This window comes from Empedobacter sp. EJD.6dd (assembly GCF_057369435.1).
On sequence record NZ_CM170667.1, the window covers coordinates 2,305,985 to 2,536,670 of the forward strand.

Sequence of the window (230,686 nt, forward strand, 5' to 3'; positions counted from 1 at the left end):
AAATCACATCAAAACCTAATTTTTCTGCTTCAGTAATGCGTTGTTCAACACGATTAACAGCTCTAATTTCTCCACTTAATCCAACTTCTCCTGCAAAACAACAATTATCTGGAACTGCAGAATCTTCGCTCGATGAGAGAATTGCTGCAATGACTGCCAAATCAATCGCAGGATCATCTACACGAATTCCTCCTGTGATGTTTAAGAAAACATCTTTCATGTTTAATCGAAAACCTGCACGTTTCTCCAAAACAGCCAACAACATATTCAATCTTTTTGCATCAAAACCCGTAGCAGTACGTTGCGGAGTTCCATAAACAGCTGTGGAAACCAATGCCTGAATTTCGATTAACATAGGACGAACACCTTCTAAAGTCGCTGCAATTGCATTTCCACTTAATAATTCATCTTTTTTGGTGATTAATACTTCCGACGGATTGGTGACTTCGCGTAATCCAGCTCCTTGCATTTCGTAAATACCGATTTCTGCAGTCGATCCAAAACGATTTTTATTGGCACGTAAAATTCGGTAAATATGATTGCGATCGCCTTCGAATTGTAAAACGACATCTACCATATGTTCCAAAATTTTCGGTCCTGCAATGACACCTTCTTTGGTAATATGACCAATTAAAATAATCGGTGTATTGGTTTCTTTTGCATATTGAATCAGCTCAAAAGTTGTTTCACGAATTTGAGAAATACTTCCCGGAGAAGATTCTACATATGTGGTTTGTAGAGTTTGTACAGAATCAACAACAATTAATTGAGGTTGAATCTCTTTGGCATGTGCAAATATTTTTTGTGTATTGGTTTCAGGTAAAATAAAACATTGATCAGATTCGATTCCAATACGTTCTGCACGAAGCTTTACTTGCGAAACAGATTCTTCACCAGAAACATATAAGATTTTAATCGTATCTAATTTTAAGGCTACTTGCAACATCAAGGTTGATTTTCCAACACCTGGTTCTCCACCAACTAAAATAACAGATCCAGGAACAATTCCTCCTCCTAATACGCGATCTAACTCTTGATTTTTAGTAGAAATTCTGATTTCACCTAACGGATTAATCTCTCGAATATTTAGTGCGAAAGTTTTTTCTTTTTTATCAGATTTATCTTTCCACGTTTTCTTTTCTTCGCCTTTGTCTACAATTTCTTCAACAATGGTATTCCATTCGCCACAACTTTTGCATTGTCCCATCCATTGAGAGGTTTGCGTGCCACAGTTTTGGCAGAAATATGTAGTTTTTGTTTTAGCCATAGTTTCAAATTTACACAAAAATACAGTTTTATAGCGACAAGCTGTGGAGTTATATTTGTGAAAAATTTTAATACAACAAGTAAAAAACGTTAACAGTAATATGTTTTTTTAACAAATTATCGACTTTAGATAAAGTTGAGTTAAATATTGATTTTCAATTTATTTCTCTGTTATTTTTAATCAAGATTTAATTGCGAATGAAAAGAACTTTACTTTTTAACCTATTTTTTATTTTATGTGTTACACTTCAAGCACAATCCACATTAATTTCAGGAAAAATTATTGTGGATGATGCTGATGAAGTAATTAATTATGAGGCCTTTTTAGTTGAAAATTTAAACACAAATGCCCGAACAAAACCAAATGATAAAGGTCTTTTTTCGATTCGAGTTAATGCAAATGATGTCTTAGTTTTTAAGCAAATTGGATTTGAAGAACGTCAGCTTAAGATTTCTGAATCAATGATAGCTAAAGGTTTTATAGACGTTCATCTAAATATCGAAGTGATAGAATTGGCAGAAACGAATGTAAAACCTTTAAGAAAATATTGGAAAGACAATGTGAGTAAAGAAGAAGCGGAATCTGAAAAGATAAACAAGAGTTTGGGAATTAATCAAGAGTTTAAAGATGATATGGTGAAAGCTCATTTTGCTGCTCAGTACCTTAGAAAATTTGATGTTCATATTCGTTATGAAAATGTATTAGCGCTAATAGAACAGTTTTCTGACAAAGAAGTACAGACGTATAAACATTTTTTGAAAACGAAGAATCAAGATAAATATGAGCAAATCATGCAACTCAAAGATTATTTTACTGAATATTATTTTGAAACAGATTTAAAAATTCCAAAAGGAAGCATTCTTGATTTTATTCATTATTGCTATGTTGAGTTTAAGTTAGAATCTCTTTTGAAAGCAAATAATTATGAAAAAATAACTTTAATTTTCGAAGAACAAGCACCAAATTATCTTTCAATCATCAACCAAAAAGCTGTAGAACATGAGTAAATTTTTACTTTTTTTATTTTTTATTACATCAATTAATATTCAAGCGCAGTCTACATTAATTACGGGAAAAATTATTGTGGATGATGCTGATGAAGTGATTGATTTGGAAGGAACTTCGATTGAAAATTTAACGACTAAAGCTAGAACCAAAGCAAATAATGTTGGATTATTTTCAATAAACGTGAACTTGAATGATGAATTAAAAATTAAACAATTAGGTATTCAGGAAAGAATAATTAAGGTTTCTGAAACAATGATTGCTAAAGGTTTTGTTACAATTCACGTTAATGTAGAAGTAATAGAATTAGCAGAAACGAATATTCAGAAATTGAATAAGGATGCACTTAAGAATTTAGGAAAAGAGAAATCGTTTCAAGAGAAACTAAATGATGAAATGGGCGTTGTTTCTCCGGAATTTAAAGCAGAATTGAATCTTAAACATGACGAAGAAAGAGTGAATAGAACGATTAAACAAGTTGGTGGAGTAAATTTATTAGGAATAATGAATCTCTTTAAAAGTCCAAAAAAACGTGTTAAAAATCCTGTTCCAATAAAAGTTGTAAAAGAAGATCAAATACTTGCGCTACGTAAGTTTTTTACAACCTATTATTTTGTAAACGATTTGAAAATTCCTGAAGGAAAAATAAATGATTTTTTAGATTATTGTTATTCGAATTTTGACTTTCCGAAGTTGTTAAGAGATAATAATTTTGATGAAATACTTTTCGTGATTGATGAACAAGCGCCAATCTATTTGGCTAAAATGAAAGAAAATGAATAAGATTTTATATACAGTATTTTTTAGTTTGATCAGTGTTTTTTCGTTTGCACAAACCAATTTGATTACAGGAAAAGTAGTAATTGATGACGGAGTTGTTGGACAAGATGCGGTAGATAATATTTTGGTTACAAATGAAATGACGGGTGCCAAAGTCTTGACAAATTCTGCTGGTATGTTTTCGATAAAAGCATCTGCTGGTGATGAATTGATATTTACGCACGATTTTTACAAAGAACGTATAATAAAAATTACGTCTGATATTTTAACAAAAGGTATGTTAACCATACATCTTAATATCGAAACCATAGAATTAGCTGAGGCAAAAATCATCACATTGGATAAATATTTTAAGAATAACATTAAGCTTAAATATGATGAAGTTGATGAAATGTACAAACATTTGAATTTAGGAATTGATCCCAATCTTCGTTTCAGAAAAATTGATCCTAATGCGACTTCAAATATAGGAAACTTTGGTTTACTGAATCCTGCTGTTTGGATTGCAACAATTTCTGGGCAAAGAAAAAGAGAGGAAAAACAGCAAGAATATTTTAATAAAGCTGATAAAATAAAAGATGTAGAAAATTATTTTACGAAAAATTATTTCATCGAAAGTTTAAATATTCCCGAAAATAAAGTCAGTGATTATGTAACGTATTGTTATGTGAATTTTGAGTTAGAGAAATTGGTAAAAGAAAACAATTATGATAAAATAACTCAGATTTTAGAAGAACAAGCGCCTAAGTATTTGGAGATGATAAGGAAATAATATATATTAAATCAAATTTGTGAAATATGGAATTACTTTTTGTATTATTCGTGAATGTTATTTTCTTTTTAGTTATGAAAATAAGTTATAAAATAAATCCTTGGGAGATTAGCAAAATGATTAAGCTTTGGAATCGTAGTTTTGGAGGAATGTGATTATTCTGTAGAATCTCTTCGAATTCTTGAAATTTTATAAATAGCGATTAATCCAAAACTAATCATCGAGATAATTTGTGCTAAATAAAGAATTAGCCCAAAATAATCGCCAATTGCTCGTCCTTCATGTTGATCACCACCTTTAGCCAAATAAACTGCCGAAAAAGCAATAGACATCACATACGGATAAGCCAATCCACCAGAAACAGGTAAAATCATTCCTAAAGAACCTGCAATTAATAAAAATAACCCTTCTGGTATTCCAAAATTTTCGGTGTCAGGAAAAGCAAAGAAAACAAGAAAAGTCATTAGGAAATAACAAATCCAAAGCGCAAAAGAATAAAAGATAAATAAACCTCTTTTTTCTAATGTCGAGATCGATTTAATTCCTTCCCATAGTCCTAAAAGAAATGTTTTAATCTTTTCAAAAAACGTTAGTTGACTAATTTTTTTCCAGAAAAATCCTATAAAAGCAATTCCTAAGATTATTACTCCAAGAGCAATATAATACTTTAAGAAAGAAGGTTCTGTTGTCGGTTGATGAGCTTTTTCTTTATTTCCAATTTCTACGAATTTGATAAAGGTTTCGTAATTGAAAATAAGCGTTAATCCGAAAAATAAACCCAAAAATAAAAGATCGATAACACGTTCTAAGACAACTGTTCCAAAAGATTTTTCGAACGGCACTTTTTCCATTTTATAAAAACTCGTCGCACGAGCTACTTCACCACTTCTCGGAATGGTTAAATTCATAAAATAAGCAAATGCAATTGCCCAAAAGCCAGATGAGATTTGTGTGTTATAGCCCATGGGCTGTAGAAGAAGATTCCAACGAGCGGCGCGTATCCAATAAGTTAAAATACTGATCGCCATAGAAGCAAAAATCCAAAAATAATTGGTTTGGTTTAAAACTTCTGCAACTCGTTCAAAATCAATTTGCTTCACTGTTATCACAATAAAAAATATAGCTAACAATGAAGCAATGATTAAGAAGAGTGATTGTTTAATCTTACTCTTCATATAAATGTTTGAAAATTAATTTCTTAATCTAAACGATTGTTCTCGTTAGGGAAAACAATTGTTGGTTCGTATGTTTTGGCTTCTTCAAATTCCATCATCGCATAGGTAATGATGATAACCGTGTCACCAACTTGTACTTTACGCGCAGCTGGTCCATTCAAACAAATTTCACCGCTTCCACGTTTCCCTTTAATAATATATGTTTCAAATCGCTCTCCGTTCTCTTGAACTACGATTTGTACTTTTTGCCCAACTACCATATTTGCAGCATCAATCAAATCTTCATCGATTGTGATACTTCCGATATAGTTTAATTTTGCGTCTGTTACCTTAACTCTATGTATCTTAGAGTGAAAAACTTCTACCATCATAATTTTGCAAAGTTACACTGAACTTATAAATTTCAAAACCTGTTCCAATATTTTTCAATCGATTTGTAGGATTTGATCTATTTAATTAAAATTGAATATTATCGATTAGACGCACATCACCTGCATAAGCAACGACAAAACCACGAATATATTTTGCGTCCGAAAAATGTTCGATTGATAACAATGTTTCTTCATCTGTGATTTCAAAATACTCTAACTCGAAAGGAGAGTTTTTAAATTCATTTTCGACGAAAGATTTTACGTCAGCAACATCTTTTCCTTCATTTTTAAGGACAACTGCTTTTGATAAAATTGAATAAATCTGTGGAGCATCAGAAGTTTGTTGCGATGATAAGCGAGCATTTCTTGAACTAAAAGCTAAACCAGAATCTGCACGATGAATTGGCATAGGAACAATTTCTACATCCAAATTCTCTTGTTTTACCATTTCTTGAATGATACGAATTTGTTGAAAATCTTTTTCACCAAAATACGCTCTTGTTGGCTGAACTGCTTTAAAAAGCTTGCAAACAATAGTTGCAACACCATCAAAATGTCCAGGACGAGAAGAACCTTCCATCACTTTATCAATTGTGCCAAAATCGTAATGTTTTGCACCTTCGTTTGCCTCATATAAATCCTCAACAGTAGGCATATAGACAAAATCGCACCCATTTTTCATTAACAATTCTTTATCATTTTCCTCAGTTCGAGGATATTTTGCTAAATCTTCTGGGTTATTAAATTGTGTTGGATTGACAAAAATGCTGACAATTGTGTAGTCATTTTGAGCTTTAGAAGCTTTTACCAAAGACATATGTCCTTCATGTAAAGCGCCCATTGTAGGGATAAATCCTATTGTTTTGTTTTGGTTTTTTAACTCGACGATTGCGGGAGTTAATTTTTCCTTTTCGTTAAATATAACCATAACACTGATTTGTTAAAAAAAAACTAATATCTGGCAAAGCTACTATAAGCAAATAATATATCAACATTTTTTTGTAAATTTGTGCCTTATTATTCATTAGGAAAAGAGAGTAGAAATTATGGAAGGAAAGCGCATATTGTATGTAACAACAGAAATGGTACCTTACTTTCCTGAAAATCCGATGTCTTCTCAAGCATTAGATTTGCCAAAAATCATGCAAAGTAATGGCGCAGATGTAAGAATCTTTATGCCAAGATTTGGAGCAATTAACGAAAGAAGACACCAATTACACGAAGTAATACGACTTTCAGGTATGAACATGATTATTAATGATTTGGATCAACCCTTAATCATTAAAGTAGCATCTGTGCCAGGAGAGCGACTACAAGTGTATTTTATTGATAACGAAGAGTATTTTAAACGTAAAGAAGTTTATGGAGAAGATAATGGATTATTCTCTGATAATGACGAACGTTCTATCTTCTTCGCAAAAGGGGTTTTAGAGACAGTAAAAAAATTAAACTGGAAGCCAGACGTTGTTCATGTAATGGGATGGATGTCAAGTTTAGTGCCATTGTATCTAAAAAAATACTATTCGGATGATCCATTTTTTCAAGATGCAAAAGTTGTTGTTTCTTTATTTGACAATGCTTTTGATGGTGAATTGGATAATGAATTAGTGAAAAAATTAGCTTTTGATAAAGTAGAAGCTGATGTACAAAACTATTTAGAAAAACCTACACATTTAGGGATGATACAAGCTTCTTTGCAATATGCTGATGCAGTAGCAAAAGGAGAAGATGTGATTCCAGAGGATGTAAAAAACTATATAAACCAACAAAATATTCCTTTATTAGATTATTGTTCAAAAGAACAAGCAAAAGAAGTGTATAAAAACTTCTATCTAGAGGAAGTAATGAACTCTAATTAAAATCCGTTGAGATTAATGAAAAAATTTTTGAATGTCCTTTCTGTATCTGTTGCAATGATGATTGGAATGGGAACAATTGTTTCGTGTGAGAGCGAAACATTAGGATTAGATAACAATGTGATTGGTGGTGAGGCTGACGGAAATGCAAAAGTATTAGACGTTATTGCATTTAATGCCAAATTTGATACACTTCGTACTGATAAATTTGTTTTACAAAATGGTGCGTTTGGTGTGTATAATGAACCAATTTTTGGTACAACTTCTTCTAAGTTTTATACACAAATAAGACCTTCATCTATAGGTGATCAGGATTTTGGTACAGAAACGAAAGTTGATTCTGTTAATTTAATCATTCCAGTTTATTACAGTACAACAAAAGATCCTGTTTCTAAAGATACAATCAATTTATCTAAACCAGGAGAAAAACCAAAAGATACAGATACTATCCAGATTACAACAAAGTATGCAGTTGACTCTTTGTATGGTAAAAAGGATTTAGAAATGACGTTGAAAATTAAAGATATTAATACGGTTTTGTATAAAGACTCTAAGTATTTCTCTACTTTAAATGGAAACGAATCTCCTGTCTCTGTAAATTCAAGAGTAATTGGAACAGCAAAAATTGGTAAAACAGTTACCAGTAAAGTTGTAAAACAAAAAACAGGAACAAGCAATATATCAGAAGAAACAGTTGGTTATAAAGTTGCTTTAGATAAAGATTATTTTGACGAAAAGATTATCAAAAATGCTAAAACCGGTTTATTAGCTGATTACGCTACATTTATTCGTGAAAATATCAAAGGTTTAGAATTTTCTGTTGAAGAATCAGATGGATTTATTGTCAATTTTAATCCAAATAAAATGGATTTAAAGATGTATTATTCATACAAAAATCCAACACCGAAGAAAGATACTGATAAAGATTACAAAGAGCGTTTGAATAGTTCTTACGGATTTGATATGACAAATCAATGGAATTCAGGTACTGCAAATAATGCTAATATTATCTTGAGTCAAATTGTCAATAATACAACAGGATCTATTTATTCAACTGTAAAACCTGATTCAATTAATGGAGATGCAAGATTATATTTGAGTGGTATGAGTGGTAATTATGCTCAATTAAAATTTAATGCACAACAATTAGCAGACTTAAAGACAGAAATGTCTCAAAATAAAATTGCTATTCTTGGCGCTAAATTGAAATTTTATATTGATGAATCAACTAATCTTCCAAAACCTCCTTATTTAATTGCGTGGAATAACTACAAAAAAGATAATAAAGAAGTAAATGAACTGTATGCAGATGTGTTAGAGTTTTATAATTCTTATCCAACATCGGTACACTTTAACCCACAAGTAACTGGAAAAACAGATTTTTATACGATCGACATTACAAAACATCTAAAAAGTATGTTAGAGAAAGGTAATGAGTTTAAAGATCAAACAATGTTTATTACTTTGGGGAATTTCTTAACATCAGTTTCTGATGCAACGACTATAAATAGTACAAATCCATATCAAAATAATAGAGCGTACAATCCTTATAGAATCGTGTTACACGGAAATAATACGGAAGATGTTACTAAAAAATTAAAATTATTAGTATATTATTCCAAAAAATAAGAATTTAACTTAAAATACTATATAATATTATGTGTGGAATTGTCGGATACATTGGACATCGCGAAGCGTACCCAATTATTATTAACGGACTAAGAAGACTAGAGTATCGTGGATATGATAGTGCTGGATTAGTTCTTTCTACCGGTACTGATTTTGAATTAGTAAAAACAAAAGGAAAAGTTTCTGATTTAGAAGAAAAATCTTCAAACTTAGATAAAACTCCTCATTTAGGAATCGGACATACACGTTGGGCAACTCATGGTGTACCAAATGATGTAAATTCACATCCTCATATGTCAAACAATGGACGTTTGGTATTAGTTCATAATGGAATTATTGAAAATTATGAATCAATCAAACAACTATTAAAAGATAAAGGTTACGTTTTTCACAGTGATACAGATACAGAAGTTTTAGTAAACTTTATTCAATTATTTCAAGAAGAGCAAAACTTAAATTTAACTGATGCAGTTCGTTTAGCTCTTAATGAAGTGATTGGAGCTTATGCAATTGCAGTTTTAGACAAAGAAGAACCAAATACAATTGTCGTAGGACGTTTAGGTTCTCCATTGGCAATAGGAATAGGTGAAAATGAATTCTTTGTAGCGTCTGATGCTTCTCCGTTTATTGAGTTTACGAAAGATGCGATTTATTTAGAAGATGGTGACATGGCAACAATTACTTTAGATAAAGAAGTTGATGTACGTACGATTAAAAATAACGAAACAGTTTCTTTAGATATTCAAGAATTACAATTGAATATTGAAGCAATTGAAAAAGGTGGTTACGAGCATTTCATGTTAAAAGAAATCAACGAACAACCTCGTTCTATTCGCGATACAATGCGTGGACGTTTGTTAGTTGACGAAGGTGTAATTAAAATGGCTGGTATTTGGGATCATCAAGAGAAATTCTTGAATGCAAAACGTATCATCATTGTTGCATGTGGAACATCTTACCACGCTGGTTTAGTAGCAGAATATATGATCGAAGATTTCGCTCGTATTCCTGTAGAAGTGGAATATGCTTCTGAATTCCGTTACCGTAATCCAATTATCAACAAGCACGATGTCGTAATTGCAATTTCCCAATCAGGAGAAACAGCAGATACATTAGCAGCGCTTAAATTAGCTAAAGAAGCTGGAGCATTTATCTTTGGAATTAATAATGTTGTAGGTTCATCAATTGCTCGTATTACAGATGCTGGTGCTTATACGCATGCAGGTCCAGAGATTGGTGTTGCTTCAACAAAAGCGTTTACAGCTCAGTTAACAATTTTAGCATTGATTGCATTAAAATTAGGAAAACACAATGGTGAATTATCAACAGAGAAATTTACATTGTTAACACGTGAATTAGAGCGTATTCCTGAATTAGTTCAACAAATTTTAGATAACTGTGAAGGTGTAATTGATCAAATCGCTGATAAATACAAAGATAACAGAAATGCAATCTATTTAGGACGTGGATACAATTATCCATCAGCTTTAGAAGGTGCATTAAAATTGAAAGAAATTTCTTACATTCATGCAGAAGGATATCCAGCAGCAGAAATGAAGCACGGACCAATCGCATTATTGGATGAAAATATGCCAGTAATTGTAATTGCAACGAAAAAAGGATACTACGAAAAAGTTGTTTCTAACATACAAGAGATAAAATCACGTAGTGCAAAAGTAATTGCTATTGTAAACGAAGGTGATGAGCAAGTAACTGCTATGGCAGATGATTATGTAGTAATCCCTGAAACTGCAGAAGAATTCTCTCCAATCTTAACTGCTATTCCATTACAATTATTATCGTACTGGATTGCTGTTAAATTAGGTAAGAATGTAGACCAACCTCGTAACTTAGCAAAATCAGTTACTGTAGAGTAAAAATCTTATTCAGATAAATAGTAAAGGGATGATGTTTCAAAATCATCCCTTTTTCATTTTATAATTTTAGAATTAATTATTATTTTCACCAAAAATAACATCATGTTTACAGGAATCGTTGAAGGAGTTGGAAAGCTTATAAAAGCAGAGAAAGATCAATCAAATTTACATTTATGGATTGAAGCAGATTTTTGTGATGAATTAAAAATTGATCAAAGTGTTGCGCACAATGGCGTGTGTTTAACAGTTGTTGATTTCAAAGATGGTCTTTACAAAGTCACTGCTATAGAGGAAACCTTACAAAAAACAAATTTTAACACTTTAAAAGAAGGTGATTTGATCAATTTAGAACGATGTTTGCAGTTCAATGGTCGTATCGATGGTCATATTGTTCAAGGACATGTTGATCAAACTGGAAAAATTGTTTCAATTGAAAATCAAAACGGAAGTTTTTTTCTAACAGTTGAATATGATGAAGCTTCATCTGGAAATGTAACAGTAGAAAAAGGTTCAATCTGTCTTAATGGAATTAGTTTAACAGTTGTAGATAGCAAAATTGGACAATTTTCTGTAGCAATTATTCCATACACTTGGGAATTTACAAATCTAAATCAAGTGAAAGTTGGAGATACATTAAATTTAGAATTTGACATCTTAGGAAAATACGTTAAAAGATTATTCCAAAAATAAAAATGATTAGAAAAAAAAATAACCTATCGCTACCTGTTCGTATTATCATTTATATGGTAACGATTTTGTTATTTACCGCAGGAGCAATCTTGCTAATTACTGCCAATCATTTTAATGATCAAACCAAACAATATCACGAAGATATTCTCAAGAGAAAAGTAAGAGCTGTAGAATCTGCAATAGATTACGAAATGGATAATTATCCTGGTATTGCAACCAAAGATAATATTCATAATTTGTTAGAAGACGGTTTTCTTCGTATTGGAGATATCAACAAAACAGATATTGTGATTTACGATTTGCGTGGAAATAAAATTTTAACAACGCAACCCGTTTCGACAACGTATGATGTTTTACCACAAAAAATATTAGATAAGCTCAAAAATTCTAACGATTTTATTGTTACGAATAAAGATACCAACAACGAGAATGATATCTATTCATCTTACAGTAATATCAAGAATTATTACAACGAAAATATAGCGATTCTTTGTTTACCTTATCAATCTAATCAAGACTTTTTACAACAAGACATGTTTACCTTAATTGGTAGTTATGGTTTAGCTTTTGGAGTAATTCTTTTGTTTGGAACATTGGCGGTGTATTTTGTTACAAAACGTACTTTAAATAAGCTTTGGTCGTTTGCAGATCGTATTCGCGAAACAGAAGTTATCGTCAACAATATGCCGATTCGATATGATGGAAATGATGAAATTAAAGTTTTAGTTGATTCTTATAATGATATGCTGTTTAGGTTGCGCGAACAATCAGATTTGTTAGCAAAACAAGAAAGGGAGGAAGCATGGCGAGATTTTGCAAGACAAGTTGCACATGAAGTAAAGAATCCATTGACACCAATGCGTTTGATGATTCAGAATTATATGCGAAAATTTGATGCCAATGATCCTGATTTGGAAGAAAAAACCATGCGAACAGGTAATATTTTATTACAACAAATCGATACAATTTCTGGTATTGCAGAGGCTTTTTCAGATTTTGCAAAAATGCCATCGCGTAAAGATGAAAAAATTGATGTTGTAGAAGTCATAAAAAATACACTTTATGTATTTCCAATGGAGTTTATCGAGTTTAATTATTCTCCAAATATCATCATGATGCGTTTTGATAAACAATATTTGAACAGAATTATTACCAATATTACAAAGAATGCATTTCAATCTATTCCACAATCTCGTACTGCAAAAGTGAAAGTGGATGTCGCTTTTGTAAAAGATTTTCTTCATATTACCATACAAGATAATGGAAATGGAATTCCAGTAGAATCACAAGATTCTATATTTGTTCCAAAATTTACAACAAAGAATAGTGGCATGGGAATCGGTTTACCAATGGTGAAAAAAATTATTGATGATTACGATGGAACAATTCGTTTCGAAACCGAAATTTCTGTTGGTACAACATTCTACATTTTGATTCCTTACAATGAATAGAAAACCTTTTCGATTCAAACAATTCGAAATTTTTCAAGATAAAACCGCAATGAAAGTAGGCACAGATGGTGTTTTACTTGGTGCTTGGTCGACTTTAGAATTGGGAGAAAATATTTTAGATATTGGAACTGGAACTGGATTAATCTCGTTGATGTTGGCCCAACGTTTTCCAAATGCAAAACTTGATGCGATAGAAATTGATAAAGATGCATTTATACAAGCATCAGAAAATTTTGAGCATTCTATTTTTGCTAATCGTTTAACAATTTTTAATTCATCACTTCAAGAGTATTCAACAGATAAAAAATATGATTTGATTGTCAGTAATCCTCCTTTTTTTGTGGTGAATGATACGGTTGATTTTGATGCGCGTAAACAAGCACGCCAACAAGAAACTTTAACATTCGAAGAATTGCTCCAGAAAACTGCTGAATTACTTCATAAAGACGGTTTGGCGAGTTTTATTATTCCGTATGATCAAATGGGTGTTTTTAGTGAAATTGCCTCGCAAAAAGGATTAAAGCGATCAAAAACAGTTTATGTAAGAGGAAACTCAACAACTGCAATCAAACGAGTTCTGTTAGAATTTAGTTTTCATGAAAAAGAAGTAGAAGAAAAAGAATTAATCATCGAAGTCGAACGTCATCAATACACAGAAGATTATACCAATTTAACAAAAGATTTTTATTTGAAAATGTAATTTTTCTATTGTAAATCTGAATGAAAATTTGTCAATTTGAGTGATTTTTAGAAATGAAATTTATAAAAAGTGTATCTAGAATTAAGATGAATTATATCTTTTTAAAAAATTTAAAACATAAAAAAACCGAGCAATTTGCTCGGTTTTGTATTTATTTCTGATTTTCAAAATGAGTTAAAACTTTGTCTTAATCTCAATCTTAATCTCAATCTTAATTTCAACCTTAAATTGTTGGTCCTCCAGCTAATAAATCAGCAGTAGCAAACTCTTCAAATTTCTTGAAGTTCGCTTTAAATTTATCTGCTAATTCTTTAGCGTTTGCTTCGTAAGCTTCAGTCGAATCAAAAGAAGTTGCAGGATTTAATTTTTCAGGAGATACTCCTTCAATTGCAACCGGAACTTCAAATCCAAAATAAGGATCTTTTTTGAACTCAGCATTGTTTAAATCTCCGTTTAATGCAGCATTAATAACGGCACGAGTATCTTTTAACGACATACGTTCTTTTTTACCATTCCAACCTGTATTGATTAACCAAACGTTTACACCAGTTTTTTCAACTTTATCGCTTAACATTTCAGCATATTTTGTTGGGTGTAACGGCATAAATGGTGCACCGAAACAAGTAGAGAATGTTGTTTGAGGTTCTGTAACTCCAGCTTCTGTACCAGCTACTTTAGATGTATATCCAGAGATAAATAAGTAAGCAGCTTGATCTGGATTTAATTTTGCGATTGGTGGGAAAACACCATAAGCATCAAATGATAAGAAGAAAATATTCTTAGGATTTTTTCCTACAGATGGAACAGCAATATTTTCGATATAATCAATTGGGTAAGAAACGCGTGTGTTTTCTGTAATTGAAGTGTCTGTAAAGTCAACTTCGTTAGTTCCAGGAACTAATTTACAGTTTTCTAATAAAGCACCATCTTTAATTGCTGCAAATATTTCTGGCTCACCTTCTGGAGATAAGTTAATTACTTTTGCATAACAACCACCTTCGAAATTAAAAACTGTATTATCTTCTGTCCATCCGTGTTCGTCATCACCAATTAAGCGTCTGTTTTTGTCTGCAGATAAAGTTGTTTTTCCTGTACCAGATAAACCAAAGAACATTGCAGTATCTCCGTTTTCTCCAGAGTTAGCAGAACAGTGCATTGGTAAAGTGTTTCTAAATACTGGCATGATGAAGTTAAGAGCCGAAAAAATTCCTTTTTTCATTTCTCCTGTATAACCAGTTCCACCATTTAAAACAATTTTACGTTTAAAGTTTAAGATAGAAAAATTGTGTTGTCTCGTACCATCTTCGTTTGCATCAGCAACAAAAGTTGGCGCATTTATAATTGTCCATTCAGAATCTCCAAAGTTTTTTAATTCTTCTTCTGTTGGACGAATAAACATGTTGTAAATAAATAAATTAGCTGCAGGAGATTCAGTAATTGCTCTAATTTTAGTTTTGTATGCATCATCTGCACAAGCAAATGCATCGCGTACATAAATTTCGCGGTTACTTAAATGCTCTACAACTTTATCGTATAAAGCGTCAAATTTATCAGAATCGAAAGGAATATTGATGTTTCCATCCCACCAAACGTTGTCTGCAGTGATTTCGTCTATAACAATAAAACGATCTTTAGGAGAACGTCCTGTAAATTCTCCTGTTAACATATTTACTGCTCCAGAAGATGTAATTTCTCCTTGTCCTAATTCTACCATTTTCTCCGTAAGCTCTTCAGGAGATAATTGATAGTTAATTTTGGAATTTTTTATTCCGTAAGATGCCAATTCTATGCTCATTTTTGTGATTTTTATAGTATTTTAAAATATTAAAGGTAAAAACTTTGCACAAAGTTACAATAAAAAAAAGCTTGAAAAATTTGACTTATGTCATTCACTTAAACGTTTTCGTGAATATTTATTCACCCTATATTTGCAAGTTCTTATGCGTGCATATAAAAAAAAGCTTGTATTTAATATAAGTTTTATATTTTTGCACTAGTTTACAACAATTAAAATTAGAAAATTATGTCTGACATTACATCAAGAGTGAAAGCAATTATCGTAGATAAATTAGGAGTTGACGAAAGCGAAGTTACGCTAGAAGCAAGTTTCACTAACGATTTAGGAGCTGATTCATTAGACACAGTAGAATTAATCATGGAATTCGAAAAAGAATTTGATATTCAAATTCCAGACGATCAAGCAGAAAAAATTTCTACAGTAGGTCAAGCTGTAACATACATCGAAGACTTAAACAAGTAATAGTTCCTATTTTTATGGAATTAAAAAGAGTAGTAGTAACAGGTTTAGGCGCGCTAACACCAATCGGAAATACATACCAAGAATACTGGGATGGATTAGTGAATGGTGTAAGTGGCGCTGCGCCTATTACGCTTTTTGATGCAACTCTTTTTAAGACACAATTTGCTTGTGAGATCAAAAACTTCAATATTGAAGATCATTTTGATCGAAAAGAAGCGCGCAAGATTGATCGTTGTGCCCAATTGGGAATTGTGGCTGCAAGAGAAGCTATCAAACACAGTGGGATCTTAGATGCTGCTAATGTAAACAAAGAGCGTATCGGCGTTATATGGGGGTCTGGTATAGGTGGAATTAAAACTTTTGAAGAAGAAGTTTCTAATTTTGCTACAGGAAATGGAACACCACGTTTCAATCCTTTCTTTATCCCTAAGATGATAGCAGATATCACGCCTGGTCATATTTCAATGGAATTTGGTCTTATGGGACCTAATTATACAACTGTTTCGGCATGTGCCTCTTCTACAAACGCAATTATTGATGCTTACATGTTATTAAGACTTGGAAAAGCAGAAGCTATTGTTACAGGAGGTTCAGAAGCTGCGATTACAGCATCTAGTATTGGAGGATTCAATGCATTACATGCGTTATCTACACGAAATGATGATCCACAAACTGCTTCTAGACCATTCGACAAAGACCGCGACGGTTTTGTAATGGGAGAAGGAGCTGGATGTATTGTTTTAGAAGAATACGAACATGCAATTGCACGTGGAGCTACAATTTATGCTGAATTAGTAGGGACAGGAATGACAGCAGATGCACATCATATTACAGCACCACATCCAGAAGGAGTAGGAGCGTTAAATGTGATGAAAGAAGCTTTATTAGATGCGAATATCAACGTAGAAGACGTGGATCATATCAATATGCACGGAACATCTACACCATTAGGTGATATTGCTGAATCTAAAGCGATTCAAAAATTATTTGGAGAACATGCATACAATATTCAAATCAACTCAACAAAATCAATGACAGGTCACTTATTAGGTGGTGCTGGAATTATCGAGGCGATTTCGACTATTGGAGCAATCAATAATGGTATTGTTCCACCAACAATTAATCATTTTACGGATGATGAAAATCTTGATCCTAAAATTGATTATACATTTAACAAAGCAAAAGAGAAAAATGTAGAATATGCATTAAGTAATACTTTTGGTTTTGGTGGTCACAATGCATGTGTGATATTTAAGAAGTATAAGTAATGTCTTTCTTAAAAAAATTATTTTCTTTTAAAAATCATCGTGATGATTCAAATTCATCTGATCCTTTTTTGAAATTTTTGAAAGAGATCTTGGGTTATACTCCTCAGAATGTTGAGGTATTTAAAGAAGCATTTACCCATAGATCAGCTCAAAAAAAAGATGAAAATGGAAACAGTATAAACTTTGAAAGATTAGAGTTTTTAGGAGATGCATTACTTGGTGCTTCTGCAGCAATGCACTTATACTACAAAGCACCAGATCAACAAGAAGGTTATTTAACCAAAATGCGATCTAAGATTGTTTCGCGTAAACAATTAAATGCAGTTTCGAAACAACTTGGTTTGTTGGATTATTTAGATCCAATGAACAATCACAACAATTTAGGAGAAGATGTAAATGGTGATATGTTAGAAGCTTTGGTAGGTGCAATTTATGTGGATGGAGGAATAGATGCAGTCCAAAAGTTTATTCAGATCAAAATTATTGACCCTTATGCGGATTTAGATCGTTTGGAACACACCATTACAAGTCATAAATCATTGATTTTGGAATGGAGTCAAAAAACAAGAAATACGATAAGATTCAATACATTTGAAGAACAAAATGCTGAAGATCTTCAGGTTTTTGTATCCGTTATACGTCTCAACGACAAAGTCATCTCGAAGGGGAGAGGAACTTCAAAAAAGAAAGCGGAAGAAAGTGCAGCAAAACGCGCCTACTATTCGCTACAAAAGAAAATAGAAAAAGTTTAGAAGCATGGCAGAATTACTCTTATATGACGATTGGATAGATTTCCATCTGATAGGCGTAAATTCTAGTTTCAACACTCCTACACAATTTATTTTCCATCTCAATTCTACTTTTGATACGCGTTTTCAGCGCATCAATGATTTGGATATTTGGTTGGATGATCATACTTACTATTTCGAGACTTACGAATGGTTAGATGAAGCGAATAAAATAGATTATCACATCATTAAAAATATTCCAAATCAATCCGATTTTAAAAAAAATGAAGTAGATTTATCAAATCTTTTCAAAGAGAGCATTATTCTTGTGCCCAATTATAAGGATTGCAATTATATTGTCAAAGTATCTGGTTGGGAAGATAACATAGAAAATCTTCAACTTCCGTTTGTAGAAAAAGATTTTATAAAATTGATAAAAAAAATAGATGTCGATCTTATTAGCAATGCTGACAGATTGGTATTCTAACAAAATATTGTGCATAAAAAAAAGGGAAAAATTATGATTTACGATAGACAATATCTTAAAAAGACAAAAATTGTCGCGACTTTAGGTCCGGCAACAGAAAGTCCAGAGATCTTATTAGAAATGATGAGAAAAGGAACAGATGTGTTCCGTATTAACTTTTCACACGCAGACTATGCGGACGTGAAACGTAAGATTGAAACAATTCATCAATTAAATAACGATCATGGCTACAATACAGCAATTTTAGCAGATTTACAAGGGCCAAAATTGCGTATTGGAAAAATGGAACATGAAGATTTCGTTATCAATCCAGGAGAAATTTTAACATTCACGAACGAAGATGTTGTAGGAACAAAAGAAAAAGTTTTTATGACGTACAAAAAATTTGCTCAAGACGTGCAAGTGGGTGAAAATATTTTGATAGATGACGGAAAATTAATCTTCAAAGTAATTGAAACAAATGGAACTGATATTGTTAAAGCAGAAACAATTCAAGGAGGTCCATTGCGTTCTAAAAAAGGAGTTAACTTACCAAATACAAATATTTCTTTACCAGCTTTAACAGAAAAAGATAAAGAAGATGCAAAATTCGCGATTGAAAATCGTGTCGATTGGTTTGCATTATCTTTTGTACGTTCTGGACAAGATGTAAAAGATTTATCAGAATTTATCAAAGAAAATGGAACATTAAAAATTCCAATTATTTCTAAAATCGAAAAACCAGAAGCATTAGAAAATATCGATGATATTTTAGAATTTTCTGACGGTTTGATGGTTGCTCGTGGAGATTTAGGAGTAGAAGTTCCGTTTGAAATTGTTCCAAAAGCGCAAAAACAATTAATTGATAAAGCTAAATTAGCACGTAAACCAGTTATTGTTGCAACGCAAATGATGGAAACGATGATTTCTAGTTTAACACCAACTCGTGCTGAGGTTTCTGACGTTGCAAATGCAGTTTTTGATGGAGCAGATGCGGTAATGTTATCAGGAGAGACTTCTGTTGGTCAATACCCAGTTCAAGTAATTGAAAAAATGACGAAGATTCTTCAAACTGTAGAGGATGATGATCACGTACATGTACCAGAGCACAAACCATTAGTGAAAAACGAACGTTTTGTAACAGATATGGTTTGTTATAACGCAGCTAAAATGGCTCAGGATACAGGAGCAAAAGCAATTGCGACATTAACATATTCAGGTTATACAGCTTTCCAAATTTCATCTCATCGTCCAAATTCATTTATTTTGGTATTTAACCCAAGTAAACGAATCAATCGTATGTTGAATTTATTATGGGGTGTAAAAGCAATTAATTACGATCCAAGAGATACATCAACAGATCAAACGGTAACCGAAGTTAATATTTTAGCTAAAAATGCAGGTTACGTAGAATATGGTGATTATATCATCAACTTGAATGCAATGCCAGCATTTGAGAAAGGAATTACAAATACATTACGTATTTCGATGATTTAAGATTCAAATAAATTTTAATTATAAATCCGGCTCATTTGAGCCGGATTTTTTTTGCATTAAAATGTTAGAACAATTATCGAATGACTTTTATTGATTTATTTCTGAAATAAACAAACCCAGCTCCAATAGCTATGAACAGTAATAGATAAGCAGAGTCGTTAATTGGAGCACCAGGAGTATCAGGATCATCAACAGTAGCAATATCATTTGATTGTGATTGTGATGAAAAGAATGATACTTGATCTTCATCATTTGCATAGATAAATGGTGAAAATGATAAAATTATTATTAAGATAAGTTTTTTCATTAGAATAAAGTTTTTAAAGTTGTTGTTTTAGAATCTGAAGTAGTTACTTTGATTAATAAGACTTGATTATTTTTCTTTACTTCTGATAATACAAGTTGATTATTCGATGTCTTTTTAGAGATAACTTTTCGACCTGTGATATCATAAACCTCTACAAAAGTGATTTCTTTTTGAGATTTTAATACAAGTGTATTATTTGTATTGTATAATGTTACATCTTGTTTTGATAAGTCTGTAGTAGATAACATTTTGTTCTGATAAATTACTTCAAAACGATTGTTATAAATACCTGGTTGAGCATCAAAAGTGTAATGATCTTTAGTTAAATCAATTACTTGATTAAGATCTTTGTCTCTTAAATAAATTGCTTGATTATCAAAATTCTCTGTGTTACTTAATTTTATTGTATAAGGTGCATTTTCTTTCGCATCAAATCCTAGTTGAACTATATCTTCTGTTGTGAAAGGTGCACGTCCCTGAATTACATATTTTTCTTCATTTCCATCTATGATAGAAAATAATGTAGATCCGTTGAACATTCTATTCAATGTAGCATCAATTTGATGATCAACACCATTTGTAGCATCTTGCATATAAGTTACTAAGATCTGATTTTTAGCTTGTGTGCCTTCATACAAATCTAATCTCACACGCTTTGTATCTTCTTCTTTTTTATGAAAAATAACATCGTTATCCCATCCTGTAAAATTATTGCTTAAGAAAATACTTCTAGGATTGTCTTTCATTTCTACAAAAAAACCTTGTCCTATTGCAATATTTCCGTTAGGTATTTTTCCACCTGCAGCAGCTTGTACACCACCTGCTCTCGTATAAGAAGAATAGTTGTTACTAGCATAACCATTTGTTGTTAGAGGAGATTCTTGTGTCCAGAAATACAATGCAGAAATATCTTCATTGTATTGCAATAAATAGTTTGCATGAATTGGTGCAGGATATGGATTACCAATTAAGTTATATCCAAAATTATTTTTTGTTACAGGAATAGATAATAATCCTGTATTCAATTTACCAACAAATTTACCAATATGTTTTTTTCCTGGTTTTGTTGTAGGGAAATCTGAACCAACTCGAATATGATAGCCTATACCAACTTCAAAATCATAGCTTGTAGGATTTTCTAAGTTAGCATTAGGATATAAAGGATCTTCAACAAATAAACTAGCAAATTTGTTTGTTTTTTCGTTGTATTTGTAGAATCTTTTTAACAATGTATTTGGCGAAAAATCTCTAAGGTTTTGATTTTTAACAGGAGATGACCATAAAGCAGCATCGTTAAAAATCATAGGTGAACTTTCTTGTAAAATTGTAAATTCACCAATTGCAGAAGGGTTATTTCCCCATTGAACTAATCCACTATTGTTTCCTGTAACTATGAATTTATCAGCAGATAATTTATTCTCGATAATAGGTGCAATAATAGCAGCATAATTATTAACTGTAACAGAACCACTTTCTAAGGTGAATTTATTTGTTTGAATACGTGAATTATTAAGAATCAAATCACCTCTTACAATAGCTTCTTTTGTATCTGTTGGTTCTCCTACAGACCAAGAAGTACCGTTCCAAACTGTAGATGTAGCATCTTTTACGATGATGGTATAGTCTTCTAACTGCCCTCCAAAGCGAGGATCACAAGGGCCATAAGTAACGTGAAGAGTATTGCTGTAAGTATTTGATACATCACCAACAATTCTCATTCTAAGTGGAGTGTTTTTTATAGCTGTGGTAGGTATAGTAATCGTTGTTGATAAATTTGTAACATTCCCAAGTAAATCAAGATTAGATAAAACAACTTCATCAGCATCAAAAACACCATTTCCATTATAATCTATATAAACATAAACTTTTCTTCTGTTTGTTGTATTTTGAGTGCTAATACTTAAAGGATATGAATTTCCTTCAGTCACTTCTGTGATATAAGCAGAGTTTACATTGTTATTTTTTGTAAAGTCATTGTGTAGATTACTACTTAATCCTTTTTTATAGATTGTATTAAACTCTACTTGATCAAAACGAATATATCGAGAAGTTGTAAGTTCAGTTACTTCACAAGCTTCTACAGGAATATTACTCGTCCCATCTGCAGGTGTTAAAGCTAAAGAGGTTAAGAAAGATGATCTAAACTCTAAGAATTTTTCTATAGACCTATCAGTCTGCCCTTGAGTAAAAATTGATCGTCCATTTGGACCACCAGATCCATAGTTTAAAACATTACTTACAATATCATCAAAAGGCTGGTTTGTACAATGATTGATAATAGAAGAAGTTGGACTACTCGTTAAATATTTAGAATAATAATAATTTCCGTTTATAGTTGGTGCTGTATCAGCGATAAAATCACCTGTAGTATACGGATCACTAGATTCTGTTTCTGTACAATTTGTATTAGAAGACCCTCCAAAAACATGGTGTAAGCCTAATGCATGCCCAACTTCGTGTCCAAAAGTTGCCATATTTTCTCTCACTACACCTGAACGCATCACTGTATAATCATAAATAGTTCCGGCGCTTTCTGGCATTCTTGCATAGCCATTTAGACCACTTTCTCCTGAATCAAACTTGTTAAAAACATATACATTATAATAGCTTTTTGGATCCCAAAAACTTGTTTTTATTAAATCTTCGGCTTCATATCCATTTTTAGTATCATAATTTACACCATGGGTTGAGTATTTAGAGTCTTTTGAATAGTCTAACCTAATGATACCATTTGTTGGTTTGTTATCTGCAGTTCTTTTTGCTAAGACTAGTCTAAAGGGATAATTAGCACTAGTGTTATTTTGGTAATAAGTATTGGCGTAAAGACCATTTGTATAATCAATCCATTTTTTTATTTGTTCATCACTAGGGTTTGTCTGACTTCCTAAAGGAGAATTATCAACAAATAAATGTACAACAATTGGAATCTCATAGATTTGATTAGCTTTTCTATTTAAGAATTTGCCAGTCTTCATTTCTTCTGCGATTCTCTTATTAGATAATTCAGCAATTTGTCTTATTTGAGGATTGTTTTTTAAAAAAGCCTCATTCATTTCATCAGTAGCGCAATATTCTTGCGCGCTAGCATAACCATTTGATAAGAGGAATAATGATAATAATTTAAAATAGAGTAATTTTTTGCTCATATGATATATGTTTAAAGATTGTTGCAAATTTTATATTTACTTATACAATAACAAAGTATATGCAGGGTAGTTGTTTGTATAAAAAGGGTAGTTTTTTATAAAAAAGGGTAGTTGAATGGGTAGTATTTCAAAAAATAAATAATCTTTAGAAATATAATACTATAATATTATTGTTAAAAATTCCGAAATCTTTAAACTTAAGTCTTTAATTGTGAGTAGTATAATTTATTGTTTTAATGGGTATTGTAAATTATAATTTTATAAAAAAATAAGTATAATCTTTCCTATATTTGCAAGTTCGAATTAGAAGAATTTATGTGTATTTATAATGTGATCTTATCTGGTGGTGTTGGAAGTCGACTTTGGCCACTTTCACGAAAAAGTCATCCCAAACAATATTTACCTTTGTTTAATGAAAAATCATTATTCGAATTAACTATCCAACGTAATCGACCAATTGCGGATAAGTTAATGGTGATAGGTAATAAAGATAATGATCATTTAAGTCAAGAAGTTCTTGATAAAATAGATGTAGAATACACAAAAATTGTAGAAGCTGTTCCACGTAATACTGCTGCTGCGATTGCTTTTGCTGCTTTAGCAGTTGAGGAAGATGATATTTTGATTGTAACGCCTTCGGATCATTTGATTGAAGATATGGAAGCGTATCAAGACGCGATGAAAAAAGCGATAGATTTAGCTCAGAATGATCATATTGTGACATTTGGTGTGCATCCAACTCGTCCAGAAACAGGATATGGCTATATCGAACATAAAAAAGATAATGTGCTATCGTTTCGTGAAAAACCAAATCATATTACAGCGCAAGATTTTATTGAGCAAGGCAATTTTTTGTGGAACAGTGGGATGTTTTGTTTCAAGGCGAGAATTTTATTGAAAGAATTGAAGAAGTTTGAAAAAGAAATTTATGAAGCGTCTAAAATAGCATGGTCTGAAAATGTAAATGGAGAGCTGAATGAAGAACTTTCGATGAATATTCCTTCAAATAGTATAGACTATGCGGTGATGGAACGAAGCAAAAAAATAAAAGTGGTTCCGGCTAAATTTATTTGGAACGACTTAGGTTCTTTCGAATCCTTATATGATTATTTTGTGATGAATGGACATTATGTTGATCGAAATGGAAATATGGTGATTGGAACAGATGTGTATACATCTTTTGTAGGGCTTCAGAATTGTATATTTGTCAATACACCAACAGCGAATTTAATTCTACAAAAAGAATATTCACAAGAAGTAAAAAATGTTTATACACATTTAGAAAAAAGAAATTCGGAATTAATATAAAAACAAAAGCTCTCAAATTTGAGAGCTTTTTTATTGCTATATTCCTTAAAATTAATTCAACAATATTCCCTAAATTTGTCATTCCAACAATATTATTATAAATGACAACTGGAATAACTTTCGGAATATTTGACTTACTTCACGCGGGACACGTTATGATGCTTGAAGAAGCAAAAAGACAATGTGATTACTTGATTGTAGGTCTTAATACAGATCCTGCAGCAGTAGACCCTTCAAAAAATAGCCCTACACAATCTATCGTAGAACGCTATATACAATTGGAAGGATGTCGTTATGTAGACGAAATAATCCCATACGAAACCGAACAAGATTTGTTTGATATGTTAAGTGCATTACCAGTAAATATTAGAATTATTGGTGAAGAATACCGAAATATAGATTTTACAGGAAAACAATATTGTTTAGATAATAATATTCAAATTTACTACAACAAACGTACACATCGCTTCTCTAGTTCAGGATTAAGAAGGGTAGTTGCGACTTCTGAAAAGGAGAAATAATGAAAACAGTATTTATAACTGGCGTAGCTGGTTTTATAGGTTATCATTTAGCTGAAAAGTTAATCGAAAAAAATATTCAAGTTGTTGGAATTGATAATATAAACGATTATTACACTGTTCAGTTAAAATATGATCGATTAAAAGAATTAGGAATCGATCAAGAATTTGCTTCAAATTTTGATCAAAAAGTCATTTCGTCTAAACACGAAGAAAAAATGATTTTCTATCGCATGAATTTAGAAGATAAAGAATCATTGGCACAACTTTTTAAAACATATTCTTTTGATGCTGTAGTTAACTTAGCTGCACAAGCAGGAGTTCGTTATAGTATCGAAAATCCCGATGCCTATGGACAGAGTAATTTGGTTGGTTTTCTAAATATATTAGAATGTTGCCGAAATTATAACGTCAAAAAGTTACTTTACGCAAGTAGTTCAAGTATCTATGGAAACTCTTCTGATGTTCCTTTTTCAACAAATCAAAACGTTGATCATCCCATTAGTTTATACGCTGCAACCAAAAAAGCAAATGAGTTGATGGCGCATGCCTATAGCCATTTGTATGATTTCCAAACTATAGGATTACGATTTTTTACAGTTTATGGACCTTGGGGAAGACCAGATATGGCAATGTTCTTGTTTACAGATGCTATTCTTAACCGTCGCCCATTAAAAGTATTTAATCACGGCGATTTATCCCGAGATTTTACATACATTGATGATATTATTCAAGGAATAGACAAAATCCTTGAAGATAAAAATACAAACGAAAAATACCAATTATACAATATAGGAAATAGTAAACCTGTTCAATTAATGGATTTTATCAAAGAAATTGAAAAATCGACAGGAGAAAAAGCTATTTTAGAAATGTATCCGATGCAAGCAGGAGATGTTAATCAAACATGGGCCGATGTCCAAGATTTGAAAGATAAATTTGGCTATAACCCAACTTATCCGGTTGACAAAGGTGTTTTCAATTTTGTACAATGGTATAAAAAATATTATAAGAAATAATGAAAGCTACTGAAACGAAATTGAAAGGTTGTTTTATTTTAGAACCAGCTGTTTTTGAAGATTCAAGAGGTTTTTTCTTTGATTCGTATACCAAAAAAATACAATAGTTTTGGTTATAAATAATTCAAGTTCTTTAATTGAAAGGCTTTTAAATAAATATATAAGCAAAGAAACTTGTTTAAACGATTAAAAAATTGCGAAACCACTAAGAAAAAGTGGTTATGGTGAATATTTACAAGAGATTTGTAAGTGATATGAAAAAGAAGAACTTAATTATATTTGGAACAAGACCAGAAGCTATAAAAATGGCTCCATTGGTAAAAGAATTCAAAAAAAATAGTGATTTTGAAACAAAAGTTTGCGTAACAGCTCAACATAGAGAAATGTTGGACCAAGTGTTAGATTTCTTTGAAATTAAGCCAGATTTTGATTTAAATTTAATGAAACCTAATCAAAATCTTTTTTCATTGACTGCGGATATTATTACAGAATTAAAGCCTGTTCTAGAAGATTTTCAGCCAGATTATGTATATGTACATGGAGATACCTCTACTTCATCTATAGCTGGTTTAGCAGCATTTTATGCAGGAGCTAAAGTCTGTCATGTAGAAGCAGGTTTACGAACACATAATAAATGGTCTCCATTTCCAGAGGAAATGAATAGACAATTGACAGGTAGATTAGCTGATTTTCATTTTGCTCCAACGCAACAGTCTTATAATAATTTAATTAAAGAGAATATCAAATCAGAAAATATTATCATTACAGGTAATACTGTAATTGATGCATTATTGGATAGTTCAAAAAAAGTTCAATCAATCAAAAATGAAGAGATAGAGTATTTAAAAACAATTGTAGACTTTTCAAAGAAATTAATATTAGTAACTGGACATCGTCGAGAAAATCATGGACAAGGTTTTATTAATATTTGTGAAGCCTTAAAAGAAATTGCGCTTAATAATACTGATGTACAAATCATTTACCCAGTGCATTTAAATCCTAATGTACAAAAGCCGGTACATGATATATTGTCAAATATCCCCAATATCAAATTAATAGATCCTTTGGCTTATCCTGCTTTTGTTTGGCTAATGTCGCAATCTTATATGATTATTACCGATTCTGGAGGAGTGCAAGAAGAAGCACCTTCATTAGGAAAACCAGTTTTAGTAATGCGAAACTCAACAGAAAGGCCAGAGGCAGTAGAAGCAGGAACAGTAGTTTTAGTTGGAACTGATAGATTTAAAATTATTGATGAAGCAAACGATTTGTTGAAAAATCAAAATAGATATAATTCGATGAGTGAATTACATAATCCTTATGGTGATGGAAAAGCTTGTGAACGAATAGTAAAGTTTATTCAAACTTTATAATTAAAATTAAGAATAGGATTAATATTCTGTAATTAGATAATTTGTTTAATCAACTAAAAGATCGAAAAATATAAAATAAACATCAAGAGTGAGTTGTCAAACAAAAATATGATACAATTATATCCATAGTTTAGTTGGCAATTTTTTTTAAATCTTTAGCTAAATGATTATTTGAAAGAAAGTGATGTAATTAATAATACGAAAAGGGCTTTTGCCTAAAGAAGAAGTGAATAAAAGATTATAATGAAAGTAATAGAAACGAAATTGAAAGGTTGTTTTATTTTAGAACCAACTGTTTTTGAGGATTCAAGAGGTTATTTTTTTGAGTCGTACAACGAAAAAAAAATGGAAGAAATTTTAGGATATAAACCACACTTTGTTCAAGATAATCAGTCTCGTTCGTCTTATGGTGTTGTTCGTGGTTTACATATGCAAGCAGGAGAGTACGCACAAGCGAAATTGGTGCGTGTAATTGAAGGAGCTGTGCTTGATGTCGCAGTAGATGTACGTCCAGGTTCAGAAACCTATGGAAAAGCTGTCGCAGTAGAATTATCAGCAGAAAATAAAAAACAATTGTTTATTCCGAGAGGCTTTTTACATGGTTTTTCGGTGATTTCAGAAACAGCAACATTTTTCTATAAATGCGATAATGTGTACAACAAAGCATCTGAAGACGGCGTTAACCCTTTAGACATCGAACTGAATATAGATTGGCAAATTCCAACAGATAAAATGATAATTTCTGAGAAAGATCAAGAAGCACAATCGTTTGGTGAGTTTAGATTGAAGAGGTTATAAAGTTAAGAAGTTATAATGTTAAGAGGTTATAGATTAGAAATTATGTAATTTTCCATCTAACCATCTAACCATCTAACCATCTAACCATCTAACAAAAAAATATGGATAAAATTAATTCTCATAAAGACCTTAAAGTTTGGCAAGAATCAATGATACTTGTAGAAGAAATTTATAGATTAACAAGTAAATTCCCTAAAGAGGAACAATTTGGATTAATTAGTCAAATGAGAAGAGCATCAATTTCAATTCCTTCTAATATAGCAGAAGGAGCAGGAAGAAATGGATATGCTGAGTTCATACGTTTTTTATATATTAGTTTAGGATCATTAAGTGAATTAGAAACACAAGTTGAGATTTCATATCGCTTAAAATATTCAAAAGAGAATGAAATAATTACAAATAGAATTTTCTTTATAAAAAATATGTTATCAAAATTAATTAATAAGTTGAAAGAAGATAAATAGCTAAAAGGAAAAGAGGTTAGAAGATTAAAAAGAGATAATGTTAGGATCTTATTTTCTATAACAGAATAACCGTCTCACCTTTTAACAATAAAAAGTTAAGAAGTTAAAAAGATAAATAGCTAAAAGGAAAAGAGGTTAGAAGATTAAAAAGAGATAATGTTAGGATCTTATTTTCTATAACAGAATAACCGTCTCACCTTTTAACAATAAAAAGTTAAGAAGTTAAGAAGTTAAGAAGTTAAATAGCTAAAAGGAAAAGAGGTTAGAAGATTAAAAAGAGATAATGTTAGGATCTTATTTTCTATAACAGAATAACCGTCTCACCTTTTAACAATAAGAAGTTAAAAAGTTAAAAAGTTAAAAAGTTAAAAAGTTAAAAAGTATATTTTTTAACCATTTCACTCTTTCACCCTTTAACCATCTAACAAGAAAAAAACATGAAAGGAATTATTTTAGCCGGAGGATCAGGCACACGTTTACATCCATTAACATTGGCGGTGTCAAAACAATTAATGCCTGTTTACGATAAACCTATGATTTACTACCCTTTATCAACATTGATGTTGGCTGGGATTAATGAAATTTTAATTATTTCAACACCGCATGATTTACCTCACTTTGAGAAGTTATTAGGTGACGGATCTCAAATAGGATGTAAATTTTATTACAAAGAACAACCAAGTCCAGATGGGTTGGCGCAAGCGTTTATTTTAGGTGAAGAATTCATTGGAAATGATAAAGTTGCCTTAATATTAGGTGATAATATTTTTTATGCTTCAGGAATGTCAAAACTTTTACAAGACTCTGCAGATCCAAATGGTGGCGTAGTTTTTGCTTATCAAGTGAGCGATCCCGAAAGATACGGTGTGGTAGAATTTGATGAAAACAATCAAGTCGTATCAATAGAAGAAAAACCAACTGAACCAAAATCAAATTATGCGGTTCCTGGATTGTATTTTTATGACAACGATGTGGTCGAAATTGCCAAAAACATACAACCTTCTCCACGAGGCGAATTAGAAATTACAGATATTAATGCAGAATACTTAAAAAGGGGGAAACTCAAAGTAGGTGTTTTTAATAGAGGAACAGCTTGGTTAGATACTGGTACTATCAATTCGTTGATGCAAGCTGGTCAATTTGTACAAGTAATTGAAGAGCGTCAAGGAATGAAAATTGGTGCGATAGAAGAAGTTGCTTACCGTATGGGATACATTAATAAAGAACAATTACAAGAGATAGCCGAACCATTAAAGAAAAGTGGTTATGGCGAATATTTGTTGAAAATTATAAAATAATACAAACTAAATCATAATGAAGCACATATTAATCACAGGAGGAGCAGGATTTATCGGATCTAATCTTACTGAATATTTTTTAGGAAAAGACTATAAAGTAACCTGCCTAGATAATTTTGCAACAGGTCATCGTTATAACGTAGAACCTTTTTTAGATAATCCAAATTATACTTTAATAGAAGGAGATATTCGAGATTTAGCTACTTGTCATCAAGCTGTAGAAAAGGTTGATTATGTGTTACATCAAGCGGCATTAGGATCAGTACCACGTTCTATAAACGATCCAATTACTTCTAATGAAGTGAATGTTTCTGGTTTTCTAAATATGTTGGTCGCAGCTCGTGACGCAGGTGTAAAACGTTTTGTTTATGCTGCTTCATCTTCAACTTATGGAGATTCAGAAAATTTACCAAAAGTAGAAGATATTATTGGGAAACCGCTTTCTCCTTATGCAATTACTAAATATGTGAACGAGTTATATGCAGATATTTTCTCAAAAACATACGGCTTATCTTGTATAGGCTTGCGTTATTTTAATGTTTTTGGACGACGTCAAGATCCAAACGGAGCATACGCAGCAGTTATTCCATTATTTGTGAAGCAATTTATGAATCACGAATCACCTAAGATTAATGGAACAGGAGATTATTCACGAGATTTTACGTACATCGATAATGTTATTCAGATGAACGAACGTGCGATGCTGACAGAAGATGAAAAAGCTGTTAATACAGTTTATAATACAGCTGTTGGAGATCGTACAACATTAAACGATTTAGTGAAATATTTACGAGAATATTTAAGCGAATACGATACTGATATTGCAACTGTAGAAGCCATTCATGGACCAAACAGAGTAGGAGATATTCCACATTCTTTAGCATCTATTGAAAAAGCAAAATCATTATTAGGATATGAACCAACACATACGATAGACAAAGGCTTGAAAGAAGCTGTAAAATGGTATTGGGAAAATTTGAAATAAATGCAATTTAGGTATGATATTCAAGGGCTAAGAGCAATAGCAGTTCTTTTAGTATTTATTTTTCATCTAACTCCTATGTTTTTATCTGGAGGATTTATTGGTGTGGATATTTTTTTTGTTATATCAGGTTATTTAGTTTCTGGTATAATACTTTATAAAATAAAACAGAAGAAATTTAATTTTATAGATTTTTATGTAGGTAGGGTTAAAAGATTAATACCTACATATTTTATTTTCTTGTTAGCAGTTATTTTTTTTGGGACTTTTATTTATCTCAGTATCGATATTAATTCCTTAAAAAATAATATTTTTTGGTCATATATTTTTGGATCTAATAATTTTTTAGCTACTCAAGATGATTATTTCGGAGCAAAAAGTTCTGAAAATCCATTATTACATACATGGACTCTTTCAATTGAGATGCAATTTTATTTTTTATTACCACTTTATTTATTTGTTGTAAATAAAAAGTACTTATTTTCATTTACCCTATTAATAATTTTAATTCTAACATGCTATTCTTCATACAATATATATGAATTAAATAATAAAAATGAAATGTATTTTTCTTTGTTAGCAAGGATTCCAGAATTTTTAATAGGTGTTATTTTTTCATTAAAAGAAAAAGAAATAAATAATAAATTTAGTTTTAAGTTAAAAAATATTTTAACTATTATGAGTTTATTATTGATTATTTTATCATCTATAATTTATTCAGAAACCTCTAGCTTTCCAGGTTTTTTGGCTCTTATTCCATGTATTTCAACTGGAGTCATATTAGTATTTAAAGATTCCATTGTTAATAAAAGATTTTTAAACAATAAAGTTTTAGTCCATTTAGGTGAAATTTCGTATTCAATTTATTTATGGCATTGGTCTATTATGGCATTTTATAGATACTATTTTAATAAGTTGAATTTCGATATAGTTGATATTCTAATAATAATTTCTCTAACGATTGTTTTAGCTGAATTATCCTATAGATTAATTGAAAATAAATCAAAAAAAATTGAGAATAAAACATTAATTTTCACCTTAATTATTTTAAGTGTTTTAATTGGGGGTATTTATTTTAAAATAGAAGCTTTTAATAAAAGGGTTAATACTTTGGAAGATTTATATACCAAACCTACTTTTGGATTAAATTCACATGGAAATAAATTTAAAAATGTAGAAATATTAGGAAATAAATCAAAAGATAATGACTCTATATTATTAATAGGAGATAGTCATGCTTTAGTTTATAAAGGTATTCTAAATACAATTGGAGAAAAAAATAATTTTAATTTTAGAACAATTACTAATGATAGGTATCCAAATTTACCTTATCTGGATAGTAAAGATTTTATAAATGAGAAATTTTATGATCAATACTCTAAAATATCTAAAATAACGAATATAGAAATTAAAAAATCTAAATATATTTTAATTTCTTCTATATGGTTAAAGGACATAAAGTCACTAAATGAAAGTTTTGAAAAATTTATAAATGATTTAGAGCCTAATCAGAAATTAATAATTTTAACTGATTTTCCTGTTCTTGATAAGAATCCAATTAAACAGAATAGAGGTATAGTCAGGAAAAATAATGTTGACAATAATTTTAAAGTTAAAATAAATACTATTCCTCCTGAAATAGTAAATATTATACATAGATATAATAATGTATATATATTAGAAATTGATTATAGTGATGTAATTAATGAATTGCCTTTTAAAAATGATACGATTTTATACTATGATGAGGGACATCTAAATTATTTTGGTGGAAAACAAATTGGTAAAGTAATTGAAAAACAATTTTATAATAAATTTAAAAAAATAACAAATGATAAACAGTAATCATAAAATAGCAATCATCGGATTAGGGTACGTAGGTTTACCATTAGCTCGTTTATTTGCAACTAAATATCCAGTCGTAGGATTTGATATCAATCAACAACGAATAGAAGAATTAAATCAAGGAACAGACCACACATTAGAAGTTTCTGATGAAGTGTTACAATCAGTTTTAGTAAAAGAAAATCCATTCTATTGTCATCCTGAGCCTGTCGAAGGATCTCAAAAAGGTCTTTACTGTTCATCAAACTTAGACGACATCAAAGATGCAAATATTTATGTTGTAACAGTTCCAACACCTGTAGATAAGCACAATCGTCCAGATTTAACACCTTTATATAAATCGTCAGAGACAGTTGGGAAAGTTTTATCAAAAGGTGATATAGTGATTTATGAATCAACTGTTTATCCAGGAGTAACAGAAGAAGAATGTATTCCTGTTTTAGAAAAAGTATCTGGTCTTAAATTCAACGAAGATTTCTTTGCAGGTTATTCACCAGAGCGTATCAATCCAGGAGATAAAGAACATACAGTAGAAAAAATCTTAAAAGTAACTTCAGGTTCTACTCCAGAAATTGGGGTTATTGTGAATGATATTTATAAATCTGTTATTGTTGCCGGAACACATTTAGCACCAACGATTAAAGTAGCTGAAGCAGCTAAAGTAATTGAAAACTCGCAACGAGATATTAACATTGCTTTTGTAAATGAATTGGCAAAAATTTTCAATATCTTAGAAATTGATACACATGCTGTTTTAGAAGCTGCCGGAACTAAATGGAATTTCTTGCCTTTCAAACCAGGATTAGTAGGAGGACATTGTATTGGAGTAGATCCATATTATTTGGCGCAAAAAGCGCAAGAGCATGGTTACCATCCAGAAATTATTTTAGCAGGGCGTCGTTTGAATGATTCGATGGGACAATATGTTGCTTCACAAGTTGTGAAAACGATGATAAAGAAAGACATTAAAGTGAATGGTGCAAAAGTGTTGAATTTAGGTATCACATTCAAAGAAAATTGTCCGGATGTTCGTAACACAAAAGCTGTAGATGTGATTGAAGCTTTACAAGACTATTCGTTACAGGTAGATACATTTGATCCTTGGGCAAATCCTGCAGAGGTTAATCATGAATACGGTATGAATATCGTGAATGAAATTCCAAATGAAAAATATGATGCTATTATTTTAACAGTCGCTCATAAAGAATTTACAAATTTAGATTTAACACAATACTTAAAAGATGGTGGTGTTATCTATGATGTAAAAGGAATTTTAGTAGAATGCGATAATAGATTATAATCGATGAAAACAATCTTAATTACAGGTGGAGCAGGATTTATTGGTTCTCACGTTGTAAGAGAATTTGTCTTAAAATATCCTGATTATAAAATCATCAATCTTGATGCTTTAACTTATGCAGGAAATTTAGAAAATTTGAAAGACATCGAAGATCAATCAAATTATGAGTTTGTGAAAGCAGACATAACTGATGCAAAACAAATCTTAAACATTTTTGAAAAATATCAGCCTGAAGGGGTTATCCATTTAGCTGCAGAATCGCATGTTGATCGCTCGATTACCAATCCGTTAGAGTTTGTGATGACCAATGTTATTGGAACAGTTAATTTATTGAACGCTGCAAAAACAATTTGGAATAATAATTTCGAAGGAAAACGTTTTCACCATGTTTCGACAGATGAAGTTTTTGGAGCATTAGGCGATGAAGGTTTTTTTACAGAAGAAACTTCTTATGATCCGCATTCTCCATACTCTGCATCAAAGGCATCTTCAGATCATTTTGTAAGAGCATATCACGATACTTATGGTTTGCCAATTGTGATGACAAATTGTTCTAATAATTATGGTCCAAACCATTTTCCAGAAAAATTAATTCCGTTGTGTATTCATAATATTTTGAATGGAAATCCACTTCCAATTTACGGAGACGGAAAATATACAAGAGATTGGTTGTTTGTAATCGATCATGCTAAAGCGATTGATTTGGTTTTTCATGAAGGAAAAAATGGAGATTCTTACAATGTAGGAGGTTTCAACGAATGGAAAAACATCGACTTAGTAAAAGAATTGTGCAAACAAATGGACGAAAAATTAGGAAATGAAGCAGGCACTTCAGATAAACTAATTACTTTTGTGAAGGACCGTCCAGGGCATGATTTACGTTATGCAATTGATGCAACAAAAATCAACGAAGAGTTAGGGTGGAAACCTTCTGTAACTTTTGAACAAGGTTTAGCAAAAACTATCGATTGGTTTTTATCAAATCAAGAGTGGTTAGATAATGTGACTTCTGGTGATTATCAGAAGTATTACGATAAGCAATATAACTGATTTAATATATTTATGAATACTTATAAAGAAGCATTTGAATATATTAAAAGTGATTATTATAGATATTATGGTAATTATTCATTAATTAAAATTCTACTTTTTGGTTTATTAGCTATTAACCATTGTTTCGCTTATACATTTTGGTTAAGATTAGCAAAAGTAAAAGGTGTTTTATATCCATTGGCAAAATTAATGCATTATAGGCTTTCAAGAAAATATGGAATTCAAATCCCAATAAATACTAAAATTGGATATGGTTTATATATTGGGCATGGGGTAGGTTTAATAATAAATCCAACAGCAATTATTGGAAATAATGTTAATCTTAGTCAATTTACAACAATAGGTGCGCATGGTAAAGCTGCTATAATTGGTGATAATGTATACATTGGACCATCAGTTTGTGTTGTAAATTCAGTTGTTATTGGTAAAAATGTTACTATTGGAGCTGGTTCTGTAGTAGTAAAAGATGTAGAAGAAAATGCTACAGCTGCTGGTGTTCCTGCTAAAGTTTTAAATTATAAAGGATCAAATAATTATGTAAATAATAAATTTTCTTTTGAAAATAGATTATTATAAAATCAATATGAGAGAAAAAAAAACGTTAATTATTTATAACTCTATTGATTATTTAGTACCCTTTATGGAAAATAAAGGATACAAAGTATCAAAAGTTTATAAGTTTGATAAGAATATTCCAATTTATTTAAAAGCACTCAGAAAATTGATGTTAGTGCTTAATTTACCTTTTTATTATATTTGGTTTAAGGATTGGTATAAAGATTTAGATAAATACGATAAAGTAATTTTCTTTTCTACTAATCCTGTTGAAGCTTTAGATTACATAAAGAAAAAATTTCCAAACAAAGAAATTATTTATTGGTATTGGAACCCAATTGGGAAAAGTTTATCCCCTGAATTAATAAAAAGTAAAGGAGCAATACCATGGTCTTTTGATAAAATGGATTCAATACAATATAATGTTCAGCATAATAGTACATTTTATTTAAATAATATAAATTTAGAACAAAAAGAGTATAAGTATGATTTTTATTTTCTTGGTATAGATAAAGGTAGAAGAGAAAAGTTAAATCATTTGGAAGAAAATTTAAATAAAAGAAATCTGAAAACATTTTTTTATATAGTTGATGATGAAGTTTATTTAAAAAATTATAATGGAAATAGACCGTTTATAACCTATGAAGAATATCTAAGCTATGTATCAGAAAGTAAGGTTATTGTCGATATTATGCAAAATGGACAAATTGGTATTACTGTAAGACCAATGGAGTCAATTTTTTATAAAAAGAAATTAATAACGGATAATAAAGAAATTATGAATGAGAGATTCTATCATCCTAATAATATATTTGTTTTAGGTATTGATGATTTTGAATCTATTGAAAAATTTGTACATAGCCCATACTACGATTTGGATCAAGATATTATTGATTTTTATGATTTTAATAGTTGGGTTAAAAGATTTGAATAAATTATGAAAGATTTTATTAAATCATTTTTTTCTTTTGGTTTTGCAACTTCAATTGAGAAGTTGTTATCGTTGTTATTGCTTCCTATATATACGAGATCTTTTGGTGCAGATAACTATGGTATTATGGATTTAATTCAAATTCTAATAACATTTGCTTCTGTTTTTTGTTTGTTACAATTAGAAACGTCTTTACAGAGATATTATTTCAAGAATGAAAATGAAAAAAATAAGTCATTATTAATTTCGAATATCACCTTTGTGGTTGTAGGATTATCTGTAATTGTTTCAATGGGTTTAATAATCTTTTCTAAGAGTATTTCAGAACTACTATTTCAAAATTGTTCGAATTATTTTACAATTATCATTGCTTCTTTACAAATTCCTTTTGTTAATTTATCTATTTTAATGCTTATTGTTTTAAGATTTGAAAAAGAAAATAAAAAATTTTTATTTAGTATATTAATTAAAGTTTTTATTACACTTATATCTACATATATATTAGTTATTCTTCTAAAAAAAGGAATTATTAGTATATTTTATACGGCTTTGTTTGCGAACATTATCTCATGTATATATCTCTTGATTGTTAATAGAAAGTACTTTTTAACTGAAATTGATAGACCAACAATTAAACTTAGTTTTAATTACGCAATGCCTCAATTTCCAGCAAGATTAGGTAGTGCTTCTATTTCTTATGTAAATAGATTTTTTATGGTTGCATTTGTTTCAATATCTGCAATCGGAATTTATTCTGTCTCATTAAAATTAGCATCTTCTGTTCAGTTACTTTATACAGCTTTTACTATGGCATGGGCTCCATTTATGTTTCAACAATTCGAAAAAGAAAACCATAAACTTATTTTCTCAAAAGTTCTTGATATTTTAGTGTACATACTTTTTACAGTAATAATATTAATCACATTGTTTTCTAAAGAAATAATAACAATAGTTGCTGACCGAGAGTTTTTTGAGGCAAGATATTATTTAGGAGGACTATCTTTATATTTTGTTTTTTATATTTTTAAAGAAGTTGTTGATATTGGACCAAAAAAATTAGAGAAGACGAAATATCTTACATTTAATTTTTTTGTTTCAGTAATAATTAACTTAATTACATTGTATGTTTTTACTAAATATTTAGGTATTAGAGGAGTAGTGTTTTCAATGTTAATTACAAATGTTGTACTATTCTATATTAGCTGGTTTGTTTCTAACAAAATATATTATATTAATTTTAGAATATTTAATTTTACATTACACTTAGTAATTACGCTTGTAATTGTAATATATTCAATGTATTTTGATTTTGACTTGTGGGTTAAATTACTTATACCTTTACCTTTAATTTTTTATGCAATTTATCAAGTAAAAAATAAAATGATTTTTATTAAACAAGAAAAAGCATCGAAATGATTTATTTGATAGTTTTATTTATATTGATTCTTTGTGCATTTTTATTTGATTTTTGTAATTATAAAAGTGGGAAAAAAGATTTTTATAAATTTTTATATTTATTATTTATAATAATTGCAGGTCTTAGATACAAAGTAGGAGGAGATACCATTGGGTATATGCAATATTTTAAAGAAGTTCCTACAATTTTTGATATTACAAAAAATTATTATTTAAGTTCAAATAGGGGAGTTTTATGGATTACATTAAATTCATTAAGTAAAACTATTTTTAATGAATTTTATTTTTTTCAATTTATTCATGCAATTTTTATACAAAGTGTATTTTTCTGGTTTATAAATAAATATTGTACACATAAGTATACTGCGTTACTATTATACTTTTTCTATATTTACTTATATTTCAATACAGAAATATTAAGAGAATCTTTAGCAGTTTCCTTTTTCTTACTTGGATATCCATTTCTCGAAAAAAAGAAATATGGAATATTTTTCATATTTACTTTCATCGCAATCTTATTCCATTCATCTGCAATAATACTTTTACTCATAGCTGCATTTTCTACTTTTAAATTAAATAAGAAAGGAATATTTATTTTAATTAGTTTATATGTTTCAATGATCTATTTTCAAGAGTATATAGCGATTCTATTTCGAGATGATTTTTCATCTAATAAATTTCAAGTATACTCATCTATTAATGCAAATATTAATGGAATAATAGTAAATTCTATTATATTTTTGATAATTCCTATACTATTGTTAAGATTCTATATAAAGAAAAATAAAGGAAATATTAAATTTTCAAATTTGTATATCAGTTATTTTTTCATTGCATTAATAGTTGTAGTAATTCCTGGTTTTAATAGATTTATCAATTATTTGAGCCCTTTTTTAATTATTCTTTTTGTTGATATAATATTTATTATTTGGAAGTCTAATCGATATAGGCAAATAAGATCTGGATTAATTATTATGCTATTTTTCTTTATTTGTTTACCAAAATTAATTTATTACTTTGAAGATACTTCAGAGTTTTATAATGGAACTAGAAGATACAATAGATGGTATCCATATACATCTGTAATTGATAAAGAAGAATATAAACCAAGAGAAATTCTTTATTACGAATCAATCAAAATTAAATAATATGATATTAAATAAAATAAAATTTATCTATAAAAGAATTGTTTGGTCGCCAAAAAAATATGCAAAATCTGTAGGTGTTAATTTTGGAGATAATTGCTGGATTCATACACGATTTTTTGGATCAGAACCATATCTTATTACATTAGGTAATCATGTACAAGTAACTTCAGGAGTTAAATTTTTTACTCACGGTGGAGCTTGGATTTTTAGGGATAAGCATCCCAAGCTTGATATTTTTGGTAAAATAGTTATTGGAGACAATGTTTATATTGGAAATAATGTATTGATTATGCCAGGAATCACAATTGGAAATAATGTTATAATAGCAGCTGGTGCAGTGGTAACAAAAAGCTTTCCGAACGATGTAATTATTGGAGGAAATCCTGCAAAAATTATAGGCAATTGTGATGAATTATTAAATAAAATGTTGGAAAAAGATCTTAGAATAAATGGATTAAATTATGAGGATAAAAAGAATTTTTTACTAAAATGTTCTGATGAAAAATTTATCCAAAAATAATATTGTTTTTATTACACCTTCTTTTTCAAAAGGAGGTGCAGAAAAAAATATATTAAATATTATTAATTCTTTATCAGGTAATGATTGTGATATTAGTTTAATTATTTGTACTAATGAATTTGATTATTGCAAATTATTAAATAAAAAAATTAATGTTTATGTATTAAACAAGCCCAATGTAATTAAATCATTAAGTTCAATTTTTAAAATCTTAAGACAAAATAAAATTGATTTAGTTTTTACAAGCGCTTTACACTTATCTATACCAATAACTTTTATCAATAAGCTATTAAATAATAAGTTTTTAATAATAAATAGAATTGCAAGTCTTCCAAGTAATAAATTAGGCAAATCTTCATTTAAAGTAAAGATTATTGACTTTTTAGTTTCTAAATGTTTGAATCAATCACATACAGTAATTGCACAATCAAATCAGATGCGCGATGAAATTATTTCGTATTATAAAGTCAAATCAGAAAAAGTTAAAACGATAAATAATATTGTTGATATAGAGACTATTATTTCAAAATCTCAAGAAGAAGTTAATGTCATAAAATCTAAATATATTTTTATGGCATCTGGTTCTCTTTATTCTGTAAAAGGATTTGATTTGTTAATTAAAGCATTTTCTAAACATATATTAAAATTTCCAAACTCTCAATTATTAATATTAGGTAGTGAATCAGTGGAAAAAGGATATAAAGAATATTTAGAAAATCTTGTTAATGAATTAAATCTCAAAAAAGAAGTTTTATTAATCGGACATCAAGATAATCCCTATAAATATTACAATATTTCAGACGCATTCGTTCTTTCTTCTATTAAAGAAGGATTTCCAAATGTAGTTTTAGAAAATATGGCCTTAAATAAGCCTATTTTAGCAACTAACTGTGTAGATTTTGATAATATAATAAATAAAGATAACGGTATTGTTGTTGAAAAGTCATCTGTTTCTGCTTTAGAAGAAGGTTTAATAAAAATTAGATCAATAAATTCAATAAAAAATAAATTTAATAATTTCGATTTTAATTCGTGGTTCAATAGAATAATAAATGAAAGTAGCTCAAGTAATAACTAGTCTAAATGTAGGTGGAGCAGAGAAGTTGCTTGTAGAAAGCATTAATTTTTATCAGAATAAAAATATAGTACCTGATGTAATATTACTAAAAGATAAAGAAACTATATTGGTTGAAGAATTAAAAAAAATCCATTTAGGAAAGTTTTATTCCTTAACGAAAAATTCAGTTTATAATCCTTTGATAATTTTTCAATTAATGAAATTGATAAAAAGATATCAAATAATTCATGCACATTTATTTCCTACCTTGTATTGGGTAGTTATTGCAAAAATTTTAAGTTTTTCAAATGTTAAAATTATTTATACAGAACATAGTACAAATAATAAAAGACGAAATAATAAATTATTTAAATACATTGACAAATTCATCTATTCTAAGATAGATGTTATTGTAACTATTGCAGAAGAGGTCGATAAGGAATTAAAAAATCATTTAAATAATAAAAATTTTAAATATAAGTTAATCAATAATGGTGTCAACTTATCAAAATTTCAAAATGCAAGTCCTTATTTAAAATCTGAATTTTTTGATTCTGAAAGTATTATACTAATCCAAGTTTCTAGTTTTAGATATCCTAAAGATCAAAAAACAATAATTAAAGCTTTACAACAATTAGAAACTAATTATAAACTATTATTAGTTGGTGAAGGACCTCTTTTAGAGGAAAATAAAAAATTTACCATTGATCTTAATCTTCAAGATAGAGTTAAATTTTTAGGTTTAAGAAATGATGTACCTAGACTTTTGAAAACGGCTGATATAATTGTATTATCTTCTGAGTATGAAGGATTATCATTATCTAACATAGAAGGAATGAGTTTAAATAAGCCTTTTGTAGCATCAAATGTTCCAGGAATTAGAGAGATAGTAAATAATTATGGCTTATTATTTGAAAAAGGAAATTCAGATGATTTTGTTAGTTTGATTAATCAACTTAAAGATTTAAAATTATATTCAGCTATTTCTAATAATTGTTTCAATCGATCATTAGAATTTGATATAGATATAATGACAACAAAATATATCGAATTATATAATGATGTTTTAAATAAATAAAATTATGGAAAAGTATATATTAATATTTTTGATTTTATTAAGCTGTGGTAATGATAAAAAATTAAGTAATAATAGTTTTTTACTTACAACCAATAAAGAGACAGTAAATAATAACCTATTTGACACTATAAAAAAAGTTTTTGAAAAAGATTCAACCATTGAAAATAGTAATCAAAAGGAAGATATTGTTAGAAATAACATTGATTCAAAGGAGAAAAAAAAATTAGCAGGAGATTTATCTAATGTAATAACATATTTGCCTCAAAATTACTCTGTTAAAGGAGATGTTGATTATACAAAATACCTACAAAAGGCATTTAATGAAAATCAAAAGATAATAATGCCAAATTTTCCAATAGCCGTAAATTATACAGGAATTTCAGTTCCAAGTAATAGAATCATTAATTTTCAGCCAAATTCCAAATTAATAGTATTACCAAACGACAAAAAAAAGTATCAGGCTTTGTTAATCTCTAATGTTAATAATGTTGAGATTATTAATGCTAATTTATTTGGAGATAAAGATAATCATTTATCTAAAGTTGGAGAATGGGGTATGGGTATAAATATTATTTCATCTTCAGATATTTCTATTAAAAATCCGGTAATAAAAAATTTCTGGGGAGATGGTATTTATATTGGAAAAGATGATAAATCCACAAATAAATATTGCAATAATATAAATATCGACGGAGGTTTAATAGATAATAATAGAAGAAATGGGATATCTATTATTAGTGCTAAAAATTTAACAATTTCAAATATTGAAATTAAGAATATCAGAGGAATTAGTCCAATGGCAGGAATAGATGTTGAACCAAACCAAAATATTGATGAATTAATAAATATTAATTTATTAAATATAAAAACGTCTAATAATAATAGAGGAATTTTAATAGCTTTAGATCATTTTAAAGGAAAAAATTCTAAGGATTTAAGTATTAATATTAATAATCACAATGATATAGATTCAAATTATGGTTTAGCTCTATCATTAGGTGATATGAGTAATAGCACTCCTTTGCAAGGGACAATTAATATAAAAAATGTTAAATGGTTAGGAAATAAAGAGCCTATGCAATATTATGACTTAAAAACAAATAAAATAAAAGTCAATATATCAGAGGTAAATCTATCAGATCAAAAAAAAATAGATTTACAAAACAAATTTAAAAAATTCTCTACTATAAAAATATTGTAGAATTATTGTTAATGAAAACTAAACTTATCCGAATAACTACCATTCCACTTTCTCTTAAAGTATTACTTAAAGGACAGTTAAAATTTATGTCTGACTATTTTGAAGTAATAGGAGTTTCTTCCAGCGACAAAGAGTTGGAAGAAGTGAAAAATGATGAAGGAGTAGCGGTGATACCAATTGAAATGTCTCGTAAAATAACACCTGTTCAAGACATTAAATCTTTAATATTAACTTACCGTTTACTTAAAAGAGAACAACCGAAAATTGTACACACACATACCCCAAAAGCAGGCATTGTAGGAATGTTAGCAGCAAAATTAGCGGGGGTTCCTATTCGTTTACATACAGTAGCAGGTTTACCTTTAATGGAAGCAACTGGAACAAAACGTAAGATTTTAGATTTTGTGGAAAAATTAACCTATTCATCAGCAACCAAAGTTTATCCTAATTCAAAAGGACTATATGACTTTATTTTGAAGAATAAATATACTTCAGTAGATAAATTAGAAGTTATTGGAGAAGGTTCTTCAAATGGAATTGATACTTCCTTTTTTTCTAGACAACAAATTTCAGAAGAAAAACAAGAACAACTAAAACAAGAATTAAAGATTAATGAAAATGATTTTGTTTTTATCTTTGTAGGTCGTTTAGTAGGAGATAAAGGAATCAATGAATTAGTTAAAGCATTTCAGAAACTAGGTACTGGAAATCAGGAATCAGAAACTCTAATCTCTAGTCCCAAATCTCTAGTTTCTAGTAAAGTTCCTAAACTCTTATTGGTTGGCCCATTAGAAACTGAACTGGATCCCTTAAAGCCTGAAACCTTAAAAGAAATAGAAACCAATCCTAATATCATCAGTGTTGGTTTTCAAAAAGACGTGCGTCCCTATTTTGCGATTTCAAATGCGCTTGTTTTTCCAAGCTACAGAGAAGGTTTTCCTAACGTAGTGATGCAAGCAGGAGCAATGGAACTTCCAAGTATTGTTTCTGATATTAATGGTTGCAATGAAATAATACTTGAAGATGAAAATGGTACTATTATTCCAGTGAAAAATAGCCAAGCAATTGCTAATACAATGAATAAAATACTAAACGATAAAGAATATTACGATAAGTTAAAAGCAAACGCTCGTCCTATGATTCAATCTCGTTATGAACAATCAGTAGTATGGAACGCATTACTTGAGGAGTATAACTCATTAATTAATAAACTAGAAACTAGAAACTAGAAACTAGAAACTAGAAACTAGAAACTAGAAATATTAATTCTAATGTCTATTCCCTAATTTCTAATTACTAAAATAATGAAAACACATAAAGATTTAGATGTTTGGAAGAAATCGGTTGATTTTGTTACGATTATTTATAAAGAAACACAATCTTTTCCAAAAGAAGAAATATATGGTTTGACCAATCAAATTAGAAGATCAGCAGTTTCTATATCTTCAAATATAGCAGAAGGAGCTGCACGTAATTCTGATAAAGAGTTTATTCATTTTTTATACATTGCCTTAGGTAGTTTAATGGAATTAGACACACAATTATTAATTTCAAAAAATATTAATTTTATATCAGATTCTGATTATATAATTTTACAAGCAAAAATTGAAGAAATAGGTAAAATGTTAAATGGATTAATAAAATATCGTAAATCAAAACTCTAGTCCCTAATTTCTAATCCCCAATATCTAATCTCTAAATTAATGTATAAACACTTTTTTAAAAGACTCTTCGATTTCATCATTGCTTTTGTTGGATTGATTATTTTATCGCCAATTTTTATCGCTGTGATGATAGGCCTATACTTTGCGAACCAAGGAAAACCATTCTTTTTTCAAGCAAGACCCGGAAAAGACGAAAAGATTTTCAAAATCATCAAGTTCAAAACCATGAACGATAAAAAGGATTCCAATGGAAATCTTTTACCAGATGCAGATCGTTTAACGTCGATTGGTGCATTTGTTCGTAAAACATCATTAGATGAAATTCCTCAATTAATCAATGTATTAAAAGGTGATATGGCGATTATTGGTCCACGACCTTTATTGCCACAATATTTACCGTTGTATAACGAAACACAAAAACGTCGACATAACGTTAGACCTGGGATTACAGGTTGGGCACAAGTCAATGGACGAAATGCGATTTCTTGGTCAAAGAAATTTGAGTTGGATGTAGAATACGTAGATAATTTATCTTTCTTGATGGATGTAAAGGTATTTTTTACAACCTTCAAAAAAGTGTTTAAATCGGAAGGAATATCTGCTGATGGGCATGTAACGATAGAACCTTTTAACGGAAAAAATTAAGACATGTATTTATTTGGAGCAAGTGGACATGGAAAAGTAATTGCTGAAATTGCTGAAGAAAATAACATATTGATTGAAGCTTTTATAGATAGCGATCAATCGAAGAATAAAGTCTTAGACTATACAGTTATTCATGAAATACCAACAAAGCAGATTGATGTTGTAATTTCAATTGGTCAAAATGCTACTCGAAAAAAAATTGTAAATAATCACTTCCAATTTAATTATCTAAGTCTTATTCATCCGAAAACAACTATATCGAAAAGAGCTATATTAGGGGAAGGTTCTGTAGTGATGGCAGGAGCTTCTGTTAATTCAGAAGTCAATATAGGTAAACATTGTATCATTAATACCAATGCTTCTATCGATCACGATTGTAAAATTGATGATTATGTACACATTTCTCCTAATGTGGCGTTAGCAGGAAATGTAGAGGTAGGTGAAGGTACGCATATTGGTATTGGAGCCTCTGTTATTCAAGGAATAAAAATAGGTAAGTGGTGTACAATAGGCGCAGGAGCAGTGATTATAAAAGATGTTCCAGATGGAGCCACAGTTGTAGGAAATCCAGGAAAAATCATTAAAATTAAAGATAGTTAACATATAAAAGGCTCCAATAGGAGCCTTTTATATGTTAACTAATTTGAAAAATTCATATAATTTGATTTCTCGTGCTTCACAAATTCTCTCAAGTGTGGATATTGGCATATTATATTCAATATAATTATCATCTTGAGAAGCTTTTTTAATTTTTCTGACAACGCTTTCTTCAATATTATGTTCGTCAGCAAACTTTCTTTGCGATTCAGATTTTGTTATCCAGTTATTATATATGAATTTACATATACGTCTATTAGAACTATCCATGATAGCAAATTAATAGGAGTAAATAAAAATATTGCGGTCGATAGTGCGCAATTAAAATAATATTATTATATTTGTTATCAGATAGTTAAAAAATTAAAGTAAAAATACTTTTGTCTCGCTTTTGAAAACTGGTAATTTTTGTAGCAACGAGAAAATAAGTAAATTTGCTCACGACCTAGGCGTGGGCTCTCTTATTGTTGCTCGGTATACCAGTACCTCAAAAGATTTAAGTAGAGTTCTACGCCTTTTGTATGGTCATTTCCCCACAAAATCGCATCGAACTTCTTTATAATACACATTTGGTTATTCCTCTATACCATTTGTTTTACCCTCTACACTTTTGCAAGATTTAAAGATTTTGCACAGACGGTTATTCGATTCAGTTAGAATTGTAAGATGTACATAGTAGATGTTAGATATTAGTATTGAGATTTTAGATTTTAAAGTTGTTGAAAGTAATAACGAATTTTAATATTGAAAAAGAATTAGAAAAATCCGACGATTTAGTATCGAAATACAATTCAACTCTAAATTATTGGAATGAAAAAAGTTCAGAATGATAGCTAGATGATAAGCTTTGATGAGTATCATATGATAAAAAGAATTTTACTTTCATTTTTTTTCTTGATAAAAAAAACGAAACAAAAAAAATCAAGTCTGTGCTTACAAGTCGGTCAATAATGGCTATTTGCTAAATGCTTTAAATCATTCGCATATGAAATGCGAACAGTAAATCATTTTTAACGCTCTTTACGCCGAATTGACACTCGACTCTTCAGCAAGGACGGTTTTTAGAATCTGTTGTTAAAAATGAATTAGAATATTGATAATAAAAAACACGTAAAACGTTAAGCGTAAAACATATAACGTAAAAATAAAATCCCTTTCCCAAAACAAAGTTGGCGCGATGTACAGGAAAAGGAGTGGCTTTTAAAACTAATGTTGAATTAAAAAAACGATGTAAAACTATGTGAATATTTTACTTTAAAATCAGTAGGCAATTCAGTGTTGCGCTATAAGAACTATTTTGTGCTATACCTTGTGTATACAAAAAGAAAAACCATGACTGACATAGTACAAAAACTTCGACACTTATTGGAATATACAAGTAGGAGAGAAGAAAATTATTAAACAATAAAGACTCACATTTAATTCCCCGAAGACAACTTATAAGAGTGTAAATGATCTTCATAGAATGTATTAGTGTTAAATTTTATTTCATTTATTAATGTAATTTTTAAAACTGTCCAAGGGGAATTTGTGGGTTGAGAGAATTGTGTTATAGACAAAGTACAGATTAGATGTTAGATTCGAGATGTAAGATGTCTTATTTAATAAGTAAAAGACACTTAGATGCTTCGACAATTTCAGTAACCGAGGTTTATTGACCATATTAATAATGACAACGAATTTGAATATTTAAATAAGAATTAAAAATCCGACGATTTAGAATCGAAATGCAATTCAACTCTAAATTATTGGAATAAAAAAAGTTGGAGTGTCTGAGTGGAGCGAGTTGCCAACTTTATGGAAATAATTTATTTAGTTGAATCATTGAGAGACTACTGTCGGCATCTTTTTTTGTTTCGTTTTTTTAGATGAGTAAAAAAAATGAAAGTAAGAAATAAATATTACCTGAGCCATATTATGGCTCCTCCTCTTAATCTCAAATTTTTAATTTCAAATGTTTTTTAGATGAGTTTCCCCAAAGGGCATATGAATACCGACAATAAAAATAGATAAGTAATGAATAAAAAAATGAAAATTAAAAAAAGACATTTCGATACAATTTTCTTTTTCTATGAAACAAAAATTACTCAATGTGACAGCAAGAAAGAAGAACACATAAAAGGTAAAACGTAGAACATAAAACTTGATAAAAACATTATAGTTAGAAAAATTTAGTGTTAAAAAGAGTTAAAATCCTGTATCGGTGTATATCGAAAATGACACTTTTCTGTATCGGTTGTGTATCCGCGCTGTATCCATTCCGTATCCATTGTGTATCCGTTCCGTATGCTTTGTTCGAGGTTCGTGTATCGGAAGGGATTGTTAAAATGTAGTATGTATTAAGTAAAAAGTACAGATCAGATGTTAGATATGAGAATTGAGATTTTAGAATTGTAAGTTATCTTATGTATTTGAGGTTGAGAATGAGGTTCTGAACATAATTTATGATAATAAGAAAATGATTATATGTTCATTTTTGTCTTGACACAAAAACATTTGAGATTAAGAGGAGAAGCTCCAGTGGAGCTTAGGTATAGTGCTTACAAGTCGGTCAATAATGGCTATTCGCTAAATGCTTTAAATCATTCGCATATAAAATGCGAACAGTAAATCATTTATGACGCTCTTTACGCTGAATTGACACTCGACTTTTCAGCAAGGACGTTTTTAGAATTCGTTGTTAAAAAGGAATTTGAATATTGAAAAAGAAAAAACACGTAAAACGTTAAGCGTAGAACGTAAAACTTAATAAAAAAACCACCTTTATTATGCAACAAAAAGAATATGAATTACTGAAAAAAGGCGATCCCAAAGCCTTAGAACAAATTTATGTACGACATAAAAGACTACTTTTTTGGATTGGTAAACAAATAATTGAGGATGAATTTGTAGTAGAATGTTTGGTACAAGATACGTTTTTGAAACTTTGGGAATATCGTGAGAAAATAGAGTCCCCTAAACATATCTTTTTCTTTTTGAAACTTGTAATGAAACACAGTTGTTATTCGCATTATAGAAGTTCTAAAAACAAATTTTTTAGGACAGTGCATTCATTAGAGAGTTACGAGAATTATGAGAATTATTTGACTGGATATGATCCGTTAGAGGTTGCAGAAAACATAAGGGATAAAGTAATACATGACGAACATTATGAAGAAATTAGAAAAATATTACCCTTATTAAGTGCTGAAAGAAAACATTTGATTGAACTCTGCTTGAAATATGGATTTAGATATAAAGCAATTGCCAATGCAATGGGAAAAAGAGTTTCAGAAACGAGTAAGGAGATTAAAAGTGCAATAGAAGATGTTAAGAACCTTATAAATAGTCATGATGTATTAGTGTCTAAAAAGAAAACAGTTTCCGAGGAAAAGGCACAAAATCAAATGACCGAAAAACAATCGTTGATTTTAAAACTTCGATTCGAAAAGAAACAATCGTTTACAATAATTGCCAAGACATTAGAACTTTCTCAGAAAGAAGTGCACAATGAATTTGTAGTCGCTTATAAATTGACTCAACAAAACAAGTTTAAACCCCTAAATAACTAAATATGGAAAATTCTACAGTTTTTTTAACACGTAAAATACAATTAATTGCTGATTTACCGACCCAAGAAGAACGAAAAGAAGTTGTGAGTACGCTTTACAAATGGCAAAATAGATGTTTTAGAGCGGCTAATTTGATTGTTTCTCATTTGTATGTGCAAGAAATGGTGCAAGATTTTTTTTATTTATCTGAAGGAATCAAATATAAATTAGTAGACGAAAATAAAGATGAAGATGGAATACTAGAATGTTCTCGTATGAATACCATTTATCGTGTGCTCTCAAAACGTTTTAAGGATGAAGTTCCTATGTATATATTGTCTAGTTTGATAAATACGTTATACCTGTCCTTTAAGAAGGATTGTGTCAGGTATTGGAAAGGTGAACTTTCATTAAAAATTTTTAAACGAGATATAGCAATTCCTTTTAATATAGAGAGGATAAGTAAATTCTCGTATGATACAGATAAAAAATACATTTATTTTAAACTATATAAAATTCCTTTTAAAACGTATCTTGGAAGAGATTATATTGATAATTATAAGCTATTGGAGCAAATAGTAAGCAAAGAAATTAGAATTTTTAGATCGCAAATTAAATTAGAAAAAAATAAAATATTTTGGGTATTCACTGTAGAAATCGAAAAAGAAAAAAATCAATTACAACCCGATATTATTGCAGAAGTTTCTTTGTCATTAGAATATCCGTTGGTTGTAAAAATAGGTAGATCTCAGCTAACCATTGGTAGCAAAGAAGAATTTTTGTACAGAAGATTGGCCATACAAGCTTCTCGTAAAAGAATATTAGAAGGAGTGCCTTATTGCAAAGGAGGGAAAGGAAAAGCAAGAAAATTAAAAATAGCAAAAAAATTAAAAAATACCGAGAGTAAATATGTTCATCATCGGCTACATGTCTACAGTAGAATGTTAATTGATTTTTGCGTTGAAAAAAAAGCAGGAACGATAGTTATTGTAGATCAAGAAGAAAAAATACAAATTGCCAAAGAAGAAAGATTTGTCTTAAGAAACTGGAGCTATTATGAGCTCATACATAAAATAAAATACAAAGCTGATAAAGCAGGTATTGAGCTTATAACAGCTTAAACCATAATTTTGGAGGGTGATTTGTACACCCGTAGGGTGAGGTGATTGTAAACGCTCATCAAATGTGAAATACATATACAAAGGGGGATTTTTAGGTTTTATTGAAACTCGTTAGATAGTCCCAAGATAAAGGCAGGATAAAGGCAGGATGAAGGCAACATAGTGGCAGTAGAGTGGCAGTAGAATATTTGTAAAAGATTTTTGATATGGGATTTACGATGTAAAATGTTTTTATGAACAATTAGATATGAGATTCTTTGAAAGTTCTGAATGACAAGGAATTTGAATATTGAAAAAGAATTAGAAAAATCCGACGATTTAGAATCGAAATGCAATTCAACTCTAAATTATTGGAATAAAAAAAGTTGGAGTGTTTGAGTGGAGCGAGTTGCCAACTTTATGGAAATAATTTATTTAGTTGAATTACCTGAGCCATACCATGGCTCCTCCTTTTAATTTCAAATGTTTTTTTTGATGAACTTTCCCGTAGGGCATATGTATACCGATAATTAAAATAGATAAGCTATGAATAAAAAAGTGATAGAAAGTACTTTACGTTCATTTTTGTCTTGACACAAAAACATTTGAGATTAAGAGGAGAAGCTCCAGTGGAGCTTAGGTATAGTGCTTACAAGTCGGTCAATAACGGCTATTCGCTAAATGCTTTAGAACATTCGCATATGAAATGCGAACATAAATCATTTTTAACGCTCTTTACGCCGAATTGACGCTCGACTTTTCAGCAATGACAGTTTATAAATTCTTTGTTGAAAGTGGATTTGAATATTGAAAAAGGGATTAAAAAAATCCGACGATTTAGAATCGAAATGCAATTCAACTCTAAATTATTGGAATAAAAAAAGTTGGAGTGTTTGAGTGGAGCGAGTTGCCAACTTTATGGAAATAATTTATTTAGTTGAATCATTGAGAGACTACTGTCGGCATCTTTTTTTGTTTCGTTTTTTGGATGAGCTTCCCCGAAGGGTATATGAATACCGATAATTAAAATAGATAAGCTATGAATAAAAAATGAAAGGAAGAGCTTTTTCGACAAGCTAAGAATACCAACAAGATGAGATTCTGATACAAGCCCAGAATGACAAAATCTGTTTTTAAAAATGAATTTGAATATTGAAAAAGGATGAGAAACCGGCATTAAAACTCTCACGTTAAGAAAATGTTTGAATGGAGCGTTTAAAAGGTTTTAGCCCGTAGGGTTTTTAAAATCTTTAGTGGAATGAGAACATTTTTAGTAGAGAGGTTTACGGCCAAGAGTTGCTTGGGCTGAGCCTTTCGAAGCATTGATTACTTTTTTGCGCTCTTCCCCGAAGGGCATATGAATACCGATAATTAAAATAGATAAGCGATGAATAAAAAATGAAAAAGAAAGATTGAATTAACCTTAATAATAAGATTTATTAAAGATCTCTTAAATTTTAGTTAACCTCTTATTGTTTAGTGTACAATAATTTTGGGCTTCAAATAAACATACATGAAACTCAATTTATTTCAATTATCAGCAGTAGTCTTCTCAATCGGAGCTTCAACAGTTGCCTATGGGCAAGGTGATTTGGCAGGGATATCTGGTAAAATTACTGATGGTGAAGGTTACGACTTATCACAAGTAACGGTGGTTATAAAAAACGAATCGACAGGTTTTACCACTTCCACAAAAACAAATGAGAAAGGAGAATATAATTTAAAACAATTGCCATTAGGTTCTCCTTATACGGTTACATTTATTTCGGATGAATATGGCGAAGAAGTTTTAAAAGGATATAGTTTAAATCAAGGTGATTTAATATGGGTGCCTTTTAAATTTTCGAGCGGAACAACGGGCTTAAAAGAAGTAATTGTTAGTGGACAAACATTAAAGAGTTCAATAAAACAGGTAGGAGCTTCAACATCAGTTTCTGCAAAAGATTTGCAAACATTACCTGTAAATGGACGAAACTTTACGTCGTTAATCGATCTTTCTCCTTTAAGTAATGGTTCGAGTATTGGAGGACAATTAGCATCTTCGGTAGATTATACAATAGACGGAATGTCTAATAGAGGAACAATAGCTGGAGGTTCTACCTCATCTTCTTATTCTATTTCAATGGAAGCAATACGAGAGTTTAAAGTAGTTACCAATGAATATGATGTTACGAATGGTCGTGCTGGTGGTGGAACGATAAGCACTGTAACAAAATCAGGAACGAATAAATTGGAAGGAAGTGCTTTTCTTTATGGACGTGCCGATTGGTTATCGAGTCCATACGACATTCGTGGAAACAAAAGAGACAACGAATTCTCTACATATCAATATGGATTTTCTTTAGGTGGACCAATAAAGAAAGATAAAGCTCATTTCTTTGTTGCTTGGGATAGACAGGTAGATAAACGCCCTTTATTTATTGCGAATATTAATAACCCAAGTGATGAAGCGCTGTATAATGTAACGCAATCAACATTAGATCAATTTTTATCTATTGCAAGAGAAAAATATGGAGTATCAAATAATCCTCAATTTGGGGCATTTGATAAAAATAAAGATACAAATGCAGCATTTTTACGCATTGATTGGCAATTAAATTCCCGAAATTTATTGACATTACGTAACAACTTTGTTCACGAAAACGATAAACTTTCTGAAGGGGATAATACATCAATTAACATGTATGAATCCTATATTGATAGAAAAAAAACAGACAACAGTTTGATGTTATCGTTAAGAACTGATTTTAATAATGACATTACTAATGAACTGAAAGTTCAACATTTTTTTGAGCATCAGAATATTATTCCATCAAGTGAATTGCCTAGCCAATCTATTCCACGTGCAATTGTGGAAAGCATAGGATCTCAAATAGGAGAAAAAACACAATATACAAACATTCAATTAGGGGGGCAACGATTTTCACCTGAATGGTTCAAAGGGAATGTGATACAATTGGTTGATAATGTATATATTAATAAAAATAATATTAAGTATACGCTAGGAGGAGATTTTTCTTACTATCATATGAAAAATGTATATGGAAGTGAAATGAATGGTCGATTCTATTTTACTGGAATGGATAATTTCAAAAATATGACTCCCTATCGTTATGCAAGAGAAATTAGACTAACAGATGATCCATCTACCACGATTAATCAATTAACATCTGCTGTTTATGGACAATTAGAGACAGAAATTCTTCCTGGTTTAGATTTAATGGCTGGAATTCGTTTTGAGAATATGCAATATCTGAATGCAGCGAATTACAATGAGGTTGCAGATAAACAATTGGGAGTAAGAACAGATAATAAAATTAATACATGGCAACTTCAGCCACGTTTCCAATTAACATGGGATATTAATCAGAATAGAAAAGATTTTGTAAAATTTGGTGGAGGTATTTTTGGCTCTTCATTAAATCCATATTCTATGATTAATAACATGTTGTTTGATGGAACAAAAGTCGCAGCAGTAGACATTGTAGGAGATTTAGTTCCTACTCCAGATTTTATTGATTATAGACAAAATCCTAATCATGCTCCAGGAAGAGATCTTTTTAACAACCCTAATATAGAAAAACTAATTACGATTAATGCTAATAGCAAAGATGCTAAAGTGCCGACGGTTTACAAATTAAATGCATCTTATAATCACTTCTTTAGTGATCGATTGAGAGTTGGGATTAGTGCTTATGCTAACTGGGCACGAAATAATTATATGTACGTTGATCGCAATATGGTCGATGAACCTTTTTTCAGAATAAAAGAAGAAGCTAATAGAGGAGTTTATGTACCTGCGTCAACAATTAACCCTACAAATGGTGCTGCAAATTGGGTTAATGGACGTAAAACAAATGAATTGGGACGAGTTTTAGAGTTAATTAGTGAGGGTAAAAAAGATCAATATGCAATCGTGTTAGATGGAACCTACCGTTATTTTAAAGATGGACAAATTTCTGTTTCATATACATGGAATGATTCAAAAGATAATACCTCTTATAATGGAAATGTAGCCAATACAGCAACACTAAGTTTAATGGTTGCAGAAGATCCAAGAAATTTAAGTAAAATGAATTATTCAGATACACATTTCCGTCACAAGTTAGTAGTTTATGGGCAATCTCCAACTTTTTGGGGAATGACAGCAGGTGTACGTTTTAGTGGAATTGGAGGTACACGCTATTCGTTGGCTGTTAATGGTAATATGAATGGAGATTTCGTAAATTCAAATGATTTGGCATACATCTATGATCCTAATGCTGCTTCAACTCCTGAATATTTAAGAAATGGAATTCAAGCTATTCTAGATAATCCTGAAGTTGAAAAACATACGAAAGATTATATTCGTAAAAGTTATGGGAAAATAGCAGAGCGAAATGGTGGAATTAATGGATTTTCAGGAACATTTGATTTAAGATTAGCTAAAAAGATAAAAATTGTTGAGAAACATCGTTTTGAAGTTGCAGTAGATATTTTTAATGTAGCTAATTTAATGAACAAAGAATGGGGAGTAGGTCCTAGAATAGGTAAACAAAATATTTATTCGATTAAGAGTTTTGATACAGCAAATGAACGTTTTGTTTACAATGTAAATACGAATACAGGTAAAACGAGTTATGCATTCAATCCATATCAAATACAAATAGGGTTTAGATATAGTTTTTAATAGACCGATTTACATGAGAAAAATACATTTGTGGTTTGCGCTATTAGCTACAGTTACTGTGGCTAATGCGCAATTGAAAACAGTTGATATCAAAAGTTTTGAAGACTTGAAGTCTTATTTCAAACAAGATCAATCAAAACCAATCATTATCTCAGGACATAGAGGAGGTATGATGCCTGGCTATCCAGAAAATAGTATTGAAGCTTTTGAAAAAACATTGTCGATTATACCCTCATTTTTTGAGATTGATCCACAATTGACCAAAGATTCGGTTTTAATTCTTATGCACGATGATACACTGAACCGTACAACAAATTTACAAGGAAAGGTAAAAGAGTATACCTATGCTCAAATAAAGAATGCAAGATTAAAAGACCGAGAAGGAAATTTAACTGAGTTTAAAATTCCGACACTTAAAGAAGCTTTAGATTGGAGTCAAGGAAAAACTATTTTTCAGTTAGATAATAAAGGTGTACCATATGCAACCTATGTAAAATTTTTGAAAGAAAACCCTTATCCAAATGTGGTGTTGGGATTGAGAAAAGATGAAGAAGTTGCGTATTACGCCAAACATTTAGATCATGTATTGTTTATGAAACCTTTTCATACAATGAATGATGTTAAGAGTTTTGAAAAGCTGAATGTTCCATTCAATAGAATAATTGCTTGGATTGGAGGAGAAGTTAAACAGGAGCAAAAAGAAATGATTAATTACCTTAGGAGTAAAGGGGTAATGGTAATGATTGCGATTGCTCCAACGACGGATAAACTACCAACTGATCTTGAACGAACAAGAGGTTATATTCAACATCTTATTACGCGTCCCGATATTATAGAAACAGATTATCCTGCTCAATTTATTAATTGGTAATTGTATAAACAAAACGATGAGTTGTTTACTATTTTTTTTAAATACTTTAGAGTAGAGATGAATTTCTTTTTTTTGAAGAATAAGCTAAAGTAAAAAGTTAAATCTGATTAAAATTGATTCTTTTACTCTAAATTTGTACAGCAAAAACAACTATAAAATGGCTGAAAAGATATGGTTATCATCTCCACATATGGGAGGGAATGAATTAAAATATATTCATGAGGCATTTGATTCTAACTGGGTAGCTCCTCTTGGACCTAATGTAAATGGATTTGAAGAAGATTTATCAAAATTTTTAAAGGCGGATGTTCATGTGGCGGCATTGTCTGCGGGAACAGCTGCTTTACATTTAGCATTGATTGAATGTGGTGTTTCACATGGTGATGAGGTTCTTTGTCAATCGATGACGTTTTCTGCAACTGCAAATCCTATTGCTTATCAAGGTGCAACGCCTGTTTTTGTAGATTCTGAAAAAGATACATGGAACATTTGTCCAATAGCATTAGAAGAAGCAATTAAAGATAGAATTTCAAATGGGAAAACACCAAAAGCAATTTTGGCAGTGCATTTGTACGGAATGCCATATAAAGTAGACGAAGTACATGCTGTTGCTGATAAATATAACATTCCTGTGATAGAAGATGCTGCAGAAGCTTTAGGTTCTACTTACAAAGGAAAAGCTTGTGGTACGTTTGGGCGTTTTGGAGGTTTGTCGTTTAATGGAAATAAAATTATTACAACTTCTGGTGGTGGAGCATTAGTTTGTCAAACACAAGAAGATAAAGATAAAGCAGTCTTTTTAGCAACGCAAGCACGTGATAATGCACCTCATTATCAACATTCGCACATTGGGTACAATTACCGCATGAGTAATATTACGGCTGGTATTGGTCGTGGACAAATGGAAGTATTAGCAGATAGAGTAGAATCTCGTCGTGCAATGAATAAGTTCTACCAAGATTTGTTTGCGAATATTGATGGTGTAACTGTATTCACAGAGTCAACATCAGATTATTTCTCTAATCATTGGTTATCTGCGATTTTAATTGATCCGAAAGTAGCTGGTAAAACACGCGAAGATTTACGTTTGGCTTTCTTGGAAGATGATATCGAATCTCGTCCGTTATGGAAACCAATGCATATGCAACCTGTTTTTGCTGATTCGCCTTATTATGGAGGAACAGTAGCAGAAGAATTATTCGAAAACGGATTATGTTTGCCTTCTGGTTCTAACTTAACAGATGCAGAGCGTGAACGAATTGCAGTAAAAGTAAAAGAAGTTTTTGGAAAATAATTCTCAAAAATAAGATATCAAACAAATCCTCTTAAGTTTTCTTAGGAGGATTTGTTTATTAAATATGAAATAAATTTCTTATTAAAAAGTGTATTTGAAATAGAAAAAGGATATAGAAATAGGCATTAAATCTCTCACGTTAAGAAAATTTTTGAATGTAACGTTAAAAAGGTTTTAGCCCGTAGGGTTTTTAAAATCTTTAGTGAAATGATAACATTTTTAGTAGAGAGGTTTACAGCCTTGACTTTTTTGTTTCGTTTTTGTGTCAAGACAAAAATGAAATAATAATCAAAAATAAATTAGGATATCCAATCGACATCTTCTACAAATAAAACCCAGAATCTCCCGTAATTCTTTCCTTTGTAAATTTTCGGAATGCAATAAGATGTACAATAAAACTCAAAGGAAAAATACTCAAATAAAGAAACCAATCTACTTTTTCACTTAAAATAATCGTTAGAAAAAAGCAGATAGAGAGAAACGAAAGTAAACTTATTGGAACTTGTTGATTAATAAAAATATATTTTATTGGATAAGTAATTAAAACGATGCCCAAACAACTGATACCATAGATAAAATAACCGAAATTAAACACTATAGATAATAGTAGACAAGGCAGAATGATAATGAAATAATTTAGACAAAAATCAATTTCGTTTTTTATAATATAGTTTCTATTTGATAATTTTGATCCTACAAAAAAAGCTAATTTCTCAGTTTTTTGCACGTATCCGAAAAGAATCGCAAAAATCCCGATAATTGATACAAGAAATAAATTCAAGTTATTTTCAATCACCCCTTGATACGAAATATAATAAGCGCCAATAAAAAGTAAATAGTTTATTTTAAACCTTCTAAGTTGTATTATGTTTAAAACATCTAAACGTTGAAGTGGAAGTTTTAGAAATGGTTGATTTTGTTTTGCTCGGAAGAATGTAAAGAATAAAATCATTGTAAGAATTAAACATAAACTAATCATCCATCCCAAATAAATTGCAACAATTATATTTAGAATATTGACTAAAATGAGGTCTATAAAGTAAATGAAATAGACTTTTTTTACATGAAATAATCCGTTTAGCAGTCCCCAATCTTTTCGAATATTAACGAATTGACTTCCTATAAAACTAAAAAACAGAAGTATATATTCTTTATAATCAAATGCTGGAAAACTTGGAAAACTACCATTCAACATTTTGAAAATAATGACTAAATAAAGTATAAAAGGTAACCAAAAAGCTGAAGAATCATTGTGTGTTAATTGGCGAAATCGGTTGATGTAAATGATTTTTAGTGTGTAGAAAATTTTATCCATGATCAACTGATTGCATAAACAAGTTCATAATATTTTCGTTTTCAACTTTTGTTATTTTTTGGTCGTTTACATAAAATGTTTTTGTCAAATAAGGCGATACAATTTCTATTATATGCGAGGAAACAAACACAATATTTTCTTTCGCTAATTCTCTTATTTTGTGTAATAAAACATAATTACTTTCAATATCTAATCCATTAAAAGGCTCATCAAAAATGTAGATTTTATAATCATCAAATTGCAAAATTGTGTTGACATAGGCCTTTTTCAACGTTCCTGTTGACATTGTTTTCAGTAGAACGCGTTCATCAATATCAAAAATGCGCGTCGAATTTGAGTTCTTGCGACCAGAAACTTTTTGATAAAATTTATAAAACTCATCAGCAGTCAAGTATTCATAAATCATAGGTTCTGTGGCTAAAAAAGCAACATCAGAAGGTTGTAGAATTTGATTGTTAAAATGTATAGAGCCTTTGTATGATTTCAAACCACATAAGGTTTTCAAAAATGTACTTTTTCCTTGTCCATTTCGCCCAAATATGCCATACAAACCAACCGAATTAATTTTTAAATCAATAGATTTTAAGATAGTTTTAGAAGAACCATAGTTAATTTCTTCGATCTTAATTTCTAAAGTTGGCTGAGTCATTTTTGAAAGAGTTTTAGTTGAATACAGATAAAATTACATGAATAATTTGTTATAAGGCTATTATCCGTTAAATTTGTGCTTAAATTGATCAGAAATTATGATTGACCAAATCAAACAATATATTGAAGAAGTAAAAAACTTCCATTCGACAAATGCTTCTGAAATTGAAGAATTCAGAATTAAATTTTTAGGAAAAAAAGGAATTTTAACGGACTTGTTTACACAGTTTAAATCGGTTCCGAATGAACAAAAGAAAGAATTTGGTCAAGTTGTGAATGAATTAAAAACATTGGCAACTGAAAAATCTACTGTTCTTAAAAATGAAATTTCTAATGAAGGAAAAACAGATTCTTCTTTAGATTTAACTCGCCCAGGAGAGCCTTTTACATTGGGATCTCGTCATCCAATCAATATTACAAAAAATCGTATTATCGAGATTTTTAATCGTATTGGATTTAGTGTTTCTGAAGGGCCAGAAATTGAAGATGATTGGCACAATTTTACAGCGCTTAATTTACCAACATATCACCCAGCACGTGATATGCAAGATACTTTTTTTATTGAAAAAGATCCAGATATTGTGTTACGTACACACACATCGTCTGTGCAAATTCGTCATATGGAGAACAATCAACCACCAATGCGTTTCTTAGCGCCAGGTCGTGTTTACCGTAACGAGGCTATTTCGTCTCGTTCGCACATGATGTTCCACCAAATAGAAGGTTTATACATTGACGAAGGTGTTTCGTTCGCAGATTTAAAACAAACATTAAGTTATTTTACAACAGAGTTGTTTGGTAAATCTGAAATTCGTTTACGTCCTTCTTATTTCCCTTTTACAGAGCCTTCTGCTGAAGTTGATGTGTATTGGGGGTTAGAAACAGAAACTGATTACAGAATGACAAAAGGAACAGGTTGGTTAGAAATTATGGGATGTGGTATGGTAGATCCTAACGTTTTGCGAAATGTAGATATCGATCCTGAAAAATACTCTGGATATGCATTCGGAATGGGGATAGAGCGTATCGCTTTATTATTATACCAAATTGGAGATATCCGTTTGTATACAGAAAATGATAAACGTTTCTTAGAGCAATTCCAATCGGAGTTATTCTAAAATAGAAAATACTATAAACAAAAAATCCTGCTCAATTGAGCAGGATTTTTTTATTGGAATAATGATTTAATCTGTTTTTAAATCATTTTTTTGATCACTTACTTCTACAAAATAATTTTGTTGCCAATTTTGCGTTTTTTCAGCTTGTTTATTTTCAGGTTTCACCCAATTCGGATAAACTCGAAATCCTCTTTTTCCTTCTTTTTTGATAGAGGTTAAAATATGTTTTTCAATCAATATTGATTTTGGAAAAATATAAAAACCTAGTTTTGACTCCTCTTCGGTAGTAATAATGTAATAATCAAACGCATCATTTTCGTTGAAAGGTTCTGTTTGTTTAGTGGCATTTCGTTTCCATAATGTCACAAATTGACCAACTTTTTTAGGCGTAATTTTTGCTTTTCGAAATTTGAATAATAATTCTTTCACTTCGAAATTATAACCAACATATTCATTGCATTCTGCATCTTTTTCAAGATTTGAAATAGATAAATGCAATGGTTTTAGAATAAAATCTTCGAATTGTTGAATAATTTCAATCATTTATTTCAATTGTTGATAAAAGTACAACTCATAAGTTGGGAATAAATTTGGATAGAAAATTTTTCCTAAATCATTTAAAATAATATCTGGACGTATAATTCCTTGTTCAAAATAATCATTTGATCCTTTTGCATTCATACGTTTGTTGTAAGCGTACACATTTCCTTTCTTAAATGCATCAAACCATTCATAGTTTGGATAAGAAGCTTTCATTTCTGCCAATGAATTCACATTTGTTACATTGATCCAATAATTTGCAGATTTCCCTTTTGTATAAACTTCTTCAAATGTCAAACTCAAGCTATTTTCTCCCGTTTTATCATTAAAAATGTAATTTCCTTTCGCATCATCAATCAACTTTGCTTGTAACAAATCTTTTGTTGGTACATACCAAATATCACCATACATTGTATTGACAATTGTTGAAACATTACCTTGTGCTTTAGTTTGAATAATAGTTTTGATAGAATCGTAATTGTTTTTAACCATTTCTACTCGCTTTTCAGCTTCTTGGTCTTTCCCAAATAATTTTCCAAAAACCTTCAGATATTCAACCTGCCCCAGTGGATTTTGTTCTTTATATTCGTCCAAATACAAGATTTTAATTCCATTTTTTTCTAATTGTTGATGAAATTTAGCCAAAACAGGATTAGAGCTTGCAATAATCAATTGGGGTTTATTTTTTAGAATAATCTCTGTGAATAATTCGTTTGAATTTCCAACTTTTAAGATTGATTTATTTGTAATTCCTTCTGCAATTTTTGGGTTATAAATAAAATCTGCATCACAAACACCTTTAATTAGATCGATGCTTCCTAATTCATCCAAAAACGTTATTGCAGCAGAAGTTTCTACCATAACAGATTTGATAGGTAAATCTTTTTTATCAAATGAAACGGTATTTCCTGAAGATTTGATAGTGATAGTTTCACTATTTTCTTCGATAGAAATATTTTTTGCAAACTGAAAAGGAGTTACTTCTTTTTCGGTTTTGATTGTTTCGTTTGATTGTTTACAGCTACTAATGGCAAGAAGAACGAATGAGGTTAGAATGAATTTTTTTATCATTTGGATTGAATTTAGAGCAGGCAAGTTAAGAAATAGGATGAAATCATAAAAAAATATTTTTGTAAGCAATTGATTCGTTGTAAATTAAAATATAGTTAAAAATTTTTCTCCAAAACCTTAGGTTTTTCCGATAAAAGTGCTGTATATTTGCAATCGAAAATAAGGGAAATTAGTTTTCACTATTTCAACTGGCCGAGTGGCGCAACTGAATAGCGCACTTGATTACGGCTCAAGAGGTTACAGGTTTGAATCCTGTCTCGGTCACAAAAATGCTCAGCGGCAATCGTTGAGCTTTTTTTATGAATGTTAAATTCTATTGTTATCAATAAAAAAGTCCATCTACTAATTGTAAATGGACTTTTTGGATTTTTATTATTTCTTTCTGAAGTAAACTTCAACCGGAACTCCTTCAAAATTAAATTCCTTTCTCAATTGATTTTCGATAAATCGTTTGTAAGGATCTCTAATATATTGTGGTAAGTTACAGAAAAACGCAAATTGTGGCGTTTTTGTAGGTAATTGTGTCACATATTTAATCTTGATGTATTTTCCTTTTACTGCAGGTGGAGGTGTAATCTCGATAATCGGTAACAATGTTTCGTTTAACTTACTTGTTTTGATACGACGACTACGGTTCTCATATACTTCGATAAAAGTATCTACAGCTTTCAAGACACGTTGTTTTGTTAAAGCTGAGATAAACAATACAGGAACGTCTGTAAATGGTGCAATACGTCTTAGAATAGCATCTTTGTATTCTTTCATTGTATTGGTTTCTTTTTCTAACAAATCCCATTTGTTAATCAAAATCACAACACCTTTTCGGTTACGTTCTGCTAAATAAAGAATGTTTAAATCTTGTGCTTCAATTCCGCGTTCTGCATCAATAACTAATACACAAACGTCACATTCTTCGATTGCACGAACCGAACGCATGACAGAGTAAAATTCTAAATCTTCGCTAACTTTTCCTTTTTTACGCATACCAGCAGTGTCTACCAGAACAAACTCATGCCCAAATTTATTGTACAATGTTTCGATAGAATCACGTGTAGTTCCCGCGATATCAGTTACAATATTACGTTCTTCACCTAATAATGCATTGATTAATGTAGATTTTCCAGCATTTGGACGACCTACGATTGTAATTTTAGGTAAACCTTCGAATGGATCAACGTGTACTTCTTCTGTAAAGCAATCCACTACATCATCTAATAATTCACCTGTTCCACTTCCGCTCATTGCAGCGATTGTGTACATTTTTTCGAATCCTAAGTTATAAAACTCATAAGAATCGTCTAAATTTTTGTTGGTATCGACCTTATTCACAACTAAGAATGTAGGCTTCTTAGTGCGTCTTAAAAGGTTGCCAACTTCCTTATCCATATCCGTTAATCCAACTTGATTGTCTACCATGAACAAAATAACATTTGCCTCATCAATAGCTAATTCAACTTGCTTGCGGATCTCTTCTTCAAAGGTATCATCTGAACCAACGACATACCCTCCGGTATCGATTACGGTAAATTCTTTTCCATTCCAATCAGATTTTCCATAGTGACGGTCACGTGTAACACCAGAAGTGTCATCCACGATAGCCTGTCTTTTTTGAATCATTCTGTTAAAGAACGTAGATTTACCAACGTTTGGTCTTCCTACAATTGCAACTATATTTGACATTTTGCAAAGGTATAATTTTTCGATTTATTTTTGACATTAATTTTTTGATAGATAAAGTATTGTGCATAAAAAAAGGTTAGATAATCTCTAACCTTACTAAAACCTTTATTTAACAACTTTCAAAAGTTCTTTTTCTGCGACCACTTTTCTTAGTCCAGAGCTTGAAAAACGGTGATCTCTTGAGTTGTAATACAATTCAATTCCTTTTTCTTCACAGTATTTTCTTCCTGTAAAGTTTTTATCTTGGTATTCAATACCTAAGATGCGAACATCAATTTTAAAAGATCTCAAAACATCTTCTAAATCTTGCTCTGTTGCATAAGGGACAATTTCATCGACGAATTTGCAACCTTTGAGCTGAATGTAACGCTCTACAACAGTTTGTGTCGGTTTATTTTTTTCTGGTCGATCTAATGTCGGATCAGTTTGTAAACCTACAATCAAATAATCGCAATGTTGTTTTGCGTCTTCTAACATTTTGATATGCCCTGCATGGAGTAAATCAAATGCACTGAATGTAATTCCTACTTTCATAGTTTATAGTTTAGTATTTTTATAGTTAGTTTTAGTCTTCGCTGTTACGGTTATAATCATCTTCAATTCGAACGATGTCCTCCTCACCAAAATATGTACCATGTTGTACTTCGATGAAAATTAATGTCTCATTTCCGATGTTTTGGATACGATGCTTAGCTTTTAGTGGAATAATAACTACTTCGCCAGCATTGTATTCATATTCTTTGTCATCAAGGGTCACCAAAGCTTTACCTTGGACAATTGTCCAAACTTCGGCACGATGATTATGGTATTGGTAAGACAAACGCCCACCTACATTCACTTCTATTCGTTTTAATTTATATATATCGGTATCTTCTAATACATAGTAAGATCCCCAAGGTCTATTTCCTATTTCCATCTTTAATGCAATTTACTGAATATTTAGATATAAACATTTAAAATACTCAATTAATAAATTGTTATAACTTTTTTAAAATAAAAAAACCTCAATCAAATGATTGAGGTTTTAAGCAGTGGTGCCTCCAGGAATCGAACCAGGGACACAAGGATTTTCAGTCCTTTGCTCTACCAACTGAGCTAAGGCACCGCCTATTTTGGATTGCAAATATAAGGAGGTTTATTTTATATTTCCAAAATTATTTTGAAAATATTTTATGTTTATTTTTTAATGAATTGATTTTTATTGAATTATTTTTATAAAAAAATCGAATAACAAGTAAAATGCATTGGTCAGCAACACTTTTAGACATTTGGTCTTTTATAAAACAATGGTATTGGATTCCTTTAATGATTCTTTACATTATGGTTATTATTACCATTTTAATCGAAAACAGAAATCCAACCAAAACTATTGCATGGATATTAGTGATTGTTTTTATACCTTTTATAGGTATTATTCTTTACTTTTTCTTTGGACAAAAATTCAAGAAAGATGAATTTTTTAAGCGAATAGATAAAAATCAACAAAAGATTATCAATGAAAAGTGGCAACAAATGGATAATCTTATTCAAGATGATTTACTAAAAGTTGATGAAAAAATAAATGCTCTTTCACAAGTTTATCGTTATTTAAATAATGCACGAGTTTCGCCTCCTTCAACTAAAAATGTTGTAAAACTATTGGTAAATGGTGAAGAAAAGTTTCCTTTATTTCTTGAAGCGTTAAAATCAGCTGAACACCATATTCATCTAGAATATTACATTTTTGAAGAGGACCAAATTGGTAATGAAATTATTTCAATTCTTTTAGAGAAAGCTAAAAATGGTGTAGAAGTACGTGTAACAGCTGATGATTTTGGTTCTCCGAAATTGAATAAACATCAAGCAAGATTTGAAGGAACTGGAATACAATTTCAAACTTTTCTTCCTGTTCGATTTTCTTCTTTAGCTAATTCAAATTATCGTAATCACCGAAAAATTTTGATTGTAGATGGTCAAAAAGCTTTTGTGGGTGGAATCAATATTAGCGATAAATATATTAATCAAAATGGAGAAAAAAGCCCTAATAATAAAGTGTATTGGCGAGATACTTCTGTAATGATAGAAGGTGAGGCGATTAATAGCTTGCAATTGCATTTTTATTTGAATTGGATGATGACAGAGGGTGAGAAATTTAATATTTCTGATCCAAGTTACTTTTATAATTCTCGAAATAAGATTTTTGAAGATGCAGCGACAGTAAGTTTCGGGCTTTCTTCTCCAGGTAGTGATCTACATTCTGCAATGGAAGCGATGATTTTAGCTATTACTTTGGCGAAAAAGAAAGTGCAGTTGTGTACACCCTATTTTATTCCGAGTGACGAATTTAAAACAGCTATGATGATTGCAGTTTCTTCTGGAGTAGAAGTTGAGTTGATGATTCCTAAAAAAGGCGATTCAGTAATTGTTCAACAAGCTTCGTTATCATTCCTGAAACCTTTGATGAAGCGAGGTGTGAAGGTTTATTTGTACGAAAAAGGATTTATTCACGCCAAAACTATTACTGTCGATGATAAATTGGCTTTTATTGGAACAGTAAACTTAGATTACCGCAGTTTTATGATTAATTTTGAAATTACTTCTGTAATTGAAAATGAGACTTTATTAAAACAAATGAGTACCCAGTTTATGATTGATAGAAATAATTCTGAGTTATTAACCATTGAGAAGTGGGAAAATAGACCTTGGTACAATCGTGCATTTGCATCTATATGCAGATTATTAGCACCAATATTATAAAAATAAAGAACTCCACTTTTTTTTGAGTGGAATTCTTTATTTATTGATTTTTAAAATCTTCAATTTCTTTTCGAATTTCTTCGTATCGTTTTCGTAAATCATCTGAAACATTATTTGGTAAATCTTTTATTTTCTTCAATTGAAGCGAAATAAAAATAGCAAATAATCCTGATGAAATTACAGCTAATCCAAGCCAAGCTACTGCTGTTAAACCTGCTAATTGCGGAGATGATAATAAAATTAGAGAAATGATTAATCCAATAATAGCTAAGAACAGAGAAATTCCCCAATCTTTTACACCATAATTTTTAAGATCGAACGCATAACTAATTCCAGATATCGAACGAAATAAGATTAAAAACCCTACATAGTAAGCAAAAACTTCTAAACTTAGAATTGGATTAATAACTAACATAAATCCAACAATAGTTGTAATAATTCCATATGTTAATGTCCAGCCCCAACTATCAATTTCATCTTTGTTCGAAATGGAAAAGATAATTTCTGAAATTCCTGAAAATAAAAACGAAACTGCAAAGAAGACTGAAAGTGCTACATATGATGCAGTAGGAAATGCAAAACAATAAATTCCTAATCCAACAAATAGTAATCCTATGATAAGTAAAATCCACCAATATTTGATAGAATTTTTAATTGATTTGTAAAAAGTACGTGCCATTTTGAAAATTGATATTTTAAATTATACTCTTAAATTTAAGAAATATTATAATTAAAAGCATTCTTTTTTGAGTAATTTATAATGAAATTAGATTTCTTAAAATTCAGGATTTATTTCATGCCAGAATAAAATTAAAATACCCTTAACTTTGAAGTTCGCTTAAAAATCAACGAAAATGAAGTATGGAATAGAGGCGGCTTCTATCTACGTTCCGCATATATATTTACCAATAAAAGATTTAGCAATTCAACGCAATATTGATCCTGATAAACTTGAAATAGGATTAGGGTTAAAAAAAATGTCTGTTTTAGATGTTCATGAAGATACAGCAACTATCGCTGCGAATGCTTTGTTGAAATTAATCACAGATTTTGATATAAATCCAACTGAAATCGGACGAATTTATTTAGGAACAGAAAGCGCTTTAGATGGAGCAAAACCAACCGCAACTTATGCAGTACAATTGGTAGAATCTGTTTTGGCTAAACAATTTGGTGAACGACCTTTTAGACATACAGATGTTGTGGATATGACGTTTGCTTGTGTTGGTGGAGTAGATGCAATGCACAATTCTATTGATTATGTTCGTGTAAATCCTGATAAAAAAGCAATTGTAATTGCGGCGGATTATGCAAAATATGGATTAGAATCGACTGGAGAATATACGCAAGGTGCGGGTGCAGTAGCGATGTTAATTTCGAATCAACCTGATTTGATTGCTTTTGATAACAATTGGGGAATTGGAATGGAATCTGTTTTTGATTTCTTTAAACCACATCAAGCAACTTCTAATCCAACAATTTTAAATGCTTTAGAAACAACAAAATCTGAAATCGAAATTTTTTCAGATGAACCAGTTTTCGAAGGGCAATATTCTAACGAATGTTATAAGAATAGAGTAAGAGAAGCTTATTTTAATTTTAAAGAAAAAGCAGGTGTTGAAGGAAAATTGTACGAAAATTGGCGATACATTGCTTTCCATTTACCTTATGCTTTTCAAGGAAAAAGAATGTTTTCTGATGTTTTTGCATTAGAAAACAATCAAGATAATTCGAATGATAACTTGAAAGTTGTTTCAAAATCGGATGAATATAAAGTCTTAATCAAAGAAAAAGTTGAACCAACTCAACGTGCTTCTTCGGAAATCGGAAATATGTACACAGCTTCAGTTTTTACAGCATTTTTATCGGCTCTACAAGTAAGTGCAGATAGCAATGAAGAATTAAATGGAAAAACAGTTGGTTTTATTGCTTATGGCTCTGGGTCTAAATCAAAAGTTTTTCAAGGACAAATTGGTGAAGGTTGGAAAAATGTAATGAATAAGATGGATTTGTTCACTTATTTAAATAAAAGAGAAGCGATTTCTTTTGAACAATACCAAGATTTACACAATAAAAATCTGAAAACATCAATTAATGCTTCGAAAGGATTTGCCTTAGATCGCATTGAAACTGAAATTCCAGATTTGAAAGGTGCTAGATATTATACTTTTAAAGGATAAAACATATAAAAAAATCGCTCATATGAGCGATTTTTTTATACCATTTTCGATTTCCATTTTCCTCTTTTAAAGAGTATAAAAGCCAAAACAGCTATAAAAGTTTCCGAAACAGGAATTGCAATAAATACGCCTTCTTCTTTCAAATTGAAATGATAAGAAAGTACATAAGCTAACGGAATTTGAAATAACCAAAATCCAACAAAATTGATTATCGTTGGTGTCATTGTATCACCTGCTCCGTTAAATGCATTCATCATCACCATTCCAATTCCATATAATAGAAAACCACTTGCCAAAATATACATTCCTTCTTTTGCAACAAGTTTGATATGCGCTTCTGTTGTAAATATCGAAACCAAATAATTGCTCAATCCATAGAAAATAACACTTACAATCAACATATAAATAATGTTGAATTTCATTGTCATTAAAACAGATTTTTCTGCTTTTTCTGGATTTTTATTTCCTAAATTTTGACCTACTAATGTTGCTGCAGCATTGCTTAATCCCCAAGCAGGTAACATAAAAAACATCATCAATCGTAAGGCTGTTTGATAACCAGACGATGCAATTTCTCCACCAGATTGAGCAACAATTCGTGCAAGAATTATCCAACTACAACTTGCAATAATGTATTGTACTATAGCGGGAACAGCAATTCGTACAATATTGAGAATTAGTTTAGACTTTGGAACAAAATAAGACCATTTGATTTGGATTAAGGAGTCTTTTTGTTTCAAACAATACAATTGATAAAGTACACCACAACTTCTTCCTATTGCGGTTGATAATGCAGCTCCTTCTAATCCCATTTCAGGAAAAAAGAACCAACCGCGTACAAGAATTGGACATAAAATAATATTAATCCCGTTTGCTAACCACAAACTTTTCATGGCAATTGCAGCATTTCCGGCACCTCGAAAAATTCCATTTATCAAGAATAAGAGAACAATACTCAAACAACTTAACATCATGATTTTGGTAAAGTTTTTACCATATTCAGCAGCTTGTTCAGTAGAGCCCATCCAAATCAATAAATCTTTGGCAAATATGAATCCTAAAATACTCACCACAACAGTGATTAATATGGATAATAAAATTGCTTGCGAAGCACTTTCTGAAGCTTTTTCAGGCTTCTTTTCACCTATTCTTCGTGCAATAATAGCAGTTGCTGCCATACTTATTCCGATCGAAATAGAATAAATAATTGTTAATAAAGATTCTGTAAGACCAACGGTTTGTATGGCGAATGCACTTTCTTTTAAATGGCCTACAAAATATAAATCGACCAAAGCAAAGACAGATTCCATAACCATTTCAAACATCATTGGAATAGCTAACAAGAATACAGATTTTCTGATTGGTATCGCGGTTAAGTCTAAGTTCTCGCTTGAAAAAGATTGCTTAATCAACGAAAAAATTGACCTAATTTTGGCTGTTAAAGACTTTTCTAAAGTCATCTTTTTAGGTTTTACGTGTTAAAAATAATTGATAAAAAATTAAATCAAAATGAATTAAACGTTAAGTTGCCGCGAAGTGTTAAGTATTCATTTTAAATCTAAAATCTGAGAGAGATTTTGCGCAAATTTAAATCATTTTTTTCAATACCAATTTATCTTTTTGGTTTTATTATCTTTACAGAAACAGCTATTATATAAAGAAATGAAAAAAACTGCTTTTATTTTATTTAATGTTGCCCTTATGTTAGGAGTGAATGCACAGAGTTATAAGAAAAAGTATCCAGAAACTAAAAAAGTTGACCACGTTGATACATATTTCGGAGAAAAAGTACAAGATCCATATCGTTGGTTAGAAAACGATTTATCTGAGGATACAAAGAAATGGGTAATTGAACAAAATAAAGCAACGTATGCTTATTTGAATGAAATTCCGTTACGTGCGCAATTGAAAAAATCGTTGACAGATATCTGGAATTACGAAAAAATTTCGACACCATTCAAAGAAGGTGATTATACTTACTATTACAAAAATGATGGTTTACAACAACACTCAGTTTTGTACCGTAAATTAGGAGAAAATGGAGCTGAAGAAGTTTTCTTAGATCCGAATAAATTTTCAAAAGATGGTTCTGTTTCTTTAGCAGATGTAAGTTTTTCAAAAGATGGAAGCTTAGTTGCCTATTCTATTTCAGAAGGTGGATCGGATTGGAGAAAAGTAATCGTTTTGAATGCAAAAGATAAAACACAAGTTGGAGAAACATTGATTGATGTTAAATTCTCTGGTACAGCTTGGAAAGGAAACGAAGGTTTCTATTATTCTTCTTATGATAAACCAAAAGGATCTGAATTATCAGAAAAAACAGATCAACACAAATTATATTACCACAAATTAGGAACAGCTCAGAAAAAAGATCAATTGATTTTTGGTGGAGCAGAAACGCCTCGTCGCTATGTTGGTGCTTATTTAACAGATGACGAAAGATTTTTAATTATTTCGGCAGCAAATACAACAACAGGAAACGAATTATATTACCAAGATTTGTCTCAAGCAAATAGTCCAATCAAAACGATTGTGAATAATTTTGATACAAATACTTCTGTAATTGATAATGATGGAGAAACGTTCTACATTTTTACAAATAATAAAGCTCCAAATAATAAAGTTGTAAAAGCAACTATTACTGATTTAAGTGAGAGTGCTTGGAAAACAGTTATTCCTGAGACAGAAAATGTATTATCAGTTTCTACTGCAGGAGGTTATTTATTTGCTAAATACTTAAAAGATGCAATTTCGGTTGTAGAGCAATATAAATATGATGGAACAAAAGTTCGTCAAATTACATTACCTGGAGTTGGTTCTGCTTCAGGATTTGGAGGTAAAAAATCAGAGAAAGAAATCTATTTCGGATTTTCAAATTATATTACACCTTCTACAAGTTACAAATACAATGTAGAAACAGGCTCTTCGGATGTTTACATCAAACCAAATGTGAAATTTAATTCAGAAGATTATATTTCAGAACAAGTTTTTTATACATCAAAAGATGGAATAAAGGTTCCGATGATAATCACGTATAAAAAAGGTTTGAAGAAAAATGGTAAAAATCCTACAATTGTTTACGGATATGGAGGATTCAACATTAGTTTAACACCAGGATTTAGTCCAGCAACTGCTGCTTGGATTGAAAATGGTGGTATTTATGCAGTTCCAAACCTACGTGGAGGTGGAGAATATGGTAAAAAATGGCACGATGGAGGACGTCAATTTAATAAATTGAATGTTTTTAATGATTTCATTGCTGCAGCAGAATATTTACAAACGAATAATTATACTTCGCCAGATTTCACTGCATTATCAGGAGGATCTAATGGAGGTTTATTAGTTGGAGCTACAGAAACTATTAATCCAAAAATAGCAAAAGTAGCATTACCTGCGGTTGGTGTTTTAGATATGTTACGTTATCATACATTTACTGCTGGTGCAGGTTGGGGATATGATTATGGAACAGCTGATGATAGCAAAGAAATGTTCGATTACTTGAAAGCGTATTCGCCAGTTCACAATGTAAAAGAAGGAACTTGTTATCCTGCAACATTAGTTACAACTGGTGATCACGATGATCGTGTTGTTCCTGCGCATTCGTACAAGTTTGCTGCGAATTTGCAAGCTAAACAAGCGTGTGATAATCCTGTTTTAATTAGAATTGAAACAAAAGCTGGTCACGGAGCTGGTCGTTCGACAGAAGTTGTGATCAATGAAACTGCTGATAAATATGCATTCACATTATGGAACATGGGAATCAAAAAATTGAAGTAATAAAATCAATTATAATAACTCAAAAATCCATCTGATTATTCAGGTGGATTTTTAATATATTTATGAAAAATATTATTGAATGAAAAAACTATTTACATTATTTATTTTATGTTCCACTTTCTCTTTTGGACAATATATAAAAGAAGCAACTTTTAGCTTAAAAGATGGAACGTCTTTAGAAGTTCGAGATGTAATTTATTCAGGAAAAATGTATCAGTTCACAGAACAAGATAACCCTTATACATTACAGAATCTTCCTATAAAACATGTAATAGATATAAAATTTGATTCTATAAATTATTCAGAGAAAGTTCCTGAAATTAAAGAAGTTTTTTTTGAAAATGACTTACCAGAAGGTATTTATCAAACGATTGAAGATTTTTATAAAAAACAACCAACATCTACAGAAACAATCATTGGAAGAGAAGAAGGTCAAAATTTATATGAAAGACCAAAAGATTTGATGACATTCAAGTTTAAATCTAATGATAAAATTTTAAAAGATCCTTTTGCTATAGTTTATAGAGATGAATTATATTTTGGAGTTAAAGGAATAGATAAAAATGAATCGAAAGAAGCAAAAACAAGTTTTGTATTAATGCATCCAATAAATAGATATGTACGCGTTAAATATAAAAATGATAATTATTATTATACAGATATGCCCTTGAAAAGTTCAGGTTCATTTATAGCTGGAGCAGCTGTTGGAGGAGCAATAGGTGGTGCTATAATGGCTTCTGTAGGAGCTAAAGATAATTTTCGTCCAGTTATTTTAATTAATAATGATCAAAAGTTTTATTTAATTAAAAATTGTAAACGATTTAATGAATATTTTAAATCACGATTAAACTTAACATTTGATTGTGAAAACAAAAATGAATATAACATAGAGAATGTTCGAAAAAAAATGATTAATAATTAATATTCAAAATCCATCTGATTATTCAGGTGGATTTTTTAATATATTTATGACAAATATTATTGAATGAAAAAACTATTTACATTATTTATTTTATGTGCTACTTTTTTTTTGGACAATATATTAAAAAAGCAACTTTAATATTGAATGATGGTAATAAGATATTGGCTAAAGATATCCTAATTAGTGATTATCTTTATGAATATAAGGAACCAAATAATCCTTTTACAAATATTTCTATTAGTAAAGATGATGTTTTAAATGTAGAGTTTGATTCAGTAGATTTCTCAGTGAATATTCCTGAAATAAAACAAAATTTCATAAAAAATATTTTTCCTGAAGGAATTTATGAATCTTTAGAAGATTTGAATAATAAAATTCCTACTTCTAACGAAAATATTGAGGGAATTGAGAATGGAGAGTACGTTTACAATAACGCAAACGATTTAATGTTATTTAAAAATATTAATAAGAAACAATTATTAAAAACACCATTTGCAGTAGTTTATAAAGGAGATTTATATTTTAACTTAAAAAGTATAAATGAATTAGAATCTAAAGTGATGAAAGTTTCTATTCCTGCGGTAATGAATCGATTTATAAAAATATATTATGAAAATGATGATTATTTTTATTCAGAATTTATTCCCGTAAAAAGAACTTCTGATGCCTCACTTGGAGGTATGTACGGAGCAGTAGGTGGAATTTTATCATCAGCAATGATTTCCACTAAAGGACCAGGAGAAAGTATTCCATTCTTATTGTTAAAATCAGATAATAAATTTTATCAAGTTGATAATTGTATAAAATTTAATCAATTTTTAGGTCCTAAAATTAATGTTAAAATAGAATGTCATAATAATAAAGCTCTAAAACCAGAATTATTAAGAAAATATTTAATTAAATAAATAATGAATACAAAAACATATGCAGCATTCAACGAAACAGATGCTTTAGTACCACATACAATAGAACGACGTACATTATCACCGAAAGATATTTTTATCGATATCGAGTATTGTGGAGTTTGTCACAGCGATATTCATACAGCAAAAGGAGATTGGGGAAAACCGAATTATCCAGTGGTACCAGGGCACGAAATTATTGGAAGAATTAAAGAAATTGGTTCAGAAGTAACAAAGTTTAAAGTTGGAGATTTGGTTGGAGTAGGTTGTATGGTAGAATCTTGTCAACATTGTCATTCGTGCGACGAAGGTTTAGAACAATATTGTGAAAATGGTTTTACAGGAACTTACAATTCTAAAAATTCTAAACATGGCGGAATTACTTACGGAGGATATTCAGAAAACATTGTAGTTGAAGAAGATTTTGTACTTCGTGTTCCAGAAAATATCGATGTAAAAGCCGCTGCGCCTTTGTTATGTGCAGGAATTACGACATGGTCGCCTTTGCGTCATTGGAATGTTAAAGCTGGCGATAAAGTTGGTGTAATCGGTTTAGGAGGTTTGGGTCATATGGGCGTAAAATTCGCGAAAGCAATGGGCGCTCACGTTGTGATGATTACAACTTCTGAATCGAAAGGTGAAGATGCAAAGAAATTAGGAGCTGATGAGGTTTTGATTTCGAAAGATGCAGAACAAATGAAAGCGCATCAAAATACATTTGATTTCTTATTGAATACTATTCCTGTAAAACACGATGTTAATCCATATCTACAATTATTAAAATTAGATAAAACTATGTGTATGGTTGGCGCTATCGAGCCTTTAGATGCTGTTCACGGAGGTTTATTGGTGATGAAACGTCGCAATTTAGCGGGTTCTTTAATTGGAGGAATCAAAGAAACACAAGAAATGTTAGATTTTTGTGGAGAACATAATATCGTTTCTGATGTTGAAATGATCGATATTCAAAATATTAATGAAGCGTACGAACGTATGATGAAATCTGATGTTAAATATCGTTTTGTGATTGATATTAAATCGCTGAAAGAATCTTAATCTAAGATATAGAAACAAAAAAAATCCGCTTTATAAGCGGATTTTTTTTGTTGAGTTTTCGAGTTTTATTTCACAACAGAATCTTTAGAAACTTCTGCCGGATTTACAGTTTTCGAAGAATCTACAGTAACTCCTTCTACAGAATCAGCCGCAGGAACTTCAGTTTTTTCAACAATCACAGAATCTTCAACGAAAGTTGTTGGTTCTCCTACTTTTGGCTCTTGTTTACAAGAAATTGCAGTAAAAGTGATTGCTGCGAATGCGAATAACGCTAATTTTTTCATTTGATTTTTATTAAATTTACTCTACAAATTATTTTTTCTCTGTTGTCGTAGTTGTAGTCGTTTCAACTTTTATAGGTTGCTCTTTTATAACAGTAGAATCTTTGATTACAACTGAATCTTTTCCGATTGAATCTATTTTAATAGAATCTTCTATTGTTGTAATTGTATCATTTTTAACTTCTGTTTCAGTTTTTGTTTCTTTCGATCCAAATAAATTACAAGAAGATAAACCAAATGCAGTTCCGAATACTCCTAATACGATTACGTTTAATGCTAATTTTTTCATAACTTTAATTTTTTAAATGTTTAATTGATTTTAGTTTTTGATGATTTGTTTTTAATCATTTTATTGAATCAAAGTTAAGCTGACATTCAAGCTTTTCTAAGTAAAATCGTTGTAAGATTATTGTAATCGATCAAATTAATATTCAACAAATATTTTACAATAACAGAAATCATTTAACATCGCATTAATAAAGAAATACAATGTATCATATAAAAAAAATTATTTTATTTGTACTTGTATTAAAACATAAATTGTAAAATAAGTTTTATTTTACAAAACATTGAAAACCAATCTTATAAATTTTAATTTTTGAGCAAATTTACAGATATAGAAATTTTCGAAATTCTGAAAAAAACGATCGCAAATCGATTTTTAGAAGAAAATTCTGCTCAATCCGAAGATATCTCCGATTGGAAAGGTCAAGAAATTACAACTTTTCAGGACGATTTATTCAATAAAACCAGATCTACCGTAAGCGAAAAGTGGTTTTATACCTATTTTAAGTCAGATTTTAAGAAACTTCCTCGTATTGATATGCTGAATCTTTTGGCACAATATTGTGGTTTTAAGAATTGGGCACATTTTGTTCAAACACAAAAAAATGAACGATTTAGCACAAATTCTACAACAGAATCGACTATTGAAGCAGAAGAAAGTGAAAATTTACCGATAGAAAATATAACTTCAGAAGAATTAGAAATCGAAATTCCAAAAGAAGTTACATCAATAGAAAAAGAAATAATAGATAACCAAGAAAAAAATCCGAAACAAAAACCAAAATTGAAATTAATTTCGATTATTGCATCTGCGGTAGTTTTGTTGAGTGGAATTGGAGCAGCGGTTTATTATTCATTTTTCGATCAGCGCGAATATGAGTTTTGTTTTGTCGATTCGGATAGACAAACTGCAATTAACAATTCTGTTGAGGTTACAATTATTAGAGAAGGCTTTACGCCTTTGTATTTATCAACAAAAACAGGTTGTATTAAGTTCGAATCTCAAAAAGATACGATCAAAATGTTTGTCACTTCTCCATATTATAAACAAGATACGTTTAAGGTTAATTTACATCAATACAATCAGCCAGAAAAGCTTTTATTAGAGCCTGATGATTATAAAATTATGCTGTATTATTATTCAAATTCAGCAAAGGATCTGAAACAACGTATCACAAAATTAAATCAAATGATTGCCGATGATGCATTGATTTATCAAGTGTATGACAATGATTTTTTTGGTGTAGAAATTCTTTCGAAACAACAATATATTAATTTGGTTACAATGCCTACGACTTCGTTAAAGAATTTTTCTTTGATTGAATCGGAAAGAAAAAACGGTAAAATAGTAAAATTAAAATTTAAAATCCAACAAGATGAGAACGATAAGTAAAATGGTTCAGTTTAGCATGATTTTGCTAATGAGTGTTTGGATTATATTTTCGTGTAAAGACGATAAATATAAAGGAGATTATAACCCGGAAGCAATAAAAGGGTATAAAAACGAAGCTTCAACCGTCAGTAGTAAAATGGATTCTGTAGAAGCTGTAAATTTTATTGCAAAACAAAAACTACGTGAGTTGTACGAACTATCAGCTTTGGCTTCTAATACAAGCGATACGGTGGTAGACAGTTTATTGCGCGATCAGTTATTGTCTTATTTTCCGAAAAAAGATACAACAGAAATTTATTCGTTGTTAAGAGATCTTCGTGCAAAAAAAGTGACGTATACATCAGTTTCTAAATTTGCAATTTTACCTAAAGATTCTATTACACCAGATTCGATAAAGAGAATTTCTTATACAATTAACTATTTCAATTCGGATAAAAAATTAATTGAAATGAATAATCATGTTGGAATATTTGTTTTGAAACAAGAACCGATAAAATTTCAACGCGAATTTAAATTCTATTTTAAAACATTAAATGATAGAAAAGATTCGATTCAGAAAGATTCAATTCCTTCCGGAGTAATACAAAAATCTAGTGGAAAATCGCCGAAATAAGCGTCATCAATACGTTCGATAGGTCTAAAATAAGTTAGACCTATTTTTTTTGAATTAGGTCTGCATCTTGCTAAAAACTTATCATAATAACCACCACCATAACCAACTCTATTTCCTTGTTTATCGGCAACAAACATTGGAATAAAAATAACATCAATGGTTGATGAATCAACTTCTGTATAATGAATAGGCTCTGGAATATGAAGAGAATTAAGAGTTGTTTTAACACCTTTTTCAACTTTACAATTGATCATATCTTCACCAACAACTAAAGGTAAAATTACATCTTTCTTCTGCTGAAATAACCAATCAATAATTGGATAAGTATTGATTTCGTTATTTTTTTCGATGGGTAAAAAAATATGGAAAGTCTGCTCAGTAGAAAAATCGAATTGTTGGATGTGTTTAAAAATTTGAGAACTCAAATTCGTTACTTCTTCTTTTGAGAAAGATTTCCTTAATGTTCGATAATATTTTCTCGCCTCAGCTTTTGTCATTTCATAGAATTTGAAACGAAGTTAAGTGCTTATTCGATAATATTATAATTTAAAGATGTTTTTGTTTTAAGTTGATCCATTTGTTTTCGACTTGAAAAAACATGACTTAGAAGTTCTTTCGGTAAACCTATTTTTTTTGAAAAATCATTAAAAGTATCCTTTTTATAGTCAAATTCATTTTGCCAGGTATAGCCAGGTCTAATGTAACAATAGGTATAATTGTAGACTAAACTTTCAACATTCGTAGCATTCATTAATTCATGATAAGTTGAGGTTGCTAATAAAGTCATTCCTCTTTTTTTAGATTCTATTTTAATGTTATTTAGAATTGAATCATACTGATTTTTTAGGCTTGAAATATCCGTATCCTGATATTCTGTATCGCCCATGCTTTTCATTGGTCGAATTTGTAAAATATTTGGATCATATTGTCCATATAGAGAAAAGAAATCTTTTAATTCGAAAAAATTATCTTTATTAAACGTGTAATTAATTCTTAGAATAAGATTAGGATTGTTCTTTTTCTCTTCTTTAATTGCTTTTAGAGCTTCGTGAAATTTTTCGAAAGAAGCTTTTCCCATAAAATCTTCGTAAGAATTTTGGTGCACACCATGTAAAGAAATAGTAAATTCGTCTAATCCATTATTTACAAGTTCTTTTACTTTTTCTTTGGTTAGTAGATTTGCATTGGTCGTAAGTGATATATAAGGAACTTTATGTTGTTTACCTAGCGTAACAATATGAGCTAAATCTTTGTACAATGTAGGTTCTGTACCACAACCAATTTGTAATTTGAGTGCTCTACCAAACATCTTATCAGCCAAAATCGACAAATCTTCTTTTGGAAAAACTCCTTTCGTCTTTTTTACATAATTCTCATCTGTAAAATAACACATTTTACAACGGAGATTACAAGCCATAACAGGATCAAAGTTAACAGCAATATATCTTTGATTTGTTTTATGTAAAAGATACATTCCAAGAAATTTAATCCTATGATTTTTAATTAACCAATTTAATTTTAAAAGCTTGTAAACATTCATGAGTTAATAAAGTATAATATAGATTCTTACAAATATACTCTAAACGATTGTTATGAATATTTATTTCAATTAATTTAGAAAAACTAAAACATAAATAAAACAGGCAATTGCCGTAAAAAGCAATAAATTAACAGGTTTTACTTTCATTTTACTAAAAATAGACTTTTTGTAAGTCTTGTGAATCCTTTTTGGCTTTGACATTATTAATTGATTTCTATTAAAGATGCGAATTTGCGTAAAAGGTTGCCTAAGAAAATACGGGAAACCGTAAATCAATTATAGGGTTTTGTATATCAGTAGAATAAAAAATGTTAAAAAAATCGCTTTCAAAATATGAAAGCGATTTTTTAAGTTATTAACTAAATTTTTTCATTCGTTTTGCAGCTTCATCCAACCAAGGTTGATAATTACAATGCTTTTGTATTGCCTGATAAATTGCTTTACTGTTTGGGTCTTTTGAATCTAATTCGTAAATAAGCGAATTAATAAAACCATTTTTAATTGACTGACTTTTGATATTTTCTAACAAAGCATCAGCAGAAATTCCTTGATATAGTTTTTCTTGCAAATTTGTTAATACAATATTACGATAACTTTGATAGGTTCTATAATCTTCGTCATTATCCAAATCGATATCATCCAATTCTGTCAAGAAATTAACAGGTAATTGTTGCGAAGCAGGGTTGTAATACGTATAAGAATCCTTGTACATGTACAATAAATTGATAAAATCGTAATTAAGATTTGTTTTTTCAGTTTTAATGAATGATCCATTAACTTCTAATTTTTCTAATTCATCAAAAATTTTCTGATGAAATCGTTTGATTTGATTTTTGAAATCAGGTGGAGCTAATTTGAATAATTCTGTATTGTCTGTTAAGAATTTATCTGTTTTAAAACTTTTTTCAGCTAAATAATTGTTTCTATTTTTTCCTTTTCCAGAGAATTTGAAATTATTTTCAAGTTGTTTTAAATCTGTGTTTAAAATTAAACTATCACCAGGAATAAGATATATAGGAAACTCTTCTCGCTCGATAGAAAGTTTTTTATAACCTCCATCGACTAATTGAATAGTATCTGAAAAATTTCCATCAAAATCTAAAGCAAACGCTTTTTCTCGATTATTCAATAAGATATAAATGCTATCTGTTTGCGCATTCGCAATTCGTCCACTAAAGTAGATCATATCACCTTTTTCCTTTTTAGGTGAACAACTATAAACTGTGATTAAAAGTAATAGGAGAAATCTCCACAACGTCTTCATTTTCATTTTTCTCTCTGCCTCACAAAAGTAGAAATTATTCTTCGTTTTGATGAATTTCAAAGAAAGAATCTACTTTAAAATTTGCAGGATCATTTGCTGCTGCAACAGCCAATTTATCTGCTTCTTCGTTCCAATGATGTCCAGCATGACCTTTTATCCATTGAAATTTTACACGATGAATTTTGTAAACATCCAAAAAACGTCGCCATAAATCCGAATTTTTCTTTCCTTTGAAATTCTTTTGTAACCAGCCAAAAACCCAGCGTTTTTCTACTGCATCTACCACATATTTAGAATCGGTAATAATGGTAATTTCCGTATTTGTAAATTTTAGTGTTTCTAAAGCTGTAATCACAGCCAGCAACTCCATTCGGTTATTGGTTGTTAATCGAAAACCTTGAGAAATTTCTTTTTTTACTTTTTTCTCTGTTTCCAACAGAATGCAACCAAATCCTCCAGGACCAGGATTTCCCAATGAAGAACCGTCTGTATATGCTACAATTGCCATGTTTTTATGGTTTGTAATTTAACATGATATCAATTGTTTGACGCGCAACAAAATGATAATTTGGACGTGCATCTTTGTAAATATCTTTTGCTAAATCTAATTGATTAGATTCTTTAAGGGCTAAGTATAAAGGCTCTAAAAACTTACGACGACCAACATTTACTAAGAATTCCTTCGCATTAGCATTGACTTTATCATAATGCATTAAAAATGCTTTTTCGTACCAAGCTGTTTCTATTTCAGGATTTTTAGAATTTGTAAAATCATAAATCGCATCCAAATAAGCTAAATCTTGTTTCGTATTTTTAGTCGTGTCGATTTGACGAATAAAATGAACCCATTCGTTTGTCGATTTCGTAGAAATGGCAACTTTTTTAGGCGCAATTTTATTTCTTCCGTTAGTGATATCTTGTTTTAACTGAGCTTCTGCTAAATCAAATAATTTTGAAGTAGGTTTTTTCAAATCCTTTGGCCAACCAGTATTGTAAATCCATTCTTGAACAAATGAATCGTCACCATTCGTCAAATTAGCTTTCAAATAATCTACAAATTTTTCTGTTGTCATCGTTTGGAAAGCATGCGAAGAAAAGTATTGATTCAAGAATTGATCAAATTTTTCTCGTCCATATTTATCTTCTAACATTTTCAAAAATAAGTAACCTTTATCATAAGGAACATCAGAAAAAGCATCATCAGGATTAGCGCCTGTCATATCAACTTTAAGAGAAGTATATTTTTCAGGAATATTTTTCATTGAAGTTTCTAAATCTTGAAATCCGATCACAGAAATCATATCTGCATAATCTTTTCCTTCTAATTCTTCCATAATTCTACGCTCGAAATAAACCGTAAATCCTTCATTTACCCAGAAATCATCCCAAGTAGAATTCGTTACTAAATTTCCAGACCAAGAGTGCGCTAATTCGTGTGCAATCAAATTCGTCATCGAACGATCACCTACAATTGCAGTTGGTGTTGCGAATGTTAAACGCGGATTTTCCATTCCTCCAAACGGAAATGAAGGAGGTAAAACCAATACATCAAATTGTTCCCAAGGATATTTTCCGTACAATTTTTCTGCAGCAGTTACCATTTTTCCCATATCAGCAAATTCCCAAGCGGCAGCTTTCAATAATCCAGGTTCTGCATAAACACCCGTTCTGTTATCGATCGGTTGATATTGTACATCACCAACAGCTAAAGCAATCAAATAAGGTGCAATTGGTTGAGGCATTTTGAACGTGTAAACTCCTTCTGCATTTTTCTCTTTCGGATTGATTGCACTCATCAAAGGCAACAAATCTTTTGGCGTTTTTACTTTTGCATCATACGTAAGGCGAACACTTGGTGTATCCTGAATCGGAATCCAAGAACGTGTTAAAATTGCTTGTCCTTGAGACAATAAAAACGGATGTTTTTTATCGTGTGTTTGTTGCGGATTTAACCATTGTAAAGCATTTGCATCAGGCGAAGTTTTGTAGAAAACTTTTACAATTGTATCATTTGGCGTAACATCAATGATTAAGGCTTGACCTTTAATTGAATCTTTTTCACCTAATTTGTATGTCGTTTTTTGACCATTCGCTAATAAAACTGAATCAATTGTTAGTTTTTCGGTATCTAAAATCAATTGTTTTGCTTGATTATTTTCGAATGTATAAGCCGCCGAACCTTTTATTTGATGTGTATCAAAATCAGTTTCGATATCCAAACTCAAATGTTTGATGCGAGCTTTATCTAAATCAGCAAAAGTTTGATTATCCTTTGCTTCTATTTCGGTAGATGATGAAGTTTGTTTATTACAACTTGCCAGCGTTAATGCAGTTCCTATTGCAACATAAACTAAATTTTTCATTGTTCTAAGTCTTTTAATATTGTGTTGAAAGCAGCTTCTTTCAGTGCCACTTTATCTTTTTTAACGTCTAAATCTTTGGTGTCGAAAGTAGCTAATAATCGAACTTTTATTTTTCCTGGATATCCTCTAAACCAATTAAACGGAAACATTTTATTTAATCCATGAATAGCAATAACAGCCAAAGGTGTTTTGGTTTCAATCGCGATGTTAAATGCTCCGTCTTTAAAAGGATCCAAATAAATTTCAAATTCTTTTCCATTCGTAACTCCACCTTCCGGAAAAATAAAGATACTAAGATCTTTGTCTAATTTTTTCTTTGCTTCGGGATAAACTTGTGCTTTGCTACGAGCACTTTTTCGGTCGACTGGAATACAAATTCGCTCGAATATTCGTCCAAAGATAGGGATTTTAAGCAATTCTGCCTTGCCAACAAACACAATTGGATGATGTTTTAGAATGGTTAGCATCAACATAATATCCATCACCGAAGTATGATTAGCTATAAAAATATAATTTTCTTTTGGATCGAGTGGAACAAGTTTTTTATAATCAATTCGAAATCCAGTTCCATACAAAACAAACTTTCCCCAATAACGAATAAAAGGGTAGATATAAGGAAATGTTTTATCGAAATTTGCCAATGGTAACACGATGAAAACGCCAATTGTTAACACATAAATTGCGGCTAATAAAATCATCCAAATGCGCCAGATGAGCACAAAAAATCCTTTGATGTATTTCATTGAATTGGTTTAGTTGGGTAAAGATAAGGTGTTTGGATAATTTATACCAAGTCTTTTATTATCTTTACTATATGAGAAATAGTTTCCTTTTTATACTAATCATTTTATCGTCAAGTTTGTTGTGTGCTCAACAAAACAACAATTATGATTCTACATGTAAAATTCGCGATTACAATTTTATACCTCAAATGTATAATGAATATCCATTCAACAAGACAAAGAAAATTGTTTTTGTAGAATATAATTATGGAATTTTGGCTTTTGAACCAAAAGATAAAAATGACACTATTGCTCAAAATAAATGGAAGATTTTTGCAGAAAAACGTTTAAGTTTCCGTGACTTTATACACAAAAAAATACCTTTTGATTCAACTCTTTATAAAAAACCAATTCAGCTTTCAGAAAATCAGATAAATGAATTGAAAACAATAATGGTGAATTATCAAGAAAATTTGAAAGGTAAAAATTTCACTGTTGCTTATTCTGGTTGCGGCTACCAACCTGATAGTTCTATTCTATTTTTAGATGAAAATGATTATTTGATAGAAGATATAACTTTATGTCATAGTTGTAAAGAAATAGAAGTTTTAAATCAAGATAAAAGAAATTTTGAATTGATAGGTTATCCTTGTGATACTCAATTTGAATTGTATGATAACTTTTTTATTAATCTTTCAAAAACTTCAAAATAGCTTCGTTCAATACTTTTGGTTGCTCGAAAGGAACATAATGTGTCGAATTTGGAATGATGAATAATTCTGAATTTTTAATATTTTGCTGAATCTCTTTAGTATGAATTTCTTTTACCACATCTTTTTCTCCAGCAATTACTAATACAGGATTTTGAATTTTATTTAATTCAGATTTCGTAATATTTGGTTCATTTAACATTAAGTTGATTAAACGTATATTTGTATTTTCTGAAGGATTATTAACTTGTTTTCTCAAATTTTCAAGCAAATCATCATTCACACCATTTGGATTTAGAACAGCACCAATTGTTACGATTTTATCAACTAATTCAGGATATTTAGAATTAAAAATTAAAGCTGTATTTCCACCATCACTCCAACCTATGAGATTAACTTTCTTTAGGTTAAGTTTTTGTGTTATTTGAAATAAATCATTTGCAAACGTTTCGTAAGTATATGCCGATTCTGATAAATCTGTACTTCTTCCTTGTCCTCGCGTATCAATTGCAATAACCTTATAATTTTTAGTAAAAAATGGAATTTGTTGATAAAAATCTTCAATACTTCCATTATTTCCATGCAAAAAAATCAATGGTTCACCTTCACCATATTCTTCGTAATAGATTTTTGCATCAGCCAAATCAATGTATTTTCCAGTTTTATTTTTTCCGTAAACAGACTTTTTAGCCTTCTCTTTATGTTGATAATAAGAAATTAATTCTTGTGTTTTTGTATCAACTTCTTCAGGTTTTTCTTCTGTTATAGTTAATTTATCTTTTGAATATAAAATATCTAAATTAGCGATGAAAACGCCTGCTGAAGCTTCCCAATTTCCTTGACTTTGATACCTAAACAATATGTCTTTTGCTAAAGATTTTTTAGCAGAAATACCAAAAACAAAATCTTCTTGTTGAAGTTTTTTATAGTTGACTAATTACAGTGTTACAGCAATTTGATCTACATTTTTGAAACGAAATTTATAAGGTGCTAAATCAATTTTTTGCCATCCAGTTGTAGAAGTTTTATAAATAATATTTTCATCTAAAATAGATTCTACGGGTAATCCGTTCTTGACCGAATAAATATTAACTTTCAGCGTAATTTCTTCAAATTTTGAACTCGGAATAATATGAAAGTTAAACGCATTTAGTTTTGTAGTAGGATAAATTTCAAAAATATTTCCTTGTTCGATTGTCGGTACATTTTCATCAAACATTTTCGAGAAAGTTAGCATTGGACGAGTTTTTTGCCCAATGATTTTCTCTTTCATTTTTTCTGTTTTCAGCGTCACCTCTGACAATGAAATTGATTTTTCAGTTAATATAACAAAAGAATTTTCTTGAATTTCTTGAACCGATTTTGAAATTAAATTAAAACCAGCAGCATCAAAAATTAATTCATTTTTTGCCAAATTTTCAGGAATTTCAAGTGAAAATTGACCATTTTCATCTGTTATTGCTCCAATATCAGAATTTTTAATTCCAATAGAACAATACGGAATTGCAAGATGATCAGTGTCTTTTACTGTTCCTTTTAATTGAATTTGAGCTTGAATAATTGTACAAGTACTTAAAATTAATCCAAAAAAATAGCTGCGCATAACTTTGTTGTTTGTGATATGACGCATTGTTTTGAAAAAGGTTACATCAATCGATTATTAATTATTTCATAAAATTTTTATCTAAAACGTTATCGTAACTTACATTGGTTTTGAGATGAGCTTGAAATGATTAAATTTGTTAAGGAAAGAATACTAAAAATATTATGGCTTTAAATACAATCAATCCAACAACTACGAATGCTTGGAATGCGTTAGAAAAACATTTTCAATCGATTCAACATACGTCAATCAAAGAATTATTTGCTCAAAATGCAAATCGTTTCGAAGAATTTTCTATTCAATATCCATCATTATTAGTGGATTATTCGAAAAATAGAATCAATGCAGAAACGATTCAACTTTTAGTTGATTTAGCTAAAGAAATGAATCTTGATCAGGCAATTCAACAAATGTTTGATGGTGACGTAATCAACGTGACAGAAAAGCGTGCTGTTTTGCATACGGCTTTACGTAATCGCTCTAATGAAGAGGTTTTGGTTGATGGAAAAGATGTGATGCCTCAAATTAATGAGGTGTTAGAACAAATGAAATCTTTTTCTGAAAAAGTGATTTCTGGTGAATGGAAAGGTTTTTCTGGAAAAGAAATTACGGATGTTGTCAATATCGGAATTGGAGGTTCTGACCTTGGTCCAGTGATGGTTACAGAAGCGTTGAAACATTATAAAACTCGTTTAAATATTCATTTTGTTTCGAATATTGATGGAACGCATTTGGCTGAAACGTTTAAAGCAATTAATCCAGAAACAACGTTGTTTATTGTTGCTTCAAAAACATTTACAACGCAAGAAACAATGACGAATGCTTTTTCTGCGAAAGAATGGTTTTTGAATTCGGATGCGCAAGATGATGATGTTGCGAAACATTTTGTGGCATTATCAACAAATGCAGAAGGTGTTGCAAATTTTGGAATCGACACGGCAAATATGTTCCAGTTTTGGGATTGGGTCGGTGGTCGTTATTCGTTATGGAGTGCGATTGGTTTGAGCATTTCTTTGGCAGTTGGTTTTGATAATTTCGAAGAGTTATTAGAAGGAGCTCACGAAATGGATTTACATTTTAAAACAGAAACTTTAGATCAAAATATTCCAGTTGTATTGGCACTTTTAGGAATTTGGTATAACAATTTCTTTGGAGCTGATTCTGTTGCTTTGTTACCTTACGAGCAGTATTTATCTCGTTTTGCAGCATATTTTCAGCAAGGAGATATGGAGTCGAATGGTAAATATGTAGGTCGTGATGGAAAGAAAGTTGATTACGAAACAGGACCTATTATTTGGGGAGAGCCGGGTACAAATGGACAACATGCTTTTTATCAATTAATTCATCAAGGAACAAAATTAATTCCAGCAGATTTTATTGCAGGAGCTAATTCGTTGAATGTTTTGGGAGATCATCATGCAAAATTATTATCAAATTTCTTTGCACAAACAGAAGCTTTAGCTTTTGGAAAAGATGAAGAAACTGTGGTTGCTGAATTAGAAAAAGCGGGTAAATCGAAAGAAGAAATTGATTTCTTAACGGCTTTTAAAATATTTGAAGGAAATCGTCCAACGAACTCAATTTTATACGAAGTTTTAACACCGAAAGTTTTAGGAAATTTAATTGCGATGTATGAGCACAAAATTTTTGTTCAAGGCGTAATTTGGAATATTTTTTCTTTTGATCAATGGGGAGTTGAATTAGGAAAGCAATTGGCAAATGTTATTTTACCAGAGTTAGAAAATGATGAGCAAGTAACTTCTCATGATGCTTCTACAAATGGTTTGATTAATACTTATAAATTCTGGAGAAAGTAATTCAGAATTACATAGATAAAAAAAAATCCGCTCATAGAGCGGATTTTTTTATTGTGTTTTGTGACCAGTTTCTTTTAATAATAAGGTTAGAATAATGGCGATAAATATTCCGATTATCCAGAACCAAATCGCATGATGAAAATGCCCTAATTTGTCAGTAACTGTTGTAAGTTGATTTCCATACATTTTTGCAAATAAAGGACCTACCAAAGACGTTACACCAAAAGTTAAAAAGTTTTGAACGCCAGTAGCAGAGCCTTTTACGTAATCAGGATTTGCTTCTTTTATTACAGAATATGGGATCATTGCAACGCCAGAAAATACTCCAAAAATGAATAAGGTAATTTTAGAATTCATTAAATCTGGTAAATAAATAAGTTGTAACAACATTATTATCATTCCAATACATCCAATTAAAATGATTGGTTTTCGTAAGCCTATTTTGTCTGTAGACATTCCCATTAAAGGACAACCCACAACCCAACCTAATGATGCCATTGCAGCAGTTAAAGCAGCATTTTGTGCATCAAAACCAAGATCGAGTTTGAAAAATGCAACCGCCCAAGTCATTGCAAAAATAGTTGTAGGAATAAACAATAATCCTGAAATGATTCCAGATAACCACGAATCTTTGTTGCTGAAAATTATTTTAAAAGGTTCTATAAAAGAAGTGTTTTTACTTTTTTCAATTTCTTCTTGGGAAGCTTTTGGTGTTAGAATTAGCATTGCAATTGCAGGAATAATACAAAGAATACCAGCACCAATCCAAAAAAATTTGTAGCTTAAACCATCTGCTAACATTGGCTCTACAACAAATTGCCCAGCTGCTCCACCTAACATACCTATACATTGTGTGAAACCAATTGCGGTGGCGAGTGATTTTGCAGAAAATCCTTTTGTAGCTAAATATACGCAGCCAGGAAAAGCAAATGCGCTACCTGCACCTTGTAATAATCTTCCTGTTGTACCAACATAATGAGAAGAAATAATAAAAAGGATACAGCCGATTCCGAGAATAAAACATCCAGCAAACATCGAATATTTAGCTCCAAATTTATCTAAGCAAATTCCAGCGATTAAAGCACAAATAGAGTAGGTATAGTAATAAGTTCCGACTAATGAGACAACGCTTTCTTTTGAAATAGCAAAGTTTTCAGCCAAATCTTTAATCATTAATGAAGGCGCAGAGCGAGTTGCATAATCAATAAAGTAAAAGATTAAACCTAAAACCCAAGCGATAATAAAGAGTTTTTTACTGGATTGAGTGATGGAAGTCGAGCTCATAGTTATAAATCTTTAAGATGTTTATAATTCGATTTGATTGTTTCCATTACTTCATCCATTTTTCCTCCTAACATCAGTTTTGCCATTGATTTTGTCATACCAACCATTTGATTAAAATCAACTTTTGGAGGCATTGCTAATGCATTTGGATTGGTAAAAACACTTAATAAATAAGGACCATTGTGCGCGAAAGCTCTTCCAATTGCATCTGGTAAATCATCAGGATTTTTTATGGCTTCACTTTCTATTCCCATCGCTTTTCCGATCATTGCAAAATCAGGATTATCCATATCTGTTTCATTGTCTGGTAAGCCAGCAACTTCCATTTCTAATTTTACCATTCCTAATGTTCGGTTGTTAAAGATAATTAGTTTAATAGGTAAATTATATTGTTTTATCGTCGCTAAATCTCCTAATAACATCGATATTCCTCCATCCCCGCACATAGCTATTACTTGTCTTTCTGGATAAGCAAGTTGAGCTCCAATCGCCTGAGGCATTGCATTTGCCATAGATCCATGATTGAAAGATCCTAACATTTTTCGTTCTCCTGTTCCTGTTATATAACGTGCACCCCAAACACAACACATTCCAGTATCAACTGTAAAAATGGCATCGTTATTTGCTAATTCATCTAACAAATAAGCTGTGTATTCTGGTTGTATAGCGTTCTCCGCGCCTTTGTCATGTACGTATGTCAATTTGTTCTCTAAGACCTTTTTATATAAATCTAATTGACTATCAAGAAACTCTCGGTCTTCTTTTGGTTGAACTAAAGTCAATAATTCTAGAACAGTTTCTTTTGCATTACCTATTAATCCTAAATCAACTTTTGCGCGTCTTCCTATTTTAGCACCTTCAGAATCTATTTGTATAATTTTTTTATCGGTTGGAATAAAATCTTTGTAAGGAAAATCTGTTCCAATCAAAATAACCAAATCTGCTTTGTGCATCGCATGATACGCCGAAGGTTGACCTAATAAACCTGTCATGCCCACTTCATTTGGATTATTGGGCTGAATACTCATTTTTCCTTTGAACGAATATCCTACAGGTGCATTAAGTTTTTTAGAAAATTCTACAATTTCTTTATTCGCATTAGAAGCTCCAATACCACAAAACAAAGTCACTCGTTTTGCTTCGTTAATGAGTTGAGAAGCTTGTTGTAGTTCAGTTTTATTAGGAATGATTATAGGATTGTTGAAGAATAGAGTGTTAGTATAAGCTTCTTCAATTGCTTCCATTTCGGCAATATCACCTGGTAAACCAATAACTGCTACATCTTTTTTTGAAATAGCATGTTGAATAGCGGTTTGTACAATGCGTTGAACTTGCTCTGGACGAGTAATAATTTGATTGTAGCAACTACAATCATCAAAAAGTTTGATTGTATTGGTTTCTTGAAAATAATCTGTACCAAATTCTATTGTTGGAATAGTTGAAGCAATTACAACCAAAGGTGTTCTTGATTTATGAGCTTCATAAACACCATTAATTAAATGAACATGTCCCGGTCCTGAACTTCCAGCACAACAACCAATTCCATTTAATTCTGATTCTGCTGTTGCTGCATAAGCACCTACTTCTTCGTGTCGTACATGAACCCAATCAATTTCTTTGGATTGTTTGACTGCTATATTGAAAAAATTTAAACTATCTCCAGTTACAGCATATACACGTTTTATATTTGCTTTTTCTAATAATTCTACAATTTGATGTGAAACATTTTTTGCCATAATAGTAATTTATTTGTTGTTGATTAACAAGTTAAAACTATAATCGCAAAAGTAAACGATAAAAATTGTTAAATATTTAATAATCAAAATGTTGTAAAATAAAAAAGCCTGTTGAGAAACAGGCTTAAAATTAACACATGAGGACAAAATTTACTCTACTAAATCTTATACGTTTGTGTATGTTTCAATATTTGTGCCAAAAATAAATTTGACATATAAAATATTTGTATAATTTATTTAACAGCTTTTATTTTACCATTCATTGTTGCAAAATGCCCAGGGAAAGAGCACAAGAAATCATAAGTACCTTCTTCTAGCGTAAATTTGATTTGATCATTTTCTTTACCACCTAACAATTTTGTATGCGCAATAATTTCTGATTGTAATTCAGTCGGAATATAATCTGTTGCTTTAGCAGAAGCAGCTGTGTTTGCAAAAGCAGAAGCGTCAGATCCTGGTTTTAATAAAATAAAATTATGTCCCATTGCTTCTTTTGACATTTCTCCGGCATTCATCAAGATTAATGTAACTTCTTCGCCAGCTTTCACTGTAAATTCAGTTTTATCGTAGCGCATATCATCACTTGCTTTTAAAACGATGTGATTGTTTGTCGCAGGCGTAGCTGTAGAAGTCTCAGAATCTTCTTGAGGAGCAGTACTATAATCAATTTCTGGTTGAGTAGATTCATCTTTTTTAGAACCACCACAGCTCATCAACATGATTGCTGCGAAACTCATTAAAACTATTTTTTTCATCATTCAACTTTTTTGTTTGATATAAAAATAGTGAAATTCAGAAACTTAAAAAAGTTTACTGATTATAAATAGATCTGATTTTAAACAGATAATTCTCTAAGGAATATCTAAATACTTGTGTGTTTGTAAAGAATAACGCCATTTTGGGTTCTCTTTTACATAGTCAATAATCAAAGGAAGATTTTTTTCGCGTTTGCTCCATTCGGTTTGTAAGAAAAGTGTACAATCTTTTCCAACTCGAGCAGCTTGTTCTTCAGCAAATTGAAAATCGTGATTATTGAAAACAATACATTTTAATTCATTTGCAGCTGCACAAACTTCGTCTAATGGAAGCATTAATTTTTTTGGAGAAAGACAAACCCAATCAATTTCTCCACTTAACGGATAAGCTCCGGAAGTTTCGATATGGATTCTCGCACCTTTTTCGTGTAGTTTTTTTGTTAAATAAGTCAAATCCCACATCAAAGGTTCTCCTCCTGTAATGATAATTGTTTTGGCTTGAGAAGTTGCCAAATCAACTAATTCATCAACATTAGTTAAGGGATGCTTTTCAGCATCCCAACTATCTTTTACATCGCACCAATGGCAACCAACATCACAACCTCCTAATCGAATAAAATAAGAAGCCACACCTGTATACATTCCTTCACCTTGAATCGTGTAGAAATGTTCCATTACAGGTAATAATTTACCTTCTTTTATCAATTGTTGTTCTTCTGCAGTTGTTGATGCAATGTGTATCATAATTTTATTTTTTGTTGTTGTATGCCAACAATGTGTTTTTTAATAACATAGCGCGTGTCATTGGTCCTACTCCTCCAGGAACAGGTGTAATCCAAGATGCTTTTTCTTTTACATTATCAAAATCTACATCACCAGCTAATCTAAATCCTCGTGGATTAGTTTCGTCATCAACGCGAGTTATCCCAACGTCTACGATAACCGCTCCATCTTTTATCATATCAGCTTTTAAGAAACCTGGAACACCTAAAGCAGTGATCACAATATCAGCTTCTTTTGTAAATTGTTCTAAATTTTGAGTTTTTGAATGTGTTAATGTAACTGTACTGTTTCCAGGATTTCCATTTTTACTCATCAAAATACTCATAGGGCGACCAACGATGCGAGAACGACCAATTACAACCGTATGTTTACCGGCTGTGTCAATGTTATAACGCTCTAGCATTTCCATAATTCCGTAAGGTGTAGCAGGTAAAAATGTTTCCATTTCTAATGCCATTTTACCGAAATTCATCGGATGAAAACCATCTACATCTTTCATCGGATCAATTGCATTGATTACTGCTTCTTGATCGATGTGTTTTGGCAATGGTAATTGTACGATAAATCCGTCCAAAGTATCATCATTGTTCCATTTTTCAATTTCTGCAATTAAATCTTCTTGAGAAATTGTATCAGGCAAACGTAATTCTGAAGATTCGAAACCTACGAAATGACAATCCTTTATTTTATTGTCTACATACGTTTGCGAAGCGCCATTACTTCCTACTAAAATTGCACCCAAATGTGGTACACGAACTCCTTGGTCCTTGTAATTCTGCACCAGCTCCTTGATCTCTTGTTTGATCTCTTTTGCCAGTTTAATACCGTCTAAAATTTGCATTGTTTTGTTGTGTTTGCGCAAAGATACGGACAAATTGGAAAATAAATAATGATGTTGAGATGATGATTTTTTGATTGAATAGAAAAACCACTTCTTTGTGAAGTGGTTTTCGTGTTATTGATATTTTTTCTGCGCTTCTTTTAAGTAATTAAAAACTTGTGTTGTTTTCATTTTTTTAGAATTGGTATGAAAAATAAACAAACCAGTTTCGACATTAAAATAATAATCTTTATCTCCATTTTTCAGTTGAAACCATTCCAATAAACCGTTGGCAAGATTAATACCAATCCAATTTATCTGAGTTGTTTTTAGATCAAAAATAAAATTATCGTTCGGATTATTTGTGGTGATATAATGGATTTTGTCATCAATGAGATATAAAACACCACTTCCTTGAAACGCTTTCATTTTAAAAATTTTTGACTGTTGATTTCCAAAATTATAGCGTAATACGGCTTTGAAATCTGCATTTGAAGGAACTTGCTCTAACAAAGCATTCTGCTTCTTTTCGCGTGATTTACTTGCCCAATAGGCTACTCCAAGAATTAAAGCGAAAGGTAAAATACAACAAAGTAATGATGATAGTAGTGATAAAATATCGTTCATAGTAGATTGATTTAGGTTATGTGAATTTAAGAATTTATTTTTATAAATAATTATAAAACAGTAAGATATTGAAAAAATAAAAAGCTGTTAGTTAACTAACAGCTTTTTTAGAATTATTCTATTAAAATGATTTTATTACAAATTACTCATTTTTTCTTCTACAATTTTTCGTTCTTGAGTAATCAAATTATCTTCCTCTGTTGGAAATTGAAAAATTCCAGAATTGATGCTTTCAATACGCTTCAAGACTTCGTACGAAGCTTTCGCTTTTTCATAATCTTCTCGATTTAGATAAATACGAATCGCTTTCATAAACGTCAAAATGTTTTTCTTTTTCAATTCATCTGCCAATAAAAACTGGTCGCGTTCTTCGTTTGCTTCTAATAAAGTTGACAAATTATTGTCATCAATTTTGTAATACGATTGTAACATTTGATTGAAAATGATCAAGAATCCTTCATCAGCATTTCCAATTTCTAATGAAATGATTCGAGCCAATGTTTTGTTTAATTCTTGAATATATTTTGAAATAAAATCTTGTTTAATCATTGTTAATCTAATTTTTTAGATAATTTTTCGAATATTTTTTTTGCGTTTTTATCTTCGTATAAAATCTTATGAACTGCATTAATAATTGGTGCTTTTATTTGATATTGCTCATTCATAATTGCGACACCTTTTGTTGCATAATATCCTTCGGCAACCATGTTCATCTCTAAAATAGCAGATTTTACGGTATAACCTTTTCCAATCATATTTCCGAACATTCGATTTCGTGAAAAGAACGAATAACCAGTAACTAATAAATCGCCTAAATAAGCAGATTCGTTAATTTTACGTTTTATAGGACTGGCTGTTTTTAGAATGTAATTCATTTCTCGAATTGCATTACTCATAAGCACTGCCTGAAAATTATCTCCATAACCCAAACCATGCGCTATACCTGCTGCAATCGCATAAATATTTTTCAATACTGCGCCAAATTCAGTTCCGTAAATATCATTAGAAAGTTTTGTTTTGATAAAATCACATGCTAAACAATCCGCTACAATTTGTGCTTTGTTTTCGTCTTGTGCTGCGATTGTAAGATATGAAAGACGCTCCAACGCCACTTCTTCTGCGTGACAAGGTCCACTTACAATTCCTAATTGTTCTTCTTTTACGCCAAAATTTTCTAATAAATATTGTCCAACCAATTGGTAATGATCTGGAATAATTCCTTTGATTGATGTTACAACAAATTTATCTGTTAATGGAACGGTTAGTTTGCTTAAACAATCTGCAACGTAAATAGATGGAACCACAATAAATATGATATCTGAATTCATCACAACTTCGTTAATATCAGTTGATATTTTAAGTTTTTCTGATTTAAACTCAACATCAGTCAAATAATTTGGATTATGCTTATTGCGTTCCAAATATCCTTTTACGTATTCATCTTTTACCCACCAGTTGAAAGTTTCAAGGTTTTTATTCAGCATTTTTGCAATCGCAGTTGCCCAGCTTCCATTCCCTATTAATCCAACTTTACGATTAGATAACTCTATCATAATATATGTATTGAACAGACAAAGTTAATTAATTTGTAGCTTAGGTATTTTGAATTTTACGAAAAGAACATCAATTTTGTAAAAATTTTAACGACTTTGTATAAAAAGCTTTTTAGTGAGACGATCATTTATGGTATTGGCTCAATTTTACCAAGGGTAATTATTTTAGCATTGAATTTTTTTATTATCAAACAAGTTGATAATTCAGATTTTGCAATGTTTTCTCAATTATATTCTGCTGTTTCTTTTCTAAATGTTATTTTGACATTTGGTTTTGAGACTGCATTTTTCCGCTATGCAACCGAAGAAGGAATGTATCAGAAAGTGTTAAATACTGCTTTTTGGTTTATGGTGATGAGTTCAACATTAATGCTTGTTTTGGTTTTTCTTTTTCTACAACCATTGGCAGATTTTGCAAATTATAGTAATAATCCTGAATATTTGTTGTGGTTTGCTTGGATTGCGTTTTTCGATGCAATTTGTGTGATTCCTTTCGCTGTATTACGTTTTAAGAATAGACCAATATTATATACAACGATTCGCGTAATTCAGAATGTTTTTCAAGCTGTACTAACAATTGGTTTGTTGTATTATATTTCGAAAGATTTTATGCTAAGTTTAGGTTTCGATAATGCTATTTCGTATCCGTTTATTGCGAATTTATTAGCGAGCATTTTAGGATTTATATTATTAATAGGCGTTATACGTCATGTTCAATTCAAATTTGATCAACCTTTATTTAAAACAATGTTTTTATATGGTTATCCAATTATGATTGCTGGTCTGGGGTATATTTTAAATGAAAATTTTGATAAATTAGTTCAACGACAATTAATAGATCCTGCTGCTGCTGGTTCTTATGGCGCTTGTTACAAATTAGCAACGTTGATGACACTTTTTGTAACAGCTTATCGAATGGGAATTGAACCTTTCTTTTTTAAAGTTGCCAAGAAAGGTGATGCAAAGCAAACGTATGCGAATATTCTTTTCTTTTTTAGTATCATTTGTAACGTTGTAATTCTTGGAATTTTAGCAAATATTGACTGGATTAAGAAAATATTCGTTCCAAATTCAACGTACTGGAATGCTTTAGATATCGTTCCAATTATTTTAATCGCGAATTTATTTTTCGGTATTTATTACAACTTATCAACTTGGTACAAAGTAACAGACAGAACAAATATTGGTACCGTAATTTCTTTGATTGGTGGTGCAATAACAGTTCTTCTGAATGTCTTTTTATTACCTAAATATGGTTTTATGGTTTCTGCTTGGACAACTTTATTAGCGTATGGTGTAATGATGGTGATTTCGTACATTTGGGGGCAGAAAGTTTATCCAATTCCATATAAGGTGAATAAAATTCTACTTTACATGGGAATTGCAATTGCTTTTGCATGTACAAATTATTACATTCTCGATTCTAATTTGATTATTGGTAATCTGATACTTATCGTGTACATTGCGTTTATTGCATTTGCCGAAAAAAATACACTTAAAAAACTAAGAAAATAAAGATGAAAGTAAAAGTTATCAACATCTCGAAACACGCTTTACCAGAATATAAAACAGCTTTATCGGCTGGAATGGATTTAACAGCTAACATTGATGCACCAATCGAATTAAAACCTTTGGAAAGAAGATTAATTCCAACAGGATTGAGCATCGAATTACCAGCAGGTTACGAAGCACAAGTTCGTCCTCGTAGTGGAATGGCGTTAAAATATGGTTTAACTTGTTTGAATTCTCCTGGAACAATTGATGCAGATTACCGTGGTGAAATAGGAGTTATTTTAGCAAATGTTTCTAATGAAGCAGTAACGATTAATGACGGTGAGCGAATTGCACAATTAGTGATTGCAAAACACGAAACTATTGAGTGGGAAGAATCTAACGCTTTAAACGAAACTGAACGCGGAGCTGGAGGTTTCGGAAGTACAGGAAAACAATAATTTTTTTGTCATTCTGAGCTTGTCGAAGAATCTAAAAAAGAAGTAATCCAATTATAAAATATCAATCTAACAAAAAATATTTTTAGAAATAAAATGAAAATTATTATCCCAATGGCAGGACGTGGATCACGTTTACGCCCTCATACATTAACAACACCAAAGCCATTAATTCCTATCGCAGGAAAACCAATCGTACATCGTTTGGTAGAAGATATTGCGAAGGTTTGTTCAGAAAAAATTGACGAAATTGCTTTTGTAATTGGTGATTTTGGAGCTGAGGTTGAAGCTGATTTAATCGCAATTGCAGAAAAGTTAGGTGCAAAAGGAACAATTTGTCATCAACTGGAGCCGCTTGGAACAGCACATTCTATTTGGATGGCGAAGGAAGCTCTGGACGGACCAACTGTTGTGGCGTATGCAGATACTTTGTTTCGTGCAGATTTCAAATTAGATATGGAATCAGATGGGGTTGTTTGGGTAAAACAAGTCGAAAATCCTTCTGCTTTTGGCGTTGTAAAGTTGGATGACAATAATGTTATCACAGATTTCGTTGAAAAACCAAAAGACTTTGTTTCGGATTTAGCGATTATCGGAATTTACTTTTTCCGTGATGGACAAAAGTTATATAAAGAGATTGAATATTTATTAGAAAATGATATTCAAAAAGGTGGAGAATATCAATTGACAGATGCATTAGAAAATATGCGTGCAGCTGGAGATAAATTTACACTTGGAAAAGTTGATGAATGGATGGATTGCGGAAACAAAGCCGTTACAGTTGATACAAACACGCGTGTATTGAATTTAGATAAAGAAGATTTCAAAACGATTCATTCTTCTGCAAAAATTGATAATTCATTAATCATCGAGCCATGTTTTATTGGTGAAAACGTAGTTATTAAAAATTCGAAAATCGGTCCTTTTGTTTCGTTAGGAAATGGAACGGTTGTTGAAAACTCGAATATCGATAACAGTTTGATTCAAGAAAATTCAACAATTTGTAATGCTAATTTAACAGATACAATGATCGGAAACCATGCAAAATATTATGGTGTTTCGCGCAGTATCAGTTTAGGAGATTACTCAGAATTGGATTTTAAGTCACACGAAGCTTAAAAAATTATGATCAACAAATTAACGTATATCTTTTGTTTAGGAGTACTTGCAACAGCTTGTAATACTCAGAAAGTAGCAAAAGTTGAAAAAGATAATAACACAGAAGTTGTATCAGCTTCGGCAAAAATTATTCAGCAAACTTTGTTAAAAAAATCGGCTTTCAAAGATTTGACGATTAAGGCAAAAGTAACGGCAGATTTAGAAGAAATTTCTAGCGATGCTAACGCAACAATAGCAGTAAAAAATGGACAAAAGATATGGGTTAATGCAACAAAGTTTGGCTTTACAGGTGCTCGTGCATTGATTACACCTGATGGTTTTTCAGCTTATGAAAAAATAGGTGGAACATATTATGAAGGAGATTTTTCTATCGCAAATAAATTATTGAAAGTTGATTTTATAGATTATCAAAAATTACAAAATTTGATGTTAGGAAAAGTTTTTGTAGACCTTAATCCTTCTGAATATACAGCAAGTTTTGAAAATGATCAATATACAATTACCTACAACAAAAATCAGCAAATAGCAAATTCTCCAAAAGAAGGTGAATACATACAAACCTATATTTTTGATAATGGATTTCGATTGAAAGAAGCTCATTTAAAAGATCCAAAACGAAAAATGGAAGTTGATTTGGCTTACAACAATTGGGTAAAAGCTGGAGCAGAGGAATTTCCAAAAAATGTTAAAATTATTATAAAAGAGAAAAAAACGCGTCAAATAGATTTGGAATATAATAGTTTTACGTTTCAGGAAACGAACACACCGTTCTCTATTCCAGATGGGTATAAGAAAAAAGAAATAAAATAATGAAGTTTGTTTTATCAACTGTACTTTTAACGTTGTCATTATCAGTGTTTGCGCAAGTTCCGTACAATAAAGCGAACTTACAAAAACAGAATGCTCAACTAAAAAAAGAGATTATAAACTTAAACAAACAACTCGAAGTTAATAAGCAAAATTCGAAGTTAAATGTTGATTATGTACAGAATTTGACTAAAAAAATTCAGGTACAAACCAAATTGGTTAACAACTTATCGAAAGAAAAACGCTTTATCGAGGACGAAATTTATTTAACTCAATTAGAGATTAATAAACTTTCGCGCGAGTTGGTTGAGCTAAAAAAAGACTACAAACAGGTTTTGGTTCGTGCATATAAGAACAAATCTGTTGAAAATAAATTACTTTTTGTGCTTTCTTCTAAAAGTTTGGGAGAGGCTTATCGTCGTATCAAATATTTAGAAAAATATTCGGCTTTTCAATTAGGACAAGCGAATGAAATTATCGGTAAACAAACTGATATTCAAACGAAAAAAGCGAAGAAAGAAAAAGCAAAAGACGAAAAAGAAAAAGTACTTTCTCAACAAACTTTGTTTAGTCAAAACTTAGAAAAAGAGCGCTTAACAAAAGAAAAAGCAGTTGAAGAGTTTCGTAAGAATGAAGGTGTAATTGCTGCAGAAATTAATGCAAAAGAAGCACAACAGCGCCAAATTGATGCACAAATTAAAGCAATTATTGAAGAAGAAATTCGTCAAGCAAAGATTCGTGCCGAAAAAGATTTAAAAGATTGGAACGAAGCTAAACGAGGAAATACTATTGCAGCTTATAACGAGTATTTAAGAGATAACCCAAAAGGGGATTATGCAAAATCTGCTCGTACAGCAATTTTAAGAATCGAAAATGATGCAAAAGCATGGAATATTGCTCGTTCTGCACATACAAAACAAGCTTATCAATCGTATTTAACTCATCATCCAACAGGAAGTTTTGTATCGACTGCAAAAACTGAGATTTCTAAATTTGAGCAATTAGAGCGTGAAGCCGAAGCCGAACGTCAGCGAATTATTGCTGCAGCAAAAGCCGAAGCTGATGCTAAATTGAAGGCTCAAAAAGAAGAAGATGCTCGTAAAATTGCTGCAGCAAAAGCCGAAGCTGAGCGTAAAGCGAAAATTGAAGCTGAGAAAGTTGTTGTAACAAAAGTTCCAGAAAAAGAACGTGTTGTGAAAGTAGATGCGGTAAAACCAGCAGAAACACATGCAGAGCGTCCAGATTCTGAAGGAATTTCGGGAGAGTTTTCTTCAAATAGAGGTCGTTTACCTTGGCCTGTTGATAAAGGAACGGTTGTAAGTAGATTTGGTACGAATCAGCATCCAGTATTATCAAATATTACAACAATGAATAATGGTGTTGATATTTCAACTTATAAAGGTGCACAAGCACGTGCTGTTTATGAAGGAGTAGTAGCTGGAGTTACACCAGTACCAGGAGGAAATAAAGCTTTACTTGTTAGACATGGATCTTATTTTTCTGTATATACAAATTTATCAAGCGTAAATGTGTCAACAGGAGATTCTGTTAAACGTGGTCAGTCGTTAGGTACAATTGATACAACTCCTGATGGAGAAACAGTAATGAATTTCCAAGTTTGGAGTGGAACAACAAAACAAAATCCTGCGCTTTGGGTAGCAGGAATGTAAGAAATAAATTATATATTTGCATTAAAATCAATTCAGTATGGGATTAGGAGGTAAAGAATGGATCGTAATCGTACTTGTTGTGTTATTATTATTCGGAGGGAAGAAAATTCCGGAATTAATGAGAGGATTAGGTTCGGGTTTAAACGAATTTAAGAAAGCAACTAAAGACGAGAATAAACCAGAAGCAACAGAAACAACTTCTGAGAAAAAAGAAAATTAAAATATATTTTTAATTAAATAATAAAGCATTGTAGTTGAACTTACAAATACAATGCTTTTATTTTAAATAATAATTACAAAATGAATTTTACAGATAAAGCTTGGTCGATTTTTAATCAAAGTATCAATGATTATCACCAATATGATGATGTAAATCGTCAAATCGAGAATCCTTATAGCGAAGATGATTTAATCGCTCATTTATTGTATAAAAAGAATTGGATTGATACAGTTCAGTGGCATTTAGAAGATATTATTCGTAATCCCGAAATTGATCCAGTAGAAGCATTAAGCTTAAAACGTTGGATTGATAAATCGAACCAAGAACGTACAGATATGGTAGAATATGTGGACAGCTGGTTTTTACAACAATATGCGAATGTAGAAGTAAAAGCAGATGCAACATACAATACAGAATCTCCTGCTTGGGCGGTAGACCGTTTTTCGATTTTATCGCTTAAAGTATATCATATGAGACAAGAAGTGGAGCGCGAAGATGCAACACCAGAGCACAAAGCAGCTTGTCAAGTAAAATTAGATGTTTTGAATCAACAACATCATGATTTATCAACTGCAATTGAAGAATTATTAGCTGATTTTGAAGCTGGAAAAAAATACATGAAAGTGTACAAACAAATGAAAATGTATAATGATGAGGATTTAAATCCGGTTCTTTATGCAAACAAGAAATAGATTTCAGAAAAATCATTAGAATATAGAAAACTCATCTTTTTTAAGATGAGTTTTTTTATTGCATAGAAAATATTAATTTCATTAAATCAAACCATTACAATGAAATTAATAAAATTTATTACCTGTTTTTTTGCTTTTAGCATTCTTAATTTTGCTCAAAATTTATCTTCTGTAAAAGAATTAGCTACAAGGCAATTTCCATGGTTAAAAAATAAAGTTATTCTAAATCATATTCCAAAAGAAGATGATCAAGATGTATTTATCATTCAAACAAAAAAAGAAAAATTATACATTTCAGGATCATCTATTAGTGCTGCTTCGCGTGGATTAGATTGGTATGTAAAACATATTGCGCATCAAAGTATCTCTCATATGGGCGATAATAGAGTTATGCTTTCTAAACTTCCAAAAGTTGTTGAACCAATTAAAAAGAAATCTTTTGTTCCTTATCGTTATGCGCTAAATTATTGCACAATCAATTATTCGTTTAGTTTTTACACATGGGAAGAATGGGAAAAAGAATTGGATTGGATGGCGCTAAATGGCGTGAATATTATGTTAGCGCCTGTTGGTACTGAAAAAGTTTGGTACAATACTTTATTAAAACTTGGTTATACAGATACAGAGGCGAAAGCTTTTATTCCCGGACCAGCTTTCACAGCTTGGTGGTTAATGGGAAATCTAGAAGGTTGGGGCGGACCTGTAAGTAATCAGTTAATTGATCAACAAGCAGAACTGCAACAAAAAATTCTGAAAAGAATGAAAGAATTAGGAATAGAGCCAATTTTACAAGGTTTTTATGGAATGGTTCCTCACGATTTAGCTACTAAAAAAGGTTTTGAAAATGCTCCTGTTATTGATCAAGGAAATTGGGTTTTCAAAGAGTTTATACGTCCAAGCATTTTGGTTCCAACTACACCACATTTTACTCAAGTAGCAGATATCTATTATAATGAAATGAAAAAATTATATGGAAAAGATATTAAATATTTTGGAGGAGAACCTTTTCACGAAGGAGGAAAAACAAAAGGAATTGATGTTCCTATTGTGGCAAAAAATGTACAAGAAACAATGTTAATAAACTACCCAAATTCTACTTGGGTTTTGCAAGGTTGGCAAAATAATCCGTCAGATGATATTCTAAAAGGATTGAAAAAAGACAATACGTTGATTATTGAATTATTTGGAGAAAATACAGATAATTGGTATAAAAGAAAAGGTTATAACGGAACAAGTTTTATTTGGTCTAATGTGAGTAATTTCGGAGAGAAAAATGGTTTGTACGGAAAATTACAACGATTTATTGATGAAGTATACAGAGCTAAAAACTCTGAATATGGACAATATTTAAAAGGTGTCGGAATTATTCCAGAAGGAATAATTAATAATCCGGTAGCCTACGATTTGATGTTAGATTTGGCTTGGCAAGCTGAAAAACCAAATCTTGATGATTGGTTAAAAACCTATACGATCTATCGTTACGGAAAAGAGAATCAAAATATCATCGATGCTTGGAAAGGTTTTGCAAAAACAGTGTATTCTAATCCAGAGGTTTATCAAGAAGGTCCTTCAGAAAGTATTTACTGTGCACGCCCTTCTCTAAATGTGAATCCTGTTTCTTCTTGGGGAACAAGAAAACGAAATTATGATATTGTACAATTTAAAGAAGCTGTTAAATTATTCGTTTTGGCAGATGATGAATTCAAAAATGTAGAAACATATCAAACAGATAAAATCGATTTTCTTCGTCAAGTTTGGGCTGATAAAGGAGATGCAGCTTATGATAGAATGGTAAGAGCGATTAATTATCAAGATAAAACTCAAATAGAAACGGCTGGAAATAAATTCTTAGAGATGGTTGCACTTCAAAATGAATTATTAGGAAATAGTAAATATTTTACTTTGAATCGTTGGGTAGAAGAAGCAAAAGATTTTGGAAAGAATTTGCCCGATGCTGCAAATGTGATGTACAATGCAAAAGGACAAATAACATTTTGGGGACCAGATACAATGCCTCGCACAACCTTACGCGATTATGCACACAAAGAATGGAACGGCTTATTAGGTTCGTTATATTTAGATCGATGGAAAGTGTTTGTAGAAAATTCGATAAATGGAAAGTTATCTAATCCAGAAGATTTTTACAAAATGGAAGTTGAATGGTCAAAAAAACAAGACTTATATCAACCAAAGAAATCTACTCCAGAAGAATTTAAAAAGCTTCAAACTAAAATTTTAGAATAATTATAAAGTTGAAATTACCTTGTATTGAAAAATATGAGGTAATTTTATGTTTACTGTAAAATTTCACACATGAAGAAAAATTATTTCAAACCCTTATTTTTAGGAATAAGTTTATTTTCGATTTCGGTATTTGGTCAACAAGAAAAACCAAAATACGATTATCAAGAAGCTTTCAAACCTTTCTTTTATCAAAATAATGCAACAGAAACTCGTTCAGCGAGTGGAAAACCAGGGCATAATTATTGGCAAAACAGAGCTGATTATAATTTGAATGTTAGCTTAAACGAAGAAAAAAACGAAATATCTGGAACTTCTGAAATTACGTATACCAACAATAGTTTTGATGATTTAGATTTCTTGTGGTTACAATTAGATCAAAACTTATTCAAAAAAGATTCTCGTGGAAGTGCGTTAGTTCCAATTTCAGGAAGTCGTTATGGAGATGCAGCTTCTCAGTTTGAAGGAGGTTATAAAATAAAATCTGTTCAAATTGATGGAAAAAATGCAAACTATACCATTTCTGATACGCGCATGCAAATTGATTTGATTAATCATTTGAAAGCAAGAGGAGGAAAAACAAAAATAAAAATCGAATATTCATTTGTCTCACCAGATTATGGAGCCGATAGAATGGGCGTAGAGGCGACAAAGAATGGTAAGATTTTTACGATGGCGCAATGGTTTCCTCGTATGGCTGTTTATGATGACATTATGGGATGGAATACCTTACCATATTTAGGTCCAGGAGAGTTTTATTTAGAATATGGAGATGTAACAGCAAATATTACTGTACCATCAACACATTATGTGGTTGGTTCGGGAGAATTGTTGAATGAACAAGAAGTCTATTCGAAAGAAGAGGTGAACAGATGGACGAAAGCAAAAACAAGTGACAAAACAGTTATTATTCGTTCGGCTGATGAGGTGAACAAAGCACCTAAAACAGCAAAAGGAACAAAAACATGGAAGTTTAAAATTCAAAATACACGCGATTTTGCTTGGGCTTCATCATCTTCGTTCATCTTAGATGCAGCAAAAATTAATCTTCCGAGTGGACAAAAATCATTGGCAATATCTGCTTATCCAGTAGAAAGCGATGGTGAAGCTGCTTGGGGGAGATCAACAGAATATACAAAAGCCTCAATCGAGCACTATTCGAAACAATGGTCAGAATATCCTTATCCAGCTGCTACAAATGTGGCGGGTAATGAAGGAGGAATGGAATATCCTGGAATTGTTTTCTGTCATATGAATTCAAAAGGAGGAAGTCTTTGGGGAGTTACAGATCACGAATTTGGTCATATTTGGTTTCCGATGATTGTTGGCTCAAATGAACGTGTACATGGATGGATGGACGAAGGTTTTAATACGTTTATCAATGATATTTCGACGAAAAACTTCAATAATGGCGAGTATTATAAAAAGCAATCGTTGCAAAAAATGGGAAGTTATTTATTTGGTGAAAACCTTGAGCCAGTAACAACTCAACCAGATAATATGCGCGAAAGAAATATCGGTGCGTTGTTGTATTACAAACCAGGAGCTGGAATGACAGTTTTGCGTGAAACGATTTTAGGCGAAGAAAGATTTGATAAAGCATTGCGTCAGTATATTAAATATTGGGCATTTAAACATCCAACACCAGAAGATTTTTTCCGTACAATGGAAAATGTTTCGGGTGAAGAATTATCTTGGTTTTGGAGAGGTTGGTTCTTGAATAAATGGACAATCGATCAAGGAATCAATAGTGCGAAATATGTAGACGGAGATTATAAAAAAGGCTTGATTTTAAAGGTTGAAAACTTTGGTCAATTACCAATGCCAACAACTATTCAAGTTAATTTTAAAGATGGTACGTCGCAAGAAGTAAAATTACCAATCGAGGTTTGGAAACGTAACACAGAATGGACTTTCAAAGTGCCTTCTACAAAAGAAGTGACGACGGTACAACTTGATCCAAAAGGAGCTTTACCAGATACGAATATTAAAAACAATACTTTTAATATGGGTGATGCAAAACCTGTCGAAAAGATTAATCCAAAAGAATACGAAGGAACGTTTACGAATAAACAAATTAATGCAGAATTTGTGTTGAAAGCAGAAAATGACAAATTGAATTTAGTTTTTAATGGTCAAACAATTCCGTTGGATTATCAAGGAGAAGGTAAATTTTCGAATGAACAAGCTGGTCTTGATTTAGCTTTTGCAAAAGATAAAAAAACATTTACAATCGAAGAGTCAGATCAAAAATTTGAGTTTACGAAGAAGTAAAATTGTTCTAAGTTATCATGCAGAACTCGTTTCAGCATCTCATCAGAAAAGTAAAAAAACCACTTCTTTTGAAGTGGTTTTTTGTTGACTATTATTTTTGAGATGTACTTTCTGGTTTTAAATACAAATCGAAGTAATCTGTAATTTTTTGCATCAAATGAACGCGGTCTTTTCCACGAACATTGTGCTCATGTCCAGGATAAACAAAGTAATCCATTTGCACGCCATTTTTCACCGCTTCGCGAATAAAATCAACAGAATGTTGCCAAACAACTACATTATCTTGCGCTCCGTGAATCATTAATAATTTACCTTTTAAGTCTTTTACGCGATTAATTAAATTCGTGTTTTTGAAACCTTCAGGATTATCTTGTGGCGATTCCATGTAACGCTCTGTGTACATAATTTCGTATTGTGTCCAATCTAAAACTGGTCCGCCAGCAACACCAACTTTGAAAACATCGGGCTTACGTAACATAAACGAAGTTGTCATAAATCCACCATAAGACCAACCGTGAATTCCCATACGTTCCGCATCTACGAAAGGCAACGTTTTTAAGAAATCAACTCCTTTCATTTGATCATTCATTTCTGTCGTTGCAACATTTGCATGAATTGCTTGCTCAAATTTTAAACCTCTATTTGCCGAACCGCGTCCGTCCATTGTAAATACAACATAACCTTTTTCAGCTAAATGATCGTACCAAAGATTTCCTGTTGCAGGAAAACGATTCGTGATTAATTGCGCATGTGGCCCATTGTATAAATAAACGATTACAGGATATTTTTTCGAAGAATCAAAATTAGTTGGATAAATTAATTTTCCGTACAAATCAGTTCCATCATCAGCTTTTAACGTTACATTTTCAACTTTCGCCGTATTGTAATTAGCTAAAGGATTTTGAGCAGTTAAGATATTTTGTTTGAATTTACCGTTTGTATCCAACACATCAATTTTACGAGGCGTGTTGTCGTTGCTCCAATTATCAACCGCAAATTCTCCATTCGATGAAACCAAAACATTATGTGTTCCTGCATCCGAAGTTATTTTACGCAATTTTCCATTCTCCCAATTCACCGCATATAAATGTCTGTCTTTCGGAGAATCTTTCGTTGTCATCACCAACAACTCTTTTTTCTTCGCATTTTCACCAACGATATCCGTTACAATCCAATCTCCTTTTGTGATTTGGTTCAATAATTTTCCGTCTGTATTGAAACGGTACAAATGCATAAAACCATCACGTTGCGACCACCAAACAAACTCGTTCGTTTTTCCTGGAATAAAATGTAATTCGTTTTGAGGTTCTACATATTTTGCATCATCTTCTTTGAATAATGTCTTAATCAATTTTCCTGAAACTGCATCATATTGATTCAATTCCATGTGTTTTTGATTACGAGAAAGTAAAGCAATATAAATATGTTTTTCGTCTGGCGACCACGTAACAGAAGTTAAATAATGATCTACTTCTGGATGAGTTTCTAAGAAAATCGTTTTTTGCGTTGTTGGATTATAAACTCCTAATGTAACCGTGTGATTTTTTGTTCCAGCAAACGGATATTTGATGTTTTTGTTGACTGCAGGTTGCACCGACCAATCAATAATTGGGTAATCTGTCACAACAGTTTGATCCATTCTATAAAACGCAACTAAATTTCCTTTTGGCGAAATAAAAACTCCTTTGTGAATCCCAAATTCATTTTGATGAACTGATTTTCCATTCACGATTTCATATTTTCCGTCTTTGGTAATTTGATGTGTTTTTCCAGCTTTATCAACAAAAAATAAATTGTTATCAATCACATATCCAACTTGATTATTCGTTGCATCAAATTCTACATTTTCTGCATTATCAGGCAATTTTAACCAATCATTTTGTTGACCAGCAGTTGTTATTGTTTTGTAACCTGTTTTTGTAGAAAAATAAGCTTGCTTATCATTGATCCAATTTAAAGAAGGAATTCTTTTATTCTCAAACTGAGAACTTCTAAAAATCGTATCGGTTTTAAGAGAAGGAACTTCTTTCTTGATCAACGCTTCTCCGTATGATGTTTTTACATTTTGCGTAAAGGCATTCTGATTCGGAATCCATTGTACTTGATTTAGATTCTCGATACGTAAATTCGTCGATAATCCAAGTACAGCATCCTCCATTGTGATGTTCTTTTTCTGAGCAAGTAAACTCGCGCTCAGTAAAAGCGTACTCAATAAAATTGTTTTTTTCATGTGTGATTTCTATTTCAAATATTGCCCAAGGGCTTCTAAGTTTATCTTCTCGTTTCCAATAAAAATTTTGTCTCCGTCTACTACCACAGGACGTTTTAGGAAAGTGTAATCTGATAAAATATAATTTTTGATAGCTTCTTCAGAAAGTTGTTGATCTTTCAATCCTAATTTTTTGTAATTCTGAGCACGACGCGAAAATAAAGCTTCATAACTTCCTGCTAAATCTTTCATTTCAGCTAATTCTTCTTCAGAAATTGCAGTAGATTTAATTTCATGTAAATCAAAACCTGTAAAATCTAACTCTTTCATAATACGTTTGCACGTATCGCACGTTTTCAAAAAAAATATTTTCTTCATTTCTCAAAATCTTTGGTTTTGTAAAGATAAATAAGATTCTTCTTTTTTGATGAGGTTAAAGAATTTTGTGGATATATATTTCAAATCGATAAAAAACTATCTTTGCAATTATGGAGGAGACTAATTTTTTACGTTTAAATAAATATATCAGCGATAGTGGTTTTTGTTCGCGACGCGAAGCAGATCAATACATCGAAAATAGATTGGTTCAGATTAACGGAAGAGTTGCAAAAATTGGTCAATTTGTTGGTCCAAATGATATTGTAACTGTGAAAGGAGTTGAAATAGAACCGCGTGAAAAAGAAAACGCTGTTTATATTATGTTGAATAAACCTGTGGGTGTAACATGTACTACAGATCCTACAGATCCTGATAATATAGTTGATTTTCTATCGTTTGGAGAACGCATTTTTCCGATTGGTCGTTTGGATAAAGATTCGCAAGGGTTGATCTTATTAACGAGTGATGGTGATATTGTGAATAAAATTTTACGAGCTGGAAATAACCATGAAAAAGAATATATCGTAACAGTGGATAAACCTATTACTGATGAATTTTGTGAACGTATGTCGAAAGGTGTTCCGATTTTAAATCAGGTTACAAAAAAATGTAAAATAGAAAAAGTTAGTTCAACCGTTTTTAAAATTACCTTGATCCAAGGTTTAAACAGACAAATTCGTCGTATGTGCGAATATTTTGGATATACTGTAAAAAAGTTAGAGCGTGTTCGTATCATGAACTTAACACTGAATGTTGGTATAGGTCAACATCGTGATTTAACACCAGAAGAATTAGCAGAAATTAATCGCTTGACAAAAGATTCTGAAAAGCACGAAGAAAAGAAGGCTTCTTCTAAACCTAAGAAATCATCAGCTAAAAAAACGAAAGAAATTTCTCCAGATTTTAAAGATTCTAAAGGAAAAGCACTCAAAAAACCAAAACCTAAAACTAAAAGCTCGCAAGCTAGGGTAGGAAAAAGTAATCCCAATAAAGCAAAAGGAGGGAAGAGAAGATAAAATTTAAAGACGTTTCAATTGAAACGTCTTTTTTTAATTCATTTTTTATCGAATACTAATTTCTGTTATATTAATTTAGGAAAGATTCAATATCTTTATGATGTAAAATCTTAAAAACACATGAAGAAAATTGTTTACTCGTTGCTTTTCTTAGCGATGACTTTTGGTACGTCTGTAAAAGCACAAGAAAATGTGACCTATCAATTGCCTCCGCAAGAAATTTTGCAATTAGCAGATGCAGATATGCCTCCATCAATTAGTACTGATCGTAAAGCTGAAAATGCATTTTTATCGTACAGAAGTCGTTATAAAACGATTAATGAATTGTCTGAAACAGAATTGCGTTTGGCAGGATTACGTATTAATCCTGTAACAAATATTAATTCGCGTGAAAATTTTAGTGAAAAGATTACTTTTTTTGATCTGAAGACTTCAAAAGAAAAAGCTATTGCTGGTTTACCTGCAAAAGGTCGTTTTTCTAATCAATCGTGGAACACTTCTCAATCGAAATTTGCTGTTACAAATACGACAAATAAAGGAGTAGAGTTATGGATTGTTGATGTTAAAACACAAACTGCAACAAAAGTTTACGAAGACAAATTGAATGCTAATTTAGGACGTCCTTTTAATTGGATTTCGGATTCTGAACTAATTGTAAATGTAATTCCAGCTTCCAAAAAAGCATTAATTGACACAAAACAAGCAATTGCAACAGGTCCTACAGTTTCTGTAGCTGACGGAAAAGAAGCACAAAACAGAACATATCAAGATTTATTACAAAATAAAAATGACGAGTTCAACTTTGAGCAATTAGCTATTTCTGAATTAGTAAAAGTAAATATCGAAACTGGAGCAAAATCTAAATGGAAAGATGCTGCAATGTATACAGATATTTCAGTTTCTCCTGACGGACAATATGTTTTGGTAAATGAAATCAAAAAACCTTTTTCATATTTAGTTACATATAGCAGTTTTCCATCTACAGATGTTGTTTATGATATCAATGGAAAATTAGTAAAAGAAGTTGATCACAAAGAATTGCAAGAAGTTGTTCCAAAAGGCTTCTCTTCTACCATAATGGGAAAAAGAAGTTTATATTGGAGAGCTGATAAACCAAATACATTGTATTGGGTTGAAGCGTTAGATGGTGGAGATGCAAATAAACCAGCAGAATTTCGTGATGCACTTTACCAAGTTTCAGCTCCTTTTACAGCAAATAAAGAACTATTAGTAAAAGTAAAAGATCGTTATAGAGGCGTAACTTGGGGGAATGATGAAATAGCATTAATTCGTGATGCATGGTACAATACACGTAACGAAAGTACTTATATTTTCAATCCGTCAAATCCATCACAAGAACCAACACGTTTCTTTAGTCGCAATACGCAAGATGCTTACAACAATCCTGGGAATTTTGTAACAGAAATGAATGATTATGGTTTTAATGTTTTATCAATTAACAAAGGAAAATTAATGTTGGTTGGAGAAGGAGTTTCAGCAGAAGGAATTTTACCTTTTGTTGATGATTTTGATATTAAAACTCAAAAAACTTCTCGTTTATGGAGAGCTCAAAAATCGGATAAATTAGAAGTGATTGCACGTGTAATTGATCCAAAGAAAGGAATCATTTTAGAGCAAATTCAATCAAAAACAGATTATCCAAACTTATATGTTCGTAATATCTTCCAAAAAGGAGGAAAACCAAAACAAGTAACGTTTACAAAAAATCCTTTTGAAGCAATGAACAAAGTTTCGAAAGAATTAATTACATACAAACGTGCTGATGGTGTTGAATTATCAGGAACTTTATATTTGCCACCAAATTACGATAAGTCGAAAAAAGAAAAATTACCAATGTTAATGTGGGCTTATCCTCGCGAATTTAAAGATGCTTCGACTGCTGGACAAGTAACAACTTCTGAAAATAAATTTACTTCTCCTTCGTATGGAGGTCCTATTTATTGGGCATTGAGAGGATATGCAGTTTTAGATGATGCTGCTTTTCCAATTATTGGAGAAGGAAAAGAGGAGCCAAATGATACATTTGTACCTCAATTGGTTGCAAATGCAAAAGCTGCGATTGATGCGGTAGATAAATTAGGTTTTATCGATCGTGAAAGAGTTGCGGTTGGTGGACATTCTTATGGTGCGTTTATGACAGCGAATTTATTAACGCATTCTAATTTATTTGCGGCGGGTATTGCGCGTTCAGGTGCGTATAACCGTACGTTAACACCCTTTGGATTTCAGTCAGAACAACGTAATTATTGGGAAGCTCCAGATGTTTACAACACAATGGCGCCTTTCCAAAATGCAGATAAAATGAAAACACCATTGTTGTTAATTCATGGTGAAGCTGATAATAATACAGGAACTTTCCCGATGCAATCTGAGCGTTATTTCAACGCGTTGAAAGGTTTGGGAGCGACAACTCGATTGGTTTTATTACCCCAAGAATCTCACGGATATGCAGCCAGAGAAAATATTCTACACATGTTGTGGGAACAAGATCAATGGTTAGAGAAATATGTGAAAAACAAAGGAAAAAATTCTGAAAAGAAATAATTTTTAAGCACAAAAAACCACTTCTTTTGAAGTGGTTTTTTTTATTTTAATGAAGTATTACATCATTTTTAAGAAGTTAACTTCTAATTCTGTTAATTTTCGGTATTCACCTCTCTGTAAAGTTTTCTTTGTAAGTCCTGCAAAAGAAACGCGATCTAAAGCTTCTACTTCATATCCTTTCTCTTGGAAAATACGGCGAACTACGCGGTTCCAACCAATGTGTAATTCAACCCCAACTTCATTCTTTGGACGGCCTTCAATAAAAGAAATAGCATCAACAACTGCAATTCCTTCAGGAATTAAACGAACACCTTTTTTGATGTCAGCCAAATCATTTGCTGTTAATTTTTTATCCAAAGTAACATGATATATTTTTTTGATATCATGACTTGGATGCGTCAATTTCTTTGTTAAGTAACCATCGTTCGTAAATAATAAAACTCCGGTTGTTTGTCTGTCTAAACGTCCTACAGGAAAAATACGCGCTGTGGTTGCTGTAGACATTAAATCCATAACTGTTTTACGTCCTTTTTCATCATTTGAAGTTGAAATAAAACCTTTTGGTTTATTCAAAACAAAGTATACATTCTTTTCTGAAGAAATTTTACGACCATCGAAACGAACTTCATCATTGGGTTGTACTTTATAACCCATTTCAGTAATCACTTGACCATTCACTGTAACAATTCCAGTTTTGATCAACTCGTCGGCCTCTCTTCTGGATGCAATCCCTGCATTCGCTACATATTTATTTAAACGAATAGTCCCGTCATCAACTGGTGCTTTTTTCAGTCTTTTAACAAATGGTTTTTCGCCTGGTTTGTTAAACGGTTTTTTGGGTCCAAAACTTTTCTTTCCTTCTTCTGTTGGTTTTCCACCAAAAGTTGGTTTGCTAGTACCAAAAGATGGTTTACCACCTTCAGTTTTTTTAGCTCCAAAGCTTGGTTTACTTCCACCAAAAGACGGTTTTCCTTTCCCTGAAGATGGTTTAGAAGAAGAATTTCCTCTTGCTCCACCTTTTCCACGATTGTTCCCGCCTTGGGAATTTCTGTCGTTGGATTGATTTCGTCTGTTATTCATCTGAATTTGATTAATTTATACGCTTGTTAAAATTTTGCGCAATAGTTTGCAAAGTTAAGGGATTTATTTCGATTAATACGATACTAAATACGCCAGCAACAATCATTCCCTTAAAAAAATAATGTAAAATTTTATATTCTTGTGTCGTTTTGATTCTCCAAATCATGAACAAAATCAATGTAAATGCGATATTTGCTGCAATAAAAAAGTATTTCATAGCACCAACATCATTTTTCATTAAAATGATAAAACCAATGATTAATTCAGAAATAATTAAACAAGAAATTAAAACCTTCGTAAAATCGACTCCGTATTTAATTGGAATTGAATCGTAATTGTAAATTAAATCTGCTTTTTGAGAACTCAAATCTTTTACAATATCAGTAATCAACAATAAAATGGTTAGAAAAGTCGCATGTAAAGCAAGATTGAAGGTAAAATTGTCAAAATAAACCAACAAAGCAAAAAATGGTAATACTCGAATAATGATCAAATAAACGTTTTTAATCAAAGCAAATCGATTGATTTTGTGGCTATAAAACCAAACTAAAAATTGATATACTAAAAAGAAAACGAAAACTTTCCAGGAAATAAGAGCTGCAATAATCAATGCTAAAGCATTTAGAACAATGTAAACAGTTAATTTGAAACCTTGCGAAACTTGTTTCTGTAGATAAACTTGTAAAGGGCGTTTGAGTTCGTCTTTTTCTAAATCGTAAAAATTGTTGATAATATAGCCTGCTGCGACACAAAGAATAGAACAAAGTATAAGACCATCCAATTTTGGATTTGTTAATAATTGACGATGTCCAACTTCTGGAGCAAAAATAAAAAGTGCAGCAAGATATTGTGCCAAGATTAGCACAATCAAATTATACCCACGAACAACAGAAAATAATGCAAAAACCTTTAAGATTATTTTCTGTACGTTCATTGATTATATGTTTATAAATTATTTTTTAAAATTTGTAGATAACTTCTGTCTGAAAGTCTTTTAGGTAGCTTTTTGCTTTGTCATAATCTTGCGTAAAACCAAGAACATAACCGCCTCCACCAGAACCACAAAGTTTTAGGTAATACGTATCTGTATCAATTCCAGTTTTCCATGCATTGACCAATTTTTGAGGAATCATTGGTCTAAAATGTTCATAACCCCAAGCAGATAATTTCTGAAGATTTGCAAAAAGCGGATTGTATTCACCTTTCACAAAGTTTTCAATACATGCATTATTGTATTTAATAAATTCTTCTTTTAATGTTTTACGGAAACCTTCTTTCTTCATTTTTTCGAAGAAAATATGAATCATTGGTGCAGTTTCACCTGGTGTTCCAGAATTGATTAAGAAAACAGCTCCTTTTCCATCAGCATTTGCAGAAGGTAAACCAATTGTCGAAATATCGTCTTTTGATTGAATTAACAAAGGAATATTCATGTAACAAATCAAAGGATCAATTCCAGAACTTTTCCCATGAAAATGAGATTCTAAGTTTCCGAAAAGAGCTTTTAATTCACTAATTTTTTCTTTGTTCAGATGTTGATTGATATCAATTTTGTTCAAGGCATATTTGTCATAAATAGCGGCTACTAAAGCGCCAGAACTACCTACGCCATATCCTTGAGGAATGTTAGAATCGAAGTACATTCCGTTGGCAACATCTTCCGAAAAAGATTTTGTATCAAAGGTATCGGCAAAATTTTCTTCTAAAAATTTTGCATAATTTTTTAGATGCGCATTTGATTGTTCTGCAATTTCAGAAGGCTCAAATTTTAATGCACCTTGATAAAAATTATAAGGAATCGTTAATCCTTTCGAGTTTTCAATAATTCCATATTCGCCAAACAATAAGATTTTGGCATAAAATAATGGGTTTTTCATTCAATGCAAAAATTGGTAATGCAAAGATACAAAATTTAAGCCATTCTTTTTTGAAAATGAATAAGAGTTTTGGTTTAAGAAATTGTAAATCATCTTTATCTGTAGAAGAAATGAAATATTTTTTCGATTAAGACTTGTTTTTGGAATATATTTTGACTAATCATTTTAAAATAAATTGGTTAAATTTCTATCCTTCGTAAATGATTTTAACCAAATTAGGACTAAAAATAGAGAATTAATGTATTAAAATATATAAATTTGTGCCATGTATATTACTGAATATTTATCAAACGAGATTAAACCAGGAAAAGTTAGTTCTTCTCCAAGTCAACTTTTAGAAGTTGTACAAGAGAATAAATTGACACATTTACCTTTGTTTAAAGGTTTAGACTTCGTTGGTAATATCTCAGAAGAAGATTTGATAGAATTATCTATTGACAATGAAAAAGTTGATTATACCTCATACATAGAAAACTTTTATCTTTCGGAATCGAGTACGCTTTTAGATGCGATTCAGATGATGTACACGAATCAGGCGAATATCCTTCCTATTATTAATGAGCAATCAAGATATGTTGGTTGTATTACTGAAACTGACATTATCAGTACGTTTGCTAATTTTCCTTTTGTTGCTTCACAAGGCGTTTCGATGTTGGTTTCTATTGCAGAAAAAGACTTGTCAATGACAGCGATTTCTAATATTATTGAAGTGAACAATGGAAAAATATTGGGAATGATGATTGTTGGTAATAAAGAAGATAGCGTTTATGTTTTACTTAAATTTAGTTCTTCGAATTTATTAACGATAGGCGAAACATTTGAACGTTATGGATATCAAGTGATTCAGAAATTTTATAACGACGAAAAACAAGAACTTCTGCAAAGTCGTTATGCACAATTGTTAAAATACATGAATACCTAATGATAAAAGTTGCACTTTTTGGACAAAAAACAAGTACGTCTTTAACGGATATTATTCCACCATTTATAAATTATTTAATTCAGAATGAAATTAGTTTTTGTGTTGAACAAAATTTTCTTCAAATCTTAAAGGAAACAACTGATTTTACTTGTGAGAATGTAGAAACGTACACATCTTACGAAGATTTTGATAAATCTGTAAAATTCTTATTCAGTTTTGGAGGAGATGGAACAATATTATCTGCAACTACAATTGTTAGGGATTCTAATATTCCAATTATTGGAGTAAATACTGGTCGATTAGGTTTTTTAGCAACAATCAATAAAAGTGTGTTGTTAGAGCAAATGGATAGCTTTTTCAGTGATGATTATAACATTATTCCACGAACTTTATTAACTGTTAAAAGAAGTGATGGAGTAGAAATTGAAAATAATTTTGCAATTAATGAAGTCACAGTTGTTCGTCGCGAAACAACAAGTATGATTACGGTTGATGCTTATTTGAATAATGAATTTTTAAATTCTTTTTGGTCAGATGGATTGATTATTTCTACTCCAACAGGATCTACTGGATATTCATTAAGTTGTGGAGGACCTATTGTGCATCCATCCAATCAAAATTTTGTCATTACTCCAATTGCGCCACACAATTTAAACGTTAGACCATTAATTGTGTCTGAAAATGAAAAAATTGATTTAAAAATACGCAGTCGTGCCAACGAATACTTTCTTTCGTTAGATTCTCGTAACTTTCCTTTAACAACTGACGTCGAATTGACCATACAAAAAGCAGACTTTAAAATTTTAATTGTTGAAGCTATTGACGCGACTTATTTCACAACTTTGAGAGAAAAAATGCTTTGGGGATCAGATAAAAGGAATTAAAATTTACAATAAAACTTCTTAATTTTTGTTAAATCAGTTACGTTGAATTGACTTTTGTTTATATTTGTTCGAATTTAAAGAAGATAAAAAGCAAAAGCCGAAAAAATAACACAACTTATGAGGAGATTATTTTTGTTTGTTTTTATACTATGTTTTTCGCAATTAACTTTTGCGCAAAGACATGAACTCGGAGTTTTTGCTGGTGGTGCAAATGTGATTGGTGATATTGGTAAAGCCAATTATATTAATCCGTTTCCAACTCGAATTGAAAAAGGAGGAAGTTTATATTTTCCAATTTCTATAGGAGGTTTGTATCGTTTTAATATAAATCCACAAATGGGTTTTAGAGCAAATATTTCTTATTCAAAAGTTGGTTCAGGAGATCATACTTCGAAAGAATATTATAAATTAGAACGCAATAAATCGTTTAAGAATAATATTGTAGAAGGTTCAGTAATGTTTGAGTATAATTTCTTTAATATCAATGATGATCAAGAAACTGCTCAATCTCCATATATCTTTTTTGGTGTAGGAGCATTTTCAGCAAAAGGTAAAGAATATGATTACGATGAAGCCAATAATGTAATTATAGAAAAAACAAAATATAATACCGATTTATCAATTCCATTTGGAGTAGGATATAAAGTAAGATTTAATTACAGTTGGATTTTATCTTTCGAAACTGGTATTCGATATACAAATGTTGATTATATCGATTATAACACTGGAAAATTTACAGATAGATTTATAGAGGCTAAAAAAATAGAGTTTGATAATTACAAAAATGACCCAACTCTTTCACAACCTTTAAAAGAATTTTATGATAAAAAAAATTATGGAAATCTAACCAACAAAGATTGGTATGTTTTAACAGGAATTTCCTTGACGTATAGTTTCGGAAGACCTGCATGTTATTGCGATTAAAAAGAATGGAAATTAGTTTAGTAGAACAAATAGATAAAAATAATATACCTAATCATGTTGCAATCATTATGGATGGTAACGGAAGGTGGGCAAAGAAGAACGGTAAAGAAAGAACTTTTGGACACAAAAGTGCTTTGGGAGCTGTACGATCTTCAATAGAAACTTGTCGAAAATTGGGTATAAAACATCTTACACTTTACGCATTTTCTACTGAAAATTGGAATCGTCCAAAATTAGAAGTCAATGTTTTAATGACTTTATTAAGTTCTGCAATTAAGGATGAAATAAAAGAATTACATAAAAACGGTATTCGATTGAATGTAATTGGAGATTTAACAAAATTACCAAGCAAAGCATTCAAAGATTTGACAAAAGCAATGGAAATTACAAAAGACAACACTGCTTGTGTTTTGACATTGGCATTAAGTTATGGTTCTAAAGAAGAACTATTACATGCAATAAAGTCTATTGCTCAACAATACAAAGACGGAGAGATATCCGACAATGATTTTAATGAAGAATTAGTTCATCAAAACTTATACACACACGATTTACCAATGGTAGATCTTATGATTAGAACAAGTGGCGAAACTCGTATTAGCAATTTCTTATTATGGCAAATAGCGTATGCAGAATTGTATTTTACAGAGGTTTTGTGGCCTGATTTTAACGAAGAGGAATTTTATAAAGCAATATTAAATTATCAAAATCGAGAAAGAAGATTTGGTAAGATAAGCGAGCAACTAACGAACTAATCGAACTGAAATAGAGGATTATGAAGAAAATTTTTTGGACAATGTGTATGCTTGGTGCTTACATGGCTCAAGCGCAAGTCGTAGATTCTACGAAAACCATTGATTCAACACAACAAGATAATTTTGTCTTAGATTATACCAATGCAAAAACTTTCAAATTGAAAGATATTGTAGTAACGGGAGATTCTAAATATTCTAAGAATCAAATTATCCGTTATGCAGGTTTTGCTATCGGAGAAGAGATAGAATTACCAGGTACGAAGGTAAACAATGCTGTAAAAAAATTATGGAGATCTAATATTTTCTCTGACATTGATTTGTATGTCGATAAAATTGAAGGTAACGAAGTAACGTTAGAGCTTGCCTTAGTTTCAGTTCCTAGTTTAGGAGAAATCAAGATTAACGGTGTAAAGAAATCGCAACGCGAAGATTTAATTAAACAAAATAAATTAAATCCAGGTGTTAAGATTACACAAAGTTTAATCAATACAACGAATAATAAAATCAAAGATTATTATACAGGTAAAGGATATCCAAACACAACAATTAATGTAGAACGCCAGCCAATTACTGGAAAAGAGGACGAAGAAAACATTACATTGAATGTAAATCGTGGAGAGCGTGTAAAGATTAAGAAAATCCTTTTCGAAGGAAATGAAAACTTAACTGCAGCTCGTTTACGTAAAAAAGGGATGAAAAATACCAAACAGAAATCAATCAATATCTTCAAATCATCTAAAATGATTCCTGAAAAGTTTCAAGAAGATTTAAAAACATTGGTTGATGAATATAAATCTGTAGGTTTTAGAGATGCTAAAGTAGAATCATACAATATTGAAAAAGTTGATGATAAAAACTTATTGGTTAAGATTAAAGTAAACGAAGGAAAACCGTATTTCTTAGGAGATGTTACATTTTCTGGAAACTCTATTTATACATCTGAGCAATTACAACGAATTTTTGGTTACAAAACAGGAGATCGTTATGATGCTGTAGGTATTAATAAAAAGATTTCGGGATCTGAAAAAGATGACGATATTTCTACTTTGTACATGGATAGAGGTTATTTGTTTGCACGCGCTATTCCAGTAGAGAAAAGTGTAAAAAATGACACAATTGATCTTGAAGTGAAAATCTTTGAAGGTACTCAAGCAACTCTTAATAAAGTAACGATTAATGGTAATACAGAAGCCCATGACCATATTTTATATCGTGAGTTGAGAACAAAACCAGGAGATTTATTCTCTAAATCGGATATTAAACGTACAATGATGGAGTTAGCATCTTTAGGTTACTTAGAGCCAACTCAAATTGTGCCAGATATTCAGCCAAATCAAGAAAATAATACGGTTGATGTTGAATGGAAAGTAGCACCAAAATCATCTTCTCAAGTAGAATTACAAGGAGGATATGGAGCAGGTACATTTATTGGGACATTAGGATTAACATTTGGTAACTTCTCATTAAAAAATATTTTCAATAGAAAAGCATGGAAACCAATTCCTATGGGAGATGGTCAACAATTATCTTTGAGAGCACAAGCAGGTAACGGATACAAAAACTATAGTTTCTCTTTCGTAGAGCCATGGATTGGTGGTAAACGCCCAACAGCTTTATCAACATCTGTTTACTACTCTCAATATAATTATAGAGATAGTTATGGGGAAAAAGCAAACTTAGATATATTAGGAGCTTCTGTAGGTTTGACGAAGTTATTAACTTGGCCAGATGACTATTTTAGACTATCAAATTCAATCGCATACCAACGTTATAATTTCGATAATTATAGTATGTCTGTTGGAAATATGCAATACGAAAATGGAGCGTCTAATAACTTAAACTATACATTAGGTTTAACACGTAATTCTGCAGGACCAGACCCTATTTTTCCACAGTCAGGATCAGAAATTAGTTTATCTTTTACAACAACAGTACCTTACTCTGCTTTTCAAAATAAAGACTATACAAAAATGTCTGATGTAGAGAAATTTAAATGGTTAGAATATTACAAATTCAAAGCTAAAGCATATTTCTACAAAGAATTGACTGGAAAACTAGTATTGAAAGCTGGAGGAGAATTCGGAGTATTAGGAACGTATAACCGTAAAATTGGAACTATTCCTTTCGAGCGTTTTTATTTAGGAGGAACAGGACTTAACCAAAATCGTTTTGATGGACGTGAAATCATTTCATTAAGAGGTTATGAAGATGCTACAAATTCAGGTGGACAATCAGGAGATATTACACCAGAAGGTGGAGGTACTATTTACAATAAATATTCGTTAGAGCTACGCTATCCAATCACGATGAGCCAAACTGCAAAAATTTATGCCTTAACTTTTGCTGAAGGTGGGAATGTTTGGAACAATACAAGTGAATTTAAACCGTTTGAATTGAAACGTTCTGCTGGTGCAGGTGTACGTATTTATATGCCAGCATTTGGTTTATTAGGATTTGACTTTGGATACGGATTTGATAAAGGATTTGGACAAACAGAACGCTCTGGATGGCAAACTCATTTTATTATCGGACAACAGTTCTAATAAATTATGTAAATTTGTTTAGAACGTTTTGGCATAATTTTAGAATTAACACACTCAGAATATGAAAAAATGGATTAGCTTTATAGCGTTGTTCTTTGGATTTGCAAGTTTGACATTTGCTCAAAAATTTTGTTACGTAGACTCTCAATACATTTTAGAGAGTTTACCAGAGTATACAACTTCTCAAAGTAAGTTAAAGTCTCAAACAGAATCTTGGCAAAAAGAAATTGAGCAGAAGAAAGAAAATTTGGCTAAATTACAAGCAGAATTCGAAGCTGAAAAAATCTTATTAACAGCTGAGCAAGTAAAAGAACAAGAACAAAAACTTGTGGATGAAGTGAATGCTGTTAGAATTTTGCAGGACAAACGTTATGGACCAAATGGAGATCTAGTAAATTTGAGAAGATCAATGGTAAAACCATTGCAAGATCAGATTTATAATGCAACAAAAGAAGTTGCTGATAAAAGAGGTTATAGTTTTGTTTTTGATAAAGGAAGCGATTTGATTATGATTTATACAGATCCAAAATTTGATATAAGTAGAGAAGTTCTACATACATTAAGACCAGATTTGAAACCAAATAATTCAAATACGAATTCAGGTTCTAAATCAAAAGCAAGAAAATAAAAGAAACACAAGTAATACAACAAGAAAATAAATTTTAAAACAAATTAGACTAGAAATGAAACAAATTAGATTGATAGCAGTATTTACAATGATGGTTTTCGGTAGCGTTTTATCTTTCGCTCAAGAAATTGCTCATATTGATACGCAAGCGGTTATTGAATCAATGCCAGCTTACAAAAAAGCTGAAGCTGATTTACAAGCATTAGGAAAAAAACACGAAGATGCAATCGCTAAATTACAAGCTGACTATAAAACATTTATGGAAAAAGCTCAAAAAGATTTAGCTGGTAAATCTCAAGAAGAAGCGCAAAAATTAATTGCAGCTAATAAATACCAAGAAACAGAGCAAGAAATGCAAAAGAAATATGAGTCTTATGCAAAAGCTGCTCAAGAAGAAATGCAAGCAAAAGAAAAAGCTTTAATGGATCCTATCGAGAAAAGAGTAATGGATGCTATTAATTCTGCTGCTGCTAAAAAAGGAGTTAAATATGTTTTACCTGCAGGTGTATTAGTTTACAAAGCTGGAGGATATGATTTATTAAACGACGTTAAAAAAGAATTAGGATTATAATTTTTTAAAAATTATTTAATATCTTCAAGCCACTATTTTAGTGGCTTTTTTTATACATATGAAAAGAATTTTAGTTACTGGAGCGAATGGTCAATTAGGTCAATCAATCCTAGAACAATCAAAGAATTACAAAGATTTAGAATGTTTTTTTGTAACTCGAAATGAATTGGATATTACAAATGAAGAGTTAATTCATCATTATTTTGAAGATAAAACTTTTGATTTTGTAGTAAATTGTGCAGCTTATACTGCTGTTGATAAAGCTGAAGATGATCAAGAAAATGCTTTTTTGGTCAATGCTAAAGCAACAGAGTTTTTAGCAAAAATTACAAACGAGAAAGGAATTCCATTTTTTCATGTATCAACAGATTATGTTTTTGATGGAATAGAATCTAAACCTCGTTTAGAAACAGATCAGACAAATCCGATTGGAGTTTATGGACGAACAAAATTAGATGGAGAAAAGTTAGCTTTACAAAATAATCCTAAAACGATTATTTTCCGCACAGCTTGGGTTTATTCCCGATTTGGGAATAACTTCGTTAAAACGATGCTAAGACTATTTAATGAGAAAGAATCTATATCTGTTGTTGCAGATCAAATTGGTTCACCAACGAATGCGATTGATTTAGCGACTGCAATTCTTGATATCATTTCTAAAGATAAATTGGTTTATGGCATTTTTAATTATTCAAATGAAGGAGAATGTTCTTGGTATGAGTTTGCTCAAAAAATAAAAGAAATTTCAGGCTCGGCTATAGAAATTAATCCTGTACCAACTTCTGCTTATCCAACAAAAGCAACTCGTCCTGCGTATAGTTTATTGGATAAATCGAAAATTAAAGAAATTTATCAACTCGAAATACCATCTTGGGAGGATAGTTTGAATGAAGAAATGAAACATTTGTGATAATTTCATTAATATATAAAAAGAAAAGCTCGAGAATTTCTCGAGCTTTTTATTTGATTAAATATTTTATTAATCTAAAATCTCAAAACGAGTATAAGGCTGTAAAGCTTTTGGTATTTTAACAGTTCCATCTGCTTGTTGATGATTCTCTAAAATAGAAGCTAAAATACGTGGTAAAGCTAAAGCAGAACCATTTAATGTATGAGCTAATTGTGTTCCGTTTTCATCTTTGAAACGTAATTTTAAACGATTTGCTTGGAAAGTTTCAAAGTTAGAAACCGAAGAAACTTCTAACCATTTTTCTTGTGCTTCAGAGAAAACCTCAAAGTCATAGGTAATGGCAGATGTAAATCCAGTATCACCTCCACATAATCTTAAAATACGGTAAGGTAATTCTAAATCTTCTAAAATAGCTTTTACATGTTCTACCATTCCATCCAAAGACGCGTATGAATTTTCTGGTTTTTCTATACGAACAATTTCTACTTTCTCAAATTGATGCAAACGATTCAATCCTCTTACATCTTTACCATAAGAACCTGCTTCACGACGAAAACAAGGTGAATATGCAGTCAACGTAATTGGTAAATCTTCTGCTTTTACAATTGTATCACGATAGATATTTGTAACGGGTACTTCTGCAGTAGGAATTAGATATAAATCATCTTCTCCGATATAATACATTTGCCCTTCTTTATCTGGTAATTGTCCAGTTCCATAACCAGAAGCTTCATTTACAACAAAAGGAGGAACGATTTCTGTATAACCAGCGTCAGCATTTTTATCTAAGAAAAATTGCGTTAAAGCACGTTGCAAACGAGCTCCTTTTCCTTTGTACACAGGGAATCCCGCACCCGTAATTTTAACACCTAATTCAAAATCAATGATGTCAAATTTCTTTGCAACTTCCCAATGAGGTAAATTGTTTGGTTTTGCAACTGCAACACCATGTTCAAAAACAATTTCGTTATCATCAGCATCCTTTCCAGGTTTTACGATTTCATTTGGAATGTTAGGAATTTGGTATAAAATCTCTTTAACGGAGTTTTCGTAAGATGATAACAAATCTTGTAATTCTTTCGATTGTGTTTTTAAATCGACAGTTTTGTTTTTTAATTCATTAGCCTCTTCCGATCTTCCATCTTTAAACAAATTACCAATTTCTTTTGCTAATTTGTTGGATTCAGCTAATATATTATCCAATTCAAACTGAGTTTTACGACGAAGTTCATCCACATTTAAAACTTCATCAACAAGATCCAACTGTTTGAAGTTACGTTTTTTAAGTCCTTCAATTACACGATCTTTGTTTTCTTGAATGTAAGAAACTACTAGCATACTTTTTATTAAATTTATACAAATGTATAAATAATTAATTTTTTAGAATAAAGTTTGATTCATTTCATCTTAAAAATAATTGGAAATGAGTTTTTTAACATGATTAATCGACTGATATTGATAAAATTGTTAATTAATTTTTTTTACAAAATAAAAATATATTTTGTAAAATGGATTGTAAAAATCTAATTATCAAAAACTTATATTTTCTTATTTAAGAATGATTTAATACAATTATATTACATTGATTTTACATGATGATGCTCAGTTTTCGAAATAAATTTGTCAAAGAAAATTAATCAAACAATTATTAATAATTAAAACAATAAAACAATGAAAAAATTTTTCGCAGTAGTTGCAGTAGCAGCTTTATCTTTAGGAGCAGTATCTTGTGGTGAGAAAAAAGCAGAAGAAACAGTAGAAAACACAGTAGATTCAGTTAATGCAGTAGTAGATTCAGCTAACGCAGTAGTAGATTCAGCTAAAGCTACAGTAGATTCAGCTAAAGCAACTGTTGAAGCAGCTACAACTCCAGCAGCTCCAGCTACTGAAGCTCCAGCAAAATAATTGAAATAAAATTCAATCATATAAAAGAAAACCACTCATTAGATGAGTGGTTTTTTTATGTTGTTTTACGATGTAAGTACCGCGTTAGTTTGATCGAAAGGTCTAAAAGAATAATCTTAGAATTTCCATTTCGTTCAATATGATAAGAAGCTTCGTTAATTTCATTTAAAATATCTTCGATATTTGCGCCATGTATAAAAGGTGCAAATCCTTGCCATTTAAAACCTTCAGCATTAATTTGTAAAAAAACTAAATCATCAGATTGGTATGTTTTTAATAAAGCTTGACGAAAAATTTCGGAACAATAATTCAAAAAATCTTTTTGTTCACTACGAGACCAACTCGAAATTTGATTCGACCAATCGATTAAATCTTTTAAAACTGTTGGTGTTTTAGCAGCCATAAACGCTTTTCTAACCCACGTCACAAAATATTTATCGAATAAATGTTCGTCATCATTCAATTGATGTAAAGCTTCACGCATATTCCCTTGTGATAAAAAAGCAACGTGTTGTGCTTTTTCTGGGCTGATATTTTTCTTTTCTACTAGATAATTCTTTACATCTGATTGTGATAAACGAGGGACTTTTACCAATTGACAACGTGAAGTAATCGTTTGTAAAATCAAATCTTCTCGTTCTGTAACTAATATAAATAATGTTTTTTGTGGTGGTTCTTCTATTATTTTCAACAATTTATTCGCTGCAGCAGTTGTCATTTCTTCTGCTTGCCAAATAATCATCACTTTATAACCTCCTTCGTAACTATTTAATGCAAGTGTTTTTACAATTTCATCGGCTTCATCAACAGGAATTACACCTTGTTTTTTCTCAATACCAAGATGCGACATCCAATCGGTTAAATTTCCGTAAGAACTTTCTTCAACAAAACTTCTCCAATCGTTTAATAAATATTTCGCAAGAGGCTTTTTTACACTATCTGTAGCCGAATAAGGAAAAGAAAAATGTAAATCTGGGTGTTGTAATTTATCAACTTTAAGATTGCATTGATCGTTATTCAAACCACACAAAACTTCTCTTGCATAGGCAATAGCCAAGGCTAAAGTTCCGGAACCTTCTGGACCTGAAAAAAGCTGAGCATGACTAATACGACCATCTTTTATCGATTGTTGAAGTTTATTTTTAATCTCTTGTTGTCCAATTACATTTTCCCAAAGCATAGGTCAAAGTTACTATTTTTATTTTTCAGAATTTATCAAACTTTTTAATCGATTGATTTCTTCAAAATTAGCAATTCCAGAATCGTCAATCATAGCCGAAGAGTGAAAGTAAGTAGAATGAGTAAATGAATCTATTTCTTCAATATTTGTCGAGCGTAAACCACCTCCAGGCATAATTGTGATATGATCTTTTGCTGTATGAACCAATAATTTTAGTTCATGTTTTCCATCATCTACATTACTATTTAAACCAGAAGTTAAAATGGTTTTAAACCCTAATTTTATAACCATTTCTAATGAACTAATCGCGTTGGAAGTTCGATCAAAAGCACGATGAAATGTACAAGAAAAAGGTTTTGCAAGTTCAATTAATTCTTGATTTCGAGTGAAATCAATTTCATTTTCTTGATTTAAAATTCCGAATACAAATCCATCAATTCTGAAATTTTTAATCATAATTATTTCAGATTTCATTTGTTCAAATTCTTCTTGAGAATAATTAAAGTCTCCACCACGAGGGCGAATCATGACCATAATTTCTTTGTCCGTTTCTTTGCGAAGTGTTTTGATGTCTTCAAAACTTGGAGTGATTCCTCCAGTCGAAGCATCAGCACATAATTCTATTCTATCAGCATCCGATTTTGCTGCAATTAATGCTGACTCGAGATTAAAACAAGCTATTTCTAATTTTTTCATTTTGTAATAGATTTTCCATCAATCAAACGATTTCCACTTTGATCGTGCACGGCAAAGTTAAAGCCTGGATGAATACAATACGAACCGTATTCGCCTTGTTTGTTAATTGCAATAAAACCAACTTGAATGGCAGATAAGTCTTTTTTACGTGATTTTGTTAACTTAATTATACGATGAACAGCTTCTTTACATGCATTTTCTGGTGAATAACCTTGGCGCATTAATTCGACAACTAAATTACTACCAGCAATACGAATGACTTCTTCGCCATGACCAGTAGCGGTTGCCGCACCAATTTCGTTATCGACATATAAACCTGCCCCAATAATTGGTGAATCGCCAACACGTCCATGCATTTTGTACGCCATTCCACTTGTGGTACACGCTCCAGAAAGATTACCATGTGCATCTAAGGCAATCATTCCGATAGTATCATGATTTTCGATGTTAATTGGCATTTGGTAATTTGTATCTTTTAACCATTCTTTCCATTCTTTTTCAGAAATTTCGGTTAATAGATTTTCTTTTTTGAAGCCTTTTTCTAAAGCAAATTGTAAAGCTCCATTTCCAACCAACATAACATGAGGAGTATCTTGCATTACTTTTCGAGCAACAGAAATAGGATGTTTTATGTGTTCTAAACCTGCAACAGAACCAATATTTGCTTCATTATCCATAATACAAGCATCCAAAGTCACCTTTCCATCACGATCTGGTCTACCACCATATCCAACACTTCTTTCATTTGGATCAGCTTCAACCAATTTAACACCTTGTTCTACAGCGTCTAAAGCGGTTCCGTTTTTACCTAAAACTTTCCATGCTTCAGTGTTTGCTTCTAATCCAAAACGCCAAGTTGAAAGAACAATTGGTTTGGTAGCTTTCGTAACCTTAGTTTGTGCACTTAAGTCTAACTTGGTTGTACCTAAAAGTAGTCCCAATGCTCCAATGTTTTTTATGAAATTTCTTCTATCACTCATATGTTTATCGATTTCTAAGTTGTATTAAAACAAATATAATTCATATTATTGTATAACAGTTTATCTGTCAATTAAAACACTAAAACTTATGAAATCTACTTTACTTACTTTTTGGATGATTATTTCGTCCTTAGTTTTTGCACAAACAAAAAATTTTGCACAATATGTTAATCCGTTTATTGGAACCGGAGGACATGGGCATACATTTCCTGGAGCGACTTTACCATATGGAATGGTTCAACTTTCTCCAGATACACGAATTGATGGAAGTTGGGATGGTTGTAGTGGTTATCATTATTCAGATGATTTTATTTATGGCTTTTCACATACACATCTAAATGGAACAGGAGTTTCTGACTATGGAGATATTATGTTGATGCCCACACTTAATCAGAAAAGTTTTTTACAAGCTGATTATGGTTCTAAATTTTCGCATAAAAATGAAAAAGCAACTGCTGGATATTATCAAGTTTTATTGGATAAATACAATATCAATGTTCGATTAACAGCAACAACTCGCGTTGGTTTGCATGAATATACTTTTAATACAGCAGGTGATGGAAATATCATTTTAGATTTAAATCATCGTGATAAATTGGTAGACGGAGAGGTGAAAATTGTAGACGCGAAAACAATTTATGTCTACAGAAATTCTGAAGAATGGGCAAAGAATCAAAAGATTTTTGCTAAAATAGAATTTAATGTTCCTTTAAAATTAACAGCTTCAAAAGATGGGAATTTAACTTCAAAAACATTTAAAGGAAATGAAATTGCTTTAGCTTTTGGTAAAAAAGTAAAGAAAGGCGAGAAGATTTCGGTAAAAGTAACTTTGTCAACAACAGGTTATGAAGGAACTGATGTTAATAGTAAAGAACTGACAACTTTTGATTTTGCAAAAACGAAAATTGCTGCTGAAAAAGCTTGGAATAAAGAGTTATCAAAAATTGAAGTTAAATCTTCTGATAAGGACAAACTAACAATATTTTATACCGCTTTGTATCATACCATGATGCAACCAAATATTTCGCAAGATTTAAATGGCAATTATCGTGGAATGGACGATAAAATTCATTTAGCAAATAACTTTGATTATTATTCGGTTTTTTCTCTTTGGGATACATTCCGTGGCGCGCATCCGTTGTATACGTTAATCGAAAAGCGTCGAACAGTCGATTTTATCAACACATTTATCAAACATTATGAGCAAGGCGGGCGTTTACCAGTTTGGGAATTGGCGAGTAATGAAACTGATTGTATGATTGGTTATCACTCGGTTTCTGTGATTGCAGATGCGATGATAAAAGGTTTCAAAGGTTTTGATTATGAGAAAGCTTTCGAAGCAGCAAAACATTCGGCAATGTTAGATCATTTGGGATTGAAAGCTTATAAACAGAATGGTTTTATCGCAATTGATGATGAACACGAATCAGTTTCTAAAACATTAGAATATGCATACGATGATTGGTGTATTGCTCAAATGGCTTTGATTTTGAATAAACAAGACGATTATAAATACTTTATTGAACGTTCTCAATATTGGAAAAATTTATTTAATTATCAAACCAAGTTTATTCAACCAAAGAAAAACGGAAGTTGGTTAACTCCTTTTGATCCTCGCGAAGTAAATAACAATTATACAGAAGCAAATGGCTGGCAATACACGTTTTTTGTTCCACAAGACATCAATGGAATGATTGAATTTTATGGAGGAAAGGATAGTTTTTAAGCAAAATTAGATGAATTGTTTAATGCGCCTTCAGAGACAACAGGGCGAGAGCAAGTAGATGTTACGGGACTTATTGGGCAATATGCGCAAGGAAATGAGCCAAGTCATCATGTGGCATTTTTGTATAATTATATCGATAAACCAGAAAAAACGAAAGAATTAGTTCATAAAATTTTGAACGAACATTATAAAAATTCACCTGACGGATTAATAGGTAACGAAGATTGTGGACAAATGAGTGCGTGGTATGTTTTGGCTTCGATGGGGATTTATAGCGTTACACCAGGTTCTGGAATGTGGACAACGGTTGAACCATATTTTGATGAAATTACAATTCATTTAGAAGACGGAACGAAACGTACCATCACAAAAAATAATTACAAAGACAATCAATTTTTAGGTTTTGAGTTTCTGAAAGACAGAGAAGTAAAATCGCTTATAGAAGAAGAAAAAATTGTAACAGTTCCTGTTTTAGTTGCAGAAGACCGAGTTTTTAAAGATAAATTAATTCTTGAAGTAAAATCTTTTGAACCAAATGCCAAAATATATGTTTCGGTTAATGGAAAGAAAACGGATTTGTACAAAAAACCGATTACGATAAAAGAAACATCTACAATTTCAGCTTTTGTAGATGTGAACGGAAAGAAAAGTAAAACAATTTCTGGCACATTTACAAAGAAACCAAATGATTACACAATTCAATTAAACTCAAAATATTTGCCTCAATATCATGGTGGTGGAGATCAGAGTTTGTTAGATGGTATTTTTGGAAACGAAAATTGGAAAAAAGGAGATTGGCAAGGTTATTATGATCAAGATTTTGAAGCAATTATTGATTTGAAAAAAGTAAAATCAGTTTCTTCTGTAGCTATGAATTTCTTGCAAGATTCGCGTTCGTGGATTGTACTTCCAACAAAATTAGAAATTTATACATCTAAGGATAATCAAAATTTTAAATTGGCTGGGTTGTTAGAAAAACAAGTTGATGTATTTGATAATAATGTTTTCTCTGATTCGTGGAAAATTCAGTTCAAAGCAGAAAAAACACGTTACATAAAAGTAAAAGCAACAAATTATGGTGCTTTCCCGAAAGGTCATTTAGCAGAACCTTTTCAAGGAAAGTCGTATATTTTTGTAGATGAAATAACGATTAAATAAAAAACAATATAATTTTTTCAAGAGGTGAATCATTGTCGATTCACCTCTTTTTTCGTAACTTTATATTCGAAATCGAAGAAAATGCAAACAGAAATTTTAAACAAAACATTACAAAATCGTTCTATCAATCCGACTGCGATGCGATTATTAGTCTTGGATAAATTGATGAATGCAGAAGTAGCATTGAGTTTGGCTGATTTAGAAACAGAAATGGATCAGGCTGATCGTGTAACGATTTATCGTACGCTAAAAACATTTGAAGAAAATAAATTGATTCATTCTATAGAAGATGGAACGGGTTCTATAAAATATGCGTTGTGCGAATCGAGTTGTAAATGCACGCCAGAATTTACGCATGCTCATTTTCATTGCAACAATTGCAATCAAACGTTTTGTCTTCGAAATATTCATTTGCCAGAAATAGAACTTCCGAAGAATTTTCAGGCAGAACAATCTTCTTTTATCTTAAAAGGAATTTGCGATCAATGTAAATCCTAAACTTTGCAACCAGATTGCAGCAAGAACTTTATACTTTTGAAATATAAATTTTGAATTATGTCTAAAGCTTGTTGTAGCACGTCAAATGACGAACACAAAGATACTCATGATCACAATCACGAAGGTCATGACCATGATCACGAACACAATAATAGTAAAATTTTATTAGGCGCTAGTTTAGCTATTTTCTTTGCTGGGATTTTTATTCAATATGTTTTAAAACCGACTTGGTTTGTCGATAATCAAACTATTCGTTTAATCTGGTTTGGCATTTCATATATATTAGTTGCGTTTCCTGTTTGGGGAGAAGCATTTAAATTAGCGAAGAAGTTCGATTTTTTCAATGAGTTTTCATTGATGGGAATTGCGACTTTAGGTGCTTTTATTATCGGAGAATATCCAGAAGGTGTAGCCGTAATGTTGTTTTATACAATTGGTGAAATGTTTCAGGAAGCTGCTGTTAATAAGGCAAAAGGAAATATTAAAGCGTTATTGGATGTACGTCCAGACACAGCACATGTTTTACGAAATGGTAATTTCGAAACGATAAAACCACATGATGTTGCAATTGGTGAAACAATTCAAGTAAAAGTTGGTGAAAAAGTTCCGTTAGATGGAATAATGATTTCAGATAAAGGAAGCTTTAATACAGCAGCTTTAACGGGAGAAAGTAAACCGTCAACTTATAAAACAGGTGAAACTGTTTTGGCTGGAATGTTAAATCTTGAGAATGTAATTGAAATTCAAACCACAAAAAAGTTTGAAGACAGTTCGATTGCAAAAATTTTACAAATGGTTCAAGATGCAGCTTCTCGTAAGGCTCCAACAGAATTATTTATCCGAAAATTTGCCAAAATATATACACCAATCGTTTTTTTCTTAGCAGCTGCTTTGGTGATTATTCCTTATTTCTTTGTTGATAATTACGATTTCAATGATTGGTTGTACAGAGGGTTAGTTTTCTTGGTGGTTTCTTGTCCTTGTGCATTGGTTATTTCGGTTCCATTGGGCTATTTTGGAGGAATTGGAGCAGCTTCTCGCAACGGAATTTTGGTAAAAGGTTCTAACTTTTTAGATCTAATTGCGAAAGTGAATACGGTTGTGATGGACAAAACTGGAACAATGACTGAGGGAGTTTTCGAAGTACAAAAAATTGAAACCAATCTATCAGAATCTGAGTTTTTAAACTTTGTTTCAGCGTTAGAAAAACAATCTACACATCCAATTGCGAAAGCAATTGTAGCAAGTCATCCATCAGAGTTGAAAGCAACAGAAGTGGAAGAAATTTCAGGAAAAGGATTGAAAGGTTTAGTTGATGGTAAAACAGTTTTAGCTGGAAATACAAAGTTATTGGATCATTTTTCGATTCAATACCCGCAAGAAATTCATGAAATAGTAGAAAGTATTGTCGTTGTTTCTGTAGATAATAAATACGCTGGATACATTACAATTGCTGATAAAATAAAGGAAGATGCACAACAAGCGATTCAAAAAATGAAATCGTTAGGTGTTTCTAAAATGATTATGTTGAGTGGCGATAAAAATACCATTACGCAAAAAGTCGCGAAAGAAGTTGGTGTTGACGAAGCTTTTGGAGGACTGTTACCCGAAGGAAAAGTAGAGAAGGTAGAAGCGTTGAAAAAAGATCAAAATCAAGTGGTTGCTTTTGTAGGAGATGGAATAAATGATGCACCAGTGCTAGCACTTTCTGATGTTGGAATTGCGATGGGAGGTTTAGGAAGCGATGCAGCAATTGAAACTGCTGATGTAGTTATTCAAACAGATCAACCTTCTAAAATTGCAACGGCAATAAAAATTGGTCGTGAAACGAAAAAGATTGTTATTCAGAATATCGTTTTAGCAATGGGTGTAAAAGTGATTGTTTTATTACTAGGAGCCGAAGGTATTGCGAATATGTGGGAAGCTGTTTTTGCAGATGTAGGTGTTGCTTTGTTAGCAATTTTGAATGCTGTTCGAATTCAACGAATGAAATTTTAGATAAAAAAATAAGCGACCATTTGGTCGCTTATTTTTTTATGTACAAATCTTTCATTAAATCTAAATCTACGTTTAAAATATCGGTTAAATAATTATCGATAGAACCAAAATTAGTTCTAATAGCTTCGTAAGAACTTTCTAAATATTCTGGTAAAACGGTAATTAAGTATTTATAATTTGGATCTATTTTTAATATGTGAGCATATTTTTGTTGTAAATAAATATTCGATGCCAAATAATCTTCCAAAATTGTATCAAAATCTACTTTCAAAGCTGATAAAATCATTGCTGTTGCAAATCCTGTTCTATCTTTTCCTGCTGTACAATGAAATAAAATAGGTGTTCTATTTTTATGTTGAATGATATCAAAAAAGCTTTTGTATTGCGCTTGACATGTTTTATCTAAAACAAAATCTTCATAAATCTTGCACATAAAACCTTTCGGATTTGGAATTCCAGCTTTAAATTGTTTCACTAATTCTTCGAAATGTCCAGAAGAAATATCCAAATGCACTTCGTGATTACAACTATTAGGAATATGATCCTGATTTTTTAGACGTTCGTAAGTTGTACGCAAATCAATAATAGTTCGGATTGGATAATCATTCAAAATTTCTAAATCGTCATCCGTCAAATTTGCCAAATCATCAGATCGAATTAACAATCCTTTTCTTAAAACTTCATTTTGTGTGTTAATTATTCCACCTAAATCTCTGCAATTAAATCCGCCCTCAAGTGGAAGAGTTCTTTCATCGAGCGAGATTTCGCATAAAATATTCTCCATTTTCTGTTCGTTTTTTAGGTTATTTTTTAATACCTAAAAGTTACGTGTAATTATTTGGTTTACCATATTAAAAAAAGTATAAGTTTTTACTTTAACATTTTATTATTTTTATTCAATCTAAATTTACTTTACCTTCGCATTGAATTAGAATAAATCTAAATAATCTGATGGGAGAAAAAGTGAAAATTGCGAAAGAGAAATTTATCTTAAAAAAGAAAGAATTTGTAACACCACATCTTATTCGCGTTCATTTAGAAAATAACGACGTATCATTTTTTGAAGATACGACGTTGGGAGGAACTTGTAAATTACTTTTTCCACCACTTGGAATCCGTGATATTCACTATGCTGAATATGATGAAGAGAACAAAAAATGGATTTCGCCATCAGAGAAATTCAAACCAGTTTCTCGTACATACACTTTGCGCGACATTGATGCAAAAAACAATGTGATTGTGATTGATATTGCAAATCATGGATTAAATGGACCTGGTTCGCGTTGGGCAAATGAAGCGAAAGTTGGCGATATGATTGGAGTTTCGATGAAATCGAAAAAGAAAGAATTAGCGCCCAAAACAGATTTCATTTTCTTAGCAGCAGATTTAACAGGTTTACCAGTAATTTCCGCAATTATCGAGAATTTATCTTCAAAAACAAGCGGAATAGTTTGTGTTGAAGTGCCAACAGAAGCAGACATTCATCAAATTTATACAAAAGCAAACTTAGAGTTTAAGTGGATTGTGAATCAGAATGTAGGGAGCGGAACTGCTTTATATAGTTTAACTAAAAATCAAAAATTTCCGAAGCGTAAAGAAGGCAAACGTTTTGCTTATATAGCGGGAGAATCTAAATCTGTAAAAGAAATAAAATCATTTTTTAAAGATGATTTAGAATGGAAAAAAGACGAATTTTATTGTACATCGCATTGGAAAGCTGGAAAAGCAGAGAAAAATGCCTTAGAAAATTGTCACGATAAAATAGAACAAGAATTGTTGGTAAGAGTTTTCTAAAAACAAGAGGGATATTTAATCAAAAAGCTTCATCAGAAATGGTGAAGCTTTTTTTGTTATGAATAAATTATTGAATTTCCATTCTTCTCATTCCTCCACCTTCTCTTGGTCGGTCTCCGTCTCCACCTTTTGTAGATTTTCCTCCAAATTGGTTCAGGTTAAATGTTAGCGAGAACATCACAAATCGGGTAAGAATATTGTTTCGTTGATCGATTGTTGATTCTGCAGTAATCGTACGTGTATAGCTATTATTTTGATTCAATAAATCATAAACTTTTACACCTGCTTCCAATTTATCATCAAAGAAACGATACATCAAACTGATATTCCATAAAAAGAAATCTCTTTTAAAACCTGCTGCCATTCTTGAATTATAATTGTAACTAAAATCATTTGTCCAAGTTAAATTCTTCGGCCAAGTTGTAATGGTTTTAATTCCAAAATTATGCGTAATATTATTTTGATTATTAATTGGGTAATTTACATATTTCGAATTTGTGAAATTTAAACGATAGGAGGGAGAAATCGTTAAATAGTCTCCATAATCCCAATTTAATCTCAATGTAGGTGATAAAGTAGTATTGTACTGTTCGTATTTTATAGCATCTCTAAAACCTTGTGTTAATGCATAACTTGCCATCATTCCTACATTTATTCTAAATTTATTGATCCCTTTTTGATATTGTTTATTAAAGAAAAAGTTACCATTTAGACGATAATTTCCTTTTACATTTTCATAAGTTGTTGTTCGTTTATAAATCGAATAATCCATTTCTGTATAGTTTACGATATTCGATTCGTTGTAGGTATAACCTAAGTTTGCGTTGAATCCTTGACGTGTTTTACGATCGAAATTGCTAAACATTAAATTGAAACTATGAGCCTTATTTGGATCTAGATTAGGATTTCCTATAATAACATCTAATGGATCAGTTTCATCTAAAATTGGTAAAACTTGAGATGTCGAAGCTAAACTTGTTTTATATTTATACAAGAAAGAAAGTGAGTTATTCCCATTTTGATAGCGAATATTTCCAGAAATATCTGGCAAAGTTTTGTTTTGTGTAGAATTGTAATCTATTGCTTTAAAAGTACCGAAATTTTGTTGATTATAGATAGTTGCACCTAATCTTAATGTTGCAGAGATCTTCTTTTTGTTCAATAATAACTGTGTATAAGGATTGAACTCGTTTAGTTGAGTTGAATAAAAACGAGTCAAATCATTGTTTACGTTATCATATTCTCCTGTAATATCATTGTAATTTAAGGTTTTATTATTCGCTTCAGAATCATTTAAATTATAGGCTGAACCGACCGCAATTTTTACTGAATCAGTAATTGGATATGTATATTTTACATCGAAATTGTATTGATTATTTTTTGAAATATTTTGTTCATTAATATTTCGATAAATATCAGCAATAGAATCAGTAGTGTATAAAGTAGTTGAATTGATAAATGAATTTCGGTCTGTTTTTCCAATTGAAATGTCAGAATTAAAGTCTAAATATGATTTATTTTTAAATTTCTGATTAAGCGATAACATGGTTTTAAAGGTGTTCGAATTTGATTTTCCATTAGAAGTTTGATTCATTTGATTTCTCAAATCACCTAAATCGGAATATGTTTTACTATCTGAAATCGATGAATTTGTAGTTGATGAATTACTAAACGAAGGATAAAAATATATTTTAGTATTATTTTTTGTCCATTCCAAATTTGTCCCAAAATTATGACCATAGGTCTCGTTTTTAGTTTTAGCATTTGCGTCAGAAGTATATATATTATTAGGGGCAAAATTTTCGATATGTTTGTATTGATCATTTTTTGAAAACGAATGGTTCAAACGATAATCTGCTCCAATTTTTAAGTTATCATTTAATTGATCGCTATAATTTAAACCAATTGATGTATTAGTTGTCAATCCATCAGAACCTCTTCGGCCCATTCCACCACGACCGCGCGAACCTTCTCCGTTAACCATTCCAGATGCAGCAATATCTGTTGAAGAACCAATTATACTTATTTTCTTTTTTCCTTTAAAATAATTCGCCATCAAATTGCCTTCGTAATGATTATTTGTTCCATAACCCGCCGTGGCTTTTAGCATATAACCTTTTTTCTTATCTTCTTTTAGGGTAATATTTAATGATGATTTATCAGATTTAGATCGTTCACCAGAGAATTTTTCATTCTTTGTTTTATAGTCCGAAACCTGAATTTTTTTGATAATATCCGCAGGTAAATTTTCTAAAGCTACTTTTCCATCTGTTCCGAAAAATGGTTCTCCATCTATCAAAATTTCATTTACATCTTTTCCATTAACAGTTATTTTACCGTCGTCATCCATTTCAAAACCTGGTAATTCTCTTAATAAAGCTTCTAAATTTGCATTTGGTTTTACTTTGTAGGAGTCTGCATTATATTCTATTGTGTCTTGTTTTACAACAATAGGTTCAACATTGGTTACTACTACCTCATCTAAATCATAAATCATAGGATTAATGATAATTGTTCCAAGGTCAATATTATTTTTAATGGATTCGAAACTTTGCTTGAAAACACCTTCTAAAGCATCATCAATAATTAAATAAACTGGTTTTTCTTGCGGATTGATTTCAATTTTAAATGTTCCATCATCATTTGTTGTTGATGTAGAAATTTTTGTAGAATCGGATTTATTTCCTAAAATAACTTCAGAATCTGCTAAAGGGAAATTGAGTACATCAGTTACCTTTCCTGTGATTGTGATTTTTTCTTGTCCGTAAGAGAATAACGCTATGAAACTTAAAAGAAATGTAAGAATATATTTTGCCATGAGATGAATAGGTTTCTTCATCTGTTAGACATCAAAATTTAGGCAAAGTTTAATTTTGATTAGAGTTTTTTCCAACTTTTATCCGAAATTTTTGAAATATCGAAATCAGAAGTTGTCTTAAAAAATGGAGTAATTTCTACAACTCGCTTTATTTGAGTTGTTTTTACATTAGATTCAGGACAAAATGTTTCGAATAAAACTATTTTTTCTGAATTAGAAGAATTTGATTTATAGAGTGTTTTTTTGATTTTTTTATCAATTTTCCAATTGGTACAACTCCCAATACTATAATATTCGAATGTTAAAAGAGGAAGTAAACCAATGATAATTCCAAAGATAAATTTCATGATATTCATAAAACTCCAACCGTCTTTCTTTTTTATTGAAAGAAGAAAGAGAACATAAATACTAACTGCTGCTGCAAAGGTTAACAACTTTGGAAATAGTTTTGCAAAATCATGATTTGCAAATTCTAAACTAATGAAATCTCCAATCAGAAAGTATCCAATAAACCATATAATAAAAATTGTACAGATGATTAAGATAATATTTCGAAGAGTTTTATTCATTTCGTTTTAAGGTTTGTGTGGTATAAATATAAAAATATTCCTGTCAATAGACAGGAATACTCATACTAAAATAGATTTATTTATAAGATTTCAATAAATTCTCTAAAATTTCGCAAGCACTTTCTGCCAAGTTTGTTCCTGGACCAAAAATAGCGTCTGCTCCATTTTGGTAAAGATAGTCATAATCTTGACGTGGAATAACACCTCCCACTACAATGTATACATCATCTCGACCTAGTTCTTTTAGCTGTTTTACAACTTCTGGAACCAATGTTTTGTGACCAGCAGCTAGCGAAGATATTCCTAAAATATGTACATCATTCTCAACAGCTTGTTTCGCAACTTCTGCTGGTGTTTGGAATAATGGCGAAATATCAACATCAAATCCCATATCAGCAAAAGAGGTTGCGACAACTTTGGCACCACGATCGTGTCCGTCTTGTCCCATTTTTGCAACCATAATACGAGGACGGCGTCCGTCTTCTTCAGCAAACTCGTCAGCTAACTTACGAGCTTCTTCAAACTTATTCATTTTACCTGCTTCCATAGCATAAACTCCTTGAATTCCTCTTGTGATTGCTTTGTGACGACCAAAAATAACTTCTAGAGCGTCAGAAATTTCACCTAAGGTTACACGACGACGAGCCGCTTCAATAGATAATTCTAATAAATTTCCTTTACCTGTTTCGGCAGCTTTTGTTAACTGCGCTAAAATATCTTGAACAGCTCCGTTGTTACGTTCTGCTTTAATTTGATTTAATCGATCAATTTGTTTTTGACGAACAGCTGTATTATCTACTTCTAAAATTTCGAATTCTTGTTGTTCTAATTTAGAACGATAAGCATTTACTCCAACAATTGCTACTTCACCAGAATCAATCTTGGCTTGTTTTTTAGCTGCAGCTTCTTCAATACGCATTTTTGGAATTCCAGCTTCTATCGCTTGTGTCATTCCGCCTAATTCGCGAACTTCTTGTATATATTCCCACGCTTGATTTGCCATTTCATTTGTCAAAGATTCAATCATAAAACTTCCTCCAAAAGGATCAGCGGTTCTACAAATTTGAGTTTCTTCTTGTAAAATGATTTGTGTATTACGTGCAATACGAGCCGAGAAATCTGTTGGTAAAGCAATTGCTTCATCCAATGCATTGGTATGCAAAGATTGTGTCCCGCCCAAAGCTGCTGCTAAAGCTTCGATTGCTGTACGCCCAATATTATTATATGGCTCTTGCTCTGTTAAACTCCAACCAGAAGTCTGACAATGCGTTCTTAACATTAATGACTTTTTATTTTGAGGTTCAAATTCTTGCATCAATTTTGCCCATAACATACGAGCAGCTCTCATTTTTGCAATTTCTTGAGGAAAATTCATTCCAATCGCCCAGAAGAATGATAAACGAGGAGCAAAGTCATCTACTTTTAATCCTGCATCTAAACCAGTTTTTACGTACTCGTAACCATCTGCTAATGTATAAGCCATTTCCAAAACAGGCGTTGCTCCTGCTTCTTGCATATGATAACCCGAAATAGAAATCGAATTGAAACGAGGTATTTTTTGAGAAGTATATTCGAAAATATCTGCAATGATTTTCATCGAAGGAGTTGGTGGATAGATGTACGTATTACGCACCATAAACTCTTTCAAAATATCATTCTGAATCGTACCAGAAAGTTGTTCTTGCGAAACACCTTGTTCTTCAGCCGCTACAATGTAGAATGCTAAAATAGGAAGAACAGCACCATTCATGGTCATCGAAACTGAAATTTTATCCAATGGAATTTCATTGAACAAAATTTTCATATCCTCTACCGAATCAATTGCTACACCAGCTTTTCCAACATCTCCAACAACACGTTCGTGATCCGAATCATAACCACGGTGTGTAGCCAAATCAAAAGCAACTGAAAGTCCCTTTTGTCCTGCAGCTAAATTTCTTTTGTAAAAAGCATTCGATTCCTCTGCAGTAGAAAAACCAGCATATTGACGGATTGTCCAAGGCTGACGCACATACATTGTCGTATAAGGACCACGTAAATATGGCGCAACACCGGGTAGAAAGTTTATTTGTTTCAGATCTTTTACATCATCGTAATTGTAATCACTTTTTACTTGTAAACTATCTAATTCAAATGATTCGATATGTGATGGATTAGAATTTAGATTTCTTTTAAATCTTAAATTCGAAAAATCTGTTTTGTGATTCATCTTGCTAAGATAATTAATAATCTATTAGATTTTATATCAAGCCATTTTTTTGAATCTTCTTTTTTCAACTTTTTGTCAACAAATTAATAAATAAAACTACAGGTATAGTTTTTGGTAAAATTATTGATTGAATTTGATTATCAATAAATTAAAAACCGCACAAAAATAATTAATATGAAACTAGAATTTAGTAACAAGAAGATTCCCGAAATTTTGGATGAATTTCAGGATAAAAATACCTTTCAATGGCAAAAAGATATTTTTGATTTGATGAAAAAGATGGATGCGAATGAGGAAATTGTCAATTTTCATTATTTGAGAGAGGACAATGTTTATGTATCAAACTTTAATTCAAAATTTGTGAATGCAAGTTTTCAATCACTCAATAAATTTTTAGGATTAAAAAAAGGAGATTCAGCGCTTATTAATTCATCAGTTTTAGAAAATGAAGGTGAAATTTCGCTGATTCAAGCAATAGAAGGTGATTTGGATTTGTATTGTCATGAAGATTCTGATAAGGTGAAAATTCCTTTGACAGATGAAGGTCAAAATGAAGTCGGATATGCGTTGAATTATGCATATTTAACAAAAGATCAATTAGAAAATTCATATGATGATTTAGCTCGAATAGAGAAAATAGCTATTGAAAGTGATGATTTGTCTGAAGAATTAATCCAGAAATTGAGTGAACATAAAAAAACAAGTTTTTATCAAGTATTTACCGCTAACGGATTTCCAATAGCAGTGAAAAAACTTGATGAAAAAGAATACACTGTTTTAGATAAAATAGGACTTTCTGAAGATGAAAAAGGTCATTTGGTTTTAAATTCTCCTTATGAAACAGAATCGTTGAATTTATACAGACAAGCAATTATTTCTGATGATCAAAAAAGATTTAGATGGGTTTCTGGAAACGAATGTAAATTGAATGGAAAAGATGTGGTGAATTTGGAATTGATAGAAGAAAAACTAAAACCATATATCGATTACAATTTTATTGTAGTTGCTTTTCCTAAAAAAGGAAGCAAAGAAGATGTGATTTCATTGGTGATAGAAAGCCGTTTTTCTGAACATGTTGATATTCCTAAAAGCGAATTAGAGCCTTATGAAGTTCCACAACAAACATTTTTCATCGGCGATTTTCCGAAAAGTAATGACAAAGCTGCTATACGTGCAGAGTTAATTAGATTATTGAATGAAGCCAATCAAGCTAATTAAGACACTATCCCATCAAGTGTGTAAGTAGAAAAGTTAGGGCTTAGATTTTATAATCTGAGCCTATTTTCAAAAATAAGCATAAATTGGTTTAAAACAATTCCCCAATTATGGATTGGCATAGTCCATTTTTTAGAGGACTCTTTGAGTGCCAGATAAACAGACTTTAAGACAGCATCATCGGTAGGAAATGACATTTTATTTTTAGTGTATTTTCTAATTTTTCCGTTTAGATTTTCAATTAAATTAGTGGTGTAAATGATTTTACGGATTTCTAGCGGAAATTCAAAAAATACGGTTAATTCATCCCAATTATTTCTCCAGGATTGAATGGCGTACAAATATTTACTTTCCCATTTTGTTGCAAAATCGTCCAAAGCAGCTTTTGCGGCGTCTTTGTTGGGTGCTGTATAAATGTGTTTCATATCGGCAGAAAACTCTTTTCTGTCTTTCCAAACCACATATTTGCAAGCGTTTCTAATCTGATGAACTACACAAATTTGAGTTTGCGATTCTGGAAAAACAGAGCGAATAGTCTGGGTAAATCTGTTCAAATTATCGGTTGCTGTAATGAGAATATCTTCAACACCACGAGCTTTTAAATCGGTCAAAACACTCATCCAAAAACTGGAACTCTCATTCTTTCCAAGCCACATGCCTAACACTTCTTTTCTTCCCTCTCGGTTTAAACCAACGGCTAAATAAATGGTTTTATTGATGACTTTTGAATTTTCTCGAACTTTAAAAACAATTCCATCCATCCAAACAATCAAGTATAAGTCGTCTAATGGTCGGTTTTGCCAAGCAACAACTTCACTAGCAACAGCGTTAGTAATTCGTGATATTGTTGATGTTGAAATATCAAAATCGTACATCTCGCGAATCTGTTCTTCGATGTCCGAAACACTCATTCCTTTGGCATAAAATGAAATAATAATATTTTCTAAACCATCGATAATATTGTGTCTTTTGGGAACTAAAGCAGGTTCAAAACTGCCTTTTCTATCACGAGGAACCTTAATTTCTGATTCACCAAAAGCGGATTTTATTTTCTTGGAGTCATGTCCGTTTCGATAATTTCCATCTTTGCTTCTGGCATGTTTTTCATTGTCTAGATGACTATCTAGTTCAGCATCCAACATATGTTCAACTGCTTTCTTGTGCAGCTCCTTGAAGAAAGATGTTAAATCCTCTCCATTCTTAAAGGACTTGTATCCTTACTGTTTAATAAATCTTCTTTGTCGATCATAACTATGTAACGTTTAAAAATAATAAAAAGTTATCTCCGAAAAATTATTTGAGCTGTAAGGCTCATAATTTTTCAGAATAACTTTTCTTCTTACACAGTTTGTGTGATACTACCCTAATTAAATAAAAGACGGATACTACATGTAGTATCCGTCTTTTATTCTAAGTAATAAACAATTTTTAATATTGAATATCAATTAAAGATTTTAAAGGAATCAAAACACCATTTTTAATCTGTAAGAATTTATCTGTAACAGACCAAACAGTCGTTTCTATTTTTTTTGGACCTTGATCAGTCTGAAATGTAATATATGCTTTCGATTTGAATTCGTTTCCTAATCTTACTGCACCATTCAATTTGTTTGCCTCTACTGTTACTTCGTCTTTTGGCGCGTCTAAAAATTTATAGTTTCTTACTTCTTCTTTTTCGATAAGTTCTGCTTTCATCATTTTTTTAAATTTTGGTTAATTTAATTTTCCATAACACATGTATGAAATTAGTCATATTTTTCAATAAACCATAACTTTCGTCATATTTTTTTGAACTTAATTAGAATTATTCAAAATACAGACCAAAATCAATTTATAAAATTAAAATTTGATTAGAATTTTAATCTTTTCTTCAACATATAAATCTGAAATATTACTAAAGAAATTATTAAATTTGCAGAATGTCAGACGAAAAGAAATTTAAATCCGGTTTTGTAAACATCATAGGAAATCCAAATGTTGGAAAATCTACCTTGATGAATATGTTGATGAAAGAGCGACTTGTTATTGCAACGCATAAGGCGCAAACAACACGTCATCGTATCAAAGGTATTTTGACAGGAGAAGATTATCAGATTGTATTTTCGGATACGCCAGGAGTGTTAGACCCTGCTTACGAATTACAAACCAAAATGATGGATGCAGTAAAAGAATCATTAGTAGATGCTGATGTTATTCTTTATGTGGTAGAAATCGGAGAGAAACGTTTGAAGAATGAAGAAGTTTTTGAGCGTCTGCAAAAAACATCAACCCCAATTATTTTATTATTAAATAAGATAGATACAGCAACACAAGATCGTTTGAATGAAGCTGTAGAATATTGGCATGAATTATTACAAAAAGCCGAAATTTTACCTATTTCTGCAAAAGAAAATGTGAATGTTGATTTATTGATTAATAAAATTAAAGCAATTATTCCAGAAGGACCGCAATATTATCCAGATGATCAGTTGACAGACCGTTCAGAGCGTTTTATTGTGAACGAAGTTATTCGTGAAAAGATTTTGATGAATTATCAAAAAGAAATTCCATATTCTGTTGAGGTGGTAACAGAACGTTTTAAAGAAGATTTGAATTTGATTTCGATTGAAGCTGAAATTTTTGTTGAACGTGATTCTCAAAAAGGAATTATCATTGGGCATAAAGGAGAATCTTTATCAAAAGTTGGGAAAGAAGCCAGAGAAGAATTAGAAAAATTCTTTGATAAAAAAGTTTTCTTGAAGCTTTTTGTAAAAGTGCGAAAAGATTGGAGAAGCAAAGAAAATGATTTACGCCGTTTTGGTTATTAAAAACGAATAAAAAATAGATAAGTCTTGAGAAATCAAGGCTTTTTTTATGGATAGACATAATATTAATTGTAAATTTATAGAACAATATAAACTCTTAACGAATTAATTATGGCTAAAATATTATTCCCAACAGACTTTTCGGAAACGGCAAACAATGCTTTTTTGTATGCTTTAAATTTAGCGAAAGTTCTTAAAACTGATATCAAATTAGTTTCTGTACAGTCTAATCTTAAAAATTATTTAGATGTTACGGAAGAAAACTTCGAGAATTACATCAATAAACTAAAAAATATTGCAAAAGAGAACAACCTTGAACATGTGAAATTAGAAAGTTCTTTGATTGTTGGAGATTTGCTATTGTCACTTTTAGATATTATCAACAAAGAAAATATACAATATGTTGTAATGGGAACTAACGGACAAAATAGCTTAGGAAAAAAGTTTTTTGGTTCTAATACCGTTAACGTAATCAATAATTCGCCTGTTCCTGTCTTAGTTGTTCCAAATAAAGTAAAATTTAAGGAAGAACGAAATTTCGCTTATGCGACTTTATTCAACCAAAAAGAATCGAAAGCTTTGTCACAAATGGAAGAGGTAACAAAACGTTATGACAGATTATTGAATATCGTCCATGTCGATGATAAATCAATCACTCCCGAAATGTTGAGCGTAAAGAAAGAATGGGAAGAAGAATATCCTGAAGCAATCATTACAATCGAACCAAATAAAGATGTAGAAGGTGGATTAATTAATTATTGTTCGAAAAATAATATTGATGTTTTGGGTGTTGTACACCGCGAATTATCGTCTTTCGAACGATTATTTACCATCAATCATAGTCAGCGTTTATTGTCGAGTGCAAATGTGGCTTTATTAGTTTTTCAAGAAAGTAAATAAGTTAAAAACATAAAATAAGAAGCGGGGAATTCTCCGCTTTTTTGATTGGCTAAATTTTTGCTTCAAATTTTCAAAATACTTATATGACCGAACTTCAGAAAATACAAAATCTAAAAAAACATAAAGCCATAGCAACCGGATTATTTATTCTGATGGCGATTGTTTATTTTTTGATGGTTTATTTGGCTCAACATTCATCTGCGACATGGATTGGATATGTAGAAGCATTTGCTGAGGCTGCAATGGTTGGTGCGTTGGCAGATTGGTTTGCTGTAACTGCTTTGTTCAAATATCCATTGGGACTTAAAATTCCGCATACAAATCTAATTGAAAATAGTAAAAATGCTATTGGAGATAATTTGGGTCAATTTGTAACTGATAATTTTTTGACTCCATCAACAATTCGTCCTTATATCGAGAAATTAGAAGTAGTGAAATATGCAGCAGATTGGCTGAATAAACAAACTAATCAAGAAATGTTGCAAGAAGAATTAATTAATTTCTCGAAGAAGATTGTAAAAGATTTAGATGATAAAGATGTTGTTGATTTTTTTACTTTGAAAGGAGATGAAATTTTAAAACAATTTGATTTGCCAGAATTAGTTTCATCAAGTTTAGAATATATTTTAGAGAAAGAAAAACACGACGAAATTTTAGAAGCAATTATTCCAAAGGCAAAAGAATATATCTTAGAAAGTGATTTGATTATCAAAGATAAGTTAAACGAAAAACATCCTGTTATTTCATTTTTTGCTGGTAAAAAAATCTCGAAAGGAGTAGTGGAAGGTGTGGTTAGTTTTTTGGATGAGGTTGAAGAAGATAAAGAGCATCCAATTCGTCATAATATAGAAAAAATAATAAGAGAAAATATTCAGAATATAAAAGAATCACCTGATTGGAAATTGAAACTAGAATCGCTTCGCGATGATTTTATAACGAAAGAACGTTTAAATGATTATGCATCAGATTTATGGTTGGCGATAAAACAAAATCTAACCGAAAGTTTTGATGATGAAAATTCTGCTATGCAAGTTTACATTAAGAAAAATATCAAAAAATTGACAGAAAATTTAAACGAGAATCAAGAACTAATTGATAAAATTAATGGTTGGGTGCGTCATTTTATTTACCGTATGATTTTGCGAAATGTAAAAGAAGTAGAAAGCTTAATTAGTAATACCGTTGATAAGTGGGAAGGAAAAGAGCTGAGCGAAAAATTAGAATTGGAAGTCGGAAAAGATTTACAATTTATTCGAATCAATGGAACACTTGTTGGTGGACTTGTAGGTTTGGTTATTTATACGATTACACAATTGATTTTTCATTAAAATATAAAAGCTCGAAAATTTCTCGAGCTTTTTCAATTAACAACTATAAATATTACTTAACGATGTTAAGATTTTCATCTGCTTTCCAAATTCTATATTCCAAAGTGTAACCTTTCGGAATATAAACTACAATTGGTAATTTGCTATTGTAACGTGTTTGTAAAGATTGAGCGTGTACTATTTTTTCTACCGATTTATTGTTCAAACACCCCATCAAAGTTCCTGCTATATTTCCATCAGTTTCGAAATTAAAATAATCATAACCCCAACCATCAACAGTTTTTTGATCAAAAGCTCCTGCTAAGAAAAAGCGGTTACAAGAATCAACCTTTGTTTTTTTACCAGCAAATATTTCAACTAAATAGTTCTCTTCATTGGCTTGAGGTTTTAAAGTGATAATTTTCTGTTCATATCCATCTTTTGCTTTTGGATACATAGAATAATCTAATTTATTATTCTTTTGTGCAAATGTTACCATAACCATTAATAATGCTAAAACGCTAAATACTTTTCTAAGTTTCATACTAAATTGATTTTTTTGTTATTCTATTAGTAAGATGTCAAAAAGAATGAAAAGGTTGTGTGATGAAGTGTTAAATATTTGTAAAATAAAAAAAGACAATCATTTTGATTGTCTTTTTTTTGCTCCTCCTCTTGGGCTCGAACCAAGGACCCTCTGATTAACAGTCAGATGCTCTAACCAACTGAGCTAAGGAGGAAAATCCGATATTTTAAATTTTTATTTTTAAGTCTTTGTTTGACTTTTTCACTAAAAAAGCTCCTCCTCTTGGGCTCGAACCAAGGACCCTCTGATTAACAGTCAGATGCTCTAACCAACTGAGCTAAGGAGGAATGTTGCTTAATTGTGGGTGCAAATATAGAAGTATTTTTTACACCCACAAAAAATATTTTAAATTTTATTTAAAAATCATATTCACAATATCGTTCCCGAAGATGAATACCATTAAGCCTAAGATAATTACAACACCAACCATTTGTGCTTTTTCTAAAACTTTTTCACTTGGTTTTTTTCCTGTGATCATTTCATAGATAGCAAAAACAGCATGTCCTCCGTCTAAACCTGGTATTGGTAATAAATTAATAAATGCTAACCAAGCAGAAATCATCGCTGTAAAAGACCAGAAAAATAACCAGTTCCATTCTTTTGGCATTTGTTTTACCATTCCAATTGGTCCTGCAACTTGTTTACGACCATCTTTTACTTGAAATAAAGTACCAATTCCACGAACTTGCGTTGCAATAGATTCGAATGGTTCTACGATTCCTTTTGCAATACCTTCACCAACCGTATAGTCTTCTTTTGATATTAATGAATCTAAATATGCTGTAGAATTAGTAAAGCCGATTGTACCATCTTTTCCAACATTCACCATCAATTCTACTGGCTCACCTTTTCTTTCAATACTTAAAGAAACTGTTTTTCCTTTGTATTCTTTCAATTTATTTTTTACATCTGAATACAATGGTGTTGTAAAACCATCAACAGCAATTACTTTATCGTCTTTTAATAAACCTGCTTTTTGTGCTGCACTATTCTCAACAACAGAATCAACAACTGCTGGCATTTGAGGTACAAAGAAAGCACCTTTCGCATTTAAAATTTCAGTTCTGAAATCTTCTGTAATTGGTAAAGAAACTTCTTTTCCTTGGCGTTTTACATCCAGTTTTTCTCCACCTAATAAAGCTTCTTTTCCAATTTCGTTTAAAGCCTGATATTTAACACCATTTACGCCAACTGGAATATCTCCTTTTTGTAAACCAAATTTTGTTTGTGTTGCATTAGCTTCTACTCCATATTGCATTTTATTTACATCAACAAAGCTTTTTCCTTGAGAAATGAAAAGTGCCGTATAAATAATCATTGCTAAAATGATATTCACAATGATACCACCTAACATAATAATTAATCTTTGCCAAGCTGGTTTTACACGAAATTCGTAAGGTTTTGGTTCTTGTTTCATTTGTTCCAAATCCATACTTTCGTCTATCATTCCCGAAAGTTTTACGTAACCTCCAAGCGGTAACCAACCAATACCATAAACCGTATCACCAATTTTCTTTTTCCAAATTGCAAATTTCACATCGAAAAAACAAAAGAAACGTTCTACACGAACGCCAAACCATCTTGCTGTAACATAATGTCCAAGTTCGTGCAACATTACTAAAAGCATCAAACTAAGCATTAAGGTAGCTATCTGTATTAACATATTATTTTATATTTGATTATGTTCTAATTTTTAAATGACTACAAAATTAATTGTTTTTATTTACCAACACGTTTTATTTTTTCCATTCTAAGGTTTCTAACAATTTTTTTACATCTTTTTTGATGTAATCTACCGCTGGGGCTAATGAATCTGGCTTTGGTTGGGTTTTAAAATAAACCGAACCTGCCAAAAAATTCTTAACACTATCTGTCGCATGGAATTGAATATTAATTGCTGACTCTCCTCCTAATTCATACATAGTACCAAAAACCTTTTTTTCTGGAAAAGAAAATTCTTGTGGTGAAATAAAACTGGCTTTAACCGTTTGTTCTTGCACAAAACTTTCACTTTCTTTGATTTGAATAACTAAATCTTGTGGTGACTGAACTGGAAAATATGTCAGGTAAATTGTCGCTTTCATTCTCGGATAAACAATGTTAAAAGAGTTTGGCTTTTTACCTACAACGATTTTTCCAAAGTTTGAATGTTGAAATGTATAAGGTACATTTTCTTTGAAAGGAACATAAGTTTGCTTAGGATACTCTAAACGAACTTGTCCCAATGGTTTCGCTACATCCTCACCTTTGCTACACGACACAAAAAAAATAGCACTACTACATAATGCTATTATAGTTTTAAAATTCATGGTATAACGTAAAACGTTAGATTTTTTAAAATTCATTTAATTTATTAATTTCTAAAAAGGCAAATCATCTTCTCCTTCATCTATAAAAGGCGGTTCTACAATTGCTGTATTTTGCTGAATTTGTTGAACTTTATTTTGATCATTTTGCATTGCTTGACGCTGTTCATTATCAATTTTAGGCGTCAAAAACTCGATTGAATTCGCAACAATTTCGGTTGTATAACGCGTTTGTCCGTTATCGTCCCATTTACGTGTTTTAATTCGTCCTTCAACAAAAACTTTATCTCCTTTTTTTAAGTAACGATCACACAGTTCAGCTAATTTATTGCGTGTCACAATATTGTGCCATTCTGTTTCTGTAATTCGTTCTCCTGTTCTCGAAATATACGATTCTGTAGTTGCAATAGGAAATCGTCCAATACAATTTTGTTCATCAAAATGATGCAATTTTACGTCGTCGCCCAAGTTCCCGATCAAAAGTACTTTATTCGTTGTTCCATTCATAGTTTTAGGTTTTTAGTGGCTTGTATTGTACAAAGTTAATCCAAATAATGTTTATTTATAAATTTTTCTATTGGTTTTGGAAGCGGATAATCTTCGATATCATTTAACGAAATCATTTCAAAATTATTTTCAGCTTTCAATTTTGTTATTTCACTTAAAGATACATTTAATTTCCAATATTTTATAAATAAATTTTGATGCGACAAAATGTGTTTTTCTTCATCAATAAAAGAAAGATTTTTTTCAAGATTTTGCTCTAAAACCCAGCCTTTATCCAACAAGTCCGTATCGGTTTCTATTTTTGGAAACGTAAACAAGTTTTTCCAAACATCATTCCCGGTACGTTTAGATAAAGCTATATTTTCTTCATTTTCAATAAGAATAAAATGCAAAAAACGATTCGTAACTTTTGTTTTTTTCAATTTAACTGGAAGATCGTTTACTTTCTTTAATCCTAGTGCTTCACACGATTCATTTAACGGGCAAATCTCGCATTTAGGTTGTTTTGGGGTGCAAATTGTCGCACCTAAATCCATTACTGCTTGATTAAAATCACCTGGACGACTCTTATCTATAATCTCTAAACCTAAATCCCAAAATATTTTCTTAGTTTTTGGAGAGCTTATATCGTCATCAATATTAAAATATCGTGCAAACACACGAAACATATTTCCATCAACAGCTGGCACAGCCTCATTATAAACAATAGATGCAATCGCTGCTGCTGTATAATCTCCAACTCCTTTTAGCTTTTTCAACTCCTTAAAATTAGATGGAAAATTCCCTTCCAATTCCTCTGAAATAACTTTGGATGTATGATGTAAATTTCTGGCACGTGAATAATAACCTAGTCCCTGCCAGAGTTTTAAGACTTTTTGTTCATCAGCATTCGCTAAATCAAAAATTGTATCAAATTCTTGTATGAAATTATTGTAAAATTTCATACCTTGGTCAACCCTTGTTTGTTGGAGAATGATTTCTGACAACCAAATACGAAATGGGTCTTTTGTATGACGCCAAGGTAAATCTCGTTTATTTTCGTCAAAATATGACAAAATCAGATAGTTGAAGTTCATAAAAACTATTAAAATGTTTTTTTGTTGAGATACAATCGTTATATTTGCACCCGCTTTCAAATTTAAGAATAATAAGAGGAATTATGACAAAGGCAGAAATAGTAAATAACATTTCAAGTAAATTAGGACTTGAAAAGAGCGATACTCAAAGAGTGGTAGAATCGTTTATGGAGGAGGTGATTAAATCATTAGTAGAAGGAGAAAATGTATACTTAAGAGGATTTGGATCTTTTACTATTAAAACTAGAGCAGAGAAAACAGGTAGAAACATTACAAAAGGTACTTCTATCATTATTCCAGCTCATAACGTTCCTACATTTAAACCAGCTAAGACTTTCATCGAAGATGTAAAGACTAGCGAAGCAAACGTAATCAAATAACAATAAAATAATTGTATCATGCCAAGCGGAAAAAAACGTAAAAGACATAAGGTAGCGACGCACAAACGCAAAAAACGTCGTCGTCTTAACAGACACAAAAAGAAAAAATAATTAATAGTTCGCTATTAATAATTTTAGTCTTTTTACAAGATAGCACTTTTCAATGGAAATTTTGGAAAGTGCTTTTATCATTTTTAAAAACATAATTTTTTGATGAGTAAAGAATTAGTGATTTCAGCCTTAGCTGATCAAGTACGCATCGCAGTTTTAGATGAAGGTCGCTTGATGGAATTTCATCAAGATACTGCAAATGATGGCTTTGCAGTTGGCGACATTTACTTGGGTAAAATCAAAAAATTAGCTCCCAGTTTAAATGCAACCTTTGTTGACATTGGTTATTCGAAAGATGCATTTTTACATTATCATGACTTAGGTCCACAAGTACGTTCATCAAATGCATACAACAAGATTGTAGCAAATGGAACGTACAAAACCGAAAAATTGAAGAACTTCCGTATGGAAAAACCAATTGATAAAGATGGTCTTATTACAGAAATCTTTGCACCTGGTGATTCCGTTTTGGTTCAAATTACAAAAGAGCCAATTCATACGAAAGGACCAAGAATTACTTCTGAAATTTCAATTGCAGGTCGTTATTTAGTTTTAGTTCCATTTTCGGAACGCGTTTCGATTTCTCAAAAAATCAAACAAAAACCAGAACGCGATCGTTTAATCAAAATTTTAGAAGGTTTAACACCCGAAGGCTTCGGAGTGATCATCAGAACAGTTGCTGAAGATAAAAATGCTGAAGAATTACAAGCAGACTTGGCTTATTTGTTAAACAAATGGACACAAGTTTTCAAAAATCTTCAGAAGAAGAAAGCTCCATCTAAAATTCTTAGTGAAATGGACAGAGCATCTTCTATCTTGAGAGATAATTTTAACGACGATTTTGTTAAAATATCTGTTGATGACGCTGAATTAGCTGACGAAATGCGCGAGTATTTGGAAGTCATAGCACCAGATAAAGTAAATTTGGTGAAAGAATATGAAGATCCATTTGTTCCAATTTTTGAAAAGTTTAATGTCGAAAGACAAATTAAGCAAGCTTTTGGTAAAACGGTAACTATTCCACAATCTAAAGGTGCATATCTTGTGATTGAACATACAGAAGCGTTACACGTAATCGATGTGAATTCGGGAAATATTTCTCGTAACTCTAAAAATCAGGAAGATTCAGCTTTTGCCGTAAACAAAATTGCTGCTTCTGAAATTGCACGTCAATTACGCTTACGCGATATGGGAGGAATTGTTGTGGTCGATTTTATTGACATGACTGATGCAGAACATAAGAAAGAATTGTTTGAGCATCTGAGAGCTGAAATGTCGAAAGAAAAAGCAAAACATAAGATTTTGCCACCAAGTAAATTTGGATTGATTCAGATCACAAGACAACGCGTTCGCCCAGAGGTGAATTTTATAACGACTGAAGAAAATCCGAACCAAGAATCGAATGAAGTAGAAGCACCTATCGTTACAATTGATAAAATTGAACAAGTGCTCTTGAATATCCTTGATAGAAAAGATAAGGATTTACGAAAAATGTCACTTCACGTGCATCCTTTCGTAGCTGCTTATTTGCAACATGGATTACCAAGCATTCAGATGAAATGGTTTTTTAAGCATAAAAAGTGGATTAAGATTGTGCCAAGAGATGCGTACAAATACTTACAATTTAACTTCTTGGATAAAGATCATAATACACTTTACAACGAATCAAATTAATAAAAAACCTCGTGAAATTGCGAGGTTTTTTTTATTTTTCTACACCTTGAGCTTGACGTTCCTTAAATTTTTCGTCTATTTTTTTATAATAATCAGTAGTGAAATCTTTAAACTCTGCATCATTCATCTGTATTCCTTTATTTGGTTTTTGAAACGATATTTTATTATCCTGTTTAATAAACTCCAATTTAATGGTAGTATAAGTTGTTGGTTTATCAACAAATGTAGATTTTACTTCTAAAATTAGTCCTGGTAAATTATTGTATTTATTAGGACCACATTTAGTTTTAATATCTTTTGCAAACCAAGCTTCTACAAAGTATGGATCTTCATTAAGAGTAGCTTTTCTAACTTCATAACCATTAATTGTTTTCGTGTCTTTTGTAATTTTCCAATCATTTTTTTTAATTACATCATTAATTAAATATGCTTTTCCATCGACACTTTTTTCAATTATTTTTTGATTAGAATTAAAATCCAAATATGTTTGTTTGTCGACAATATCTCCCTCAACAACCAATATAGCCAATCCGCTTCCTTGAGAATTATCTATTCGTTGAATTTCTTTCGATAAGCATTTATCTTGATCAACAAATAATTCATAATATTTAGGTTTAGAATAAGCTTCTTCTAATTTTTTAGCTTTCTCTGGAGTGGTATTAGAAATAGTCACAAAATTTCTAACTTCATACTCAACTTTAAATTTTTCTTGCCCAAATGTTGTAATTGAAATCAATATTAATAATAAATATTTCATATATAATCGGTTTCAGGTAAATATACCTAAATTATATATAAAAAATCCGTTCAACTATTTGAACGGATTTTTTTATATTCGTTATTCAACTTTATACTATGAAAAAATTCTTACGAATTCTACTAAAAACATTAGGCTCTTTAGTGTTGCTTATTATTGTTTATTTACTTGCGGTGGTTTTATTACCATTAATTGCTGTGAACAAAGAAAAACAGAAACCAAACGATAAAATAACAGCTTATATTTTGACAAATGGAGTACATACAGATATTGTAGTTCCAGTAAAATCAGAAGTAATAGATTGGTCTACTTTTATTCCTTTTTCTGACACAAAATCCAAAAAAGAATATAAATATATTGCATTTGGTTGGGGAGATAAAGGCTTTTATTTGGATACGCCAGAATGGAAAGATTTAAAATTTTCAACTGCTTTTAATGCTGCTTTTTGGTTAGGAGACTCTGCTATGCATACTACTTTTTATGATAATATGACGATAGATGAAGATTGTAAAAGAGTTGATTTGAGTATAGAAGAATATCAAAAATTGATTGTTTACATTAAAAATTCGTTCGATTTGAATCAGAATTCAAAGGTTGAACTCATCAAAACTGATGCTGTTTATAGCGATAAAGATTCTTTTTACGAAGCCAAAGGAAGTTATAGTTTGTTTTTTACGTGTAATACTTGGGCGGCGAACGCCTTGAAAGCAGCAAATAAAGAAGCTCCTTTATGGACAGCAACCCAACAAGGGATATTTTATCATTACAAATAAGAAAAGAATAAAAAAAATTATATTTTTTTTGAATTATTTCTAATTCATTTTCAAAGAGTTGTTTGTTTAAGCGACTTTCAGAGTAAAAAAAATATGTTTTAAGATTTGGAAGTAATAAAATTTGCTCTATATTTGCAACACAATATCGCTAACGATACTCCTCCTTAGCTCAGTTGGTTAGAGCATCTGACTGTTAATCAGAGGGTCCTTGGTTCGAGCCCAAGAGGAGGAGCAAAAAAGACAATCAAAATGATTGTCTTTTTTTATTTTATATCAATTCCTATAGTGTGAGTATTCAACCATTTTTTAGCCATTTCAAAAGCTGAAATATTTTTATTTAATTCAATTGGTTCAGTTTTCAGTGCTTTTAAATATTGTTGATTGATTAAATCGATTGTGTAGCGCTCTGCTTGCTTCAATTGTTGATTCTCTCGGTTTGATTGATAGTAATCATTTTGATTGATAAAATTGAAATAATCATGTACTAATTCCCATAATTCTGGTACACCTTTTCCTATTAATCCAGAACCTATAATCGATTTTCTTTTCCATTGCGAAGCTTTCGTTGGTAAGAATTGCAACGAACGTACGATATCTAGTTTAGCATCTTTTACTAGCTTTTCTTGAAATGAATCTGATTTATTGACAAAGATTAAATCTGCCATTTCCATTATTCCACGCTTTATGCCTTGTAAATCATCTCCAGAACCAGGAAGTTGAAGAAATAGAAAAAGGTCTGAAATTTCGTTTACTAATGTTTCTGATTGTCCTACACCAACGGTTTCGATTAATATATTTTCAAAACCTGCAGCTTCACACAATAAAATTGCTTCGTATGTACGAGAGGTTATTCCACCTAAAGAACCATTAGATGCGCTTGGACGAATGTATGCATTCTCTTCACGGGATAAGTCTTCCATACGAGTTTTGTCCCCTAAAATGCTTCCTTTAGATAATGAACTGCTTGGATCGATAGCAAGAATAGCGACTTTTTCACCTTGTTGAATGATGTGTTTTCCTAGAGATTCGATAAAAGTACTTTTTCCAACACCAGGAATGCCAGTTATAGCGATTCTTTTAGATGTGTTAGAAGTTGGCAGTAAACTAATAATTTGATGTGCTAAATTCAAATCGTCCAAACGATTGCTTTCTGCAAGTGTAATAGCTCTTGATAAAGCAAAACGATCGCCATCTTTAATTTTTTGTGCAAGTATTTCGGGTTCTATTTTTCGCATAAGATAAAATCTTATATTAAAGATAGAATCTTAATCAAGAATAAAAAAATATGAATCTTAATCATGAAATTATTTTATATAGCTCTTTCTGTATTGTTGATGAATTAGATCATATGAATATCATTTATTCAATTGAATTATAATTAAATAAATTTTATAAAATAAGAATTAAGATTTTTTTTGTTCTTCTTTTATTCTTTTTACAAAAATAGAAGGAGATTCGTTCATAATTTGAGTAAAAATAGTCGTAAAAGTACTATGAGAAGTAAATCCACAATCGCTCGCTAAATAACTTACTTTTGTATTGATGTATTTTGGTTCGTTTTTTAAACGATTTACAATATAATTTATTCTTAATTCATTTAAATACAAATTAAACGATTTTTGTCGGTGTATTTTGATGATTTCTGAAAGATATTTTGTGTTGGTTTCAAATTGTTTGGATAAGGATGCAAGATTGATATCTTTTTTGATGAAACCTTTATTTTTCTCAAATAGTTCAAGCTTTCGAAGCAAATCATTTTCAGTTTTTGATGAAATACTGATATTACTGATTATTCTTTCTTCTTGAATGATTTCTTCTTGTAATAAATTGAAATCAGGCTTTTCGATTGACTTCGTTTCAATAATCGTTTCAGAAGTTATTTCTTTATTTTCTGGTTTAAATTCTACATCATCAATGATAGAAGAAGATTCTTTAGTGATTTCAGGTTTTTTAATTTTAATTACAAAGTAAATAATTAATCCTAAAATGATTAAAGCTAAAACGACTAAAGAAATAATTATCCAATTTTCCATTTTTCAAAAATTTTTATTCCGAATAAATAAAGTTAAACTAATTAATAATCAATAAATAATAAAAATAGATTGATTATTATTATTGTAAAAATACTCCGAAATTTTGAAATAAAAAAGCTAACTTTATGAGTTAGCCTTTTTTTGAAATTCATCTTTGCTTGGAGAACAGCCGCATCCTTTCGAGCAACCTCCTTCTTTTGAGCTAAAAGAGTTTTTTATTAATTTGACAACATACCAAACTGCAAATCCAAAAAGGAAAGCGATAAAAATATATTGTATCCAGATATTGTCCATAATTTTATTTTAAAATATGATATGCAACAAATGCAACAATGTATGCCAAACCAGTCATAAATCCTGTTTGAATTAAGGTCCATTTCCAAGAGTTTGTTTCACGTTTTACAATTGCAATTGTACTCATACATTGCATTGCAAAAGCGTAGAATAATAATAACGAAACTCCTGTTGCAAGATTATATGCAGGTTTTCCTGTATTTTGGTTCACCTCTGCTTGCATACGATGAAGTAAACGATCTTTTTGTCCATCGTCTTCAACATCAACTTCGCCTAGACTATAAACGGTTGACATTGTTCCGACAAAAACTTCACGAGCTGCGAATGACGAAATTAAACCAATTCCCATCTTCCAATCATAGCCTAATGGTTCTACAACTGGCTCTATAACTGATCCTAATTTACCTAAATATGAATGTTCTAATTTGTAAGAAGCAATTTCATTTGCTAAATCTTCTTCATTCATTTTTGGGTGATGAGCAGTTACAATTTCTTCTGCATTTTTGAATTGTTCTCCAGGTCCAAATGTTCCTAAAACCCAAAGAATAATTGAAATTGCAAATATTATTTTACCCGCATCAATTAAGAAACCTAATGTTTTTTCCCAAACATTAATTCCAACATTCTTCCAATCTGGAAGTTTGTATGTCGGCATTTCTAAAATAAGGTAACTTTTATGTTTTGCTTTGATAATCAAATTTAATAATACAGCGCTTCCCAATGCGCCCACAACACCTAAAATGTACATTACAAATAAGGTTAAGGCTTGGTAACTTAAACCAAATATTTTTTCGTCTGGAATGACTAATGCAATTAGAACGATGTAAATAGGTAAACGAGCCGAACATGTCATAAAAGGCGTGACCAGAATCGTTAATAATCGTTCTTTATCATTTTCGATATTACGAGCAGACATAATTGCAGGAACAGCACAAGCAGCACCAGAAATAAGCGGAACAACACTTTTTCCACTCAAACCAAAAGGTTTTAACCATCTGTCCATCAAATAAACGACACGACTCATATAGCCTGTTTCTTCCATTATCGAAATGAATAAAAACAAAATAGCAATTTGCGGAACAAAGACAGCAATTCCTTCTATACCTGGAATTATTGCGCCTCCAATAATTTCGTTGATAGGACCTTCTGGTAATAAACTAATTACTTTTTCGTCTAACCATCCAAATAAGTCTTCTACCATCGTCATTAACGGAGCTGACCAAGCGTAAACGGCTTGAAAAATAACCATCAAGATTCCTAAAAATATAACGTAACCAAAAACTGGATGAATTAATGTTTTATCAATCTTGTCTGTTAAAGTTTCATTTCCTTCGAAATTATAAGAAATGATAGTATTTAACTTGTCATCTAAAATTTTATTTCGATCTAAAGCTTCTTTAACTTGTAATCTTTTCGATACAATAGAGCTTTCTTTCTTGATTGCATCAAGTTTATCCAGATTTTCTTCTGTAAGAAATGGAATCTCTTTCTGCGAAAGATATTGCCAAGCTTCATAATCAGAATTTAATTGGAACTCGTTCTTCACTTTTTCTACAATAGAAAAGTGTTCTTTTGGAATTTCGAAATGATTTGTATAAATAGTTGCTTTTTTAGTGAAAGCCTCTACCAATTCATCAATTCCTTCGCTTGTACGCGCGTTTGTTAAGTATATTTTTGTTTGAAGAAAATCTTCTAACTTTTTCAAATCAATATTTAATCCCTTGCTTTTGATTTCATCTTTCATATTGATGACAAAAATCGCAGGAACTTCTAAATCTCGAACTTGTTGGTACAATAAAATTGATCGTTTTAGATTAGATGGCTCACCAACTACAACAGCCAAATCAGGATAATGCTGGTTGCTTTTGTCTCCTAAAGTTTTGAAAACGATTTCTTCGTCCAGCGAACTTGGATAAATTGTATAGGTTCCAGGAAAATCTGTAATTTGGAATTTATTTCCATTTCGTTCTATTTTTCCTTCACGTTTTTCTACCGTTACACCAGGATAATTACCTACTTTTTGACGAAGATTAGTAAGTTTATTAAATAATGAAGTTTTACCAACATTAGGGTTACCAATTAAGGCAATTTTATAGTGATTCATTATTTTTTTGTTATCAAAATTTTATCGGCTTCGTTTCTTCTTAGCGCTAAAACAGATTTATTTGAGACAATACTGATACAAATAGGACCACCAAAAGGAGCTTTATTTTTGACCAATAAACTTGTGCCTGGAATAAAACCCATTTCATAAAACTTAGCAGGAATATCTTCGGTACTAAACCCAGTTACAACTGCTTGTTCTCCAATTTTTAAATCTTTTAAAGAATAATTTTCAACCATTTCTACCATTCTAACGATGAATTCTACATTGCAAAGATATTTATTTTTAATTAATCCAAATAGAAGATATATCATAATTTGATGATCTTTCTAATTAAATTTCAATGAATTCAAGTTTTTAAATTCAAAATTTTGATTATCTTTGCACTCAATTTTCATTTATAAACATTAATTTATGTACGCAATTGTAGAGATAGCAGGGCTTCAATACAAAGTTGAAAAAGACCAACAATTGTTTGTAAACCGTTTAGCTGGTGAAGCAGGAGAAGAAGTAAAATTTGATCGTGTTTTATTAACAGATAACGGAGCAATCACTGTCGGCGCCCCAGTTATAGACGGAGTTACAGTAGTAGCTAAAATCGTTGAACACGTGAAAGGAGACAAAGTAATCGTTTTCAAAAAGAAAAGAAGAAAAGGTTACCAAAAGTCTAACGGACACCGTCAACAATTCACTAAAATTGAAATTGCTTCAATCGGTTAAGATTGAGCAGAGATTAATTATTAACTCTTAAAAACAAAACGAAATGGCACATAAGAAAGGGGTCGGAAGTTCGAAAAATGGTCGTGAATCACATTCGAAACGTTTAGGTGTTAAAATTTTTGGTGGACAAGCAGCAATCGCTGGTAACATTATTGTTCGTCAAAGAGGTACTCAACATCATCCTGGTGATAATGTAGGAATCGGTAAAGATCACACATTATTCGCTTTAGTTGACGGAAAAGTTGTTTTCACTAAAAAACGTAACGATAGATCTTACGTTTCAGTTGAACCATTATCTTAATTGATAATTCGACAGCGAAAACGCTAACAATATAAAAGCTCGAACTATTAGTTCGAGCTTTTTTTATTTTTTAATATAGCGGCAACTATAAAAATAATGATACCAATAAGTAAAGTTGGAAACCAAAATATGAGACAGATTTCAGAAATTTCCATAGAAAGTTTACTGAAATTACCTCTTGCTGTAAACATACTCATAGCATAAATAACCATTATGAGTGATAAAGATATTAAACCAATTCCTGTTGTGAATAAGGTGTTATTTATTGATTTTTTAGACATAATTTTACTAATAATCTAAAATACAACTTATTTCAACTAAAAAAGCATCCAATTGCTTGAATGCTTTTGATATTATATTTTGATGAGAAGCTTAATTTTAGAAAATCAACACACTTTCAAATTAGCTTATTCTTCTTCCGTTTCAACTCCCCAACCTTGTGCAGTTAAAGGAACCATTTGTTCGCTTCCGCGAGTAATCAAATAGTTTTCTTCGTTTTTACCAGTTACGTGACCAATCACCGTTAAATGTGGATTTCCTTTTATTTTCTCAAAATCTTTTTGATCAATTGTAAACAATAATTCATAATCTTCTCCACCGCTTAAAGCACATGTAATTGGATTGATTTTGAATTCTTCGGCTGTGCGAATAACAACAGAATCTAACGGGATTTTTTCTTCGTATATATTAATTCCAACACCACTTTCTTTTGAGATATGAATAATTTCAGAAGATAATCCGTCCGAAATATCAATCATAGAAGTAGGTTTAACTTTCAACTCTTTCAAAAGATTGATAATATCTAAACGAGCTTCTGGTTTTAATTGACGTTCAATTAAATATGAATAGTTTTCAAAATCAGGCTGATTGTTAGGGTTTACTTTCGATACTTGAGCTTCACGTTCTAATACTTGTGAACCAAGAAAAGAAGCACCTAAATCTCCAGAAAGAACAACCAAATCATTCTCTTTAGCACCATTTCTATACGCCAAATCTTTTTCTGGAGCCGAGCCAATTGCTGTCATACTTAGTACAAGACCACTAACAGAAGAAGTTGTGTCACCACCAACAATATCGATGTTGTATTTATCGCAAGCATATTTCATTCCGTTGTAAATTTCGTCAACAGCTTCTATCGTAAAACGATTAGAAATTGCCATCGAAACTAAGATCTGTTTTGGAATAGCATTCATCGCTAAAATATCGCTAATCGCTGTTACAACAGCTTTATATCCCAAATGACGCAAAGGCATATACGACCAACTAAAATTAACGCCTTCTACCAGCATATCTGTAGAAACAACAATTTTGTCCTTTTTGTAATCAAGAACCGCAGCGTCATCTCCAATTCCTTTGATAGAACTTTCTAATTTGATTGGGAAACCTTCTTTGATTTGATTAATTAAACCAAATTCACCAATTTCGGCTAAACTTGTTTTTGAAACGTTTTTATCTTCTAACATGATTTTATTTTTGATTGAATAATGAAGGATCTATATTTTCTGAACGAAAAGGTAAATTGATAATGTCTTGTTTTGACATTACTTTGATTGTCTGTCCTTCAAATGATTTTCTAATATTTTCTACCATTTCAGTAGGTGGCGCTTGCATTTTTCTTTTCGACATAGAAAACCAAACACCTGTCAATTCAGAATGGCAAAGATGTACACCATCTTGATTATATAAATTGTGTATAAATTGATAAATCATTCCATCTTCTGACATTCCACCAATTTCTACAGAAATATATATTTCTTCACCTTCCATAGCTTCTTTGAAAAAAGAAAATTGTTCGTGTAAAATAGCAGGTCCAATTCCATAAACAGCCAAATCATTCATCGAAATACCATAATCTCTTAAAAATGCGATACGCGCAAAACTCGTAAAATTCATATAAGAAGCATTTGCTAAATGACGATTAGCATCTAAATCTGACCATCGAACAATGGTTTTCTGAAAATATTTATTATTCATGAATTGAAAAATTATTTAAGGTACAAAGTTACGGATTAGAATTTACACGAAAATGATAATATTTTTAATCAACTTAAATAATAAAAAACAATAAGATTTAACATCAAATTAAAAATCGTTCTTTTTTTATTTCGTATATTTAAAAAGCTATTAAACAGATAGATTATGAAAAAAATATTATTTCCAACTGACTTTTCAGAAACAGCAAATAACGCTTTTTTATATGCGCTAAATTTGGCAGCAAATCAAAATGCTGAATTGTATATTTTGCATGCATTTCAATATCCGATGGTGAGTGGAGGGATTGACGCCACAATTTTGCAAGATGTTTATGATACAATTGAACTAAATAATTTTGAGAACTTAAAAGATCATATTCCTTTTCTAAGAAAAATGGCGGAGGATAATGGTTTTGGCAATATAGATCTTAAATTTTTCATCAAAGAAGGAATGTTATCTTATGTTTTACCAACTTTTATTGAAGACGAAAAAGTAGATTTTATTGTCATGGGAACTACAGGAAATACAGGTTTTGATAAAGTTCTTTTTGGATCAAATACGATGAATGCAATCAAACATCTCAAAATTCCTGTTTTAAGTGTTCCAAATGGTTATAAATACAAAGGAATAAATAGTATTGGATTTACAACAATTTTTCAAGATAAAGATCGAAAAGCATTAGACTATCTGACAGAAATCGCATATCGTTATAAAGCAAAAGTACATTGTTTGCATGTTTCGAAAGATGGTAATTATGATATTCCAACGCTTAATCATTGGAAAGAATATTATAAAGATGAACCTGTAGATTTTTCTATTTATACAGCAGATGAATCTGTAGATGCCGTTTTAGAATTTATAAAAGAAGAAAAAATAGATTTGTTAACAGTGGTTAGTAGAAACAAAGGTTTCTTCGAAAAATTATTTTCACCAAGTTTTACCAAAAAAATTCTATCTCAGAACAAAGTTCCACTATTTGTTTTCCACGAATAAAATAATTTATATTGACTATACAAAGCTCAATCTGTTGAAATAGATTGAGCTTTTTTCGTATTGAACTAAAATAATTCGTAACTTTTGAGTACAAAACACGAAAAGATGAAAAAAATATTGTTCCCAACAGATTTTTCTGAGACTGCCAATAATGCGTTTCTTTATGCACTAAATCTTGCAAAAAGTATAGATGCGCAGGTTTATGTATTGCATGTTTACGAATTACCGATGATCACTGGTAGTTTGAGTGCAGGGTTAATTCAAAATGTTTACGAAACGGTAGAATTAGGAAGTTTTGATAATTTTAAAGATAATATTCCGCAGCTAAGACAAATTGCTGATGAAAATGGTTTGAATGAAATTCCAATCAAATTTATTTTAGAGGAAGGAAATTTCTTATACATTTTACGCGAAATTATCGGAGAAGAAAGTGTCGATTTTGTCGTAATGGGAACAGATGGAAATACAGGAATAGAGAAAATGTTATTTGGCTCGAATACTATTAATGCGATTACTTCGATGAAAATTCCGATTTTAAGTATTCCAAAGGGAATGCAATTTAAAGGCTTTAAAAATATTGGTTTTACAACTGTTTTCGATCAAAAAGATAAAGATGCTTTGAAATATTTGATAGAAATAGCGAATCGTCATCATGCAAAAATACATTGTATGCATGTCTCAAAAGACGGAAAGTATAATCAACAAGCAATGAAAGATTGGCAAGATCAATTTGCAGGAGATCCAATTGTTTTCGAAATTTATAATGACGCAGATCCTGTGAATGCAGTATTAGATTTTATTAAAGAAAAAGAAATTGATTTGTTAACGGTTGTAAGTCGTAATAAAGGATTCTTTGATAAAATATTTTCACCTGGTTTTACAAAGAAAATTGCAAACAAAAATATTACGCCTTTGTTCGTTTTTCACGAGCAAAAAGTATAAAAGGAGATGTGAAAACATTTCCTTTTTTGATTAAAATTTCTGTTAAAAATAAAACTTTACCTTTGCCCCGTGAAAAAAATAGCCATTGTAGGAGGTGGTGCAGCAGGATATTTTGTTGCAGCAAACCTTGGAAAAACTGTAGGACAACAAACTGTATTGTTTGAACAAGCAAATTTACCACTACAAAAAGTACGTATTTCAGGTGGAGGAAGATGTAATGTGACACATGCATGTTTTGATCCCTTGGATTTGGTAGAATTTTATCCTCGCGGAAAAAAAGAATTACTGAGTGTTTTTTATACATTTCAACCAGGTGATACAATGGCATGGTTTGATGAACGTGGAGTTGAATTGAAAATTGAAGACGATAACCGTATTTTTCCTGTTAGCGATTCGTCACTTTCTATAATTGAAGCTTTAACGAAAGCAGTTGATCAAAATAAAGTTCAACTTAATTTTTCGGAAGGCGTACAAGAAATCAATAAAGTTGAAGGGGGTTATGAATTGATTACAAAATCAGGAAAACAATTTTTTGAAACGGTTATTATTACAACAGGAAGTACGCCAAAATTTTGGAAGAGTTTAAAGAATTTAGGATTGAAAATCGTTCAACCAGTTCCTTCTTTGTTTACGTTTAATTGCAAAGATCCACGAATAGAAGGTTTGATGGGGATTTCTTTTGAAAATGCAGAAGTTAAGATTAATCAACAAAAATTAGAAGCAGAAGGTCCATTGCTAATTACACATTGGGGATTTAGCGGTCCTGCGATTTTGAGATTGTCGGCTTGGGGTGCTTTGAAATTGAATGATACTCAATATAAATTCGAAACTGAAATCAATTTTGTTAATCAATCAAAAGATGAAGTGATTTCATTTTTGAATGATAAAAAACAAGTTGATGCAAAAAAGAATGTACATAAAAATAATCCATTCGATTTTCCTAAACGTTTTTGGTTAAGTATCCTGAATTATTGCAAGATTGACGAAAACAAAGTTTATGCTGATTTGTCTAAAAAACATATCGAATCTATCGCAACGGAATTGTCACAAGGAAATTACCAAATTAATGGGAAGAGCACGTTTAAAGATGAATTTGTAACTGCTGGGGGAGTGGATTTGAAAGAAATCGATTTTCATTCGATGCAAGCGAAAAAGATGCCTCATCTTTTTATGGCGGGAGAAGTTTTAAATATTGATGCAATTACAGGAGGGTTCAATTTTCAGGCTTGTTGGTCTGAAGGTTATATTATAGCTGAAAAAATCAAAGAAATTTATCAATAGTGTAAATCTTACACGAATATTATTCTGGCTTAAAGCCTTAAGTATAAAGTATTTTTCAAAATTTATTATGTTAACATAACATTATTATAAAATTATGTTATTTTTGTTAAAAGGAATTATTAAAAACGAACAAAAAATATGAAGAAAATTTTCTTAACATTAGCATTAATCGGTTTATCTACATCTGCATTTGCAGGAGGTTACCGTGTTGCTTTACAAGGAGTTCGCCAAGCTGCTTTGGGAGGGACTTCTGCAACGCAAACTCGTGATGCGAGTGTGGCGTTTTATAACCCTGCTGGATTAGCTTTTGTAGATAGTAAATTAAGTATTGCTGTTGGAGGTTTTGGTGTAAAAACCGACGTGAAATGGCAAGATCCAACAACTTTACAAAAAGCAGAAACAGATAGTAAGTTGGGAACACCAATGTATTTGGCTGTGAGTTACAAACCTGTTGATGATTTAGCAGTAGGAATTAGTGTAACAACTCCATTCGGTAGTTCGGTAACTTGGCCAGAAGATTGGCAAAATAAAGCGAATATTACGCATATTGATTTAAAAGCATTTAATATTCAACCAACTGTAGCTTATCGTTTCTCTGATTGGTTTAGTTTAGGTATTGGTTTTATATATACACATGGAACGGCTAAATTAGAAAAAGTACAAACTGTTGCTGGAAATGATATTAAACTTCGTTTAGAAGATAAAGATGCTCATGGTTTAGGATTTAATGTTGGAGCAATGTTCAAACCAACAGATAAATTTGGTGTAGGTATTGCTTATCGTTCTAATGTAGATGTTTCTGCAAACAAAGGTGATGTGACATGGATGAATGTTCCTTCAGGAATTGCCTCTAATGTACCTTTCAATACCGATAAATGGAATACTACTTTACCATTGCCATCTGAATTTACATTTGGAATGTCGTACAAAGTTTTACCACAATTAGAACTTTTTGGAGATGTAGTTTGGCAAAACTGGACTCGTTATAAAAGTTTAGATATTAATTTATATAATGATGCATCTAATACTTTTTATACTTCATCTTCTCAAAAGAATTGGAAAGACAATACATTATTCCGTTTCGGAGCTGAGTATACATTCAGCGATATGATAGTTGGACGTGTAGGTTATTACCACGATAAATCTCCAGTGCCAAGTGCATATTGGTCTTCTGAAACACCTAGTTCTAACTTGAATTCTGTTTCTGCTGGAGTAGGATTTAAATTTAACAATGGATTTTATTTAGATCTATTTGGATCTTATGTACAAGGTGATGAAAGACATATTGATAACATCGAACAAAATTTCTCTGGAGATGTTAAGATGCGTGCAATTAACTTTGGTTTAGGACTAACGTATAACCTTAAATAACACTACAAAATGAAACATTTAAATAAAATAGTTTTAGTTGCTTTAGCTGCTACGATGTTTAGTTGTGATCAAGATTTTGAACACCCAATCGAAGATATCCAAGTAACAGCAGGAGAAGCTAATTTTAAAACATATATCGCATTAGGAAACTCGTTAACTTCTGGTTATAGAGATAATGCATTGTACAGATCTGGACAAGAAAATTCTTACCCAAATATGTTAGCTGGATTGATGAAAGCTGCAGGTGGAGGAGAGTTTAAAATCCCTTATATGCCGAATGATGTTGGTGGATTTTCAAATTTACCAGGTTTTCCAGGGAAATTAAATCTTACAATTGTTAATGGAGCTTTAACTCCGGTTGCTAGTACAGCAGGAGCAGCTTTAGATAATATTGCAGCAGCAGGACCTTACCAAAATATGGGTGTTCCTGGAGCAAAATCATACCATTTAGTTGCTCCTGGTTATGGAAGTGCAGCAGGTTTGTCAGCAGGTACTGCAAATCCATATTTTGTTCGTTTTTCTAACGGGTCAAAATCTGTAATTGAACAAGCTGTAGATCAAAAGCCTACATTTTTCTCTTATTGGATTGGGAATAATGATGTGTTAGGTTATGCGACATCTGGTGGAGTTGGAGTAGATCATAATGAAACAAATAATGTTGATCCAAGAACCTACGGAAGTTCTGATATCTCTAATGTAAATGTGGTAAAATCTACTATTAATGATGGATTAAAAGCTTTAACAGCGGTAGGAGCAAAAGGAGTTATTGCGAATATTCCTTCTGTAACATCTATTCCATATTTTACAACAGTACCATATGCGCCATTATCACCAGTAAACCCAAGTTTTGCTCCGATGATTGATGAGTTAAATGCGACATACGCTGGATTAAATCAGGTATTTGATGCGGTTGGTGCTTCAGATAGAAAGATTTCTTTTTCTAAAACAGCTGCGAGTGCGGTTGTAATTAAAGATAAAGATTTAGCGGATTTATCAGCAACGATTACCGCTGCACTTACTCCTAAAATTGGAGCTGCAAAAGCAACTTTATTCGGAATGATTTATGGTCAAGCTCGTCAAGCAACAGCGAAAGATTTATTGGTTTTAACTTCTTCTTCTGTAATTGGAAAAGTTGACACAAATAGAGTTGCAGAATTAATGAAATTAGGATTAACTCAAGAAGAGGCTGGTAAATTAGCAGTAGTTGGTGTTAGTTATCCAATGACAGATAATTATGTATTAACAGCAAAAGAAACAGCAAAAGCAGAAGCAGCTGTGGTTAAATACAATGCAGCAATTGCGGAATTAGCAACAGCTTATAACTTAGCTTTAGTTGATGCATATTCTGAAATGAAGAAATTAAGTTCAGCTTCAGGAATTAAATACTATGGTCAAACATATACAACAACATTCGTTTCTGGTGGAGCGTTCTCATTAGATGGAGTTCATTTAACAGGAAATGGTTATGCAATTGTAGCAAACATGTTTGTTGATGCAATTAATCAAAAATATCATTCTACATTAAGAAAAGTATATCCAGGAAATTATCCAGGAATTGCAATTCCTTAATAGAATTTAGAGAATAAAAAAAATCCGCTCATTGAGCGGATTTTTTTATTGATAATAATTTGAAAATACTTAGTTTGATTCTGCTTGACGCATAAATTCTTCTGCTTTTTCAACCATATTTTTTGATCCACAAAAGAACGGAATACGTTGGTGTAATTCTGTTGGCTCGATATCCATAATACGCTGAAAACCGTCTGTAGCTTTACCACCAGCTTGTTCAGCAATAAATGCCATCGGATTACATTCGTATAACAAACGTAATTTACCATTCGGGTTGTTCGTTCCAGATGGATAAATGTAAATTCCTCCTTTCAACATGTTTCTATGAAAATCAGAACATAAAGAACCTATATAACGAGATGTATAAGGACGATCTTCTTCGTCTGCCTGACAATATTTGATATAATTTTTAACACCTTGTGGGAATTTTACATAATTTCCTTCGTTCACCGAATAAATATTTCCATCTTCTGGAATACACATATTTGGATGAGATAAATAGAAAGTTCCAATTCCTGGATTTAATGTAAATCCATTTACGCCGTTTCCTGTTGTGTAAACTAACATAGTAGAAGTTCCGTAAATTACGTATCCTGCTGCAATTTGTTTATTTCCAGGTTGTAAAAAATCTTCTTTCGTTACTGGTGTTCCTGGCTCTGTAACTCGGTGATAGATAGAAAAAATAGTTCCTACAGATACATTTACATCAATATTAGATGAACCATCTAAAGGGTCTATCAAAACAACATATTTACTGTTTTTAGAATTTTCTCCAGCTTTAATTGCAATAAAATCTTCGTTTTCTTCCGATGCAATTCCACAAACAACTTCACGTTGAGATAAAGTATCAATAAAAGTTTCGTTTGCAAAGACATCTAATTTTTGCTGTTTTTCACCTTGCACGTTTTCGTTTCCAAATTCACCCAAAATGTTAACTAAACCTGCTTTGTTTACTTTGTAATTAACAACTTTTGTTGCAAGTTTGATAGAACTTAGTAGTCGAGAAAGTTCTCCAGTAGAATAAATAAAGTCTGCTTGATTTTCTATAATAAACTCTCCAAGAGTTTGATGAGAATTTGTGTTCATAAGTATGTTTTGCTGTCCAAATATCGGAATAAAAACTCAATTTATAACCATTTCAAACGTTTGAAATTAATCTAAATACGTGAAAATCATCATTAAAATTAATTTTTCATTTTAATTAAATTCGGTCAAGATATAAGTTGTAGTTTGGTTATATTTGCAAGTTAAATATTTACAAAAAAAGTTTTTATAGAAATGAAAGTTTTCAAATTCGGTGGTGCGTCAGTAAAAGATGCAGCCGGCGTTAGAAATGTTGCAGACTTATTGCAATCTGTTGGTTACGAAAATACATGTATCATTGTTTCTGCTATGGGCAAGACAACAAATGCATTAGAAGAGGTAGTCAAACGCTATTTTGAAAAGGATGATTTCGAGAAAACGATTAGTGATGTAAAAAAACAACATGTTGATTTAGCAACAGAATTGTTTGATAATGCAGATGAGGTTTCGAACGAAATTTCTCAGTTTTTTGATGATATCGTTTCGTTTTTAAGACGTAATAAATCACCAAATTACAGCTATGTTTACGATCAAATTGTATGTTGTGGAGAATTGATTTCTACTAAAATTATCAGCATGTATCTTAATTCGATAAATCTAAATAATGAATGGTTAGATGTTCGCGATTATATCAAAACAGATCATACCTACAGAGAAGGAAAAGTAAATTGGACGTTAACAGAAGAAAGTATTTCAAAATTACCGCAAACAGGTTTATTCATTACGCAAGGTTTCTTAGGTTCTGATCCAAACTTTTTTACAACAACACTAGGTCGTGAAGGTTCAGATTATTCTGCTGCCATTTTTGCTTATTGTTTGAATGCAGAAAGTATGACAATTTGGAAAGATGTTCCTGGAGTGTTAAATGCTGATCCACGTTACTTTGATAATGCAGAATTGTTGCATCATATTTCTTACGAAGAGGCGATTGAGTTAGCTTATTATGGTGCGTCTGTTATTCACCCAAAAACATTGCAACCACTTCAACAAAAAGAAATTCCTTTTTTCGTAAAATCGTTTATCAATCCTAACGAAGCAGGAACAGAAGTTGCAAAAGGTCAACCATTAGATCCGAAAGTACCATGTTTTATTTTGAAAAGAGAGCAAAATTTGGTGCGTTTATCAAGTAAAGATTTCTCTTTTATTACAGAAGATAAATTAAGTGGAATTTTCAACAAACTATATGATTATCAAATTAAAGTAAATTTAATGCAAAATTCAGCAATTTCATTATCTTTATGTTTAGAGGATAAATACAATAATTTAGATCAATTTGTTGCAGATATGAACGAAGCATTTAAAGTACAAGAAGAAAACAATGTTTTATTGTACACGATTCGTCATTTTGAGGCAGATTCTGATCAAGTTGTATCAAAAGAAAAAGAACTATTACGTCAAACTGTACGTGAAACATTACAAATAGTTGTTAAGGCTTAAATGAGTTTAATTACGACACAAGATATCTATTCAGCATCAGGTCTTTCTAAAATAGGAGTTTTAGGAAAGCCTGTTGCTTGGGCATTGAAAAAAATTTTCAGTATAGATCAGTTAAATGATTTGTACAATCGTGGAAAACATTTACAATGCGAACCTTTTTTGGATTATTTAATTGATGATTTGGGAGTGGATTATGAAATTCACGAAGAAGATTTGAAACGTATTCCAAAAGAAGGTCCATTTATTATTATTTCTAATCATCCGCTTGGTGCTTTAGATGGAATTATTTTGATGCATTTTATGTCAAAAATTCGTCCAGATTTCAAGGTGATGGGTAATTTTTTATTGCAAAAAATTAAACCATTAGAACCGATGATTATTCCTGTTAATCCTTTCGAAACACGTAAAGATGCTTATAATAGTCTTTCGGGAATGCGCGATGCGTTGAAGCTGCTACGTGACGGAGGTTGTTTGGGAATTTTTCCTGCAGGTGAAGTTTCATTTCGAGATGATGACCGACGAGTTATTGACAGAGAATGGCAAGAATCTGCAATGAAATTGATCAAAAAAGCAAAAGTTCCGGTGGTTCCAATGTTTTTTAGAGCTAGAAATAGTAATATATTTTATCGAGTGGCAAAGTTTCATCCAGATTTTCAGACAGCAATGTTGCCTGCTGAAATGATGAAAAAGAGAACTCGTCCAATTCAAATTCGTATTGGAAAACCTATTTTACAAAAACAGCAAGATGAGCATGCAACGATTGAGGATTATTCTGCATTCTTGAGAAAGAAAACCTACATGCTTTCTTCTTACTATAAACAGAAAAGAAGTTTAACAGAAGTTCTGAAAAGTCCAACGAATATTGAGTTAAAAATTCCGAATTTACCAAGCTTATCTTCTTCTAGTAAAAAGGTCAAAGAAATTATTGCTGAAACACCTATCGAGTTATTAGCACAAGATATTGAAGTGTTACGCAAAGACGAAGAAGCATTATTATTTACGAATAATAATTACGAATGTTTTTTTTCTACAGCGCAACAAATTCCGAATATTTTAAGAGAAATTGGTCGTTTACGCGAAATTACATTCCGTGCAATTGGTGAAGGGACAAATGACGAAATAGATCTTGATCGTTTTGATAATCATTATCGCCATTTATTTTTGTGGGATAAGGATACAAATAAAATTGTAGGTGCTTATCGTATGGCAATTGGTTCAGAAGTATACGAAAAATATGGAATCAATGGATTTTATGTACATGAATTATTTAATTTCGATCCAGAAATTCATCCATTCTTCAAAAAATGTATTGAAATGGGACGAGCGTTTGTTTCGGCTGAATATCAGCAAAAACCTATGCCTTTGTTCTTATTATGGAGAGGAATTGTGCATGTAACGTTGAGAAATCCAAATCAAAAATTTATTATTGGAGGGGTAAGTATCAGTAATCAATTCTCTGATTTTTCGAAATCATTAATGATTGAGTTTATGAAATCTCACTATTACGATTCAACTGTAGCGCAGTATGTGAGAGCGAAAAACGAATATAAAGTCAAATTAAAAGAAGAAGATAAAGAGTTTATTTTCGATGAATCTGAAGCAGATTTAAATAAATTTGATAAACTGATTGATGAGCTTGAACCAAATATGCTACGATTACCAGTTTTGATTAAAAAATACATCAAACAAAATGCGAAAGTAATCGCATTTAATGTCGATCCAAAGTTTAATGACGCAATTGATGGTTTAATGTATATTCGGGTTTCGGATATACCAGAATCTACTGTTCGTCCAGTTTTGGAGGATATTCAAGCAGAATTAGACCGAAAAATACAATCAGGAAAATTTGATGGAACAATTATTTAGTTTCATCTAATTATTAAACATAAAAAATGCGCTTAACTTAGTTAAGCGCATTTATATTTTAGCTTCGCTTTAATTATTTAGCTACTGCTGTAGAGTCAGCTGCTGGAGCAACTGCTGTAGAATCTGCTGCTGGAGCAACTGCTGTAGAATCAACTACTGCAGAATCGTTAGCTGCTGTTGCTAAAGAATCAACTGCTGGTGCTTCTTCTACTGGTGCTTCTTCAGTTTTCTCTCCACAAGATACTGCTCCTAATGATAAAGCTGCTACTGCAACTACTGCGAAAAATTTTTTCATTTTTTTAATTTTTAATCGATTAAACAAATTTGTTATTTGATGAGTCAAAGTTAGAATGATTTTGACTTGATATAATAAAAAATAATTGTAATTATTTTGTAAATCAATTTTTAATTTACAAAAATCAACATATCAATATTTTAAACGTTGAAATTTACCGAAATTCTAAAATTATAATAATAAAAAAATCCTCAAATTATAAAGATTTGAGGATTGATTTTATCATTAAAGCTTGATTTATTTTAAAACTTGAGCCTCTAATTTGAATTTTTCTATTTTATTTGAAATTAAATCTAATCTCAAATTATGGATACTTCCTATATGCGAAGTCTGAAATTCTTTGTGTGGAATATAAGTTCCGTTTTCTACAGAAAGACCAACTTCCTTGTAAGCATCACGGAAAGGAGTTCCGTTTTTAATGGCTTCATTGATATTTTCAACTGTATAAATTGGATCGTATTTTTCCTGATTCATATAGTTATCTTTAATTTGAAGCTGAGGAATCGCAAATGTCAAAATATCAATGATATTATCAAATTGCATCATTGGTTCGAATAATATCTCTTTCAAAATTTGATAATCACGGTGATATCCACTTGGAAGATTATTAATCGTCATCATAATATCATTTGGCAAAGCTTGAATTCTATTACAATGCGCACGTGTTAACTCAAAAACGTCTGGATTTTTTTTGTGAGGCATAATCGATGAGCCTGTTGTCATTTCGTTTGGTAACTTAACAAAGGCTAAATCTTGCGAGTTGTATAAAACCAAATCATAAGACATTTTAGATAAGGTTCCACAAATCATAGCTAAAGCAGTTGCTACAGATTTTTCTGTTTTTCCACGAAGCATTTGAGCACCAACTGAAGAAACTAAAATTTCTGAAAACCCTAATTCTTGTGTTGTTTGAAGACGATCGATAGGGAAACTTGTTCCAAATCCAGCTCCAGAACCCAAAGGATTTTGGTCAGAAATTTTGTAAGCCGCTTCGAAAAAATATAAATCTGTCAATAAACTTTCTGCATAAGCCGAAAACCACATTCCAAAACTACTTGGCATTGCAGCCTGAAAATGAGTATAACCAGGTAATTGATGATTCTTAAATTCATCCGCTTTTTGTAAGAAAATATCGATTAAATTGACAATTTTCTCTGTAGTTTGCTTTAAATATTCTTTTTCAAAAAGTTGAATCGCAACTAAAACTTGATCATTTCGAGAACGTGCAACGTGAATTTTTTTTCCAGCATCGCCAGTTTTCTCAATCAAATAAGCTTCAATTTTTGAATGTATATCTTCGTAATTATCGTCAACCTCGAAATTATTTTCAGCAATTAAAACCAAAACTTCATCTAAAGCAATTTGTAAAGCATCGTTTTCTTCATTGGTAATCAAACCGGTTTTTGCCAACATATTTGCTTGCGCTTTCGACGCTAAAGCATCGTATTTAGCGAGATGAGCATCTAATTCTCTGTCTTTCCCAACAGTAAATTTTTCGATTTTATCATTAATGGTAAAACCTTTGTCCCAAAGTTTCATATCTATAATAATGAATTAAGGGCGCAAAGTTAATAAAAACTTGTATAATATTTCATTAAACTTGTATAATTATTAATATTCATAAATATTTATTCATATTGAATATTTTCAATTGATTTTTGAGAATATTTAGATGATTGATAGTATTTCGAAAGATTGATTATTGAATAGTTATTAAAGAATGTAAATAATTCAATTTCGTAAAAAAAAGACCTTAAAATTATGAAGTTGATATTTTAAGAACCGATTAATTTTTAACTTCTATTTATTTACGTTTAATTCATTGTTAAAGTGAAATTTAGACCTTTTTTATAATAATTCTAAATTATTAAAATATAACTAAAATATATCATCCTTTGATGAAAAATCATTATCATAAACGTAATTTTGTGTATCAATTTATATCTAAACATCTAATTGTTTAGTTGATTGTTAACGTAATCATTAGAATATTAAATTTAGCTCAAAGCCCTTTGTTTATTGAGTATTTGATAGTTAATGTTTTAAAAATTACCTCTTTAAAAAATTACATACTTAGTTTGTATTCTGATAACAGTGGTTACCTATGCCAAAAATGATTTTTTTTGAAAAATTTTTGCATAAGAAGTAACGATACAGCGAAGTGTTATTATATAATTCATTTTGATTGGATGAAGTCAGGTGCAAGTAGCTTGATTTTAAACAATCTTTAATATTAAAAAGAAAAGATAGATAATTATGAGTCTTTACCAAGAGTATCTTAACGAGATTGAAGAAAGAAAAGGTCAAGGTTTACATCCAAAACCAATTGATGGTGCAGAATTACTAAGTGAAATCATTAATCAAATTAAAGATGTTAACAACGAATACCGCGAGGATTCTGTTAAATTCTTTATCTATAACACATTGCCGGGAACAACTTCTGCTGCAGGTGTAAAAGCAAAATTTTTAAAAGAGATTATTTTAGGAGAAGCTACAGTTGCTGAAATTACGCCAACCTATGCATTCGAATTGTTATCTCACATGAAAGGAGGACCATCTATTGAGGTTCTTTTAGATTTGGCTTTAGGAAATGACGAAGCAATTGCAAAGCAAGCTGCTGAAGTTCTTAAAACACAAGTTTTCTTATACGATGCAGATACAGCGCGTTTAGCTGATGCTTTCAAAGCTGGAAATGCAATCGCAAAAGATATTTTAGAAAGTTATGCAAAAGCAGAATTCTTTACAGAATTACCTGCTGTTGCAGAAGAAATTAAAGTGGTAACGTACATCGCTGCTGAAGGTGATATTTCTACGGATTTATTATCTCCAGGTAACCAAGCGCACTCTCGTTCGGATAGAGAATTGCACGGTCAATGTATGATTACGCCAGCTGCTCAAGCTGAAATCAAAGCGTTGCAAGCACAACATCCAGATGCTTCTGTGATGTTAATCGCTGAAAAAGGTACAATGGGTGTTGGTTCTTCTCGTATGTCAGGGGTGAACAATGTGGCTTTATGGACAGGAAAACAAGCATCGCCTTACGTTCCTTTCGTAAATATTGCGCCAATTGTTGCGGGTACAAACGGTATTTCTCCAATTTTCTTAACGACTGTTGATGTAACTGGAGGTATTGGAATTGACTTGAAAAACTGGAAAAAACAAGTTGATGCAAATGGGGATGTTGTGCGTAACGAAGCGGGTGATCCTGTTTTAGAAGAAGTGTATTCAGTTGCTACAGGTACTGTTTTAACAATCAATACAAAAACTCAAAAATTATACAACGGAGACCAAGAGTTAATTGATATTTCAAGATCATTAACGCCTCAAAAAATGGAATTCATCAAAGCTGGAGGTTCTTACGCAATCGTTTTTGGTAAAAAAATCCAAACATTTGCTGCTCAAACTTTAGGTATCGAAGCTCCTATAGTTTTCGCTCCTTCAAAAGAGATTTCAAATGACGGTCAGGGATTAACTGCTGTAGAGAAAATTTTTAACAACAATGCGGTTGGATCTACTCCAGGAAAAGTTTTACATGCAGGTTCTGATGTTCGCGTGAAAGTAAATATCGTAGGTTCTCAGGATACAACTGGTTTGATGACATCACAAGAGTTAGAAGCAATGGCTGCTACAGTGATCGCTCCAACGGTTGACGGTGCTTACCAATCAGGTTGTCACACTGCTTCAGTTTGGGATAAAAAAGCGCAAGCGAATATTCCTAAATTGATGAAATTTATGAATGATTTCGGTGTTATTACTGCTCGTGACCCTAAAGGGGAATATCATGCAATGACAGACGTTATTCACAAAGTATTAAATGATATCACGATTGACGAATGGGCGATTATCATCGGTGGTGACTCTCATACACGTATGTCTAAAGGGGTTGCTTTTGGTGCCGATTCAGGTACGGTAGCTTTAGCTTTAGCAACTGGTGAGGCTTCTATGCCAATTCCAGAATCTGTGAAAGTAACGTTCAAAGGAGAGATGAAACAACACATGGATTTCCGTGATGTGGTTCATGCTACGCAACAGCAAATGTTGAAACAATTTGATGGTGAAAACGTATTCCAAGGTCGTATCATCGAAGTTCATATCGGTACTTTATTAGCAGATCAAGCCTTTACATTTACAGACTGGACTGCTGAGATGAAAGCAAAAGCATCTATTTGTATCTCTCAAGATGAAACATTAATCCAATCGTTAGAAATTGCAAAATCTCGTATCCAAATCATGATCGAGAAAGGAATGGATAACAAAAATCAAGTATTACAAGGGTTAATTGATAAAGCAAACAAACGTATCGAAGAAATTAAATCGGGTGCTAAACCAGCTTTACAACCAGATGCGAATGCAAAATATTACGCTGATGTAGTGATTGATTTAGATATTATCGAAGAGCCAATGATTGCCGATCCAGACGTAAATAATGCGGATGTTTCTAAACGTTATACACACGATGTTATTCGCGATTTATCTTTCTACGGTGGTGATAAACACGTAGATTTAGGTTTCGTAGGATCTTGTATGGTACACAAAGACGATTTAAAAATCGTTTCTCAAATGTTACGTAACGTAGAAAAAGTAAACGGTAAAGTTGAATTTAAAGCGCCTTTAGTGGTTGCGGCACCTACTTACAACATCATCGACGAATTGAAAGCGGAAGGTGATTGGGAAATGTTACAAAAATACTCAGGATTTGAGTTTAGCGACTTATTACCAAAATCAGAAGCACGTACACAATACGAAAACATTATGTACTTAGAGCGTCCTGGTTGTAACCTTTGTATGGGTAACCAAGAAAAAGCAGAAAAAGGAGATACCGTATTGGCAACATCTACACGTCTTTTCCAAGGTCGTGTGGTAGAGGACCGCGATGGTAAAAAAGGAGAGTCTTTATTAGCATCAACTCCTGTAGTTGTTTTATCAGCTATTTTAGGACGTATTCCTTCTATCGAAGAGTACAAAGCAGCTGTAGAAGGTATCAACTTAACAAAGTTCAAACCTATTTCAATGAACTAATTGTTCGTAGAATTTAACATACAAAACGAGGTTGTCTTTAAGATGGCCTCGTTTTTTTATATATTAATATTAAATAAGTTAGAATTGATTTAAATAAGATTATTAACTGTTTAGAGATGTTAAATATTAAATAATTCATTATATTGGGGTATGTTTTTTGATGAATTTAAACCAATAAAATAAAAACAATTATTATGGCATTTGATATAAATATGATTAAAGGCGTTTATGCTAAAATGCAAGAACGTGTAGATGCTGCGAGAACTATCGTTGGTCGTCCTTTAACGTACTCAGAGAAAATTTTATATGCTCACTTATTTGCAGGTCAACCAACAGAAGCTTATACAAGAGGAGATTCTTATGTGGATTTTGCGCCAGATCGTGTTGCGATGCAAGATGCAACTGCTCAGATGGCTTTATTGCAATTTATGCAAGCAGGTAAAACAAAAACTGCTGTACCTTCTACAGTGCATTGTGATCACTTGATTCAAGCTAAAGTAGGCGCAAAAACAGACTTACAAGAAGCAATTAATAAATCTTCAGAAGTATTTAATTTCTTAGAATCTGTTTCAAATAAATATGGAATTGGATTCTGGAAGCCAGGAGCAGGTATTATTCACCAAGTAGTTTTAGAAAACTATGCATTTCCAGGAGGAATGATGATTGGAACCGATTCTCATACGCCAAATGCTGGTGGATTAGGAATGGTTGCAATTGGTGTTGGTGGTGCTGATGCTGTAGATGTAATGTCTGGAATGGCTTGGGAATTGAAAATGCCAAAATTAATTGGAGTTAAATTAACAGGTAAATTATCCGGTTGGGCTTCTCCTAAAGATGTTATTTTAGAAGTTGCTGGACTTTTAACCGTAAAAGGAGGAACAGGAGCTATTGTTGAATATTTTGGAGATGGAGCAGAATCTTTGTCAGCAACAGGTAAAGGAACAATTTGTAACATGGGTGCAGAAATTGGAGCAACAACTTCTATTTTCGCTTATGACGATGCTTCAGAAAGATATTTAAGAGCAACTGATCGTAATGATGTTGCAGATGCAGCAAATCAACATAAAGCTTATTTACGTTCAGATGATGAAGTTTATGCAAACCCAGCTAATTTCTATGATCAGTTAATTGAAATTAATTTGTCGGAATTAGAACCTCGCATGAATGGACCTTTTACACCAGATTTAATGACACCAGTTTCTAAAATGAAAGAAACAGCAGCTGCAAATGGTTGGCCATTAGAAGTAGAATGGGGATTAATAGGATCTTGTACAAACTCATCTTACGAAGATTTAACACGTGCGGCTTCTATTGCGCAACAAGCTTTAGATAAAGGTTTGGAAGCAAAATCATCTTTCGGAATTAATCCTGGTTCTGAGGTTGTTCGTTACACAGCTGATCGCGATGGTTTAATCAAAACATTTGAGGATTTAGATGCAGTAATCTTTACAAATGCTTGTGGTCCATGTATTGGTCAATGGGATCGTGAAGGTGCGGATAAAGAAGAAAAAAATACAATTGTTCACTCATTCAATCGTAACTTCAAAAAACGTGCAGATGGTAATCCAAATACATATGCATTTGTTACATCTCCAGAAATGGTTGCTGCTATTGCAATTTCAGGTCGATTAGATTTTAATCCAATGACGGATAAATTAATCAACAAAAATGGAGAAGAAGTAATGTTAGATGCACCAAAAGGAGAAGAGTTGCCAAGTAAAGGTTATGCTTATGAAGATAACGGATATCAAGCGCCAGTTGAAGACGGTTCAAGTGTAGAAGTTATTGTTAATCCAACATCAGAGCGTTTACAATTATTAGAAGGTTTCAAACCTTGGAATGGTGAAAATATTATAGGAGCAAAATTATTAATCAAAGCTTTTGGAAAATGTACAACAGATCATATTTCTATGGCTGGTCCTTGGTTACGTTTCCGTGGTCATTTAGATAACATTTCGAATAATACATTGATTGGAGCAGTAAATGCTTTCAATCAAGAAACAAATTCTGTTAAAAATCAATTAACAGGCGAATATGGTCCTGTGCCAGATACTGCACGTGCTTATAAAGCAGCAGGGGTGCCTTCTGTAATAGTTGGTGACGAAAACTACGGAGAGGGTTCTTCTCGTGAACATGCGGCAATGCAACCACGTCATTTAGGTGCTGTAGCGGTACTAGTACGTTCTTTTGCACGTATCCACGAAACAAATCTTAAGAAGCAAGGTATGTTAGCGTTGACGTTTGTAGATAAAGCAGATTATGATAAAGTACAAGAAGATGATACAATTAACTTTATTGACTTAACAGAATTTGCACCAGGTAAACCATTGACAATAGAGTTTGTACATGCAGATGGTTCTAAAGATACAATCTTGGCGAATCATACATACAATGCACAACAGATTGAATGGTTCAAAGCAGGTTCAGCATTAAACTTAATTAAAGCGCAACAAGCTTAACATTAGTATTAAAATTATTAAAACCGATACAAATTTTGTATCGGTTTTTTTTTATTAAAAATATTTTAAGTTTTATTTAACAAAAACATTTTTAATAAAAAAAACCTCAATCATTTGATTGAGGTTTTAAGCAGTGGTGCCTCCAGGAATCGAACCAGGGACACAAGGATTTTCAGTCCTTTGCTCTACCAACTGAGCTAAGGCACCGCCTTAATTGTGATGCAAATATAGAGCGAAAATCTATTCTACCAAACATTATTTAAATTATTTTTTAACCTAAAAAGCTATCTTGTTCATTTACCGAGAAATAAATTTTAAAATATTTTTATATTTACAAAAAAAATGACCTTTTAATATTTTAATAGAGATTTAACAGCTCATTTTTGCAATCTAATTTTTACAATTCGCAACAAATCATCATATTTGCGTCTTAGAATTCTATTATACATTCATAATGAAGTGGATTATTTGTAGTTTATCACTATTTAGCGTGGTAACAATAAAAGCTCAATCAATATCAGTTTCACCTTATTCGGCTTACGGAGTAGGAGAACAATTATTTGATAATAATACTGAACAAGCTGGTATGGGCGGTATTTCAACAGTTCCTACGAATCCTTTCGGACAAAGTGCAAACTTTTCGAATCCGGCAGCTAACCAAAATTTGCGTATGACAACTTTCAACGCAAGTGGAAGTGGAACAAATTATAATTTCAAATCTGGAACAGATAAAGAAAGCGCTGGTCGTTTTAATGTTTCTAATATATCATTAGCTTTTCCTGTTGGAGAAAAAGGAAGCTTTGGGGTAGGCTTTCAACCTTACACAGCTTTAGGATATGATATTATGAATACATCTGAAAGAAATGATATCAAGCAAACAACTCAAATGAAAGGTGATGGAGGTCTGAATAGTATTCACGCATTTTATTCGAGAAATCTTGCAAAAGGATTTTCTTTAGGCTTACGTGTTAATTACTTATTTGGTGAATTGCAACGTAATGAGATCTTAGCTGTAGATGGAGCGAGCTTAGCTGTAGATTATAGTGATAAATCTAATTATCGTGGTGCTCAATTTACTTTAGGATCAATGTATACGAAGAAAATTGGTAAAGTAAATAACTTGTATGTAGGTGCAACATATACCTTAGGAACTAACCTAAGAACAGACGTTACAGATCTTACAACAACATATAGCTACATAGGAACTACACAATCTTCTTTAGATACAATTTCGATTACAAGAATCGATAATGGTAAGACTAAGATTCCTCAAATTTTCACATTAGGAGCAGCTTACTCTAAAGATAATACGTGGTCGTTAGCAATTGAAGCAAAATATAACAGTTGGAAAGATTTTTCTCAACCTTTAGAAGGTCAAAATTCTACAATGTCTTCAAGTGTTGATTATAAAAACAATGTACGTTTAGCGGTTGGTGGATATTGGATTCCTGATTATAACAGTTACAAAAGTTATTTTAATCGTGTAACTTACCGTGCAGGTATGTATTATCAATCAGCTCAATATTCTATTTACGGAACAGATATCGATGCATATGGAGCAACATTAGGATTTGGTTTCCCTATCGGAAAACAAAACGATGGTTCTATGATGAATGTTTCTTTAGAATACGGACAAAAAGGAAAAACAGCAAACAACTTAATCAAAGAGAATTATTTCGGCGTAAAAGTTGGATTTGATATTAACGATATTTGGTTTAGAAAAAGAGTTATTGACTAATTTTGGACAAACAAAAATTGTATAAAAAAGCAAATGAAAAAGTTTTAATTAAACCGAGTCTTGTAGTTGGTTTAATTAGCATTTTCGTTTTGCTTTTTTCTTGTAAAAAAGAACTTCCTCCTCTCAATAAAAAGAAAGTAGAATTTCCTACTCGTACACTTATCAACGCGAATATCATAAATAAAGATTCGGGAAGAATTTCTATGCATGTCCGTTCGCCATTAATCGAAGAATTTACAACAGTAGATTCGCCTTACACGATTTTTAGAAAAGGTGTAGACCTTGACTTTTATCAAAAAGGAAGTGTAAAACCTGGTTATTTTCAGGCAGATTGGGCAAAGTTGAGCGATGCAACAGGAATCTACGAGGGTAGAGGGAATGTAATTATCGTAAATGAGAAAGGTGATTCGTTGAAAAGCGAACAATTATTTTGGAATAAGAAAAATAAAACGGTTTATACATCGAAAGAAGTTTACTTAATTAGCAGCGAAGGCGATTCGTTAACAGCGAAAAACGGTTTGCAAGCTACAGACGATTTAGAAACGTACATTTTATTCAATAATCAAGGATTTAAGTACGTAGAGGATAATCAGAAATTCTAAATAACGTTAAAAAAATTAACAAAAAAGCGAATACTTGTCGCTTCTTCTATTTTATTATTCAATGTATTGTCGTATTTTCGCCACCTATTATAGAAATAACATTAAAATAAAACAATGGCAGTTTTAGGAGAAATTCGTAAAAAAACTTGGCTGATCTTCGTAGTAATCGGAGTTGCAATGTTAGCTTTCGTTGCAGGAGATTTATTCGGAGAGAATTCCAAGATTAAACAATTATTTACTGGAGATCCGTCTGTAGTTGGTACAGTGAACGGAGAACCTATTGGTATTACAGAATATCAGAGTGCATACGATCAAACGCAAAAGATGTATGAAAATCAAGGTCAATCTGCAACTCCAAATCAAATTGCTCAACAAACTTGGAATAGCTTAGTTAGCCAAAAAGTGTTGAAACAACATGCTGAAAAATTAGGTTTAAAAGTTTCTGATGATGAATTTTGGAGCTACACAGCGCAAAACTTTGGGATGGCATCTGGAGCAGAAGCTCAACAACAAATTGCTCAATTAGAAGCAAATGCTGGAACAAGTCCAGAAGCTCAACAACAATATAGAGCATGGTTACAAACTGCTGAACAAATAAAATTACAGATATTATCTCAAAAATATTTTGGATATGTAATGGCTGGAACTGCGGTTACAGGAAAAGAAGCAGATATTCAACAAGGATATAACATTTCAAATGCAAACATTCAGTACGCATTTGTAGATTATACAACTTTAGCTAAAAAATTAAACGTAAAAGTTACAGACGACGAGATTTCTGCTTACGAAGCAAAATATCCGAAGTTATTTAAAGCAGAAGGTTTAGTTAAATTAAGCTATACGTATTTCCCTGCTGGAGCTTCTACTGCTGATGATGCTGTTGCTTTAGCAAATATTAAAAAATACTTAACAACTCAAATTGTTCACGATGAAGTGAATAATGTAACAGATACAATTCAAGCTTTTGGTTCTGCAAAAAGTGATTCTATTTATGTGACTCAAAATTCTGAGAAACCATTTATTCCGAATTTCTTTACAAAAGCAGAATTAGAACAAGCGCAATTAGGACCAGAAGCTACAAACTTCTTGAAAACTGCTGCAGTAGGTCAAATTGGTGGTCCTTTCAAAATTGGAAATACGTACCAATTGTACAAACTTTCTAAATCGAAAGAGGTAAAAGATTCTGTAAAATCTAGCCATATCTTAGTTTCTTATACAGGAAGCGCTGCAGGAAATGGAGTGAAACGTACAAAAGAAGAAGCGAAAAAATTAGCTGAGCAAATTTTAGCTGAAGTTAAAGCAAATCCATCTTCTTTTGGTGAAGTTGCTGCAACAAAATCGGATGATAAATCATCTGCAATTCAAAAAGGAAGTATTGGTTGGGTTGGAAAAAACAATCAATTAGATCAAACATATAACGGATTTATTTTTACAAAACCAGTTGGAACAGTTGATTTGGTAGAATCTCAATTCGGATATCACATTATCAAAGTTGATGATGCGAAAAACAAAACAGCTTATCAAGTTGCAAACATTGTAAAAACTATCGAGCCTTCTAAAGCAACAACAGAAAAAGCATTTACAAATGCAAGAACGTATGTACAGGCAGTTTCAGAAAAATCATTAAACGATTTCAAAAATATTGCTAAAAAAGGAGGTTATTTAAATAACACCACAGAAGGTATTGAGCGTTATGCTGCAATTGGACAAGATATTCCAAATGATCAGGACGGAGATATCTTAAAATGGGCTTTTGACAAGAAAACAGATAAAGGAGCAACAAACTTGTTTACATCTTCTACAGGAGATTACATCGTTGTTCATTTAGTTGAAAAATTTGACAAAGGTTTAGCACATCCAAGTGTTGTTCGTCAATATGTAGAGCCAGTATTGTTGCAAGAAAAAGTAACTAAATTGGTTGATGAGCAAGTTGGAAATGGAGGTTTAAATACTTTTGTTTCTAAGTTTGGAGCGAAGAAAGGTAACGGAACAGTTAACTTCTCAAACTCTAACTTGAATGGAGTTGGTTTAGAGCCAAAAGTTGTAGGAGCTGCGTTTGGTGTAAAACCAAATCAATCTTCTAAAGCGATTGCAGGAAATGCTGGAGTTTTCTACATTATTCCTTCAAACCAACAAATTCAAAAGAATCAAAAAGGTTCAATGATTTTGGATAACTTAAATCGTCAATTACAAGGACGTTTCCAACAAACATTGTTACAATCATTGATTCAAGCTGCTGATGTGGTTGATAACCGCGATAGAGCTTTACGTTAAGATTTAAAAATTTCTTACAATAAAAAACTCCCAAACTATAAAGTTTGGGAGTTTTTGGTTTATGGAAATTGATTATTTATTCTTTTTCAATTTCTGATAAAAAAAATTGAATAGAATCCATTTTATCTTTAGTTGTCATGATTTTGAAGAAAATAATATCACGATCATCATTGTCTTTAGAAATTTCAATTTTATGATAAGAATCGGATTCGGATAATTCAAACCATATATCTTTATCAAAATTAGTTTGAAAAAGATTATATTTTATTAAATCTAAATCCTTTTGAAAATTAAATTCTTGTTTAAGGAGTTTGATAAATTCATTAAAATAAGTTGAATATATCCAAAAATTATTTTCTTCCATATTTTTAATAAATTAACTTACTTATCAAACTCATTCGGATATTCTCCTTTTACAAGCTCTATCTTCGCTTCTACAGCTTTTTGTAAATCTTCTTGATATTGGATTAATCTTTCTTGCAAAGTAGGATTAGTCGCGCCTAAAATACGCGCAGCCAAAATTCCTGCATTTTTCGCCGCATTTACAGCAACTGTAGCAACTGGAATACCATTTGGCATTTGTAAAATAGATAAAATAGAATCCCAACCATCAATCGAATTAGACGATTTAATTGGAACACCAACCACAGGAAGAGGTGTAATAGATGCAACCATTCCTGGTAAATGAGCTGCTCCTCCAGCTCCAGCAATAATGACATTTATTCCACGTTCGTGAGCCGTTTTTGCATAATCAAACATACGTTGTGGCGTACGATGTGCCGAAACAATTGTTAATTCGAAAGGGATATTTAATTCTGTTAATAGATCAGCAGCTTGTTTCATGATAGGCAAATCGCTATCACTTCCCATTATAATTCCTACCATAGTTGTTACTTTTTTGCCACGATTTTCACCGTTGCGTTAACTTGTTTTATGTTTTGTTTTAATTGTTCTAAATCATCGTTTACCAATGTAACGTGTCCCATTTTTCGACCTGGTTTTGTGATTGTTTTCGCGTACCAATGTAAAAATGTTCCTGGAATTGTCAATAACTCTTCAATGTTTTCTATTTCAGCTGATCCAGTTTCTCCTTCAGCACCAATTAAGTTAACCATAGCAGAAGTTGTAAACAATTTTGTAGAACCAAGTGGCAATTGCATTAAGGTTCTTAACATCTGATCGAATTGTGATGAATAAGCCGCTTCAATTGTTGAATGTCCAGAATTGTGAACACGAGAAGCGGTTTCGTTTACCCAAATCGATTGATCTTTGTTCAAGAATAATTCAACTGCGAAAACTCCTGGAGATTTCAATGCTTTTACAACATCACGAGCAATTTGTTCAGCACGATCAGTAATATCTCTCGGAAGTGTAGAAGGCATCAATAAATAATCTAACAAATTATATTCTTCGTTGATGACAAATTCTACTGTTGGATAAGTGACAATATTTCCTAAATGATCGGCAACCGTAACAACCGCGATTTCGCGATCCAAATCGGCTGGTGTTTCGAAAATTGAAGGAGCTTGAAGCATTTTGTCTAAATCAGCTTCAGATTTTAGGAATTGAACACCTTTTCCATCATAGCCATCTTTTCTTGATTTTTGGAAAATTGGATAATTTATAGCTTGTTTTGATTTTAAATCTTCCCAATTATCTAATTCAAAATAAGGTGCTGTCGGAATATTATTGTTAACATAAAATTCTTTTTGAACTCCTTTGTCTTGAATAATAGTTAAAGCTTCAGGATCTGGAACAACTCGTTTTCCGATTGATTTTAAATAACGTAATGCTTCAACATTAACATGCTCAATTTCAATCCCGATTGCGTCTAGATCTTTTCCAAAAGCGATAACTGTTTCATAATCTTTGAAATCGCCTTGTACAAAATGATGTGCATGTGGTGCACAAGGTGCATCAGCAGCCGGATCTAAAATACTAATCTCGCAAGGGTATTGCAATGCATTTTGCAAAAACATATATCCCAATTGTCCTCCTCCTAAAATTCCGATTTTTATCATATTGCGAAGTTAATGAATAATATAATTTCTATTTTTACGAGAATTAAAAAAGTATTGACGAGATGTTAACAAAATGGAGTAGAATTTTATTCTTTGTATTTGCAGGAATTTATTTAACAAGTAAAAGTTTTTACCAATATTTCATCTTCGATATGTTGGCGCAATATTCTATTTATGCATTGATTATTGCTTTTTTCTTGTGTTTGATTTATAATTATTCAATCCGAAAAGAAGAAAAAAAGAATATTTTGTGGTTGGTTCCTCTTGTTGCTATTCCAATTATTACGTACAAAAATATCGGAAATTTCTATTTTGGAGAAAATGCAAAAGATGAAAAATCTAATTTTAAAATTACATCGATTAATATTTTTTCTCAGAATGAAAATTTTCAGTACCTGAAAAATTATTTAACAACAGATAAAAGTGATGTAATTGTTCTGCAAGAGTTAACGCCAGCTTGGCAAAAACATGTAGATTTTATTCGAAAAGAATATCCATATTATAAAGAAGAAGTAAGAAGTAACAATTTTGGAATTGCCATTTATTCTAAAATCCCGCTTACAAAAGTGTCTACAAAAAATTATATCGACGAGATGCATCCCTCTATTTTAGCGGAAATTTCTGTAGACGGTAAACCTGTAAGTATTTTAGCAACGCATCCTGTTCCGCCTTTACCAAATCAGGCTCGTTTTGAAAGACGTAACAAACAATTTGAATTGATGAAGCAAGAAATTGATGCTTTGCCCAATGATAATATTATTTTGATTGGTGATTTAAATTCAACGATATATTCGCCAAATTTCAAATTGGTACAATCAGATAAGTTGAAAGACGCTCGTTCTGGTTTTGGTTTGAATAATTCGTGGAATGCTTTTATTCCAATTTTGAGAACAAATATTGATCAATGTTGGGTTTCGAAGAATATAAAAGTGACGAATTTTTATCGTGGAGAAGATATAAAATCAGATCATTTTCCGATTGTAGCTGAATTAAAAATAGAATAAAATAAAAAATCTGTAGACGTTTGTCTACAGATTTTTTTATTAGATAAGGTTTTGAAGAAAAATTTGTAAATCGGCTTCTTTATCCAAACCAATTTTTTGTTTCATTCTGTATTTTGCCATTCTTACAGTTTTCGTTTCAACTTTCATAAGGTTCGCAATTTGTATATTGTCCATATTCAGATATAAATAGGCAGCATATTTTAAATCTTGATTGGTTAATTTATTCTTTGAAACTTCATTTAATTTTTTGAAAAAACTTGGGTGAACTTCCTTTACAATATTTTGAATTTCTGTGAAATCATCGTCCATAAGACGTTCGTCTTTTAAAATTCGATCCAAATTAAATGCTTCTTTATCCTTCACTTTTTCTTTTAAATCATTTAGAAAAGAATTTTTTTGTTTTAATTGTAAAGAGGTTGCAAGTGCATGTTTATTTAATTGTTCTTGTTGTAATTCTAACAGCTCTTGTTCAGCTTTTATACGTGCCTTTTCTTCTTTTTCGAGTTCAAGATTTAACTCCGCTTCATAGCGTTCAGCTTCTAATAAATCTGTTTTTTGTTTATTCGATTTTATTCTATAATACAACATATATGACAAGAAAATGAGTCCAATTATAGCTAATAATGCAATACCTATATAAAGAAATTTTTGTTTGGTATAAATTTCATTTTTCTCTTCTAATTGTTTGATTTGTTGATTCTTTTGTTCTGTTTCGTAAAATATTTCAAGAGATTTTGTGTTGTTATCAAATTGCTCTTGATCAGAAGAAATAATCAATTGTTTGGCTTCTCTCTCGTATTGTAAAGCCTTCGAGAAGTCATTTTTTAGTTCATAAATACGTGCAAGATTACCTATAATAATCACTTTTACACGAGAAAAAACATCTTTATCATCTTTTGCCAATTGATAGGATTTTAAATAATTTTTTCAGCTAAATCATTATGTCCGCTATTTTCGTAGGCTGATCCAATGTTATTATAGGTTAAAGCAGTTATTTCATTAAATTTTTTATCATTTTCTGTCAGATTTAAAATCGTTTGATAGTTTTTCATGGTTTCATCAACTGTATTTTGATGATTAAGTGTGGTTAAAATACTTCCATAATTCAAATAATAAACAATCATAGATCTTTTTTTCGCAAAAGAGTCAGTAATTTTTTCGGCATAATCTAAGGATTGTTGATAAGATATTTTTGCTGAATCTATATAGACTTTTTGTTCAGTTTCATTAAATTTTTGTTTATAATAATAACCTAAATTACTATAAGTGAAGTTGATTAATAAATTGTTTTTTGATAAAAGTGCATGTTTATTTGCTAAAATAGCATCTTTTCTAATGTCATTTTCTAATGGATTTTTTGAGTTGAAACTAAATCTTAAAAAATACAATTGTGTTAAAATAAAATGTTCATTTGGATGTTTTGAAAACTCTTTGATACTTTCATTTAAATATTTAATGAATAAATCATTTTTATTCAGTTTTTCATAATATCGAGCATAACCAAACTTTACGTAAGCTTCGTCAAGAGGATGTTTTGTTTTTGAAGCTAAATTTTTTGCTTTGCTTAAAGTTTCACTTTTTTTAACTTCATCCTTTATTGCATTATAATAATCAGCCAGATAGACATAACCAATGATTTGTTTGGAAGGATTTTCATTATTTACAAATTTTTCTTCTAACAGATTTTTTGCCTTTTCATACTCTTTACTATATAAATAAGTGTATACTAATTGTTGATCTTTATCCAAATCACTCTGCGCAAAAGTAATTTGAGATAAGAATAGGACGAATAATAAAATTTTATTTTTCATTTTGTTTTAGCAATATGCCAATTTTTATCTCTATAATTCTAATGATTGTATAAAAGCATGTAGATCAATATCTTTGTCTAGCCCTATTTTTTGTTTTAAACGATATTTTGTCATTCTAACTGTTTTGTTTTCAACTTTTAAAATGTTTGATATCTGTTGATTATCCATGTTTAAATAAATATATGCTGCATAATTTAAATCTTGAGTAGAAAGTTTGCTCTTCGAAACTTCGTTCATTTTTTTGAAAAAATTGGGGTGAATATCTTGAATAATGGTTTGTATTCCCGCAAAATCATTATCCATTAAGCGTTCATCTTTCAAAATTTTATCTAGATTAAAATTTTTATCATCTTTAATCTTCTCTTTCAATTCATTGATAAATGTATTTTTATGATTGAGTTGATAACTTGCTGCTAATGCTTTTTTATGCAAATGTTCTTGCTGAATATTGAGTAGTTTTTGTTCAGCTAACAATCTATATTTTTCTTCTTGTTCAAGTTGAAGCGTCAATTCTGTTTCGTGTTTTTCGGCCTCTAATAAACTTGTTTTTTGTTTATTTAAGCGTTGTTTGTAAATAAACATATACACCATAAAAATAATTCCAATAATAGAAATTGCTGTTAATGCAATATATAAGAGTTTTTGATTGGTATAAATTTTATTCGTTGCCTTAAGTTGTTTAATTTCTTCATTCTTTTTTTCAAAATTATAGAATGCTTCAAGCGATTTTTGTTTATTCTCAATAGCTTTTTCATATGCTTTCTGAGTATAATGAAGAGACTCTTTATTAAAATTTAAAGCATTTATAGGTTGATTGTTTTTTTGGTAAAAATTAGAAATTAGTTTAACAATGGTATTTATTGTTCCAAAATCTTTTATGTTTCTTTCAGATTTTGCAATTTCGTATGCTTTTAAATAATATTGCTCAGCTTGCTTTGTATTTCCTTTGTTTTCATTAATTTCTGCAAATGTTGCATAGCACGTTGATTTTAAGTCTGGATTATTTATTCTATTGGCATAATCTAAAGCAATTTTAATGTATTTCTCAGCTAAATTATAACGTTCGTTGTTGCTTAAATTTTTATAAGGATATACATTAATTAAAGAAGCTAAATTATTATAGCTTAAAGAAGCAGCTTTTGTTGGGATAATGTCTGTATTATTCTCGTTAATATAACTAAGACTAATTTCAGCATTTTCAAAAATCTTTTCTAAATCTTTTTGATTATTAGTTTTTATGTATTTATGATAATACATAACGGTGTTAGCAGAATATGCATTCAATAATTCTAATATAGATTTACTTTTTATAGCATAAAAAAGTGCTTTATTTATGTAATTATCATATTCTTCTGAGTAAATCCCAGTACGAGAATGTGTTAACCCCATAACTTGATAAATTTTTGATCTCAGATTATTTTCGTTAGGATATTTAGTAAGTTTTTTTAAAGCTTCATTAGAATGATAAATAGTTTTATCGTACATACTATTTAGTAAATACAATCTTGCAAATGAAAAGGAAGTATAACAATCATCAAGTTGATCATCAGTTTTATCTGAAATTTCTTTTGCTAAGTTGGCGTATTTTAATGCATTTGCGTAATCATCTTTTGCTGCATAAAGATTAACGTAAGAAGTATAAATGATTACTTTATTTAATTGATTTGTATTGTTACGAGATAATAGATTATTTAAATCTGTTTCAACCAAATTCAAATTCCCATCAACTAAGTTTTTTTGGATATTATTTATGTCTTTTTCAATACTTTCTTGTGAAAAAACGAGAGTAAATCCAGTTAAAAAAACTGAAATAAAAACTAATATTTTTAAAATTTTCAAATTATGATTCATAAAATGATAATTAAGGTTAGGTGTAAAGTGTTATATATTAATAAGTAAATATAGTTTAAAAATACATGTAGACAATATGTAGACATCTTTTTTTTAGACGTAGACACTATGAAACGCTCTTTTTTTTGACATTATTTTTTTCTGCTGTTAATTTGTCAAAGATTTAAACAACCAAATAAATCTAAACCTATAACATTTATACCAACTAGACCAGTTGATTTTTATTAAATCAATCAATCTATCTTCTATTACTAAACCCAAAAAAAACCTTCAGCATACCAACATGAAGGTTTTTTTATGTTTATACTTTTGTAAAAATAAAGAATTTTAGGATAATTTTTAGATTTCAAAAAAATAGTTACCTTTGACTTTCAATCGAAAGGGGTGCTTCTTTATCAGAGGCTGAGATTATACCCAAAGAACCTGGGCAGGTAATGCTGCTAAGGGAAATGGTACTTCACCAAATTACATTCGCGCGTAAATTATAAAAGTGTAAGATGGCTCCTTTCATAATATTTTTTAAAATAAATTATGAAAAGGTCGATTTTTTTATTGTCATTATTTGGTGCATCTATTTTATATGCACAAGAACATGATTCCATTCAGAAAGAAGAAATTCAACTTCAAGAAGTTTCAATTGTTGAAAAACTTCCTATTACAGTAGAAAAAGTAACGAACAAAATGTTGCAAAAAAAGAATTTAGGGCAAGATGTTCCTACATTATTAAATTCTGCTACATCTGTTTCTATAACTTCGGATACAGGAACTGGTATTGGTTATTCGTCAATCAAGATACGTGGTCTTAACGAGCAATCAATCAATGTCACTCTAAATGGAATTCCACTTAATAATCCAGAATCTCAAGGAGTATTTTGGGTAAATATGCCAGATTTAGCATCTTCTACAAATTCTATGTTGATACAAAGGGGTGTTGGAACTTCTTCTAATGGAATGGCTTCCTTTGGAGCAAGTGTAAATATTGAATCTCAAAATCCGTCTACAATTCCTTTCGCTGAAGCAAATGTTTCGTTCGGAAATTTTAAAACTCAAAAGTATACATTTCAAGCAGGTACGGGAAAAATGTTGAACAATAAATTAAGCATTGATGGTCGTTTTTCTAAGATTGATTCAGATGGTTATGTAGACAGATCTTGGGCAGATTTGATTTCGTATGATATTACAGCTTTGTATGAATTAAACAACAAAACCAAGTTTAGATTTCAGAATATGTTTGGTAAAGAACAAACTTATCAAGCTTGGAGTGGAGTTGACGCCGAGACATTAAAGAGAGATAGAACTTACAATACTGAAGGCGAAATAAAAGATGAGCAAGGAAAAGTTGTAGATTTTTATGATAATCATACTGATAATTATCGTCAAAATCATTATTTTCTTTCGTGGTTGCAAGATATTGGAAACAATTGGAAATCAAACTTAACGATTCATTATACAAAAGGAAAAGGATATTACGAGAGCTATAAAAATAATAGAGGTTTAAAACGTTATAAACTTGACTATTTGACTACTGAACCACGAAATTTGATTAACAGAGAATATCTTGATAATGATTTTTATGGTTTCAATCTCGAAGTTGAGAATCAAAAATTAAATGATTTTAAAGTATTTTTTGGTTTATCTGCAAATGAATATGATGGCGATCATTATGGAAATGTATTATGGGTGAAAGATACAGATTTTAAAGACAAAGACTTTAAGTATTATAATAATAGAGCAGTTAAAAAGCAATTGGCAGCGTATGCGAAAGTTTTGTATCAAGTAAATAAGTTTGAACTTTTTGGAGATGTACAGTATCGATATGTTAATTATGATGCAAAATATTTACCGAATGGAGAGAATGACGAGGAAGATTTCAGACCATTTTCAGATACATTTAATTTTGTGAATCCAAAAGCTGGTGTAAATTATAAAATTAATTCTTCAAATGTTTTATATGCTTCTTATGGAATTTCTCATCGTGAGCCACTTCGTGTAGATTATGAGAATAATGGAAAACGCCCAACTGCAGAATTTTTACAAGATTATGAGTTTGGTTATAAGAAATCTGGTCGTTTATCAATAAGTGCGAACTTGTATTACATGGCTTACAAAAATCAATTAGTTCCAACAGGAAGATTAAATGATGTAGGAACGCCAATCAGAGAAAATTCTGGTAAAAGTTTTAGAAGAGGAATTGAGTTTGATGCAAATTATAAACTTATTCCAAATCATTTGAATTTTTTTGGGAATATAACATTTAGTCAAAACAAGCACAATAATTACAAAGAAGAAGTTTGGGATGAAAATGGAAACTCTTCGATAAAAGAATATGGAAAAACAAAAATTGCGCTTTCTCCAGATGTCATTTCAGCTTTTGGATTTGAAGCTATTCCATTCAAAAATGTTTTGATTAACTTAACGAATAAATATGTAGGTGAACAATATTTATCAAACATAGAACCTGTAGATGGTAAATTAGATAGTTATTTGATTTCTGATTTATTGATTCGTTATTCACCAAAAATAAAAGGAATAAAGAATCTTGAATTTTCGTTTTTAATTAATAATTTATTTGATGTTGAGTACGAATCGAATGGGTATTATTACGAAGGAGGATATTATTTTCCACAAGCAGGTATTAATGTCTTGGGTGGAATTAGTATTCGTTTATAATTATTTTCTTTTAATAGCTATTGTTTTATATAATAATTATATTTTTGTTGAATTAACAATTTAAATTTCAATAATATGAAAAAATTATTTAGTCTGATAGCAATTGGTGCTTTATCTTTAAATTTCATTAGTTGTAAAGATGACGATGATTCAGGGAAATCTTTGGATGAAAAGATTGTGGGAACTTGGAAACTTGAAAAAACAGTTTATCAAGAGCAAGGTTATGCTGACGAAGTAGAATATCCTAACGATTGCGAAAAAAAATCCTCTACAACTTTTAATAAAGATAAAACGTATAAGAATGACGAGTATTATAATGATTACCAAACTAATAAATGTTTAAATGATGTTTATGGAGGAGTATATAAAATAGAAAATGGAAACTTGCACGTAATTGATGATGAAACTATTTTTAAAATTCAAGAAATTACAACTAATAAAATGGTTCTTGTTCTTGAAGAAGATGAAAATGGAGATGGAAAAATTGATTATAAAACAATTGCAACTTTCATAAAATAAATAAAAGCTCGAGATATTCTCGAGTTTTTTTTCGAAAGAATCTTTTTTATAGCGTCAATACATCATTCAAAATCTTTATTTTTACAAGATAATTTGAATTTAAGATGAAAAACTTTTTCGGCATATTTATCCTATCAACTTTTTTACTTTCTATTTTTTCATGTAAAGAAGACGACTCTTTAGCGATTTCTCAAGATCAATTATTACGTGCGAATAAATGGCAATTGCAACAAACAATAAAAGTTTCTGGAAATAAAAATTTAGTTGATAAATTATTGGCTTGCGAAAGGCAATCAACTTTAGATTTTAGAGATGTAGAAAAATATTATGACGTTTCGTATAAAACTGTTGACGGAAATTGTGTGCAAACGCAAGAAGATGGAAAATATGTTTACGAGACATCAAAAGATAAAAGAACTTTGACAATGACTCCTACAAAAGGTGAAGTTAAAAAATATTATATGTATGAGATTAGTCCGAAGTCGTTGATTATTCAAAAAGATTTTATGGAAAATGATACGTTAAAATATATGAGATACGTTTATCAATCAATCAAATAAATAAAAATGCTCGATTTTTCGAGCATTTTTTTATTCAAACATTTTTCGTGTAATAAAATCTTTTTCTAAACTCCAAGCTCTTGCGGGAGAATATTCTCTTCCATAATATATAATCTGAATGTGTAATTTGTTCCACAATTCTTTTGGAAAGATTTTTTTAGCATCTTTTTCCGTTTCTTCAACGTTTTTACCTTTTGTCAATTTCCATAATTTCATCAAACGGTGAATATGTGTATCGACAGGAAAAGCTGGATGTCCAAACCATTGCGACATTACAACCGAAGCTGTTTTATGTCCAACACCTGGCAATTCTTCTAATTCTTCAAAACTTTCTGGAACTTCACCATTATGTTTTTCAAGTAGAATTTCTGATAATCGTTTTATATTTTTTGCTTTTGTATTTGATAAACCAATTTCGCGTATATAATATTTTATTTCATCAACTTCTAACAGCGACATAGCTTTTGCATTTGATGCTTTTGCAAATAATTCGGGTGTTACTTGGTTTACTTTTTTATCTGTTGTTTGAGCAGATAGTAAAACAGCAATCAATAATGTAAAAGCATCTTGATGATCCAATGGAATAGGTGGAACTGGATATAATTTTTCTAATTCATCAACCACAAATTGAATACGTTCTTTCTTTAACATCATAAATTTTGAAACTTTTATGTAAATGTATCATTTTTTATCTTGATTATTTTATAACGACTTATTTTGACGCTCTATTCTATTACATTTGTATTATTAATTAAAAGATTAATTGTTTAATTGAATTCGATTCAAGATTTAATCATTATTTTTACGAGAAGTTCTAAAGAAAAATCAACATGTTAAAAGTAGGAGATAAAGTTCCAGATTTTAAAGGAATTGACCAAGATGGAAATGATGTTTCGTATCAAGATTTCGTAGGTAAAAAATTGGTCGTTTTCTTTTATCCAAAAGCAAGTACGCCTGGTTGTACAGCCGAAGCATGCGATTTACGCGATAACGAAAATACATTGAAAGCGCAAGGTTATCATTTGGTAGGGGTAAGTGCAGATTCTGTGAAAAGACAAAAGAATTTTGCCGAGAAAAATAATTTACCTTTCCCATTGCTTGCCGATGAAAATCATGATATTTTGAATGCTTTTGGAGTTTGGGGTCCAAAGAAATTTATGGGACGCGAATTTGATGGAATTCATCGTACAACTTTCATTATTGATGAAAATGGAATGATTACAGATGTAATCGAAAAAGTAAAAACAAAGGAACACGCAAAACAAATATTAGAAAAATAAAAAAAATAAGATAATGAGCGATTTAGATAATAAAAAGAAAGCACTTCAGCTGATTTTAGATAAGATGGACAAAGCTTACGGTAAAGGAACTGTAATGCGCATGGGAGATTCGGCTGTTGATGATAAGATAGAAGTTATTCCTTCTGGATCTTTAGGATTAGATTTAGCGTTAGGAGTAGGAGGTTATCCTCGTGGGCGTGTAATCGAAATTTATGGACCAGAATCTTCAGGTAAAACAACATTAACGTTACATGCAATTGCAGAAGCTCAGAAAGCAGGTGGTATTGCAGCGTTTATTGATGCTGAACATGCTTTTGACCGTTTTTATGCAGCTAAATTAGGAGTAGATGTAGAAAACTTAATTATCTCTCAACCAGATAATGGTGAGCAAGCTTTAGAAATTGCAGATAATTTAATTCGTTCAGGTGCGATAGATATTATTGTAATTGACTCTGTAGCGGCTTTAACGCCAAAAGCTGAGATCGAAGGAGAAATGGGTGACTCTCGTATGGGATTACAAGCTCGTTTGATGTCGCAAGCGTTACGTAAGTTGACAGGTACAATTAATAAAACGAAGTGTACAGCGATTTTCATTAACCAATTACGTGAAAAAATTGGTGTTATGTTCGGAAACCCTGAAACAACAACAGGTGGTAATGCTTTAAAATTCTATGCTTCTGTTCGTTTAGATATTCGCCGTTCAACTCAAATTAAAAATGGAGACGAAGTAATCGGAAATCACTCGAAAGTAAAAGTTGTTAAAAACAAAGTTGCTCCTCCATTCCGTCAAGCTGAGTTTGATATTATGTATGGAGAAGGAATTTCTAAAGTTGGAGAAGTTTTAGATATGGGTGTTGAGAAAGGAATTGTAAACAAATCTGGTTCTTGGTATTCATACAACGATAGTAAATTAGGACAAGGTCGTGATGCTGTGAAAGAAGTATTGAGAGATAATCCTGAATTATGTGAAGAAATTGAAGCGAAAATTGTTGCTTTAATTAAAGGAGAACCTGTTACTGGAGAAGTTTCTGTTGATGATCCAGCTGATTTATTAGAAGATTAATTCGATTAGAATTTTTATATAATGATTTTTAAGCTCTGAGGAAACTCAGAGCTTTTTATTTTTGATTATATCATATCAACTTTAAAATACTTATTAATACTACTATTAAGTTTATTTAAATCGTCCTTATGATCAATCATATGTTTTTCAAATTTTTGTATAACATCTTGATAACGATAAAGCTCAGTATTATTAAGTTCTTTATATAGTATGTTATATATGCAGCCAATGTTATGATGAATATTACGAATAATTATTGTGATATCATCTTTTAATTCTTTTGGTATAAATGGATTTATTCTTAAATTATTTAAATCTGAATAAAAATTTGAAAAAATCCCATTTAAGAAAATTCTTTGCATTGGTAAATTGAGATTATCAATCTCTTTTTCTTTTATAGTTTTTGTTTTTAAGTATCTATCTAAAATATCTAAATTACCTTCAACAAATTTGAGTTTTAGTAAATTATTCTCATCATTAATTTCAAATAAATTCTTAAAATTATCATTACAAAATTCATATAATAAATTTTGTCTTTCATTATAATTCTCTTTGTTTAGACCAATAGAAATCAAGTAATTTAAGTCAATATTCAGTTTGATTAACATTGGATAATCTGCAGATAGATAAAAACTTTTTCCATTTGAGGTGTATTTATCTACAAATTCAGTGATATTCTTAATTTGATATTTAACAACTTCAGTTCTGATTGGGTTAAAAAGAGACTTTTTAGCATTTATATATGATTTGTAAGCAATAACTCCAGTTATAATTGCAGTAATAGAGGCAATAATCCAGAATAATATATTTACTAAATCTTTTATAAGTAAAATATTATTTGTTATGTAGATTAATATTACCATATTCCAATTACTCCAAAATATACTTCAATTTATAACCAAACATGCCACGATCTTTGATCATATCAGCAACTCCTTCTGGGCATTCTTTTTCCCAACCTTCTTCAGCATCAGCAATTTTTTCCAAAATTCGACGTGAATAAGAATCTAAATAACCTCTGTTGTAATTCAAAATATCTTGAATTCTTCCATTATACAAGAAATATTTGTACAATTCGTGTACGCTATCACTTACTTGTAGATTTTTAGACGTCAATAAAATATCTTTTTCTTTATCTAAATATGGATATAAATAAACTTTCACATTTTTCTTGAATAATTTACCGAAAGCTTCCATAATTCCACCAGGTAAATCTGCATAATATTGCTCATTGAAAATTTCGACCAAATTATTAACACCCATTGCTAAACCTATTTTGGTTTGATTTCGAGTAAATTTCGAGAAATAATCAACTAATTTATAATATTCAGAAAAGTTAGAAATAATAACATTGTAACCCAAACTTCCAATTATATCAGCACGATCTAAGAAATCGCGTTCATTTAATTCTCCTTCAAAACCAGAAGCAATTAAATTAGAAAGTGTAATCTCGAATAAAATTTCGGTGTTATCTGTTCGTACATAATCTTCTTGTTTGAAAATTTCTAAACCACCTTTGAACATATCCATATTAACATTCATAAAAGGACGGAAAGAACCACGAATAGCAAAGATATTTTTCTTGTAAAGTAAATCTGCTGGAAGTATATTTTTCCCTTGCGGATTGAAAACCGCAACATCAGTCATTCCATTTTTAACCAATTGAAGCGACATCAAACGATTGTCAACATATTTAAATTGTGGACCACGGAAGTTAATCATATCAATTTCTAATTGATCTTTATCTAATGTATCATACAACGATTTGATTAATTGACGAGGATTGTCATAGTAATGATAAGCTCCGTAAATTAAGTTAACGCCTAAAACACCTAATGTTTCTTGTTGTAGTTGCGCCGAATTTTCTTTGAATTTTACGTGAAAAATAATTTCGTTTGCTTTTTCTTCTTCTGCGTTCAATTTAAAACGTAAACCGATCCAACCTTGACCTTCATTTTTCTTCGAATAGTCAATTGTTGTTACTGTATTTGCGTAGGTAAAAAATGCTTTTTCTTTGTAATTATCATGAATTAGACGTTCTTTCATTAACTCCATTTCATGGTCTAACATTTTTTTCAGACGTGCTTGGGTTACATAACGACGATTTTCTTCAACACCATAAATCGAATCAGACATTTCTTTGTCATATGCACTCATCGCTTTTGCAACAGTTCCCGAAGCGGCACCTGCACGATAAAAAAAACGAACGGTCTCTTGACCTGCTCCAATTTCTGCAAAAGAACCGTATATTTTCGGATTCAAATTGATCTCTAAAGCTTTTTGTTTAGGAGTAAGAACTTGTTCTAATGCCATATTTTAATTTCAAATAGTTTGTGGTAAATTTACCAAATCATTATGGCTAAATCAAATATAAAAATACATTTTTTAGGAACTGGAACTTCGCAAGGAATTCCAATTATAGGAAGCGATCATCCGGTGTGTTTATCAACCAATGAGAAAGATAAACGATTACGTTCTTCATTGCTATTAGAAAAAGATGGAAAGATTATAACGATTGATAGCGGACCAGATTTTAGACAACAAATGCTGCGTTATAATGCGCAAAGATTGGATGGAATTTTATACACTCACGAGCATAATGATCATGTGATGGGATTGGATGATATTCGTCCGTTAGTTTTTAAATCTGGAGAAGATATGAATGTGTATGGTTTGAAACGTGTTTTGGATGAATTGCATAACCGATTTCCTTATATGTTTGCAGAACATAAATATCCAGGAGTTCCAACTGTGATAGAAAACGTGATAGAATCAGACCCCTTTTCTGTTGCAGGATTTAATGTACAGCCAATCACTATAATGCATGGTCCATTGCCAATTTTAGGTTACATAATAGATGATAAAATTGCGTATTTAACGGATGTGAAAATGATTCCTACTGAATCTTTAGAAAAATTGCGAGGAATAGAAGTATTAATTATAAGTGCTTTACGTGTTGAGCAAGAGCATTTTTCTCATATTTTATTGGATGAAGCAATTCAATATGCTGATATGATTGGAGCAAAGCAAACTTATTTCACACATATTTCGCATCATTTGGGCTTTCATGATCTTGTTGAAAAACAATTGCCAAAGGATAAATATTTGGCTTACGACACGTTAGAAATAAATCTTTAAAAAGTTTAAAAAATAGTTGGAAAAATAAATAAAGTAACATTATATTTGCAGTCCATAAAGGCTCGGATGGCGGAATTGGTAGACGCGCACGACTCAAACTCGTGTTCCTTTGGAGTGTGGGTTCGATTCCCACTCCGAGTACTAAAAAATCCCTTAAGTAATTATACTTAAGGGATTTGTTTTTTTACGGGTGGCGAAAAAGGGAGCAACTTGTTAAAAAAATCTATGACACTTCTTTTCTTTTAAGTATTTTTGATTTAAATAAATTTTATGAATATTGTATCATTTTTTGCAGGTGCTGGAGGTTTAGATCTAGGTTTTTCTAAAGCTGGTTTTAATGTTGTTTGGGCAAATGAGTATGATAAGAGTATTTGGAAAACTTATGAACTTAATCATTCTGAAACAATTTTAGATAAACGTAGTATTACAGATATACCGTCAGAAGACGTTCCTGATTGTGATGGCATAATTGGTGGTCCTCCTTGTCAAAGTTGGAGTGAGGCTGGTGCAGGAAAAGGTATTAAAGATAAAAGAGGTCAATTATTTTTTGATTTTATTAGAATACTAGAAGCAAAACAACCAAAGTTTTTTCTTGCTGAAAATGTTAGTGGTATGCTTATAAAAAAACATTCAGAAGCTTTAGAAAATATTAAAGAATTGTTTAGAAATGCAGGTATTGGTTATGAGTTATCATTTGAGATACTAAATGCTTCAAATTACAATGTTCCGCAGGACCGAAAAAGGGTGATTTTTGTTGGAATTAGAAAAGATTTAGGTTTTACTTATAAATTTGATAAGCCTAATTTTAAACCTTTAGTTTTGAGTGATGCAATTGGAGATTTAAAAGATTCAGTTTTACCTGCATTAGAAACGAATAAATCTAATCATGAAAAGTGTATTGTACCTAATCATGAGTATATGATAGGTAGTTTCTCAAGTATGTTTTTGTCAAGAAATAGGGTTAGAGCTTGGGACGAACCTTCATTTACAATACAAGCTGGAGGAAGACATGCTCCTATACATCCACAAGCACCAAAAATGGAAAAGGTTGAAAAAGATATTATGAAGTTTGTAAACGGTAAAGAAAAACTTTATAGGAGGTTAAGTGTAAGAGAATGCGCAAGAATACAAACTTTTCCTGATGATTTTATATTTCATTATGTCAATATTGCTGATGGATATAAAATGATAGGTAACGCAGTACCTGTTAATTTAGCTTATTTTCTGGCTAGTTCAATAAAAAATCAAATTAACACAGCGTTGAAAATATAGAAGTAAAAAAATTTACGTTCTATTTAATCTTGGCTTAACAAATAGATAATATTCATTTAAGATATTTAAAAGATTCTTAAGGTAAGTTTGCAGTAACAAAATCCTCATGTGTTAATTTATATCATTTCTCAAAAAAACTTTTCATAACGGGAAGTTTTTTTGTTTATACATAAAAAATCGAGACTACTTAATAATCTCGATTTTTTTTATCCTTTATTTAAACGATCTACAACGTATTCTATTTGTGTTTTCCCATGAGGTTTTGGCGCACCATTTTCATCAAGGTTTACCATTGTAATACGATCAACTGTAATAATAGTTTCGTGTGTCATTTTGTTACGTACTTCGCATTGTAAAACCAACGAAGTTGTTCCAAATTTTACTACTTCAATTCCAATTTCTACAATATCGCCTTCGCGAGCAGATGCCATGAAATTAATCTCTGACATATGTTTTGTTACGACATGCGAATTTTCGAGTTGTACAATACTATATAAAGCTGCTTCTTCATCTATCCAAGCCAAAAGTTTTCCTCCAAAAAGTGTTTTATTTGGGTTTAAATCTTCTGGTTTAACCCATTTACGAGTGTGAAATTTCATAATTCTCTGTTTTTAGTTCTTGTTTGTTTTGGATTGCTAAATGATTAGCATCTGAAATAAACTTAACTAAATTTACGGCATATTTTCCATCTAACAAAGATTCGTTGTGACGGATTAATGCATCAGAAATTTCAGTAATTGCATTGGGATGAAAATTCTTTTGATCAGTCGAAATTTTATTGGAACAACAAACATTTTTTAGATCAGAATAAATCATTTGATTCAGATATTGATCTCCAATTTTAATCGTTCCTTTTTCTGCAATAAGTGTAATATTACTTTCGAAGTTTTTATTAAAAACTGATGTTGTATAAATCATGTGACCAATTGCTCCGTCTGCTGTAAAATCAACACAACCAGAATCATCAAATTCTGTCACTTCTTGATGTGTAAAATTGAAGCTTTTAGAATTTGTACAGACAACATCTTCAAACCAAAAATTCATAATATCAACAAAATGAGAGAATTGAGTAAATAAAACTCCTCCGTCCATTTCTTGATTTCCATGCCATTCGCGTAATTTATAGTAATTTTTGTTACGATTCCAGTAACAATTAATATTAACCATAAACACTTTACCTAAAGAATTATTATCAATCAAATTCTTTACATATTGCACGACAGGTGAGAAACGAAGTTGCATAGAAGTAAAAACTCTTAGATTCTTTTCTTCCGCAACTTTCAAAATTTCTTCTGCATCTTCTACAGTTAATGCAATTGGTTTTTCAATCAAAACATTTTTCCCTGCTTTTAGACAACGAATCGCATGTTCGCGATGCAATCCATTTGGAGTAGCAATTACAACAACATCGGTTTCTTTATCTTCGTTTAGAAAACTCTCAAGAGTAGAATAACCTTTTATTGACAAATCTTCTGGTAAATTGAAATCGATTACCGAAATTAACTGTGCATTTTCAGCTTCTTCTATCGCTTGTTGATGTACACGTCCAATATGACCGTAGCCTAAAATGGAAAAATTCTTCATTGAATTTATTTAATAATTTTTTCTAATATCTTTTGTGTAATTAGATATGTTGGTTTTACACCTGTTAATCCTAATCCACCAGAAGCTAATGTGCTTCCTGTTTCTAACGGATTATCTGAAGCGTAATATGCGTACATTACTTTAACATCTTTATCGATATGATGTCTAATTTTAGAAGCAACCTGAATTGCTTTTTGGTAATGTGCACCTTCCATTTCTAATCCAATTGCTTGGAAAGACGAATTTTTGAAATATTCTAAAACGTCTTTATTTTGCAACGATGTTCCTAAAACCGAAATCATCGGTCCTTCGTAAACTCCTAAATTTTGTCCTTCGAAATCGGCAGCAGTTAATTCGTTATCAAAAACATAATTATCTGTTGTTCCTTCGAAAACATGAGCTGTTGCAATCATAATATCACCTTTATTTCCTTCTAAAATTCCGGCTTTACCCATAATCGCGACAGATTTTACATTCATTTTGAAACGAACATCTCCTACTTTATAAGGTTTCAATAATTCGTCCATTGCTTCAAAAGCTTGTTCTCCAAATGCATAGTCCATTACAATAATCACCTCATTGTTCTTATCTTTTGCATAAGAAAATGCTGAATTTGCAATGTTTACTTTAGATAAATCAATAATTTGAACATCGATATTTGTTCCTGATTGATCTTTGATATAAACTAAACCATTTTGTTGCGTATATTCATTTAACGATTCGCGAAGCATTTTGTTATTTGCAGCACTTAAATCTTCGTAAATTTCTACACCATCATTCTTATATTTTCTTTTCAAACCATCATACGCATACAACATGTTAGACACACTGTGCATATTAGCAGAAATGATGTGAATGTTTTTATCTTGAAGATTATTTTCGAATAATACACGTTTGATTTCATTCGCCCATTTTTCTCCAATCATGTGATGACCAATCGATTCACGTAAAGTTGATGTAAATGTAATTTCACGTTTCTTAGTTCCGATACGATCTTGTTGACTTGTGTAACCCATCCAATAAACTACACGGAAAAAATAATCTTTATCTTCTGCTTTACTGAAATAATGATGAATTTCTTGTGTTTCTTCAAAAGTTCTTCCTAAAATAGTCGATAAATGCATCAAAGCAACTTCACGTTCTTTTCGAGAAATTTCAATTTCATTGAAAACAACATTTTCGATGAATTCCCACGCTCTACTTTTAGAAAGAGTTTCGTTACTAAACGCTCTATTTCTGATTTTATCTGCTTCGTTGTATAAAAACGTTAAGTGTGTTAACACATCATAGATATCAGAACGACCACGAGAAATTTCGATATTCATCTGATCATCATCAATTCTGTAACAAAAACGACGACGTTTTGCAGGAATAATTGGCGTGAAAATAGAACGATCATATCCTTCATCAGAGGTAAAAGATACGTATGGTGTTTCTACAATTCCTTCTGGTAAACGATCCAAAACGTACATTAATCCGCTTAATTCTACTTTATTTGGATCTGTAATAGATCCGTAGATTTCTGGATTGATTTCGAATAATAAATTTCTTAATATTTTTCCAGGTGCACCAGATGGGCGGTACACTCCTCTATGAAATAAGTGACGCATAGAGATATATAATCTTTCAATTGCGTCAGTAGATCTTCTTGCTCTTGTTATTGACATAATAATTTTTTTTACTTTTTTTGGTTGTTTAATTCTTCTTGAATTGTCATTAATTCGTCATACCATTCTTGTCCAAACTTACGGACTAATGAATCTTTTGCAAATGTTGCTACATTTACTTTCAATTCTTTACCTAAGGTACAAGCATCTGAACAAATATCCCACACATCGTAGTTAACTGAAGTGAAATTTGAATATTCCTTAATACGAACTGGATATAAATGACAAGAAATCGGTTTTTTGTAATCAACTTTTCCGTCTTCGTATGCCTTTTCTATTCCACATTTCGAAAATCCATTTTCTTCGAAAACTAAATAAGCACATTCGCGGTTATTAACAAGAGGTGTTACCCAATCGCCATCCGTATCCATTGTGTATTTACCTTCTTGCTCTATCACCGCAATTCCTTCGGGACGCAAATAAGGTTTTACATCTTCATAAATATCGTCTAATATTGTTAATTCGTCTTCGTTTAGAGGCGCACCAGCGTCACCTTCTACACAACAAATCCCTTTACATTTGTTCAGATTACAAACAAAATCTTCATTCAGTAGTTCTTCAGATACAAGGGTCTTTCCTATTTGGAACATGTTACATTAAATTTTGTAACATGCAAAGATACGGATTATTCCTCAGAAAAATGTAATTTTGTAAAAGAATAATGGATAATCTACTTTCAAAAATCAATCATCCTAAGGAACTTAGGTCTATTGAAACGTCTCAATTAAATCAGTTAGCTTATGAGATGCGAGAATTTATTTTGGACACTTTGAGTGTAAAACCTGGACATTTAGGTGCAAGTTTAGGCGTAATCGAATTAACAATTGCTCTACATTATCATTACAATACACCAAATGATTTATTAATTTGGGATGTTGGACATCAATGTTATCCACATAAAATTTTGACAGGACGTCAACAAATTTTCGATTCTCTTCGTCAAAAAGATGGTATTTCTGGTTTTCCAGCTCGTATAGAAAGTGAATTTGATACGTTTGGAACAGGACATTCTTCTACATCGATTTCTGCTATTGTAGGTATGGCAACTGCAGATAAAATTAATCAAATCAATAGAAAACATATCGCAATTATTGGAGATGCTTCAATAACTTCTGGAATGAGTTTGGAAGCGTTGAATCATCTTGGTTCAACCGATTTAGATGTTTTAGTGGTTTTGAATGACAATGATATCGGAATTGACCCTTCGGTTGGAGGCTTAAAAAAACATTTTAAATCATTAGAAAATCAACCCGAAAATATCTTTACCAATTTTGGTTTAAATTTTATTGGAACAATTGATGGACACAATTTTGATGAATTATTTAATGCTTTTGAAAAAGCTGACACCATCAAAGGTCCAAAAGTTTTACATATCAAAACAACCAAAGGAAAAGGTTACGAACAAGCCGAAATTGACCAAGTAAAATGGCATGCACCAGGACTATTTGATAAAGAAACAGGTGAAATAAAAACTAAAATTAAAGAGAAATCGTATCAAGATGTTTTTGGTGAAATGATGCTTCAATTACTCGAAAATAATCCTAAAATCGTAGCGATAACTCCTGCGATGTTAACAGGAAGTAATTTAGTAAAATGTCATCAAGATTTTCCTGACCGTGTTTTTGATGTTGGGATTGCAGAACAACATGCTGTGACATTTGCAGCAGGTTTAGCTACACAAAATACTGTTCCGTATTGTGTGATTTATTCAACTTTTTTACAACGTGCATACGATCAAGTGATACACGATGTTGCGTTGCAAAATTTACCAGTTGTGTTTTGTATCGATCGTGCAGGATTTGTTGGAACAGATGGCGCAACACATCACGGATATTTTGATATTGCATATTTGCGCGAAATTCCGAACATGATAGTTTCTTCGCCTCGAAACGAAAAAGACTTTAAAAATCTTTTGTACACAGCACAATATACGAAGCAACCTTTTGCAATTCGTTATCCGAAAAATAATATTAAAACAAGCGATTCTAAAGTCGAAAGAATAGAGATTGGTAAATCTGAAATTATTTTTGAAGGTATTCAAATTGCAATTCTTTCGACTGGTTTAATCAGTTCTCGAATTGAAGAAATTATTATTCAAAATCATCTACAAGATAAAGTTGCTTTAATTGATTTTCCATTTATTAAACCTTTAGACGAATCTCGTCTGAAAGCCATTTCGTTAAAATATTCAACTATATTAACCTTCGAAGATGGAATCAAAAAAGGTGGTTTAGGCGGTGGAATTTTAGAGTTTCTGAATTCAATTCATTATAAAGGAAATGTCACAATTAATGGTTATCCAGACGAATTTATCGAACATGCTTCAATTTCTGAATTAGAAGAAATCGTTGGTTTAGATGATGAATCAATTTTGGAGTTGATAAAAAGTTATTTGTAATGGAAAATGAATATTTAGAAAAAGCTTTAGTTGGTTTTTTATTAGGTCTAGGAATGCTAATATTTATATCTCCTTTCTATTATCCATATTATTAAAAATAAAAAATCGAAACCTAAATTTGGAATTGATTATGCAGTAGAAAGAGAAAATAAATTAGACCATTTAAAAGAAGGTTTTAAAGTTTTAGCTTATAATCGATTAATAGGTGGAATTATCATAGGATTTTTCCTAATAATTTCTTCAATTGTCTATTTGGTTTTAGGAATTAATGAATATTTTCAAGCTTAATAATTTTCGGTACGAGAGTTGTTGTAGCAAAAGCATCTCAATAAATAGTACACAATGAAAAAAATAATTGGTTTATCTTTTATAGCAGTTTTGCTAACGTTGCAATCTTGTGGCACAACAAGTAATATGCAAGAATTCTACAAAAAATATGATAATCAATCTACCGTAATTCCTTTACCTTCTTTTGCGCTAAAATTAGCAGAGAAAGCTGGCGGAACAGATTTATTTAATTATTTAAAATCTGCTAAAATATTCGTAGTTAGCGATGCAGGACAAGGAAAGCAAAAAAGAATTATGAATGATTTGCAATCGTCTATGCGTGGTGAAAAATATGAAAACTTAGTGAAATTTAAAGCAAAAGATAGTCGTTTGAATATTTCTTTGCAAGAAGATGGAGGTCGCGTAAAGAAAATGATTTTCGGGATTAATGGTTTACGAAATGTATTGGTAATCGATTCGAAATTAGATATTCCAAGAACAGATTTAGATAAAGTTTTAGACAAAGTTTCGACAGAAGATATTGCAGATTTAGCAGATATTTTGAAATAATAGCATAGCCAACTATTTTAGTTGGCTTTTTCTTTCAAATTACTTCGTAACTTTGTCAAATGAGTGGAAAATTATATTTGGTTCCGACGCCAATCGGAAATTTAGGTGATATGACATTTAGAGCGGTTGATGTATTAAAAGAATCTGATGTGATTCTTGCAGAAGACACGCGAAATAGTGGTATTTTACTGAAACATTTCGAAATTTCTACTCCGATGCGTAGCTATCATATGCACAATGAACATCAGGCAACTGAGGACATTATTCGTCAGCTGAAAGATGGTCAAACGATTTCAATTATCACAGATGCTGGAACTCCAGGTATTTCTGATCCAGGATATTTATTGGCAAAAGAATGTGTAGCGAATAATATTGTAATTGAATGTTTGCCAGGTGCTACGGCTTTTGTTCCTGCTTTAGTTGTTTCAGGATTACCAAATAACGAATTTACTTTTGTTGGATTTTTACCTGTAAAAAAAGGAAGAAAATCTAAATTAGACTCTTTGTTAAAAGAAAAGAAAACTATGATTTTCTACGAATCTCCACATAAAATTGGTCGAACTTTAAAAGATTTAGCCGAAGCTTTTGGAGCAGAACGAAAAGCAAGTTTATCCCGTGAAATCTCAAAGAAATTTGAAGAAACATTACGAGGAACTTTAGCCGAATTAGCCGAAATAGCTGAAAAAAGAAATTTAAAAGGTGAAATGGTTTTAGTTGTTGAAGGAAATCATTAATCGTTGAAACGAATATCTTTAATGTTCAATTGCCAAGTTCCTTTTCCTTGCCAATAATTCATTCCAATTGTGTAAACCATATCAAAGGATTGTCCTTTTTCTAATTTAGATCCAAACTTTCCTAATTTGAATCCTATAGAGGGAAATGTAATTCGTGTATCTCGTTGATGTACATACAAACGAGCATGTTCTTTGCCAACTAAACGAAAATCTGTTGCCAATAAATCTCTCGATAGAAAAACAGGATTCATATTTTCTGGTCCGAAAGGTGCCATTCGCATTACAGATTCTAAAAAAGAACGCGTCATATCATTAAAAGAAATTTCTTTATCTATCAAAATAGATGGAGTAAAATGTTTACTATTTGACATTTCTTTTACTGTTTCATCAAATCTAGTTTTGAATGTTTCGAAGTTTTCTTCTTTCATTGCTAATCCAGCGGCAGCCATATGTCCACCAAACTGAGTCAATAAATCTTTATTTTTTTCGATGGCTGAATGAATATCAAATTCATGAATAGATCTTGCTGAACCAACAATTTCACCTTCATTATTCTTTGTAAAGACAATTGTTGGTTTATAATACATATCAACCAAACGCGAAGCAACAATTCCGATTACACCTTTATTCCAAGAAGGATCGTAAACAATCGTTGAGTATTTTTCGTCAGTATTAATTTTCTTCAACTGCAAAAGTGCATCTTGTGTCATATCAAGATCCAACGTTTTACGCTCATTGTTTAAAGAGTTAATATCATTCAAATATTTACGACAATCTTCATCATTTGTACTCAACATAAAACGAACAGCTTCCGAACCATGTTTTATTCTTCCTGCAGCATTAATTTTTGGTGCAATAGAAAAAACAACGTTTGAAATATTGACATTATTTTTAATATTCGTTGGAATTAATTGTTGAAAAGCTAAACGAGGCTCAGAATTTAAACGCTGAAGACCTGCATAAGCTAATATGCGATTTTCTCCAGTAATTGGCACAATATCAGCCGCAATACTTACTGCAACTAAATCTAAAAGAGGTAAGAGATTTTCTTTCGGAAGATTAAATTTCTCTATATAAGCTTGAACCAATTTAAATCCAACTCCGCAACCGCTTAACTCTTTGTAAGGATAACGACAACCTTTTTGTTTCGGATCTAAAACAGCATAAGCTTTTGGGACAAAACGGTCAGGTAAATGATGATCGCAAATGATATAATCTATTCCTTTTGATTGGGCATAATTTATTTCTTCGTGCGCTTTTATACCACAATCAAGTACAATTACCAACGAAATATTATTGTCTAAAGCAAATTGTATACTTTGTTGAGAAATTCCATAACCTTCATTATTTCGGTCCGGAATATAAAAAAAGACTTTCGAGTAGATAGAAGTCAGAAATTCGTAAAATAATGTTACGGCTGTCGTTCCATCTACATCGTAGTCTCCAAATATTAAGATATTTTCTTCGTCGTCTATTGCGTTTTTAATACGCGAAACTGCATCAGACATTCCTTTCATTAAAAAAGGATCGTGCAGTTCATCTAAAGATGGATTAAAATACGATTTAGCTTGACTAAAATTCGTAATTCCACGTTGGGCTAATAAAATAGCAAGCACCTCAGAAATGTTAAGTGATTCTCTTAAATCCTTAACTATTTCATTATCGGGTTGTTCTTTTATTTCCCATGTTTTTTCCATCTCTTTAATTTACGTAAATTTTTAATTAGAGAGAAGGGTAAAAAGCGAATATTATTTTGCTTTATTTGCTTCTTTAACGTATTTGTCCAATGCCATTGTCATTGACGGTGTTTGTGGTGTTGGCACCTCAATATCTACACGTAATCCCATCTCTTTTGCTTGATCAACTGTTGATTTTCCGAAAACTGCAATTCTCGTATTATCTTGTACAAAATCTGGGAAATTTTCAAATAAAGATTTAATTCCAGAAGGTGTAAAGAAGACAAGAATATCATATTTTACGTCAGATAAATCTGATAAATCACTTGATACTGTTCTAAACAAAGTTGCTTTTTGCCAAGTTAATCCTAAACTATCTAATAGTGCAGGTACATTTGGTTTCAAAACATCAGATGCAGGCAATAAAAAGTTTTCGTCTTTGTGCTTTTTGAATAAAGGCACCATATCTGCAAAAACTTTTTCTCCAATGTAAATTTTACGTTTTCTATATACGATGTATTTCTGTAAATAGAATGCAATTGCTTCCGATTCGCAGAAATATTTCATAGAATCAGGAACGGTAAAACGCATTTCCTCTGCTAAACGAAAGAAATGATCAATTGCGTTTCTACTTGTAAAAATTACAGCAGTAACCTTGCTAAAGTCAATCTTTTGTTGTCTTACTTCTTTAGCGTCTATTCCAACAACTTGGATAAATGGTCTAAAATCAATTTTGATTTTATTTCTTTTTTCAATCTCGTAGTATGGCGAGTTTTCTGCCTGAGGCGTAGGTTGTGATACTAATATCGATTTAACTTTCATAGTAATATTAGATTACTTTACCTACAATTAATAGTTTAGCTAAAACCATTATAGGTAAAATTTCTAGGGTGCAAAGGTACAAAATATTATAATACCAAATTGATTTATTGTCACTTATTTGTTTGGCGTAAATACTATAAATTTCGAATATTCTATTCAAAAACAACAAAATAAAGCCAACAATCATCAAATAATCTTTGTTAATTTGAGTGTAAAAAAATAAAAAACAAATAACCAGTAAAAGCAAAACATTTTTAGCATTTACATAACTCGAACTTTTCATAAAATATGAAATAGAACTTGACTCATAAAATACTCTATAAAATGTAACTTCTATAAACAATCTGAAAAGCATAATGATACTAATCACTCCAAATGTAATTCCGACACGTGATAAGTAATAAAACTTGAAGTTTGGTATATGATTATAGCTAATATCAAAATAAGAAACCAATAACAAACTAATCAATAAGACCGTCACAGCATTCACAATAAAACTAAACAAAGTTGTATTATCATCTGTAAAACTCATGTATTCGTTCTTATTTGTAAGCGTTTTATAATTCTTTGCAAACAAATATTTCGCAATACAAACCAATAATAAACACACTGTCAAAGCAATAAGTACTGTGTCATTGCCAAGCGTATTTTTTCCTATCGAGATTAAATCGTTTGTTTTCATAATTTTTTCAAAAATACAAAACACTAACAATCTTATAACTATCTTTATGCCCACAAAATTATATTTATGTCGGACAAATTAGTTATTATCCCGACCTACAACGAAAAAGAGAACATAGAAGCCATTATTCGTGCAGCTTTAGCTGTCGATGAGGCTTTTGATGTATTAATTGTTGATGATAGCTCTCCGGATGGAACAAATAACATTGTAAAACGTTTGATTCCTGAATTTAATGGACGTTTGCATCTTGAAATTAGAACAACAAAAGATGGCTTGGGACGTGCATATGTACATGGATTTAAATGGGCGTTGGCGAATAGTTACGAATATATTTTCGAAATGGATGCCGATTTTTCACATAATCCTAATGATTTACCACGTTTGTATCAAGCATTGGCTGAAGGCGCCGATTTAGCAATTGGTTCACGTTATTCTAATGGTGTAAATGTAGTGAATTGGCCAATGAACAGAGTTTTATTATCATATTTTGCATCAAAATATGTGCGTATCATTACTCGTTTGCCTGTTCATGATGCGACAGCTGGGTTTGTTGGTTACCGCGCAAATGTGTTAAAAACATTAGATTTAGACAAAATTCAGTTCAAAGGCTATGGATTTCAAATTGAAATGAAATACAAAACTTGGATTAAGAAATTTAAATTGAAAGAAGTTCCAATTATCTTTACAGACAGAACATTAGGTGAGTCAAAAATTAGTTCAGATATTATTGGAGAAGCAGTTTTTGGTGTAATTTCATTACGATTAAGAAATATATTTGGAAAACTATGAAGTATTTATCTATAATCATCATTTTATTTTTAGGTGTTATTAGTTGTACGCCAAAAAATTATGAAAAACCAAAAGATCTAATCGGGAAATCTGATATGGTTGAAATTTTGACTGATTTATACATTAGTCAACAAGGGTTACAAATGTTTCCTATTCAAAATGAAGATCAAAGTTTAGTATTAGCAAAAGATGCTGTTGATATTTTGAAAGCATATGATATTTCTAATCATACATTTCAAGAAAGTTATAAATACTACACAATGCAGCCCGAAGTGTTGAAAAAAATGTTGGATAAGGTGAAAAAAAATCTTGAAGATAAATTATCTGACGAAGAAAAAGAGCGCATTAAAAATCAAAAAAATAATCTTGAGGAAATAAAACCTCAATAAAAAAACTCAAGCGATTCGCTTGAGTTTTTATTTATATATTTTTACTTATTTAATTTATTGATGTTTTTACAATTATTTAATTATAAATGGTTTAAATAATTAAATTTTAAATATATATTTGTATCAATTAAAATCCTTCCGATGCAATCTAAAAAGATAAGTAAATCAAAAAAAGTAGGGTTTGGTTCAAAAACAATCAATTATAAAGACATTGTTATAGTTTCTATTCTAATAATAGTAGTTGCTTTAACTTTGTTAAAATTCTTGAATTCTTAACGAGCTAATTCTTGTATTTATCTTAAAAGAAATCATCTTATTTTGCAATATTGCGTAAGGTAATAACTACCACAAGTAGTTAATAGTTATTGGTATCAAAAGTCTTTCAATATAAATTGTGAGACTTTTTTATTCTTCTATAAATAATGATTTTAATTCATGTGCATCAGCTGGTTTCATTCGTCCAGCCAAAATCAAACTTAATTGTTTGCGACGCAAAGCTGCTTCATAACGCTCAATTTCTTGTTCAGATTCTGGAATCAATTCAGGGACTTGTACAGGTTTATTATCGTTATCTACTGCAACAAACGTATAAATTCCACTATTAGTTTGGTTGTATATACAATTATCATAATCGTAAACATATACATCAACATAAACTTCCATCGAAGATTTGAATGCGCGAGTTACTTTCGATTCTAACTTTACTGTACTTCCCATTGGAATTGGAATGTTAAACGCAACGTGATTTACACTTGCTGTTACAACCAAAAAACTTCCGCCATGCATTTTTGCAGAAATAGAAGAAATTCTGTCCATAGAGGCTAATAATTCACCTCCGAACATATTTCCTAAATTGTTGGTTTCATTTGGTAAAACCAAGTTTGTCATTACAGCTAATGATTCTTTTGCTGTTTTTGCTTTCGCCATAAACTTTTGTTTGTTGACTGCAAATTTCAGCAAAATATTTGAGTTTTGAAATACTTATTATTATGTGGTTAAATATTTGTAATTGAGATTTTTATTGAGTAATTAAAATATTATAGTTAAAAAATGTTAATATAGATTATTGTATTATTTCAAACCTTACATTTGAACAGAATTATGAAAATGTTTATCACATATCTGCTATCTGCTTTATTTCTGCTATTTTTTGCAGAAACTAAAGTGCTTGCAGGTACACAACATTCTCAAGGAAATTTAACTTCACAAACAATTCTTAATGATAATACGCAAGTTTATCATGCAAGTAAAGTAATCGAAACTAAAATTTCTCAAACTTCAAATTCAATTCAATTCCAAGAATTTAATCCAAGTATCGAAACGATTGATGATGATTTTCAGACATCAAATAAAGTTGATTTAGATACTTGTATCAAACTATTAAGTGTTGTTTTGGTCTTAAATTTCATTATTGGAGGCTTAAGAAAGAAACACATCTTCTACAATAAAACCATCAAATTTTCGAGTTGTAAGTACATTTTGCTGCGTACAATCAGAATTTGATTGATTTCTTAAATTTTTAAAAATTACACAAAGAATCTGAATTCAGTCCATGAATAGCTGAATGTTTGATGATTTTTTATGTGTAATATTTTTTGGTAAAACTACTTCTGCCAAGAAATTCATTTAATCAAATTTTACATTTAATAGTTAGAAGAATTATGAAAAGAGTCGCATTATTTGTTGCTCTGAGTACTGTATTGATGGCAACAAGTTGTTCGTCAAAAAAACAGGAAAAAGAAGAAGAAAAGGATTATCCAATCACAACGCCAATTAAAATGGATACGATTGTAGATAAGGATTATGTTGCCCAAATTCAGTCGGTACGAAACATCGAAATTCGTGCGCAAGAAAAAGGTTATTTGCAAAAAGTTTTTGTGGATGAAGGTCAACATGTACAAGCTGGTCAATTGTTGTTTCGCATTATGCCTTCGATGTATCAAGCCGAATATTTGAAATCAAAAGCTGAGGTAAAAGAGGCACAAATTGAATTGCAAAATTCAGCAACTTTGGCTGATAATAATGTCGTTTCTAAGAACGAAAAAGCTATTGCGCAGGCACGACTAGAAAAATCGAAAGCAGAAATGCAATTGGCTCAATTACATTTATCATTTACAGATATTCGTGCGCCATTTTCTGGTGTTATTGATAGAATTCCTATGAAGTTGGGAAGTTTGATTGATGAAGGAATGTTATTAACAAATTTGTCAGATAACTCATCAATGTTCGCTTATTTCAACGTTTCTGAACCAGAATATTTAGATTATCAAACAAATATTCAAGATAGAGCGAGTAAACAAGTTTCGTTGATAATGGCGAATAATAAGCCTTTACCAGAAAAAGGTTTGGTAGAAACTATAGAAGGAGAATTTAACAATGAAACTGGAAATATTGCGTTTCGTGCACGTTTCGGAAATCCAAATCATTTGTTGAGAAATGGTGAAACTGGAAAAGTAAAAATGACGGTTCCATTACATGATGCTTTATTAATTCCACAAAAAGCAACTTACGAAATTCAAGATAAAACCTATGTTTTTGTAGTAGATAAAAATGGTGTTGTGAAATCTCGAAATATTACGATTGGTTTAGAAATGCCTGATGTTTATGTGGTAGAAAGCGGACTTTCAGAGAAAGATAATATTTTGTTAGAAGGTGTTCAGAAAGTGAAAGATGATGATAAAATCAAAACGAAATTTATTGCACCAAGAAAAGTTCTTTCATCGTTAAAATTAAAATCAAACTAATCTAAAAAATTCAAAGTTATGTTTGATAAATTTATTCGAAGACCTGTTCTTTCGATTGTCATTTCGTTGATTATAGTTTTCTTAGGAATTCTATCATTAGTCAAATTACCCGTAACGCAATTTCCATCTATTTCGCCTCCAAAGGTAAATATTACAGCGGAATATCCTGGTGCGAATAATGAATTATTAATCAAATCGGTTGTAATTCCATTAGAACGAGCACTAAATGGTGTTCCTGGAATGAAATATATTACGTCTGATGCTGGGAATGATGGTGAAGCGTCTATTCAAGTCATTTTTGATTTAGGAACTGATCCAAATATTGCTGCGGTTAATGTACAGAACCGCGTTTCTTCTGTGGTTAATAAACTTCCGCCCTTGGTAGTTCGAGAAGGTGTGAAAATTACGCGAGAAGAATCGAATATGTTGATGTACATTAACTTGTACAGTAATGATCCAAAAGCAGATCAGAAATTTTTATATAATTATGCAGATATCAATATTTTATCTGAGTTGAAACGTATTAATGGAGTTGGAGATGCAGATATTTTAGGAAACCGAGAATATGCGATGCGTGTTTGGTTAAAACCAGATAGAATGCAAGCCTATAATATTTCTGCGGATGATGTGATGAAAGCGCTGGATGAGCAAAGTATTGAAGCTTCTCCAGGAAAAACAGGAGAAAGCTCTGGAAAACGTTCGGAAGCTTTTGAATATGTATTAAAATATTCGGGACGATATAGTACAAAAGAGCAGTATGGAAATATCATTTTGAGAGCAAATCCTGATGGAGAAATTCTACGTTTAAAAGATGTTGCTGATATTGAATTTGGTAGCTCGATGTATGATATTTATTCTACATTAAATGGAAAACCTTCTGCAGCAATTGTGATTAAGCAATCGTACGGAAGTAATGCAAGTGAAGTGATTAAAAACATCAAAGCATTGATGGCAGATCTTAAAGAAAATAATTTGCCAAAAGGAATGGATTACGAGATTTCATATGACGTTTCGAAATTCTTAGATGCTTCAATGGAAAAAGTTGTACACACACTTTTCGAAGCTTTCGTTTTAGTTGGTATTGTGGTGTTTTTATTCTTAGGTGATTGGCGTTCTACATTAATACCAGCTTTAGCTGTACCAGTTTCTTTGATCGGAACTTTTGCGTTGATGAGTTTCTTTGGAATTACATTAAACTTGATTTCCCTTTTTGCTTTAGTTATGGCGATTGGAGTCGTCGTTGATGATGCGATTGTGGTGATAGAGGCTGTCCATGCCAAGATGGAAGAGAAAAATCTCTCGCCTTTACGAGCGACGGAAGAAGCAATGCGCGAAATTAGTGGAGCAATTATCGCAATTACTTTTGTAATGGCAGCTGTGTTTATTCCTGTTGCGTTTATGTCTGGTCCAGTCGGAATTTTTTATCGTCAATTTTCGATTACGATGGCGACCTCAATTATTTTATCGGGAATTGTTGCCTTAACGCTTACACCAGCTTTGTGTGCAATGATTTTGAAAAATAATCATGATCAACCAAGAAAGAAAACAATGTTAAATAAATTTTTGTTGAAGTTTAATAATTTGTTTAACAAAGGATCTTTTAAATATGAAAAAGTTTTAACTAAAACAGTTAACAAGCGAACTGTTACATTCGGAATTTTACTAGCATTTTGTGCTGGAGTTTTCTTCTTGAATAATAGTTTGCCTTCTGGATTTATTCCAAACGAAGACCAAGGAATGTTTTATGCGATTATTCAAACACCTCCAGGTTCTACTTTAGAAAGAACAAACGAAGTTTCTCAGAAATTACAAAAAATAGCGGAAGGAATTGATGGCGTTTCATCAGTTTCATCTTTGGCTGGTTATGAGATTTTGACAGAAGGAACTGGAGCGAATTCAGGAACTTGTTTAATTAACCTGAAAAGTTGGGATGAGCGTTCTAAATCTGCTGAAGAAATTATCAAAGAGTTAGAAGAAAAAGCTGGGAATATTAATGGTGCGAATATCGAGTATTTTCAACCACCATCTGTTCCTGGATATGGTGCTGCAGGAGGTTTTGAGCTGAGATTATTAGATAAAGCGGGTAGTGGAGATTATCATAAAATGGAAGAGGTGAGTCGTGATTTTGTAAAAGAATTGAGCCGTCGTCCAGAATTGAGTTCTGTTTTCACATTTTATAGTGCATCGTTTCCTCAATATGTTTTAAAAATTGACAATGATATTGCCGAACAAAAAGGAGTTTCAATTGAAAATGCGATGGATAATTTATCCACTTTAATTGGTTCTAATTACGAAACAAGTTTTATCAAATTTGATCGACCTTATAAAGTGATGGTGCAAGCTTCGCCTGAGTATCGTGCATTACCAGAAGATATTCTAAAATTATATGTAAAGAATGATCATGATGAAATGGTTCCTTATTCAGCTTTCATGAAAATAGAAAAAGTGTATGGATTATCTGAAATTACACGTCACAATATGTATAATGCAGCAGAAATTAGTGGGACACCAGCACCAGGTTATAGTAGTGGACAAGCGATAGCAGCTATTAATGAAGTAGCTAAAAATACATTGCCTCGTGGTTTCGGGATTGATTGGGCTGGAATTTCGAAAGATGAGGTTTCTCGTGGAAATGAAGCGGTGATTATTTTCGCTATTTGTTTAATTTTCGTTTATATGATTTTAGCTGCACAATACGAAAGTTTTATTTTGCCTTTGCCAGTTATCATTTCCTTACCAACAGGAATTTTCGGAGCATTTTTCTTTTTGAAATTATTAGGATTAGAAAACAATATTTATGCGCAAGTTGCAATGGTAATGTTGATTGGACTTCTCGGTAAAAATGCGGTGTTGATTATTGAGTTTGCAGTGCAGAAACATAACGAAGGTTTGTCAATTGTGAAATCAGCGATTGAAGGTGCAGGCGTTCGTTTTCGTCCAATTTTGATGACATCGTTTGCGTTTATTGCAGGTCTTATTCCATTGGTTATTGCTTCTGGTCCGGGAGCAGTAGGAAATAGAACAATCGGTACTGCAGCGGCAGGCGGAATGCTTTTCGGAACTATTTTCGGGTTGTTTATTGTACCAGGTTTATATGTTGCTTTTGGTGCTTTGGCGGATAAAATGCAATTAGTGAAATATGAAGATGAAAATCCTTTAACAGAAGAAATCACGGAAGATGAATAGAAATAGTTTAAAAAATATAATTGTAATAAGTCTTTTTGGAACGATGATTTGGAGTTGTAAAGCTCCTGCGGTGAGCAAAGAAATAGAAAATCATCAATCACCTAAAATTCCAGAAGCTTATCAGAATGTTCAAAATGATGATGCACCAAGTTCTGGATTAACGCCTTGGAAACAATTTTTTACAGATCCAAATTTGGTTGTTTTGATCGAAGAGGCGTTAAAGAATAACCAAGAATTGATGATTACACTTCAAGAAATTGAAATTTCGAAAAACGAAGTGTTGTACAAAAACGGAAAATTATCTCCTACAGTAGCTGCAACTGCTGGAGTTGGTGTGGAGAAAGTTGGTCGTTACACAAGTCAAGGTGCTGGTGACGCTTCGACTGAGATAAAACCCGGGAAAGAAATGCCAGATCCATTGATGGATTATGCAATTGGTTTAAGTGCCGATTGGGAAGTTGATATTTGGAAGAAATTACGTAATTCGAAAGATGCCTCTATTGCACGATATTTATCAACAGTTGAAGGAAAGAATTTTGTTTTGACGAATTTAATTTCTGAAATCGCTTCATCTTATTATGAGTTGTTGTCATTAGATAGCCAATTGGATTTGATTCATCGAAATATTGAGTTGCAGAAAGAATCGCTTCGTGTAGTTAAAATTCAAAAAGAAGCAGCGCGTGAAACTGAATTAGCAGTGAAGAAATTTGAAGCAGAATTATTAAAATCAGAAAGTGAAGAGTTTAATATTAAACAAGATATTACAGAAACAGAGAATAGAATCAATGCTTTATTAGGAAGATATCCGCAGACGATAAAGCGAGATGGATCGTCATTTATGGATTTGATTCCGCAAGCAATGCACGCAGGAATTCCATCCGAATTATTATCAAATCGTCCAGATATTAAACAAGCAGAATTAGAGTTGAAAGCATCTGCATTAGATGTAAAAGTTGCTCGTGCAGAATTTTATCCGTCGCTAAATATTTCTGCTGCTTTAGGGTTAAATGCGTTTAAACCATCTTATTTGGTCAAAATGCCAGAGTCTATTTTATATTCGTTGGCAGGCGAATTAGCTGCGCCTTTAATTAATAAAAGTGCGATAAAAGCGGAGTTCAACACGGCAAATGCTCATCAAATACAAGCGTTGTATGAATATGATAAAACGATTTTAAATGCTTATTTAGAAGTATCAAACCAAATGTCTAAGATTAATAACTTAGAGCAAAGTTATTCGTACAAAGACAAACAGGCGAAAGCACTTGTAGAATCTATTGATATAGCAAATCAGTTGTTCAAAAATAATCGTGCAGATTATTTAGAAGTGTTAACAACTCAGCGTGATTTATTGGATGCAAAAATGGAATTAATCGAAACAAAAGAAAAACAATTAAGTACAGTTGTCGCTATTTACAAAAGTTTAGGCGGTGGCTGGAAGTAGTTTTCATATTCATTCTAACAAAGAAATAAGCTGCCTTTTGGGCAGCTTATTTCGATTTTTTTGTATTAAAAAATGATTTAATTTTCAGTTCTCACCCAAGTTCCAGGCGATTTTTTATTCACATCATTCATATATTTTTGTGCTTCATCCATGTTATTAAAACTGCTATATGTAACATAATAATAGCGACCTTTTACATAAGAAATTCCAGCATCTTTGTAACCTTGTTTTTTTAATTCACCAACCAAGCGATCAGCATCTTCTTGACGTTTCAATGAAGCCGCGATTACTTGAAATTTTTTATTAGTAGATTTTGAAACGGTTTTAGTTGCAATTTCTTTTTTATCAACAGTTTTAATGTCCTCTTTTTTTGGAGATTCAACTTTTGTTAATTTTTTAGTTTCTGTTTTAACAACCTCTTTTGTTGATGGTTTTTCCTTTACAATTGCCGTAATTTCCTTTTCAGTTTCATTCAGTTTCGTTTCCTTTACAACTGTAATTTCAACTTTTTTAGGTGTTTCAATTGTATCTGTTTTTGTAACTGTTTCAGCAATTTGATATTCAACCAAAGAAGGCTCAGCAATCGTTTGTGGCATATTATACACATCATATTGCACTGTAGGTTTATCAGTTTTGGTTACGTCATCTTTACCAATCATTGGTAAAACTAAACCGCTCCATTGTTCTGTTACAAATTCTTGCACGGGTTGCGGCGTATTAAAATATAAGAAGCCACCAACAATAATGGGAATTAATGAGGCTGCGGCTAAAAATTTTGACATGTGTTTGTTCGAGGTTTTAGTTTTAGAAGAATCTAAAATGTAATTGGCTTGTAAATTTGAAAGACCGTAAGCGGCAATGAAATAATTTTGAGCATTTTCTGGTTTGAAGTCAATTTTTCCAGCTTCATTAAATTGTAATGATCCGATATTTTGTAAGGTTAAAACTTTTCCATTTTTCAAATGCTCTTGCCAAAAATAAACTTGTTCATTCAAAAATGTTTGTGCATTTTCAAACGACATTGGTTCATCTTGTACAATTTTACTCACCAAAACTCCATCACTTTTTGTTAAAGTTGAATTGAAAGAAAGCTCTTTTCTTGGTGGAATAAATGTGTTTGTTTGTTCATAAAACGCCACATTAGCAGCATTTGAGATAAACGCACCAAAGTTTGGAACGATTACGCAATCGTGCTGAAATAATAATTGACTAATATGCTCTTCTAACCTCATACTACGAAATTAACATTTTTTTTAGATTTAGCAAAAAATAAATACTTAAAATTACACTTAGTTGGTTTAATATTAATAATTTAACAAAATGCAAACCGATTTACCTTACATATTAGCATTTTCATTTCAGAAAAGAATTGGTGATATCACAGCACGAAAAATTATTCAATTTTTTGGTTCTGCAGAAACTGCTTGGAATTGTAAACCAAAAGATTTGATGCAAATTTCGGGAATTGGACAGCAATTAAGCAAAGATTTTGGCAATAAAAAATGGTTAGATTTAGCTTTTAATGAAATTGAATATTGTAAAAATAATCAAATCAATATTTTAACTTTTTATGATGATAGTTATCCACAATTGTTAAAAGAATGTATTGATGCGCCTTTGGTGATTTTTTGTAAAGGAAATTTAGAGTTTAATTTATTCAATAATAAAAAGATTTCAATTGTTGGAACGCGAAAAATGACCAATTATGGACGAACTTTTATTTCAGAATTAATCGAAGGTTTAGCGGATTTTGATGTTACAATTGTAAGTGGTTTGGCATATGGTTGCGATATAGAAGCACATACAAATGCACTTAAAAATAAGTTATCAACGTGGTCGGTAATGGGAACAAATTTTGAACGAATCTATCCAGCAGCTCACAAAAAAGTTGCGTTAGAAATATTACAAAATGGAGGTTGGATTACGGAGCAACCAAGTTTTAAAATTGCTTCTCCTGAAGCTTTTCTTCAACGAAATCGGATTATTGCAGGTTTATCGGATATTACAATTGTTGTAGAATCTGCTTTTAAAGGCGGAAGTTTGGTAACATCAAAATTTGCGAACGAATATAACCGAGAAGTGTTTGCCTTGCCTGGTAAGTCAACAGATACGTTGAGTGTTGGATGTAATTATTTGATAAAGTCCCATCAAGCATATTTGGTCGAAAATTCGAAGGATATTATTAATTATTTTAATTTCAATTCGAAGAAAAAACCAAAACAAATGGATTTGTTTATTGAGTTTTCTGACCAAGAACTTTTAATTGTTAATTATATTAAAACCAATGGAAAACAACATATCGATAAAATGTCTTTTGATCTAAATTTAAAGTCATATGAAATGATGCCTGTATTATTGGATTTGGAGTTAAAGCAAATAATTTCGACACTTCCTGGTAAATTTTATGATTTATTGTAACACGTAATACAATTTTTAGCAAGTTATTTTGTTATAAATTACAGTATTTTTGTGCATTATGAAGACAAAATTGTTCATTTTTATTACCATGATTTTCACAAGTTTAAACGCTCAAAATGATAAAGTGCGTTGGAACGATCTTTTTTCTTACAATAATGTGAAATTGTTGGAAGAAGTGAATGGGGTGATTTATTGTGGAACTGAAAACGGAATTTTCTTATTTAATCCTCAAAATCCAACCAATGATTGGATTAAGTTAAACAAAACCAATTTTTTGAATAATGTAAGTGTTTCTGCGATGGCTTATGATAAAGATTCTGATTCGTTTTTAGTTGGTTACGAAAACGGAGGATTGGATTTATTAAGATCTGGTGAATCGACAATGGTTTTGGATATCAAATGGAATGGTTTCAGTGGTAATAAAAAAGTGAATCATATATTAATTCATGAAGGAATAGCTTTTATTTCTGGTGCTTTCGGAATTGTTTCTTATGATTTGAAAGATGAAGAATTTAAAGAAACGACTCGTACAAATTCTGTTGTTGAAGTTGTAAATGATGCAACAACTTTTGGAAACAAGCTTTATATTGCTACAGATAAAGGTATTTATTCGAGTGAACTGACATCTAAAAAATTAAATAATCCTAATTTTATTAGTTGGGGAAATCCTATTGTCTCAGGAAATATTTCGAATATAGAGTTATTTAATGATGATATTTATTATTCTGAAAACAATAATTTGAGATCTATTAATGGGTATTCTCAGAGTTATAATTTTATTGAAGATTTGAAATCATCAAATGAACAATTAATCATTACTCAGAATAATCAAGTATCTATTTTGAATGGAGAGCCTCAAAGTATTATCTATCAAGAAAAAGATGAAAATGGAGTCTTACAAAATTTTAATATGAATTTCAATTCTGGAATTTTTATCAATAATAAATTATATGGCGGAACTACAAAATTTGGATTAATTGATTTTTCTATAAAAGACAAATATGAAATAGAAAATCCTTTTGGGTATGCACCAGATGGACCATATAATAATAAATCTTGGTCCATCACTACAAAAAATGGAAAAGTTTGGATTGCACCAGGCGAAATGGATTCTTATGTGGCTCCAAAAGGAAATAGGGATGGATTTAGTTATTTTAATAAGAATAATTGGATACACTTTCCTTCAAAAGAACTACAAAATGGAAAAGATTTTGTTAATATAGCAGTTAATCCTTTGAATGACAATCACTTTATAGCATCGTCATATTATGATCAAAATTTAGATGATCCTAATAAAGCTGTGGGTGTATTTGAGGTTATTATGGAGGGGAGTTCAACTATAAAAATATTAAACAATATTACTTCTCCTATTCCAAGACTTTATAGAATTGCTGGTGCTACTTTTGACAATGAAGGAACTTTATTCATATCTCATACTCTACTTGAAGGTGATAACTCAGGAAGAATAAATCATCTTATTGTAAGAAAAAATGGAAGTTGGAAAGTAAATAAACGAATAAACTCTGGCGTATCCAATCCTTTATCTCCAATTATAGATAACAAATACATTTATATTCCTCAAGCCAGAGAAGGAGGTGTTGCTGTATTAAGAAAAGATACGTACGAATTTTTGGGAAGTATTTTGAGAAGTGGTGAGCAGACTTTACCAACTAACGATGTATGGTCTTCAGCTTTAGACAAAACAGGTAATTTATGGATTGGTACAGGGCAAGGTTTGGCGGTTACTTATGGTATAGAATCTGCTGTTGATAATAGTAATTTTACAGCTGAGCCAATTGTCATTATTCAAGATGGAATTCCAGAAGCTTTATTAACAGATGTAGGGATTTATTCCATAAAAGTTGATAATGCAAATCGTAAATGGATCGCAACGAATGGAGCTGGAATATATTATGTTTCGGAGAGTGGAGAGGAGACAAAATTTCATTTTACTTCTAAAAATTCGCCTTTACCATCTGATATTGTCTATGATATTTCGATTGATGAAACAACTGGTAAGGTATATTTTGCGACAGAAAAAGGTGTTGTTTCATATAACGGAGACGTTTCAACAGAAGCAAATAATTTTAATAATGCAATTGCTTATCCAAATCCATATCGTCCAGAGTACAACGGAAATATTACAATCAAAAATCTTCCAAATCGTGCACTAGTAAAGATTACGGATGTTGTTGGAAATTTACTTTTTGAGAAAAAAGCAGAAGGAGGAGTAATAGAATGGAATACAAATAATGCAAAAGGAAAGCCTGTAGCTTCGGGAATTTACTTAGTTTTGATGACAAATGCAGATGGTACAGAAACCAAAACATTGAAACTTGCAGTTGTCCGTTAATGAAAATTTTAGAAACTAAAGCCGTAGTACTTTCAAGCTTAAAATATGGTGACACGAGTTTAATTATTCGTTGTTACACACAAAATTTTGGCTTAAAATCATTTATCGCAAAAGGAGTTTTCTCTAAAAAGAAGAGAAATACCTCGTTGTATTTTCCGCTAGCAGAAATAGATATTAGTTTTCAACCAAAATCAAATGAGCAACAGTTGGTTTTCTTAAAGTCGGCTCAAACTTCTTATTATTACGAATCGTTGCATTTTCATCCAATAAAATCTGCGATTGTTTTCTTCTTGGCTGAGATTCTAAATTTAGTTCTAAAAGAAGAAACTGATAATCCAGATTTATACCTTTATATTGAACACTCACTAAAAGAATTCGATCAAAAGAAAGAAGATTTTGCAGATTTTCACTTGATATTCTTGATTCAATTGACGCATTTTCTTGGATTTTATCCAAATTTAGAATTAGAAGGAAATCTATTCGATTTAGAAAATGGATTTTTCACGAATTCTAATTCATCCATCAATATGTTGAAAGCAGATGAAACAGCTTTATTCAAAAAATTATTAGAACTCAATTTTACAGAAGAATCTAAAAATATACTGAATCAACCACAACGTTCTCTTTTACTCGAAATTCTAGTGAAGTACTATCAAATTCACACCAATAATTTTAAGAAACCAAAATCATTACAAGTTTTACATGAATTGTTTAGTTAATGGGAAGAAATATTAATAATTCTGTTAGTAAAAAAATACGAATACGAGAACAAAAAAGTAGTAAAAATGCAGAAAAGTATTCTACATTTATTTTCTTCGTCTATACTGCAATAATATATTTACTATATATAACTGATGAAATAATTTTACTAAATGTCAAAACTTGGTATTATTTTATTTTTTACTTATTTCATGTTATCATAATTTTTTTGATTTTTAATATTCCATTTTTTAAAAATAAGTTATTTGAATCAAATGAATTATTATTTAAAATTTTAGGATCATTAGTTTTAGCATTTTTTATTTCAATGATTAGTTATTTTGGATTTAAATATCTTATTAAACAATTAGCAGAAGAATCAACAATTACAGAAAATTGTGAAATTTTTGAAATTAAAAAAGGAAGATATAGAAGAGGTGGAGATTATTATAATTTAAAAATAAACTTCAAAGGAAATAATGAAACAATCAAATTAGATAACTATTTATTCCAAAAATTAGAAAATGCAGACTTGAAAAAAAATCATTCAATTGTAAAAGCTAAACCTTCTATTTTTAATATTTATGTAGTAGAAAATATTCATATTCAATCCAAAAATCTTCCGAATTAAATTCTAACAAATCTTTAAAACAAAGAATAAATAAAACTCCATATATTTGTTATAGTTAAAAGCATTCACAATGAAATTCAATACAAAAGCTATACATGGTGGTCAAGAACATGATCCATCTACAGGAGCCGTAATGACTCCAATTTATCAAACATCAACGTTTGCACAACGTTCGCCTGGAGATTACAAAGGATACGAATATTCTCGTGGAGCAAATCCTACACGTACTGCTTTAGAAAACGCTTTAGCATCTATCGAAGGTGGAGTTGCTGGTTTTGCTTTTGGTTCTGGTTTAGCAGCAATTGATGGCGTTTTAAAATTGTTCAAACCAGGTGATGAAATCATCGCGATGGACGATTTATACGGAGGTTCTTATCGTTTATTTACTCGTGTTTACGAAAAATTTGGATTGAAATTCCATTTTGTAGATATGACAAATGTAGATGCCGTAGTGGCGTTGATCAATGATAACACAAAAATGGTTTGGATAGAGACACCAACAAATCCATTGATGAAAGTAGTTGACATCAAAGCTGTAAATGATGCATCAAAAGCGAAAAAAGCTGATATATTGGTAGCAGTTGATAACACATTTGCTTCGCCTTATTTGCAACGTCCAATTGAGTTAGGAGCAGATATTGTGATGCATTCGGCAACAAAATATTTAGGAGGGCATTCAGATTTAGTTGCAGGAGCAATTATTGTTAATTCGGATCAATTAGCGACAGATGTTCACTTCAATTTATTTGCAACGGGAGGAATTTTAGGTCCACAGGATTCGTATTTGGTTTTACGTGGAATCAAAACATTGGCTGTGCGTATGGATCGTCATTGTTCAAATGGAATGAAAATCGCTCAGTTTTTAGATAATCATCCAAAAGTTGCGCATACGTATTATCCAGGTTTGGAGAATCATCCACAACACGAAATTGCGAAAAAGCAAATGAAAGATTTCGGAGGAATGGTAACTTTTACATTAACTTCTGGTAAAAAAGAGGATGCGTTCAAAATTTTAGAAAATTTAAAAGTTTTCACGTTGGCTGAATCTTTAGGAGGAGTAGAGTCGTTAGCGAATCACCCAGCAACGATGACGCATGCATCTATTCCTGCTGAAAAACGTGCTGAAATTGGAATTACAGATGATTTAATTCGTTTATCTGTTGGTATCGAAGATATCGACGATTTATTAGAAGATTTAGAACAAGTTCTGAACTTGATTTAATTATTTTCAAAGTAAAAATAATTCAAGAGCGACTCAATATTGAGTCGTTTTTTTATACTTTTAAAGAATGGAAAATATAACATTAATAGTAGTTTTAATATTTATTTTATTTTTTATTCGATTATTTTTTAAGCGTTTTGATAATGTTTTTAAAAATACTGAACGAATAAAAGAGTTAGAAATTCAAAATAATGAAATTCTAACAGAATTAAAAGAATTGAAAGATATTTTGAAACAAAGAAGTTGATGAAATTTCTAATTCTCTTTTTACTTTCTATGTTGAGTTTTGCTCAAAAATTGGACACGATTAATCTCAATCAAGTTGAGGTGGTAAATTATTCTAATTATAAGCAATTTCGTCCAAAATTTAAGCAAGTTCTACGACTTACAGATCATACAAGTTTTGGACTAAAAATATTTTCGAATTTGTTACTTCCCAACGAAAAAGAAATTGAAATTTTAGCAATCGAAATTTTATTTGAATCAAAAGTGGACAAGAAAAATTATTGCAATGAGTTTTATTATTTTAAACCAATAATTTTAAAATCATTACATGATAAAAAAAATTTAATAGATGATAAATGGTTTGAAGTTGATAAAGATTATCAAGGAAAATATATTTTTCCAATTCATTTAAAACTCAATATTTCAGAAGCAAAAAACTATTTTATTGGTTTAGAAACTTCTTATGAAAACCCTTTTTGTCCCGAAGGAAATGGTTATTTTGATTTGATTAATACGTCAAAAAAATCTGATGTATTTGTTCATTATAATGATAACCCAGCTTCAGGTTTTCGAAAACAAGAATTGTTTGGAAATTATGGATTAAATTACGTTATTTATTATAAATAAGTTGTTTATGAAGTTATTTTATCTACTTTTCTTTATTTCAGTTTTTAGTTTTGCTCAAGAAATTGATACAATTAATCTAAAAGAAGTAGCATTAGTTGACTATTCTAAGTACAATCAATTTCGTCCGAAGTATAAAAGTGTTATTCCTCATTTAATAAGTACAAAGGAAGAAATTATGTTGCTTTCTAATTTCCAATTACCAAAACAAGAAGAAGTAGAAATTGTTGCAATTGAATTTTTGTTTAATTCTAAAAGAGGTAGAAGAATTGTTTGTAATAATAGTT

205 protein-coding genes, 7 tRNA genes and 2 pseudogenes (2 of these 214 cut by a window edge) are annotated in these 230,686 nt (G+C 31.1%); 128 read left to right on the forward strand and 86 right to left on the reverse strand.

Features of this window, described 5'->3' with window-relative positions:
• A protein-coding gene (gene radA / locus AC2I98_RS10915; RefSeq protein WP_486411712.1) for a DNA repair protein RadA crosses the window boundary here: on the reverse strand, positions 1–1,267 show its 5' portion. 98 nt of this gene lie to the left of the window's left edge; 1,267 of the gene's 1,365 nt are visible here — the first part of the coding sequence; its start codon is at positions 1,265–1,267; its stop codon lies beyond the left edge, outside the window.
• Between the two features lie 197 nt (positions 1,268–1,464).
• On the opposite strand from radA, the gene AC2I98_RS10920 reads away from it, so the two are divergent.
• Genes AC2I98_RS10920 through AC2I98_RS10930 form a run of 3 tightly spaced genes read left to right on the forward strand, consistent with a single transcriptional unit; the run spans position 1,465 to position 3,824 of the window.
• Complete coding sequence (locus AC2I98_RS10920; protein ID WP_486411713.1) at positions 1,465–2,274, forward strand: hypothetical protein; 810 nt, start codon at positions 1,465–1,467, stop codon at positions 2,272–2,274.
• Complete coding sequence (locus tag AC2I98_RS10925; RefSeq protein ID WP_486411714.1) at positions 2,267–3,055, forward strand: hypothetical protein; 789 nt, start codon at positions 2,267–2,269, stop codon at positions 3,053–3,055. Before AC2I98_RS10920 ends, AC2I98_RS10925 begins: the two co-directional genes overlap by 8 nt.
• Positions 3,048–3,824, forward strand: a complete 777-nt coding sequence (locus AC2I98_RS10930; RefSeq protein WP_486411715.1) for a hypothetical protein — start codon at positions 3,048–3,050, stop codon at positions 3,822–3,824. The genes AC2I98_RS10925 and AC2I98_RS10930 overlap by 8 nt, the downstream gene beginning before the upstream one ends.
• Positions 3,825–3,979: 155 nt before the next feature.
• Here the strand turns inward: AC2I98_RS10930 and AC2I98_RS10935 are convergent, their stop codons facing one another.
• From AC2I98_RS10935 to panC, 3 genes are all read right to left on the reverse strand, one after another.
• Complete coding sequence (locus AC2I98_RS10935) at positions 3,980–4,999, reverse strand: lysylphosphatidylglycerol synthase transmembrane domain-containing protein (protein WP_486411716.1); 1,020 nt, start codon at positions 4,997–4,999, stop codon at positions 3,980–3,982.
• 23 nt (positions 5,000–5,022) lie between these two features.
• Entirely contained in the window at positions 5,023–5,370 is a 348-nt protein-coding gene (panD, locus tag AC2I98_RS10940) for an aspartate 1-decarboxylase (RefSeq protein ID WP_038336011.1), read from the reverse strand.
• Between the two features lie 85 nt (positions 5,371–5,455).
• Complete coding sequence (gene panC, locus AC2I98_RS10945) at positions 5,456–6,298, reverse strand: pantoate--beta-alanine ligase (RefSeq protein ID WP_486411717.1); 843 nt, start codon at positions 6,296–6,298, stop codon at positions 5,456–5,458.
• Between the two features lie 118 nt (positions 6,299–6,416).
• Here panC and AC2I98_RS10950 point away from each other — a divergent pair, with 118 nt between their 5' ends.
• The 6 genes from AC2I98_RS10950 to AC2I98_RS10975 all read left to right on the forward strand — a co-directional run bounded on the left by AC2I98_RS10950 (position 6,417) and on the right by AC2I98_RS10975 (position 13,573).
• Positions 6,417–7,229: a glycogen/starch synthase gene (locus AC2I98_RS10950; RefSeq protein WP_486411718.1), complete on the forward strand. Its 813-nt coding sequence runs from the start codon at positions 6,417–6,419 to the stop codon at positions 7,227–7,229.
• A gap of 15 nt (positions 7,230–7,244) precedes the next feature.
• Positions 7,245–8,855: a DUF4270 family protein gene (locus tag AC2I98_RS10955; protein WP_486411719.1), complete on the forward strand. Its 1,611-nt coding sequence runs from the start codon at positions 7,245–7,247 to the stop codon at positions 8,853–8,855.
• Positions 8,856–8,884: 29 nt separating this feature from the next.
• Positions 8,885–10,732: a glutamine--fructose-6-phosphate transaminase (isomerizing) gene (gene glmS, locus AC2I98_RS10960; RefSeq protein ID WP_486411720.1), complete on the forward strand. Its 1,848-nt coding sequence runs from the start codon at positions 8,885–8,887 to the stop codon at positions 10,730–10,732.
• A 102-nt stretch (positions 10,733–10,834) separates the two neighbouring features.
• Positions 10,835–11,422 (forward strand): riboflavin synthase, encoded by a 588-nt coding sequence (locus tag AC2I98_RS10965; RefSeq protein ID WP_486411721.1) that lies wholly within the window; start codon positions 10,835–10,837, stop codon positions 11,420–11,422.
• A 2-nt stretch (positions 11,423–11,424) separates the two neighbouring features.
• Entirely contained in the window at positions 11,425–12,873 is a 1,449-nt protein-coding gene (locus tag AC2I98_RS10970; RefSeq protein WP_486411722.1) for an ATP-binding protein, read from the forward strand.
• A complete protein-coding gene (locus AC2I98_RS10975; RefSeq protein WP_486411723.1) occupies positions 12,866–13,573 on the forward strand; it encodes a tRNA1(Val) (adenine(37)-N6)-methyltransferase in 708 nt (235 codons plus the stop codon). Before AC2I98_RS10970 ends, AC2I98_RS10975 begins: the two co-directional genes overlap by 8 nt.
• A 223-nt stretch (positions 13,574–13,796) precedes the next feature.
• Here the strand turns inward: AC2I98_RS10975 and pckA are convergent, their stop codons facing one another.
• Positions 13,797–15,368 carry a phosphoenolpyruvate carboxykinase (ATP) gene (gene pckA / locus AC2I98_RS10980; protein ID WP_486411724.1) on the reverse strand — a complete coding sequence of 524 codons (1,572 nt, stop codon included), beginning with the start codon at positions 15,366–15,368 and terminating at the stop codon, positions 13,797–13,799.
• Positions 15,369–15,596: 228 nt separating this feature from the next.
• On the opposite strand from pckA, the gene AC2I98_RS10985 reads away from it, so the two are divergent.
• Genes AC2I98_RS10985 through pyk form a run of 5 tightly spaced genes read left to right on the forward strand, consistent with a single transcriptional unit; the run spans position 15,597 to position 19,792 of the window.
• Positions 15,597–15,833, forward strand: coding sequence for an acyl carrier protein (locus AC2I98_RS10985; protein WP_038336002.1), 237 nt, complete (start codon positions 15,597–15,599; stop codon positions 15,831–15,833).
• A 14-nt stretch (positions 15,834–15,847) separates the two neighbouring features.
• Positions 15,848–17,101: a beta-ketoacyl-ACP synthase II gene (fabF, locus tag AC2I98_RS10990; RefSeq protein ID WP_486411725.1), complete on the forward strand. Its 1,254-nt coding sequence runs from the start codon at positions 15,848–15,850 to the stop codon at positions 17,099–17,101.
• Positions 17,101–17,853, forward strand: a complete 753-nt coding sequence (gene rnc, locus AC2I98_RS10995; RefSeq protein WP_486411726.1) for a ribonuclease III — start codon at positions 17,101–17,103, stop codon at positions 17,851–17,853. Before fabF ends, rnc begins: the two co-directional genes overlap by 1 nt.
• 4 nt (positions 17,854–17,857) lie before the next feature.
• Positions 17,858–18,316, forward strand: a complete 459-nt coding sequence (locus AC2I98_RS11000) for an IPExxxVDY family protein (protein ID WP_486411727.1) — start codon at positions 17,858–17,860, stop codon at positions 18,314–18,316.
• Positions 18,317–18,349: 33 nt separating this feature from the next.
• Complete coding sequence (gene pyk / locus AC2I98_RS11005; RefSeq protein WP_486411728.1) at positions 18,350–19,792, forward strand: pyruvate kinase; 1,443 nt, start codon at positions 18,350–18,352, stop codon at positions 19,790–19,792.
• Positions 19,793–19,865: 73 nt separating this feature from the next.
• Here the strand turns inward: pyk and AC2I98_RS11010 are convergent, their stop codons facing one another.
• Positions 19,866–20,099 (reverse strand): hypothetical protein, encoded by a 234-nt coding sequence (locus AC2I98_RS11010; RefSeq protein WP_486411729.1) that lies wholly within the window; start codon positions 20,097–20,099, stop codon positions 19,866–19,868.
• Positions 20,099–23,245 (reverse strand): M43 family zinc metalloprotease, encoded by a 3,147-nt coding sequence (locus tag AC2I98_RS11015; protein WP_486411730.1) that lies wholly within the window; start codon positions 23,243–23,245, stop codon positions 20,099–20,101. Before AC2I98_RS11015 ends, AC2I98_RS11010 begins: the two co-directional genes overlap by 1 nt.
• 315 nt (positions 23,246–23,560) lie before the next feature.
• Between AC2I98_RS11015 and AC2I98_RS11020 the strand changes: the two genes are divergently transcribed.
• The 29 genes from AC2I98_RS11020 to AC2I98_RS11160 all read left to right on the forward strand — a co-directional run bounded on the left by AC2I98_RS11020 (position 23,561) and on the right by AC2I98_RS11160 (position 57,479).
• Complete coding sequence (locus AC2I98_RS11020) at positions 23,561–24,553, forward strand: mannose-1-phosphate guanylyltransferase (protein ID WP_486411731.1); 993 nt, start codon at positions 23,561–23,563, stop codon at positions 24,551–24,553.
• 101 nt (positions 24,554–24,654) lie between these two features.
• The gene (locus AC2I98_RS11025; RefSeq protein ID WP_486411732.1) at positions 24,655–25,074 is read left to right on the forward strand and encodes an adenylyltransferase/cytidyltransferase family protein; all 420 of its coding nucleotides are present in this window, start codon (positions 24,655–24,657) and stop codon (positions 25,072–25,074) included.
• The gene (locus AC2I98_RS11030) at positions 25,074–26,090 is read left to right on the forward strand and encodes an NAD-dependent epimerase/dehydratase family protein (protein ID WP_486411733.1); all 1,017 of its coding nucleotides are present in this window, start codon (positions 25,074–25,076) and stop codon (positions 26,088–26,090) included. The genes AC2I98_RS11025 and AC2I98_RS11030 overlap by 1 nt, the downstream gene beginning before the upstream one ends.
• Positions 26,090–26,197, forward strand: a complete 108-nt coding sequence (locus tag AC2I98_RS11035) for a dTDP-4-dehydrorhamnose 3,5-epimerase family protein (protein WP_486411734.1) — start codon at positions 26,090–26,092, stop codon at positions 26,195–26,197. Before AC2I98_RS11030 ends, AC2I98_RS11035 begins: the two co-directional genes overlap by 1 nt.
• Before the next feature lie 147 nt (positions 26,198–26,344).
• Entirely contained in the window at positions 26,345–27,463 is a 1,119-nt protein-coding gene (gene wecB, locus AC2I98_RS11040; RefSeq protein ID WP_486411735.1) for a non-hydrolyzing UDP-N-acetylglucosamine 2-epimerase, read from the forward strand.
• A 243-nt stretch (positions 27,464–27,706) separates the two neighbouring features.
• Complete coding sequence (rfbC, locus tag AC2I98_RS11045; RefSeq protein ID WP_486411736.1) at positions 27,707–28,261, forward strand: dTDP-4-dehydrorhamnose 3,5-epimerase; 555 nt, start codon at positions 27,707–27,709, stop codon at positions 28,259–28,261.
• A gap of 101 nt (positions 28,262–28,362) precedes the next feature.
• On the forward strand, positions 28,363–28,725 hold the full coding sequence (locus AC2I98_RS11050) for a four helix bundle protein (RefSeq protein WP_486411737.1): 363 nt from the start codon (positions 28,363–28,365) through the stop codon (positions 28,723–28,725).
• A gap of 437 nt (positions 28,726–29,162) precedes the next feature.
• Entirely contained in the window at positions 29,163–30,023 is an 861-nt protein-coding gene (gene rfbA, locus AC2I98_RS11055; protein ID WP_486411738.1) for a glucose-1-phosphate thymidylyltransferase RfbA, read from the forward strand.
• Positions 30,024–30,039: 16 nt separating this feature from the next.
• Positions 30,040–31,008, forward strand: a complete 969-nt coding sequence (locus tag AC2I98_RS11060; protein ID WP_486411739.1) for an SDR family oxidoreductase — start codon at positions 30,040–30,042, stop codon at positions 31,006–31,008.
• Entirely contained in the window at positions 31,009–32,850 is a 1,842-nt protein-coding gene (locus AC2I98_RS11065; RefSeq protein ID WP_486411740.1) for an acyltransferase family protein, read from the forward strand. It abuts the gene before it with no gap.
• The gene (locus AC2I98_RS11070; protein WP_486414074.1) at positions 32,840–34,150 is read left to right on the forward strand and encodes a nucleotide sugar dehydrogenase; all 1,311 of its coding nucleotides are present in this window, start codon (positions 32,840–32,842) and stop codon (positions 34,148–34,150) included. Before AC2I98_RS11065 ends, AC2I98_RS11070 begins: the two co-directional genes overlap by 11 nt.
• 3 nt (positions 34,151–34,153) lie before the next feature.
• Positions 34,154–35,200, forward strand: a complete 1,047-nt coding sequence (gene rfbB, locus AC2I98_RS11075; RefSeq protein WP_486411741.1) for a dTDP-glucose 4,6-dehydratase — start codon at positions 34,154–34,156, stop codon at positions 35,198–35,200.
• A 12-nt stretch (positions 35,201–35,212) separates the two neighbouring features.
• Complete coding sequence (locus tag AC2I98_RS11080; protein ID WP_486411742.1) at positions 35,213–35,779, forward strand: serine O-acetyltransferase; 567 nt, start codon at positions 35,213–35,215, stop codon at positions 35,777–35,779.
• Positions 35,760–36,692 (forward strand): WaaS/CpsH family glycosyltransferase, encoded by a 933-nt coding sequence (locus AC2I98_RS11085; protein WP_486411743.1) that lies wholly within the window; start codon positions 35,760–35,762, stop codon positions 36,690–36,692. The genes AC2I98_RS11080 and AC2I98_RS11085 overlap by 20 nt, the downstream gene beginning before the upstream one ends.
• A 3-nt stretch (positions 36,693–36,695) precedes the next feature.
• The gene (locus AC2I98_RS11090; protein WP_486411744.1) at positions 36,696–38,105 is read left to right on the forward strand and encodes a lipopolysaccharide biosynthesis protein; all 1,410 of its coding nucleotides are present in this window, start codon (positions 36,696–36,698) and stop codon (positions 38,103–38,105) included.
• Positions 38,102–39,253 (forward strand): EpsG family protein, encoded by a 1,152-nt coding sequence (locus AC2I98_RS11095; RefSeq protein WP_486411745.1) that lies wholly within the window; start codon positions 38,102–38,104, stop codon positions 39,251–39,253. Before AC2I98_RS11090 ends, AC2I98_RS11095 begins: the two co-directional genes overlap by 4 nt.
• A gap of 1 nt (position 39,254) precedes the next feature.
• Positions 39,255–39,773, forward strand: coding sequence for an acyltransferase (locus tag AC2I98_RS11100; protein ID WP_486411746.1), 519 nt, complete (start codon positions 39,255–39,257; stop codon positions 39,771–39,773).
• Positions 39,751–40,851, forward strand: coding sequence for a glycosyltransferase (locus AC2I98_RS11105; RefSeq protein ID WP_486411747.1), 1,101 nt, complete (start codon positions 39,751–39,753; stop codon positions 40,849–40,851). Before AC2I98_RS11100 ends, AC2I98_RS11105 begins: the two co-directional genes overlap by 23 nt.
• Positions 40,826–41,908, forward strand: a complete 1,083-nt coding sequence (locus AC2I98_RS11110) for a glycosyltransferase (protein ID WP_486411748.1) — start codon at positions 40,826–40,828, stop codon at positions 41,906–41,908. Before AC2I98_RS11105 ends, AC2I98_RS11110 begins: the two co-directional genes overlap by 26 nt.
• A 4-nt stretch (positions 41,909–41,912) precedes the next feature.
• Positions 41,913–43,109 (forward strand): hypothetical protein, encoded by a 1,197-nt coding sequence (locus AC2I98_RS11115; protein WP_486411749.1) that lies wholly within the window; start codon positions 41,913–41,915, stop codon positions 43,107–43,109.
• Between the two features lie 11 nt (positions 43,110–43,120).
• Positions 43,121–44,338 carry a glycosyltransferase family 4 protein gene (locus AC2I98_RS11120; RefSeq protein ID WP_486411750.1) on the forward strand — a complete coding sequence of 406 codons (1,218 nt, stop codon included), beginning with the start codon at positions 43,121–43,123 and terminating at the stop codon, positions 44,336–44,338.
• Between the two features lie 75 nt (positions 44,339–44,413).
• Entirely contained in the window at positions 44,414–44,773 is a 360-nt protein-coding gene (locus AC2I98_RS11125) for a four helix bundle protein (RefSeq protein WP_291073120.1), read from the forward strand.
• A 39-nt stretch (positions 44,774–44,812) separates the two neighbouring features.
• Positions 44,813–45,418 (forward strand): sugar transferase, encoded by a 606-nt coding sequence (locus AC2I98_RS11130; protein WP_486411751.1) that lies wholly within the window; start codon positions 44,813–44,815, stop codon positions 45,416–45,418.
• Positions 45,419–45,421: 3 nt separating this feature from the next.
• On the forward strand, positions 45,422–46,018 hold the full coding sequence (locus AC2I98_RS11135; protein ID WP_486411752.1) for an acetyltransferase: 597 nt from the start codon (positions 45,422–45,424) through the stop codon (positions 46,016–46,018).
• Positions 46,019–48,783: 2,765 nt separating this feature from the next.
• Positions 48,784–49,566, forward strand: a complete 783-nt coding sequence (locus AC2I98_RS11140) for an RNA polymerase sigma factor (protein WP_486411753.1) — start codon at positions 48,784–48,786, stop codon at positions 49,564–49,566.
• A 2-nt stretch (positions 49,567–49,568) separates the two neighbouring features.
• Positions 49,569–50,666 carry a nuclease/transposase family protein gene (locus AC2I98_RS11145; RefSeq protein ID WP_486411754.1) on the forward strand — a complete coding sequence of 366 codons (1,098 nt, stop codon included), beginning with the start codon at positions 49,569–49,571 and terminating at the stop codon, positions 50,664–50,666.
• A 1,492-nt stretch (positions 50,667–52,158) separates the two neighbouring features.
• Positions 52,159–55,314 (forward strand): TonB-dependent receptor, encoded by a 3,156-nt coding sequence (locus tag AC2I98_RS11150; protein ID WP_486411755.1) that lies wholly within the window; start codon positions 52,159–52,161, stop codon positions 55,312–55,314.
• A gap of 13 nt (positions 55,315–55,327) precedes the next feature.
• Positions 55,328–56,185, forward strand: coding sequence for a glycerophosphodiester phosphodiesterase family protein (locus AC2I98_RS11155; RefSeq protein ID WP_486411756.1), 858 nt, complete (start codon positions 55,328–55,330; stop codon positions 56,183–56,185).
• A gap of 157 nt (positions 56,186–56,342) precedes the next feature.
• Positions 56,343–57,479 (forward strand): aminotransferase class I/II-fold pyridoxal phosphate-dependent enzyme, encoded by a 1,137-nt coding sequence (locus AC2I98_RS11160; RefSeq protein ID WP_486411757.1) that lies wholly within the window; start codon positions 56,343–56,345, stop codon positions 57,477–57,479.
• A 322-nt stretch (positions 57,480–57,801) separates the two neighbouring features.
• Here AC2I98_RS11160 and AC2I98_RS11165 read toward each other — a convergent pair whose 3' ends face one another.
• Together AC2I98_RS11165 and AC2I98_RS11170 are read right to left on the reverse strand one after the other, a co-directional pair.
• A complete protein-coding gene (locus tag AC2I98_RS11165; protein ID WP_486411758.1) occupies positions 57,802–58,794 on the reverse strand; it encodes a hypothetical protein in 993 nt (330 codons plus the stop codon).
• Positions 58,787–59,443, reverse strand: a complete 657-nt coding sequence (locus AC2I98_RS11170) for an ATP-binding cassette domain-containing protein (RefSeq protein ID WP_486411759.1) — start codon at positions 59,441–59,443, stop codon at positions 58,787–58,789. The genes AC2I98_RS11165 and AC2I98_RS11170 overlap by 8 nt, the downstream gene beginning before the upstream one ends.
• 97 nt (positions 59,444–59,540) lie before the next feature.
• On the opposite strand from AC2I98_RS11170, the gene AC2I98_RS11175 reads away from it, so the two are divergent.
• Positions 59,541–60,560, forward strand: coding sequence for a phenylalanine--tRNA ligase subunit alpha (locus AC2I98_RS11175; protein WP_486411760.1), 1,020 nt, complete (start codon positions 59,541–59,543; stop codon positions 60,558–60,560).
• Positions 60,561–60,626: 66 nt separating this feature from the next.
• Here AC2I98_RS11175 and AC2I98_RS11180 read toward each other — a convergent pair whose 3' ends face one another.
• Positions 60,627–61,103: a MepB family protein gene (locus tag AC2I98_RS11180; protein ID WP_486411761.1), complete on the reverse strand. Its 477-nt coding sequence runs from the start codon at positions 61,101–61,103 to the stop codon at positions 60,627–60,629.
• Entirely contained in the window at positions 61,104–62,171 is a 1,068-nt protein-coding gene (locus AC2I98_RS11185; RefSeq protein ID WP_486411762.1) for an ABC transporter substrate-binding protein, read from the reverse strand.
• Between the two features lie 190 nt (positions 62,172–62,361).
• On the opposite strand from AC2I98_RS11185, the gene AC2I98_RS11190 reads away from it, so the two are divergent.
• Positions 62,362–62,435, forward strand: a tRNA-Arg gene (locus tag AC2I98_RS11190).
• Positions 62,436–62,543: 108 nt separating this feature from the next.
• Here AC2I98_RS11190 and der read toward each other — a convergent pair.
• The 4 genes from der to AC2I98_RS11210 all read right to left on the reverse strand — a co-directional run bounded on the left by der (position 62,544) and on the right by AC2I98_RS11210 (position 64,956).
• Entirely contained in the window at positions 62,544–63,851 is a 1,308-nt protein-coding gene (gene der, locus AC2I98_RS11195) for a ribosome biogenesis GTPase Der (RefSeq protein ID WP_486411763.1), read from the reverse strand.
• A 105-nt stretch (positions 63,852–63,956) separates the two neighbouring features.
• Complete coding sequence (locus AC2I98_RS11200) at positions 63,957–64,385, reverse strand: adenylyltransferase/cytidyltransferase family protein (RefSeq protein WP_486411764.1); 429 nt, start codon at positions 64,383–64,385, stop codon at positions 63,957–63,959.
• 31 nt (positions 64,386–64,416) lie between these two features.
• Positions 64,417–64,767, reverse strand: a complete 351-nt coding sequence (locus AC2I98_RS11205) for a phosphomannose isomerase type II C-terminal cupin domain (RefSeq protein ID WP_486411765.1) — start codon at positions 64,765–64,767, stop codon at positions 64,417–64,419.
• A 116-nt stretch (positions 64,768–64,883) separates the two neighbouring features.
• A tRNA-Phe gene (locus AC2I98_RS11210) sits at positions 64,884–64,956 on the reverse strand.
• Between the two features lie 134 nt (positions 64,957–65,090).
• On the opposite strand from AC2I98_RS11210, the gene cls reads away from it, so the two are divergent.
• Positions 65,091–66,587 (forward strand): cardiolipin synthase, encoded by a 1,497-nt coding sequence (gene cls, locus AC2I98_RS11215; protein WP_486411766.1) that lies wholly within the window; start codon positions 65,091–65,093, stop codon positions 66,585–66,587.
• A gap of 40 nt (positions 66,588–66,627) precedes the next feature.
• Here the strand turns inward: cls and AC2I98_RS11220 are convergent, their stop codons facing one another.
• Positions 66,628–67,266, reverse strand: coding sequence for an HdeD family acid-resistance protein (locus AC2I98_RS11220; RefSeq protein WP_486411767.1), 639 nt, complete (start codon positions 67,264–67,266; stop codon positions 66,628–66,630).
• A 175-nt stretch (positions 67,267–67,441) separates the two neighbouring features.
• On the opposite strand from AC2I98_RS11220, the gene AC2I98_RS11225 reads away from it, so the two are divergent.
• Positions 67,442–68,767, forward strand: coding sequence for a hydroxymethylglutaryl-CoA synthase family protein (locus tag AC2I98_RS11225; protein ID WP_486411768.1), 1,326 nt, complete (start codon positions 67,442–67,444; stop codon positions 68,765–68,767).
• A gap of 35 nt (positions 68,768–68,802) precedes the next feature.
• Here the strand turns inward: AC2I98_RS11225 and AC2I98_RS11230 are convergent, their stop codons facing one another.
• The gene (locus tag AC2I98_RS11230) at positions 68,803–70,227 is read right to left on the reverse strand and encodes an MATE family efflux transporter (RefSeq protein WP_486411769.1); all 1,425 of its coding nucleotides are present in this window, start codon (positions 70,225–70,227) and stop codon (positions 68,803–68,805) included.
• A 202-nt stretch (positions 70,228–70,429) separates the two neighbouring features.
• Between AC2I98_RS11230 and AC2I98_RS11235 the strand changes: the two genes are divergently transcribed.
• The 4 genes from AC2I98_RS11235 to AC2I98_RS11250 all read left to right on the forward strand — a co-directional run bounded on the left by AC2I98_RS11235 (position 70,430) and on the right by AC2I98_RS11250 (position 75,424).
• A complete protein-coding gene (locus AC2I98_RS11235; RefSeq protein ID WP_486411770.1) occupies positions 70,430–72,544 on the forward strand; it encodes a prolyl oligopeptidase family serine peptidase in 2,115 nt (704 codons plus the stop codon).
• Between the two features lie 79 nt (positions 72,545–72,623).
• A complete protein-coding gene (locus AC2I98_RS11240; RefSeq protein WP_486411771.1) occupies positions 72,624–73,466 on the forward strand; it encodes a hypothetical protein in 843 nt (280 codons plus the stop codon).
• Positions 73,467–73,558: 92 nt separating this feature from the next.
• Positions 73,559–74,371 carry a hypothetical protein gene (locus tag AC2I98_RS11245; RefSeq protein ID WP_486411772.1) on the forward strand — a complete coding sequence of 271 codons (813 nt, stop codon included), beginning with the start codon at positions 73,559–73,561 and terminating at the stop codon, positions 74,369–74,371.
• A 3-nt stretch (positions 74,372–74,374) separates the two neighbouring features.
• Positions 74,375–75,424, forward strand: a complete 1,050-nt coding sequence (locus tag AC2I98_RS11250) for an NAD(P)-dependent alcohol dehydrogenase (RefSeq protein ID WP_486411773.1) — start codon at positions 74,375–74,377, stop codon at positions 75,422–75,424.
• A gap of 65 nt (positions 75,425–75,489) precedes the next feature.
• Here the strand turns inward: AC2I98_RS11250 and AC2I98_RS11255 are convergent, their stop codons facing one another.
• Complete coding sequence (locus AC2I98_RS11255) at positions 75,490–75,708, reverse strand: hypothetical protein (RefSeq protein WP_486411774.1); 219 nt, start codon at positions 75,706–75,708, stop codon at positions 75,490–75,492.
• Between the two features lie 28 nt (positions 75,709–75,736).
• A complete protein-coding gene (locus AC2I98_RS11260) occupies positions 75,737–75,994 on the reverse strand; it encodes a hypothetical protein (RefSeq protein ID WP_486411775.1) in 258 nt (85 codons plus the stop codon).
• A gap of 309 nt (positions 75,995–76,303) precedes the next feature.
• Between AC2I98_RS11260 and AC2I98_RS11265 the strand changes: the two genes are divergently transcribed.
• Entirely contained in the window at positions 76,304–77,383 is a 1,080-nt protein-coding gene (locus AC2I98_RS11265; protein WP_486411776.1) for a hypothetical protein, read from the forward strand.
• Positions 77,367–77,996: a hypothetical protein gene (locus AC2I98_RS11270; RefSeq protein ID WP_486411777.1), complete on the forward strand. Its 630-nt coding sequence runs from the start codon at positions 77,367–77,369 to the stop codon at positions 77,994–77,996. The genes AC2I98_RS11265 and AC2I98_RS11270 overlap by 17 nt, the downstream gene beginning before the upstream one ends.
• On the opposite strand, the gene AC2I98_RS11275 is transcribed toward AC2I98_RS11270, so the two are convergent.
• From AC2I98_RS11275 to AC2I98_RS11300, 6 genes are all read right to left on the reverse strand, one after another.
• The gene (locus AC2I98_RS11275) at positions 77,936–78,493 is read right to left on the reverse strand and encodes a 5-formyltetrahydrofolate cyclo-ligase (RefSeq protein ID WP_486411778.1); all 558 of its coding nucleotides are present in this window, start codon (positions 78,491–78,493) and stop codon (positions 77,936–77,938) included. The genes AC2I98_RS11270 and AC2I98_RS11275 overlap by 61 nt on opposite strands.
• A gap of 29 nt (positions 78,494–78,522) precedes the next feature.
• On the reverse strand, positions 78,523–79,470 hold the full coding sequence (locus tag AC2I98_RS11280; RefSeq protein ID WP_486411779.1) for a radical SAM protein: 948 nt from the start codon (positions 79,468–79,470) through the stop codon (positions 78,523–78,525).
• 421 nt (positions 79,471–79,891) lie between these two features.
• Positions 79,892–80,806 carry a hypothetical protein gene (locus AC2I98_RS11285; RefSeq protein ID WP_486411780.1) on the reverse strand — a complete coding sequence of 305 codons (915 nt, stop codon included), beginning with the start codon at positions 80,804–80,806 and terminating at the stop codon, positions 79,892–79,894.
• A 28-nt stretch (positions 80,807–80,834) separates the two neighbouring features.
• A complete protein-coding gene (gene rnhA, locus AC2I98_RS11290; RefSeq protein WP_486411781.1) occupies positions 80,835–81,308 on the reverse strand; it encodes a ribonuclease HI in 474 nt (157 codons plus the stop codon).
• A 4-nt stretch (positions 81,309–81,312) separates the two neighbouring features.
• Positions 81,313–83,163 (reverse strand): M1 family metallopeptidase, encoded by a 1,851-nt coding sequence (locus AC2I98_RS11295; RefSeq protein WP_486411782.1) that lies wholly within the window; start codon positions 83,161–83,163, stop codon positions 81,313–81,315.
• Positions 83,160–83,906, reverse strand: a complete 747-nt coding sequence (locus tag AC2I98_RS11300) for a lysophospholipid acyltransferase family protein (protein ID WP_486411783.1) — start codon at positions 83,904–83,906, stop codon at positions 83,160–83,162. The genes AC2I98_RS11295 and AC2I98_RS11300 overlap by 4 nt, the downstream gene beginning before the upstream one ends.
• A 71-nt stretch (positions 83,907–83,977) precedes the next feature.
• Between AC2I98_RS11300 and AC2I98_RS11305 the strand changes: the two genes are divergently transcribed.
• Positions 83,978–84,598 (forward strand): hypothetical protein, encoded by a 621-nt coding sequence (locus AC2I98_RS11305; protein ID WP_486411784.1) that lies wholly within the window; start codon positions 83,978–83,980, stop codon positions 84,596–84,598.
• Here AC2I98_RS11305 and AC2I98_RS11310 read toward each other — a convergent pair.
• Together AC2I98_RS11310 and AC2I98_RS11315 are read right to left on the reverse strand one after the other, a co-directional pair.
• Complete coding sequence (locus AC2I98_RS11310) at positions 84,573–85,454, reverse strand: alpha/beta fold hydrolase (RefSeq protein WP_486411785.1); 882 nt, start codon at positions 85,452–85,454, stop codon at positions 84,573–84,575. The genes AC2I98_RS11305 and AC2I98_RS11310 overlap by 26 nt on opposite strands.
• 78 nt (positions 85,455–85,532) lie before the next feature.
• Positions 85,533–86,225: a carboxypeptidase-like regulatory domain-containing protein gene (locus AC2I98_RS11315; protein WP_486411786.1), complete on the reverse strand. Its 693-nt coding sequence runs from the start codon at positions 86,223–86,225 to the stop codon at positions 85,533–85,535.
• Between the two features lie 137 nt (positions 86,226–86,362).
• Between AC2I98_RS11315 and pgi the strand changes: the two genes are divergently transcribed.
• Positions 86,363–88,015 (forward strand): glucose-6-phosphate isomerase, encoded by a 1,653-nt coding sequence (gene pgi, locus AC2I98_RS11320; protein ID WP_486411787.1) that lies wholly within the window; start codon positions 86,363–86,365, stop codon positions 88,013–88,015.
• A 48-nt stretch (positions 88,016–88,063) separates the two neighbouring features.
• On the opposite strand, the gene AC2I98_RS11325 is transcribed toward pgi, so the two are convergent.
• From AC2I98_RS11325 to AC2I98_RS11360, 8 genes are all read right to left on the reverse strand, one after another.
• On the reverse strand, positions 88,064–89,299 hold the full coding sequence (locus AC2I98_RS11325) for an MFS transporter (RefSeq protein ID WP_486411788.1): 1,236 nt from the start codon (positions 89,297–89,299) through the stop codon (positions 88,064–88,066).
• Between the two features lie 2 nt (positions 89,300–89,301).
• The gene (locus AC2I98_RS11330) at positions 89,302–91,035 is read right to left on the reverse strand and encodes a thiamine pyrophosphate-dependent enzyme (RefSeq protein ID WP_486411789.1); all 1,734 of its coding nucleotides are present in this window, start codon (positions 91,033–91,035) and stop codon (positions 89,302–89,304) included.
• 233 nt (positions 91,036–91,268) lie between these two features.
• On the reverse strand, positions 91,269–91,790 hold the full coding sequence (locus tag AC2I98_RS11335) for a plastocyanin/azurin family copper-binding protein (RefSeq protein ID WP_486411790.1): 522 nt from the start codon (positions 91,788–91,790) through the stop codon (positions 91,269–91,271).
• A gap of 96 nt (positions 91,791–91,886) precedes the next feature.
• Positions 91,887–92,534: a 7-carboxy-7-deazaguanine synthase QueE gene (locus AC2I98_RS11340; RefSeq protein ID WP_486411791.1), complete on the reverse strand. Its 648-nt coding sequence runs from the start codon at positions 92,532–92,534 to the stop codon at positions 91,887–91,889.
• Positions 92,535–92,538: 4 nt separating this feature from the next.
• Positions 92,539–93,414, reverse strand: coding sequence for a bifunctional 5,10-methylenetetrahydrofolate dehydrogenase/5,10-methenyltetrahydrofolate cyclohydrolase (locus AC2I98_RS11345; RefSeq protein ID WP_486411792.1), 876 nt, complete (start codon positions 93,412–93,414; stop codon positions 92,539–92,541).
• 114 nt (positions 93,415–93,528) lie between these two features.
• Positions 93,529–94,020, reverse strand: a complete 492-nt coding sequence (locus AC2I98_RS11350) for a hypothetical protein (protein WP_486411793.1) — start codon at positions 94,018–94,020, stop codon at positions 93,529–93,531.
• Between the two features lie 135 nt (positions 94,021–94,155).
• Positions 94,156–94,569 (reverse strand): hypothetical protein, encoded by a 414-nt coding sequence (locus tag AC2I98_RS11355; RefSeq protein ID WP_486411794.1) that lies wholly within the window; start codon positions 94,567–94,569, stop codon positions 94,156–94,158.
• Between the two features lie 2 nt (positions 94,570–94,571).
• Positions 94,572–95,573, reverse strand: a complete 1,002-nt coding sequence (locus tag AC2I98_RS11360) for an NAD(P)H-dependent glycerol-3-phosphate dehydrogenase (protein WP_486411795.1) — start codon at positions 95,571–95,573, stop codon at positions 94,572–94,574.
• A 96-nt stretch (positions 95,574–95,669) separates the two neighbouring features.
• Here AC2I98_RS11360 and AC2I98_RS11365 point away from each other — a divergent pair, with 96 nt between their 5' ends.
• The 9 genes from AC2I98_RS11365 to AC2I98_RS11405 all read left to right on the forward strand — a co-directional run bounded on the left by AC2I98_RS11365 (position 95,670) and on the right by AC2I98_RS11405 (position 106,545).
• Positions 95,670–97,088 carry a lipopolysaccharide biosynthesis protein gene (locus AC2I98_RS11365; protein WP_486411796.1) on the forward strand — a complete coding sequence of 473 codons (1,419 nt, stop codon included), beginning with the start codon at positions 95,670–95,672 and terminating at the stop codon, positions 97,086–97,088.
• A gap of 2 nt (positions 97,089–97,090) precedes the next feature.
• Positions 97,091–97,525, forward strand: a complete 435-nt coding sequence (dut, locus tag AC2I98_RS11370; RefSeq protein ID WP_486411797.1) for a dUTP diphosphatase — start codon at positions 97,091–97,093, stop codon at positions 97,523–97,525.
• 93 nt (positions 97,526–97,618) lie between these two features.
• Positions 97,619–98,641: a sugar nucleotidyltransferase gene (locus AC2I98_RS11375; RefSeq protein WP_486411798.1), complete on the forward strand. Its 1,023-nt coding sequence runs from the start codon at positions 97,619–97,621 to the stop codon at positions 98,639–98,641.
• Positions 98,642–98,647: 6 nt separating this feature from the next.
• Positions 98,648–99,451, forward strand: a complete 804-nt coding sequence (lolB1, locus tag AC2I98_RS11380) for a lipoprotein insertase outer membrane protein LolB1 (protein WP_486411799.1) — start codon at positions 98,648–98,650, stop codon at positions 99,449–99,451.
• Entirely contained in the window at positions 99,451–101,118 is a 1,668-nt protein-coding gene (locus AC2I98_RS11385; protein WP_486411800.1) for a murein hydrolase activator EnvC family protein, read from the forward strand. The genes lolB1 and AC2I98_RS11385 overlap by 1 nt, the downstream gene beginning before the upstream one ends.
• A gap of 37 nt (positions 101,119–101,155) precedes the next feature.
• Entirely contained in the window at positions 101,156–101,338 is a 183-nt protein-coding gene (gene tatA, locus AC2I98_RS11390; protein WP_486411801.1) for a twin-arginine translocase TatA/TatE family subunit, read from the forward strand.
• A gap of 80 nt (positions 101,339–101,418) precedes the next feature.
• Positions 101,419–102,030, forward strand: a complete 612-nt coding sequence (locus AC2I98_RS11395; RefSeq protein ID WP_486411802.1) for a DUF4254 domain-containing protein — start codon at positions 101,419–101,421, stop codon at positions 102,028–102,030.
• Between the two features lie 99 nt (positions 102,031–102,129).
• Positions 102,130–104,274: an alpha-N-acetylglucosaminidase gene (locus AC2I98_RS11400; RefSeq protein WP_486411803.1), complete on the forward strand. Its 2,145-nt coding sequence runs from the start codon at positions 102,130–102,132 to the stop codon at positions 104,272–104,274.
• Between the two features lie 69 nt (positions 104,275–104,343).
• Complete coding sequence (locus AC2I98_RS11405) at positions 104,344–106,545, forward strand: M1 family metallopeptidase (protein WP_486411804.1); 2,202 nt, start codon at positions 104,344–104,346, stop codon at positions 106,543–106,545.
• A 91-nt stretch (positions 106,546–106,636) separates the two neighbouring features.
• Here AC2I98_RS11405 and AC2I98_RS11410 read toward each other — a convergent pair whose 3' ends face one another.
• Together AC2I98_RS11410 and AC2I98_RS11415 are read right to left on the reverse strand one after the other, a co-directional pair.
• Positions 106,637–108,775: a S9 family peptidase gene (locus tag AC2I98_RS11410; protein WP_486411805.1), complete on the reverse strand. Its 2,139-nt coding sequence runs from the start codon at positions 108,773–108,775 to the stop codon at positions 106,637–106,639.
• Positions 108,776–108,784: 9 nt separating this feature from the next.
• Positions 108,785–109,132, reverse strand: a complete 348-nt coding sequence (locus tag AC2I98_RS11415) for an arsenate reductase family protein (RefSeq protein ID WP_486411806.1) — start codon at positions 109,130–109,132, stop codon at positions 108,785–108,787.
• A 110-nt stretch (positions 109,133–109,242) separates the two neighbouring features.
• Between AC2I98_RS11415 and rluF the strand changes: the two genes are divergently transcribed.
• Positions 109,243–110,148: a 23S rRNA pseudouridine(2604) synthase RluF gene (gene rluF, locus AC2I98_RS11420; RefSeq protein WP_486411807.1), complete on the forward strand. Its 906-nt coding sequence runs from the start codon at positions 109,243–109,245 to the stop codon at positions 110,146–110,148.
• Between the two features lie 120 nt (positions 110,149–110,268).
• Entirely contained in the window at positions 110,269–112,713 is a 2,445-nt protein-coding gene (locus AC2I98_RS11425; protein ID WP_486411808.1) for an alpha/beta hydrolase family protein, read from the forward strand.
• Positions 112,714–112,770: 57 nt separating this feature from the next.
• On the opposite strand, the gene AC2I98_RS11430 is transcribed toward AC2I98_RS11425, so the two are convergent.
• Genes AC2I98_RS11430 through AC2I98_RS11440 form a run of 3 tightly spaced genes read right to left on the reverse strand, consistent with a single transcriptional unit; the run spans position 112,771 to position 115,670 of the window.
• Positions 112,771–113,793, reverse strand: a complete 1,023-nt coding sequence (locus AC2I98_RS11430; RefSeq protein WP_486411809.1) for a pseudouridine synthase — start codon at positions 113,791–113,793, stop codon at positions 112,771–112,773.
• 10 nt (positions 113,794–113,803) lie between these two features.
• Positions 113,804–114,727, reverse strand: coding sequence for a geranylgeranylglycerol-phosphate geranylgeranyltransferase (locus AC2I98_RS11435; protein ID WP_486411810.1), 924 nt, complete (start codon positions 114,725–114,727; stop codon positions 113,804–113,806).
• A gap of 25 nt (positions 114,728–114,752) precedes the next feature.
• Positions 114,753–115,670, reverse strand: coding sequence for a mevalonate kinase family protein (locus tag AC2I98_RS11440; protein ID WP_486411811.1), 918 nt, complete (start codon positions 115,668–115,670; stop codon positions 114,753–114,755).
• Positions 115,671–115,935: 265 nt separating this feature from the next.
• On the opposite strand from AC2I98_RS11440, the gene AC2I98_RS11445 reads away from it, so the two are divergent.
• The 8 genes from AC2I98_RS11445 to rfbD all read left to right on the forward strand — a co-directional run bounded on the left by AC2I98_RS11445 (position 115,936) and on the right by rfbD (position 123,807).
• Positions 115,936–116,592 (forward strand): CBS domain-containing protein, encoded by a 657-nt coding sequence (locus AC2I98_RS11445; RefSeq protein ID WP_486411812.1) that lies wholly within the window; start codon positions 115,936–115,938, stop codon positions 116,590–116,592.
• Positions 116,592–117,476 (forward strand): NAD kinase, encoded by an 885-nt coding sequence (locus AC2I98_RS11450; protein WP_486411813.1) that lies wholly within the window; start codon positions 116,592–116,594, stop codon positions 117,474–117,476. The genes AC2I98_RS11445 and AC2I98_RS11450 overlap by 1 nt, the downstream gene beginning before the upstream one ends.
• A 117-nt stretch (positions 117,477–117,593) precedes the next feature.
• Complete coding sequence (gene porG / locus AC2I98_RS11455) at positions 117,594–118,400, forward strand: type IX secretion system protein PorG (RefSeq protein ID WP_486411814.1); 807 nt, start codon at positions 117,594–117,596, stop codon at positions 118,398–118,400.
• Between the two features lie 11 nt (positions 118,401–118,411).
• Entirely contained in the window at positions 118,412–119,155 is a 744-nt protein-coding gene (gene uppS, locus AC2I98_RS11460; RefSeq protein ID WP_486414075.1) for an undecaprenyl pyrophosphate synthase, read from the forward strand.
• Between the two features lie 20 nt (positions 119,156–119,175).
• A complete protein-coding gene (bamA, locus tag AC2I98_RS11465) occupies positions 119,176–121,698 on the forward strand; it encodes an outer membrane protein assembly factor BamA (RefSeq protein WP_486411815.1) in 2,523 nt (840 codons plus the stop codon).
• Between the two features lie 61 nt (positions 121,699–121,759).
• A complete protein-coding gene (locus AC2I98_RS11470; RefSeq protein WP_486411816.1) occupies positions 121,760–122,326 on the forward strand; it encodes an OmpH/Skp family outer membrane protein in 567 nt (188 codons plus the stop codon).
• A gap of 55 nt (positions 122,327–122,381) precedes the next feature.
• A complete protein-coding gene (locus tag AC2I98_RS11475) occupies positions 122,382–122,897 on the forward strand; it encodes an OmpH/Skp family outer membrane protein (RefSeq protein ID WP_486411817.1) in 516 nt (171 codons plus the stop codon).
• Positions 122,898–122,955: 58 nt separating this feature from the next.
• Entirely contained in the window at positions 122,956–123,807 is an 852-nt protein-coding gene (gene rfbD, locus AC2I98_RS11480) for a dTDP-4-dehydrorhamnose reductase (protein ID WP_486411818.1), read from the forward strand.
• 69 nt (positions 123,808–123,876) lie between these two features.
• On the opposite strand, the gene serS is transcribed toward rfbD, so the two are convergent.
• Positions 123,877–125,145: a serine--tRNA ligase gene (gene serS, locus AC2I98_RS11485; RefSeq protein ID WP_486411819.1), complete on the reverse strand. Its 1,269-nt coding sequence runs from the start codon at positions 125,143–125,145 to the stop codon at positions 123,877–123,879.
• Between the two features lie 333 nt (positions 125,146–125,478).
• On the opposite strand from serS, the gene AC2I98_RS11490 reads away from it, so the two are divergent.
• A complete protein-coding gene (locus AC2I98_RS11490; protein ID WP_486411820.1) occupies positions 125,479–125,712 on the forward strand; it encodes a hypothetical protein in 234 nt (77 codons plus the stop codon).
• Between the two features lie 55 nt (positions 125,713–125,767).
• Here AC2I98_RS11490 and AC2I98_RS11495 read toward each other — a convergent pair whose 3' ends face one another.
• The 3 genes from AC2I98_RS11495 to AC2I98_RS11505 are packed head-to-tail and all read right to left on the reverse strand — an operon-like array spanning position 125,768 to position 128,568.
• On the reverse strand, positions 125,768–126,892 hold the full coding sequence (locus AC2I98_RS11495) for a DNA polymerase III subunit (RefSeq protein WP_486411821.1): 1,125 nt from the start codon (positions 126,890–126,892) through the stop codon (positions 125,768–125,770).
• An 18-nt stretch (positions 126,893–126,910) separates the two neighbouring features.
• Positions 126,911–127,588, reverse strand: a complete 678-nt coding sequence (locus tag AC2I98_RS11500) for a copper homeostasis protein CutC (RefSeq protein WP_486411822.1) — start codon at positions 127,586–127,588, stop codon at positions 126,911–126,913.
• Positions 127,585–128,568 (reverse strand): isoaspartyl peptidase/L-asparaginase family protein, encoded by a 984-nt coding sequence (locus tag AC2I98_RS11505; protein ID WP_486411823.1) that lies wholly within the window; start codon positions 128,566–128,568, stop codon positions 127,585–127,587. Before AC2I98_RS11505 ends, AC2I98_RS11500 begins: the two co-directional genes overlap by 4 nt.
• A 115-nt stretch (positions 128,569–128,683) precedes the next feature.
• Here AC2I98_RS11505 and AC2I98_RS11510 point away from each other — a divergent pair.
• The 4 genes and pseudogenes from AC2I98_RS11510 to AC2I98_RS11525 form a co-directional block, all read left to right on the forward strand.
• Positions 128,684–130,690, forward strand: a pseudogene (locus AC2I98_RS11510) (GH92 family glycosyl hydrolase); the annotation flags it as partial.
• 237 nt (positions 130,691–130,927) lie between these two features.
• Complete coding sequence (locus AC2I98_RS11515) at positions 130,928–131,452, forward strand: discoidin domain-containing protein (protein ID WP_486414076.1); 525 nt, start codon at positions 130,928–130,930, stop codon at positions 131,450–131,452.
• 81 nt (positions 131,453–131,533) lie between these two features.
• On the forward strand, positions 131,534–131,950 hold the full coding sequence (locus AC2I98_RS11520) for a Fur family transcriptional regulator (protein WP_486411824.1): 417 nt from the start codon (positions 131,534–131,536) through the stop codon (positions 131,948–131,950).
• A 57-nt stretch (positions 131,951–132,007) separates the two neighbouring features.
• Entirely contained in the window at positions 132,008–133,948 is a 1,941-nt protein-coding gene (locus AC2I98_RS11525) for a heavy metal translocating P-type ATPase (protein WP_486411825.1), read from the forward strand.
• A 28-nt stretch (positions 133,949–133,976) separates the two neighbouring features.
• Here the strand turns inward: AC2I98_RS11525 and AC2I98_RS11530 are convergent, their stop codons facing one another.
• A complete protein-coding gene (locus tag AC2I98_RS11530) occupies positions 133,977–134,732 on the reverse strand; it encodes a tyrosine-protein phosphatase (RefSeq protein WP_486411826.1) in 756 nt (251 codons plus the stop codon).
• Between the two features lie 167 nt (positions 134,733–134,899).
• On the opposite strand from AC2I98_RS11530, the gene AC2I98_RS11535 reads away from it, so the two are divergent.
• Positions 134,900–135,742, forward strand: coding sequence for a siderophore-interacting protein (locus AC2I98_RS11535; protein ID WP_486411827.1), 843 nt, complete (start codon positions 134,900–134,902; stop codon positions 135,740–135,742).
• Positions 135,743–135,809: 67 nt separating this feature from the next.
• On the opposite strand, the gene AC2I98_RS11540 is transcribed toward AC2I98_RS11535, so the two are convergent.
• The 3 genes from AC2I98_RS11540 to scpA form a co-directional block, all read right to left on the reverse strand.
• Positions 135,810–138,560 (reverse strand): TonB-dependent receptor, encoded by a 2,751-nt coding sequence (locus AC2I98_RS11540; protein ID WP_486411828.1) that lies wholly within the window; start codon positions 138,558–138,560, stop codon positions 135,810–135,812.
• 59 nt (positions 138,561–138,619) lie between these two features.
• The gene (locus AC2I98_RS11545; RefSeq protein ID WP_486411829.1) at positions 138,620–139,129 is read right to left on the reverse strand and encodes a hypothetical protein; all 510 of its coding nucleotides are present in this window, start codon (positions 139,127–139,129) and stop codon (positions 138,620–138,622) included.
• A gap of 76 nt (positions 139,130–139,205) precedes the next feature.
• A complete protein-coding gene (scpA, locus tag AC2I98_RS11550; RefSeq protein ID WP_486411830.1) occupies positions 139,206–141,338 on the reverse strand; it encodes a methylmalonyl-CoA mutase in 2,133 nt (710 codons plus the stop codon).
• A gap of 174 nt (positions 141,339–141,512) precedes the next feature.
• Between scpA and AC2I98_RS11555 the strand changes: the two genes are divergently transcribed.
• Positions 141,513–142,556 (forward strand): hypothetical protein, encoded by a 1,044-nt coding sequence (locus AC2I98_RS11555; RefSeq protein WP_486411831.1) that lies wholly within the window; start codon positions 141,513–141,515, stop codon positions 142,554–142,556.
• Between the two features lie 47 nt (positions 142,557–142,603).
• Here AC2I98_RS11555 and AC2I98_RS11560 read toward each other — a convergent pair.
• Both AC2I98_RS11560 and AC2I98_RS11565 read right to left on the reverse strand, forming a co-directional pair.
• Positions 142,604–143,802, reverse strand: a pseudogene (locus AC2I98_RS11560) (IS256 family transposase).
• 179 nt (positions 143,803–143,981) lie between these two features.
• Complete coding sequence (locus AC2I98_RS11565; RefSeq protein ID WP_038334819.1) at positions 143,982–144,251, reverse strand: hypothetical protein; 270 nt, start codon at positions 144,249–144,251, stop codon at positions 143,982–143,984.
• 221 nt (positions 144,252–144,472) lie between these two features.
• Here AC2I98_RS11565 and era point away from each other — a divergent pair, with 221 nt between their 5' ends.
• The 3 genes from era (at position 144,473) to AC2I98_RS11580 (ending at position 147,585) form a co-directional block, all read left to right on the forward strand.
• Positions 144,473–145,360: a GTPase Era gene (era, locus tag AC2I98_RS11570; RefSeq protein WP_486411832.1), complete on the forward strand. Its 888-nt coding sequence runs from the start codon at positions 144,473–144,475 to the stop codon at positions 145,358–145,360.
• Between the two features lie 108 nt (positions 145,361–145,468).
• Positions 145,469–146,257 (forward strand): universal stress protein, encoded by a 789-nt coding sequence (locus tag AC2I98_RS11575; protein ID WP_486411833.1) that lies wholly within the window; start codon positions 145,469–145,471, stop codon positions 146,255–146,257.
• Between the two features lie 83 nt (positions 146,258–146,340).
• Positions 146,341–147,585, forward strand: a complete 1,245-nt coding sequence (locus AC2I98_RS11580; protein WP_486411834.1) for a DUF445 domain-containing protein — start codon at positions 146,341–146,343, stop codon at positions 147,583–147,585.
• 52 nt (positions 147,586–147,637) lie between these two features.
• Here AC2I98_RS11580 and AC2I98_RS11585 read toward each other — a convergent pair whose 3' ends face one another.
• From AC2I98_RS11585 to mutY, 7 genes are all read right to left on the reverse strand, one after another.
• The gene (locus AC2I98_RS11585; RefSeq protein WP_486411835.1) at positions 147,638–148,108 is read right to left on the reverse strand and encodes an ecotin family protein; all 471 of its coding nucleotides are present in this window, start codon (positions 148,106–148,108) and stop codon (positions 147,638–147,640) included.
• Positions 148,109–148,230: 122 nt separating this feature from the next.
• Positions 148,231–148,304 (reverse strand) — tRNA-Asn (locus AC2I98_RS11590).
• 59 nt (positions 148,305–148,363) lie between these two features.
• A tRNA-Asn gene (locus AC2I98_RS11595) sits at positions 148,364–148,437 on the reverse strand.
• Positions 148,438–148,502: 65 nt separating this feature from the next.
• Complete coding sequence (rseP, locus tag AC2I98_RS11600; RefSeq protein ID WP_486411836.1) at positions 148,503–149,813, reverse strand: RIP metalloprotease RseP; 1,311 nt, start codon at positions 149,811–149,813, stop codon at positions 148,503–148,505.
• 73 nt (positions 149,814–149,886) lie between these two features.
• The gene (gldD, locus tag AC2I98_RS11605; protein WP_486411837.1) at positions 149,887–150,495 is read right to left on the reverse strand and encodes a gliding motility lipoprotein GldD; all 609 of its coding nucleotides are present in this window, start codon (positions 150,493–150,495) and stop codon (positions 149,887–149,889) included.
• A 15-nt stretch (positions 150,496–150,510) separates the two neighbouring features.
• Positions 150,511–150,963: a single-stranded DNA-binding protein gene (locus AC2I98_RS11610; RefSeq protein WP_486411838.1), complete on the reverse strand. Its 453-nt coding sequence runs from the start codon at positions 150,961–150,963 to the stop codon at positions 150,511–150,513.
• A gap of 35 nt (positions 150,964–150,998) precedes the next feature.
• Positions 150,999–152,018 carry an A/G-specific adenine glycosylase gene (mutY, locus tag AC2I98_RS11615; RefSeq protein ID WP_486411839.1) on the reverse strand — a complete coding sequence of 340 codons (1,020 nt, stop codon included), beginning with the start codon at positions 152,016–152,018 and terminating at the stop codon, positions 150,999–151,001.
• A 104-nt stretch (positions 152,019–152,122) separates the two neighbouring features.
• Between mutY and AC2I98_RS11620 the strand changes: the two genes are divergently transcribed.
• Together AC2I98_RS11620 and AC2I98_RS11625 are read left to right on the forward strand one after the other, a co-directional pair.
• Positions 152,123–152,419, forward strand: a complete 297-nt coding sequence (locus AC2I98_RS11620; RefSeq protein WP_092909071.1) for an HU family DNA-binding protein — start codon at positions 152,123–152,125, stop codon at positions 152,417–152,419.
• A gap of 213 nt (positions 152,420–152,632) precedes the next feature.
• Entirely contained in the window at positions 152,633–154,204 is a 1,572-nt protein-coding gene (locus AC2I98_RS11625) for an Rne/Rng family ribonuclease (RefSeq protein ID WP_486411840.1), read from the forward strand.
• Between the two features lie 31 nt (positions 154,205–154,235).
• Here AC2I98_RS11625 and AC2I98_RS11630 read toward each other — a convergent pair whose 3' ends face one another.
• Positions 154,236–154,961 carry a GLPGLI family protein gene (locus tag AC2I98_RS11630; protein ID WP_486411841.1) on the reverse strand — a complete coding sequence of 242 codons (726 nt, stop codon included), beginning with the start codon at positions 154,959–154,961 and terminating at the stop codon, positions 154,236–154,238.
• 98 nt (positions 154,962–155,059) lie between these two features.
• On the opposite strand from AC2I98_RS11630, the gene AC2I98_RS11635 reads away from it, so the two are divergent.
• Together AC2I98_RS11635 and AC2I98_RS11640 are read left to right on the forward strand one after the other, a co-directional pair.
• Positions 155,060–155,734 carry a TIGR02117 family protein gene (locus AC2I98_RS11635; RefSeq protein ID WP_486411842.1) on the forward strand — a complete coding sequence of 225 codons (675 nt, stop codon included), beginning with the start codon at positions 155,060–155,062 and terminating at the stop codon, positions 155,732–155,734.
• Positions 155,735–155,892: 158 nt separating this feature from the next.
• A tRNA-Asn gene (locus tag AC2I98_RS11640) sits at positions 155,893–155,966 on the forward strand.
• Positions 155,967–155,997: 31 nt separating this feature from the next.
• On the opposite strand, the gene meaB is transcribed toward AC2I98_RS11640, so the two are convergent.
• From meaB to AC2I98_RS11660, 4 genes are all read right to left on the reverse strand, one after another.
• On the reverse strand, positions 155,998–156,969 hold the full coding sequence (meaB, locus tag AC2I98_RS11645; RefSeq protein ID WP_486411843.1) for a methylmalonyl Co-A mutase-associated GTPase MeaB: 972 nt from the start codon (positions 156,967–156,969) through the stop codon (positions 155,998–156,000).
• 168 nt (positions 156,970–157,137) lie between these two features.
• Positions 157,138–157,767, reverse strand: coding sequence for a helix-turn-helix domain-containing protein (locus AC2I98_RS11650; protein WP_486411844.1), 630 nt, complete (start codon positions 157,765–157,767; stop codon positions 157,138–157,140).
• Positions 157,768–158,065: 298 nt separating this feature from the next.
• A complete protein-coding gene (gene feoB, locus AC2I98_RS11655; protein WP_486411845.1) occupies positions 158,066–160,165 on the reverse strand; it encodes a ferrous iron transport protein B in 2,100 nt (699 codons plus the stop codon).
• Complete coding sequence (locus AC2I98_RS11660; RefSeq protein ID WP_486411846.1) at positions 160,165–160,479, reverse strand: FeoA family protein; 315 nt, start codon at positions 160,477–160,479, stop codon at positions 160,165–160,167. Before AC2I98_RS11660 ends, feoB begins: the two co-directional genes overlap by 1 nt.
• Before the next feature lie 100 nt (positions 160,480–160,579).
• Here AC2I98_RS11660 and rplU point away from each other — a divergent pair, with 100 nt between their 5' ends.
• Together rplU and rpmA are read left to right on the forward strand one after the other, a co-directional pair.
• A complete protein-coding gene (gene rplU, locus AC2I98_RS11665; RefSeq protein ID WP_171623477.1) occupies positions 160,580–160,885 on the forward strand; it encodes a 50S ribosomal protein L21 in 306 nt (101 codons plus the stop codon).
• Positions 160,886–160,928: 43 nt separating this feature from the next.
• A complete protein-coding gene (gene rpmA, locus AC2I98_RS11670) occupies positions 160,929–161,186 on the forward strand; it encodes a 50S ribosomal protein L27 (protein ID WP_150431414.1) in 258 nt (85 codons plus the stop codon).
• Between the two features lie 407 nt (positions 161,187–161,593).
• Here rpmA and thiL read toward each other — a convergent pair whose 3' ends face one another.
• Both thiL and AC2I98_RS11680 read right to left on the reverse strand, forming a co-directional pair.
• Positions 161,594–162,649, reverse strand: coding sequence for a thiamine-phosphate kinase (thiL, locus tag AC2I98_RS11675; RefSeq protein ID WP_486411847.1), 1,056 nt, complete (start codon positions 162,647–162,649; stop codon positions 161,594–161,596).
• Between the two features lie 4 nt (positions 162,650–162,653).
• On the reverse strand, positions 162,654–163,160 hold the full coding sequence (locus AC2I98_RS11680) for an acyl-CoA thioesterase (protein WP_486411848.1): 507 nt from the start codon (positions 163,158–163,160) through the stop codon (positions 162,654–162,656).
• A gap of 165 nt (positions 163,161–163,325) precedes the next feature.
• Between AC2I98_RS11680 and AC2I98_RS11685 the strand changes: the two genes are divergently transcribed.
• From AC2I98_RS11685 to AC2I98_RS11705, 5 genes are all read left to right on the forward strand, one after another.
• Positions 163,326–164,153, forward strand: a complete 828-nt coding sequence (locus AC2I98_RS11685) for a universal stress protein (RefSeq protein ID WP_486411849.1) — start codon at positions 163,326–163,328, stop codon at positions 164,151–164,153.
• A gap of 105 nt (positions 164,154–164,258) precedes the next feature.
• Positions 164,259–165,095 (forward strand): universal stress protein, encoded by an 837-nt coding sequence (locus AC2I98_RS11690; protein ID WP_486411850.1) that lies wholly within the window; start codon positions 164,259–164,261, stop codon positions 165,093–165,095.
• A gap of 69 nt (positions 165,096–165,164) precedes the next feature.
• Positions 165,165–166,376, forward strand: a complete 1,212-nt coding sequence (locus tag AC2I98_RS11695; RefSeq protein ID WP_486411851.1) for a BaiN/RdsA family NAD(P)/FAD-dependent oxidoreductase — start codon at positions 165,165–165,167, stop codon at positions 166,374–166,376.
• 138 nt (positions 166,377–166,514) lie between these two features.
• On the forward strand, positions 166,515–167,747 hold the full coding sequence (locus AC2I98_RS11700) for an OmpP1/FadL family transporter (RefSeq protein WP_486411852.1): 1,233 nt from the start codon (positions 166,515–166,517) through the stop codon (positions 167,745–167,747).
• A 9-nt stretch (positions 167,748–167,756) separates the two neighbouring features.
• Complete coding sequence (locus AC2I98_RS11705; RefSeq protein WP_486411853.1) at positions 167,757–169,316, forward strand: SGNH/GDSL hydrolase family protein; 1,560 nt, start codon at positions 167,757–167,759, stop codon at positions 169,314–169,316.
• A 69-nt stretch (positions 169,317–169,385) separates the two neighbouring features.
• On the opposite strand, the gene fbp is transcribed toward AC2I98_RS11705, so the two are convergent.
• Positions 169,386–170,402 carry a class 1 fructose-bisphosphatase gene (gene fbp, locus AC2I98_RS11710; protein ID WP_486411854.1) on the reverse strand — a complete coding sequence of 339 codons (1,017 nt, stop codon included), beginning with the start codon at positions 170,400–170,402 and terminating at the stop codon, positions 169,386–169,388.
• A gap of 192 nt (positions 170,403–170,594) precedes the next feature.
• Here fbp and AC2I98_RS11715 point away from each other — a divergent pair, with 192 nt between their 5' ends.
• Positions 170,595–171,836: an aspartate kinase gene (locus AC2I98_RS11715; RefSeq protein WP_486411855.1), complete on the forward strand. Its 1,242-nt coding sequence runs from the start codon at positions 170,595–170,597 to the stop codon at positions 171,834–171,836.
• Positions 171,837–173,702 carry a GNAT family N-acyltransferase gene (locus AC2I98_RS11720; RefSeq protein WP_486411856.1) on the forward strand — a complete coding sequence of 622 codons (1,866 nt, stop codon included), beginning with the start codon at positions 171,837–171,839 and terminating at the stop codon, positions 173,700–173,702. It begins immediately after the preceding gene.
• Positions 173,703–173,775: 73 nt separating this feature from the next.
• On the opposite strand, the gene AC2I98_RS11725 is transcribed toward AC2I98_RS11720, so the two are convergent.
• Together AC2I98_RS11725 and argH are read right to left on the reverse strand one after the other, a co-directional pair.
• Entirely contained in the window at positions 173,776–173,997 is a 222-nt protein-coding gene (locus AC2I98_RS11725; RefSeq protein ID WP_486411857.1) for a hypothetical protein, read from the reverse strand.
• 237 nt (positions 173,998–174,234) lie between these two features.
• Positions 174,235–175,536 carry an argininosuccinate lyase gene (gene argH / locus AC2I98_RS11730; RefSeq protein WP_486411858.1) on the reverse strand — a complete coding sequence of 434 codons (1,302 nt, stop codon included), beginning with the start codon at positions 175,534–175,536 and terminating at the stop codon, positions 174,235–174,237.
• A 717-nt stretch (positions 175,537–176,253) separates the two neighbouring features.
• Between argH and AC2I98_RS11735 the strand changes: the two genes are divergently transcribed.
• Positions 176,254–179,016 (forward strand): bifunctional aconitate hydratase 2/2-methylisocitrate dehydratase, encoded by a 2,763-nt coding sequence (locus AC2I98_RS11735; RefSeq protein WP_486411859.1) that lies wholly within the window; start codon positions 176,254–176,256, stop codon positions 179,014–179,016.
• Positions 179,017–179,210: 194 nt separating this feature from the next.
• Positions 179,211–181,475, forward strand: a complete 2,265-nt coding sequence (locus AC2I98_RS11740) for an aconitate hydratase (protein WP_486411860.1) — start codon at positions 179,211–179,213, stop codon at positions 181,473–181,475.
• A gap of 134 nt (positions 181,476–181,609) precedes the next feature.
• Here AC2I98_RS11740 and AC2I98_RS11745 read toward each other — a convergent pair.
• Positions 181,610–181,682 (reverse strand) — tRNA-Phe (locus tag AC2I98_RS11745).
• Positions 181,683–181,929: 247 nt separating this feature from the next.
• On the opposite strand from AC2I98_RS11745, the gene bamG reads away from it, so the two are divergent.
• The 3 genes from bamG (at position 181,930) to AC2I98_RS11760 (ending at position 186,089) form a co-directional block, all read left to right on the forward strand.
• The gene (bamG, locus tag AC2I98_RS11750; protein WP_486411861.1) at positions 181,930–183,213 is read left to right on the forward strand and encodes a BamG family beta-barrel-assembly machinery protein; all 1,284 of its coding nucleotides are present in this window, start codon (positions 181,930–181,932) and stop codon (positions 183,211–183,213) included.
• Positions 183,214–183,230: 17 nt separating this feature from the next.
• Positions 183,231–183,815: an LPS export ABC transporter periplasmic protein LptC gene (gene lptC, locus AC2I98_RS11755; protein ID WP_486411862.1), complete on the forward strand. Its 585-nt coding sequence runs from the start codon at positions 183,231–183,233 to the stop codon at positions 183,813–183,815.
• A gap of 114 nt (positions 183,816–183,929) precedes the next feature.
• Positions 183,930–186,089 (forward strand): peptidylprolyl isomerase, encoded by a 2,160-nt coding sequence (locus tag AC2I98_RS11760; protein ID WP_486411863.1) that lies wholly within the window; start codon positions 183,930–183,932, stop codon positions 186,087–186,089.
• Positions 186,090–186,165: 76 nt separating this feature from the next.
• Here the strand turns inward: AC2I98_RS11760 and AC2I98_RS11765 are convergent, their stop codons facing one another.
• From AC2I98_RS11765 to AC2I98_RS11775, 3 genes are read right to left on the reverse strand one after another with little or no spacing between them, the layout of a single operon-like run.
• Positions 186,166–186,453, reverse strand: a complete 288-nt coding sequence (locus tag AC2I98_RS11765) for a hypothetical protein (RefSeq protein WP_486411864.1) — start codon at positions 186,451–186,453, stop codon at positions 186,166–186,168.
• Positions 186,454–186,470: 17 nt separating this feature from the next.
• Positions 186,471–186,974 carry a 5-(carboxyamino)imidazole ribonucleotide mutase gene (gene purE / locus AC2I98_RS11770; RefSeq protein WP_486411865.1) on the reverse strand — a complete coding sequence of 168 codons (504 nt, stop codon included), beginning with the start codon at positions 186,972–186,974 and terminating at the stop codon, positions 186,471–186,473.
• A 5-nt stretch (positions 186,975–186,979) separates the two neighbouring features.
• Positions 186,980–188,110, reverse strand: a complete 1,131-nt coding sequence (locus AC2I98_RS11775; RefSeq protein WP_486411866.1) for a 5-(carboxyamino)imidazole ribonucleotide synthase — start codon at positions 188,108–188,110, stop codon at positions 186,980–186,982.
• 62 nt (positions 188,111–188,172) lie between these two features.
• Here AC2I98_RS11775 and AC2I98_RS11780 point away from each other — a divergent pair, with 62 nt between their 5' ends.
• Positions 188,173–189,114, forward strand: coding sequence for an endonuclease/exonuclease/phosphatase family protein (locus AC2I98_RS11780; RefSeq protein ID WP_486411867.1), 942 nt, complete (start codon positions 188,173–188,175; stop codon positions 189,112–189,114).
• A 39-nt stretch (positions 189,115–189,153) separates the two neighbouring features.
• Here AC2I98_RS11780 and AC2I98_RS11785 read toward each other — a convergent pair whose 3' ends face one another.
• Genes AC2I98_RS11785 through AC2I98_RS11795 form a run of 3 tightly spaced genes read right to left on the reverse strand, consistent with a single transcriptional unit; the run spans position 189,154 to position 192,776 of the window.
• Positions 189,154–190,017, reverse strand: a complete 864-nt coding sequence (locus AC2I98_RS11785; protein ID WP_486411868.1) for a helix-turn-helix transcriptional regulator — start codon at positions 190,015–190,017, stop codon at positions 189,154–189,156.
• 11 nt (positions 190,018–190,028) lie between these two features.
• On the reverse strand, positions 190,029–190,925 hold the full coding sequence (locus AC2I98_RS11790; protein WP_486411869.1) for a tetratricopeptide repeat protein: 897 nt from the start codon (positions 190,923–190,925) through the stop codon (positions 190,029–190,031).
• Between the two features lie 30 nt (positions 190,926–190,955).
• The gene (locus AC2I98_RS11795) at positions 190,956–192,776 is read right to left on the reverse strand and encodes a tetratricopeptide repeat protein (protein WP_486411870.1); all 1,821 of its coding nucleotides are present in this window, start codon (positions 192,774–192,776) and stop codon (positions 190,956–190,958) included.
• A gap of 531 nt (positions 192,777–193,307) precedes the next feature.
• On the opposite strand from AC2I98_RS11795, the gene AC2I98_RS11800 reads away from it, so the two are divergent.
• The 3 genes from AC2I98_RS11800 to AC2I98_RS11810 all read left to right on the forward strand — a co-directional run bounded on the left by AC2I98_RS11800 (position 193,308) and on the right by AC2I98_RS11810 (position 196,525).
• The gene (locus AC2I98_RS11800) at positions 193,308–195,446 is read left to right on the forward strand and encodes a TonB-dependent receptor (protein WP_486411871.1); all 2,139 of its coding nucleotides are present in this window, start codon (positions 193,308–193,310) and stop codon (positions 195,444–195,446) included.
• A gap of 75 nt (positions 195,447–195,521) precedes the next feature.
• Entirely contained in the window at positions 195,522–195,965 is a 444-nt protein-coding gene (locus AC2I98_RS11805; protein WP_486411872.1) for a lipocalin-like domain-containing protein, read from the forward strand.
• A 104-nt stretch (positions 195,966–196,069) separates the two neighbouring features.
• Positions 196,070–196,525 carry a lipocalin-like domain-containing protein gene (locus AC2I98_RS11810; RefSeq protein WP_486411873.1) on the forward strand — a complete coding sequence of 152 codons (456 nt, stop codon included), beginning with the start codon at positions 196,070–196,072 and terminating at the stop codon, positions 196,523–196,525.
• 30 nt (positions 196,526–196,555) lie between these two features.
• Here the strand turns inward: AC2I98_RS11810 and nth are convergent, their stop codons facing one another.
• Positions 196,556–197,176: an endonuclease III gene (gene nth, locus AC2I98_RS11815; RefSeq protein ID WP_486414077.1), complete on the reverse strand. Its 621-nt coding sequence runs from the start codon at positions 197,174–197,176 to the stop codon at positions 196,556–196,558.
• A 173-nt stretch (positions 197,177–197,349) separates the two neighbouring features.
• On the opposite strand from nth, the gene bcp reads away from it, so the two are divergent.
• Positions 197,350–197,805, forward strand: a complete 456-nt coding sequence (gene bcp / locus AC2I98_RS11820) for a thioredoxin-dependent thiol peroxidase (RefSeq protein WP_486414078.1) — start codon at positions 197,350–197,352, stop codon at positions 197,803–197,805.
• A 13-nt stretch (positions 197,806–197,818) separates the two neighbouring features.
• Positions 197,819–198,868: a recombinase RecA gene (gene recA / locus AC2I98_RS11825; protein ID WP_486411874.1), complete on the forward strand. Its 1,050-nt coding sequence runs from the start codon at positions 197,819–197,821 to the stop codon at positions 198,866–198,868.
• Between the two features lie 65 nt (positions 198,869–198,933).
• On the opposite strand, the gene AC2I98_RS11830 is transcribed toward recA, so the two are convergent.
• Both AC2I98_RS11830 and AC2I98_RS11835 read right to left on the reverse strand, forming a co-directional pair.
• Positions 198,934–199,731, reverse strand: coding sequence for a hypothetical protein (locus AC2I98_RS11830; protein WP_486411875.1), 798 nt, complete (start codon positions 199,729–199,731; stop codon positions 198,934–198,936).
• Positions 199,732–199,738: 7 nt separating this feature from the next.
• Positions 199,739–201,181, reverse strand: a complete 1,443-nt coding sequence (locus AC2I98_RS11835) for a TonB-dependent receptor (RefSeq protein ID WP_486411876.1) — start codon at positions 201,179–201,181, stop codon at positions 199,739–199,741.
• A gap of 42 nt (positions 201,182–201,223) precedes the next feature.
• On the opposite strand from AC2I98_RS11835, the gene AC2I98_RS11840 reads away from it, so the two are divergent.
• The 3 genes from AC2I98_RS11840 (at position 201,224) to AC2I98_RS11850 (ending at position 203,278) form a co-directional block, all read left to right on the forward strand.
• Positions 201,224–202,006: an MBL fold metallo-hydrolase gene (locus AC2I98_RS11840; RefSeq protein WP_486411877.1), complete on the forward strand. Its 783-nt coding sequence runs from the start codon at positions 201,224–201,226 to the stop codon at positions 202,004–202,006.
• Positions 202,007–202,066: 60 nt separating this feature from the next.
• Positions 202,067–202,147, forward strand: a tRNA-Leu gene (locus AC2I98_RS11845).
• 129 nt (positions 202,148–202,276) lie between these two features.
• Positions 202,277–203,278, forward strand: a complete 1,002-nt coding sequence (locus AC2I98_RS11850; RefSeq protein ID WP_486411878.1) for a DNA cytosine methyltransferase — start codon at positions 202,277–202,279, stop codon at positions 203,276–203,278.
• Between the two features lie 206 nt (positions 203,279–203,484).
• On the opposite strand, the gene AC2I98_RS11855 is transcribed toward AC2I98_RS11850, so the two are convergent.
• From AC2I98_RS11855 to AC2I98_RS11870, 4 genes are read right to left on the reverse strand one after another with little or no spacing between them, the layout of a single operon-like run.
• Complete coding sequence (locus tag AC2I98_RS11855) at positions 203,485–203,877, reverse strand: acyl-CoA thioesterase (RefSeq protein ID WP_486411879.1); 393 nt, start codon at positions 203,875–203,877, stop codon at positions 203,485–203,487.
• Positions 203,858–204,862, reverse strand: coding sequence for a Gfo/Idh/MocA family protein (locus tag AC2I98_RS11860; protein ID WP_486411880.1), 1,005 nt, complete (start codon positions 204,860–204,862; stop codon positions 203,858–203,860). The genes AC2I98_RS11855 and AC2I98_RS11860 overlap by 20 nt, the downstream gene beginning before the upstream one ends.
• Before the next feature lie 5 nt (positions 204,863–204,867).
• The gene (locus AC2I98_RS11865) at positions 204,868–206,529 is read right to left on the reverse strand and encodes a DUF6909 family protein (RefSeq protein ID WP_486411881.1); all 1,662 of its coding nucleotides are present in this window, start codon (positions 206,527–206,529) and stop codon (positions 204,868–204,870) included.
• An 11-nt stretch (positions 206,530–206,540) separates the two neighbouring features.
• Complete coding sequence (locus AC2I98_RS11870) at positions 206,541–207,119, reverse strand: DUF3109 family protein (protein WP_486411882.1); 579 nt, start codon at positions 207,117–207,119, stop codon at positions 206,541–206,543.
• A 71-nt stretch (positions 207,120–207,190) separates the two neighbouring features.
• Here AC2I98_RS11870 and AC2I98_RS11875 point away from each other — a divergent pair, with 71 nt between their 5' ends.
• The 3 genes from AC2I98_RS11875 (at position 207,191) to rsmI (ending at position 210,498) form a co-directional block, all read left to right on the forward strand.
• The gene (locus AC2I98_RS11875; protein ID WP_486411883.1) at positions 207,191–208,927 is read left to right on the forward strand and encodes a 1-deoxy-D-xylulose-5-phosphate synthase; all 1,737 of its coding nucleotides are present in this window, start codon (positions 207,191–207,193) and stop codon (positions 208,925–208,927) included.
• Positions 208,928–209,269: 342 nt separating this feature from the next.
• Entirely contained in the window at positions 209,270–209,764 is a 495-nt protein-coding gene (locus AC2I98_RS11880) for a DUF4252 domain-containing protein (protein WP_486411884.1), read from the forward strand.
• 59 nt (positions 209,765–209,823) lie between these two features.
• Entirely contained in the window at positions 209,824–210,498 is a 675-nt protein-coding gene (gene rsmI, locus AC2I98_RS11885) for a 16S rRNA (cytidine(1402)-2'-O)-methyltransferase (protein ID WP_486411885.1), read from the forward strand.
• Here rsmI and recJ read toward each other — a convergent pair.
• The 3 genes from recJ to AC2I98_RS11900 are packed head-to-tail and all read right to left on the reverse strand — an operon-like array spanning position 210,495 to position 213,678.
• Entirely contained in the window at positions 210,495–212,195 is a 1,701-nt protein-coding gene (gene recJ / locus AC2I98_RS11890) for a single-stranded-DNA-specific exonuclease RecJ (RefSeq protein ID WP_486411886.1), read from the reverse strand. The two genes, rsmI and recJ, sit on opposite strands and share 4 nt — an antisense overlap.
• A 51-nt stretch (positions 212,196–212,246) precedes the next feature.
• On the reverse strand, positions 212,247–212,996 hold the full coding sequence (locus AC2I98_RS11895) for a uroporphyrinogen-III synthase (protein ID WP_486411887.1): 750 nt from the start codon (positions 212,994–212,996) through the stop codon (positions 212,247–212,249).
• A 7-nt stretch (positions 212,997–213,003) separates the two neighbouring features.
• Positions 213,004–213,678, reverse strand: coding sequence for a DUF4271 domain-containing protein (locus AC2I98_RS11900; RefSeq protein ID WP_486411888.1), 675 nt, complete (start codon positions 213,676–213,678; stop codon positions 213,004–213,006).
• A 66-nt stretch (positions 213,679–213,744) separates the two neighbouring features.
• Between AC2I98_RS11900 and AC2I98_RS11905 the strand changes: the two genes are divergently transcribed.
• Positions 213,745–214,467, forward strand: a complete 723-nt coding sequence (locus tag AC2I98_RS11905) for a polyprenol monophosphomannose synthase (protein ID WP_486411889.1) — start codon at positions 213,745–213,747, stop codon at positions 214,465–214,467.
• Complete coding sequence (locus AC2I98_RS11910; RefSeq protein ID WP_486411890.1) at positions 214,464–214,856, forward strand: DUF4296 domain-containing protein; 393 nt, start codon at positions 214,464–214,466, stop codon at positions 214,854–214,856. Before AC2I98_RS11905 ends, AC2I98_RS11910 begins: the two co-directional genes overlap by 4 nt.
• Before the next feature lie 405 nt (positions 214,857–215,261).
• Here the strand turns inward: AC2I98_RS11910 and AC2I98_RS11915 are convergent, their stop codons facing one another.
• On the reverse strand, positions 215,262–215,783 hold the full coding sequence (locus tag AC2I98_RS11915; protein WP_486411891.1) for an acyl-CoA thioesterase: 522 nt from the start codon (positions 215,781–215,783) through the stop codon (positions 215,262–215,264).
• A gap of 174 nt (positions 215,784–215,957) precedes the next feature.
• On the opposite strand from AC2I98_RS11915, the gene AC2I98_RS11920 reads away from it, so the two are divergent.
• The 4 genes from AC2I98_RS11920 (at position 215,958) to AC2I98_RS11935 (ending at position 222,227) form a co-directional block, all read left to right on the forward strand.
• A complete protein-coding gene (locus AC2I98_RS11920; protein ID WP_486411892.1) occupies positions 215,958–216,359 on the forward strand; it encodes a hypothetical protein in 402 nt (133 codons plus the stop codon).
• Between the two features lie 158 nt (positions 216,360–216,517).
• On the forward strand, positions 216,518–217,600 hold the full coding sequence (locus tag AC2I98_RS11925) for an efflux RND transporter periplasmic adaptor subunit (protein ID WP_486411893.1): 1,083 nt from the start codon (positions 216,518–216,520) through the stop codon (positions 217,598–217,600).
• An 18-nt stretch (positions 217,601–217,618) separates the two neighbouring features.
• Positions 217,619–220,786: an efflux RND transporter permease subunit gene (locus AC2I98_RS11930; RefSeq protein WP_486411894.1), complete on the forward strand. Its 3,168-nt coding sequence runs from the start codon at positions 217,619–217,621 to the stop codon at positions 220,784–220,786.
• Positions 220,779–222,227, forward strand: coding sequence for a TolC family protein (locus AC2I98_RS11935; protein WP_486411895.1), 1,449 nt, complete (start codon positions 220,779–220,781; stop codon positions 222,225–222,227). Before AC2I98_RS11930 ends, AC2I98_RS11935 begins: the two co-directional genes overlap by 8 nt.
• Before the next feature lie 77 nt (positions 222,228–222,304).
• Here AC2I98_RS11935 and AC2I98_RS11940 read toward each other — a convergent pair whose 3' ends face one another.
• Positions 222,305–223,459 (reverse strand): HU domain-containing protein, encoded by a 1,155-nt coding sequence (locus tag AC2I98_RS11940; RefSeq protein WP_486411896.1) that lies wholly within the window; start codon positions 223,457–223,459, stop codon positions 222,305–222,307.
• A gap of 88 nt (positions 223,460–223,547) precedes the next feature.
• Here AC2I98_RS11940 and dprA point away from each other — a divergent pair, with 88 nt between their 5' ends.
• The 8 genes from dprA to AC2I98_RS11980 all read left to right on the forward strand — a co-directional run.
• On the forward strand, positions 223,548–224,645 hold the full coding sequence (gene dprA / locus AC2I98_RS11945) for a DNA-processing protein DprA (protein ID WP_486411897.1): 1,098 nt from the start codon (positions 223,548–223,550) through the stop codon (positions 224,643–224,645).
• Between the two features lie 58 nt (positions 224,646–224,703).
• Entirely contained in the window at positions 224,704–226,998 is a 2,295-nt protein-coding gene (porZ, locus tag AC2I98_RS11950) for a type IX secretion system anionic LPS delivery protein PorZ (RefSeq protein ID WP_486411898.1), read from the forward strand.
• Positions 226,998–227,717: a DNA repair protein RecO gene (recO, locus tag AC2I98_RS11955; RefSeq protein ID WP_486411899.1), complete on the forward strand. Its 720-nt coding sequence runs from the start codon at positions 226,998–227,000 to the stop codon at positions 227,715–227,717. The genes porZ and recO overlap by 1 nt, the downstream gene beginning before the upstream one ends.
• A complete protein-coding gene (locus AC2I98_RS11960) occupies positions 227,717–228,328 on the forward strand; it encodes a hypothetical protein (RefSeq protein ID WP_486411900.1) in 612 nt (203 codons plus the stop codon). The genes recO and AC2I98_RS11960 overlap by 1 nt, the downstream gene beginning before the upstream one ends.
• Positions 228,329–228,398: 70 nt before the next feature.
• Positions 228,399–229,550: a cystathionine gamma-synthase gene (locus AC2I98_RS11965; protein WP_486411901.1), complete on the forward strand. Its 1,152-nt coding sequence runs from the start codon at positions 228,399–228,401 to the stop codon at positions 229,548–229,550.
• A gap of 67 nt (positions 229,551–229,617) precedes the next feature.
• Positions 229,618–229,797 carry a hypothetical protein gene (locus AC2I98_RS11970; protein WP_486411902.1) on the forward strand — a complete coding sequence of 60 codons (180 nt, stop codon included), beginning with the start codon at positions 229,618–229,620 and terminating at the stop codon, positions 229,795–229,797.
• Positions 229,797–230,402 carry a hypothetical protein gene (locus tag AC2I98_RS11975; RefSeq protein ID WP_486411903.1) on the forward strand — a complete coding sequence of 202 codons (606 nt, stop codon included), beginning with the start codon at positions 229,797–229,799 and terminating at the stop codon, positions 230,400–230,402. The genes AC2I98_RS11970 and AC2I98_RS11975 overlap by 1 nt, the downstream gene beginning before the upstream one ends.
• Positions 230,403–230,409: 7 nt before the next feature.
• Positions 230,410–230,686: the 5' portion of a hypothetical protein gene (locus tag AC2I98_RS11980; RefSeq protein WP_486411904.1), read on the forward strand. 329 nt of this gene lie beyond the right edge of the window; the window shows 277 of its 606 coding nt (coding positions 1–277); the start codon lies at positions 230,410–230,412; the stop codon falls past the right edge of the window.

Coding starts and splice junctions, on each gene's coding strand:
- AC2I98_RS10920 (WP_486411713.1), top strand. CDS start 1,465: ATGAAAAGAACTTTACTTTTTAACCTATTTTTTATTTTATGTGTTACA.
- AC2I98_RS10925 (WP_486411714.1), top strand. CDS start 2,267: ATGAGTAAATTTTTACTTTTTTTATTTTTTATTACATCAATTAATATT.
- AC2I98_RS10930 (WP_486411715.1), top strand. CDS start 3,048: ATGAATAAGATTTTATATACAGTATTTTTTAGTTTGATCAGTGTTTTT.
- AC2I98_RS10935 (WP_486411716.1), bottom strand. CDS start 4,999: ATGAAGAGTAAGATTAAACAATCACTCTTCTTAATCATTGCTTCATTG.
- panD (WP_038336011.1), bottom strand. CDS start 5,370: ATGATGGTAGAAGTTTTTCACTCTAAGATACATAGAGTTAAGGTAACA.
- panC (WP_486411717.1), bottom strand. CDS start 6,298: ATGGTTATATTTAACGAAAAGGAAAAATTAACTCCCGCAATCGTCGAG.
- AC2I98_RS10950 (WP_486411718.1), top strand. CDS start 6,417: ATGGAAGGAAAGCGCATATTGTATGTAACAACAGAAATGGTACCTTAC.
- AC2I98_RS10955 (WP_486411719.1), top strand. CDS start 7,245: ATGAAAAAATTTTTGAATGTCCTTTCTGTATCTGTTGCAATGATGATT.
- glmS (WP_486411720.1), top strand. CDS start 8,885: ATGTGTGGAATTGTCGGATACATTGGACATCGCGAAGCGTACCCAATT.
- AC2I98_RS10965 (WP_486411721.1), top strand. CDS start 10,835: ATGTTTACAGGAATCGTTGAAGGAGTTGGAAAGCTTATAAAAGCAGAG.
- AC2I98_RS10970 (WP_486411722.1), top strand. CDS start 11,425: ATGATTAGAAAAAAAAATAACCTATCGCTACCTGTTCGTATTATCATT.
- AC2I98_RS10975 (WP_486411723.1), top strand. CDS start 12,866: ATGAATAGAAAACCTTTTCGATTCAAACAATTCGAAATTTTTCAAGAT.
- pckA (WP_486411724.1), bottom strand. CDS start 15,368: ATGAGCATAGAATTGGCATCTTACGGAATAAAAAATTCCAAAATTAAC.
- AC2I98_RS10985 (WP_038336002.1), top strand. CDS start 15,597: ATGTCTGACATTACATCAAGAGTGAAAGCAATTATCGTAGATAAATTA.
- fabF (WP_486411725.1), top strand. CDS start 15,848: ATGGAATTAAAAAGAGTAGTAGTAACAGGTTTAGGCGCGCTAACACCA.
- rnc (WP_486411726.1), top strand. CDS start 17,101: ATGTCTTTCTTAAAAAAATTATTTTCTTTTAAAAATCATCGTGATGAT.
- AC2I98_RS11000 (WP_486411727.1), top strand. CDS start 17,858: ATGGCAGAATTACTCTTATATGACGATTGGATAGATTTCCATCTGATA.
- pyk (WP_486411728.1), top strand. CDS start 18,350: ATGATTTACGATAGACAATATCTTAAAAAGACAAAAATTGTCGCGACT.
- AC2I98_RS11010 (WP_486411729.1), bottom strand. CDS start 20,099: ATGAAAAAACTTATCTTAATAATAATTTTATCATTTTCACCATTTATC.
- AC2I98_RS11015 (WP_486411730.1), bottom strand. CDS start 23,245: ATGAGCAAAAAATTACTCTATTTTAAATTATTATCATTATTCCTCTTA.
- AC2I98_RS11020 (WP_486411731.1), top strand. CDS start 23,561: ATGTGTATTTATAATGTGATCTTATCTGGTGGTGTTGGAAGTCGACTT.
- AC2I98_RS11025 (WP_486411732.1), top strand. CDS start 24,655: ATGACAACTGGAATAACTTTCGGAATATTTGACTTACTTCACGCGGGA.
- AC2I98_RS11030 (WP_486411733.1), top strand. CDS start 25,074: ATGAAAACAGTATTTATAACTGGCGTAGCTGGTTTTATAGGTTATCAT.
- AC2I98_RS11035 (WP_486411734.1), top strand. CDS start 26,090: ATGAAAGCTACTGAAACGAAATTGAAAGGTTGTTTTATTTTAGAACCA.
- wecB (WP_486411735.1), top strand. CDS start 26,345: ATGAAAAAGAAGAACTTAATTATATTTGGAACAAGACCAGAAGCTATA.
- rfbC (WP_486411736.1), top strand. CDS start 27,707: ATGAAAGTAATAGAAACGAAATTGAAAGGTTGTTTTATTTTAGAACCA.
- AC2I98_RS11050 (WP_486411737.1), top strand. CDS start 28,363: ATGGATAAAATTAATTCTCATAAAGACCTTAAAGTTTGGCAAGAATCA.
- rfbA (WP_486411738.1), top strand. CDS start 29,163: ATGAAAGGAATTATTTTAGCCGGAGGATCAGGCACACGTTTACATCCA.
- AC2I98_RS11060 (WP_486411739.1), top strand. CDS start 30,040: ATGAAGCACATATTAATCACAGGAGGAGCAGGATTTATCGGATCTAAT.
- AC2I98_RS11065 (WP_486411740.1), top strand. CDS start 31,009: ATGCAATTTAGGTATGATATTCAAGGGCTAAGAGCAATAGCAGTTCTT.
- rfbB (WP_486411741.1), top strand. CDS start 34,154: ATGAAAACAATCTTAATTACAGGTGGAGCAGGATTTATTGGTTCTCAC.
- AC2I98_RS11080 (WP_486411742.1), top strand. CDS start 35,213: ATGAATACTTATAAAGAAGCATTTGAATATATTAAAAGTGATTATTAT.
- AC2I98_RS11090 (WP_486411744.1), top strand. CDS start 36,696: ATGAAAGATTTTATTAAATCATTTTTTTCTTTTGGTTTTGCAACTTCA.
- AC2I98_RS11095 (WP_486411745.1), top strand. CDS start 38,102: ATGATTTATTTGATAGTTTTATTTATATTGATTCTTTGTGCATTTTTA.
- AC2I98_RS11100 (WP_486411746.1), top strand. CDS start 39,255: ATGATATTAAATAAAATAAAATTTATCTATAAAAGAATTGTTTGGTCG.
- AC2I98_RS11105 (WP_486411747.1), top strand. CDS start 39,751: ATGAAAAATTTATCCAAAAATAATATTGTTTTTATTACACCTTCTTTT.
- AC2I98_RS11110 (WP_486411748.1), top strand. CDS start 40,826: ATGAAAGTAGCTCAAGTAATAACTAGTCTAAATGTAGGTGGAGCAGAG.
- AC2I98_RS11115 (WP_486411749.1), top strand. CDS start 41,913: ATGGAAAAGTATATATTAATATTTTTGATTTTATTAAGCTGTGGTAAT.
- AC2I98_RS11120 (WP_486411750.1), top strand. CDS start 43,121: ATGAAAACTAAACTTATCCGAATAACTACCATTCCACTTTCTCTTAAA.
- AC2I98_RS11125 (WP_291073120.1), top strand. CDS start 44,414: ATGAAAACACATAAAGATTTAGATGTTTGGAAGAAATCGGTTGATTTT.
- AC2I98_RS11130 (WP_486411751.1), top strand. CDS start 44,813: ATGTATAAACACTTTTTTAAAAGACTCTTCGATTTCATCATTGCTTTT.
- AC2I98_RS11135 (WP_486411752.1), top strand. CDS start 45,422: ATGTATTTATTTGGAGCAAGTGGACATGGAAAAGTAATTGCTGAAATT.
- AC2I98_RS11140 (WP_486411753.1), top strand. CDS start 48,784: ATGCAACAAAAAGAATATGAATTACTGAAAAAAGGCGATCCCAAAGCC.
- AC2I98_RS11145 (WP_486411754.1), top strand. CDS start 49,569: ATGGAAAATTCTACAGTTTTTTTAACACGTAAAATACAATTAATTGCT.
- AC2I98_RS11150 (WP_486411755.1), top strand. CDS start 52,159: ATGAAACTCAATTTATTTCAATTATCAGCAGTAGTCTTCTCAATCGGA.
- AC2I98_RS11155 (WP_486411756.1), top strand. CDS start 55,328: ATGAGAAAAATACATTTGTGGTTTGCGCTATTAGCTACAGTTACTGTG.
- AC2I98_RS11160 (WP_486411757.1), top strand. CDS start 56,343: ATGGCTGAAAAGATATGGTTATCATCTCCACATATGGGAGGGAATGAA.
- AC2I98_RS11165 (WP_486411758.1), bottom strand. CDS start 58,794: ATGGATAAAATTTTCTACACACTAAAAATCATTTACATCAACCGATTT.
- AC2I98_RS11170 (WP_486411759.1), bottom strand. CDS start 59,443: ATGACTCAGCCAACTTTAGAAATTAAGATCGAAGAAATTAACTATGGT.
- AC2I98_RS11175 (WP_486411760.1), top strand. CDS start 59,541: ATGATTGACCAAATCAAACAATATATTGAAGAAGTAAAAAACTTCCAT.
- AC2I98_RS11180 (WP_486411761.1), bottom strand. CDS start 61,103: ATGATTGAAATTATTCAACAATTCGAAGATTTTATTCTAAAACCATTG.
- AC2I98_RS11185 (WP_486411762.1), bottom strand. CDS start 62,171: ATGATAAAAAAATTCATTCTAACCTCATTCGTTCTTCTTGCCATTAGT.
- der (WP_486411763.1), bottom strand. CDS start 63,851: ATGTCAAATATAGTTGCAATTGTAGGAAGACCAAACGTTGGTAAATCT.
- AC2I98_RS11200 (WP_486411764.1), bottom strand. CDS start 64,385: ATGAAAGTAGGAATTACATTCAGTGCATTTGATTTACTCCATGCAGGG.
- AC2I98_RS11205 (WP_486411765.1), bottom strand. CDS start 64,767: ATGGAAATAGGAAATAGACCTTGGGGATCTTACTATGTATTAGAAGAT.
- cls (WP_486411766.1), top strand. CDS start 65,091: ATGCATTGGTCAGCAACACTTTTAGACATTTGGTCTTTTATAAAACAA.
- AC2I98_RS11220 (WP_486411767.1), bottom strand. CDS start 67,266: ATGGCACGTACTTTTTACAAATCAATTAAAAATTCTATCAAATATTGG.
- AC2I98_RS11225 (WP_486411768.1), top strand. CDS start 67,442: ATGAAGTATGGAATAGAGGCGGCTTCTATCTACGTTCCGCATATATAT.
- AC2I98_RS11230 (WP_486411769.1), bottom strand. CDS start 70,227: ATGACTTTAGAAAAGTCTTTAACAGCCAAAATTAGGTCAATTTTTTCG.
- AC2I98_RS11235 (WP_486411770.1), top strand. CDS start 70,430: ATGAAAAAAACTGCTTTTATTTTATTTAATGTTGCCCTTATGTTAGGA.
- AC2I98_RS11240 (WP_486411771.1), top strand. CDS start 72,624: ATGAAAAAACTATTTACATTATTTATTTTATGTTCCACTTTCTCTTTT.
- AC2I98_RS11245 (WP_486411772.1), top strand. CDS start 73,559: ATGTGCTACTTTTTTTTTGGACAATATATTAAAAAAGCAACTTTAATA.
- AC2I98_RS11250 (WP_486411773.1), top strand. CDS start 74,375: ATGAATACAAAAACATATGCAGCATTCAACGAAACAGATGCTTTAGTA.
- AC2I98_RS11255 (WP_486411774.1), bottom strand. CDS start 75,708: ATGAAAAAATTAGCGTTATTCGCATTCGCAGCAATCACTTTTACTGCA.
- AC2I98_RS11260 (WP_486411775.1), bottom strand. CDS start 75,994: ATGAAAAAATTAGCATTAAACGTAATCGTATTAGGAGTATTCGGAACT.
- AC2I98_RS11270 (WP_486411777.1), top strand. CDS start 77,367: ATGAGAACGATAAGTAAAATGGTTCAGTTTAGCATGATTTTGCTAATG.
- AC2I98_RS11275 (WP_486411778.1), bottom strand. CDS start 78,493: ATGACAAAAGCTGAGGCGAGAAAATATTATCGAACATTAAGGAAATCT.
- AC2I98_RS11280 (WP_486411779.1), bottom strand. CDS start 79,470: ATGTATCTTTTACATAAAACAAATCAAAGATATATTGCTGTTAACTTT.
- AC2I98_RS11285 (WP_486411780.1), bottom strand. CDS start 80,806: ATGAAAATGAAGACGTTGTGGAGATTTCTCCTATTACTTTTAATCACA.
- rnhA (WP_486411781.1), bottom strand. CDS start 81,308: ATGGCAATTGTAGCATATACAGACGGTTCTTCATTGGGAAATCCTGGT.
- AC2I98_RS11295 (WP_486411782.1), bottom strand. CDS start 83,163: ATGAAAAATTTAGTTTATGTTGCAATAGGAACTGCATTAACGCTGGCA.
- AC2I98_RS11300 (WP_486411783.1), bottom strand. CDS start 83,906: ATGAAATACATCAAAGGATTTTTTGTGCTCATCTGGCGCATTTGGATG.
- AC2I98_RS11305 (WP_486411784.1), top strand. CDS start 83,978: ATGAGAAATAGTTTCCTTTTTATACTAATCATTTTATCGTCAAGTTTG.
- AC2I98_RS11315 (WP_486411786.1), bottom strand. CDS start 86,225: ATGCGTCATATCACAAACAACAAAGTTATGCGCAGCTATTTTTTTGGA.
- pgi (WP_486411787.1), top strand. CDS start 86,363: ATGGCTTTAAATACAATCAATCCAACAACTACGAATGCTTGGAATGCG.
- AC2I98_RS11325 (WP_486411788.1), bottom strand. CDS start 89,299: ATGAGCTCGACTTCCATCACTCAATCCAGTAAAAAACTCTTTATTATC.
- AC2I98_RS11330 (WP_486411789.1), bottom strand. CDS start 91,035: ATGGCAAAAAATGTTTCACATCAAATTGTAGAATTATTAGAAAAAGCA.
- AC2I98_RS11335 (WP_486411790.1), bottom strand. CDS start 91,790: ATGAAAAAAATAGTTTTAATGAGTTTCGCAGCAATCATGTTGATGAGC.
- AC2I98_RS11340 (WP_486411791.1), bottom strand. CDS start 92,534: ATGATACACATTGCATCAACAACTGCAGAAGAACAACAATTGATAAAA.
- AC2I98_RS11345 (WP_486411792.1), bottom strand. CDS start 93,414: ATGCAAATTTTAGACGGTATTAAACTGGCAAAAGAGATCAAACAAGAG.
- AC2I98_RS11350 (WP_486411793.1), bottom strand. CDS start 94,020: ATGAACGATATTTTATCACTACTATCATCATTACTTTGTTGTATTTTA.
- AC2I98_RS11355 (WP_486411794.1), bottom strand. CDS start 94,569: ATGATTAAACAAGATTTTATTTCAAAATATATTCAAGAATTAAACAAA.
- AC2I98_RS11360 (WP_486411795.1), bottom strand. CDS start 95,573: ATGATAGAGTTATCTAATCGTAAAGTTGGATTAATAGGGAATGGAAGC.
- dut (WP_486411797.1), top strand. CDS start 97,091: ATGAAAGTAAAAGTTATCAACATCTCGAAACACGCTTTACCAGAATAT.
- AC2I98_RS11375 (WP_486411798.1), top strand. CDS start 97,619: ATGAAAATTATTATCCCAATGGCAGGACGTGGATCACGTTTACGCCCT.
- lolB1 (WP_486411799.1), top strand. CDS start 98,648: ATGATCAACAAATTAACGTATATCTTTTGTTTAGGAGTACTTGCAACA.
- AC2I98_RS11385 (WP_486411800.1), top strand. CDS start 99,451: ATGAAGTTTGTTTTATCAACTGTACTTTTAACGTTGTCATTATCAGTG.
- tatA (WP_486411801.1), top strand. CDS start 101,156: ATGGGATTAGGAGGTAAAGAATGGATCGTAATCGTACTTGTTGTGTTA.
- AC2I98_RS11395 (WP_486411802.1), top strand. CDS start 101,419: ATGAATTTTACAGATAAAGCTTGGTCGATTTTTAATCAAAGTATCAAT.
- AC2I98_RS11400 (WP_486411803.1), top strand. CDS start 102,130: ATGAAATTAATAAAATTTATTACCTGTTTTTTTGCTTTTAGCATTCTT.
- AC2I98_RS11405 (WP_486411804.1), top strand. CDS start 104,344: ATGAAGAAAAATTATTTCAAACCCTTATTTTTAGGAATAAGTTTATTT.
- AC2I98_RS11410 (WP_486411805.1), bottom strand. CDS start 108,775: ATGAAAAAAACAATTTTATTGAGTACGCTTTTACTGAGCGCGAGTTTA.
- AC2I98_RS11415 (WP_486411806.1), bottom strand. CDS start 109,132: ATGAAGAAAATATTTTTTTTGAAAACGTGCGATACGTGCAAACGTATT.
- rluF (WP_486411807.1), top strand. CDS start 109,243: ATGGAGGAGACTAATTTTTTACGTTTAAATAAATATATCAGCGATAGT.
- AC2I98_RS11425 (WP_486411808.1), top strand. CDS start 110,269: ATGAAGAAAATTGTTTACTCGTTGCTTTTCTTAGCGATGACTTTTGGT.
- AC2I98_RS11430 (WP_486411809.1), bottom strand. CDS start 113,793: ATGAATAACAGACGAAATCAATCCAACGACAGAAATTCCCAAGGCGGG.
- AC2I98_RS11435 (WP_486411810.1), bottom strand. CDS start 114,727: ATGAACGTACAGAAAATAATCTTAAAGGTTTTTGCATTATTTTCTGTT.
- AC2I98_RS11440 (WP_486411811.1), bottom strand. CDS start 115,670: ATGAAAAACCCATTATTTTATGCCAAAATCTTATTGTTTGGCGAATAT.
- AC2I98_RS11445 (WP_486411812.1), top strand. CDS start 115,936: ATGTATATTACTGAATATTTATCAAACGAGATTAAACCAGGAAAAGTT.
- AC2I98_RS11450 (WP_486411813.1), top strand. CDS start 116,592: ATGATAAAAGTTGCACTTTTTGGACAAAAAACAAGTACGTCTTTAACG.
- porG (WP_486411814.1), top strand. CDS start 117,594: ATGAGGAGATTATTTTTGTTTGTTTTTATACTATGTTTTTCGCAATTA.
- bamA (WP_486411815.1), top strand. CDS start 119,176: ATGAAGAAAATTTTTTGGACAATGTGTATGCTTGGTGCTTACATGGCT.
- AC2I98_RS11470 (WP_486411816.1), top strand. CDS start 121,760: ATGAAAAAATGGATTAGCTTTATAGCGTTGTTCTTTGGATTTGCAAGT.
- AC2I98_RS11475 (WP_486411817.1), top strand. CDS start 122,382: ATGAAACAAATTAGATTGATAGCAGTATTTACAATGATGGTTTTCGGT.
- rfbD (WP_486411818.1), top strand. CDS start 122,956: ATGAAAAGAATTTTAGTTACTGGAGCGAATGGTCAATTAGGTCAATCA.
- serS (WP_486411819.1), bottom strand. CDS start 125,145: ATGCTAGTAGTTTCTTACATTCAAGAAAACAAAGATCGTGTAATTGAA.
- AC2I98_RS11490 (WP_486411820.1), top strand. CDS start 125,479: ATGAAAAAATTTTTCGCAGTAGTTGCAGTAGCAGCTTTATCTTTAGGA.
- AC2I98_RS11495 (WP_486411821.1), bottom strand. CDS start 126,892: ATGCTTTGGGAAAATGTAATTGGACAACAAGAGATTAAAAATAAACTT.
- AC2I98_RS11500 (WP_486411822.1), bottom strand. CDS start 127,588: ATGAAAAAATTAGAAATAGCTTGTTTTAATCTCGAGTCAGCATTAATT.
- AC2I98_RS11505 (WP_486411823.1), bottom strand. CDS start 128,568: ATGAGTGATAGAAGAAATTTCATAAAAAACATTGGAGCATTGGGACTA.
- AC2I98_RS11520 (WP_486411824.1), top strand. CDS start 131,534: ATGCAAACAGAAATTTTAAACAAAACATTACAAAATCGTTCTATCAAT.
- AC2I98_RS11525 (WP_486411825.1), top strand. CDS start 132,008: ATGTCTAAAGCTTGTTGTAGCACGTCAAATGACGAACACAAAGATACT.
- AC2I98_RS11530 (WP_486411826.1), bottom strand. CDS start 134,732: ATGGAGAATATTTTATGCGAAATCTCGCTCGATGAAAGAACTCTTCCA.
- AC2I98_RS11535 (WP_486411827.1), top strand. CDS start 134,900: ATGGGAGAAAAAGTGAAAATTGCGAAAGAGAAATTTATCTTAAAAAAG.
- AC2I98_RS11540 (WP_486411828.1), bottom strand. CDS start 138,560: ATGGCAAAATATATTCTTACATTTCTTTTAAGTTTCATAGCGTTATTC.
- AC2I98_RS11545 (WP_486411829.1), bottom strand. CDS start 139,129: ATGAATAAAACTCTTCGAAATATTATCTTAATCATCTGTACAATTTTT.
- scpA (WP_486411830.1), bottom strand. CDS start 141,338: ATGAATCACAAAACAGATTTTTCGAATTTAAGATTTAAAAGAAATCTA.
- AC2I98_RS11555 (WP_486411831.1), top strand. CDS start 141,513: ATGAAACTAGAATTTAGTAACAAGAAGATTCCCGAAATTTTGGATGAA.
- AC2I98_RS11565 (WP_038334819.1), bottom strand. CDS start 144,251: ATGATGAAAGCAGAACTTATCGAAAAAGAAGAAGTAAGAAACTATAAA.
- era (WP_486411832.1), top strand. CDS start 144,473: ATGTCAGACGAAAAGAAATTTAAATCCGGTTTTGTAAACATCATAGGA.
- AC2I98_RS11575 (WP_486411833.1), top strand. CDS start 145,469: ATGGCTAAAATATTATTCCCAACAGACTTTTCGGAAACGGCAAACAAT.
- AC2I98_RS11580 (WP_486411834.1), top strand. CDS start 146,341: ATGACCGAACTTCAGAAAATACAAAATCTAAAAAAACATAAAGCCATA.
- AC2I98_RS11585 (WP_486411835.1), bottom strand. CDS start 148,108: ATGAAACTTAGAAAAGTATTTAGCGTTTTAGCATTATTAATGGTTATG.
- rseP (WP_486411836.1), bottom strand. CDS start 149,813: ATGTTAATACAGATAGCTACCTTAATGCTTAGTTTGATGCTTTTAGTA.
- gldD (WP_486411837.1), bottom strand. CDS start 150,495: ATGAATTTTAAAAAATCTAACGTTTTACGTTATACCATGAATTTTAAA.
- AC2I98_RS11610 (WP_486411838.1), bottom strand. CDS start 150,963: ATGAATGGAACAACGAATAAAGTACTTTTGATCGGGAACTTGGGCGAC.
- AC2I98_RS11620 (WP_092909071.1), top strand. CDS start 152,123: ATGACAAAGGCAGAAATAGTAAATAACATTTCAAGTAAATTAGGACTT.
- AC2I98_RS11625 (WP_486411840.1), top strand. CDS start 152,633: ATGAGTAAAGAATTAGTGATTTCAGCCTTAGCTGATCAAGTACGCATC.
- AC2I98_RS11630 (WP_486411841.1), bottom strand. CDS start 154,961: ATGAAATATTTATTATTAATATTGATTTCAATTACAACATTTGGGCAA.
- AC2I98_RS11635 (WP_486411842.1), top strand. CDS start 155,060: ATGAAAAAATTCTTACGAATTCTACTAAAAACATTAGGCTCTTTAGTG.
- meaB (WP_486411843.1), bottom strand. CDS start 156,969: ATGCGAAAAATAGAACCCGAAATACTTGCACAAAAAATTAAAGATGGC.
- AC2I98_RS11650 (WP_486411844.1), bottom strand. CDS start 157,767: ATGGAAAATTGGATAATTATTTCTTTAGTCGTTTTAGCTTTAATCATT.
- feoB (WP_486411845.1), bottom strand. CDS start 160,165: ATGAATCACTATAAAATTGCCTTAATTGGTAACCCTAATGTTGGTAAA.
- AC2I98_RS11660 (WP_486411846.1), bottom strand. CDS start 160,479: ATGATATATCTTCTATTTGGATTAATTAAAAATAAATATCTTTGCAAT.
- rplU (WP_171623477.1), top strand. CDS start 160,580: ATGTACGCAATTGTAGAGATAGCAGGGCTTCAATACAAAGTTGAAAAA.
- rpmA (WP_150431414.1), top strand. CDS start 160,929: ATGGCACATAAGAAAGGGGTCGGAAGTTCGAAAAATGGTCGTGAATCA.
- thiL (WP_486411847.1), bottom strand. CDS start 162,649: ATGTTAGAAGATAAAAACGTTTCAAAAACAAGTTTAGCCGAAATTGGT.
- AC2I98_RS11680 (WP_486411848.1), bottom strand. CDS start 163,160: ATGAATAATAAATATTTTCAGAAAACCATTGTTCGATGGTCAGATTTA.
- AC2I98_RS11685 (WP_486411849.1), top strand. CDS start 163,326: ATGAAAAAAATATTATTTCCAACTGACTTTTCAGAAACAGCAAATAAC.
- AC2I98_RS11690 (WP_486411850.1), top strand. CDS start 164,259: ATGAAAAAAATATTGTTCCCAACAGATTTTTCTGAGACTGCCAATAAT.
- AC2I98_RS11700 (WP_486411852.1), top strand. CDS start 166,515: ATGAAGAAAATTTTCTTAACATTAGCATTAATCGGTTTATCTACATCT.
- AC2I98_RS11705 (WP_486411853.1), top strand. CDS start 167,757: ATGAAACATTTAAATAAAATAGTTTTAGTTGCTTTAGCTGCTACGATG.
- fbp (WP_486411854.1), bottom strand. CDS start 170,402: ATGAACACAAATTCTCATCAAACTCTTGGAGAGTTTATTATAGAAAAT.
- AC2I98_RS11715 (WP_486411855.1), top strand. CDS start 170,595: ATGAAAGTTTTCAAATTCGGTGGTGCGTCAGTAAAAGATGCAGCCGGC.
- AC2I98_RS11720 (WP_486411856.1), top strand. CDS start 171,837: ATGAGTTTAATTACGACACAAGATATCTATTCAGCATCAGGTCTTTCT.
- AC2I98_RS11725 (WP_486411857.1), bottom strand. CDS start 173,997: ATGAAAAAATTTTTCGCAGTAGTTGCAGTAGCAGCTTTATCATTAGGA.
- argH (WP_486411858.1), bottom strand. CDS start 175,536: ATGAAACTTTGGGACAAAGGTTTTACCATTAATGATAAAATCGAAAAA.
- AC2I98_RS11735 (WP_486411859.1), top strand. CDS start 176,254: ATGAGTCTTTACCAAGAGTATCTTAACGAGATTGAAGAAAGAAAAGGT.
- AC2I98_RS11740 (WP_486411860.1), top strand. CDS start 179,211: ATGGCATTTGATATAAATATGATTAAAGGCGTTTATGCTAAAATGCAA.
- bamG (WP_486411861.1), top strand. CDS start 181,930: ATGAAGTGGATTATTTGTAGTTTATCACTATTTAGCGTGGTAACAATA.
- AC2I98_RS11760 (WP_486411863.1), top strand. CDS start 183,930: ATGGCAGTTTTAGGAGAAATTCGTAAAAAAACTTGGCTGATCTTCGTA.
- AC2I98_RS11765 (WP_486411864.1), bottom strand. CDS start 186,453: ATGGAAGAAAATAATTTTTGGATATATTCAACTTATTTTAATGAATTT.
- purE (WP_486411865.1), bottom strand. CDS start 186,974: ATGGTAGGAATTATAATGGGAAGTGATAGCGATTTGCCTATCATGAAA.
- AC2I98_RS11775 (WP_486411866.1), bottom strand. CDS start 188,110: ATGATAAAAATCGGAATTTTAGGAGGAGGACAATTGGGATATATGTTT.
- AC2I98_RS11780 (WP_486411867.1), top strand. CDS start 188,173: ATGTTAACAAAATGGAGTAGAATTTTATTCTTTGTATTTGCAGGAATT.
- AC2I98_RS11790 (WP_486411869.1), bottom strand. CDS start 190,925: ATGAAAAATAAAATTTTATTATTCGTCCTATTCTTATCTCAAATTACT.
- AC2I98_RS11795 (WP_486411870.1), bottom strand. CDS start 192,776: ATGAATCATAATTTGAAAATTTTAAAAATATTAGTTTTTATTTCAGTT.
- AC2I98_RS11800 (WP_486411871.1), top strand. CDS start 193,308: ATGAAAAGGTCGATTTTTTTATTGTCATTATTTGGTGCATCTATTTTA.
- AC2I98_RS11805 (WP_486411872.1), top strand. CDS start 195,522: ATGAAAAAATTATTTAGTCTGATAGCAATTGGTGCTTTATCTTTAAAT.
- AC2I98_RS11810 (WP_486411873.1), top strand. CDS start 196,070: ATGAAAAACTTTTTCGGCATATTTATCCTATCAACTTTTTTACTTTCT.
- nth (WP_486414077.1), bottom strand. CDS start 197,176: ATGTTAAAGAAAGAACGTATTCAATTTGTGGTTGATGAATTAGAAAAA.
- recA (WP_486411874.1), top strand. CDS start 197,819: ATGAGCGATTTAGATAATAAAAAGAAAGCACTTCAGCTGATTTTAGAT.
- AC2I98_RS11830 (WP_486411875.1), bottom strand. CDS start 199,731: ATGGTAATATTAATCTACATAACAAATAATATTTTACTTATAAAAGAT.
- AC2I98_RS11835 (WP_486411876.1), bottom strand. CDS start 201,181: ATGGCATTAGAACAAGTTCTTACTCCTAAACAAAAAGCTTTAGAGATC.
- AC2I98_RS11840 (WP_486411877.1), top strand. CDS start 201,224: ATGGCTAAATCAAATATAAAAATACATTTTTTAGGAACTGGAACTTCG.
- AC2I98_RS11850 (WP_486411878.1), top strand. CDS start 202,277: ATGAATATTGTATCATTTTTTGCAGGTGCTGGAGGTTTAGATCTAGGT.
- AC2I98_RS11855 (WP_486411879.1), bottom strand. CDS start 203,877: ATGAAATTTCACACTCGTAAATGGGTTAAACCAGAAGATTTAAACCCA.
- AC2I98_RS11860 (WP_486411880.1), bottom strand. CDS start 204,862: ATGAAGAATTTTTCCATTTTAGGCTACGGTCATATTGGACGTGTACAT.
- AC2I98_RS11865 (WP_486411881.1), bottom strand. CDS start 206,529: ATGTCAATAACAAGAGCAAGAAGATCTACTGACGCAATTGAAAGATTA.
- AC2I98_RS11870 (WP_486411882.1), bottom strand. CDS start 207,119: ATGTTCCAAATAGGAAAGACCCTTGTATCTGAAGAACTACTGAATGAA.
- AC2I98_RS11875 (WP_486411883.1), top strand. CDS start 207,191: ATGGATAATCTACTTTCAAAAATCAATCATCCTAAGGAACTTAGGTCT.
- AC2I98_RS11880 (WP_486411884.1), top strand. CDS start 209,270: ATGAAAAAAATAATTGGTTTATCTTTTATAGCAGTTTTGCTAACGTTG.
- rsmI (WP_486411885.1), top strand. CDS start 209,824: ATGAGTGGAAAATTATATTTGGTTCCGACGCCAATCGGAAATTTAGGT.
- recJ (WP_486411886.1), bottom strand. CDS start 212,195: ATGGAAAAAACATGGGAAATAAAAGAACAACCCGATAATGAAATAGTT.
- AC2I98_RS11895 (WP_486411887.1), bottom strand. CDS start 212,996: ATGAAAGTTAAATCGATATTAGTATCACAACCTACGCCTCAGGCAGAA.
- AC2I98_RS11900 (WP_486411888.1), bottom strand. CDS start 213,678: ATGAAAACAAACGATTTAATCTCGATAGGAAAAAATACGCTTGGCAAT.
- AC2I98_RS11905 (WP_486411889.1), top strand. CDS start 213,745: ATGTCGGACAAATTAGTTATTATCCCGACCTACAACGAAAAAGAGAAC.
- AC2I98_RS11910 (WP_486411890.1), top strand. CDS start 214,464: ATGAAGTATTTATCTATAATCATCATTTTATTTTTAGGTGTTATTAGT.
- AC2I98_RS11915 (WP_486411891.1), bottom strand. CDS start 215,783: ATGGCGAAAGCAAAAACAGCAAAAGAATCATTAGCTGTAATGACAAAC.
- AC2I98_RS11920 (WP_486411892.1), top strand. CDS start 215,958: ATGAAAATGTTTATCACATATCTGCTATCTGCTTTATTTCTGCTATTT.
- AC2I98_RS11925 (WP_486411893.1), top strand. CDS start 216,518: ATGAAAAGAGTCGCATTATTTGTTGCTCTGAGTACTGTATTGATGGCA.
- AC2I98_RS11930 (WP_486411894.1), top strand. CDS start 217,619: ATGTTTGATAAATTTATTCGAAGACCTGTTCTTTCGATTGTCATTTCG.
- AC2I98_RS11935 (WP_486411895.1), top strand. CDS start 220,779: ATGAATAGAAATAGTTTAAAAAATATAATTGTAATAAGTCTTTTTGGA.
- AC2I98_RS11940 (WP_486411896.1), bottom strand. CDS start 223,459: ATGAGGTTAGAAGAGCATATTAGTCAATTATTATTTCAGCACGATTGC.
- dprA (WP_486411897.1), top strand. CDS start 223,548: ATGCAAACCGATTTACCTTACATATTAGCATTTTCATTTCAGAAAAGA.
- porZ (WP_486411898.1), top strand. CDS start 224,704: ATGAAGACAAAATTGTTCATTTTTATTACCATGATTTTCACAAGTTTA.
- recO (WP_486411899.1), top strand. CDS start 226,998: ATGAAAATTTTAGAAACTAAAGCCGTAGTACTTTCAAGCTTAAAATAT.
- AC2I98_RS11960 (WP_486411900.1), top strand. CDS start 227,717: ATGGGAAGAAATATTAATAATTCTGTTAGTAAAAAAATACGAATACGA.
- AC2I98_RS11965 (WP_486411901.1), top strand. CDS start 228,399: ATGAAATTCAATACAAAAGCTATACATGGTGGTCAAGAACATGATCCA.
- AC2I98_RS11970 (WP_486411902.1), top strand. CDS start 229,618: ATGGAAAATATAACATTAATAGTAGTTTTAATATTTATTTTATTTTTT.
- AC2I98_RS11975 (WP_486411903.1), top strand. CDS start 229,797: ATGAAATTTCTAATTCTCTTTTTACTTTCTATGTTGAGTTTTGCTCAA.